Raw genomic sequence first — 230,686 nt, 5'->3', positions numbered from 1 at the left:
TATTGAAGCGGTGCGGGGCGAAGGCTACCAGCTGAGGGCGCAGTCATGAAGCTGTTTCTCCGGTCTCATGCAGTGCTGATTCTGCTTTTTCTCCTTCAAGGGCTGTTTGTCTTCTTTTATTACTGGTTTGCGGGTCTTCATTCTTTTTCTCACTTGTTTTACATATTGGGCGTGCAGCTTCTTATTTTGGCGGGCTATCTTGCCTATCGCTGGTACAAAGACCGCGGCGTGTATCATTGGCTCAGCTCGGGGCAGGAAGGGACGGATATCCCGTATCTCGGTTCTTCAGTGTTCTGTTCAGAGCTGTATGAAAAGCAGATGGAGCTGATCCGGCTGCAGCACCAGAAGCTCCATGAGACCGAAGCCAAGCTTGACGCGCGGGTGACGTATATGAATCAATGGGTGCACCAAGTAAAGACGCCGCTGTCGGTCATTAATTTAATCATTCAAGAAGAGGATGAGCCCGTTTTTGAACAAATCAAAAAAGAAGTCCGGCAGATTGAATTCGGGCTGGAGACGCTTCTTTATTCTTCAAGGCTCGACCTGTTTGAACGGGATTTTAAAATCGAAGCGGTTTCCCTGTCCGAGCTTCTCCAATCAGTCATTCAAAGCTATAAACGATTTTTTATTCAATATCGCGTTTATCCGAAAATGAACGTTTGCGATGATCATCAGATTTACACCGATGCCAAATGGCTCAAATTTGCGATCGGCCAAGTGGTCACAAATGCGGTCAAGTACTCAGCGGGCAAGAGTGACAGACTTGAGCTGAATGTCTTCCGCGATGAAGACAGGACGGTGCTTGAAGTCAAAGATTACGGTGTCGGGATTCCCTCGCAAGACATCAAGCGGGTGTTTGACCCTTATTACACCGGTGAAAACGGGCGGCGTTTCCAAGAATCTACGGGAATCGGCCTCCATCTCGTCAAAGAAATTACAGATAAGCTCAATCATACGGTGGACATCAGCTCGTCTCCCGGTGAAGGGACATCAGTTCGATTTTCATTTCTTACAAAAATGTAAGGCTGCGTTAAGAAAACAACATAGCCCGCTTTGTTTCCCCTTGATAACATGGATTTATGTCAAGGGGATTTTTATGTTGAACGTCCCGGCACTACATGAAAGCAGCCCAGATCAACAAGAATAAAACCATAAGGAGGATTTTCATGGCGAATATGCTTGAAGTCAAACATATAAATAAAACCTATAAAGGACAAGTGTCTTATCAAGCCTTAAAGCAAATTTCATTTTCAATAGAAGAAGGCGAGTTCACAGCGGTGATGGGGCCGTCCGGGTCCGGAAAAACAACGCTTTTGAATATCATTTCAACGATCGACCGTCCGGATTCAGGAGATATCCTGATTCACGGAGAAAACCCGCATCGCCTGAAGCGGACAAAGCTCGCTCATTTCCGCCGCAAGCAGCTCGGATTTGTGTTTCAGGATTTCAACCTTCTGGACACGCTGACAATCGGTGAAAATATCATGCTGCCGTTAACGCTTGAAAAAGAAGCACCGTCTGTAATGGAAGAAAAACTGCAAGGCATCGCGGCAAAGCTCGGAATCGAAAACCTGCTCAACAAACGGACGTTTGAAGTATCCGGAGGACAGCGCCAGCGTGCCGCCATTGCAAGAGCGGTCATTCATAAGCCGTCACTCATCCTGGCCGATGAACCGACGGGCAACCTTGATTCCAAAGCGTCAAAAGACGTCATGGAAACGATGCAGAGCCTGAATCAGGATGATCATGTCACGGCTTTGATGGTGACCCACGATCCGGTTTCGGCAAGCTACTGCCGCCGCGTCATCTTTATAAAAGACGGCGAATTGTTTAATGAGATTTACCGCGGGGAAAACCGCCAAGTCTTTTATGAACAAATTCTTGATGTGCTGTCTATGCTGGGGGGAAACGCAAATGACCTTTCTTCAGTTCGCTTATAAAAACGTCACGAGAAACAAAAGGGCCTATCTTGCATTCTTTTTAAGCAGCGCCTTTTCCGTTTTGATTTTCTTTACCTTTGCGATGTTCCTGTTTCATCCGGCATTAAAGGAAGGCTACCTGAATAACATCGCCAAAAAAGGCTTAACCGCCGCGGAATGGATGATCTTTGTTTTTTCTTTCTTATTTGTTCTGTATTCGGTTAATGCATTTTTGAAATCGAGAAATAAAGAATTCGGCATTCTGCTCATGCAGGGCATCACGCCGGGGCAGCTGAGAAAGCTCATTACGGCGGAAAATATGATCATCGGCGTCATGTCAATTGCAGCCGGCATTATCGGAGGGTTCATTTTTTCAAAGACGTTCTTTACGGTCGGCGCTTATATTTTAGAAATGGACGCGCTGCCTTTGTATATGCCTTGGAAAGCGCTCGGTATTACGGCCAGCGGATTTCTGCTCTTATTTTTCTTTTTATCGCAGTTTACGATCCTTTTTGTCAGATCAAATACGGTTATCAAATTAATAAAGGGCACTGGCAAGGTTAAACCGGAGCCTAAGCCGTCCGTGCTTCTGTCCTTATTCGGCATCGCCTGTCTGTGCGGCGGGTACGGCATGGTCCTTAAAGGCAATGTCCACGGGGCCGAACCGTTTATCATTTTACTGCTCACCGTCATCGGAACATATTTCTTTTTCAGCCAAAGCAGCATATGGATTCTGCGCGCGCTGAAGAAGTGGAAAACCTTTTATCTGCGCGGGAAAAACGTCATTTGGGTTTCTGACCTTGTCTATCGTTTAAAAGACAACGCCCGCCTGTTCTTTATTGTCAGCATTATTTCCGCGGTTGCGTTTACTGCGACAGGCGTGCTCGCAATGTACAAATCGACCGTCGGAGCGGAAGAGTCCGCTTATGAAATGGAGTATTTATCTTACAGCAACAATCCAAAAGAACAGACTCATTTGAAAGATATTGACCATGAATTGAAAACACACGGCTTTACGTATAAGAAAGACAAAATAGATGTTTCCTATGTTCGCTATCAGGAAGGAGAAACTGTTCCCCCTGTTTACATGATCAGTGAATCGGATGCGGCAAAATACTTCCATGTCAAAGTGAACGGCCTGAAAGAAGACGAGGCTGTCTATTTCCCGGGAACGTATGACCGCAATTTCAAAAACGAAGCGCCGGATCAGCTGAAGCTGCTGAACCAAAAAGGGGAGCTGTCTGATCAAAAACTGTCGGTAAAAGAAGTCAAAAAACCGCTGATCTCATTGAATGCTATCATCGCGGTGAATGATCAAACCTTTGATCAGCTGAAATCACTCGGTGATAAAGCGTCATTATACGGCTACAGCTATGATCATTGGAAAGACAGTCTTGAGATCAGCCAATCCTTGCAAAATGAGATTTACGGCAATTATATCGACGTGCATTCTGATTTTGCTTCAAAAGCGGGGACTTACTATGATACGGTGCAGCTGCCGAGCCTGAGTTTATTTATCGGCCTGTTTATCGCAATTGTATTCTTTGTCGCGGCAGCAAGTTTCTTATATTTCAGGCTGTTCACTGATTTAGATGAAGACCGGGAGCGCTACCGTTCACTGGCCAAAATCGGCCTGAGTGAGCGTGAAATGGCACAAAGCGTGACAATACAATTGGCGATTCTTTTCTTCTTTCCATTTGTCATTGCCGTCATGCATACACTGTTTGCCTTGAGAACATTGGCTGTGGAAGGCTATTCTGATGTCGCGGGGCCGCTCAGTCTCACCATCGGAGGGTTTTTCATTTTTCAGCTTCTATTCTTCCTCGCGGTGCGGTCAAGCTATTTGAAAAAAATGAACAAGTAAGGGGAGTGCAAAGATGAAAAAAGCAATGGCAATCCTGGCCGTCTTGGCGGCTGCTGCCGTAATATGCGGGCTTCTCTTTTTTCATAACGATGTTACAGACAGATTTAATCCGTTTATTCACCAGCAAGATGTCTATGTTCAGATTGATCGAGATGGCAGACATCTTAGTCCGGGCGGTACTGAATATACATTAGACGGATATAATGCATCCGGGAAAAAAGAAGAAGTGACCTTTTTCGCCGGCAAAGAGCTTCGGAAGAACGCGTATTTGAAGGTAAAGGCGAAAGGAAAGTATGTCGAGACTTGGGAAGAAGTCAAGTTTGAAGATATGCCGGACTCCGTACAGTCAAAATTAAAGTGAATCATAAAAAACGGCACAGCGTCATGACTGTGCCATTTTTTTATTTTTTAATTTTTATTTTCTTCGGCCCGTTTGATCAGCATGTCGGTGATGATATCCACCTGTTTGCTGACAGAAATCGGGTCGTACGGGTAGAACGTGTCAAAGTCATTGATAAACACGCGATTATGTTTAACAGCGTCAAGGTTTTTCCAAATAGAGGAATTCTCCAGCTTGTCGAGTGTTTTGCTTTCGCCTTTCGGGTTGTAATCCGTAATGAACATATAATCTGCGGCATACTCAGGAATAACCTCTTGAGAGAGCTGTTTCATCTCTCCTTTTTTGATGACATCTTGCTCAATTTTTTCAGGCGCTTTTAACCCAAGTGCATTGTATACAGCTTGGCCGCCGCGTCCGCCATTGTCATTGAACACCCAGAATTCGCCCTTGTCTGTGTTTTCATAAATGCCGAAGGTCGCATCTTTGTCGATGACGCCGGCAATTTTATTTTTAGCTGCTTCCGCTTTTTTGTTAAAGTCAGCCATAAATGATGTTGCTTTGTCTTTCGCTCCGGCGATATCTCCGAACATGCTGACTGTGTCTTCTACGTTTTTCGCTGTGTTATAAGGTATGACAACAGTCGGAGCGATTTTCTTTAATTTATCAACATTCTCTTCATTCATGACAACAATTAAGTCAGGCTGAAGCTCCATCACTTTTTCAACGCTGATTGGATCACCAACATCCTTCACATTTTTCAGCTTTGATTTTAAAAACGGATTATCAAATGACCATGAGCCTGAGCCGACCACATTGGCCCCGACAGACAGCAATTCACCGGCATAAAAATCAGTGACGATGCGTTTCGGATGTGCAGGAATGTTGACGTTCCCTTTTGGTGATTTGTATGTTCTCATTTCTGTTTTTTCGGAAGCAGAATCGCTTGAGCTCCCTTTAGAAGCCGTGCCGCTGCAAGCGCTGACAAACATGAGAAGCAGCACAAGCATGCCCACGAGCAATATGTTCTTTTTCATTAAGAACCCTCCCACTATGTATCTCAATAGATTAGTAATGATTATCATTATCAATTAATAATATAGCAAGAAACCTGTTCTCCGTCTATCACTATTTTTAAGGGAGAAAGTTTTTCCCGTTTATGGGTGACGCGGTATGCCTAATCGATTATTATAGGTAAATAGGAGGAGAAAAATATGGGAATTACAAAAAGAGGTTCCGCTTGGGAATGGCTGCATAGCTGGTGGATGCTGTTTATTTTCATGCCTTTTGCCATTACCAGTTTTTTTGCCTTTTTATTTATTGGCATCAAGGTTAGAAATAGAAAGTGGATCATGTACGGCATCATTTATTTTTTCATTTTTGCGTTTGGTTTTGTGTTGCCCGATCTGCCCGGTGTTTTTATTGTGGTCCCGTTATGGGCGGTGACCATTATTCATGGATTTAAAGTGCGCCCGCTGTATTTGATTCAGCTGGATGTCTACAAAGATCATGTGGAGGCGCGGGCTTTTGCCGAGGCAAGAAGTGAAGCCGAGAGCAGGTTTCATGCACCGAAACAGTCTATTCAGGATATACATATTCGCAAAGAACAGTAAGAAAAAAAGCTCAACACTCGCATTGTGTTGAGCTTTTTATATGTTACTGCTGGTAGGATTGCTGCTGAAATGGCGTGTTTTGGCCGAATGGAAGTGTAGACACATTCGTATTCATGACGCTGGATTGTCCAGTAAGTTCCTGTTGCATTTGGTTGCACATGTTGACAACCTGCTGGCACTTTTGAATCGCCATGTCATGCCCGTGCAGTGCTTGCTGAATGGTATGTGCAGCTTGTTGTTCGTGGTTTAGAATCTGCTGCAGCATTTGGATGTTTTGCTGTTCCTGATGAAGCATTTGGCGATATTGCTGGCTGCTTTGCTGTGTTTGCTGAATGAGCTGCTGAGCAGTCTGGCGGCATTGATTCAGCTGCTGCAAGCCGTGTTGTGTATTATGCATGAATGATCCCTCCATGTATCGATTGACGTGAGTCGGTATTATCATGCAACCTGATTGAAAAGAAATTCTGCAAATGAGGAACTACAATTATTTTCCTCAGCCCCTCTGTCTTTGAATGAAAACGGTAAAGATTGTATACTGGGTACAAACCCTTTTTATGTAAATGTTCCGTTTTAACATATAAGAATGGCGGAAAACGAAACCCTGAAATGGGAGAATCGTATTCCGCTTTTTTTTCTTTGTTTGCTCAGAAACCGCCTTCCCCTGCAGTAAATGGGATATTCAGCCTGTTTTCTACTGTACGGAGGCGCTGATTGAGCCGATTTAGGCGGCGTGTATGGCGTTCAACAGTCTGGCTTAGCTGATTGACCTGTTCGGCCAGCCGCGCAATTTCGCGGTTTTGACGGCGGTCTTCGTTTGTTAGACGGGTTAATTCTCTCGACTGCTGTTCATTTTGCCGTTCAAGTGCTGCGATTCTTCTTTCTAATGCCGGCTGTCTATCCATTTGGTATGGATCGTATACATCCTGCTGCGGATAAGAATTGTACTCATAGTGGCTATAGTAAGGTTCCTGCTGAGGCAGCTGAGGGCTGTAATATTGATAAGGGTTCATTATGATCAATCTCCTTGTGGGTGAATTCCTTATAACTTATGTAGTCATTGGCACAGCGGCACGGCATTCGCCCAAAAAGAGGAGGAAAGGATGTGATCCCCTTGAGAAACAAATATGGCATTTTGCTTTTAACTGCTGTATGCATTATGGTATCGGGCTGCCAACAGCAAAAAGAAGAGACACCGTTTTATTACGGAACGTGGGATGAGGGGCTTGCCCCCGGGCCAGCGGATGGCGTGAAATCAGCAACAGTCACATTTACCGAAGACGAGGTTGTGGAAACGGAAGTGATGGAAGGAAGAGGAGAGGTACAGCTGCCTTTTATGGCATACAAGGTGATTTCCCAAAGCATTGACGGGTCTATCGAGATTCAGTACCTCGGCCCCTATTATCCGCTCAAAAACACGCTGAAAAGAGGAGAAAACGGGACATTGATATGGGAGCAAAATGGCCAGACAAAAACGATGACAAGAATCGAATCAAAGACCGGCAGGGAGGAGAAAGATGAGAAATCAAAAAGCTGAAAGACTGGTGGCAGCGGGGCTTGTTTTACATATCATTCAGTGGATATTTATATTATGGGCTTTTCTCAAAGTCAAACATGTATTTAGTGACTATACGATCTATAACCCTAATGTCATCAGCGGCTCCATGCAATCCTTATCGTTTATACAAATGATGCGCGCTATGATGTACTCAGGGGCAATCGTGAATTATGTTTTGTTTTTTGCCCTTGTATTGCTGATTTATGGCATAGTGCTTCATGCCATCCTGATCGTTCTGGAAATGGCGGCTTACGTCATGATCAGACGGAATCCATCATCTTCATGGGGGTTCTTTTTCATCGCGGCGGGTGTGAAGCTTGCCATCTTGAATATAACCGGCATTCCTTTTTTAGTTGCCGGCTTTCTGCTCATGAAACAGAAAAAAGCAGAAAACGGCGTCAAGACAGAAAGAAAGCGGAAACCGCGCATACGTATCCGAAGACAAGGGCGGCGTCTAAACAGAATCCGGAGAAAACCATCTCTTCCGGTTGAATATCAAAAAGAAAAAACGATATGATGGGACTATAGCCTGAAAACGACATGAAGGAGATGCAGGATGTACAAACTAATTGCAATTGATATGGATGGAACACTTTTAAATGATCATCATGAAGTAACAGAGGAGGTCCGCGACGCCCTTCACGCGGCAAAAGCGGAAGGTGTCAAAATTGTGCTCTGCACCGGCCGGCCTATCGGGGGTGTGCAGAGATATTTAGATGAACTGAATTTAATTGAAGAAGGCGACTATGTCATTGCGTATAATGGAGCGCTTGTTCAAAATACGCATACAAACGAAGTGGTCTCGGAGCTGTCTCTCGGCTATGATGATTTGACTTCATTATATGACCTAAGCTTAGAGCTGAAGACGCCGATGCATTTCTTTGATTCATCTAATTTGTATACGCCTAACCGGGATATTAGCGAATTTACCGTATACGAATCCTATGTGACACAGGTGCCGCTTCATTTCCGCAAGATTGACGAGGTGCCAAAAGATATCCTCATCCCGAAAGTGATGTTTATTGATAAACCGGAGAACTTAAGCCGCGTCATTACATCGATTCCAAAAGACGTGAGAGAAAAATATACAATGGTGAGAAGCGCGCCTTTCTTTTATGAAATTCTGCACTCGGAAGCCAGCAAAGGAAATGCTGTACGCCAGCTGGCTCAGCTGCTTGGAATTGAACAGGCGGAAGTCATGTGCATAGGCGACAACGGGAACGACCTGACAATGATCGAATGGGCGGGCTGCGGGGTTGCCATGGCAAACGCCATCCCAGAAGTATTGGAAGCCGCAAACTTTCAAACGCGCTCCAATAATGAACATGGTGTTGCGCATGCGATTCACGAGCTTGTTTTGTCGAAATAATGAAATCCAGCCTTCTAAAGGCTGGATTTTTTCGTTTTATTGGATGTAATGTCAATTCTTTGACGAATCGATTTGACTTTCGTTATGCTGATAAAACAAGTTGTTCACAAAATGTACGATTTAATTGAAAGGGGACTGAATCAGATGTGCACAAGTCTTACATTGGAAACTGCTGACCGTAAACATGTATTAGCGAGAACAATGGATTTTGCATTTCAGCTGGGGACGGAGGTCATTCTCTATCCGCGCCGTTACAGCTGGAATAGTGAAGCTGACGGAAAGGCTCATAAGACACAGTACGCATTTATTGGTATGGGAAGAAAACTTGGTAATATTCTATTTGCAGACGGCGTTAATGAAAACGGTTTATCGTGTGCTGCACTTTATTTTCCGGGCTATGCAGAGTACGAAAAAACGATACGGGAAGACACCGTTCACATTGCCCCACATGAGTTTGTGACATGGGTGCTGTCAGTCTGTCAGTCTTTGGAAGACGTAAAAGAAAAGATTCGATCTTTAACGATTGTAGAGAAAAAATTAGATCTATTGGATACAGTTTTACCACTTCACTGGATATTGTCAGACCGGACGGGACGAAGCCTGACGATAGAACCGAGAGCAGACGGCCTCAAAGTCTATGACAATCAACCTGGTGTCATGACGAACAGCCCCGACTTTATATGGCATGTAACCAATCTGCAGCAATATACAGGAATCAGACCGAAGCAATTAGAGAGCAAAGAGATGGGCGGGTTAGCCCTTTCCGCTTTTGGCCAAGGCTTAGGAACTGTTGGCCTGCCGGGGGATTATACACCGCCTTCCCGGTTTGTCAGAGCTGTTTATTTGAAAGAACACCTAGAGCCGGCGGCCGATGAAACGAAAGGTGTAACAGCCGCTTTTCACATTTTGGCAAATATGACAATACCAAAGGGCGCAGTGATAACGGAAGAAGACGAAATTCATTATACGCAATATACTTCCGTGATCTGCAACGAAACTGGAAACTACTATTTCCACCACTATGACAATCGGCAAATCCAAAAAGTAAATTTATTTCATGAAGACCTTGACTGCTTAGAGCCTAAAGTGTTTTCCGCTAGAGCAGAAGAGAGTATTCATGAGCTTAATTAATTGACTCAATCAGCTGATTCCGGTTTGAATCCGGAGTCAGCTGTTTTTTTATTAGATAGTTACGATAGGCGGTTTGCAAAAGAGAAGAAAAGGCAAAGGAAATGTTAAAAATTGCATTTCTATGAAATGTTTGGATAGAAACTGAGTCGCTGCTTCATCAGACTCAGTTTCTTTGCCGTTATGGAGGTTGCACTAGTTGAATGAACCAATGTTATTCCATCATGTTCACGTAAGGGTCTCTTCAGCTTGTATAGAAAAAATTGATCTCAACTCATTGACAAACGTCCAAGACAAAGGTACATTTTGATTTATTCATATTAAACGACTAGGAATATAGGAGTTTATTTTTCGGATTATTCAGCCTAAAAACATGATAAAAGGAGTATCGTCATGACAAGCAAAAAGAAACAAATCAAATTAGGGGTATTTTTAGCAGGTACAGGCCATCATGTTGCGTCTTGGCGGCACCCGGACGCGCCGTCAGATGCGAGCATGAATTTGGATTATTTTAAAGAGCTTGCGAAAACAGCGGAGCGGGGCAAGCTGGATATGCTGTTTTTAGCAGATAGCTTATCAATTGACAGCAAATCACATCCAAATGTATTAACAAGGTTTGAGCCATTCACCCTGCTCTCTGCTTTGGCGCAGGTCACATCAAAAATTGGACTGACAGCAACAGCCTCCACTACATACAGCGAGCCATTCCATATTGCCAGACAGTTTGCGTCATTGGATCATCTCTCCAATGGCCGTGCCGGATGGAACGTCGTCACTTCATCTATTGAATCCACAGCGCTGAATTTCAGCGGTGAAAAGCACCTTGAACACCATTTGCGCTATCAGCGGGCAGAGGAATTTGTCGAGGTTGTAAAGGGGCTTTGGGATTCATGGGAAGAGGACGCCTTTATCCGTAATAAAGAAACGGGTGAATTCTTTGACAAAGAAAAAATGCATGAGCTGAACCACAAAGGAGACTATTTCTCGGTTCGCGGACCTCTGAACGTTTCAAGAACCCCGCAGGGCCAGCCGGTCATTATCCAGGCAGGATCATCAGGAGACGGAAAAGCGCTGGCTGCCAGAACAGCAGAAGTGATCTTCACAGCACAAAACCACCTGGAGTCAGCTCAAGAATTTTATCAATCCATTAAAGAACAGGCTGCGGAATTCGGACGTGATCCAGAAAAAATTGCAATCATGCCGGGTATTTTCCCAATCATTGCCGATACAGAAGAAGCGGCGCAAGCCAAATACAAGGAGCTTCAAGATCTGATTATCCCATCTGTCGGTCTGCAAATTCTCCAAAATTACTTAGGCGGAATTGATTTGTCGGCATATCCGCTTGATGGGCCGCTGCCGAAGCTTGACGCAGAAGCTTCAAATGCTGTGAAGAGCCGCTTTAAGCTTGTTCAGGAAATGGCTGAACGTGACAATATGACGATACGAGAGCTTTACAAATACGTTGCAGGCTCCAGAGGCCACCATATCTTCGTCGGCACGCCGAAGCAGCTCGCCGACAAGATGCAGGAATGGGTGGATAAGAAAGCGTGTGACGGGTTTAACATCATGCCTCCGCTTCTTCCAGAAGGAATTGAAGTGTTTGTTGATCAAGTGGTTCCGATTTTACAGGAGCGCGGCGTGTTCAGAAAAGAATATGAAGGCACAACATTACGAGAGCACTTCGGTTTGGAAAAGCCGGTAAACCGCTATGCAAAGTAAGGAGGAACGCTAGATGAAGCCACAATATCGCCTTGCAGTTGAACGTGATGCTGAACAGCTCCTCGCACTGACATTGCGGGCTTATGAACCGATTCGAAAGCTCGGCATTCGTTTTGCTGCCGCTCATGCGGATTTAGATTTGGTGCTGCAAAATATTCGGAAAAACGCTTGCTACGTCATGGAAGAAGACGGGCGGATCATCGCGACCATCACCTTGAGAATGCCTTGGGGAAAACAGCCGGGACCGTATGGCGTTCCGCATATCTGGTGGTTTGCTGTGGACCCCGACACCGGTAAAAAAGGAATCGGAACAAAACTGCTTCAATGGCTGGAGGAAACAATCCTTCGTGATACGTTAAAGGTTCCGTTTGTCTCACTCGGAACAGCGGATAAGCATCCGTGGCTGATTGAGATGTACGAACGAAAAGGGTATGTCCGCTCAGGTGAACAAGACCTTGGAAAAGGGCATATCACAGTCTATATGAAAAAACAATTGCGACATGATCTATAAAAATAGAAAAGGCGGGAAAATCAAATGAAAATGAAAAAATGGACTGTGCTGGTCGTTGCTGCATTATTAGCGGTGCTCTCAGCTTGCGGCAATGGAAACAGCAGCAGTAAAGAGGATGACAATGTGCTTCATGTCGGTGCGACAGGACAAAGTTACCCATTTGCTTATAAAGAAAACGGAAAGCTGACAGGTTTTGACGTGGAAGTGATGGAAGCAGTCGCTAAGAAAATTGACATGAAACTGGACTGGAAGCTGCTTGAATTCAGCGGGCTGATGGGAGAGCTTCAAACAGGCAAGCTTGACACCATTTCCAACCAGGTAGCTGTGACAGACGAACGTAAGGAAACGTATAACTTTACGAAACCATACGCTTATGCGGGAACACAGATTGTCGTCAAAAAAGACAATACTGACATCAAATCAGCAGACGATTTAAAAGGCAAGACAGTCGCAGCCGTTCTCGGTTCAAACCACGCGAAAAACCTTGAAAGCAAAGATCCTGATAAAAAAATCAATATCAAAACGTATGAAACACAAGAGGGTACGTTGAAGGATGTTGCGTACGGCCGTGTAGACGCTTATGTCAACAGCCGAACTGTATTGATCGCGCAAATCAAGAAGACCGGTTTGCCATTAAAGCTTGCAGGAGATCCGATTGTTTACGAACAGGTTGCATTCCCATTTGCCAAGGACGATGCGCACGACAAGCTCCGCAAAAAAGTCAATAAGGCGCTAGATGAATTGCGTAAAGACGGAACACTGAAAAAACTCTCTGAAAAATACTTTAATGAAGATATTACAGTAGAACAGAAGCATTAAGAAACGGCGGTGAATCACCAGAATGAACACGATTGATTGGGAATTCATGATATCAGCGTTCCCGACTTTAATTCAGGCCCTTCCGATCACGTTGTTTATGGCCATAGCGGCTATGATTTTTGCCATTATCGGAGGACTTATTCTCGCACTCATTACAAAGAACAAAATTCCAGTGCTTCATCAGCTGTCAAAGCTGTATATATCCTTTTTCCGAGGCGTGCCGACACTGGTGCAGCTGTTCTTAATCTATTACGGGCTGCCGCAGCTATTTCCAGAGATGAGCAAAATGACAGCTCTCACAGCTGCCATCATCGGGTTAAGCTTAAAAAATGCAGCATATTTGGCTGAAATCTTCCGGGCCGCCCTCAATTCTGTTGATGACGGGCAGCTGGAGGCGTGCCTGTCTGTCGGTATGACAAAACTTCAGGCATACAGACGGATTATTTTGCCGCAAGCGATCCGAAATGCGATTCCGGCAACGGGTAATACATTTATCGGGCTCTTGAAAGAAACGTCACTGGCCTTTACATTAGGGGTCATGGAGATGTTCGCCCAAGGGAAGATGTACGCTTCAGGAAACCTCAAATATTTTGAGACGTACTTGGCAGTTGCGATCGTCTATTGGGTTCTTACCATGATCTACAGCATGTTGCAGGACTTGTTTGAACGTGTCATGAGCAAGCCATACCGGACTTAGAGGTGAAATCGTTGATAACAGTAAAAAATATTCGCAAAGCGTTTAAGGATCTCGTCGTGCTCGACGGAATCGATCTAGAAGTGAAACGCGGAGAAGTGGTGGCAATCATCGGTCCGTCCGGTTCCGGAAAATCAACGCTTCTCCGGTGCTTAAATCTATTAGAGCGTCCGGATCAAGGCCTTATTGAAATCGGAGAAGCCAAACTGAATGCGGAAAAGTTTACACGCAAGGAAGCACATCGGCTTCGCCAGCAAACGGCCATGGTCTTTCAAAACTACAATCTGTTTAAAAATAAAACGGCTCTGCAAAACATTACAGAAGCTTTAATCGTGGCTCAACATAAACCACGCGACGAAGCGAAACGTATTGGAATGGAGATTCTGAAACAAGTCGGTCTGGAGCATAAGGCTGACAGCTATCCGATCACAATGTCCGGCGGCCAGCAGCAGCGAATCGGCATCGCCCGGGCGCTTGCGGTCAATCCGCATGCGATTTTGCTGGATGAACCAACGTCAGCGCTTGACCCTGAGCTCGTCACAGGGGTGCTTCAGGTTATCAAGTCCATTGCGGAAAAACAAACAACGATGATCATTGTTACACACGAAATGGCGTTTGCAAAAGAGGTTGCTGATCAAGTGATTTTTATGGCAGACGGCCATATTATCGAGCAGGGAACGCCAGAGGAATTGTTTGACCATCCGAAAAACGAACGGACGAAACGATTTATCAAGCAGGTGGGAGAGCCTGCAGAGCTTATATAAGAAGGAGAGAAGAACAATGGCCGACAAAGCGTTTCATACCCGTTTAATCAATATGCGGCGTGATCTTCATGAACATCCTGAACTGTCATTCCAAGAGATTGAAACGACGAAAAAAATCCGCCGCTGGCTTGAGGAGGAGCAAATCGAAATACTTGATGTTCCTCAATTGGAGACTGGTGTGATTGCAGAAATCAAAGGACGGGAAGACGGCCCCGTGATAGCAATACGAGCGGACATTGACGCGCTCCCGATCCAAGAACAGACGAATCTCCCATTTGCATCTAAGGTTGATGGCACAATGCATGCGTGCGGACACGATTTTCATACTGCTTCTATTATTGGCACAGCGATTTTGCTGAATCAAAGAAAGGCCGAGCTGAAAGGTACAGTCCGCTTTATCTTTCAGCCGGCCGAAGAAATTGCCGCAGGAGCAAGAAAGGTCATAGAAGCTGGCGTACTTGATGGCGTTTCCGCGATTTTCGGCATGCACAATAAGCCGGATCTGCCTGTCGGGACCATTGGTGTAAAGGAAGGTCCGCTCATGGCAAGTGTTGACCGGTTTGAAATCGTCATCAAAGGGAAAGGCGGACACGCCGGCATCCCGAATAACAGTATTGATCCAATCGCTGCAGCCGGACAAATCATCAGCGGGCTGCAATCTGTGGTCAGCCGCAATATCAGCTCACTGCAAAACGCAGTCGTCAGTATCACAAGAGTACAGGCGGGCACGTCGTGGAACGTGATTCCAGACCAAGCTGAAATGGAGGGGACGGTTCGAACCTTTCAAAAAGAAGCGCGGCAGGCTGTTCCGGAGCATATGAGACGAGTGGCTGAAGGAATTGCAGCGGGCTATGGGGCACAAGCAGAATTCAAGTGGTTTCCTTATTTGCCTTCCGTTCAGAATGACGGCACATTTTTGAATGCGGCATCCGAAGCTGCGGCACGGCTTGGCTATCAAACCGTTCACGCTGAGCAGTCTCCGGGCGGAGAAGACTTCGCTCTGTATCAAGAGAAGATTCCGGGATTTTTTGTCTGGATGGGAACGAACGGGACGGAGGAGTGGCATCATCCGGCCTTTACACTGGATGAAGATGCCCTTACGGTTGCCTCACAATACTTTGCGGAGCTGGCGGTTATTGTATTGGAGACCATCAAATGAGCAAACAAGGGCTGACAGCAGGTCTTGCAGCGGCTGTGAGAACATCACAACCTGAGCATTCAGTTGACGCGATTCGCGAAGCAAAAAAAGGATTACTTGATTTTACTGCCGCTTCATTCGCAGGAAGAGAAGATAAAGGAATTCAAAAGCTCCTCCGTCTGATAGAGGATGAAGGAGGCCGGCCCCTTGTTCCTATTATCGGACAGGGCAAAAAGGCCGCGCCATTACAATCCGCGATGCTCAATGGATTTATCGCCCATGCATTGGATTTTGATGATGTCCACTCCGATGTAAGAGGACACCCCAGTGCAGTCATCGTACCGGCCCTTATTGCATCTGCCGCTCGCGGACATGACGAGCGGCTTCTTGGCGCTTATATTGTTGGTGTTGAAGTGATGGCACGGCTGGGAGAATCAATTGGCAGCCGCCACTATGAAAAGGGCTGGCATAATACAGGAACGCTTGGTGCCATCGCTGCTGCCTGCGCCATAGGTTATGCTGAGGAGCTGACTCAGGAAGAGCTGGAAAAAGCAATTGGTTTTGCGGCTACGCAATCTGCTGGGATGAGGGTGCAATTTGGAACAGAAATGAAACCGCTGCACGCCGGTTTGGCGGCTCAGGCTGGCTTGCTGGCCGTTAAGCTGGCCCAATCAGAATTTGGCGGGTCCCGCACGGCATTTGATGGAGAAACTGGTTTCTTCAGTCTGTACGGTGACGTTGAGAAAGCACAACACACTTTGCTAAACGATTGGGGGGCACCGTGGAGAATTGTGCAGCCGGGTCTATGGTTTAAAATCTATCCATTTTGTTCCGCGGCACACCATGCTGCAGATGCGGTACGACAGCTTATCTCCGAAGAAACCATTTCTGCGGCCAATACCGAACGTATTGAAGTGATATTTCCGCCAGGCGGAGATGCTGCATTGACGGAAAGATCTCCAAAAACTGGAGAGGAAGGCCGTTTCAGCGTTGAATATGTGATTGCTCTTGCTTTGCATGGACACGGCCTGACCGTTGAACATTTCAGCAGCCAGCCGATCCCAAACGGGGTTCAAACGACAATGGGGCGAATTCAGCGCGTATATGACAATGCTATTCAGCCGGCTCCTCATGCCGTTCCAAAAGGCCGTTTCACGATTGTCCGGGCCTATTTATCAGACGGCCGGATTTGCGAAGCGCGTGTGGACTGCCCAAAAGGGGCGCCAGGAAATGAGCTGTCTGAAGAAGACATAAAAGAAAAATTGACATTAACGGTCCCGCAAGAAAAAGCGCGACGCATTATAACAGCCGTTGAAAAAGCCGATATAAAAGAATTTTTAGCTCATATTGAATAAGATCAACTCTATTCGGTGATTTCAGATGATATGATAAAACCAATCATACGTTTGAAAAAGGAGAAAACCATGACGGTGAATGACGCGGTTGTATTCATTTTGGCTGCCTTTTTACTATGGGGAGCGGCGGATTATTGTTTGGGAAACAGATGGGGGCTAGGCGAGCGGTTTGCGGACGGCTTTAAGGCTATGGGGCCGCTGGCGCTGTCCATGATCGGAATTGTATCGCTGGCGCCCGTGCTGGCAGCAATCTTGATTCCCATTGTTGCTCCGTTTTACACAGCGATTGGCGCGGACCCTTCTTCCTTTGCGAACACCATTTTGGCGATTGATATGGGAGGATATGCGCTGGCTGGAGAAATGGCGAAAGATCCGCAGGCCGGGCTGTTTTCATGGGTGTTTTTAGGAACAATGATGGGACCGGCAATCGTCTTCACGATTCCCGTCGCTCTTGGCATCATCGAAAAAGAGGATCATCCGTATTTTGCGAAAGGCATATTAATCGGGCTGTGCACAGTGCCGATCGGTTGCTTAATCGGCGGATTATGCGCAGGCTTTGACATCGGCATGATAGGTAAAAATCTTCTGATCCCGAGTCTGTTATCTGCTGTCATCGCTTTTGGGTTATGGCGATACACCGACAGAATGATTCAGTTGTTTCATCTCTTCGGGAAAGCGGTCAGTATGGTTGCGATTATCGGGCTTGCAGCTGTTTCTGTTGAAACGATGACCGGCATTGTGCTGATTCCGGGAATGGAGAATGTCGAGACAGGGATACAAACGACAGGGACCATCGCCATTGCTCTGGCAGGGGCGTTCCCGATGACGGCATTTATTACAAAAACCTTTAAAAAACCGCTTCAGGCTCTGGGGAAATGCCTTCATTTAGATGAGACAGCAACAGCAGGCTTAGTGACCTCTTTGGCGCATCATATCCCAATGCTGGCTTCATTAAAGGATATGACGCCGAGAGGAAAGGTCATCAATGTCGCGTTTGCGGTCAGCGGCGCCTTTGTACTCGGCAGCCATCTCGGTTTTGTAGCTGGAATGAAAAAAGAAATGGCGGCGGCCATGATCATTGGGAAATTAGCAGGCGGAGTCACAGCTGCCGCAGCGGCTGCTTGGATGACACCTGCACAATCAGCTAAACAGCAAAAACGAACCTCTGCCAGCCATAGCTGAGGCAGAAGCTGTTTCAACTTTGTCCAATCGGGAATGTTACAGTAAAGATTTCTGTGAAAGAGGGTTGGACACATGGCGGTGAAAGACCGGTACATGTCAAAAATAAAACAGGAAACCAAGCCCTGGATCAAACGATTCGGGAGGCTTGGTTATTTTGCATTCGGCGGCGTTTTTATTCTGCTTGGGGTTTTGGCTTTTATGACGGCTGCCGGGGCAGGCCGCGCGAAAGATTCGAGCGGAGCTCTCCAAACGCTATCACGCATGCCGTATGGGTCACTATTGCTTTTTTTAATAGGCATCGGCCTTATCGGCTATGTGATCTGGATGGTGTTAAGCGCGATCAAGGACACGGAGGGGCACGGAAACAGCAGGCGAGGCCTGTCACGGAGAATAGGAAACTTTTTCAGTGCCGCCGTTTACACATCCATCGCTTGGAATGCCTTGCGATTTGTGTTTGGCCAAGGGGACGGCGGCACTTCAGAACAGACGTGGTCCGCTTATGTATTGGCGCAGCCGTTCGGCCAATGGCTCACAGGGCTTACGGGTGCGGGTTTTATCGTATTTGCGATTGTTCAATTTATGAAAGGCGTTCGGGCTGCTTTTATGAAAGAATTTGATACGTCAAAAATGAACAAACAAATGATATGCATCACGAAAAACACCGGACGCGCAGGCAATATCGCCCGGGCCATTATTTTCTCTGCTATCGGCTATTTTCTGATCAAGACAGCCATGACCGCTGATCCCGACGACACAAGAGGCTTTGACGGCGCGCTCGCCGAACTCGCGCAGCAGCCGCATGGCAAATTGATTCTGTCTATATTGGCATTAGGCCTGATCCTATATGGAATGTACGCCATTATGAAAGGCATTTATCAGCATATGACCTGGGAGAAGTAAGCTCTGGGCAGGTCCGCGCCCAGAGCGTTTTTCAGTTTCTTAGAAATCAGGTGGATGAAAGCCGGCGCCAGCCTGTATAATAAAAGCAAATCAAAAGCAGTTTTATCAGGACTGATCCACAGGGAGGTGCAGAATGGATCGGGAAAAACAACAATTAAGCATAGAAGCGGCAAGGCTTTACTATCAGTCTGACTACAGTCAGCAGCAAATTGCTGAGCAGCTCAACATTTCAAGGCCAACCGTTTCCCGGCTGCTGCAATATGCAAAGGAAAAAGGGTATGTCCAGATTCGCGTCATGGACCCTTTTGAGGATTTGGATGCGCTCGGTTCCATACTTGAAGAGAAATACGGGCTCCTTGAGGCGCATGTTGTGTTTTCCCCGACACCCGATTATGCAGGAATTACACATGACCTAAGCCGCTATGGTGCAGAATATATGCATGAAACGGTAAAAGACGGCGACATTGTCGGCGTCAGCTGGGGAACCACCATGTATCAAATCGCGCAAAACATGCAGCCGAAGCAGGTAAAAGGCGTCGAGGTCGTCCAGCTGAAAGGCGGTATCAGCCATTCCCGGGTAAACACGTATTCGGCTGAAACGATTCAGCTGTTTGCGGAGGCTTTTCAAACGATGCCGCGCTATCTCCCGCTTCCCGTCGTGTTTGATAATGCGGATGTGAAGCGAATGGTGGAGAAAGACCGTCATATTGAGCGGATTATTGAGATGGGCAAGCAGGCGAATATCGCTCTCTTTACGGTCGGGACTGTCCGTGATGAAGCGCTGTTGTTTCGGCTCGGATATTTTAACGAAGAAGAGAAAGCCCTGCTGAAAAAACAGGCCGTCGGGGATATTTGTTCACGCTTTTTTGATGCGAAAGGGAATATTTGCAGCAGTGCCATCAATGACCGGACCATCGGTGTTGAGCTTGAAGACCTCAGGCTGAAGGAACGCTCCATTTTAGTTGCCGGCGGAAGCAGAAAAGTATCTTCCATTCACGGAGCATTAACCGGAAAATATGCCAACGTTTTAATCATTGACCAGCATACCGCGAGGGCGCTTGTTAATGATTTGTGACACGTTCAAACCTTTCGTTGAACAAAATTTCAATTACCAATTTACATATGTTCAAAAGTCGGTTATGCTAAAAAATATCTTAACAAAAAAGGAAGTGTGCGAAGGATGTCATTAGCCAACATAATTGATCATACAGCTTTGAAACCGCATACACAAAAAGCGGAAATTCTAAAACTAATTGAAGAAGCGAAAACATACAAATTTGCTTCAGTATGTGTCAATCCGACATGGGTGGAGCTTGCTGCAAAAGAGCTTAAGGGAACTGGAGTCGACGTTTGTACGGTCATCGGCTTCCCGCTCGGTGCCAATACAACTGAAACAAAAGCGTTCGAAACAAAAGACGCCATTTCAAAAGGCGCCACTGAAGTGGATATGGTCATTAATATTGCCGCTTTAAAAGACAAGGAAGACGATGTGGTGGAAGCTGATATCCGCGGTGTAGTGGAAGCTGCAGCCGGAAAAGCGCTTGTCAAAGTCATTATCGAAACGTGCCTTCTGACTGATGAAGAAAAAGAACGTGCATGCCGTTTAGCGGTGTCTGCGGGAGCCGATTTCGTAAAAACATCAACAGGCTTTTCTACAGGCGGCGCAACGAAGGAAGATATCGCCTTAATGCGCAAAACAGTAGGACCTGATATCGGCGTGAAAGCATCTGGCGGCGTCAGAACGAAAGAAGATGTAGACACAATGGTAGAGGCCGGAGCAAGCCGAATTGGCGCCAGCGCAGGTGTTTCTATCGTAAAAGGAGAAAATGCATCAGGCGGAGACAACTATTAAGAGCTGACGGAAGGCAGACTGCTTTCCGTTTTCTGAGGAAACAGTGATTGTAAGCGAATACAAATAAAGGAGAAACACATATGAAGTATTTGATTGGGATTATCGGTTTAATCGTGTTTTTAGGCCTCGCGTGGATCGCGAGCAGCGGCAAAAAAAGAATTAAGATCCGCCCAATTGTTGTTATGCTCATTTTGCAATTTATTCTTGGCTACATTCTCCTCAATACCGGAATAGGGAATTTCCTCGTGGGAGGATTTGCAAAAGGATTCGGTTATCTGCTTGAATACGCGGCAGAGGGAATTAACTTTGTGTTTGGCGGCTTGGTGAATGCGGACCAAACGACATTCTTTATGAATGTTCTCTTGCCAATCGTGTTTATTTCCGCTCTGATCGGGATTCTGCAAAAGTGGAAAGTCCTCCCGTTTATTATTAGATATATCGGCCTTGCCCTCAGCAAGGTAAACGGTATGGGAAGATTGGAATCGTATAACGCAGTGGCTTCTGCGATTTTAGGGCAGTCAGAAGTATTTATCTCCTTGAAGAAAGAACTCGGTCTTTTAAATCAGCAGCGCTTGTACACGCTTTGCGCATCTGCGATGTCAACTGTATCAATGTCGATTGTCGGCGCGTATATGACAATGCTGAAACCGGAATATGTTGTAACAGCGCTGGTCTTGAACTTATTTGGCGGTTTCATAATTGCTTCTATTATTAATCCGTACGAGGTTGCAAAAGAAGAGGATATGCTTCGTGTTGAGGAAGAGGAAAAACAATCCTTCTTCGAAGTGCTCGGAGAATACATTCTTGACGGTTTCAAAGTAGCGGTTGTCGTCGCTGCGATGCTGATTGGATTTGTCGCGATTATTGCCTTGATCAATGGCATTTTTAATGCAGTATTCGGTATTTCGTTCCAAGGCATTCTTGGATATGTGTTTGCTCCATTCGCTTTTCTTGTCGGTATCCCATGGAATGAAGCTGTTAATGCGGGAAGCATTATGGCAACAAAAATGGTATCGAATGAATTTGTCGCCATGACGTCGCTTACGCAAAACGGTTTCCATTTCAGCGGCCGTACAACAGCGATCGTATCGGTATTCCTTGTATCCTTTGCGAACTTCTCCTCAATCGGGATCATTGCCGGTGCCGTAAAAGGACTGAATGAAAAGCAAGGAAATGTTGTCGCTCGTTTCGGCTTGAAATTATTATACGGTGCTACGCTTGTCAGCTTTTTATCAGCAGCAATTGTGGGCTTGATTTACTGAACTTAATCGAAAAGGATCGGTGACCAAACATGAGAATGGTAGATATCATCATCAAAAAACAAAACGGAAAAGAACTCACCACTGAAGAAATTCAATTTTTCGTGAACGGCTATACAGACGGAAGCATTCCTGATTATCAGGCAAGCGCGCTTGCTATGGCGATTTTCTTCCAGGATATGAGTGACCGTGAACGCGCGGACTTGACGATGGCTATGGTGAACTCCGGTGAAACGATTGATCTTTCTGCCATTGAAGGAATTAAAGTGGATAAACACTCCACTGGCGGCGTCGGCGACACGACAACACTCGTTCTCGCTCCGCTTGTTGCGGCTCTTGATGTGCCGGTTGCTAAGATGTCCGGCCGCGGCCTCGGCCATACGGGCGGCACGATTGATAAGTTAGAGGCAATCGCCGGCTTCCACGTGGAGCTGACGAAGGATGAATTTATTAAACTTGTGAACCGCGACAAGGTTGCGGTCATCGGCCAAAGCGGCAATTTAACGCCGGCTGATAAAAAACTGTACGCGCTTCGTGATGTAACGGGAACGGTCAATTCCATTCCGCTCATTGCAAGCTCGATTATGAGCAAAAAAATCGCTGCCGGGGCGGACGCCATCGTGCTTGACGTAAAAACGGGAGCGGGCGCCTTCATGAAAACAGAAGAAGACGCAGCTGAACTTGCCAAAGCGATGGTACGCATCGGAAATAACGTCGGCCGTCAAACAATGGCTGTCATTTCAGACATGTCCCAGCCGCTCGGCTTTGCGATCGGAAATGCGCTTGAAGTCAAAGAAGCGATCGACACGCTCAAAGGCGAGGGGCCTGAGGATCTTCATGAACTTGTCTTAACGCTCGGCAGCCAGATGGTTGTGCTTGCGAAAAAAGCCGATACATTGGACGAAGCGAGAGCGAAGCTGGAAGAAGTCATGAAAAACGGCAAAGCACTTGAGAAATTCAAGGATTTCCTGAAAAACCAAGGCGGCGACAGCTCAATTGTTGACGATCCGTCTAAGCTTCCGCAAGCCGCATATCAAATTGATGTGCCTGCCAAAGAAGCGGGTGTCGTCTCTGAAATCGTTGCGGACGAAATCGGCGTCGCGGCGATGCTGTTAGGTGCCGGTCGCGCCACAAAAGAAGATGAGATCGATTTAGCCGTCGGCATCATGCTCCGCAAAAAGGTCGGGGACAAAGTAGAAAAAGGCGAACCGCTCGTGACGCTTTACGCCAACCGCGAAAACGTTGATGAAGTCATCGCAAAAGTCTATGACAACATCCGCATCGCCGCGGAAGCGAAGGCGCCGAAGCTGATTCATACGTTGATTACTGAATAAAAATAAAGCACATCCCATCCTGAGTGGGGTGTGCTTTTTTGATTACAGGATGTGATCAGCCTGATATTCCTCTTGGCTGATTTTTTTCGCTTTTGTAACATTTCTTTTGAAATGGTAGATCAGATAGCAAAGGATGATACAAGGAACTCCGCAGAAAAGTGCGATTCTTTGATTGGGATCAAAAGCAAGACCGATACAAGAAGCAGAACATAATAAGAGAGCGGCTATAGGCATAAGAGGATAAAGCGGCGTGCGAAATGTCAGATCTTTTACATCCCCCCCTTTTTTCAAAAATCTCTTTCGAAACAAGAGTTGGGACAAGGCAATGCTCATCCAGACCACGACTCCTGCAAATCCAGCAATTGCTACCATCACCACATAGACAGTTCCAGGGGCCACGATACTGGAAACGAGAGATAAACAAGATACAGCCATACTGATCATTAAGGCATTTAAAGGAATGCCTTTAGATGTCACTTTCTTAAAACGGGAGCTGATCATGTTTTCATTTGCTAAAGACCACATCATACGGGTCGAAGCATATAAGCCTGAGTTGGCGACAGACAGCAAGGCTGTTAATATCACGAAATTCATAATATCAGCAGCGTAAGGGATTCCGATCTCCGCAAATACGGCTACAAACGGGCTTTCAATCACGCCTGCGTCCTTCCAAGAAATCAACCCGGATAATATGAAGACAGCGCCAATGAAAAAAATCACGGTTCTCCATGCGACATTACGGATGGATCGCGGAATATCCTTTTGAGGATTTGCTGATTCTCCTGCTGTAACGCCGATTAACTCTGTACCAGAAAAGGCAAAACTCACAGATATCATCGCGATAAAAACGGCGAGAAAGCCATTCGGAAACAGCCCGCCATGGTCCGTGAAGTTTGACAACATAGGAGCATCCGCCGTTCCGTTTAAAGAGATCAGGCCAAACATGGCGGCTCCTCCTAAAATGATAAATAAAATAATGGTGACAATCTTTACGCTGGAAAACCAAAATTCAGTTTCCGCAAATAACTTAACTGAAAATGCGTTGCATATAAAAAGAAGGGCTGCAAAAATCGCACTCCACATCCATACACTGCTGTCAGGGAACCAGCGCTGCATGAGAATACCGGATGCGGTAAACTCAGAGCCTACCGTCACCACCCAATTGATCCAGTACATGATGCCGACCATAAAACCGGTAGATGGACCGATAAATGTTGTAGCATATTTTTGAAAAGAGCCGGTCACCGGCATGGCAACCGACAATTCGCCGAGACATTGCATGACGAGGTACATCATCAACCCGCCGATTACATAAGCGAGTATCGTACCGCCGGGTCCGGCTTGATGTAGCGTATAGCCGGTACTGAGGAAAAGTCCTGTGCCTATGACGCCTCCCAATGAGATCATAAATAGGTGCCTGCTTTTCATTGTGCGTTTTAGCTGTTGGCTGCTGTTCTCCTGAAGATTCACTGTCTCGCCCTCCTTTTAACTGCCATTCATTAGGCAGATGAGTTTCCTATACCCAAAATACAACCTGCCAGAAGATCACTTGAATGGGGAGAGTTTCATTCCTTTTAATGCGTGTAACAGAACATGAGCTGCAGCTCTGCTTGTCATATCTCGAAAATCGAGGGTAGGGTCGACTTCAACAATTTCAATCCCGGCAACATTGGGCTGTTGTGCGATGTACTTGACTGCTTCAAGCAATTCGTCTGTATAGAGGCCGCCCGGGCCAATCGCTGGACAGCCGGGTGCATGGGACTGGTCTAAGACATCCATGTCAACAGATATAAAAATGAAATCTGTTTTATCTTGAACAACAGGCAAAATCTCTTTTATCGTTGGGATTAGTCCTTTTTCCCGGATCATGTCCATCGTGTGAATGTTCACGTTATGTTTTTTTGCATATGCTTCATAGGCCTGGCTGTTGCTGAATTCTCTGATACCCAGCTGGATCAAATGTTGACCTTCAATGATCTCTTCATCCAAAAGGCGGCGGAAGGGGGTGCCGTTTGTCGGCCCCCCGTCCTCCGTATTGCGAACATCGTGATGGGCATCAAATTGAATCACCGCTGTCGTTCCTTTTGTTTGTGCTATCGCTTTTATTGTGGAGTAGCTGATAGAGTTATCTCCCCCAAGTATGAGCGGCACCCAATCCGGATGATCCGAAAGCAGAGCGTGCATGGTTTGGAAAATGTGATGATGTGACTTTACGATATCAGTGACATGAATATCGATATCCCCCAGGTCATATAGAAGCTCTGATACGACGTGCTCTCCAAGCTCAGCAGAATAGGCTGATGAATGTTTCAGAGCCTGGCGTATTGTTCCGGGTGCAAAGGAAGCGCCTGAATGACTGATGGAGGATTTTGATAGGGGGACACCTATCAACGCCGGTCCCTTAATGTCCTGGCCGTCCCATGTTGCGATCAGGTCGCTCATTTTTGTGACATCCCGGTCTTTAAACGAAGATCCGGCCTCTCTGAGAAAAGGGTACTTATCCAAGAATGGCTCCCTCCCTGTTGACAACAATTGTTCCATTTTTCATGACTTGATGTACATGATTGACCCCGTAGTGATACGGAATATACATATAGTTCGGGGCTTGCCAAATGACAAGATCAGCTGAGCGGCCAGCTTTGAGCTGACCGGCTTCTTCTCCTTTTCCTATGGCATATGCGGCATTGACTGTGACCGCGTGCCATATTTCTTCTGCAGTCATCTTCAGATGAAGCGCGGCAATCGACATGATCAGCTGGATATTTTCAGTCGGCGAGCTGCCAGGGTTAAAATCCGTTGCCAAGCTGACACATACCCCTTCATCAATCATAGCTCTTGCCCTGGCGTATGTGCTTTTGCCAAGATAAAATGTCGTGCCCGGCAAGAGGACGGCGATCGTTCCTGCCTCAGCCAATTTCTTTATGCCTTCGTCCGATGCCCCTACCAAATGGTCGGCTGAGACAGCCTTTAGTTCACCTGCTAATTCAGCTCCTCCAAGCGGATCGATTTCATCTGCGTGTATTTTTAATCCGAAGCCTGCCTCAGCTGCTTTTTGTAAATAACGGCGGGATTTGCTGACTGTAAAAACGCCTGTTTCTGTAAAAATATCAGCAAAGCTGGCGAGCTCCTGCTCTTTGATTTCCGGCAAAAGGGAAAGCATTTGATCCAGAAATTCATCTGGATCGTTTTGATATTCGGGAGGAATCGCATGGGCTCCCATAAATGTGGAAACAAGGTCAACAGGCTGGCTTTCATGCAGTTTTTTTGCGACACGCAATTGTTTGAGCTCTGTCTCTTTTTCCAAGCCGTAGCCGCTTTTCACTTCTGCTGTGGTTGTGCCGTAGGACAGCATTCTTTGCAGATGAAAATGGGCTTTTTGCAGCAGCTCTTCTTCTGAAGCCGCCCTGGTATCCTTGACTGTAGACAGAATCCCGCCGCCCTGCGCCAGAATATCCAAATATGAAATGCCCTGAAGCTTAAGGTTCATCTCCTTTTCACGAGATCCGCCAAATACAAGATGGGTGTGCGGATCAACGAGGCCGGGCGTTACAAGGCGTCCCGAACAGTCAATGATTTCGTCTGCCTCGTAACCGGCTTCAGCCCCTTTTTGTCCGGCGAACACAATTTTCTGTTCATGGATGCCGACAACAGCGTCTTCGATCACATGAAGATCCTGCATGCTTTTGCCTGCCCGCGGACCGCTGCTTTCCATCGTCAAAAGCTGACCGATGTTGATGAGAATCGTATCAATTTGCTTTGGCATGTCATCACTCCTTTATTTTTGCATCGGCACGATAATGTCCTGTTCCTTCGCTACTTCAACGGCACGTTCATAACCCGCATCCGCATGACGGATAATGCCCATTCCCGGGTCGCTCGTTAAGACCCGCGCGAGCCGCTCGTCAGCCAGCTCACTTCCATCGGCCACTGCAACCATGCCGGCATGCAGGGAATAGCCCATTCCGACGCCGCCGCCATGGTGGAAAGAAACCCAGCTTGCACCCGCCGCCGTGTTGACAAGCGCATTTAGCACAGCCCAGTCACCAACAGCGTCACTTCCGTCCTTCATCGCTTCTGTCTCCCGGTTTGGAGAGGCGACAGACCCGCAGTCCAAATGATCTCTCCCAATAACGACAGGCGCTTTTAGCTCCCCGCTTCTAACCAGCTCGTTAATGGCGAGGCCCATCTTTTTTCGTTCTCCATATCCAAGCCAGCAAATACGGGACGGCAAGCCTTGGAAGGTGACTTTTTCCTGTGCCATATCAATCCAGCGGTGAAGGGCTTTATTTGTCGGGAACAGCTCTTTTAATAACGCATCCGTACGGTAAATATCTGCCGGATCTCCGGAAAGCGCCGCCCAGCGGAACGGCCCTTTTCCTTCACAGAATAAAGGGCGGATGTAGGCAGGGACAAACCCCGGAAAATCGAAGGCATTCTCCAGCCCTTCATCCTTTGCGACTTGCCGGATATTGTTGCCGTAGTCAAATACAATAGAGCCCTTTTGCTGAAAGGCCAGCATGGCTTCGACATGTTTTTTCATGCTTTGCTTCGCAAGGCGCACGTAAAGCTCTGGATTGTCTTGACGCAAACGGTCAGCTTCATCAAGTGAATAGCCCTCGGGAACATAACCGATTAAAGGGTCATGGGCAGATGTCTGATCTGTCACAATATCAATTTTGACGCCTCGGTTCAAAAGTGTGTGATGCACCTCAGCTGCGTTTCCGAGAAGTGCAATGGACAAAGGTTTTCCTGCCAGCTTTGCCTCTTCAGCCCAAGCTAAGGCTTCCTCAATCGATGCTGTTTTTCGATCGCAGTATTTTGTTTCGATCCGCTTGTCGATGCGTTTCTCGTCAACCTCGACGGCAATAACGACGCCTTCATTCATCGTGACAGACAGCGGCTGGGCGCCTCCCATTCCGCCGAGACCCGCTGTCAGCGTCAATGTTCCTTTTAAGCTGCCTCCGAAGTGCTGTCGCGCGAGCTCAGCAAAGGTTTCATAGGTTCCTTGCAATATGCCTTGTGAGCCAATGTAAATCCAGCTGCCAGCCGTCATCTGTCCGTACATCATTAACCCTTTTTTCTCAAGTTCGTGGAAATGCTCCCAGTCTGCCCACTTCGGAACAAGAACAGAATTTGCTAGGAGCACGCGAGGGGCCTGCGGGTGTGTACGGAACATGCCAACGGGCTTTCCGGATTGCACGAGCAATGTTTCATCATTTTTTAATGTTTTCAAGGAATGCTCAATGGCGTGAAAAGCGTCCCAATCCCGTGCGGCTTTGCCAATCCCGCCATATACGATGAGGTCCTCCGGCTTCTCGGCGACTTCTGGATCAAGGTTGTTTCGAAGCATCCGAAGCACTGCCTCTTGCTCCCATCCTAAGCATTCAAGCTCTGTTCCTCTGTTGGCACGGATTGATTTTTTTACATCAGTCATATGTTCATCCCCCTTAGTTCTTTATTCTGATGATCAGGTATTAAAGATTCTTTCTTCAGCCAGTCAGTCAAGCGTTCAATGTCATAGGAAAAAACACGATCCTGCTGAATGGACGGCACGACTTTTCTCATTTCTTGAAAAAGCTGTTTCGTATAGGACGCTGCATGTTCTATGCCTCTGTATTCAACAGCCTGCAATGCGCAAATGGCTTCGATCGCAATGACTCTCCTTGTATTTGCGATCACCTGATAAGCATGCCGAGCGGCGATGGTTCCCATGCTGACATGGTCCTCTTGGTTGGCGGATGACGGAATGGAATCCACACTTGCAGGATGGGCCAGTGTTTTATTTTCAGAAACGAGTGAGGCCGCGGCGTACTGCATGATCATTGCACCGGATTGCAGACCGGGATGAGGGCTCAGGAACGGCGGCAGGTCATTCAGCTGCGGATTCACAAGTCGTTCGATCCTACGCTCTGCGATATTCGCAAGCTCTGATATTGCGATTTTCAGAAAATCCATGGCAAAGGCGATTGGCTGTCCGTGAAAGTTTCCGCCGGAAATCACTTTGTCACCGTCATTGAAAATGAGTGGATTGTCTGTAGCTGCGTTCATTTCAATCTCTAATTTTTCTTTGACATATCCTAGTGTCTGCCAAGTCGCACCGTGTACTTGCGGAATACAGCGCAATGAATAGGCATCCTGTACCCGCAGTTCTCCCTGGGAGGTTGTCAGGCCGCTGTCAGATAGATAAAAGCGAATTCGTTCTGCGACATCGATCTGCTCCTGATAGCCGCGGGCTAAGTGAATATCCTCGTCAAATGCATCGATAATTCCCTGCAACCCCTCAATCGTTAAGCTGGCAATTCGTTCTGTTTGATAGGCTAGTTTCTCAGCTTCGATGTAGGCGACCACCCCCATTGCAGTCATGGCCTGAGTCCCGTTAATCAAGGCAAGCCCTTCCTTGGATGTCAGCGTTACCGGTTGAATACCTGCTTTTTTCAAGCCTGTCATTGCCGGCATTCTTTCCCCCTCAAAAAAGACTTCTCCTTGTCCGATCAGCGCAAGCGCCAAGTGGGAAAGCGGCGCCAGATCTCCGCTTGCGCCAAGTGATCCTTGCTGAGGGATGACAGGATGGACGCGTTTATTTAAAAAAGCAAGCAACTGCTCGATCAGCTCAGCGCGTACACCGGAAAAGCCTTTTAACAGCGCATTGGCGCGCAAAAGCAGCATTGCCCTGGACACACACTCAGGAAAAGGGTCGCCGACTCCGCAGGCATGAGAAAGGATTAAATTCAGCTGCAGCGCCGCCGAGTCTTCTTTCTGAATCAGGACATCGCTGAATTTGCCAAATCCGGTGTTGATGCCGTAGATTGTCTTTTCGTCGCGTACAATCCGTTCCACTGCTGCTCTGCTTTTTTTCACGCGCTCCATACTTTCCTCAGAAGCCGCTGCCTCCTCAAAATCAAACAGCACACGAGCGACGTCGGCTGTTGTCAATGAAGAACCGTCTAAAGTCACCATAAGCCCAACTCCTTTTTCTTTACTTTGGTAAAGCGCCCATACAAAAAGGAGCTATGCTGTGAACTTCTGTTTTCACGCATAGCCCCCTATCGTCTAAGATCTATGGGCTGTTTCATATGTGATTAATTCCAACGCCGAATGTTTCATGCTCAAGACCTTTAATCGGCGCCCCGATTGTTCCGTAAAGCGAGACAGCGATCCAATCGCCTTCCGCTTCACTTTCATAAGGATTTCCCCTCAAAACGGCAAACCTCAATCCCACCGTCCGAAGCAGCGATCCCAGCAGCATTTCACCTCTGGTCACGCCATGCAAAGCCTCCATCGTCGCATGATAAAGCGCATGTGACTCCCGATAACCCTCAGATTGAATGACACCACTCTTTTTGGAAGCGGTTTCAATTGCGGCTACTACTTTATGCGCGTCCATTGATCCTACCTTGCCAAGACAGACCTTCCATCCGTCTCGCTCCAGCTCCTCAACCTGCGTACTTTCTTCCGCCTCATTCAGCAGCAGGAGAACAGACAGCCGGCCGATCCGACGCTCTTTATGCAGTGTCATATGAATCACTCAATTCCTAAAAATTCTGATAACTATTAACTGAGTATTATATTAATTGGTTCAGCAGCAGAAGTCAAAAGGTTTTTTACAGTCTTTAACAAGTTAGATTGGTATTGTAATAGTGTGACGCAGAAAGCAGGATGGGTTTTTTCAGCGATTGCACACGATATCCAGACAGGAGGCAAGCGGCCGCTGTCTTACTCTCAATATGCGTTTACTACGTCGTATTTTTCGCAAGGCATTTTTCTAAAGAGTCAGCCAACTGACTCCGGTGTTGACGGGCAATCAGGCATCATCTTAAAAAACGCCGAAAACGAAATGGCTGTATCACTGTCGACGCCTTTACAAAAACGGACAAAGCAGTTATTACATGTACGCGAATGAAAAACAGAGTGATGAAAGAAGGAGAAACAGCAAAAGAGTTGAACTATGAAGGAGAGGATATGCAAGCAGCAGTTCTGTGCCAAACAGACATCAGTCTGACAATGTAAGAGAACAGTGAGAAATCACCTATCTGTTGAATATGAAAACATTCGGCTGTTTTAATAGGCCGGTGTTTCTTCATAGAGAAATGTAAGCGCTTAAAAATTTAATAAAAAAGAGAGGCGAATTGTTTAGATGTTCAACCGATTGTTCCGTGTATGTTTTCTTGCAGCTCTTATCATGGCCTTCACCCTCCCAAACTCCGTCTATGCACAAAAACCTGTATTTAAAGAAGTCAGCGTCCATGACCCTTCCATCATTGAAACAAACGGCACCTTTTATGTTTTTGGATCTCATCTCGCTTCAGCAAAAACGAATGACCTCATGCAATGGCAGCAGCTGACCACCAGCGTAAGCAATGACAACCCACTGATTCCGAATGTCTATGAAGAATTAAAAGAAACCTTCGAATGGGCCCAATCCGACACTCTTTGGGCGGCTGACGTCACGCAGCTGGCGGACGGCAAATACTACATGTACTACAACGCCTGCCGCGGCGACTCGCCTAGGTCAGCCATGGGTGTTGCCGTCGCTGACAACATCGAAGGGCCATACAAAAACAAAGGCATCTTTTTGAAATCAGGAATGGAAGGCACAAGCAGCGATGGAACACCGTATGACGCAACCAAACATCCGAATGTCGTCGACCCGCATACCTTCTTTGATAAAGACGGAAAGCTGTGGATGGTGTACGGATCATACTCAGGCGGCATTTTCATTCTTGAAATGAATCCAAAAACGGGCTTCCCGCTTCCTGGGCAGGGATACGGAAAAAAACTGCTCGGCGGCAACCACAGCAGAATCGAAGGCCCGTATGTTCTCTATAATCCAGACACCCAATACTACTACTTATACCTATCATATGGCGGTCTCGATGCAACAGGCGGCTACAACATCCGTGTGGCCCGCTCCAAGAAACCAGACGGCCCTTACTATGATGCAGAAGGCAATCCAATGCTCGACGTCCGCGGTAAAGAAGGCACATTCTTCGACGACCGTTCCATCGAACCATACGGGGTCAAACTTATGGGCAGCTACACTTTTGAAACAGAAAATGAAAAAGGCACCGGGTACGTCTCACCAGGCCACAACTCCGCATACTATGACCAGAAAACCGGGCGTTCCTATTTAATCTTCCACACCCGCTTCCCGGGCAGGGGTGAAGAACACGAAGTCAGAGTCCACCAATTGTTCATGAACAAAGACGGCTGGCCGGTAGCAGCACCATATCGTTATGCGGGCGAAACATTGAAAGAAGTAAAACAAAAAGACATCACAGGAACATACAAACTTATCCAGCACGGAAAAGACATCTCAGCCGACATCAAACAAACCATCAACATCCAGCTCAACAAAAACCACACCATTTCCGGGGAAATGACCGGAACATGGCAGAAAACCGGAAAAAACACCGCCGATATCACGTTAGCAGGCAAGAAGTATAACGGGGTATTTTTACGCCAGTGGGATTCGGTGAGAGAGAAGAACGTCATGACGTTTAGTGTGTTGAATGGCAGCGGTGAGGCTGTATGGGGGAAAGGGAACACCTTCTAATTTTAACTTTTTGGGCTGTCGAATTGATTCGACAGCTATTTATATTTAGACATTATGCATTGTATATAAAGCAAAAATTAAACATTTAATAAACTAAACTGTTTCTGTTGATTTAGCATTTGAAATGAAAACGTCAAATAAGTGTATACTTTGGGCTTTAAATGGTTAAAATCCGAATATCGAATGCAGATAGGTCATATTAGTTATTAACAGAATAGAAAATAAACGTATAAATGTTATTTCTAAAAAGGAGGTATTGATGTGAAAAAGTATTCGGTTAATAGGTCAAAAGGTTATCCAATTTTGGGAGGAGGACTTCCTAAGATTGATACAACAACTGAATACTTTATTGTTGGTTATGCAAAGGCATTTGGGAATAGACCTATTATATCAAGGTGTGATGGTGCAAGTTTTGAAGGAGAAACAAAGTGGATTGTTGACCATCACAACCTTAAAGAAATAATAAAGGGTAGATTATAAGTCCATGTCTATACTGCTAATAAGCCGTGATATTCTTCCTGCTTTTTTGTTTTGTTCGAGGAAATCACTATACATTATTTGAGCATTTTGTATTAATTCCTCATACATTACTATTCTAGCATTAGCTGTTTTTAGGTTTGTTTTAGTATTTTCTCTATCTTCTTCATCTTCCCAGTCTGTAAGCTCTTGACCAAGCAGGCATATAATTTCGTACGGCTCATTCGAATCTATTTGACGAAGGATTTTCTTCATGGATTTACTGTATTTTTGTACTTGTGACAGAAGTGTCGTGGTATTTGTCTTTACACTTGCTCGTTTTAATTCAATAATAATATGTTTTCCAGATGTTTTTTTGTATTTAATATCGAAACGCCCTTTTGCCTCTTCTGCATTAAGAGCTGTCGAAGAGTCTTCAAAAATACTAGTAAATCTTTTCTCCATTAAAGGTGTTTCAGTTGCTCTGTCCCAAGAGGGGTCTAGTAGCCATAAATGATCAAAGATATATTCTTGAAGCACTTTTTCTAAGTCGTTTTGATCTACTTTCTTTAATAATAAATTAATAACTTTCAAACGCTCCGTTATAATTTGGTGGTAAAGGGTAGCTTCAATATCATCAAAATTAGCCATTAATTCGGTCAACTGACTTAAGTTTTCTGGTGTTACTTTGTCAAATTCATCTAAGTTTTCTTTTATCTTAAAACTCTCAAATGCTAATACACTATGTTTAAAAAGGTCTTTTTTTGATATTGGATCCAAAGATAATTGATTTATCTTTCCGAAAAGCGATTTTGCTTTTGTTTTGTGAGATCTGGAAAGTTCATTAAACCAATCTTTAATTGAAGGAATGCTCAATGCTTCCTCAGTTCCACGTTCTTTTCTATTCTCATTCCATGCTTTTGCTATATACTTTAATTCTGAATGTATAAATTCTTTAAGCTTAATATATCTATCGTCATCCTCAATAATACTTTGTCTACTGCTAGTAGCGATGTCCTCTTCATCATCAGTATCTAAAAAATCGGCATGAATTTCCCCGATCAAGTATTTTGTATATAAACCACCTTCTGAAAAGTTAATGAGTATATCTTCTTGAGCAAGCTTACCTCTAACCATTATTCCGATTTTATTTAGATTTTCTTTGTTCTCGTTTAAATCGCCAGCCTTTTCAACAGCTCCAATCCAGCCTTTAACATATAAATCAGTATTATTAATATTTCCGTTTCTTAACTTCGGTTCATCTTCAAGGTTCGGAGAAAGTTTGCTATATTTTGAGAGGTCTTTTTCGTCATAAACCCATAAATATTGAAGCTTGTGGAAATATTCTCTGTCTTCAACTGAAATTGGTTCACCATTGATCAAGACTTTAAAATAGTACTCTGATCCAATTACACTAAATCTTCTTGCTAACCTTTTTCTTAAAAATGGTACTGTGTTTGAAGTTCTTTTTTTTAGATCTTTTAATATAATTTTAGTTCCTTCGCTCTCTAAAAATTCATTACTCTCTTCAATTTCTTTTGGATAATACTCAACTTCTCCATTTTTTATTTTATCTTTTAACTCAATACTAGAAATAACTAAGCCACTCTTGATACCATCTTTACAGCTATAAACTTCAATAACATTAGCAATCGAAAATAAGGAGAGTTTGCCAATGCCCTTTCTTCCCATTACAGGTCTTTTATACTTTTCAGTTATTGGGGACCCCTGTTCTCTTTTTTGATATCCAACATTTAAGTACTTATCATTTATATCATCACTCGTCATACCACAACCATTATCTACTATTGTTATTTCGTTAGATTCTATAGTTATTTCTACCTGTGAGGAATCTGCATCCCATGCATTTGAAACTACTTCTGATAATACAGCAGGAATATTACTATATAAATTCAACCCTAAATGCTGAAGGACATTTAAATTCATAGTCATTTTATACTTTTGAGCAGTCATACTTAGACTCCTTTATACTGTTGATTATACTCATACCTATAACCTCCCCTAATCTTACAGGGACTGCATTACCAATATGAGTACCAGTTTTTTTTAGGCTTATTTCTTGCTCAGGATTATTGAATATATATTCCTTTGGAAATGTTTGAAGTAAGGCCCCTTCTCTTAAAGAAATAGCTCGGTTTTGAACTGGATGTCCAAACCGACCGTTACCATATCCATAAAATTGTGTAGTAATTGTAGGCGATGGTTTAGTCCATTCCATTCGACCGTAAACTGAGCCATAACTACTTCCAGATTTCTTTTTATGACAACTTGATATGAGTTCTTTATCCCAATCTCTCCAAGTACCTCCTGGTTTAGATTGTTGGATTCTTAGCAAGTTTTTCTCAGATAGCTTACTACTTCTATGCAGACTGTCGTTTTTATGTACTTCACCAGCCTCAATTTCAGGTAAATTTCCAATTACATCTTTTACTGTAACATAATTTTCCTTTGTGTGGGTAGGGGGTATTAATGATATTTTTCCTATTTTTGAGGCTAGCAAAATGAGGCGTTTGCGATTTTGTGGTACACCATAATCAGGACAAAAAACGACTTTCCAATGTACAAAGTAACCTTGATTCTCTAAGTTTTCAACAAAATCTTTAAAAACTGTCTCTTTTGTAATAGAAGGTACATTTTCCATAGAAACAATCTCTGGTTTTATCTGTTCAATTAGACTAGCAAATGAATAAAGTAAACCCCATCTACTATCAGTATTCTCTTTATTTTTTTTTCTAGTATATGTTGAAAAGGGTTGGCATGGGGCACAACCCATTAAAACTTTAATAGTGTCAGTATCTTCTCCGTAAAAACTTAATAGTTCTTTAGAAGTTATTTCCGACACGCTCTTATTTATGAAAGTACTATTATTATTAAATTCAAAAGAATACTTACAAGTTTCATCAATGTCAATGCCTGCTGCTACGTTAATTCCTGTTTTTTGAACACCGTGTGTCAAGCCCCCGACACCACAGAATAAATCTACTGCAATTAATTTCATAATTTTCACTTCTCCCAATATTCGTCTATCTAAGATCAACAACAATTAATATAAACTATAAAATTGATTTCAGTTTCCTTTTGAACTCTTCTCCAAATATATTTTCTATTACTGCTTTTATAAATAAAGATAGTAATGTTTCTTCATCAATGTCTAATGGGCGGTTTATTAGTCTTAATGCGTTATTTTTGGATTTTTTGTAATATGCGAACCTAATTTCTTCTTCTTCAGTTTCTTTTATAATAATTTTTTCTATGGCGCAAATATAAGGTCCAGACTTTACCGTGACTTGATTTAATAATTTGCAGTATTTAGTTTCTTTAATTGGTTCAATTGTTTTTTCGGTTTCCAGGTCAATGTTCGTTAGACCCATTTCTAATAATAGTTTTGATATTGCTAAATTGGTTAAGCCATTCATTGATACATTAGTCTTTTTGCTTAAAAATAAAAGGTTATCAGCTAGCTCCTGATTTAGGTATAAGCTTTGTCTTTCTTTTCTTTCATTCATGACTCTAAATCTCCAATTCGACTATTTTTAATGTTATTTTAACACTTAGCGTTATTTTACTCGTTATTATATCGTGAGGCAATATTCAAAGACTTGTATAAGTTTAAACTTCCGCTGCTCAAGAATTCAGCTGAACTCAAGTCCTCCTTACCCGGCCATCTCTCAGGCAGAAACCATTTGAATGTTGTGAAGTCCATCGAGCAATTAAATAAGGACATCAAAGAGCTCACTGAAGCATATGCGTCTGTTCTGGCCAAGCATATCGCACAAACGGAAAGCGCGGTAAACGCCATGAAGGAAACGGACGAAAACATATCATCTTCCATGAAATAAAGCGCGGGCGGACAAGGGATTGAAAACATTAGATGTCCACGCTCTTCACGAGGGCATTCAGCATACAATTGAGAAACTGGACAAGCAAAAGCAACAGCTGGAGAAGCTGGAAAAAAGCGTTGAGCATCTGGCAGGCATGAAGGATGCGCTGAAAGGAAAAGGCGGAGATGCCATCCGGACCTTTTACGAGGAGTGCCACAAGCCTTTTCTCCTTTTCTTTGGCATGTTTATCGACGAATACAAAAAAGTGCTGAAACAAACACAGCATGCGATTTCCTCTGTAGAATCTGACTCCCATGGCATGATTGCAGAGGCTTTTCTCTCACACGATGCAAGACACGGGGTCAAGCATGCACGAGAAGTGACAGAACAGCTCACAGACGCAGTGAATCGCCAGACATCAGCCATTGATCACATCGTCAGCCTGCCGACAGTCAATGATTCCTTTTTTCGGATGGAAACAGAACAGGCTGAGCGACTGATTTCGGACACCCTGAATAAGCTCTTTCGATTTGACGGCCAGCAAACCCAAGCACTAGAAACCGCAAAATCAGATTTTCAAACGATGAAAAAATATATAGACCAGCTTGAAACCATGTACACCGGTCCGAAAATTGAAATCACAGGCTACAAAAGCGGCTCCATCTTGAAATCGCAGGAGGAAGAAAACATCAACCAAACCTTCGGCGCCATTAACCCGCAAATGAAGCAGGCGGATGATTCTCCGATGGAGATGATGTTGAAGAAATTAGCCGAGAATGAAAAGTCTAAAGTGGATTCAGTTGTCAAAACGGGTGATTCTAAAAAGGTAAGTAAAAATATCATCGTTATCAATGGTAAAGTGTATAATACGAGTGAACATAGAGAACATATAAAAACTGATTTCAGTGAAAATTTTAGAGACAGCTGTAGAACTTACCGGCGTGTATGATCTTTTTAAGGCAGCCACGGGCAGAGATCCGGTATCAGGCGAAAAAGTCACAGGGAAAGACCGTGTTGTTGCCTCCATAAACTCAGTACCATTTGCCAAAATAGCTAAGTTAGAAAAGTTAATAGATATTAATAAACTTATTAATGATGGGAAAAAGGCTAAGAAGGCTTCGGAAGTTAAAAACGTTGCTAAGGATACGGGTAATGGTGTACCTTCTTATGGAAAGAAGTCAGTACCTAAAGGACCTTACAGAGAAGTACATGGATTCCCAGTAAAAGTAAAGCCAGGTGCTCAAGAGAAACATATTCCTAATACGCCAAATTACAAACAAGAAATAGCAAATGGTAAAAACAAGAGTATTTTCTATGGTGATAATAAAACAGCACAGGAATTGCTTGATAAGTTTGCAGGAAAAGGTCAACTACTACCAAACGGTAAAAAAGAAAGAGTAGACTTTGGTAAACCAATTGGAAAATACTATGATCGTGATACTGGTGAATACATTGAAACTACTAGAGGAATGATTCATTACGGAAAAGACGGAGCGCATATAGTGCCTTCAGAACCATTAAAGAAGTAATAAGAGGAGGATATACATGGAATATGATCCTTTAATAAAAGCGTTAAAAGAGTATAAAGATAGTGACTTGATAATAGAGTGGGATAGTGGATTAAAGATTATTGGTGAACCAGACACACTCTTTGAAACAGACAATGGGTTGGATGACGATGATGTGAATTTTATCGAATATTATGCAGTTACATTTCAAGTAAATGATATTTTAGCTCATCCTACTAGTGAAGAAAGTAGTTTATATAATTGGTTAATACAAAAGAAAGGTTCATTAGTTGAAATTTCACTTTATGATGATCCGCCAAGTGCAGTTTTTTTAACTGACGGAGAAAGTATATGGAAAAGGGATAGTCAAAAATAAAACATATACCTTGATGGGCTAAATTGCCTTTCAAGGTTTTTTATTTTTATATTAAGTCAGCTGATATATTTGATAGTATTTTCGGAAAAATAAAACAAAATATACAAAATGGCTTCCCTCTATAACAAAACAGTCCTCAATAAGTATTCCCTTTAGTCAAAACCCAAAAATGAAAGCGTTGACATCCCGCGAATCTAGTGCTAAAGTATACCTACAAACAAATAAAACGACCCGTCAGGATTGTTACTGTGAAAGCAGGCAAAACCTAAATGGTGCAGGTGCAGGAGGAGACTCTCGCAATCTGTGTCATTTAGGTTTTTTTTATTCTCTTTTAGGAGGTGATGCAGCATTTGATAGAAAAAAAGCTGGTGAAAGGCGGCCACCTTTCTTCCAGCAGTCCCCCCATAAAAAGGAGGTATACACATGGATTATGATAAATTATCGAAGGACATATTACAACTCGTAGGCGGTGAAGACAACGTTCAGCGCGTGATTCACTGCATGACGAGGCTGCGTTTTAATCTTCATGACAACGCTAAGGCGGATCGCAGTCAGCTGGAGCAGCTGCCGGGGGTGATGGGCACCAATATCAGCGGCGAGCAGTTTCAAATCATTATCGGAAACGATGTGCCGAAGGTGTATCAGGCGATTGTGCGGCACAGCAATCTCAGTGATGAAAAGAGCGCTGGTTCATCCTCTCAGAAAAAGAATGTGCTGAGTGCGGTCTTTGATGTGATTTCTGGGGTGTTTACTCCGATTCTGCCTGCGATTGCGGGAGCGGGGATGATCAAAGGGCTTGTTGCGCTGGCAGTTACGTTTGGCTGGATGGCGGAGAAGAGCCAGGTTCATGTCATTTTGACGGCTGTCGGTGACGGTGCGTTCTACTTCCTGCCGCTCCTGCTAGCGATGAGTGCGGCGAGAAAATTCGGAAGCAATCCGTACGTAGCGGCTGCCATTGCGGCGGCGATCCTGCATCCGGATTTGACAGCCCTGCTCGATGCGGGGAAACCGATTTCCTTTATTGGGCTTCCTGTAACCGCTGCCACTTATTCGTCAACGGTCATCCCGATTTTGCTGGCGATTTGGATTGCTTCATACGTGGAAAAATGGATTGACCGTTTTACACACGCATCTCTCAAATTGATTGTGGTTCCGACATTCACGCTATTGATTGTCGTGCCGCTGACATTGATTACAGTCGGTCCGCTTGGCGCTATTTTAGGAGAATACTTGTCTTCTGGGGTCAATTATTTGTTTGATCATGCAGGGCTTGTGGCGATGGTTTTGCTGGCTGGTACATTCTCTTTAATCATTATGACGGGCATGCACTATGCCTTTGTGCCGATCATGATCAACAACATCGCTCAAAACGGCCACGATTATTTACTGCCGGCTATGTTTTTGGCGAATATGGGGCAGGCGGGAGCATCATTTGCCGTCTTCCTTCGCTCCAGAAACAAAAAATTTAAATCACTCGCGCTTACCACAAGCATCACGGCGCTGATGGGGATCACAGAACCTGCGATGTACGGCGTGAATATGCGATTGAAAAAGCCGTTTGCGGCCGCTTTGATTGGCGGTGCAGCCGGTGGCGCGTTTTACGGCATGACGGGTGTTGCTTCCTATATCGTCGGGGGGAATGCAGGTCTCCCGAGCATCCCTGTCTTTATCGGCCCAACGTTTATTTACGCGATGATCGGCCTTGTGATTGCGTTTGCGGCGGGAACAGCAGCTGCGTATTTGCTTGGATTCGAGGATGTGCCTTCTGACGGCAGCCAGCAGCCGGCAGTGCATGAAGGCAGCAGAGAGATCATTCACAGCCCGATTAAGGGAGAAGTGAAAGCATTAAGTGAAGTTAAAGACGGAGTGTTTTCTGCCGGGATCATGGGAAAAGGATTCGCCATTGAGCCTGAAGAAGGAGAAGTTGTGTCGCCTGTTCGTGGAAGCGTTACCACCATTTTTAAAACAAAACACGCAATTGGCATTACGAGTGATCAGGGAGCTGAAATACTCATACACATTGGATTGGACACGGTAAAGCTGGAGGGACAATGGTTCACGGCTCACATCAAAGAAGGCGACAAGGTCGCACCGGGAGATCCGCTCGTGTCCTTTGATCTGGAGCAAATCAAAGCCGCGGGATATGACGTCATTACCCCGGTGATTGTGACCAACACAGACCAATATTCGTTTTCGCCGGTGAAAGAGATCGGTAAAGTGCAGCCAAAAGAAGCGCTGCTTGCTTTATCTTGAAAAAACTAATGGGGTGATCAATATGAGTTCAAATGAAAAACGATTTCCAGAAGGATTTTTATGGGGCGGCGCAGTTGCTGCCAACCAAGTGGAGGGTGCTTATAACGAGGGTGGTAAGGGGCTTTCGACAGCTGACGTATCGCCGAACGGGATCATGTCTCCATTTGATGAATCAATGACTTCCTTGAATCTGTATCACAACGGGATTGACTTTTATCATCGTTATAAAGAGGATATCGCCTTATTTGCAGAAATGGGATTTAAGGCGTTCCGCACATCGATTGCGTGGACGAGAATTTTTCCGAATGGCGATGAAGAGGAGCCCAATGAAGAAGGCCTCAGATTTTATGATGATCTGTTTGATGAGCTGTTAAAGCATCATATTGAGCCTGTCGTAACCATCTCTCATTATGAGATGCCGCTCGGTTTAGTGAAAAATTATGGCGGCTGGAAGAATCGCAAAGTCATAGAGTTTTATGAACGCTATGCCAAAACGGTTTTCAAACGCTATCAACACAAAGTGAAGTATTGGATGACGTTTAATGAAATTAACGTAGTGCTCCATGCGCCATTTACCGGAGGCGGTCTTGTTTTTGAAGAAGGAGAAAACAAATTAAACGCGATGTACCAGGCGGCACACCACCAATTTGTGGCCAGTGCTCTTGCTGTCAAAGCGGGTCACGACATCATTCCTGATTCGAAAATCGGCTGTATGATAGCGGCAACGACAACCTATCCGATGACTTCTAAGCCGGAGGATGTCTTCGCGGCAATGGAGAATGAGCGCAAAACACTTTTCTTCTCAGATGTTCAGGCAAGAGGCGCATACCCGGGATATATGAAACGCTATCTGGCAGAAAACAATATTGAAATTGAAATGGCTGAAGGCGATGAAGAGCTCTTGAAAGAACATACGGTGGATTATATTGGATTCAGCTACTACATGTCGATGGCGGCGAGCACAGATCCGGAAGAGCTTGCAAAATCAGGGGGCAACCTGCTGGGCGGAGTCAAAAACCCTTACCTCAAATCATCAGAATGGGGCTGGCAAATTGATCCGAAAGGCTTGCGCATCACGCTCAACACCTTATACGACCGTTATCAGAAGCCGCTGTTCATTGTTGAAAACGGCCTTGGCGCTGTAGACAAGGTTGAAGAGGACGGCACGATTCAGGACGATTACAGAATCAACTATCTGCGTGATCATTTAATTGAAGCGCGCGAAGCCATTGCGGACGGCGTTGAATTAATCGGATACACATCATGGGGGCCAATTGACCTTGTCAGCGCATCTACTGCGGAAATGAAAAAACGCTACGGTTTCATTTATGTGGACAGGGACAATGAAGGAAATGGAACATTTAACCGCATCAAGAAAAAAAGCTTCAACTGGTATCAGCAGGTCATCGCCACAAACGGAGAGAGTCTCTGACAATTTTTTGAAAACTCATGCACTTCAATTGACAATAACGAAATGCAGGCAGACAATAAAAGAGAAAGATGAACCACCCACAGTCCGAAAGGCGGGAAGAGCATGTTTAACAAAATGTTAGTAGCGATTGACGGATCAGACATGAGTGCAAAAGCCCTTGATGCCGCAGTGCATTTGGCAAAAGAGCAGCAAGCGGAACTAAGCATTCTTCATGTGGGGAGAGAAGCCGTCGTCACGACTTCTTCTCTGACGGGAATTGTCTATGTGCCTGAACACTTTATTGATGAAATCAGGAACGAGGTTAAAAAAGAGGGCCTGAAAATCCTTGAAAATGCAAAAGAAAAAGCAGCCGAAAAAGGCGTTCAAGCTGAAACCATTTACGCGAATGGCGAGCCGGCGCATGAGATACTAAATCACGCAAAAGAGAAAGGCGTCAGCCTGATTGTAGTTGGCAGCCGGGGGATCAGCGGCCTGAAAGAAATGATGCTTGGAAGCGTCAGCCATAAAGTGTCTCAATTATCAACATGCCCGGTTTTGATTGTTCGATAGATTTGTAAAAAAAGCGCCCTTGGGCGCTTTTTTTTATCTGTTAGAAAATGTAACTAATAATATATCTCGATGCGCGCCATCTCTATTGGCAGTGCCGACCGGTGTAACCGCATGAAAGACCTTTTGCCCGAGAGCAAGTGTCTCAAGCGGGTTTGTCAGCCGCAGCACTTTATCAATTTGCTTAACAGACGGAGCAATTAAGTTATCTCCTCCGATAGCATCTTCGCTCAGTTGAAATAGATGGACGAAAACAAGCGGTTCATCGTCACGATGCAGCCAAATGGGTGAGCTGTATGAAGGCGCGTCAGGTGTCACTTGATATCTGACTTGGTGAAGCCCGATGATCACTTCTTTCTCCCAATCTACAAAATCGGTTTGGCGGGCCATTTCTACATTTGAATGTATCATATGCCGCGTTACAGGATGCTGTAGAAACTCATCTGATATTTTTTTAAATTGTCTGACGATACCGCCATCATCATAATTATATTCTTTTGATTGGAAATATCCATTATCCGGATCTAATTCAAGAGTGTCGGAGTCAGGAGCCAAAATGTAGCGGGAATGCGCTCTGTAACGGCCGCCTCCTTTAGGATCAGCTTTCAAATCATCATATGTAAGCTGTAGTTCGCGGACTGCAGCGTCCGTTGTTTTCTGCTGATAGAAATCTGCTGGGATATACGAATAGCCGTTTTCCTTTAAAAAAGAAGCATATTTAGAAATATCGGATGTCAACTCTTTTTGTACGTTTGAAACTTGAACCATATGAATCTCTCCTTAAAAAGTAGATGATTTTTTTAGTAATTTCCTGTATGATAGAAAATGTGGAAAATAGAGGATGTAGTGCAATGCTAAATTATTTGTAATATATTGTCAAATAATAATATTCAGATTATTACAAATTACCAAAATGAAAAAAGGCAGAATGTAAAATGATGAAGAAAAAGAATATAATGATAACTGGGGCAAATAGCGGAATCGGCTTTGCGGCGGTAAAGCAATTTCTAACAGAAGGCTTTCGAGTCGTTGGAGTGGATATTCAAACGAATAAAATGTCAGAATTTATAGTAAACAGTGACTTTTACATGGAAAAAGCAGACTTGTCTGATGTCCGGCAGGCGGAATCTTTGATGCCAAAGCTTGAACAAAGCCAATTGATTCCGGACATCTTAATTAATACAGCAGGGATAAGGGAAATCACCCCTGTTCTTGAATTATCGGCAGAATCATTCAAAAAGGTCATAGACATTAACCTCACGGCCGCCTTTATTCTTTCTCGGGACGCGGCAAGGCTGTGGTCAAAGCTGGGGAAACAAGGCTGTATAATCAACATCGCCTCTGTGTCCGGGCTGATGGCAGAGCCTGCGCGGGCTGCCTATGTGTCTTCCAAGCATGCGGTCATCGGACTGACGAAGCAGCTCGCTATGGAATTCGGATCAAAGGGGATCAGGGTGAATAGCATTTCACCGGGCGTGATCCAAACAGAATTAACGGAAGAGTATTTTCAAGACGATGAAATGGTTCAGCTGATCAAGGATAACCATGCCCTTCATACGTGGGGGCAGCCGAGTGATATCGTTTCCTGTATGAAGTATTTGGCTTCTGATGAGGCGCACTTTATTACAGGTTCAAACTTTGTCATAGACGGCGGCTGGACGGCCGGCAAGAAACTATAAAAAAAAGGAAAAGCACCTTGCAGTTGGGGTGCTTTTCCCTATACATAATTGGAGGTAGAATACGCTTGATGCAGCAAGATCTCTCAATCACACCAAAACAAAAATCAACAGCCGTAATCAAAATGGTCATCTCTATGGTGATTTTCGGTTCTATCGGCTTTTTCTCAGAGCATACCAATCTGCCGTCATTTGAATTGGTCTTTGTCCGCTGCCTTTGCGCGACGCTGTTTTTAGGTCTTTGCTGGCTGACGTCCGGCCAGTATAAAACTGAAAAATGGAGCAAGAGAGACGTGCTGCAAACATTGGCGTGCGGTTTCTTTCTTGTATTCAACTGGGTGTTCTTATTTAAGTCTTTTGAAGAAACGTCCGTTACAATTGCCATCTCTGTTTATCATCTAGCGCCGGTGCTTGTTCTTCTTCTGGGGAGCTTCTTCTACAGAGAGAAATTAAATGTGATCTCCGTCAGCTCCATTATCATCTGCTTTCTGGGAACTGCGCTGATTTCCGGGATTAACGGCAGCACTTCATTGACACAGCTGATGGGATCAGGGATCATATGGGCAGTTCTCGCCGCACTGTTTTATGCGTTCACCACTTTATTGGGAAAAGGCATTCACAATCTCAGTCCTTACACGACCACCTTCTTGCAGACGGGTTTAGGGGTTATCATCCTGATTCCGTTTATTCACTTTGGCGCTTTTGCTGACCTATCTCAGGGAAACTGGATTATGGTGGTATCTACCGGCATCATCCATACGGGTATAGTATATTTGTTGTTTTTTGACAGTTTGCGATTTTTATCAACGAAATTTATTTCAATCATTGTATTTCTCGATCCGGCTGTGGCGATCGTGCTCGATACCGTCTTCACAGGTTTCCGCCCTGACCTCTATCAAACGCTTGGCATCGTGCTGATCTTTGCGGGCATGGCCTTGACGCTTGTCAGGAGGAAGGGGAAGGAGAATGTGGCAGCTGAAGGTACGGATATTGAACAAATCCAATAATGAAAAAATGTAAAAAGGCCTATGCGGCCTTTTTTTATTTTAGGTCAATAGACTCTCGCTAATCCTTAAAATAAGATAAATTTTCTAGAAAAATATTGTAATAATATTTCAGTCTAGTTAAGATTATTGAGTAAATATTACTTTTATTACAGAAGGAGAGAGAAAATGAAAAAAAGAAAGAGGCGAAACTGTAAAAGGTTCATAGCAGCATTTTTAGTGTTGGCTTTAATGATTTCATTACTGCCAGCAGATGTACTGGCAAAAACCACAGAAGAAGAGAATGGAAATCGTATTGTTGCCGATGATCCAGAAGAAACTTCTCGGAAAGAACAGACTGAGGAAGCCATACCTTTTGATCCAAAAAATATAAACAAAGAGGGAGAGATCACCTCAGAAAGAACAGAAAATACAAAGCTCTATTATGAAGGTGACGGTGTCTATAAACAGGAAGTATACCTTGACCCTATTCATATAAAGGAAACACCGGATGCTGACTGGGAAGACATTTCTCCTGAGTTAAAAGAGTCGACAAGCAAACAAGTCGAAACAGAGAACGCCATTTTGAATTCAGATTTTCAAAAGCAAATGAAGAACGGGCTTTATGCGACTTTTGAGCATAATGACCATAAGGTTACATATTCACTTGTAGAAGCGAAAGGCCCGAATAAAACTTCACTTACTCCGAAAGATACCTCAGCAGATTATAAGACTGACAGTAATGAGATTGTGTATCCGGATGTTTTTCCGAATATTGCTCTTCAGACTTTCACATTCAATGAAAACATAAAAGAAGATTTAGTCCTTCATCAGTATAATGGATACAACACATTTACATTTCAGTTAAAAACCGATTTGCAGGCTAAAGAACAAGAGGATGGATCCATTGATTTTTCTGATGAAAAAGGCAAAGTTGTTTTTTCTGTGCCTAAGCCTTTTATGACGGATTCAAAACTAGATGAGCTTTCCGGCGAGGTTGAACGGTCAGACAAAGTCAGCTATAAGCTGGAAAAGAATGAAGAAGGGTATTTGCTTCATCTTACGGCAGACGAGAACTGGCTGAAAGACCCGGAACGCGTATATCCAGTTTCTATTGACCCGTCAACTTCTTTATCTGTTTCATCGGACACGTTTGTCATGAGTGCCTACCCGACGACGAACTATTCGGCCTCCTCACAAAAATGGGATGCTAATTTAAAGGCCTATGTACTGAAAACGGGCTATTATGACAAAACAACAGGCACAAACTATGCGTTCATGAAATTTAACAACCTAAAGCCAATTCAAAATATGACTGTCACTAAAGCTACATTAAAAACATACGTAGCCCATTCCTATTATGGAACAAAGGCAACCGGTCTTTGGCTGGATACGGTAAACAGCAATTATGATAATGCAAAAGTGACATGGAACACCAAACCGGCATCTAAAAATATCGGAAAAGCCGACGTCCATAAAGGACAGTGGGCGAGTTATGATGTGACCGCTGCTGTAAAGTCATGGAACTCCGGCGGGGCCAACTATGGATTTAAGCTTCATACAAACGGAAACGGCAAGGAGTATTGGAAAAAACTAATTTCTTCAGCGAACTCCGCCAATAAACCGTATATTGAAGTGACGTATACCATCCCGAAGGCGAGCACACCTGCTGTTAAAGCATACAATAATGGGAACGGCACTGGTTTTTTCAATATCAGCTGGAAAAAAGCCGAGGGTGCAAAAGGCTATAAGGTATGGATCTATAATGGGAAAGAATATCAAGCGATCTCAGTCGGCAACACGACCTCCTGGAGCACAAAAGGGAAAAATATTTGGCCGACAAGTGCAGAAATTTCATCCGGTAAGTACAAGCTTCACCTTGATGGAAAAGGCGGAACTGAACTAGCGCTAGACCCATCTCCGGTCTATAAGAACTCCGGCGGAAGCTATGCCACAAGCAAAAACTATTGGATCGGCGTCAGTGCAATCTTTGATCAGGGAGAAGGAGCGATGTCCGCACCGGCAAAGCCTGTTATCCCTAATGTAGGAAAAGCACAAGCACCGTCAACCAAGGGCTATAATAATGGAAATACCACAGGATATTTCGATCTTTCTTGGAAAGCTGTATCTGGTGCAACCGGCTATAAGATTCAGGTGTTCAATGGGAAAGGCTTTGAGACACTTGATCTCGGAAATCAGACGTCTTGGACCACAAAAGGGAAAAAGATCTGGCCGACAAGTGCAGAAATCAAGGCGGGAAAATATGCTCTTCACCTAAAGGACGGGAGCGGAGCAGAGCTGCCGATCAATCCCGGCCCAACTTATAAAAACGCCGGGGGAGATGGAGCCAAAAGAAATTACTCGTTTAAAATTATCGCATACAACAAAGACGGCGAATCCATTGCATCACCGGCTGCTAACCCGGCACTTCCTGATATCGCTAAGCCAAAGAATTTAACTGGCTATTTGTATACAAATACAAAATCGAGTCAAACGGGCTATGTGAATTTGATATGGGAAAAGGTTCAAAATGCGAAAGGCTATAAAGTTAACATTTACAACGGTAAAGAATATCAATCCTTTGATGTGGGTGACGCGGATCATTGGACAACCCAAAATAAAAACATCTGGCCGACTTCTGAGGAAATCAAAGCTGGAAGCTATAAGCTTCATACAGATGGAAAAGGCGGGGAATTAGCCCTCGATCCATCACCTGTCTATAACAATGCAAATGGGAATTACAAAGGGAAGAAGAATTATTCTTTCACGCTTGTCGCTTATGATGCGAATGGTGAAACAATTCCAACGGCGCCCTTTAACCCAACGTTCCATGAAGGAGCAGAATTCCTTGGGACAGAAGAATACTGGTCTATCATTGATATCCCAAGCGGCCAGTTAAATGGTGCGACAGGCAATGTCATTGTGAATGAAGAAGATTTGTCAATTGACGGACGCGGTCCGGGACTTGGCTTATCGAGAACCTACAACAGTCTTGACAGCTCTGATCACTTATTTGGACAAGGCTGGTATGCTGATGCAGAAACATCTGTCATCTCAACGGATGGCGGGGCAATGTATATCGATGAAGACGCTACGACACATCGATTCACGAAAAAAGCCGATGGCACGTTTCAGCCGCCGACCGGTGTATATCTTGAATTAACAGAAACTGCTGATCAGTTCATATTAAAAACAAAAGATCAAACCAATGCTTATTTCAATAAAAAAGGCGGTAAGCTTCAAAAGGTAGTGGATGGCCACAACAATGCAACCGTCTACACTTACAACGACAAAAATCAACTGGCAGCCATTACAGATGCTTCAGGCCGCAAGCTCACATTCACATATGATGAAAATGGCCATGTGACGTCCATCACCGGACCTAAGAATAAGAAAGTCACCTACTCATATGAGAATGATTTGTTGAAGAAGGTTACGGATACAGACGGGACTGTCACAAGCTATGACTATGATGGCGAAGGGCGCCTTGTCAAACAGTATTCAGCCAACAGTACCGAAGCAAAGCCTGTCTTTACCGAATATCAGTATAGCGGACACCGTCTCGAAAAAGCGATCAACGCTAAAAAAGAAACATATGTCTACAGCTATGATGCTGATAAAAAGACACTTCTCATGACACAGCCAAATGGCCGGAAGGTACAGTATGGCTATAATGAAGCGGGAAATCCGATTCAGGTCATTGATGATGCTGAAGGGCTAAAAATTACAACGAATACAAAATATGAAGGCAACAATGTCGTAGAAGATGTCGATCCAAACGACGTGGGCACCGGAAAAGCAACGGAAAGCTATCAATATGACAAAGATGGCAACGTTACGTCGGTTAAAGACGCATATGGAACTGAGACATACGAATATAACAAAAACAACGATGTCACAAAAATGAAGGATACCGAGGGCAATGTCACGGATATTGCTTATGACGGACTGGATGCTGTATCCGAAACCGATCAGAGCGGAAAATCATCGTCAGCAGCTGTTTATGATAAATATGGAAACCAGATTCAATCGAGCAAAGATTTATCAGCTTCAACTAATATTTTGAAAGATGGAAGCTTTGAAGCGCAAAAATCCGGCTGGAATCTGACTGCCTCTAAAGACAGCGGCAAAATCTCAATTATCACCGATAAAAGCGGAGTTCTTTCCGGATCAAAGGCATTGGAAATCTTGAGTCAATCAACGTCTGCCGGAACCGATCACGGGTTTTCCTCAGCGACACAAACAGTTGAACTGGAGCCGAATACAACCTATACATTAAGCGGGAAAATCAAAACAGATCTAGCAAAAACAAGAGCCTACTTTAACATTGATTTGCGAGACAGAGATCAAAAACGAATTCAATGGATTCACAATGAATACAGTGCATTAGCCGGAAAAAATGACTGGACAAAACGGCAAATCACTTTTACGACTCCAGCAAATGCAGGAAAAGCCGTTGTGTATATGGAAGTCGATCATAATGATAAAGATGGCAAAGGAAAAGCATGGTTCGATGAAGTCCAGCTGGAAAAAGGCGAAGTATCGTCAAGCTATAACCCAGTTCAAAACAGCAGCTTCACATCAGCGACGGAAAACTGGAATGTAAGCGGAGCATCCGTTGATTCTGAAGAAGGCTTTAATGATGATGTATCATTAAAAGCTGCCCGGACCAGTGCGTCCCAAGCCGGATCAGTAACAAAACAAACCGTTGTCTTAGGGCAAAGCGCAAATGACAAACCGGTTTATCTCACACTGACAGGAATGTCGAAAGCAAGCAGCGTCAAATTTACAGATGAAAAAGACTATTCTCTGCAGGCGAATGTCACTTACGCTGACGGCAGCACAGGCGTCTACAATGCGAAATTCCCTTCTGGAACACAGGAATGGAACCGGGCAGCTGTCGTCATCCCTAAAACAAAGCCGATCAATAAAGTAGATATTAGTATTCTGTTCCAAAAGAGTGCGACAGGCACAGTCTGGTTTGATGATATCCGTTTGATTGAAGGAAGCCTTCTGACTAAAAGCACGTATGACAGTAATGGCAACTATGTGACCAAGGAAGAGGACGAACTAGGTTACGCCACTTCAACTGATTACGATGAAACTGGTAAGAAAACAGCTGAAACGGATGCAAAAGGTGAAAAAACAACCTATACGTATGATCAGGTAGGCCAACTGACAAACATGACGCTCTCCAACGGCACTTCTATCCTTCACAGCTATGATAAGGAAGGCAATGAGGTAAGCAAAACCATCCGGGCGGGAGCAGATCAAACCTATAAATACGAATATGATGTGATGGGCAAGCTTGTCAAAACAACTGACCCTCTGGGCAATGTGCTAGCAAGCGAATATGATGCCAACAGCAACCTGACCAAAACCATTTCACCAAATGGCAACGAAGTGTCTCTTTCTTATGATGGAACAGACCGGGTGAAATCAAAGTCGTATAACGGTACAGAAAAGTACAATTTCACGTATGACAAAAATGGAAATGAAACGTCGGTCGTTAATAAAGAGCAGAACACCACAAAGAAACGGACATTTGACAACAAAAACCGTTTAACCGAATTGACTGACCGCGGCGGCAGCCAAACTTGGACATACCCTAGTGACTCCGATAAGCTGAAAACCTTCTCGTGGACTCATGGGGACCAAAAAGGAACGAATCAATTTACGTATAACAAGCTGGACCAAATGATTGAGATGAAAGACAGTACATCTTCATATTCATTTGATTATGATGAAAATGGAAACGTCCAAACCTTTATTACGGGCAACGGCGGCGGAACAAGTTTTTCATATGACGAAAGAAACCTTGTAAGCTCGCTGCATATCGGTGACAAAAACGGCGGAAGCATTCTGACGGAAAGCTATGAATATGATGCCAACGGCAATCGCACAACGATAAACAGCTCAGCAAGCGGCAAGGTGAAATATGAGTATGGGAAGCTGAATCAGCTTGTCAAAGAAACCCATGAAGACGGTACTGTCATTGAATACACATATGATGGATTCGGGAACCGGAAAACCGTTACAACTGTAAAAGACGGCTCAAGCAAAACGGTGAACGCTTCCTTCAACATCATGAACCAGCTGACAAAAGTCAATGATGAAAGCATCTCTTACGATAAAAACGGCAACCGCACATCCGACGGCAAATTCACATATACGTGGGATGCAGAAGATAACCTGACCGCCGTTACCAAAAAAGGCGAAGACAAGCCATTCGCAACATATAAGTATGACGAAAAAGGAAACAGAATCCAAAAAACCGTCAACGGAAAAGTCACGAACTACTTCTACGACGGAGACAGCTTGAACGTCTTGTATGAAACAGACGCGGACAACAACGTCACAAAATCATACACGTACGGGGACAGCGGCCAGCTGTTATCCTACACAGAAAATGGCAAGAAATATTTCTATCACTACAACGCACACGGCGACGTCATCGCGATCTCAGACAGCACCGGAAAAACGGTTGCCAAATATCAGTACGACGCATGGGGAAATCCAACAAAAACCGAAGCAAGCGATAAAGTAAAAGACAACCGCTACCGCTACGCAGGCTACCAATACGACGAAGAAACCGGCCTGTACTACCTCATGGCCCGCTACTACGAGCCAAGAAACGGCGTGTTCCTCTCACTTGACCCAGACCCGGGCAGCGATGGCGACTCATTGGATCAGAATGGGTATGCTTATGGAAATAATAACCCTGTGATGAATGTTGACCCTGATGGGCATTGGGTTTGGCTTGTGGTAAATGCTGGATTTGCAGCCTATGATGGGTACAAGGCATATAAATCAGGTAAAGGGTGGAAAAGTGTTGCTTGGGCAGCTGCTTCTAACTTTGGCCCTGGAAAAGTGCTGAAAGGCGCCAAGAAGGTTTTAGGTGTTGCGAAGGGAGCTAAGAAGTATTTAAAACCAGGTAAATATGCCAAAAGGTCAATACCTGCAAGAAGTACAAGTAGCAGGTTGAATAAAAAGGAAAGAAGAGTATTAAACAAGATTGGGAATAAATATGGCTGTCACACTTGTGGTAGAAGGCATCCTGGAACTAAAAGTGGAAATTGGATTGCGGATCACCAACCAGTATCAAAATTAAGGAAGAAAGGCCAGCGTCAAAGGCTATATCCTCACTGTCAAACTTGTTCGCGGAAACAGGGAGGATATACGAGTTCTATTTTGAGAAAAAGACATCAACGGAGGTGAGGAAATTGGGAAAAAAAGAAGCGATTCTAGCATTACTTAACGATTCATTCAGAAAGGAAGAGTTCCCTCTTATTTGTAATTCGAATTTTGATTTTGCCAAAGGAAAACTTTCGGTATTTGTTGATGAAGATAACTGGCTTTTAACGATCCAGCTGTTTGGATTGTCGAAATTGGGTCCAGCCATTGATTTTTATACGTTTGGAAATCAGTTAATAAATAATGCAGCAAATTATTTAGTGGATGAACCGTTTTGTTTTGTAGATAAATTAGGAGATCAACTAGAGTTGGAAGATGTAGAACCAGGTTTTACAAGGAAACAAATCAATGTGTTCCTTAGAGGGAGAACATTTAAATTTTTCATTGAGCAAGAAATACTAGCAAAGATTACATCAGAGAATGAATGGATTACATGTTTAAGGCAAATGATTAAAAATCGTTTATTCCTCGACACACTCTGGTTGACAAAACAAGAACAACTACAATTGGCAGGTCTCTCCTGCGATTATGACCAACTGTATTCAACTGAATCTTGGATGCATCCTGAAACAGAAAAGGATTTTCCTAGCCTTTCTCCTTTCTTTCAAGCTATTGCTCAAGCAATTTGTCGTAAAGATGCTGCATATATCCAGAAACTTGAGAAAGGTAACACTGATTGGTCAACATGGACATATTCAGATTCTGTTCAGTATTATTAAAGATGATACGGATATACAGCCTATGGCTGTGTATCCATAATATTTTATCATATGATGATCATACACGATATAAAAAGGATATATTTTCCTGAAAAGGTCGAAATCATTATTTAGTTTGCAAGTATAAAGATAAAAACAGTAAAAAAGGAGAATAAACATTGATTAAAAAAACAGAAATTCTTAGTCTATTAGATGACGAATTCAGTGAGTTAAATCGACCTCTTTTTGAATGGCGCGAATCTAATTATATTGGAAGTAAATGTACCTTAGTACGATTAAATAAAGAACACTGGTTACTGGCAATCCAATGCTTCCAAATAGATAATGAAGGACCCTTTCTGTCTGTTCATGCTTATAGTAACTGTTTTTCAGAGAACTATAAATTGATCATAATTAATGACATCGTTTTAAAGACCAAAGAAGATGAGGAAGTAACATATAGTGAAAGTAACTTTAATCAATTAAGCGAAGCAGTGAAAATAAAAATTGCAGATTCCCTTTACTGCATAAATATTCACCAAAGAAATGAATTCCAAAAGAAGACCAAAGAAAAGGCATGGAAAACATATTTTAGAAATTTGTTTGAGGATGCCAATTTTAGAGACGCACTCTGGATTAAACCAAAAAAACTTAAGAGTGAACTAGGTTTAAAAGGTGATGATGAAGGTGTATACGAAACAGAGAACTGGGAATATCCTGATTATTTAACAGATCCAAGTGAATTAATTTCATTTCAATCTTTTGCTCAATACCTTGAAAGCGGAATAGGTCCAGTTAATGTAGGAGTTCCTAATAACCATTGGAAAGAATGGGAGGATTACGATATCGAATGAATTTGGGGAAACGTCAATAAATATTGTGATAAAGTCCGTGACTTCTTATGGGTTTCTCTCACCTTCAGCTTATATGGAGAGCAATCAGCATTCCACCAATGCGGTCAGAACTTAACTGTAAAAGACTATACGATTTATGGGTAAAAACCAAAGACAATATATTTAATGAAGTATATAAACGAGTAAGAAAACATATCTTGCCCTTTCTAACCTGGGAGCATAACCAATGAATAAAATCATCAACACGAAACACCCAAGGTTGTTTTTTCCATGCTGATCCACAGGGGCGTGTCTACATTGGAAAAGGGTTGAAAGGAGATATCACCATTTCAATCTATGATCCTTCCGGTGATGTTCGGGATTTTAAAGTGAAAGAGCCGATTGCATACAGCGATATTCTGCTCTTTCAACAAAGTGCAGATGGCTATGTCTTCGTTTATTACGAATCGTACGAGCCGAAGGTAAAGGTTTTTTCAGAAGAGGGAAGGGTGAAAAGTGCTTTTCCCTTGCCTTCAGGGGTTTCCTGCTGTCTTTTGGACGAGAAACAAAACCTTTGGGTGGGTTTAAGTGATGAAGGCATTTATGGTGACGCAAACCCCAGTGGACAAAGTGTGCTGTGTTGTACTTTAGACGGACAACTAAAGGAAACTCATATTGATCAACAGCTTTTAGAAATATATGCGCCCGTGGTAGATGACTGCTATGCACTTGCAGAAAAAGATGGACTGATATACATGCTGTATTACTCTTATACAGTCATTGCTGCCTTTGATGAGACGGACGTGAGACGAGTGTGGATTGTTTCTGATAAAGAATATTCTGGAGTATATGACCAGCTTGCAATTTCAGATGACGGGTTTTGGATATGCAAAGATGAACATTCACTGTCCCTCATTCCGGCTGATGTCAGTCTGCCGATACAAGAGGTGAAGTGCTGTGATCAAGACGGGCGGGAGCTCTCGATACAACAGGTGAAACTGACAAGTAATGCTATTTATGCTCTATCAGATTCAGGGATCTATAAGAGGGATATCAGAGGGGGGAAGACAAATGAATGAAACATCGTTTTGGCAGCTTATTGACCAAGCTGGCAATCAGGAAGAACCTAATGAGTGGCTGCGTGATGCATTATTGAAAAAAGAAATCAATGAGATCGTTGATTTTGAATTTATGCTTCAGACATTCATGCAAAAAAGCTATTTGTCCTCACTATGGGCGGCAGCATACATCTTAATGGACGGTTGTTCGGACGATACATTTGATTATTCCCGCGGATGGCTGATTGCCCAAGGTAAAGAGACATTTGAAAAAGTGCTGGATGATCACGAGTATTTGGCAGCACACATCACGGAGGAAACGCTTGACGAGGAAGGCTATCCGCAAAATGAAGACTTGCTGTCAATGGCAATCGAAGCGTTGACATATATAAAGACTGGCGACGATGAATGGGATGATGAAGTACACGACGAGCTTTTAGATGCGCTTGAGCAAAAGGGGCTTGCCGAATCGGACGGTATTGAATTGGATTGGGAAGAAGAAGATTTGCCTGATAGGTTTCCAAAACTGTGGGAGCGTTTTGGGGAAAATCCGCTGGGTGAGTTTTAAATAGTTGAAGATAAGGCTTGTATCAATAAGCGATACAAGCTTTTTCAGAACAAATCTAAACATGAACGACAACGAAAACAAGAGAATGGTTAATCAATTTAAAAGAACTTGAGAAATTGCCGGCGGAGGGAATGCGGCTCATGCAAAAAAGATTGATCGAAAAACTCGCCGAGAATAAAAGACGTTTATTGATGAGCGAAATCAAAGAAAAACTAGTCCCTTGTGCAGAAAGAGGCTTCACTTATCGTTTTGCTGATCTGGCGCAAAGCAGGCAATTGCTTAAGCTGGTTTTATCAAATTCAATACCAGCCAACACCCGTGAGGTTGATGCCCTCGAAAAAACGGAAACGAAACAGCTGATCTGGAAAATATCTCAGTCATATGTTGCTTATGATGACCGGGACGTTCTGCTGTTTCATCAATACAGCAGCGAAATTGGTGCGTTAGTTTGTTCTTTTGGAAAATGTCTCGAGCACCTTGACTGCTTATTGGAGTGTATTGAGTTCGATGAAGGGATTCTCAATCATAGTTTTATTTTGGTTGAGCCTGAGTGTCAATTCGGATTATGTGTATTGCACACGGAATATGGCTGTGTGCTTGTTTATTGGTAGATTAGAAACCTTTTGGAACATATCTTTTACGGAAAAAGCTTCAATATCTAAATATCAGTACGGTGCTTTGCATACTAATAACAAATCATTTAGTACTTGAATACGTGGTGATCAATTTGACCGAGCCAAAGCTAATAGAATGCATAAATAAAATCAAAAGTGTCTTAAATGGACAAACAACAAGAGAAGAAGTGTCGGATTGGGCGGGAACTTATGTTTATGCGGATGACCCCGAAGTAGAAGATAATAGAGTCTGGAGTATGTTAATCCTTCTAAAGCGGGATTGATTTGAAAGATTCTCCTGAAACTTATTTACATTCAACAGATGATTTGAATGATTGGAGCAAACAATATATGGAGTAATTTGTGTTTGGTGGTAAGGTGTTATTGATTAAAAAAGAGGTAGGAGATGACAATGTACAAAACAATTAGTGAATGGGTTGATTACATTGATGAGGGGTGCAGTGTCCTTTATTTAGATTTTAATGTGTTTAAAAAAGAGCTCTCACTTAATATAAAGGTTTTTGAAAGTGAAGCTGAATATACCCATAAAATATTATTTCAAAATGTGGCATCCGCTTATTATAGTGCAGATGTTGGCGACATGAGATTGGAAAAAATAGATCCGGAAGAATACAATTGGCAAGTATTTGAGATGAGTTATCATCCAGAAGGAATCGGGAATCTATCAAATTCTATAATTCCGGAGTATCAATCAAATGCTAACTTTCTTATTGACATGAACAGAATGCTGATTGCTATAGAAGCTGAAACCGTTCGCTTTGATGATCAATCGTTTTATGCATACCATTCAAATCATAAATAAATCATCGCATAAAAAAGGTTATCAGCCTAACAGGAGTCATACAAATTCTAAACAGCGATGGTATTACGATTTCAGACAGCAGTACTGGAAAGGAAATTTTATTAAATAACCCTCATATAAAACAAGGAGGCAGCATGGCCAAAATTAAAGACGATTGTCTTGAACTTGAACTAACACCGAGAAGGTATCAACAGATGGATGATGATCCATTTATTTTATCCATATTTGAGTTGTTGGAAAATAAGAAAGCGATCGTTCGCGATTTTTCCGCTGTTTTATTAGAGAGTGAATATAGATTGCTGATATCTGGAATTGAAACGTTGATAATGGGAAATCAAGATATGATAAATTTAGAAACCATTGATCCACTTTTAATTCTCAATATTAATAAAGAAAACGGATATTACAGCTTTAAGATTAAAATTATACTTGAAGATGATGTTAAGTTTAATTCTAATTTGTTTGAGATTACCTGTAATGAAAAAAAGCTAGAATCCTTTGCAGATGCTTTAAAAACAAACCTGGAAAATGTAAAAAAATCTTCAAAACTTCCCTAACCGTTACGCGGAATTTATCGAAATAATAATCTGATGTTATATCCAGAGGGGCATTAGATAGGGTCAAGGACTAGCTGATGTCCCTCTTACACTGCTTACAAGGAAGAGTGAAAAATGAATGAAAAAGAACTTGAGATGTCATTAAAGTTAGATCCTGATAAAAGATATCGTTATTTTATTAAGAAAGTTGTTGACTATGAAGAAGTCTGGTCATTAAGTAACGACGAGGGATGGGTTATATCTGAAGGCGAGAACGGTATACTGCACCTGCATTTTTGGGCGACAAAAGAACATGCAAATCATTGTGCTATTAAGAAATGGAAGGACACAAGTCCAGAATCAATTTCCTTGGATGATTTTGTGGAAAATTGGCTCCCTGGAATGCTTGAAGATGGAGTCGGTATATCAAAATTTTCTAACAATCGTAATTCAGTTTCAAAACCAATACCTCTGGTTCTTGAAGATATTGAAGAAGAATTACAAAACTATTCCTGAAAAAGTATTTTAATTTGTCTAAAGTATCCCATCTGCATGTTAAACCTTTTACTTAAAATGAAGTGAGGAGTATGACATGAACAGTATTGAGCAATGGATAGATTATATAAATCACGATGTTAATTGCTTTATATACGATATTAATTTTGAATACCTAGAGAATAGATTAACTCTTTATCTTAAGTTATATGAAGGAGGAGAAAAAGCCACTTTAAAAGAAGTTTCGTTTAAGGATATAAATGGATTTTACTGCAATTTTAATGTTCATAACAAGTTTGATAAAACTATAACGATTGATACTAATTGGTACCTTGAAGAAATAAGTTATTTCAAAGAAGGAATTGGAAAACTACAAAATGGTATATTAGGTAATCAAGTCTTTAATGCTAACTTTCTTATAGAAACTAACGGGACTTTACTTGCCATAGAATCAAAAAGTGTATACTTTGATTCTAAAGAATATCAAGTGCTTAATTCTCATGAAAAAACAAAAAAAAACCAAAGAAATTATATTATAGTGGCTGGGATCAAGAAATTTTTTTCAAGAAGGGAGGATTCAAGTGAATAATCCAATACAAAAGCATCTGATTGATTCGGAATTCACCATATTAAAAACAGATTTTCAGTTCTTTAAAAAAGAATTTATTCTTTATTTAGAAATGGATACGAAGGGAAAGAAGCAGCAGCATCGTATTTTATTCAAGAATGTATCATCATTATTTTTTTATGCCGGCAAGGAATCGTCTTTAAAAGATGTTGCTTATGGGGAAAAATGGATTTTGAATTCATTCTCTTACTATCCGAAGGGTATTGGAACATTATATCACCCTTTAATTGAAGATTATGAATCGAATGCAAACGTTTTGATTGGAATTAATCAAGCTGTCTATGCAGTTGAAACTGAAAGGGTTTTCTTTGATTCAACTGAAATATATGCCTCAACATAGAGGTGATCGTAATAATGAAGTAAATAAACGAGTAAGAGGACTTATCTCACCATTTCAAACCTAGGAGCATAACAAATGAAAAAATTAAAAATGAATAAAATTATCAACATGGACACCCAAGGTTGTTTTTTCCATGCTGATCCACTGGGGCGTGTCTACATTGGAAAAGGTGTGAAAGGTGATGTGACCATCTCAATCTATGATCCTTCCGGTGATATTCGGGTTTTTAAAGTGAAAGAGCATATTTCATACAGTAATATCCTGCTCTTCCAACAATGTGCAGATGGCTATATCTTCGTTTATTACGAATCGTATGAGCCGAAGGTAAAGGTTTTTTCAGAAGAGGGAAGGGTGAAAAGTGCTTTTCACTTGCCTTCAGGGGTTTCCTGCTGTCTTTTGGATGAGAAACAAAACCTTTGGGTCGGTTTAAATGATGAAGGCATTTATGATGATGAAAATCCTGACGGCCATAGTGTGTGGTGTTTTACTTTGGATGGTAAGCAGAAGGAAATACACATTGATAGAAAGCTCGAAGAAATGGATGCGCCGGCTGTAGATGATTGTTATGGACTTGCAGAAAAAAACGGCTTGATTTATATGCTGTATTACGGAGATGCAGTCATTGCCGCGTTTGACGACACGGTCGTGAGACGAGTGTGGATTCTGTCGGATAAAGAGCCGGACTCAGAAGCATTTGATCAGCTCGCGATATCCGAAGAAGGTTTTTTGGTTGGGACGTTCAATTGTTACAGTGAAGAGCTTGAGTCGTCTCTTTATTTGATTTCTGCCGATGTGAGTCAAGAGATGGAAGAGATAACATGCTGTGACTCGAACGGTGAAGCCCTAGACATTCAACAGTTGAAACTGACAAGCAACGCTGTTTACGCAGTGGCCTCTTCTGGTATTTATAAGCAGGATATCCAGTAAGGTGTAGAGATGAGATTATGGTAAATTGGCGCGCTTTAAGTCAGACAAAACAAGATCGCATCTGGTCAGAAGTGAACAAGCTCATTAAATGGAAGCCAGGAAGCAGATGTCATCCCATCATCCCGCCTGATCCATATCGAGTGTTTGATATCTCAAGCGCGATGAGCGGTAAAGCCAGTAATGGTGATGTGGTCAGAGTGCTGAATGATTTAGAAACTTCAATTTTAAAAGCATTTCAATCATGCACTAAAAAGAACGATGTCATGTACGCATTAGACTGGCAACATGACGGATATACCTTTAGTCCTCATCAGGCAATGCCTCAGGATGAATTTGGTGAATGGCCTGTTCCGGTATTTCCAAACGGAGATTATTATTTCTTCTTTCATCAGGACTTCTCTTGGGGACTTTTGGGAGACCCGTGGAAATGTACAATCACAGTGTTTGGTGAGGAGCTGTTGGAGGCGATTGATCATGATCCGCCTATCTTGTTTCAAGATAAATGAGATTGTTGCGAAGGGAGGGGATCAGCATGTTTGAAAAACTGAGAAAAAGACAGCAAGAGCTTGAAGAAAAGCCGTACCCTGATGAACTGTACGGCTTTGAAGCGGAAATCTATGAGTTTTTTATGCTAGTTGATGGCAGTTTGGATTATGTGCTGGCGAATAAAAGGATGACCGGGCATCAGCGGCGTTCGTTGGAGAAAAGCTTTTTTGAGCTGTATCCTGACATCCCGCCGGATATGATCAAAAACGATACTGATTTGTATCATCACATTCTCTTGTATGAGCAAGTCAGACAAGAGATTTGCGCTGCGCTATCCAACTGATAAGGGGAAGATTTTATGGAAATAACCTCTATAAGCAGTATTGGCAATTTGACATGATCGAGCTTAAGCCTGACCAAACCGTTATGTCATGCGAACTTGAAGATGCAGAGTCGTTTTATCGTTTTTGGCAAGGGCTTGCCTACGATCGAATCATGATACAGGTGATAACGACTGGTTCATTTATAGAAGACCTGCCCGAGTATTTTGAAGGTCATGCTTACAAGGTGACGAAGCTGGCCAAAAGGGAATTCCATTTCCAATCCATATTACAGGAAGCAGACCGGGACATTGCAGGTTTTCTCTTTCTGTTAGCTTCCATCAATGATGATGTTTTTCTGATCACTAATCCTCAACCGGATAAAAGCTATTTTTCAGAAGGGAAGATCCAGTGCCTAACGGACTCAGGCGAACGGATCATGTGGTTTGAATACGATGCTGCGGAGATCTATATGGTTGGCGGTAACTAAAAATAGGGGGAATTCATTTGAATATCACACAATACGAGAAATTGAAAAAGCATCTTTCTGCTGCGGATACAGGTCCATTTACATTAAACGAGTTTTCTTTCTATATGAAAGAAGATGATCGTTATATTCATATTCCTGTGTTTGAATTAAAACTATCTGCTCAAACCTGTGACATTCATTTGCGGTTTGAAAACATTAGTGCATCAAAGCTGGATGACCTTGAATCCATCGATGCGGTTGAGTTGGAGATTGAACCGACTGACGATCAATGGGAAAGACTCCGTTATTATGTGTATGATCAAGAAGATCAGATGAGTTTCTATTGCGGAGGTTGGGATGTGATCAAGTGTGACAAGAAGTCACACTGATTTTCCCCTTTTTGAGACTCCCCCCTCATTTTTATTCTTCATCGCTATTTTTTTCTCCCTTCAGTCATCATAAAGAAACAATCATCGAGTATGCATTAATGTATGCGTTTTCATAGAGGGGGATTCTTAATGAAAAAATGGATAACGGCGAGTTTTGTGATGATGTTGATGCTGGGTTTTGGCGGGATTGAGAATGTGAAGGCGGCGGAGCCGAAGGTGTATCAGTTTGACTTTGGAAACGGTTCGGTGGAGCCTGGTTATATTGGTGTCAGGGCATCTGATCGGTATGACCGATCAAAGGGCTACGGTTTTCAAACACCGGAGAATATGAAGGATGTGGCGGCATCCGGGACTGGTGTGAAGAGTGATGCGGTTCAGTTTTTAGCGTATGGGACGAAAAGCAATAACACGTTTCATGTAGATCTCCCGAATGGCCTTTATGAGGTGAAGTTGACGCTTGGAAATACGGCAAGGGCCAGTGTGGCGGCGGAGGGTGTCTTTCAGGTCATCAATATGACAGGGAATGGCGCGGAGGATACGTTTCAAATTCCCGTCACCGACGGGCAGCTGAATCTGCTGGTGACAGAGGGAAAAGCTGGCACCGCTTTTACGCTCAGCGCCTTGAAAATAAAGAAATTGTCTGATCAGCCGGTAACGAATCGAACCATTTATGTCGGCGGTGATTCGACCGTGTGCAATTATTATCCGCTCAACAGCAGCAAGCAAGCGGGCTGGGGGCAGATGCTGCCTCACTATATCGATAAACACACCTTTCAAGTGAGAAACATGGCGTCTGGCGGGCAGATCGCGAGAGGGTTCAGAAATGATGGACAGCTTGAGGCGATCTTGAAGTATATCAAGCCGGGTGATTATTTTATCTTGCAGCTTGGCATTAATGACACAAATCCGAAGCATAATGAATCTGAAGCGGAATTCAAAGAGATGATGCGTGATATGATTCGCCAGGTGAAAGCGAAAGGAGCGGACGTCATCCTATCGACGCCACAGGGCCGGGCGACCGATTTTACTTCTGAAGGCATCCATTCGTCTGTAAACCGATGGTACAGGGCTTCTATTTTGGCTTTGGCCGAAGAGGAAAAAACACACCTCATTGATTTAAATGTCCTCAGCTCGGCATACTTTACATCGATCGGTCCGGAAAAAACACTCGGGCTGTATATGGATGGAGACACGCTGCATCCGAACCGCGCGGGGGCCGACGCACTGGCGCGATTGGCTGTTCAGGAGCTAAAACGCCAGGGAATCGATGGCTTTTAACCGTCAATTTTTCGACAAAACACATACGCCTTCGTCAATTAGAGTATAATGAGAACATCTGCAAGAGACAGGAGTTTATACATGAGTCATTTTAAAAACTATCAAATCAGTCATGACATTTTACGAGCACTGGAAGGACTAGGATATACAGAACCGACCAAGGTGCAGCAGAGCGTGATCCCCGCTGCCCTTGAACGAAAGGATCTTGTCGTCAAATCACAGACGGGAAGCGGGAAAACGGCTTCGTTCGGGATTCCTCTCTGTGAGCTGGCGGATTGGGATGAAAACAGGCCGCAGGCGCTTATTTTAACTCCAACCCGTGAGCTTGCGGTGCAAGTAAAAGAGGATATCACGAACATCGGACGATTTAAACGGATCAAAGCAACAGCCGTATTTGGAAAATCCTCCTTTGATAAACAAAAAGCTGAGCTTAAGCAAAAAAGCCACATTGTTGTCGGCACGCCGGGCCGTGTTCTGGATCATATCGAAAAAGGAACACTGCCGTTGGATCGTCTCTCTTATTTGGTCATTGATGAAGCGGATGAGATGCTGAATATGGGCTTTATCGAGCAGGTGGAGGCGATTATCAAGCATCTGCCGACTGAGCGCACGACGATGCTGTTTTCGGCGACGCTGCCGCAGGATATCGAGAAGCTGAGCCGTCAATATATGCAAAACCCCGAGCATATCGAAGTCAAAGCGGCCGGCCTAACCACAAGAAATATTGAACATGCGGTGATTCAAGTAAGAGAAGAGAATAAATTTTCATTGCTGAAAGATGTGCTGATGACGGAGAATCCCGACAGCTGCATCATTTTCTGCCGAACGAAGGAGCACGTCAATCAGCTGACCGATGAATTGGATGACTTAGGATATCCATGCGATAAAATTCACGGCGGAATGATTCAGGAAGACCGCTTCGACGTCATGAATGAATTTAAACGTGGCGAGTACCGTTACTTAGTGGCGACGGATGTCGCCGCGCGCGGGATTGATATTGAAAATATCTCCCTTGTCATCAACTATGATCTGCCGCTTGAAAAGGAAAGCTATGTCCACCGCACGGGCCGAACGGGACGCGCAGGGAACAAAGGAAAGGCCATTTCGTTTGTCACGGCCTTCGAAAAACGGTTTTTAGCCGACATTGAAGAATATATCGGATTTGAAATCCAAAAAATAGAAGCCCCTTCTCAAGAGGAAGTGGCAAGGAAGAAACCAGAATTTCTAGCTAAAATGAATGACCGTCCGGAAAGCAAAAAGGACAAAAGCGAAGAGCTGAATAAAGACATTATGAAGCTGTATTTTAACGGCGGAAAGAAAAAGAAAATCAGAGCCGTTGATTTTGTAGGAACGATTGCCAAAATTGACGGTGTGTCAGCTGACGACATTGGCATCATCACGATTATGGATAACGCCTCATACGTTGAGATTTTAAATGGTAAAGGCCCTCATGTTCTCAAAGTGATGAAGAACACAACCGTCAAAGGGAAACAGCTGAAGGTGAATAAAGCGAATAAATGATGAATGACCTGCTCCCAGTTATAGGGGCAGGTCATTTTGCTGCTGGCTGACATCGGCGCTGGTTTCCTCCGGAACAAAGGCAAGAATCACAATGCCAATTACAAACAAAATGATCAGACTGAACACCGCAGTCGAGGATTTCCCGGTCAGCTGGGCGGTCACGGCAATGAGCAGCGGCCCCATAATTGAGGCGAATTTTCCGAAAATGTTGTAAAAACCGAAGAATTCATTAGCGTGGCGCTTTGGCACAAGCTTGGCGAAATAGGAACGGCTGAGGGCTTGAATACCGCCCTGCGAGGTGGCGACAAGCATAGCCAGTATCCAGAAATCAAGCGTTGTCTCCATAAAATAGGCATACACGCAAACGATCATATAAATGACGATCCCGATGTACAGCATGGTCTTCCCCGTGAAGCGTTCTGCCAGTTTTCCGTATACAATCGAAAACGGCGCGGCGACCACCTGGGTGACAAATAGGATGATCAGGAGGCTTGAGGAACCGATCCCTAAATCTGATCCATAGGATGTCGACATCGTAATAATCGTGCCGACTCCGTCGATATAAAAGAAATAAGCGAGCAAAAAGAGGAAAAGTGCCCGGTATTGCCCGACCCGTTTCATCGTCTGGCCGAGCCGCTTAAAGCTGTTGAAGACAATATGAGGTTCTTTTTTGATGTAATAGCGTTGATGGACATGTTTAATCATTGGGATGGTGAACAGCCCCCACCAGGCAGCCGTTATGAAAAAGGACAGCTGGCTTGCGGCCGATACAGACACTGGAATCGTCTCTGCTTGCGCGAGCAGGATGACAGCAATACTGATGATAAATGGAATCGTGCTTCCGATGTATCCTAAGCCAAAACCCCGTGCCGAGACGAGATTCATCCGCTTCTCAGTCGTGACGTCAACGAGAAAGGCATCATAAAACACATTGGCGCCGGAAAAACCGATAGCCGATATCGTATAAAACAGCAACAATAGCAGCCAATGTTCATTAGGGATAAAGGCGAGCATCGCGGTGCTGGCGACACCGATTGACACAAAGAAACCGAAGAACTTTTTCTTGCACCCTTCATAGTCGGCGATTGTGCCTAAAATAGGGCCGAGCATCGCAAGAATAAACGTTGAAATCGCAATGGTATAGCCCAGATAGGCAGTCGATTGAGCGGCGCTGACACCGCTTTCCGCAGCTGCTGATTTATAAAATAACGGAAATACCGCGGTGGTCACGACAATTGAGTAAGCAGAATTTGCCCAGTCATATAATACCCAGCTGTTTTCTTGTTTCGTAAAACGTTTCATCATCAGAGCCCCCTCTCCGGTAACGATACTTCTATTGTACGAAAAATGGGCCTGAAAAGAATGGAATGCACGTCAATTTTTACAAAATATTTATGCTTTTGCGCTTCAAATCATACTTTTGATTTATTGCTGGGGTTAGGTGAATCTGGTACCATTTAACTATATTTTATGGTATTTTCCAGAAGGGATTCAGCAGAGAGGAGACAGAGCATGAGGCGAATAGGCTTGTGTATAAGCCTGCTGGTCACAGTTCTTGTGATGAGCGCATGCGAAAGTGAAGGTGAGGCTCAGATGTTCGCAGACTGTGATCAAAAGACAGTAAAACAAACCGCAGCCAAACCGATGAGCAGCAAGAAAAAACAGGATTTCCAAGCCCTCGCAAGCGACAGGCAGCTGGCCATTGTGTTCAGTTCCATGATACAAGTGAGCGAAGCATTTGATTATGGAATCGGCAATCCAGAATACTTCGTGCGAAGCAGCATGACTGAAGAAGAAGCAGACATTGCGAAGGAGAATCTCGAATCGATTAAGCTTGAGAACAAATCGCTCAAAAAACAAAACAGCGAGGCGGTCGCCTTGCTTCAAAAAACGCGTAATCAAGACATGAGCCGGATCGAAATTCAGCAGCTGACAGAAAATAGAGCCGCTTTTTTTGAGACCGCAGACAGTATGATCAAACTCATCAGCCAAGTTACACCGAAAAACGCGAAGAAGACAAGACAGCAGCTGGATCAGCTGAAAAAACAATATACACAATACAGCGCCGAAAGCGTCAAAATCATGAACAGCATTGTCAAAAAGCAGAAAGCTGACAAGGCATCATTTGAACGCCATCTGGAGGCGCTGCTTCAAAAACAGCCCGGACAGCAGGTACGGAGTGAATTGTACTGACCAGCTTCCGTCTTTCCCTGATGATATTGACCTAGTACAAAAAGAATGTACAATCAAGATATAGTCTGTTCTTAGTTGATTGGAGGGACATGTCATGAAAATTGCGAAGGTGATCAACAATAATGTGATCAGTGTGGTCAATGAACAGGGGAAAGAATTGGTCGTCATGGGCAGGGGACTCGCGTTTCAAAAAAAGTCCGGCGATGATGTCGATGAAGCCCGCATTGAGAAAGTGTTCACGCTCGATAACAAGGATGTATCAGAAAAATTCAAAACCCTTTTGTATGATATACCGATTGAGTGTATGGAAGTATCCGAAGAGATTATCAGCTACGCAAAATTACAGCTCGGCAAAAAGCTCAACGACAGCATCTATGTGTCGCTGACCGACCATATTAACTTTGCCATCCAGCGCAACCAGAAAGGGCTTGATATCAAAAACGCCTTGCTGTGGGAAACAAAACGACTGTACAAAGACGAATTTGCGATCGGCAAAGAAGCGTTGGTCATGGTGAAAAACAAGACTGGTATGTCTCTGCCAGAGGATGAAGCAGGCTTTATTGCTCTGCATATTGTAAATGCCGAGCTGAATGAAGAGATGCCCAATATCATCAACATTACAAAAGTCATGCAAGAGATTTTGAGTATTGTAAAATACCATTTTAAGATTGAATTCAACGAAGAATCACTTCACTATTATCGGTTCGTCACCCACTTAAAATTTTTCGCGCAGCGTCTATTTAACGGCGCTCACATGGAAAGCCAGGACGATTTTTTGCTGGATACAGTGAAAGAAAAGTATCATCGCGCGTATGAATGCACGAAGAAAATCCAAACCTACATTGAGCGGGAGTATGAGCACAAGCTCACAAGTGACGAGCTGCTGTATTTAACCATTCACATAGAAAGGGTAGTTAAACAAGCATAATGAGAGCGCTGACATTTTTGTTTCCTTGTGTTCACTTTATCTTACATTCACAGATGAAAATGGTAGGATTGTTACTGATAAAGCAGGCAAAACCTAAATTACAATGAGTGCGGATCATCTCTGTCTGTGCTGATGGTAATTTAGGTTTTTATTTTTTTCAGAGGGAGGGTGATGATAGTTACAGGATTCAAGTAAGTAAGGTTCGGTATTATCATTATTTTGACCGATGTTCCCTTTTAAAAGAATCATGTAAGATCAACATAGAAAACGCTTTCGATGAAAGGGGAATGCCAATATGCCTTATCTGAAACGAGTGTTGCTGCTTCTAGTCACTGGATTGTTTATGAGTTTGTTTGCAGTCACTTCTACTGCCTCGGCTCAAACAGGTGGATCGTTTTTTGACCCTTTTAACGGCTATAACTCCGGTTTTTGGCAAAAAGCAGATGGTTATTCGAATGGAAATATGTTCAACTGCACGTGGCGGGCTAATAACGTATCAATGACGTCATTGGGTGAAATGCGTTTAGCGCTAACAAGCCCATCTTATAACAAGTTTGACTGCGGGGAAAACCGTTCTGTTCAAACATATGGCTATGGACTTTATGAAGTCAGAATGAAACCAGCTAAAAACACAGGGATCGTTTCATCGTTCTTCACTTACACAGGTCCAACAGATGGAACCCCTTGGGATGAAATTGATATCGAATTTTTAGGAAAAGACACAACAAAGGTTCAATTTAACTATTATACAAATGGTGCAGGAAACCATGAGAAGATTGTGGATCTCGGGTTTGATGCAGCCAATGCCTATCATACGTATGCATTCGATTGGCAGCCAAACTCTATTAAATGGTATGTCGATGGGCAATTAAAACATACTGCGATAAGCCAAATTCCGACAACACCTGGAAAGATCATGATGAACCTGTGGAATGGCACGGGTGTCGATGAATGGCTTGGCTCCTACAATGGTGTAAATCCGCTATACGCTCATTATGACTGGGTGCGCTATACAAAAAAATAATGCCAAATGTGAAAGAGCCTGCTGCAATATAGCAGGCTCTTATGATTGTAATGAGGAGTTGTTGGCATGAATCTTCTATTCACTCATAATATCCTATTTGATCTTCTCCCCTCTGTACTCAATGCTACGATCAAGCTCATACATTTAGAAAGAAATAATCCCAATCAAAAGCGCCGCAATGGTCATCACAATCGTTGTTCCCACGGCCCATTTAATAGTGAATTTTTGATGGTCGCCAAAGCTGACGCCTGCCATTCCTACCAATAGATAGGTGGAAGGCACAAGCGGGCTGAGCAGATGCACAGGCTGCCCCAGCAAGGAGGCCCTTCCGATTTCAGCGGCGTCTATTCCGTAAGCGGAAGCGGCTTCGGCGATGATGGGAAGGACACCGAAGTAAAAGGCGTCATTCGACATGAAAAAGGTGAAGGGCATGCTGACGATCGCAGTGATCAACGGCAGGTGCGGGCCCATGGCATCAGGGATGAGTGAAACGAGAGAATGCGCCATGGCATCCACCATTTTTGTGCCGGAGAGAATGCCTGTGAATATGCCCGCAGCAAACACCATTGAGACAACGTTTAACGCATTACCCGCATGCGCCGAGATTCGTTTCTGCTGCTCTTTGACATTTGGATAGTTAACCATCAAGGCAACGGCGAACGCAGTCATAAAAAGAACAGGAAGCGGCAGCAGGCTGGTGATCAGTGCGGCCATCAGAGCGACAGTCAGCAGCAGGTTAAACCATTGAAGAGCGGGACGCTTGAGCGGTGCGGCCTCCGGATCGGAAGACGGTGCGTGATCAATCGAAATGACGCCGAGCCGCTTCCGCTCTTTCTTTCCGAGGATATAAGCAACGGCGATCACCCAGAGAATGCCGGCGATCATAGCGGGAATCAGGGGCGTGAAGACCTCTGACGTGTCCAATTTTAAGGAGGCCAAAACCCTCGCAGTCGGCCCGCCCCACGGGATAATATTCATAACCCCCGAACCGAGCATCGCTATTCCCGCTAACACCAAACGGTTCATGCCGAGCCGTTTGTAGAGAGGCAGCATCGCTGCAATGGTAATCATATAGGTTGTTGTCCCATCTCCGTCCAGCGAAATGGTCATGGTCAGAACCGCTGTGCCTACGGCGATTTTTAACGGATCTCCTTTGACAAACGATAAGATTTTGGCAATGAGAGGATCAAACAGACCTGAGTCAATCATAATGCCGAAATACAGGATGGCGAATAACAGCATGATACCGGTAGGGGCGAGGTCTGTAACGCCCTGAATCATCATCTCGCCGAGATCTTTGCCAAATCCGCTGATCAGGGCGAACACAATAGGAACGACAATCAAAGCAATAAGAGCGGAAAGCCGGTTAGACATAATAAGGTACATAAAGACAATCATCATCACAAAACCGAGTATGGCAAGCATGATATGACCTCCCCTATTCAACAGCTATATTAGTAAGCGCTTCCATGTTTTCTTTCTGTAAAGAAGGCTTATTTCAAATGTGTATGACCGCATATTTATATGTAGACCAAAAATCCTAATGAGCGGATTAGCAGTTTATATGAAGAACGCCACGGGTAAATGTGCTGTAGAATGTTTCGTTTTAAAAAGGGGGAACAGACATGAGTGATGACCAAAACAAACGTGTAAATGAACACTCAAAGGACGAGCAGCTTGAGCAGTACAGGACCGATAACAGCGGGAAGAAAATGACGACAAACCAAGGCTTGCGGGTGTCAGAGGATGAGCATTCGTTAAAAGCCGGGGTTCGCGGTCCGACGCTGATGGAGGATTTTCACTTTCGGGAGAAAATGACGCACTTTGACCATGAGAGGATTCCGGAGCGCGTTGTGCATGCGCGCGGGTATGGCGTGCATGGCTTTTTTCAGGTTTACGAACCAATGACAGAATATACACGGGCCAAATTTCTTCAGGACCCTTCGGTGAAGACACCGGTATTTGTCCGTTTCTCTACGGTTGCGGGTTCTAAAGGCTCCGCAGACACGGTGCGGGATGCCAGAGGCTTTGCGACAAAATTTTATACTGAAGAAGGAAACTATGACCTTGTGGGAAATAACATTCCGGTGTTTTTCATTCAAGACGCAATCAAATTTCCGGATTTGGTTCATGCGTTTAAGCCTGAACCTCACAATGAAATGCCTCAGGCAGCGACTGCTCACGATACGTTTTGGGATTTTGTCGCCAATAACCCTGAGTCGGCTCACATGGTGATGTGGACGATGTCAGACAGAGGCATCCCGCGCAGCTACAGAATGATGGAAGGCTTCGGCGTTCACACGTTCCGTTTTGTCAATGAACAAGGAAAGGCACGTTTCGTGAAATTTCACTGGAAGCCGGTGCTCGGCGTGCATTCTCTCGTATGGGATGAAGCGCAGAAAATTGCCGGGAAAGATCCGGATTTCCATCGCCGTGACCTGTGGGAAACAATTGAAAACGGCGGCAAGGTTGAATACGAGCTCGGCGTGCAGATGATTGATGAGGAAGATGAATTCAAGTTTGATTTTGATATTCTTGATCCGACTAAGCTGTGGCCTGAAGAGCTTGTGCCGGTGAAGATCATTGGGAAAATGACGCTGAACCGCAACCAGGATAATGTGTTTGCGGAAACAGAACAAGTCGCATTCCACCCGGGAAATGTCGTGCCGGGCATCGATTTTACAAATGACCCGCTATTGCAGGGACGGCTTTTCTCTTATACGGATACACAGCTGATTCGTCTTGGCGGTCCGAACTTCCATGAGCTTCCGATTAACCGGCCGGTATGTCCATTCCATAACAATCAATACGACGGCTATCACCGGATGACGATCAATAAGGGACCTGTCGCTTATCATAAAAACTCTCTGCAAAACAATGATCCGTCGCCAGCGACAGCTGAAGAAGGCGGCTACGTCCACTATCAGGAAAAAGTCGAGGGCAAAAAAATCCGCCAGCGAAGCGACAGCTTCAACGATTATTACTCACAGGCGAAGCTTTTCTGGAACAGCATGTCTCCTGTGGAGAAAAAGCATATCATTTCTGCTTTCTGCTTCGAGGTCGGGAAGGTCAAAAGCAAAGACGTACAGCGGCAGGTCGTTGATGTCTTCAGCAATGTCGATGCAGATTTAGCAGAAGAAATCGCCAAAGGAGTAGGCGTGGCGGCGCCCGCGAAGCGTAAAGCATCTAAAGAAATTCTTACTTCGCCTGCGTTAAGCCAAGCCCGTACAGTGAAAACCGCGTCAACAAGAAAAGTCGCTGTACTCGCCGGAAACGGATTTCATGAAAAAGAGCTGCAAACAGTGCTGGAAGCCTTAAAGCAAGAAGGAATCACAGTAGATATCATCAGTCAAAATCTGGGGTATATGACAAGCGGCAGCGGACAGCAGCTTGAGGCCAGCGGCACGTTCCTGACGGTTGATTCTGTTCTGTATGATGCCGTCTATGCCGCAGGAGGGCCGGAGTTAAAAGACAACAAACAAGCGATGGAGTTTATCAGAGAAGCTTACAATCACTACAAGGCGATCGGTGCGGCAAATGAAGGAATTGACCTTCTTCAATCCTCTGTCGGAACAACAGAGGGACCAGGCATCGTAACGGCTGAAGAAGAACCTGACTACACCGCTTTCAGCAAGGCATTTATCGATGCGGTTGCTGCTCATCGCCATTGGGATAGACGAATTTGACCTGCTCCTGTATCTTTAAGGAAGATACTTTTCATAAGGAGCATGGCAAATGAACGAAAAACAGCTCGCTGAAGCTTACGAACGCGATGAAAATATGATGATTTTGGTGTTTGCCCAGTGGTGCGTGAACCATGATCTTGATCCGATGGAGCTGTACGCCAAAGCGTATCCGCAGCAAAAGCTGAATGAAAGCTTGAAAAAAACCATGGACGATCTGGTCGTGCCAAAACACGAAGCAGAGCACATTCCGGACCAGACTGTCATTGCGGTATTAGAGATGTTCGGAAATACAGATTTGGCACAGGCCGTTCATGAAGCGATTTCTGGGCGCAAACAGTAAAAAAAGAGACATCCTGTGTCTCTTTTTTTATTGGAAAAATCATGCTGTTAGACCTAGAAACTTCTTTCGATTTAATCAGTCTATAAAAGTGTGTATTGCTTAAATAAGGGAATGATAAACAACGACATCAAAGGAGGAGATTGTATGAAATGGAATAAAATGATGAAAGCCGCGGGGATTGCAGTTTTGCTTTTTTCCGTATTTGCATATGCGGCCCCATCTTTAAAAGCAGTTCAAGCGAAAACACCGACTGTCAGCACCCATACGTACAAAAAGATCAAGGAGTTAACGTATCCACAAGTGCATCACATCGGGAATGCCGCGTTTGAAAAGAAAATCAATCAAGAGCTGAAAGCCTTCATTGAACAATCGTATCAGGAATACCTGAAAAACAAAAAAGCAGGCGAACAGCAGGGCTTTAAAACGGAATATCAAACATCCTTCAGCGTCAAATACAATGCGGCAGGCAAGCTCAGCATTCAAACACTCAATTATATCTATTCAGGGGGCGCCCACGGTTTAACGTCTGTCCAGTCCTTCAACTATGACTTGAAAGCACAAAAGCGGGTGACGCTGGATCAGATTTTGAACACCAATACAAAAGTCAGCAAAACGAGAGATTACCTATATAGCTATATCAAAAAACACGATGAGCTGTTTTTCCCTGATGTTAAGAAAGAGGATATAACCCTAAACAAAGACACAATGTTTTACTTTACGGCAAACGGGATCGCCATCGTCTTTGGCCAGTATGACTTGGGGCCTTATGCAGCGGGAATCCGGGATGTGCAGGTGCCAGCCTCTATTTATCAATAATGAAAAGAGCCATATCCGAAAAGGGATATGGCTCAATGTTTCTACCACACAAACAGGCCGACAATCGCAGCACTTAATAAAGATACCGCAATTCCGCTGACGAGCAGTTTCCACACGTTTCTCCCGATGACCGTTGACTTTTCTCCGTCAAGGATCGAATTGTACGTGCCGTAAATCATGCCGACCGTACTGAAGTTTGCAAAGGACGTCAGGAATGTCGTCGCCACCGCAACGGTGTGAGGCGGAAGGGATTTGAGATTGTTTTTCAAGTCAAGCATCGCAACAAACTCGTTCGTTGCTAATTTCATGCCCATCAGCTGAGCAACATACATCGCATCGTGCACTGGCAATCCAAGCAGGAATGCGAACGGACTGAACAGGTAAGCAAAAATCGTCTGGATGGTCAGGCCGTGTACGAAAACGCCAAGAATGCCATTAACTGCTGACGTTAATGCGACATATCCGATCACCATTGCCAAAATAACGATCACCATGTTCATGCCGACAAGCATACTGTTAGAAATCGTAGAGAAAAAGTCTTTCTTCTCTTCTTTAGGCGGTGTATAGATGATATCTTCATCCTCCGGCACGTGAACAGGATTCAGCAGGTTTGCGATTATCAGCGCGTTTAAGCAGTTCAAAGGAATCGCTGTAAACACGTATGTCGCAGGCACCATTGACAGATAAGATCCGATAATGGAGCCGCTGATGCTGCTCATGCTCATTAAGCCGAATGTGAGCAGGCGGTTGTTGCTTAAAACCGTTAGCTGCTGGCGAATAACCGCAAGTGCTTCGGTATTTCCAAGAAACATCATTTGAATAGAGAAAAAGCTTTCTAATTTCGGCAAGCGGGAAGCCTTTGAAATCACCCATCCGATTTTATCAATCAGCCAAGGCAAAATGCCGAAATACGTTAAAATATCAAAGAATGTGACGATAAAGATAATTGGAAGAAGCGCACTAAAGAAAAAGTCTACTGTTTCATTCGCCATCACTGACGGAAAGGCAAACGCGATACCGTCACTGGCGCAAGCAATCAGCCAAGTGAAGAAATCACCGATTTTACCGATGGCCCAGCTTCCGACTTTTGTTCCCAGCATAAACCAAGTAATCAGCAATTCCAGAACAATTAACGTCATGATCGGGCGCCACTTGATTTTCTTTTTCTGCGGAGAACATAGGAATACAACTGCCATAATCACAATGAGACCGACAAGGTTTAGTAAAAAGTACATGATAGCAACTCCTATGAGGGTTATTATGGAAACAAAAAAAGCTCTTATCCTTCACAAATTCTGGAAGTGCAGAAAGTGTGAAAAATAAGAGCAAACAGAAAAGAACTTGTCCTTTTCAACTCGTTCAAATTTATTCAAACTTTCTTGTAGTCTAGTTTTTTACGGTTACTAGGTAGAAACAATCAGACCATATTACTGATCATATACAAGAATGTCTTTTTCTAAGATGATAGCAGTATTTTATCCTTTCACTTTTTGAAAATCAACCTTTTTAACTATTTTCACAATAATAAAATTTATATTCTGAAATGAGAAAATAAAGGAAAAATATGCTGGATTGCTATGCTGATATGATGTTGGCGGGATACCAGCATGTCAGTACTGATTTTTCCTCACCATAAGATTCCAGCTCCTGGAGATTTGTTGTATGATGGAAATGGGGAAACCCATACAGCAGAAAGGGAGTTTTTTTCATGATTATCCAATTCATTCGTTATAGATAATGACAGGTGTAGACAAACTGCCAGACCTGGCCAATTTTTGAGATAGGCCTAGGTTTATTTGTCTATGCCTTTTTCATTTATCTAAAAATGAATGAATGGGGTGTTTTTTATCATGAAGCGAACAGTTGATTTCAGCATGTTTCGATGCCCGCTCTGCGGTTCTTCCATGGATGCGGCATCAGGAAAAAGCTTGATTTGTACAGAACGGCGGCATACATTTGATTTATCTCGGCACGGCTACGTGAACTTCCTGACAAAGCCGGTCAAAACCAGTTACGGTGCCGAGCTTTTTGAAGCGAGAAGCAGGCTGATTGGAGAATATGGTTTTTTTGAGCCGCTCCATGATGCGATTGCAGAACTCATCAGCCATCCCAAATCCGGTCAAGAGGCATTTACCATCCTGGACAGCGGTTGCGGTGAGGGTTCCCATTTGAACGCGCTTTGCGGGTTTGATTATTTAGGGAAAGAAGCGATAGGAACCGGCATCGATCTTTCGAAGGATGGGATCTTAAAAGCTTCTAAGGCATTCAAAGATCAGATGTGGGCGGTTGCCGATGTGGCGCGTGCTCCTTTTCATGATCGCCAATTTGATGTTGTGCTGTCTATTTTTTCCCCGTCCAATTATGCAGAGTTTCATAGACTGCTGAAGAATGATGGCATGCTCGTAAAAGTAGTGCCGCGAAGCGACTATTTAATAGAATTAAGGCAATTTTTATATACTGATTCACCAAGGCGCACGTATTCCAATGCGGCAGCTGTTGAGCGTTTTACAGCAAATGCAGCACACAGCCGTCCTGTCAGGCTGCGCTATGTTAAAACGCTTGACCAGCAGGCGATCCACTGGCTTCTCAAGATGACGCCGCTTGCCTGGTCGGCGCTGAAAGATCGAGTCAGCCTGCTGAAAGAGATGAAATCAGCCGATATTACGGTTGATGTTGATATCCTAATAGGAATGAAATGAATAGCAGAGGGAAGCTCCGAAAAAAGGAGCTTTCCTTTTTTAATCGGAATAGTTGGCCCACGCTTCTCGTACATATGGAAAGGGGACGGAAACAGCCGATGCGGACAGGTTTATGTAAACGCTTTCTAGTTCGCGGAAACGGGGGATGTGTGTGTGGAACTGATCATCATTCTATTGGCGTTAGGTTTGCTGATGTTTACGGCGTATCGGGGATTTTCTGTCATATTGTTTGCGCCGATTTGCGCGTTATTCGCGGTGCTGCTGACAGATCCAAGCCATGTGCTTCCTTTTTTTTCATCAATTTTTATGGAGAAGATGGCGGGTTTTATTAAATTGTATTTCCCAGTGTTTTTGCTCGGTGCCATTTTTGGAAAGGTCGTTGAAATGGCCGGGCTTGCGGCATCAATCGCGAAAACAATTGTCCGGCTTGTCGGGGCAAAAAGAGCGATACTTGCCATTGTGCTGATGGGCGCTGTCTTGACGTACAGCGGCGTCAGCCTGTTTGTTGTCGTATTTGCCGTATATCCTTTTGCGAAAAACATGTTCCAAGAAGCAAACATACCAAAACGCCTCATCCCGGGAACGATTGCTTTAGGGGCTTTTACGTTTACGATGGACGCACTTCCGGGAACGCCGCAAATCCAAAATGTCATCCCGACGTCGTTTTTCAAAACAGACATTTATGCCGCCCCTTGGCTGGGCTTGATGGGCGCAGTGATTGTGCTGGCAGCTGGGATGCTCTATTTGGAATCAAGGCGGAAGAAAGCGCAGGCATCTGGCGAAGGCTATGGCGGTTTTGATTCGCAGAATGCTCCTGCTCCTGAATCGATTGAGTCCGCGGCTGAACCGGACAAAAGCCCGATTCGGCACGCGCTTGCCTTTGTCCCGCTTATTCTCGTCGGTGCAGTGAATAAATATTTCACCATTTACCTGCCAAAGTGGTATCCGAATGGATTTGATTTTTCTTCCATAGGATTAAAGGAGTTCGGCAGGCTTGATATTTCTTCAGCGGCTGCTATTTGGTCGGTGGAGATTGCTTTAGTGATTGGCATCATCACAACGATTTTATTTGATTGGAGAAGTGTGTTTGCCCAAATGAAGGAAGGGCTGAATGAAGGAATTGGCGGCGCCTTGCTGGCATCTATGAATACGGGTGCCGAGTACGGGTTCGGCGGCATTATCGCCGCGCTGCCGGGGTTTCATAAGCTGAGCAGCGGAATTTCACATACTTTTACCGATCCGCTTGTAAATGGCGCCGTTACGACAACTGCGCTGGCGGGAATCACCGGCTCGGCTTCAGGAGGAATGGGCATTGCGTTAAGCGCGATGTCAGAACAATACTTACAGGCGATTCAGGCTTACAATATTCCGCCAGAGGTGATGCATCGGGTCATTTCAATGGCATCAGGCGGGATGGATACACTGCCGCATAATGGCGCCGTTATCACGCTTCTGGCCGTGACGGGTTTGACCCACCGGCAATCCTATCGCGATATTTTTGCGATCACGCTCATTAAAACTGCTGCCGTATTTGCTGTAATCGCGATTTACAGCCTGACTGGTCTAGTGTAGAAGAAAACGAAAGGGGCATCAATATGGGAAAAGTGCTGTCATCAAGCAAGGAAGCTGCGAAACTGATTCATGATGGGGATACGCTGATCGCGGGAGGGTTTGGGCTGTGCGGCATCCCTGAACAGCTCATTTTGTCTATAAGAGATCAGGGAGTAAAGGATTTAACCGTTGTCAGCAATAACTGTGGAGTCGATGACTGGGGGCTTGGTTTGCTTCTGGCTAACAAGCAAATCAAGAAAATGATCGCTTCCTATGTCGGTGAAAATAAAATTTTTGAGCGGCAGTTTTTAAGCGGAGAGCTTGAGGTCGAGCTTGTTCCCCAAGGAACGCTCGCTGAGAGAATTCGTGCAGGCGGTGCAGGCATACCGGGATTTTATACGGCGACAGGCGTCGGCACCTCCATAGCCGAGGGAAAAGAACATAAAACATTCGGCGGCCGGACTTATGTGCTGGAGCGAGGCATTACCGGCGATGTGGCGATCGTCAAAGCGTGGAAAGCGGACACCATGGGCAATTTGGTTTTTAGGAAAACGGCGAGAAATTTCAATCCCATTGCCGCCATGGCAGGCAAGATCACGATTGCCGAGGCGGAAGAAATCGTGGAAGCAGGAGAGCTCGATCCAGATCACATCCATACGCCGGGAATTTACGTACAGCATGTCGTGCTTGGCGCGAGCCAAGAAAAACGGATTGAAAAACGAACAGTTCAGCAAGCATCGGGAAAGGGTGAGGCCAAGTGAAGGAAGCGAGAAAACGAATGGTCAAACGGGCTGTACAAGAAATCAAGGACGGCATGAACGTGAATCTCGGGATTGGCATGCCGACGCTTGTCGCAAATGAGATACCCGATGGCGTTCACGTCATGCTTCAGTCGGAAAACGGCTTGCTCGGAATTGGCCCCTATCCTCTGGAAGGAACGGAAGACGCGGATTTGATCAATGCGGGAAAGGAAACGATCACTGAAGTGACCGGCGCCTCTTATTTTGACAGCGCTGAGTCATTCGCGATGATAAGAGGCGGGCATATCGATTTGGCTATTCTCGGCGGAATGGAGGTTTCGGAGCAGGGGGATTTGGCCAATTGGATGATTCCGGGCAAAATGGTAAAAGGGATGGGCGGCGCCATGGATCTCGTCAACGGGGCGAAACGAATCGTTGTCATCATGGAGCACGTCAATAAGCATGGTGAATCAAAGGTGAAAAAAACATGCTCCCTTCCGCTGACAGGCCGGAAAGTCGTACACAGGCTGATTACGGATTTGGCTGTATTTGATTTTGTGAACGGCCGCATGACACTGACGGAGCTTCAGGAGGGTGTCACAATTGAAGAGGTTTATGAAAAAACAGAAGCTGATTTCGCTGTAAGCCAGTCTGTACTCAATTCTTAATGGGAAGGTGTTTGACATGAGAAAACAAGTCGCTTTGGTGACAGGGGCTGCCGGCGGAATCGGATTCGAAATGGCAAGAGAATTCGCCCGTGAAGGCGCTAGCGTCATCGTTTCAGACCTCCGTCCGGAAGCATGTGAACAAGCAGCCTCCAAGCTTGAAGAAGAAGGCTTGGACGCGACGGCCATTCCGTATGATGTGACAAAGGAAGCGCAAGTTGCTGATACGGTGAATGTCATCCGAAAACGATACGGCCGCTTGGATATTTTGGTGAACAATGCCGGTATTCAGCACGTCGCTCCGATTGAAGAGTTTCCGACAGAGACCTTTGAACAGCTTATCAAGGTCATGCTGACGGCGCCCTTTATTGCAATGAAGCATGTTTTTCCGATCATGAAAAAACAGCAGTTTGGCAGAATCATTAATATCGCGTCTGTTAATGGATTAGTCGGCTTTGCAGGGAAATCCGCTTATAATAGCGCCAAGCACGGCGTCATTGGACTCACAAAAGTAGGGGCGCTGGAAGGCGCGCCCCACGGCATAACAGTCAATGCGCTCTGTCCGGGTTATGTCGATACCCAGCTTGTACGCAATCAGCTTAGCGATCTATCGAAAACTAGAAATGTCCCTTACGACTCTGTACTTGAACAAGTCATTTTTCCGCTTGTGCCGCAAAAGCGACTGCTTTCCGTCAAGGAAATTGCGGATTATGCCGTGTTTTTGGCAAGCGAGAAGGCGAAGGGCGTCACTGGGCAGGCTGTCGTCCTTGATGGGGGCTACACCGCACAATGACATAAAAAACACACTTGCTCCGCTAGGGAATCAAGTGTGTTTTTTCTTTTCTTATTTCCAAACATCATTAGCGATCTCAACCACATGGCGGAGCTTCGCCCATTGCTGTTCTTCAGTCAGCTTGTTGCCTTCCTCTGTTGAAGCAAATCCGCATTGAGGGCTGAGGCAAAGCTGGTCTAAGCTTACATAACGGGACGCTTCTTCGATACGGCGTTTCACGTCGTCCGGATTTTCAAGCTCACCGAATTTAGATGTCACTAAGCCAAGAACAAGCTGAAGATCAGACCGTTTTACGTAACGGAGCGGCTCAAATCCGCCTGAGCGTGAATCATCATACTCTAAGAAAAGTCCGTCAAGATTCAAGCCGTCAAAAATGGTTTCGGCTGCTGCGTCATATCCGCCTTCCGCTGTCCAAGTGGACTGGAAGTTGCCGCGGCAAATATGCATGGTTACCGTCAAGTCATCCGGGCGGTCTGCAATCGCGTCGTTAATCGATTTCGCAAACAGCTGGCGAAGCTCGTCAGGCGTTGTTCCGAACGCTTCGATTTGTTTTAAGCCTTTTTCAGATAAGAAAACGGCCCACGCTGTATCATCAAGCTGGAGGTAGCGGCAGCCTCTGTCATAAAACGCTTGAATCGCTTTTTTATATGCTTTGGATACATCATGCTGGAAAAGGTGATAATCTTTTTTATACGCATCCTTTTCCAGTTTTCCGCGGAAAAACAGCATATTCGGGCTTGGAATCGTCATCTTTGGCGTCGCGTCACCGGCAATGCTATGGAGAAATGAATAATCTTCAAGCATTGGGTGAGTTGAAAAGTCGATATCGCCTGTGACTTTAATGCCGCGTGCTTTTGTTTGTACGTTATGGAATTGAATGCCTTGCTCAGGAGTAAACGGCTCAACGCCATCCAGGTTCTCCAGGAAATCAAAGTGCCACCATGCTCTGCGGAATTCACCGTCTGTCACGACGTTCAGGCCGGTTTCCTTCTGTTTTTCCACAATGCGGATGATTTCATCGTTTTCAATTTGGCGAAGCTGCTCAGCGGTCATATCGCCGGCCGCTTTTTGCAGCCGCGCTTTTTTGACGGGCTCAGATCTTAGCAGGCTTCCGACTTGATCCGCGCGAAACGGCGGTTTTTTTCTTTGAAGTGATTTTTGTTCTGCGGGTGTTGTTTGTTGTGACATGTTGTCCATTCCTTCTTTCCATTCAAATGTAAAAAAGCTCTTCCTTTGGATAAGGAAGAGCTTGCGTGACAATCTCAACCTTATCTTCAAGAGCAATCATTGCTCTAAAGGATTTAGCACCATTCTGTTAAACAGCGGTTGCCGGGTATCGCAGGGCCAGTCCCTCCACCTCTCTTGATAAGGAAAACCTTTTTATGAAATTTTCTGATAGTATCTATTATTCACACATTTTCTATTTCTGTCAATGATAGATTATCTCCACACATCGTTGGCAATGTCGATGACATGGCGAAGCTTTGCCCATTGCTGCTCCTCTGTCAGAAGGTTGCCTTCTTCTGTAGAGGCGAAACCGCACTGCGGGCTCAGGCATAGCTGGTCCAAGCTGACAAAACGCGCGGCTTCATTGATACGGCGTTTCACATCCTCAGGATTTTCAAGCTCGCCGTATTTCGATGTGATCAAGCCGAGCACAATTTGCAGATCCTTGCGCTTCACAAAACGGAGCGGATCAAAGTTTCCGGAGCGGTCATCATCGTATTCCAAGAAAAGGCCGTCAAGGTTTAAGCCGTCCAAAATCGTTTCCGCTACAGCGTCGTACCCTCCTGATGCCGCCCAGGTTGAGCGGAAGTTGCCGCGGCAAATGTGCATTGTGATCGTTAAATCGTCAGGCCGGTCTGCGACGGCATCGTTAATTGTTTTGGCAAATATGGCTGGCAATGTTTCTGGATCGCCGCCGAGCGCCCGGACAACCTCTCTGCCTTTTTCCTCAAAGAAGAGAGACCATGACGTATCATCGAGCTGGAGATAACGGCAGCCAGCATCATAGAAGGCTTTGATTGCTTTTTTGTACGCTTGGGCCAGATCATGAAAGTATTCCTCTTGATCGTCATAAATCTCTTTATCCGCCTTTTCGCCAAAAAACAGCATATTTGGGCTGGGAATGGTCAATTTTGGCGTCGCGTTACCAGCAATCTCATGTAAAAATTGATAATCAGCAAGCGCTGGGTGGCTCGTAAAATCGAGTTTTCCCGTCACTTTGATGCTGCGCGCTTTCGTTTTTGTGTTATGGAACTGAATTCCCTCAGCCGGGATGAACGGTTCCACACCGTCAAGCCCTTCCAGGAAGTCATAATGCCACCAGGAACGTCGGAATTCCCCGTCTGTTACCACATCGAGACCGATTTCTTTTTGTTTTTCCACGATGCGGGTGATCTCTTGATTTTCGATATCACGAAGCTGTTCTGCTGTCATCTCACCAGCCGCTTTTTTTTGCCGGGCTTGCTTTACCGGAACGGAACGAAGCAAACTGCCGACATGATCGGCGCGGAAAGGTGCTTTGCGTTGTTTTTCTGTTTTTTGTCCTGCAACATTCGTTTGTTGAGCCATGTTATTCGCCTCTTTTCTGAAATATTGAGCATGTAAAAAGCTCTTCCTTTGTGAAGGAAGAGCTTGAACGATCAAATCTCCGCCTCATCTGCAAGAACGCAATGTTCTTAAGGATTTAGCACCATTCTGTTTGAAACAGCGGTTGCCGGGTATCATAGGGCCAGTCCCTCCACCTCTCTTGATAAGGTACAACTTCATATTCAGATTTCAATTATCTTAATATTATTACTTTTGGATCAATTGTCAATGTTTTTTAGAGAATACTTTCATCTTCATCGTTATATAAAACCATATCAAGCACGATAGCGATGGCAGTGCAAATCAGAACATCTTCCTCGTTTGCAATCTGCAAGTGATAGGAATCACCCCAACTGAGCCACTTTTTGCTCACTGACATCCGGACATTTTCCCCGTCCGTCAGCTGGAATTCATCCCTCCATAAATCACCATCGATTTCCCAGTTAAGCCCGGAAATCACAAATTTTGGTTTGAAAAAAGTTACTTTCTTCGTTACCTCACAAATTGTTTTCCCACCAATTGAAATCTCATAGCGCGGCAATAAAGACATTAGTTTTTGTTCTATGGAAACGAGCGTTTTCCCAGATGAGTCTGTCATTTGTAATGAGTCTCCTAACGAGAAAAAACGCCCCTCCACCTTGAATGTTTCTTGTTCATCCCGGTCATAAATGTGAAATGCATCTTTAAATGAGAACATTTTTTGTTTCATAAATAACTCGATCATTGCTGAAGTCTCCTTTGGGTTTGCCTTGTATGAAATTACGGATAGGTGGCGAAAAGGTTTCAGGCTCTAAATCAAAACAATCTTAAAAGGCTGCGTGATTCAGCAGCCTTTTCGTTTGAAATATAGAATTAGGAAAGATGCATCCGGCGTTTTTGGCGGATGGCGTCAAGGTCGATTAGGTTGTTGTGATGAGGTGCGGCTGCTGGCAGAGGGCTTGTCTTTTGCGGTTTGCGGCGATTGTCCTTGCTGAAAGAAAAAAGAAGATAGCCACATAATGCGATGATAATAAATAGGATCATATTACATACCTCCCAAAAAAAGTTTTGGTACTCTCTATTGTACGGATAAAATGCCAAAAAGTATTCAAAAAATTCTAAATCAATAAATAACAAGAAACTGTCCCTCTAAAACAGTATAACCTGATGACCTGAAAATAGTCTTGAATCACGCTGTTTGCTCTTGTTGATGATTGGTTCTATAGTTACTATCGACGATAAAATAAATTCCTTTATACAACTTTTAACCTAAGTTTACGTAATTCGAATTACCTGTTTTTGGGTGCTGTTTTCTTGCTTGTTTGGTTTATACCCTATTTTGCGGAATTGAACACAAAAAACCCAAATTACGGAGCATTTGGGCGGTACGGGTGAATACGGATTGTATTTAGGGGATTTGAATGTTTTATTTGAAGAAGCGTTTGAACATTTTTCTGATTTTTTGAAATGGGCTGGATTTCTTTTGCATGTTAAGCGGCCTGGAAATGATCCATTTTTTCAAGAGACTCTTTGCAGCGATTGCATGTTTTGTCATTGTTTTTCCTCCTCATTTGTTGATACTTGTTTTACGGAGGACGCGTTTAAAATGTTTCATTTTCACACAAAAAAACCAGTCCTTTTTTGGACTGGTTTTTTGGCACTATGCTTGCGCTTCAAACTGCTTTGCAATCTCAACGATGACATTTACGGCTTTGACCATGTTGTCAACTGAGATGTATTCAAATTTGCCGTGGAAGTTTTCCCCGCCTGTAAAGATGTTTGGCGTCGGAAGCCCCATGTAGGACAGCTGTGATCCGTCGGTGCCGCCGCGGATGGGGGAAATCTTCGGTTCGATGCCGAGGTTTTCCATCGCTTGCTTGGCAATGTTGACGATTTCGATGACAGGTTCAATTTTCTCTCTCATGTTGTAGTATTGGTCGTTCATATCCAGCAGAATCCGGTCTTGCCCGTATTCGTTTTGAAGTTCTTCAACGGCACGCTTCATTGTTTCTTTTCTGTTTTGGAAATTCTCTTTGTCAAAGTCTCTAATAATGTAGTGGAGCTTTGTTTCCTCTACGTCTCCTTGAATCGACAGCAGGTGGTAGAATCCTTCATAACCTTCCGTATGTTCAGGCGCTTCGTCTGCCGGCAGCAGGCTGTTCAGCTTCATCGCGATTTTCGCAGAGTTGATCATTTTTCCTTTAGCTGTTCCGGGATGTACGTTGTTGCCTTTAATCGTAATTTTTGCGGCAGCGGCATTGAAGCTTTCATATTCAAGCTCGCCGAGCGGCCCGCCGTCAACCGTGTAGGCAAAGGAAGCATTGAACCGTTTCACATCAAATTTGTGCGGCCCTCTTCCGATTTCTTCATCAGGCGTAAAGGCGACTCTGATTGTGCCGTGCTTGATTTCAGGGTGTTTGATGAGGTAATCCATGGCTGTCATGATTTCAGCGATACCGGCCTTATTGTCTGCGCCGAGAAGGGTAGTGCCGTCTGTGGTGATGAGTGTATGGCCCTTATAGCCAGACAGCTCAGGGAATTGATCAGGTGACAGGGTGACCTGCAGCTGTTCGTTAAGAACGATGTCTTTTCCATCATAGCTTTCGATGATTTGCGGATTCACGTTTTTGCCGGTAAAGTCTGTAGCGGTGTCGACGTGAGCGAGAAAACCGATTGTCGGCACGTCTTTTTCAGTATTGGAGGGAAGAGTTGCCATGACATAGCCGTTTTCATCAATGGCTGCATCCTGCATGCCGATGGACTTCAATTCATCAACGAGCATGTTTCCTAATGTCAATTGGCCGGGTGTGGAAGGACAAGTGTCAACGGATTCATCGGACTGTGTGTCGACTTTTACATATGTAGTAAACCGTTCAATGATTTCTTCTTTCATTTCCAATCATCTCCTTTGTCTTATTTTAGCATGGCGGGATGAGAGATTTCTATTGCACAATACCGTTTCGAATGGCAAAAACGACTGCCTGTGTCCGGTCTTGGGCATTGCATTTTTGCAGGATGCGGTGCACGTGGGTTTTCACAGTGCTTTCACTGACGAAAAGCTTTTCAGCAATATCCTCATTTCTCAGTCCGTAGGCCATTTGCTGAAGAACCTCAAGCTCTCTTTTGGTGAACGGCTCTGCCAGTTCTTCTGGATGGGGCTGTTGCTTCGCCCGAAACGTCTCACTGATAATTTTAGCAGCTGTGACTGTACGGAAAATCGCCTCGCCTCTGGCCGCAGCGCGAATCGCATCTATCAACTCTTCAGGAAGTGTATCCTTCAGCAGATAGCCGACTGCTCCCGCACGGATGCCTTCAAATACGTATTCTTCCGTGTCAAAGGTGGTTAAAATGACTATCTTTGTATTTGGAAGTGCGGACATAATGTCTTTCGCCGCTTCGATGCCTGAGCAATGCGGCATCTGGACATCCATGAGAATGACATCGGGTTTTGTTTGTTTTGCGAGTGCTATAATATCGTGACCGTCGCCGGCCTCGCCAGAAACCGCCATATCCGTCTGTGCGTTGATGACGTAGCGGAAGCCTTCACGCACAAGCGGCTGATCATCGGCAAGCGCGACGCGTATTTTATCTTTGTTCATCTTTTTGCTCCTTATTCGTTGTCGTGAGCGGCAATGACAGCTCAATTTTCAGGCCGCTCGGCTGTACGGCACTGAAAGTAAGGGAACCGCCTGCTTTTTCTGCGCGCTCTTTCATTCCTGTCAGGCCAAATCCATAAGTAAGGATGCCGGTGAATTGTCCGTCGTCGGTGATTGTGACATAGAGATGGGACTTGTCGTTAGAAATGACGGCCGCCGCATGAGAAGCGTCAGCGTGACGAATGATATTGGTCAGCGCTTCCTGCAAGATGCGGTAGATCGTTTCGCTCACGTTTGGAGGCCAAGACTCTTCTGACAGTCCGGCAGTATCTAAAGAAACGTGCAAGCCGCTCCGTTCCTCCACTTGATGAATGAGCCCCCGCAAAGCGGTAAGCCCCACCATCGATTCACTACGGCCCATTTGGTGAACGACAGACCGTACCTCTTGAAGACATTCCCTGGCGACACTCAGTACATTTTGAATGACTTTTTCTGAATCTTCCTTGCTGCTTTTGAGTATATAGGGAAGAGATTGAAGCTGAACAATCACAGAAGTCAGCTCGTGACCGATGCTGTCATGAATGTCGCGGGCGATTCTTGTACGTTCCTCAAGGACCGCGTACCTTAATGAAAGAACAGAAGCCTCCTGCAGCTCTGCATGCGCTTTCTGGAGTTCTTTATGAGCATGCTCCAGTTGCACATGCATTTTTGCCAATTCAGCATGATTCCGTTCAGCCTCCTTTCTCGCTTCTCGTCTGAAACGCATGGAGGAGAAGAAGACGTAGAGTCCGATCATGATCGAGATGTTGCTGATGATATCGTCCCAGCTGCTGTCAAAAACAGAATACAAAAAGAAAGCATTGCCCCCAATTAGGCACACTGTAAGGATCAAAGACAGCCGTGCAGGAAGCTTTATGGCTGCATAAACCATTAAAAATACGAGTAAAAAAAAGGCGGCTCCCTGCTCTTGGCCGGAAACAGCCCAAAGAAAAACGGTCAGGATCCAAAGCCCGACGAATATGCTCAAACTAACAGCGGTGGATGCCACATAGGGAATGATCCAAATGAATGCTAAGTATACCGCAAATACAAATGCTAACAAAATGGGATCAGCCTTAGTTGGATGAGATAAAAATTGTATGCAATTCAAAATGAGAATAAGGCTCGGCACAAGCTTCTTGTAGTAGTGCCGAGCCGGAGTTTGTCCGTTCATGCTGGTCCTTCTTTCAGTTATTGAATGGATACTTTGCCAGCGGTCAGCCGTCTGTAAGCTTTATAAAGCATGATGTTACGGGCTGTGATGGTGCCGAGGGGAATGAAGAACATAGAATGAATAATGGCAATAAACATCTCGTTGCTCTCAGGCAGCCATGTTCTCGCGGCCATACGCAAAGAAAGTATCACTAGAATGAGAATAACACTTCCAAGGGAGCCGCGTGAAGTGACCTTTCCGGTTTCCGGGTGAATCCGTACATTTACCATCTTCCCAATGCCAAACCCGCAGGCCAGCCCGATCAGTAATAAAATGCCGCTGATCGCCACATGTAATACGGAATGAAAATACGCCGGCTGAAACGATGCTGATACGCCCCATAAGAGCAGCAGCGGAATGATCAGCAACTTCCCGGGCTTCACCGTTCTTTCTCGATACATCGATAAAATAATAAGAATCAATACAATAAAAATATAAGGGCTCATCGCCATGTCATCAAATCCTTTCTGCATTAAGCATAGCGAAAAAGGGAAAGGAAAACGTCAACCGGCAGATTGATTTTTCAGCTGCTATACTTGTTCGCGCTGCATAAAGTTATGTAACATGGCGTAAAAATGCTGATAACATATGAAAAAACTATTAATAAACGATTAAACTTCTTAAAAATGGATGTGGAGCCGTCCTAAACACTATATAATAATAGCAGGTCATTTTTTAGGAGGGTTTACATCATGGCAATACTTGTTACTGGTGGTGCCGGGTACATTGGCAGCCACACATGTGTTGAATTATTGAACAGCGGCTACGAGATTGTTGTTCTTGATAATCTGTCCAACAGTTCGGCTGAGGCGCTGAACCGTGTAAAGGAGATTACGGGAAAAGATTTAACGTTCTACGAAGCGGATTTATTGGACCGGGAAGCAGTAGATGCGGTTTTTGCTGAAAATGAAATCGAAGCTGTGATTCATTTTGCTGGGTTAAAAGCAGTCGGTGAATCTGTTGCGATTCCGCTCAAATATTATCATAACAATCTGACAGGAACGTTTATTTTATGCGAGGCCATGGAGAAATACGGCGTCAAGAAAATCGTGTTCAGTTCATCCGCGACAGTATACGGCGTTCCGGAAACATCGCCGATTACGGAAGACTTTCCATTAGGCGCGACAAATCCTTATGGGCAGACGAAGCTCATGCTTGAACAAATATTGCGTGATTTGCATACAGCCGACAATGAGTGGAGCGTTGCGCTGCTTCGTTACTTTAACCCGTTCGGCGCGCATCCAAGCGGACGGATCGGTGAAGACCCGAACGGAATCCCAAATAACCTTATGCCGTATGTGGCACAGGTAGCAGTCGGGAAGCTCGAGCAATTAAGCGTATTCGGAAATGACTATCCGACAAAAGACGGGACAGGCGTACGCGATTATATTCACGTCGTTGATCTCGCAGAAGGCCACGTCAAGGCGCTGGAAAAAGTATTGAACTCTACAGGAGCCGATGCATACAACCTTGGAACAGGCACAGGTTACAGCGTGCTTGAAATGGTCAAAGCCTTTGAAAAAGTGTCAGGGAAAGAGGTTCCGTACCGTTTTGCGGACCGCCGCCCGGGAGACATCGCCACATGCTTTGCAGATCCTGCGAAAGCCAAGCGGGATCTGGGCTGGGAAGCGAAACGCGGCCTTGAGGAAATGTGCGCTGATTCCTGGAGATGGCAGTCTTCTAATGTGAATGGGTATAAGAGTGCGGAATAAGAATGGAGGCCTTCTCAATAGAGAAGGCCTTTTTAAAGAACAAGAACGCCTCTTAAGGTACCCTTGTAAGTTTTTTCAGTTCCGCAAATACCCCTTGAACCAATTCGAACCGTCCCTTATAATGCTAATATTGGAAAGTGAAAAGGATATGATAAAAACAGTGGTTTTCTAGGGTTCCGCAATGCAAATTGGACTGTGACCGAGAGAAAACACATAGCAGCTTGGCTGTTATGACACGGTGGGATAAAAGCCCAGGAGTTTCTGCTCTTTTTCGAGAGCGTTCTCCTGGGTTTTTTTATTTGCTAGAACAGAACAATGAGAAGGAGTGTTTTCGTGATGAAAAAGAGAATGCTGGATGTACTTATGCTTGTGATTGGCGCTTTTTTCTTCGCGCTTGCGGTTAATTTATTTGCGATTCCCAATGATCTTGGGGAAGGCGGAGTCACTGGGATTACGCTGATATTGTATTATCTGTTTCAATGGTCTCCTGGTGTCACGAACTTTATCTTAAATGCGTTTTTGCTTTTAATCGGCTACAAGTTTCTGGATGGAAAAACAACGGTTTATACGATCATTGCGGTTGCGGCAAATTCGCTTTTTCTTCATCTGACACATGGGTGGAGCATTCCGTCTGATGAATTGATCATTAATACGATTTTCGCAGGTGTATTTGCGGGAGTCGGGATCGGCATGATTATCCGGGTCGGCGGGACGACAGCCGGTTCCGCGATTCTGGCCAGAATTGCTAATAAATATTTAGACTGGAATATCAGCTATGCACTCTTGTTTTTTGATTTAATCGTAGTATTCAGCTCTTATTTTATTATTGGTGCAGAAAAAATGATGTTTACGATCGTGATGCTGTATATCGGTACCAAAGTGATGGACTTCATCATTGAAGGTTTGAATACGAAAAAAGCCATTACGGTCATTTCAGAAAATAAGAGTGAGATTGCAGAGCAGGTAAATACCTTGATGGATCGGGGCGTGACGATTTTATCAGGGAAGGGAAATTATACGGGCCAGTCAAAAGAGATTTTGTATATCGTCATTAACAAACAGGAGCTGTCTATGCTGAAAAAAATCATTAGAAGCTGCGACAAAAAAGCGTTTGTGATCGTACATGACGTACGCGATGTGTTTGGCGAAGGGTTTGTGGATATATCTAAATAAAGAAAAATCCCTCTGTACTTGAAACAGAGGGATTTTTTCATTTAGAACGGATATTTGCGGTATTGCTTCTGTATCGAAATCCATTTCGTCACGGTAAATTCCTCGACGACCCACGGATTGCCGAAACGGCCGACACCGCTTGCTTTGTTTCCGCCAAAGGCAATATTCGGCGAATCATTGACGGACTGGTCGTTGACATGGGTCATGCCGCTGTCAATTTGCAGGGCGAACTTTTCGCCTTTTTCTAAATCAGAAGTGAAAACCGCAGAGCTGAGACCGTATTCAGTATCATTTGCCATGTCAATCGCTTCCTGGTCGCTGCCAGCTTTAATAATGGTTGCGATTGGGGCAAACAGCTCCGTTTGGGCAATTTTGCTGTTGTTGTCCGCACCGACAAAGACGTACGGCGTCAGTACGTTTCCGACGCGTTTTCCTTCAACCGCAAGCTCAATGCCGTCTGCCTTTGCCTGCTCAATGATCTCCAGCGCTTTCTCGATTTGGCGCTCGTTAATCAGCGGGCCGACAACGGTTTTCGGATCGGTTTGATCGCCGTACGGAAGCTGTTTGACACGGGCGGTAAACTTTTCTACAAACTCATCGTATACATCTTGATGAACGATGATCCTGTTGATAATCATACAGATTTGTCCCTGGTGAATAAATTTTCCGAAAATCGCGGCATCCACAGCACGATCGACATCCGCATCTGAAAGAACGGCAAATGGATTGTTGCCGCCGAGCTCAAGTGCCATTCGTTTGAAGGAACGCCCGGCGATTTCACCGATGTGGCGCCCGACTGCTGTTGATCCTGTAAAGCTGATTAATCTCGGGATTGGATTGGTGAGCATGCCGTCCCCGATTTCCCTTACATCCGTCAGCATGACGTTAAGGACACCGTCAGGAAGACCGGCGTGTTCAAACGCTTTCGCAATGATGGTCCCGCCGGAAAGAGCGGTTTGGATATCAGGCTTGTGAACAACGCTGTTACCCAGCGCAATTGCGGGCGCAATGGATCTCATAGATAAATTCATCGGAAAATTAAATGGAGAAATCGATGATATGACACCTAGCGGAAGGCGGTAAATCTTATTGGTTTTCCCTTCAATGTCGGATGGCACCTCTTTGACGCCGCCTAATTCACCAGTATACGTCATGGCTTCATCTAAAATCGCAATCGTTTGTTCCAGCTCGATTGTTGATTTAATGATCGTTCCGCCAGTTTCGCGGGCGATCATCATAATGATGTCATCACGGTTTTCCTGTAAATAGCCGCGCGCTTTTTGCAGCACGGCTTTTCGGTCTTCCGTCGTGCTCTTGGCCCACTCTTTTTGGGCTTTCTGTGCAATGTCAAACGCATCCTCAAGCTGTTTGCCCGTTGCCAAAGATGCTGTTGTGATCACAGACTGGTCATACGGATTCAAAATGTCCTCCGTACGTCCGCTTTCTCCCCCAGTCCATTTTCCGTTGATAAAACTTTTGTTTAACGTTTCGAAACTCATAAGATGACCCTCCTTTGTTCCTGCATGTCTTCTTCTATTTCCGCTGAAGCCAATATGTAAACGAATGAGGTTTCCCTTTCAGTTTCTCGTCTATCTATACCGGATATACTCTTTTTTAGTGGAGAACATGTGTGTTTCGCCTTATACTGAATATACAGATCCTTACATAAGAGAGGAGACTCTATGAAATCGCTGCTGGCTATTTATCCCGGTTCGATTGTGTCTGAGGAGCTTTGCATAAGGGAAGGCTGTCTATGTTTTTTTGATGAGAGCAATCAGAGATATATCTCCATTCCGAAAACAGAGATTAGTGAAAAAGAAGTATTGGTGCTGCAGGCATTTTTGACGCCTGCGGATGAGGGCAATCAAATGTCTATGAAATCACCTGAGGAAAACAAGTGGTTTTCGTTCCTTTTTTCCAGAGGGGAATTGCCGGCGTACATAAAGAAACGGACGAGATTTGTTCACTTTCATTTGTTCGGCAAAATAGAAAGGACGTCCTTTACGGAAGCGGTTCGCCATTTTTGGCCGGTGTCTTTTGTGATTGTGTGGATCCATGAGGACAGAGGCGTGATTGTCGAGCAGGAAAGTGAAGCGGCGGCGGAGAAGGGCGAACTGGAATCGCTCGCAAAGGTTCTTGAAAGTGATTTCTACTTCAGTGTCCGTTTTTACGCCGGAAGATTTTACGAGCCGGATGAGTGTCTGCGAAAACATTATGCTCGTGAACAGGCGTATTTCCTGTTTGCTGAAAAACGGCTGCCTCAGGTGCAGAGTGTGACCTTTGAGATGATCTTTCCTTTTCTATTATTAGAAACAGAAAAAGAAAAACTGGAAACGCTGCTCTCTGAAGAAGCTGAGCTTTTATTTGGAAGTGAAGCTGAGCTAAGGAAGACCATTAAGCTGTTTATTGAAAACAACTCAAACGTCACATTAACAGCGAAAAAGCTGCATCTGCATCGCAACAGCCTGCAATATCGGATTGATAAATTTATTGAGCGGTCAGGGATAGATATCAAATCGTACAAAGGCGCACTTCTTGCCTATTTTATCTGCCTGCAAAATGAAAGTTCAGATTAAATTGGAAATATGCACGAAAAATGGCTGGGTGATTTTATGAACGCTGCCCATTTTAGCGAGAGGGAATTGCTGTTACACTTAATATAAGAAAGCGTTTACAATGGCAAAGGGGGATGTTAGATGGCTGAATTGCGGATGGAGCATATTTATAAATTTTATGATCAAAAGGAACCGGCGGTTGATGACTTTAACCTTCATATTGCCGATAAGGAATTTATCGTATTCGTCGGCCCGTCCGGCTGCGGGAAATCAACGACGCTGCGAATGGTCGCAGGACTTGAAGAAATTTCGAAAGGCGATTTTTATATTGAAGGAAAACGGGTCAATGATGTAGCGCCAAAGGACAGGGATATCGCGATGGTATTTCAGAACTACGCGCTCTATCCGCATATGACGGTCTACGATAATATCGCGTTCGGGCTCAAGCTTCGGAAAATGCCGAAGCCTGAAATCAAAAAAAGAGTAGAAGAAGCCGCTAAAATTCTCGGGCTGGAGGAATATTTGCACCGTAAACCGAAAGCGCTGTCAGGCGGACAGAGACAGCGGGTTGCGCTGGGCCGGGCAATCGTGCGGGATGCAAAGGTGTTCCTGATGGATGAGCCTTTGTCAAACCTGGACGCGAAACTGAGGGTGCAAATGCGGGCGGAAATCATTAAGCTCCACCAGAGACTGCAGACTACTACGATTTATGTGACGCATGACCAGACAGAAGCGCTGACGATGGCGACACGGATCGTAGTCATGAAAGATGGGAAAATTCAGCAAATCGGGACGCCGAAGGATGTATACGAGTTCCCTGAAAACGTCTTTGTCGGCGGGTTTATCGGATCACCGGCGATGAACTTTTTCAAAGGGAAGCTCACGGATGGCTTAATCAAAATCGGTTCTGCGGCATTAACCGTCCCGGAAGGAAAAATGAAAGTGCTGCGTGAAAAAGGCTATATCGGCAAAGAGGTCATCTTTGGCATCCGTCCTGAGGATATACATGATGAATTGATTGTCGTCGAATCATATAAGAACTCTTCGATTAAGGCGAAAATCAATGTTGCAGAGCTGCTCGGTTCTGAAATCATGATTTATTCGCAGATCGACAACCAAGACTTTATTGCGCGGATCGACGCCCGCCTCGATATTCAATCGGGCGATGAGCTGACGGTCGCATTTGATATGAACAAAGGCCATTTCTTTGACAGTGAGACAGAAGTGAGAATCCGATAAGATCAAAAAACCGGACATGGAGACATGTCCGGTTTTTTTGCTATTGAAAATCTCAGAATCAAACCGATGAAAAAGGAGGAAGAAATAGACAGAAAGCAGGAGAACGATGAAACGATTGTTTTTAAGCGTCTTTCTTTTGGGCAGCTGTTTGGCGCTTGCGGCTTGCGCTGATCAAGAGGCGAATGCAGAGCAGCCGATGCCAAAAGCGGAACAAAAGAAACCGGAAGAAAAGGCAGTACAAGTTCAGAAAAAAGAAGACGATACATCCGCATGGATCAAAACAGAGAAACCGGCAAAGCTGCCGATTTTGATGTACCACAGCATTTCTTCAGGAAACAGCCTCCGTGTGCCAAAGAAAGAATTCGAGGCGCATATGAAGTGGCTTCATGATAACGGCTATCAGACATTAACGTCGAAAGAGGCGTATCTCATGCTGACGCAGGATAAAAAACCGAGTGAGAAGTGCGTGCTGATCACATTTGATGACGGGTACACCGACAATTATCAAGATGCGTATCCGGTGCTGAAAAAGTACGGGATGAAGGCAACGATTTTTATGATCGGCAAATCGATCGGACATAAGCACCATCTGACAGAGGAACAAATGAAGGAAATGGCACAGCACGGCATATCGATTGAAAGCCATACGATTGACCACCTTGAACTGAACGGATTAACGCCTCAACAGCAGCAAAGTGAGATGGCTGATTCGAAAAAGCTGTTTGACAACATGTTTCATCAGCAAACCACCATCATCAGCTATCCGGTAGGGCGCTACAATGAGGAGACGCTGAAGGCCGCTGAAAAAACAGGCTATCAAATGGGCGTGACGACAGAACCGGGCGCGGCTTCGAGAGACCAGGGAATGTATGCCCTCCATCGCGTGCGCGTGTCCCCAGGCATGTCAGGCTCGGCTTTTGGTACGTACATCGAATCAATGAAATAAAAAAAGGCGGCGTTTAATCGCCGCCCCCTCCGCTGCCACAGCCGGAATCGCTGAAACCTCCGTCACTGCCGCATCCATCATGGTGCGAGCTATGATCTGAATAACCGAAATACCCGCTGTCCGCCTGCTGGCGGATTTTATTATCCGATGGCTGCGGCTGAATGACTAAAAGAAAAACAATAATAGCTATTATCAATAAGATCACTATCACTTCTGGTCACTCCCTTTTTTCACCATATCTGTTATACGGATGAAACGCTGACCGGTTTCATTTCAAAGTGATCGATTCTTTCAGGCGGTCTCTGAGCCAGCGCTTTAGCACCCCATGTCCTTTGTTTGACAATAAAGTGCCGACACGCCAATACATAGGGGGATGAGGAGCGAACTGAAAATCAATCAATCTGAAAAACCAGCTTTTATCACGGGTGAGAGAGTCAATTTGAAGCTCGTCTTCACCTATTTTAGAGCTGTAGGCACTTTGTTTCTGTATGTCCTCATCCTGCCGAACCGCCAAGATTTTCAAGGCTTCAGCCATTTGTTTGTAACCGCCCTCCAGCAATGATGCGCCAAGATTGTCAGCACGCACCTCCATCCATTGTGAACAAAAGGATTGATAGAGCTGGAATAGGATAATGATTGCCATAATGAAAGCCCAAAGCACAATTTTGTGGGCCTCGGGATGGGTGATATGCTGCTCAAACAAGAGGAAAATCCCAACGACAGCTCCAAGAAATAGAAAACGCAAAAGCTGTGATGACAGAACGTCACGTTTTTTGATATGAATTGCCTCATGGGCCAGAATGCCTTCAATGACACGCTGTGGAAGTGTTAGTGTGGCGCTTGTCAGGATGACCATTGACCTCCCGACATTCATGCCTACTGCCATTCCGTTGTAATCATCACTCTCCGTTTCGTATATGCGGACATGGGAAATGCCGGCCGATCGGAAAATCTTATCGGCCGCTGCCTGTACATGCGGATGATGACAAGGCTTGGCGTCCATCGCCGCCCGCAACACACGGTCTGACATATACATGTTGAATACCCAATACAGGATTACGGCAACAGCCATGACCCATGGAGAGGCGTGTAATGCGTATAACGCGAGCACCAATAAGGCGTAAGCGGATACCCCTTTTACGCTGGCGGCAAAATAAAGCTTACCGAGCAGCCGCTTCACATTTTTTCGATGATAAAACGGCAAAACAGAAATCACATTGTCCACATTGTTTTTTGCATCTGTGTATTCCTGAAGAATTGTTTTCCATTTTTGCGGTTCCTTCACCGTCAGAAACAGTGTTTCGCCGGGGAGAGACAGTTTAATGACTTGCTGAAAGCTTGTTGTCAAATCTAAACGTGATGAATACATTGTCAGAAGCGGATGGAGCTTTAAGAGATCAGCTGTTGATTCAAGCTGAATGTCCTTCAAATCGGAAAGCGGGTATGTACGGGTTTCATAGCGAGAGCTGATATGCAATTTTTCTAAGGCAGCTGAATAAAAAACCTTTACGCTGAAAACATTCAGTATACGCTTCACCAGTGCCCCACCGCCGGAGATCATGCCGAGAAGGATCACATATTTGAGAGGGCTTGTGTCAGGTCCATAGATGAAAAAAATAACAGCCCCTGCAAACACAATGGCGGTCAGCGTAATGTCTGACAGGAGACGTGTTTTGTTTCTGGCCAGCTCGATTTCCTGCCAGTCTCCCGAAGGTTTTTCCGCACGCTCTGAAACAATGAGATCCATTGCGGTCCAATAGCAGAAGAACATTGTCGCGATTGAGACTATGCCGTCCATGAATGAGAGATGAGAGAAGATGTAAACTGCAGCGCCGACCCAAAGAACAATATCAATCCAGAAGTCTACGGCCGGAATGAATTTTGCTGCCAGGGCTGATATCAAATAAAATCCCAGCCCGAGAAGCATAAAGAGAAATAGATGAGTTCCCATAGGCATGCCATATTCCTTTCTATCTAGTATTTCCAACTATTACTATAGCATGAGGCGGGAACTTGCAAAAACATGGACATGCAAAAAAGCAAGCTCTTTCGTTTGACGAAGAACTTGCTTGCGGGGATCAATAAAACTGGTGCAGCAGCAATAAGGTTAAGGATACTGTAATCGCGCCCCCGATGCGGGTAGACACTTGGGCGAAAGGCATTAGCTCAAGCCTTTCCGCCGCGCTTAAAATGGCAACGTCACCCGTACCGCCTTGTCCAGAATGGCACGCATTGATAATGGCGGTTTCAATCGGATACATGTTCAGCCATTTTCCAGTGAAGAAGCCAACGGCCATCATGGTCACAACGACAGACAGAATCGTAATAATATTACTGAGGTTAAAAGCGGCGACAAGCTTGTCCCACGGCGTCATGGATACCCCAATCGCAAAGAGAAGCGGGTAGGTCACAGCTGTTGAAAAAAAGCGGGACACTCCAAACGCGCCATTTTCAATTGAGGCAGGCACCAATCTGAACAGCTTGATTAGAACAGCCAGTAACAGCATGGCAACGGGTGCCGGAAAACCGAAAAAATCGTGAGCGAGCATGCCGACTAAGTATAAAGAAACAGCAAGGATACCGCCTGACGCAAATAAAGAAAGGTTGAACATTTGTTGTCCGCTTTGTGATTCCTCCAGCGCAGGGGACTCTTCTTCGGAGCGGTCCACTTTGCCGTTGCCTGTCCATTCCGGTTTTTTCTTTCCGATTCGGTTCAGCAATCCCGCTAGAATAATCGCGCACAAGCTGCCCAGCATAATCGATGGCAGAACAAGTGCAAACGCTTCCCCTTGAGAAATGGGCATGATGTCAGAATATCCGATGGACAGCGGTATAGCGCCTTCTCCTACTCCTCCAGCCATGATCGGAATGACAATGTACAGCAGGGTATGCTGAAATCCGAGTCCGAGCAATGTCCCGACAGCCAGTCCGACAATAGCGGCTGTGACAGAACCGACAATAAGCGGAATAAAGATTTTCATAAATGCTTTTACGAGTGTTTCTCTTTTCATGCCGAGGATGCTTCCGACGACAATACCGGCGATAAACAAATATAGAAAGTTTGAGTTTTCTGTAAATTCTGTGGTGGATTTGACGATATCATTAGGCAGAAGGTGATAGTACACGACAGCGGACGGAATAAAAGTAGCTAGGATGGCCGGGCCGCCGATAGAACGAACAATCGGTATCGATTTGCCGATTTGGGCAAAGGTAAACCCGAAAAACGCCATGACGGCAATGGATGTCAAAATGTCACTTTTTACATCGTGATGCATAACAAAAACAGTGATTAATATAAACAGCAAGGCATACACAGGAAGCGGTATGATGCCTACTTTTATATTCATGGCTTTCGCAAACCAATTCTCTTTTCGAACCCCTTCGTGAATTGTATCCGTTTGCAATTGCATGTGTGTTTGAAGCTCTCCCATTGAAAAACCTCCCCTATTCTTGATGCAGTGAAATTGTTCACTATGTTAAGTATACTAAAAAATTGAAATTATTAATATATTAAAAATTTACTATTCAACTTTTCTCCACTTGCCGGTTCAAATGAAAAGAGGCATCCTGCCTAAAATCTGTTTATGACGGAGTGCGGAGAAACGAGTGCTGGTGCAGGGCAAGCATTTTGTTCGCAAGGAACGATGTGTTGATGTACGATAATAAAGGGTCATTTATCCTAGCAGCCGACATAAATAAGCAACAAAATAGACAAAAATCCGTCACATAGTGCGGGACTTTTTAGGTATTTTAGGCTTTATTTTTGAAATGAATCGTTGTAAAGTACTTAATATGAACCAGTCAGAGGTTGTGTCATTTGGTCAGTCTGGCAATCTTGCCTCATATTGGACGACTTTTTGACACATTTGTGAAATATTGAGCAATATTTTTTTCATCTATTTTGTGAATTACTGATCAAAGTCTCGGTTCTACTTGTGAAGTAGTGAGCAAATTACAGTTTTAACCGGAAATGGAGGAGAAAGCATGAGTGAATTGGTATTAGCCCGCATACAATTTGCATCAACAACGTTGTTTCACTTCTTGTTTGTGCCGATGTCTATCGGGCTTGTGTTTATGGTTGCGTTGATGGAGACTCTTTATCTTGTAAAGAAAAATGAGCTGTATCTCAAAATGGCAAAGTTTTGGGGACACTTATTCTTAATAAATTTCGCAGTCGGTGTTGTAACGGGGATTTTGCAAGAATTCCAGTTTGGACTGAACTGGTCTGATTACTCCCGTTTTGTCGGAGATGTATTTGGCGCTCCCCTTGCGATTGAAGCATTATTGGCGTTTTTCATGGAATCTATTTTTATCGGATTATGGATTTTTGGCTGGGACCGCCTGCCGAAGAAAATTCACGCTCTCTGCATATGGCTCGTATCATTCGGAACGATCATGTCATCTTTCTGGATTTTAACAGCAAACTCCTTTATGCAGGAGCCGGTCGGCTTTACGATCAAAAACGGCCGCGCGGAAATGAATGATTTTGGCGCGTTGATTACAAACCCTCAGCTTTGGGTTGAATTCCCGCACGTTATTTTCGGTGCGCTTGCCACTGGAGCTTTCTTTATTGCCGGAGTGAGTGCTTTTAAACTGCTGAAGAAAAAAGAAGTGCCGTTCTTTAAGCAATCTTTTAAACTCGCAATGATCGTCGGCCTTTGTGCCGGTCTTGGCGTCGGCCTTAGCGGACACATGCAGGCTGAGCACTTGATGGAATCACAGCCGATGAAAATGGCTGCAAGTGAAGGCCTATGGGAAGACAGCGGTGACCCTGCTGCTTGGACCGCTTTTGCGACGATCGATACAAAAAATGAAAAAAGCTCAAATGAAATCAAAGTTCCTTATGCCTTGAGCTACTTGGCTTATCAGAAATTCAGCGGAAGTGTCAAAGGGATGAAAACCCTTCAGGCTGAGTACGAAAAAATATACGGTAAAGGCGACTACATTCCGCCAGTGAAAACGACATTTTGGAGCTTCCGCATCATGGTAGGAGCAGGTGTTGTCATGATTCTTGCTGCGTTAGGCGGCCTTTGGTTAAACCGCCGCAAAAAGCTTGAAAACAGCAAATGGTATTTGCGCATCATGATCGCGTTGATTTCCTTCCCGTTTCTTGCGAACTCCGCGGGCTGGATTATGACAGAAATCGGACGTCAGCCTTGGACGGTTATGGGGTTAATGACAACCGCTCAATCTGTGTCGCCTAACGTAACAGCGGGTTCCTTGTTATTCTCAATCATCGCATTCGGTGTGATGTACATGATTCTGGGCGCACTGCTTGTCTTCTTGTTTATCCGTGAGATTAAAAAAGGCGCGGAGCATGATAATCATCATGATGTGCCTGTATCAACAGATCCATTTAGTCAGGAGGTATACCATGGCATCTCTTCATGATCTTTGGTTTATACTCGTTGCCGTATTGTTTGTAGGTTTCTTCTTTTTGGAAGGCTTTGATTTCGGGGTCGGCATGGCGACCCGTTTTCTTGGCCATAATGAATTAGAACGCAGAGTGCTGATCAACACGATCGGGCCGTTCTGGGACGCGAATGAAGTGTGGCTTTTGACTGGCGCAGGCGCCATTTTCGCGGCATTCCCAAACTGGTATGCAACGATGCTGAGCGGTTATTACATTCCGTTTGTCATAGTGCTGCTTGCGTTAATGGGCCGCGGGGTCGCGTTTGAGTTCCGCGGCAAGGTGGATCATTTAAAATGGGTAAAGGTTTGGGACTGGGTCGTTTTCTTCGGCAGTCTGATTCCTCCGTTTGTGCTTGGTGTGCTGTTCACGACATTATTCCGCGGGATGCCGATTGATGCCGACATGAACATTCACGCACATGTATCTGATTATATCAATGTATATTCTATACTTGGCGGTGTGACGGTAACACTTCTTTGCTTCCAGCATGGATTAATGTTTATCACGCTGCGTACGATTGGTGATTTGCAAAACCGCGCCCGGAAAATGGCGCAAAAGATAATGGGTGTTGTTTTTGTAGCGGTTCTTGCCTTCGCGGCCCTTTCTGCGTATCAGACAGACATGTTTACACGCCGCGGCGAGATTACCATTCCGCTCGCTGTTTTGATTGTCATCTGCTTTATGCTCGCGGCTGTATTTATTCGTAAGAAAAAAGACGGCTGGACATTTGGGATGACAGGCGCTGGTCTGGCGCTGACCGTGGGAATGATCTTTATTTCCCTATTCCCTCGTGTAATGGTCAGCTCGCTTCATAGCGCATACGATTTAACAGTAGCTAACGCTTCTTCTGGAGATTATTCGCTTAAAGTCATGTCAATTGCAGCATTAACGCTATTGCCGTTCGTCATCGGCAGCCAGATCTGGAGCTATTATGTCTTCCGGAAGCGCGTCAGCCATAAGGAGCCTATGACTTATTAATGGGAAAAGACCTGTTTCGATATAAAGGAATGAAGCGGATTCTCACCTTGATTACTTGTTTAACGCTGATTCAGACAGCCGCCATTATTATGCAGGCAGAGTGGCTGAGTGAGGCCGTAACCGGACTGTTCAACGGGAAGGGCATTACCTCCCTTTTTCCGGTGATCGGCTTTTTCCTCATCGCTTTTATCGCCCGGCACGGGGTGACGGTGGCGCGACAGAAAATCGTCTATCAATACGCCGCCCGGACAGGAGCAGATTTGAGAAAAAGTTTTCTTGATCAGCTGTTCCGATTAGGCCCCCGCTTTGCAAAGAAAGAGGGGACGGGGCAAATGGTGACGCTGGCGATGGAAGGCATCAGCCAGTTCCGCCGCTACCTGGAGCTGTTTCTGCCGAAAATGGTCAGCATGGCGATTGTGCCTGCGGCAGTTGTCATTTATGTGTTTTTTCAGGATCGGACATCAGCCATCATTTTAGTCGCTGCTATGCCGATTCTGATCATCTTTATGATTCTCCTCGGCCTTGTCGCGCAGAGAAAAGCGGATCGTCAGTGGAAATCCTATCAGAGACTTTCCAATCATTTTGTTGATTCTCTTCGCGGGCTGGAGACATTGCGTTTCCTAGGTTTGAGCAAGTCACACAGCAAAAATATTTTCTATGTGAGTGAGCGGTATCGCAAGGCAACGATGAGCACACTCCGGGTGGCGTTTTTGTCATCATTCGCCCTCGATTTTTTCACGATGCTGTCGGTGGCGACAGTCGCAGTATTTCTGGGCCTGCGCCTCATTGACGGCGATATTTTGCTTGGCCCTGCTTTAACGGCGCTTATTCTGGCGCCTGAGTATTTTTTGCCGGTGCGGGAAGTGGGGAATGATTACCATGCAACGCTGAACGGCCAGGAAGCAGGAAAAACCATTCAAGAGATTTTGTCGCAGCCAGGTTTTAAAGAAGAGACGCCGCTTCAGCTCGAAGCTTGGTCCGATCAGGATGAGCTGAAGCTGTCAGGCGTGTCAGTCGGCCGTTCGGTGTCTGATATTCATCTCTCATTCAAAGGCAAGAAAAAAATCGGCATTATCGGTGCAAGCGGCGCCGGAAAATCAACATTAATTGATATTCTCGGCGGATTTTTAGAGCCGGATGGCGGGATGATTGAGGTTAATGGTACAAGCCGGTCCCATTTGCAGGACGGCAGCTGGCAGAAGAACCTTCTTTACATTCCCCAGCATCCGTACATTTTTGATGATACGCTTGGCAACAACATTCGCTTCTACCATCCAAGCGCTTCGGCAGAGGATACAACACGTGCTGCTGCCTCAGCGGGACTGACGGAGCTGGTGAACAACCTTCCTGACGGATTAGAGGGACGGATCGGGGAAGGCGGCCGGGCGCTCAGCGGCGGCCAGGCACAGCGTGTCGCGCTGGCCCGCGCCTTTTTGGGAAACCGTCCGATCCTGCTGCTGGATGAGCCGACCGCCCATCTTGATATCGAAACAGAATATGAAATAAAAGAAACGATGCTGGATTTATTTGAGGATAAGCTCGTCTTTCTCGCGACTCACCGCCTTCACTGGATGCTCGATATGGACGAAATTATCGTGCTTGACGGGGGCAGGGTTGCGGAAATCGGGACCCACAATGAACTGCTGGAGAAAAACGGTGTGTATACCAAACTCGTGAAGGCACAACTGGGGGAAAGAGCATGAAGAAAGAAGAATGGATTTTGCCGTATATCAAGCAAAATGCCCGCCTGTTCGTTCTGGTTATCTTTTTGGGTGCGGTGACGATTTTTTCTGCTGCTTTTCTCATGTTCACCTCAGGTTTTTTGATTTCTAAAGCGGCGACAAGGCCGGAAAACATTCTGCTCATTTATGTGCCGATTGTCGCTGTGCGCACCTTTGGGATTGCGCGCTCTGTGTCGCGATATGTGGAACGGCTCGTCGGCCATCACATCATTTTGAAAATCGTATCTGACATGCGCGTCCGCCTTTACAATATGCTTGAGCCGGGTGCTTTGATGCTGCGTTCCCGTTTTCGCACGGGGGATATGCTCGGCATTTTGTCTGAGGATATTGAGCATTTGCAGGATGCTTTCTTAAAAACGATTTTTCCTGCGATCTCAGCCTTGCTTCTGTATGCTGTCTCAGTGATAGCGCTCGGCTTCTTCTCTTGGCCGTTTGCCATATTGCTTGCGCTTTATTTGTTTGTTCTTGTTGTATTGTTTCCGGTTGTGTCTTTGCTCGTGACGAGAGCGAAGAATGCGAAGCTGAAAAGCGGACGGAATGTGCTGTACAGCCGTCTGACAGATGCCGTGATGGGTGTCAGCGACTGGATGTTCAGCGGACGCCGGCATGCTTTTATTGATGCTTATGAAAAAGAGGAACATGATTGGTTTGAGCTTGAACGGAAAAAACAACGTTTTACAAGATGGCGGGACTTTGCTGCGCAATGCCTTGTCGCTGGCCTTATTTTGCTGATGCTGTTTTGGACAGCGGGACAGCAAGCGGACGGCGAGCTCGCTAAAACGATGATTGCCGCTTTTGTGCTAGTGGTGTTTCCGTTGACGGAAGCCTTTTTGCCGCTTTCGGATGCCTTAGGCGAAGTGCCGGGCTATCAGGATTCTATCAGACGCATGAACAAGGTGGCTCCTCAGCCGGAGGCGTCACAAACAGAATCAGGGGCTCAAATGCTCGATCTTCAAGATGTCACCTTGGCCTTTCGTGATGTGACGTTTTCTTATGACAACAGCAGCCAAGTGCTTGACAACTTTTCCTTTACGCTGCGCCAAGGAGAAAAAATGGCGCTGCTCGGCCGAAGCGGCTCTGGGAAATCAACATCGCTTGCATTAATCGAGGGCGCCTTGAAACCGGACTCCGGTTCTGTAACGTTAAACGGAGTGGAGACAGCGCTGTTAAAGGATCAGATTGCGGATGCGGTGGCCGTGTTAAATCAAAAACCGCACCTGTTTGATACAAGTATTTTGAACAACATCAGGCTCGGAAACGGAGAAGCAAGCGACGAGGATGTGCGCCGCGCCGCAAAGCAGGTCAAGCTGCATGACTACATTGAGTCATTGCCTGACGGATATCATACCTCTGTACAAGAAACCGGCATCCGTTTTTCCGGTGGAGAGCGCCAGCGGATCGCACTTGCGAGGATTTTGCTGCAGGATACACCGATCATCATCCTCGATGAGCCAACAGTCGGCCTCGATCCTATTACCGAACGTGAATTGATGGAAACGGTGTTTGAGGTGCTGAAAGGAAAAACGATTTTATGGATTACACACCATCTCGCGGGAGTGGAAGCAGCCGATAAAATCGTATTTCTCGAAAACGGCAAAACAGAAATGGAAGGAACCCATGAGGAGCTGCTGGCGGCAAACGAACGATATCGCCGCCTGTATCACCTTGATGTTCCTGTAAAATAAAAGACAGCCCTAAAAGGCTGTCTTTTTTGTTTGAAAAAGAAAAGGGACAGGAAAAATAGGAAAAGAAAGCAGAGGAGGGATAGAGATGAATGTTCCATTTTGGACGGAAGAGCATGTAAGGGCCACGCTTCCTGAAAGAGATGCGGAGAGCCATAAAGGCACGTACGGTACGGCTTTGCTGCTGGCTGGAAGTGACGACATGCCGGGAGCAGCGCTGCTTGCAGGGCTTGGGGCCATGCGGAGCGGTCTCGGCAAGCTTGTCATCGGTACATCAGAAAGCGTAATCCCGCTAATTGTTCCTGTTTTGCCCGAGGCGACCTATTGGCGTGACGGCTGGAAAAAGGCGGCGGATGCTCAGCTTGAAGAGACGTACCGAGCCATTGCCATCGGATCGGGCCTTCCGCAAACGGAAAGCGTACAGCAGGCAGTCGATCATGTGCTTACGGCTGATTGTCCTGTTATTTTGGATGCCGGAGCGCTGGCGAAGCGCACATATCCGAAACGGGAGGCCCCCGTCATCCTCACGCCGCACCCGGGCGAGTTTTCCCGAATGACAGGGGTGCCCGTGAACGAATTGCAGAAAAAAAGAGCGGAATATGCAAAGGAATGGGCGGCTCAGCTACAGACTGTCATTGTGTTAAAAGGAAACCAAACCGTCATCGCGTTTCCTGATGGAGACTGCTGGCTCAATCCAACCGGAAACGGGGCGCTCGCCAAGGGCGGAACCGGTGACACGCTGACGGGCATGATATTGGGGATGCTCTGCTGCCATGAAGATCCAAAGCACGCCATATTAAACGCGGTCTATTTGCATGGTGCGTGCGCCGAGCTCTGGACGGACGAGCACTCCGCTCATACGTTGCTCGCTCATGAGCTATCTGACATCCTGCCCCGCGTGTGGAAACGATTTGAATGATAAAAAAGCTGTCTTCAGAGAGAAGACAGCTTTTCTTGATACCCCGCCCGTTTTTTCAGACGCGGTTTCATTAATACATAGTAAAGCACAGAAGGCACGGCCAAGCCGATAATCCATGCGATGTCCCCGCCGCCAAACATTTTGGCAAGCGGTCCGATGTAAAAGCTTGTGTTGATAAACGGAATTTCCAGCAAGATAGACAGAACGAACGCAATTGTGGTGATCCAATTGACCTTTCCATAAGGCCCGTTTACGTCGAACATGGCTTTGACTTGATACTTTCCGTGGCGGACGAAGTAGTAATCGACTAAATTGATTGCCGTCCACGGAATTAAGAAATAACTGATGAAAAAGATAAAATTCAAAAACAGTTCCATAAAATTGCTCTGTCCCAGTAGGCTTAAGACTGTGCCGACAAGCGTGACACCCAGGATCATGATGATTCTGACTTTGGGCGTGACTTTTAATTTCAGAAACGGCTCCAGCGTTGTTGTCGTGGACATGAAGGCCCCATACAGGTTAAAAACATTGATTGCCATTTGCCCAAATAACACAATGATCAGCATAATAAACGAGAAGGGACCGAACAATTGGACAATCTGGCTGCCTGAGTTTGCCGTAAAGTCAGGAAGTGAGGTTGTCAGCAATGCGCCGAGCAGCATCATCCAGATGGAGCTGACAGATGTACCTGCATAGCTGTACCAAAATGTTTTTGAAGCCGGTGTTTTAACTGGCAGATATCTTGAATAATCGGCAACATACGGCGCGTAGGCAAGCTGCCACGTCGCAACTGCGCTGACTGCCACCAAGAAAATTGGCAGATCAATCGCTCCGGGAATCCAACTGCCTGCTGGAATCGGCAATTGAAAAATGAGAATCGTTGCAGCAAAAAATACAGCAAAAGAGGTCCAAGAAAGGATTTTTTGCATTTTGTGAATCAAATCATGGCCGAAAATGGTGAGTAAAAAACATACGGCGCTTAAGCCTATAATGCTCCATGATCCCGGGATGGGAACAAAGCTGCTTAAGGTTCCGGCCGCCAGAATCGTACTGCTTGCGAAGAAACCAAGGTAGATAAACATGACTAAGAAGAGGGGAAGAATCGCTCCGATTACGCCGAATTGGGCACGGCTTTGAATCATTTGCGGGATGCCTAGCTGAGGGCCTTGCGCGGAATGAGACGCCATAAATATGGCACCGATTAAGGTTCCGCAAATAATAGCGGCAACACTCCAAAACAGATTAAGTCCCATTGCAACGGGAATCGTGCCGGTCACTAACGTGGTGATATGCATATTAGCCCCGAACCATACGGGAAATAAATCTTTCGCTTTACCATGTCTTTCTTCATTCGGAATATATTCAATCGTTCGCCTTTCTACTTTCAATGCATCGTCCTCCATATTGGATGTTTTTTTGAAATCGACATAAAGTCATAGCTTAACAGACTATAAGAGGGTTTACAAATAAGGATATGCAGCCAAACGGCCGGGAAGCCTGATCTGTCAATGGCTGAAAAGAATTGTAAAAAAGATGAACGCTTTTGAATCCGGTGTCGTCTCATAAGGCAGAAAAACAAAAAAGGGGGGATCACGGTCATTGGATACACATGAAGAACAGCGGCTGATCCAGCAGGCGAAAGAGGGAAACGACGAGGCGTTTACAGCCCTTTTCCACTATCACTATTCTTTCTTATATAAATACTTGTTAAAGCTTTCCCTTCACCCCGATCTCAGCGAGGAACTTGTTCAGGAAACCTTTCTGAAAGGGTACATCCATTTAAGAAGCTTTCAGGGCCGTTCAAAATTCTCCACATGGCTGATCTCCATTGCATCGCGGCTCTATCTCGATCACCAGAAAAAGAGAAAGAGAGAATGGAAACGGAATCAGACAGTTACGGAGGAAACAATCCGCAAGATCAAGTGGGACGTGTCGGCGAAAGGGGCAGAGTGGAGCGAAACGCTCGATCTGTTTTCAAAGCTGGACCCTAAACTGCGCACACCGGTTTTATTAAGGCATTACTACGGCTATACCTACGCTGAAATCGGGGTGATGCTTCAAATCAAAGAAGGCACTGTAAAGTCCAGAGTTCATAAAGGGCTCCAGCAAATCAGAAAGGAGTGGGATGATGAATAAAGAAAAGCTTTCTGATCATTTAAAGTCAGAATGGAAAAAAATTGATCAAACAGCCAATCCCTCTATACCGAATCAAAAAGAACTGCTTCACCAGCTGTCACAAATGAAAGCTGAATACAGAAAAAAACTTCTTCAAGAGATCATTTTATTTGTATTCTGCGCGCTGATGGTTGTGAGTGCTGCAATCTTAGCTTTCACTCAAGCTCCTGCTGTGTTTATTGTGCTTCAGGTTTGTGTGCTTGCGGTGCTGCCGATTTTGATTGCGGCTGAGAAAAAAAGGCATCTCGGCGAATGCGAGGTGAAACGCGGATGACACAAACAGAAATTATCATAACGGTTGCGGCTTGTCTCATCGTATTGGCGCAGGGAATCTTTTTATTTATTGATGCGAAAAAACGTAATCACATGGCATGGGTTTGGGGGATTGTCGGATTGATTCAAGCACCGATGCCTCTGATTTGTTATTACTTTTTTGTCATTAGGCCGGATCGGAAGAAAAGGGGGATCAAGCAATGAATATTTCTTGGGAAATGATTTTGCCGCTGATTGTATTACAGCTGGCTTTGGCGGTGTTTGCCCTTATCAGCTGTATAAAAGAAGAGCGGACGAACGGGCCAAAGTGGATGTGGGCTGCAATCATCGTATGTATCAATATTATCGGGCCGATTTTATTTTTCACCGTCGGCAGAAAGCAAAGGTAAGCCGATATGCTGTCTATTGAATCATTATGCAAATCGTACAGGCACCATGAAGCTGTAAAGAATGTCAGTTTTCACGTGAATGAAAATGAGTGTGTCGCACTATTAGGACCTAATGGAGCCGGCAAAACCACGACTCTGCAAATGCTGGCCGGACTGCTTTCGCCAACCTCTGGAACCATAAAGCTGTTAGGAGAGAAAAAGCTGGATCGGCGTTTGATTGGGTACCTCCCGCAGTATCCTGCTTTTTATTCGTGGATGACCGCAAATGAATTTTTGACATTTGCGGGGAGACTGTCCGGCCTTTCGAAGAGAAAATGCCAAGAGAAAATCGGCGAGATGCTGGAATTTGTCGGTTTGCACGAAGCGGCGCACAAAAGGATCGGGGGCTATTCAGGAGGCATGAAACAAAGACTCGGTCTGGCACAGGCACTGCTCCATAAACCGAAGTTTTTGATATTGGATGAACCGGTGTCTGCGCTTGATCCGACAGGACGGTTCGAGGTGCTGGACATGATGCGGGAGCTGAAAAAGCATATGGCCGTTCTGTTTTCTACACATGTTTTGCACGATGCAGAACAGGTGTGTGATCAAGTGGTGATTATGAAAAACGGTGAGATTTCATGGAAAGGCGAGTTACAGGAGCTGAAACAACAGCAGCAAACGAACGTTTTTACCCTTTCAGTGAAAGAGAAGCTGGAAGGTTGGCTTGAAGAGAAGCCTTACGTCTCAGCTATTGTCTATAAGAATCCGTCCCAAGCGGTTTTCGAGCTGCCTGATATACACGCTGGCCGGTCATTATTAAGTGACTGTATCCGAAAGGGATTGACCGTCACCCGCTTTGAACAGAAAACGGAGTCTCTAGAAGACGTCTATCTAAAGGTGGTGCACGCATGAAGGTGATGATGGCGCTATTGCAGAAGGAGTGGCTGGAAGGATGGAAAAGCGGCAAGCTGATTTGGCTGCCGATTGCGATGATGATCGTCGGGCTGACACAGCCGCTGACCATTTATTATATGCCGGAAATCATCGCACATGGAGGGAACCTTCCTGACGGCATGAAAATCAGTTTTACGATGCCCTCCGGGTCTGAAGTGATGGTCAGCACGCTTTCTCAATTCAACACGCTTGGCATGGCTCTGGTCATCTTTAGCGTGATGGGCAGTGTAGCCAATGAAAGAAATCAAGGGGTAACAGCGCTGATTATGTCGCGGCCTGTGACGGCAGCCCATTATATCGTGAGTAAATGGCTCATCCAAAGCGTGATCGGCATTATGTCGTTTGCAGCTGGATACGGGCTTGCTTACTATTACGTCCGGCTGCTGTTTGAGGACGCATCATTCAGCCGCTTTGCCGCAAGCCTTGGCCTTTACGCGCTTTGGGTGATATTTATTGTGACCGCCGGCCTTGCCGGAAGTACGATATTCCGGTCTGTCGGAGCAGCTGCGGCTTGCGGGATCGGGCTCACAGCAGCCGTTTCCTTTGCTGTTTCATTATTTCCAGATGGTGCGAAGTGGCTTCCGGCTGAGATTTGCAAGCAGGCGGAGCATATCCTTCTTCATGGAGAGCGGGCAGATTTTTTCGGATGGTCACTCACTTTCTCCATTCTGTGCATCATGCTTCTGGCCGTGTTTTCTGTGTGGCGCTTCCGGCGGTATGAAAGCTATTAATTGATCATGTTACGTTTTTGCGCGAGCATCACAAAAAAGGCGGCAAATGCCAGAGACCCGGCTCCATAAAAAACTCCCGCAAGCCCGACAAGCTGTGCGATTTTTCCGGCAAGAAGGGGCCCGAGGAAGATGCCTAGCGCATAAAATGATTGATAAAACCCCATCACTGACATTTTTAAACGGGCAGAACTGATTTCGACGACATGGCTTAGCAGCAGAGGAAAAACGAAGCCGAGCGCCAGTCCGATACAGGCGTGTGTGATGCAAACCGTGAACAATGCAGCTGAAAAAGGAACGTATAGCAAACAGACCCCGGTGACAGCGAAACTAATGAGCATCACGAAGTAAGCGATACGGCTTGTAAAGCGCAGAAACACAAAGCTTAATGTGGCGGCTGCGTGTGGGAGGAAAAAGGCGCTCATCACCCAAAGAAGCTCCGCGTCGCCCATTCCGAGCTGATTCATGTAAAGCGGCGTAAAACCAAACACTGTGATAAATAATACGGCATGGGCCGTCATAGACAGGATGGTGAAAAGCTTCAGCTTTGGCAGCCGCAATGTATCTTTGATGTACTGATTGACACGAATGGTGCCACGGTTTGCGGGAGGAGCAGACGGATCCTGAATAAAGCAGCAGATCACCAGACCTGCGGCAGAAGCTGCCAGCGCCATCCAAAAAGGAACCTGCCTCCCTAAATGGGCTGCGGCGAGCCCGCAGAACACAATGCTGGCAAACTGAGGCATGACGGTAAAAAACTGCATGATGCCCATTGCTTTTGATGCATTGCCATTGTTGAAATAATGTGCGTATAAAATGGTCGCCATCACCCACGTAGAAGCAGTGATTCCCGCGAAAAGCCGGGCGGCCAGCACGAAGAAGAAAGAATCAAACATCAGAAAAAGCAGGCTGCTGAGGACGGAAAAGCCGAACCCGGCAATTAACAATTGCTTGCGCAAGGAAAACAGGATGTCTGACAAAAGGCCGAGCGGGAATCGCAGAAGGATTTGCGTGACCCCGTAGCTGCCGAGAATGATGCCGATTGCGCCATATGAAAAGTGCAGATCCTCCAAATACAGACTGAATACAGGAACGTAAATATAGCCTGAAAACCAGAAACAAAATACCATGCATAAAAAAACGGCGTGATCTAAAGCGCCGATTGTTTTTTTCTGAGGAATCAAGTCCTGCTGTAATTCCATCGTATCTCTCCACCCCTTTCCTTCCAAGTACAACACAATTATTGAAAGCGTTTCAATAGAAAAATAAAAAAACAGGGCTTCTAAAAAAGCCCTGTTCGCTGTTGTTAATACGGATCAGACGGATGACTCTCCTGTTCAGCCTGCTTTGCAGCCTGTTCCGTTTCAGTTGTGCCGATCGGCCCGTTGCTGTTGTTTTCGGAGACCTTTTTTAGCCCTTCTGCTACGCGTTTTCCGTAGTCAGGATCAGCTTTTGTGAAATTCTCAATCATTTGATCCTGAATTTCTTTTCGGCACGTAGAAAGCGTATTTACCAAATTCGTAATCAATTCGTTCCGCTCAAATTCAGTAAATCTCCGGTACGTTTCTCCAGCCTGTCCGAAGTTGTTTGTTCTGTCAATCGCTTCACGCTTTACATCACCTTCGACATGCGGCGTATGGTCTTTTCCGTCTTGCTTCGCTTCCTTCAGCCCGCCCATAATGGATGGCTCGTAGTTGACGTGCGGGTTTTGTCCTTCTGCTCTATCGACCCGATATTGCATTTGCCCGCCTTCCTGGTTGGTGGCGACATGCTTTTTCGGCGAGTTGATCGGAAGCTGCAGGTAATTTGCGCCTACACGGTAGCGCTGCGTATCAGAGTAGGCAAACGTACGCCCCTGGAGCAATTTGTCGTCTGAAAAATCAAGCCCGTCGACAAGCACTCCCGTTCCAAATGAAGCTTGCTCCACTTCCGCATGGTAGTTTTCCGGATTTTTGTTCAGAACCAATTTGCCGATCGGTTTCCATGGGAAATCGTCTTTATACCACAGTTTTGTTGGATCAAGAGGATCAAAGTCCAGTTCAGGATGCTCATCATCGCTCATGATTTGAGCATATACTTCCCACTCTGGATAATCGCCATTTTCAATCGCGTCATATAGATCCTGTGTGGCATGGTTAAAGTTTTTCCCTTGAATCTCTTCTGCTTCCTTCTGTGTCAGGTTGCGGATGCCCTGCTTCGGTTCAAAATGGTATTTCACGAGAACGGCCTTGCCCTCCTCATTCACCCATTTATAGGCATGTACGCCTGAACCCTGCATTTGCCGGTAGTTGGCCGGAATGCCCCAAGGCGAAAACAAGAAGGTGATCATGTGTGTCGCTTCAGGAGATTGAGAAATGAAATCGAAGATACGTTCACCATCCTGGATGTTTGTCACTGGATCAGGCTGAAATGCGTGTACAAGATCCGGAAATTTCAGCGGGTCGCGGATAAAAAAGATTTTCAGGTTGTTTCCGACCAAATCCCAGTTTCCGTCTTCTGTATATAGCTTTACAGCAAAACCGCGCGGGTCTCTCAATGTTTCAGGCGAGTGTTTTCCATGATTCACAGTTGAAAAACGGACAAATGCCGGTGTTTTCTTGCCTTTTTCCTGAAAGAGCTTGGCCCTTGTGTATGTTGAAATCGGTTCGTCTCCGAAGCTTCCGTACGCTTCAAAATATCCATGTGCACCTGCTCCCCTGGCATGAACAACCCGCTCTGGGATGCGTTCCCGGTCGAAGTGGCTGATCTTTTCGAGAAAATCATAGTTCTCAAGTGTTGTAGGCCCTCTGTTCCCGACGGTTCTCACATTCTGGTTGTCAGTAACAGGATGCCCCTGCCTATTCGTTAAGGTATCCTCTGACTCGTTTTTCCCGGATGTCTTATGAGAAAACGCTTCCTCGCTCCCTTGGGCATTTGATTGGTGCTGCTTGTTTTGATGATCATCTTTCAATGGTTGGCCCTCCTTTTTTGAACGGTAACAATATTCCCTGAATGGAAAGATTTTAAAACAGCCGTTTTTTTTGATCTGCTTCGGGAATGGTACAATGTACAAAAATCGGTAAAAGGAGAGGTCGATTCGTGACGAGAGAAAAAAATCCGCTGCCCATCACGTTTTATCAAAAAACCGCTCTTGAGCTTGCCCCATCGCTTCTGGGCTGCCTTCTTGTAAAAGAAACAGACGAAGGCACAGCGTCAGGCTATATTGTGGAAACAGAGGCCTATATGGGGGCTGGAGACAGAGCGGCCCACAGCTTTAACAACCGCCGGACGAAGCGGACTGAGATCATGTTTGCAGAAGCTGGGCGGGTATATACATACGTGATGCACACCCATACATTGCTGAATGTCGTTGCGGCGGAAGAGGATGTCCCGCAAGCAGTATTAATCAGGGCGATTGAGCCGCATGAAGGCCAGCTGTTAATGGAGGAGAGAAGGCCGGGCAGGAGTCCGAGGGAATGGACAAACGGACCAGGAAAGCTGACGAAAGCGCTTGGCGTCACGATGAATGACTACGGACGCTGGATCACGGAACAGCCGCTTTACATCGAAAGCGGGTACACACCGGAAGCAATTTCAACCGGCCCGCGCATCGGCATTGACAACAGCGGGGAGGCACGCGATTATCCATGGCGTTTCTGGGTGACGGGAAACAGGTACGTGTCGCGTTAGCATGTTTAAGGAAGAGGCAATCAGGGGAATGGTTGAGAAAAAAGAAGGGAGAATCGGAGCTTTGAAAAAGATGATCAAAACCGTTATCAAATGGGCGCCGGTCATTTACCCGATTGTTCGAAAAATCATGAAGGACCGCAAGGCGTCTAAACAAAAGAATATGTCCGCATCTAGAACAGCCGGCTGATCCCGGCTGTTTTTTTATAGGTCAGTTTTCCCTCTAGTCCTCCGGATGTTCATTGACTTGCCATTCTCTCCATTATAGAATTTATATACATTTCGCATCCCTTCATCATCCTTTCTGCCTATTCACTGAATCCCTGCATCTACTAGTTAGGAGGTTTTTCTCATGCTTCATGGGCGACTACGTGATATTCTGCGCTTGCTGATGGCGGCTGAAGCCCCGGTGACAAGTTCGTTTTTTGCCGCGCAATTAAACGTAACGACGCGGACAGTCCGCAATGATATAAAGGAACTTCAAGGTGTGCTAAGCGGCCACGGTGCCTTTGTACAATCTGTAAGAGGCTCCGGCTACAAGCTCCGCATTGATGACGAGCAAGTATTCAGAACACTGCTGCAAGATGAATTTCAGCAAAAAAAGGGCCTGCCGGTATTGCCGGAGGAGAGAATGGCCTATCTTATGAAACGTCTGCTGCTGGCGGACCATTATCTCAAGCTCGATGAACTTGCTGAAGAACTATTTATCTCAAAATCTACACTCCAAACGGATTTAAAGGAAGTAAAGAAACGTCTGCTGCCTTACCGCATCGTCATGGAAACACGTCCGAATTACGGCTTCAAGCTGCGCGGGGACGAGGTGCAGATGAGGTACTGCATGGCGGAGTACATTGTTGATGAAAGAGAAACGGAGATAGATGTTTTAAATGAAAAGGCTGATATTTTGCCAAAAGAAGAAATTGAGATCATCCGTTCCGCCATCTTGAAAAAAATGAAAAACGACCGCATCCCTCTGTCCAACATGGGACTGAATAACCTCATTATCCATATCGCTATCGCCTGTAAACGGATCAGAACGGAAAACTATGTTTCTCTTTTCCCGAAAGATATGGATCATATCCTGCATCAAAAGGAGTACCAGGCTGCAGAAGCCATCGTAAAAGAGCTGGAATCAAAGCTTGCCGTTACGTTTCCGAAAGACGAGACGGCCTACATCACCATGCATCTCCTTGGCACAAAACGAATGACACAATCACAATGCGGAGAGGACACATTTTCAATAGAAGAGGAAACCGATCAGCTGACACTTGCCATGATCAAAGCTGTTGATCGTGAACTGAAGCTTGGCATCCTGCATGACAAAGAGCTGAAAATCGGCTTGGCACTGCATATGAAGCCGGCGATCAGCCGCAACCGATACGGCATGAATCTTCGAAATCCGATGCTGGCAGCGATCAAGGAACATTATCCACTCGCTTTTGAAGCCGGGATCATTGCCGGAATCGTGATAAAGGAACAAACGGGTATTGAGATTCATGAAAACGAAATTGGATATTTGGCTCTCCACTTTGGCGCCGCGATTGAACGAAAAAAAACAGAAAGCCCGCCGAAACGCTGTATCATTGTATGCGCATCGGGAGCCGGAAGCGCCCAGCTTCTGCGCGAAAAACTGCGTTCCCATTTCGGCAAGCGGCTCGATATTCTTGGAACGGCTGAGTATTATAGTCTTGATCAAATGTCCTACGAATCAATTGATTTTGTCATCAGCACCATTCCGATTAAAAAAGAGCTCCCTGTACCAGTACTGAAGGTTAACACCATCTTAGGCGGAACTGACTTTACAAAAATAGAATCTATTCTGAGTGATGAAAAGGAAAAAGCCAATCGCTACCTAAAAAAAGAACTCGTTTTTTTTCAGGAGGATCTGCGCTCAAAAGAAGAAGTGATTCAATTTTTAGGGCAGAAAGTGGTCGAATGCGGCTTTGCCGATGAAGAAATCATAGATTCCATTTTTGAAAGAGAAGACATGTCGCCAACGTGTTTTGGCAATCTTGTTGCCATCCCGCACCCGCTTGTTCCGCAGACGAAAACAACGTTTTGGGCCGTTTGTACGCTCAAAAAACCAATCGATTGGGAGAGTCAGCGAGTTCAGTTTGTCTGTCTGCTTTGTGTCGAAAAGGAGAACAAAGCGGATTTGCAAAGCATGTATAAACTGCTTGGCAGCATTTTGGATGACCCGGCGGCGGTGAACCAGCTGATCAAATGCCGTTCATATCAAGAGCTTTCGGATGTGTTTGACCAAAAAATGCTGAGCTGACAGCCTGTATATACCTTTTTTCCGTTGCCTGCGGAAAAACCCTGAGTGTTTATGAAAGCGATTTCATAATATGATGATAGCAACAGCAGGACATTACAAAATTGATCAAACTCTAGGGGGTCTTTTACATGAATATATTACTCGTTTGTGCAGCAGGCATGTCTACTAGCTTACTGGTGAGCAAGATGGAAAAAAGTGCGCAGGAACAGGGAAAAGACTATACCATTTGGGCAGTTTCAGGCGATTCTGTACAAAATCATATCGATAAAGCGGATGTATTGCTTCTCGGTCCGCAAGTCCGTTACATGCTTCCACAGCTCAAAAAATTAGGAGAGTCAAAGGGGGTTCCGGTAGACGTCATTAATACCGTCCATTATGGCACGTGCAACGGGGCGGAAGTGCTGAAATCAGCTGAACAGCTTGGACATGTGTCATAGAGAGGGGCGGGCTATGTGAATAAAGTCAATCAGATCTTAGAAGAAAAGGTCATGCCTATAGCGGGAAGAATTGCGGGACAGCGTCATTTGCAGGCGCTGCGTGATGGTATCATCCTCACGATGCCCCTGATTATCATCGGTTCCTTTTTCCTCATCATTGGCAACCTCCCGATCCCGGGATACGCTGAGTTTATGGCAAAAACGTTTGGCAGCTCCTGGTCTGAAAAACTGGCCTACCCAGTCGACGCGACCTTTGAAATTATGGGTCTTGTCGCCGCGTTCGGCATCGCCTACCGGCTCGCCGAGAAATACGGTGTTGATGCCTTGTCGGCCGGAGCCATTTCCCTTGCGGCATTTTTATTAGCAACACCTTATCAAGTGCCGTTTATGCCGGATGGCGCGACGAAAGAAATCATGGTTGGCGGCGGGATTCCGCTTTCGCTCATGGGAAGCAAAGGCCTATTTGTCGCCATGATTATCGCAATGGTGTCCACAGAGATTTACCGCCTTATTATCCAGCGCAATTTAGTCTTCAAAATGCCGGACGGTGTCCCGCCGGCGGTAAGCAAGTCATTTGTCGCGTTAATCCCCGGCTTTGCCGTCATCTTCCTGATTTGGGCAGCCCGGCTGATTGTTGAAGCGACACCGTTTGAAAGCCTTCATAATATTGTAAGCGTTTTATTGGGGACTCCGCTTTCCATTCTGGGAGGAAGCCTTGGAGGAAGCCTTGTCGCCGAAGCCGTCAAAATGCTTTTATGGGCCTGCGGCCTTCACGGTGCAAACATTGTCGGCGGCGTCATGGCACCGATTTGGTACGGCGCAATGGATGCCAACCGGATCGCATTCCAAGCCGGTGAGGAGCTTCCTAAGATTTTCACCCAGCAATTTTTCGATATCTGGGTCAATATCGGCGGAAGCGGCGCCACATTGGCACTGGTTGTCACGATGTTCCTGCGCGCCCGAAGCAAACAAATGAAGCAGCTCGGCAAGCTTGCGGTCGGCCCGGCCATCTTCAATATTAACGAACCGATTATATTCGGAATGCCGATCGTCATGAACCCAATGCTCTTACTTCCGTTTATCATCACGCCGCTTGTCACAGTGACACTTACGTACATCGGAATGAGCACCGGCCTTGTCGCCAAACCGGCGGGTATCGCAGTGCCGTGGACCATGCCGCCGATCTTTTCAGGCTATTTGGCGACTGGAGGAAAAGTCTCAGGCGCGGTCATGCAAGCCATTAATATTGCCGTGTCCTTTGTTGTCTACTATCCATTCTTCAGAATGTGGGATAAGCAGAAGCTGAAAGAAGAAAACGATCTGGAGCTGGTCCAAACGCCTGCAGCATCAGATGACAAAGAAGCGGCTCTGTAGAGAAAGGAAGTGAATCGCGTGAATGAGGAAATGGAACAAATCATTTTTCAAATCATCCTTCACGGAGGAAACGGTAGGAGCTCCGCAATGGAGGCCATTGCCGCTGCGAAAAGCGGTGACGCAGAAGAAGCGCGGAAAAAGCTTCAAGACGCTGCTGAAGAATTGTCAAAAGCCCATCATTATCAGACAGAGCTGATCCAAAATGAAGCGGGCGGAGAAAAGACGGAAATGACGCTTCTGATGGTTCATGCACAGGATCATTTAATGAATGCAATGACAGTGAAGGATATGGCTGCAGAGATCATTGAGTTATATGAAAAAATCACCGAGCAAAGGGGAGCAAGCATATGACAAAAGGATTGAAGATTGTAACGATTGGCGGAGGTTCAAGCTATACGCCCGAGCTAGTGGAAGGGTTCATTAAACGGTATGATGAGCTGCCTGTGCGCGAATTATGGCTTGTCGATATCCCTGAGGGCGAAGAAAAGCTGAATATTGTCGGCACACTCGCCAAACGGATGGTTGAAAAAGCTGGCGTCCCGATTGACATTCATCTTACGCTCGACCGGAGAAAAGCGCTGAAAGACGCAGACTTTGTCACGACTCAATTCCGCGTCGGACTTTTGCAGGCAAGAGCAAAGGATGAGCGCATTCCGCTAAAATACGGAGTGATTGGCCAGGAAACAAACGGCCCGGGAGGCCTGTTTAAAGGATTGCGCACAATTCCGGTCATCCTTGAGATCGCAAAGGACATAGAAGAGCTTTGCCCGAACGCTTGGCTTGTTAACTTCACAAACCCTGCCGGCATGGTAACAGAAGCCTTGCTTCGCTACTCCAACCTGAAGAAAGTCGTCGGTCTCTGTAATGTTCCAATCGGCATCAAAATGGGCGTAGCCAAAGCGCTTGATGTAGATGTGGACCGCGTAGAAGTCCAATTCGCCGGACTGAACCATATGGTATTCGGGCTGGATGTTTTCTTGGACGGCGTAAGTGTGAAGGAGCAAGTCATCGAGGCGATGGGCGACCCGAAAAACGCGATGACGATGAAAAATATCTCAGGCGCCGAATGGGAACCGGATTTCTTAAAAGCGCTCAATGTCATCCCTTGCGGCTATCACCGTTACTATTTCAAAACAAAAGAGATGCTGGAGCACGAACTGGAAGCATCACAAACGGAGGGCACCCGCGCAGAAGTCGTACAGAAGGTCGAAAAAGAGCTGTTCGAGCTTTATAAAGATCCGAACCTTGCGATCAAACCGCCGCAGCTGGAAAAACGGGGCGGAGCTTACTACAGTGATGCAGCATGTAACTTAATCAGCTCCATTTATAATGATAAACATGACATTCAGCCGGTGAACACAATCAATAATGGTGCAATAGCGAGCATTCCAGACGATTCCGCAGTTGAAGTGAACTGTGTGATGACGAAAACTGGCCCTAAGCCAATTGCTGTCGGCGACTTGCCGGTGTCTGTCCGTGGCCTCGTCCAGCAAATCAAATCCTTTGAACGTGTCGCGGCAGAAGCGGCAGTTACAGGTGACTACCAAACTGCACTCCTTGCCATGACGATTAACCCGCTTGTCCCGTCCGATACTGTGGCCAAACAGATTTTAGACGAAATGCTGGAGGCGCACAAAGCGTATCTGCCGCAGTTTTTCAACAAAATTGAAGCGTAAAAAAAGCCGGCCTGTAATGGGCCGGCTTTTTTCTTACTTGCTTTCAGTCAGCGCTGCGACTTCGGTCGTCCATCCGAATTCGTCTGCGACAGCGCCTTTTTGAATGCCTGTAATCGTGTCATATAGTTTTTTTGCGATTTCTCCTGTTTCACCGTTGTTGATCGAAAGTGTTTCATCCTGCCAGATCAGCTCGCCGACTGGGGAAATAACAGCTGCTGTACCTGTTCCGAAGGCTTCTTCCAGGATGCCGTCTTTATGGGCTTGGATGACCTCATCGATCGCAATTTTTCGTTCTGAAACTTGAAGGCCCCAATGCTTAAGCAAGGCGATGACTGAATTGCGCGTAATGCCTTCCAGGATGCTTCCGTTCAGCATCGGCGTTACGATTTCACCGTTGATTTTGAAGAAGATGTTCATGCTTCCGACTTCTTCGATGTATTTCTTCTCAATGCCGTCCAGCCAAAGCACTTGGGAAAATCCTTTCTCTTCGGCGACCTGCTGCGCTTTTAAGCTTGAAGCATAGTTTCCTGCGGTTTTGGCATTTCCTGTTCCGCCTTTTACCGCACGGACAAATTCACTTTCAACAGCGATTTTGACCGGCTTAATGCCTTCTTTGTAATAAGAGCCGACCGGAGAAAGAATGATCAAGAGCTTATACGTATGAGATGCCGCAACACCAAGGAAAGGCTCGGTTGCGATGATGAACGGACGGATGTAAAGGGACGTGCCCTCCGCATTTGGAATCCAGTCTTTATCAATTGCGACAAGCTGCTTTAAGCCTTCAAGAACCTGTTCTTCATCAATTTGCGGGATGCAGAGGCGGTCGTTTGATTGATTCAGGCGTTCCATATTTTTTTCCGGTCTGAAAAGCAGAACATGGTCATCCTCTGACACGTAAGCCTTTAACCCTTCAAACACGGTTTGGCCGTAGTGATAGACCATTGCGGCCGGATCCATTGATAAGGGTTGATAAGGAATGATTCTTGGATCGTACCAACCTTTATCTGCGGCATAGTCCATTACAAACATGTGGTCTGTAAACACTCTTCCGAACGAAAGCTGATTTGGGTCTGGTTTCGGTTTTTTTGTTGATGTCAATTCAACGCGAATCGTTTGTTTAGTCATGGTCAATCTCCCTGCTGTTAAATTGTTTATATTATCAAACTTATTTGAAAATAATTATATTCTATTGTATACCTTCAACAAATAATCGCAATAGGTTTGCTCAAATTTGTAAGAAATTCATATGAAAAAAGCAGGAGAAATTAATTCTCCTGCGTGTTCATTTGCTCGAATAACCTGTCATAATCGGCGCGAGTGGCATCACGAAGACCTTCAACACGTTCATTTGTAATCTCCTGTTTGCCTTCCTTCAAGCCGTCCAAGAAATATTGAACATATTCTTCAGATGAAATGCCCCGGTACGTCAGGCCTTGTTTATCGCGTGATTTTTGGTTTAAGCCCGTGTCCACCATAGGAGGTGCCATTTCAATCACTTCCACGCTCGTGTCGCGGAGCTGGTGTCTGAGCGTAAGCGAGAACGAGTGAAGTGCCGCTTTTGTTGCGCAGTACACCGGATAAACAGCTAACGGGTTAAACGCAAGCCCGGATGTGACCTGAACGATTGCCGCTTCAGGCTGCTTCATCAAATGAGGTGTGAAAAGGGCGGATAAATGGACAGGCGCTTGGAAATTAAGTTCAATTTCATCACCATCCACAAAAAGATCCTCTGTCCCTTTTTTAAAGTCAATTTCCTTTTGAATGCCGGCGTTGTTGACGAGAACATTCAAGTTCGGATATTCCTTTAAAGCCCATTCATACAATGCTTCCCGCTGCGAACGGTCTGCAACATCACATTGCTTTGTATGGATGTTTGGGAGCTGCTGCTTCGCTTCTGCAAGACGTGCTTCGCTGCGTCCGCAAATGATAACTTCATTGCCGAGCTCCAGCAGGCGCTTGGCCAGTTCAAGCCCGATGCCAGCAGAACCCCCTGTGATTAAAACCGTATTGCCTGTCATCTTCATTGGATGTAACACCTCTTAATTAAGTTGGCTGTGATTCCTTTACTATTTCAAATCTTAGCAGGAAATATGCAGCCGCGTCCTATGAGATGCTCAGGATGAAGTGACTTTTCCGGTTTTATAAAATTCGTCAATTGCTTTATCGACATAGACCCAGCCTTTCCAGCCGATGTGAATGGTGTCTTTCATGAAATACGGGTCATATTCATGCCCTGAGAAATCAGCAACCTGGAAGCCCTTCGCTCTGATTTGTTTATTTACCTTTTTGTAATAGTCAGTGCGTCCTTTTTTCGGGAAGCCCGTGTAATCGTACCATTTCCCGTTAACAGGAATGGTGACAAACATAGGCTCTGCGCCCGCATCCTTCAGGATATCGAGCATCATTTCAAAGTCGCCATATTCCGGTGACACCGCATACGATCTTCCTTTGTTTTTCCCTTTCAGCTTAGGCACTTTCGGCTTCAGCTTTTTATAGACAGGGTTGTCGATGTGAAAATCGTTAGAACCGGAGTGGCGTTTGCCCGATTGATCCGCTAGTTTATTCAATTCAGACCATGACTTATCCTTTACTGACTGCGAGATATAGCGCTTTGGCCCGGATGATTCTGTCGTTGAATAATACAGATCTTTCTTTTCCAGCATGCTGTAATACACTTTCGCCGCCGGCTTCAGCGCGTTCACTTTCCACGTCTGGCCGTTTACCATTGCTTTGTACAGCTCAGAAAGAATGGCATCGTTTTGCACAGCCTTAAAGCGCAGCATGCGTTTCATCATTTTCTTTTTAATTTCAGGATCGATCTGATCGTTAAATGCCAAATCAAGCCCTTGCAGCGCAGAATAGTTCGGCGCGAAATGCTGTTCATCAGACCCGCGCTTAATAAACCATTGCGGAGACACGATGAATACGATTTTTTTGCCCTTCAGCTGATCCATATGGGCAGCGAAGTTTAAAGAATGAATCAATGACTGGGATCCGCCTTTGCCGACAAGGTATGGCGTGAATCCCTCATTGTTTACTTGAAAATAATTAGATGGGTGGAACTCGTCCAGCCGGGAAAGCTCAGAAGACCCGTAAATCGGAAGATATGTCGGATCTTTGAGCATCTGATCTTGTAAATATAGCCCTTGAAACATACTCGGATTCAAGGCTGTTGCTGACTCTTTCACACGCTTATCGGTGATGAAGCCTGTCAGCCATGAAGATGGAATTGCGATGGCGCCTGCGAATAGAATAAACGCCAAAATAATTGGACCGAAAAAACGCTTTTTCATTATTTCAACTCAGACAGCTGATTTACAATGTTGTTAGGTGTATTCCAAACGTCCCGGTCAAATTCAGTGATCGGCACTAAAATATCAAAACGGTTTTCAATCGCAAGCAGCAATTCTACTGTTCCAAAAGAATCAAGCAAACCTTCTTCAAAAATTTCAATATCAGGATTTTCCTTTACGATGTCATCCTGGCAAACCTCTGCTAAAACGTCTAATACCTCTTGTTTAAAATCCATAGCTTTCTAATCTCCTTTAATGGTGGTGATGAAATGGTTTTCCTGAGAAAATATAAAACCCGAAGCAAACGAAATGGAATGTGATCACAATCGCGAGAATGGTTGTCCAGCGGTTGGACGGCAGCCATTTATATTTCTTATTCCACTTCTCGAAAAAGTTGTAACACGTCATCAGAACGGCATGATAGAGGCCGTAAATGATATATTGCGGCGCGAGCCCGTGCCAAACCCCCATCAGCATAAACAGCAGGAAATACCCGATGTTTGAGACGGCCATACGGTTTTTGATCCACTTTTTCTTAGTCATCCAAAATACGAATCTCATAAACACATAATCTCTGAACCAAAATGACAGAGACATATGCCAGCGATTCCAAAAATCTTTAATATTTTTACTGATAAATGGTTTATTAAAGTTTTCTGGTGATTTAATGCCCATAATGTAGCTGACCCCGACGGCAAACATCGTGTAGCCGGCGAAATCAAAGAATAAATACATGCTGTAGCCGTACATGTACAGCAGGTTCCCAAGAATCTTATTGTGCGTGATTGCGGGAAGATTCATGATGAAGTACGTATTGATCGCGTAGCCGATAATAAATTTATACAGGAAACCGATGAAGATTTTATGGATTCCCGTATACAACAGGTCGGCGTATTCTTCTTTCGTCCAAGCCTTCTGTTCATCCTTGACGAACCGGCGGTATCTGTCGATCGGGCCGGAGGAAATCGTCGGGAAAAACAGGATGAAATACAGCAGGCGGTGCAATGGCAGCTGTTCTTTCAGCAGTCCGTCTCTTGCTTCCATAATCAGCTGAACGCCTTTAAAGGTTAAATATGAAATCCCTAAAAAGCTGATCAGGTTATGCGGCGGATGATGCGGCTGCGGGTGCGAAAGAAACGGCCATATTTTTGACAGAAATAAAGGCAGAATCGACGCGATAACAGCCCCGCAAAAGACAAAGCCGCTGTTCGCTTTCTGCCGGTATGCCAGATAGCCGCTGATCAGGAGCACCTGCCATATTGTAAACAGGCACAGCGCGATGACCCCGTGTAAGTCGTGCGAAAAAATTAAAGCCAATATAATGATAGATATGAACATGTTGTATGCTTGAAATCTTTTTCCGTTTAAGCCGAGAATGATCGTCGGCAGAAGAAGAATGCCAAGCAGTATGAAGAATAAAAACGAGCTGTAAGGCGTCATACAAGAACCTCTTCGCCAATGCGTTTTCGGTCAATTTTGCCGTTAGCCGTCATTTGAATGTGATCCTGATAGATAAATTTTCTCGGGATCATATATGCCGGAAGAGAAGCGGCAAGCTCTTTTTTAATAGCGCTTGTCAGCTGGAATTCCTTCTCGAAATCATGCTCCTCAGGCACAATAGCAGCGATCAGGTACTCAACTGTTCCGTTTGGCTGATAAGGAATCACGACAGCAGAGCGAACGTACTGTGACTGTCTGACATGGAACTCGATTTCCTCCAGCTCCATTCGATAGCCGTGAAGTTTAATCTGAAAATCCAAACGTCCTTGGCAGAAAATCTGACCGTCTTGAATAAAGCCGGCATCGCCAGTTCGGTATGCCCACTGGCCTTCATGAGAGAAAAACGCTTTTTCCGTCAGCTCTGGCTCACCAAGGTAGCCTCGGCTTACACTCGGCCCTGCAATGACGATTTCTCCTTTTTCTCCATCAGGAAGCGGCTGTCCCTGTTCATCCATAATGAAAATGTTCATATCTGGTTTGGCGAAGCCCACTGGAAGCGATTCGCTGCGGCTGATGACGTCAGCCGTAATTTCAACCGATGTGACAGCCACTGTCGCTTCAGTCGGGCCGTACGTATTAAAAATCTTCGCTTTCGGAAAACGCTCAAGCAGCGCTTTTGCCACAGAAACCGGAAGAACCTCTCCGCAAAACATAAATGTGTCCGCATGAGGCAGCAGATCCTGTGAAAAACCCGGATCCATCAGGCACATTTGCACAAAGGAAGGTGTTGATGTCCACACATTCAGTCCGGACTTCTTCAGCTCTTCAAATAAGACTTTCGGCTTGTTCACAGCATCCTTTGTCACGCAATGTAAAGTCCCGCCTGATTGAAGGCACGGATATAGGTCCATGACAGACAAATCAAATGAGAACGGCGCTTGGTTTAAAAATATTTTTCCTCCGCTGACTGGAAAGTCTGCACAAATCCAGTCTGTGAAGCTTTGAAGGTTCGCAGCGGAAATCTGCACGCCTTTCGGATTTCCTGTGCTTCCGGAAGTGTAAATGATATAAAACGTTTCGTGTTCTTTGACCCATTGATCTTGGCTGACAGAGCCGCCTTCGTTTTCCAGCAGTTCTTCCGCAGAAACTGTCTGAATCTGCTGGCCGACTGCATCAATTGAGAGTCCTGCTGCATGGATCAGCAATTCTGCTCCAGAGCTTTCGATAATTTTCGCAATCCGTTCGGACGGAATAGACAGGTCAACCGGAATATAAGGATGTCCCGCTTTGACACTTCCCAAGAAGGAAACAAGCATGTGCGGCTCCATGTGGCCGTACACAAGGATAGGAGATTTCTTTTCCCCAGAAATGCGTTTTTGGATCGCGGCAGCCGCGCGGTCAGACTGCTCCCATAATTCCTGATACGTGAGCGACTGGCCTTGAGAGCGGAAGGCATCGGTTTGCGGATAAGTTTCCGCATGTGTTTGAATAGCATGTAAAAGTTTCATAGTTATTCTCTCTCCAATTAGAAATCGTTATAAATATATGAACCGGTATTCGCGGTGTGAAAACCATACATAAAAAACAAAACAAGCAGTATCATCAAATAAAAGCCTGTATGACATGTCCACTTGACAGCGGGTTTTTCATACAGCTGTTTCATTAATTGCAGCATATCAAAAATTCCCTTCCCGTTTTTTCGACAATCACATGATTATTTGACGATCAGATGCTCAAAAAGTTTCATTTTTTCCCTAATCTCCCTCAAATTAATATATCGGCGTATGTTTTTGAAAATGAATCTTTATACCTGCAAGGGCAAGAATGGAATGTTTCGAGCTGATTCATAATAAAGGAAAAGATACCTGGAGTCAAAAGATCTTTTTAACTTTTAAAAAGTGTAATGTACTTAAAAAAATTTTTCTGTACCTGTTCGTTCAAGTGAAAGCAGAAACCTAATGAAATCAGGGCGAGAAGCGTATAATAAGAAAGAAAACGCCTTCTTGCGGTATCTTGTGAAATAAGGGAGAAGTCATTATGATAGATAAGGAAGCAAAAGGAGTTTTTTATTAAGCTGCCGGCTGAAAAAAAGTAAGCCTTTTAATAGAAAGGAAGAGGAAGATGAACCAAACAAATAAGGGTGAGGGTCAGACAGCGCCGCAAAAAGAAAGCATGGGGCAGATCCTTTGGCAGTTAACCCGTCCTCATACGTTAACCGCATCGTTTGTGCCTGTGCTGCTCGGAACCGTTTTGGCGATGTTTTATGTGAAGGTTGATCTGCTGCTGTTTTTGGCTATGCTGTTTTCTTGCCTATGGATCCAGATCGCGACGAACTTATTTAATGAATATTATGATTTTAAACGCGGATTAGATACAGCAGAATCAGTCGGAATCGGAGGGGCCATTGTACGCCACGGAATGAAGCCTAAAACGATTTTGCAATTAGCTCTTGCCTCATACGGGATTGCCATTTTGCTCGGTGTCTATATTTGTGCCAGCAGCAGCTGGTGGCTTGCGCTGATCGGCCTTGTCGGCATGGCGATCGGCTACCTGTATACAGGCGGGCCGCTGCCGATTGCGTACACGCCGTTCGGTGAATTATTCTCAGGCATTTGCATGGGTTCGGTGTTTGTGCTGATTTCGTTTTTCATTCAGACAGATATGATCAACACGCAAAGCATTTTGATTTCCATCCCGATTGCGATTCTTGTCGGCGCGATTAACCTGTCGAACAACATTCGTGATATTGAAGAGGACAAAAAAGGCGGCCGCAAAACATTGGCGATTTTGATGGGGCATAAGGGAGCTGTTACTCTGTTAGCTGCGTCGTTTGCCGTCGCTTATATCTGGGTTGTCGGCTTGGTTATTACCGGTGCCGCAAGCCCATGGCTGTTTGTCGTCTTTTTGAGCGTGCCTAAGCCGGTTCAGGCAGTGAAGGGTTTCGTCCAGAACGAAATGCCGATGAATATGATTGTCGCAATGAAATCAACAGCCCAAACAAATACATTTTTCGGATTCCTGCTCTCGATCGGATTATTGATCAGCTATTTCCGATAATAAAAAAGACCGCTCGTTTCGTGCGGTCTTTTTTTGTTACAATCGACCGCATTTTGTAAAAAAATTCATAGAACCTTGCAGCAGACAGGGACGTCTAGTACATGGACAGCGGATAAAGTTCCGTTAAAGGAGATGACGAAAATGGATTTATCTGTAACACATATGGACGATTTAAAAACAGTAATGGAAGATTGGAAAAATGAATTATTAGTTTATAAATTTGCGCTAGATGCGCTCGATACAAAGTTCTCAATTATCAGCCAGGAATATAACCTCATTCACGGACACAACCCGATTGAACATACAAAATCCCGTGTCAAAAGCTTTGAAAGCATCGTGAATAAGTTAATGAGAAAGGGTTGTGAGATTACGACGAAGGAAATGAAGGAGCATATTCACGACATTGCCGGCGTGCGCATCATCTGTTCCTTTATTTCTGACATTTATAATGTCGTGAATGTGTTGAAGCAGCATGAAGATTTGAGAATCGTAAAGGTAAAGGATTATATCCAGACACCCAAACCGAATGGCTATCGAAGCCTGCATTTAATCATTGAGATGCCTGTGAATTTAACGAACCGTGTGGAATACGTCAAAGCAGAAATTCAAATCCGTACAATCGCGATGGATTTCTGGGCGAGCCTTGAACATAAAATTTATTATAAATTGAACAATGACGTTCCTAAGCAATTAACAGATGAGCTGAAAGAAGCCGCGGAGATTGCCCATTACCTAGATGAGAAAATGCTGGGGATTAAGAAAGAAGTGGATTAGAAAAGACGGCACCCAAGTGCCGTCTTTTTTTATTTGATATCTTCAAAAATGTCAGTTGCTTTGGCCTTCATTTGTTTCTTAATGGTTTTCGGTTTCTTCTCTTTTTTCACAGCCTCATAGACTGCGGCTGTCACAAGATCGCCTGCTTGCTGGAGGCGTTCTTTGCTGATATGTTCGATCGAGTCTTCAGGGGTATGATACCACGGCTCAACTTCTTCTGTTTCCGGGTCTCCCCAAATAAAGTTGGCGGAATCAATGCCGGCTTCGTGGAATGGCACATGATCAGATGATCCTCCCTGTGTCAGAGACAGGCTGTCAAACCCAATTTTTTCAGCAGCCGTATGGCTGGATTCCCAAACATAGTTAGATTGGCCATCCAATGTGTTGACATACAGCTCAGACGCTTTTTCCCAGCTTGTGCCTACCATATCTAAGTTGAAGTTCACTTCGCTTCGTTTCAGCTCTTTTTCCGATAGATGATCTACATAGTGAGAGGAGCCGAGCAGGCCGAGCTCTTCGGCGCCGAAAGCGATAAAGCGGATTTCTTTATCAGATGGAACGCTTTTTAAGACACGCGCCATCTCCAGCATAACAGAGGTTCCTGAGCCGTTGTCATTTGCCCCGGGTGAAAAAGGAACACTGTCGTAATGGGCCGTCACGTACACAATGTCTGGATGTTTGATGTTCTTTGGTTTTTTGATTCCGATGATATTCTGGGAGGTTTGGTTTGTGAATGCTTTTAGTTTTAAGGTGGCTTCTTTTTGCTGGGTAAGTGCTTCGCCGTCTTCTTTCTTAATGCCGACGACCGGAATGCCGACTTTATTTCCCGACAGGTTTGGCGTCATAGGCACGAGGCTTTCTTTGTTGTTATAAATGATGACAGCTTTTGCTCCGGCGGCTTCGGCATTTTTGGCTTTCTCGTAATAAGTCAGGTCTCCTCTGGAAATCAAGGCGATTTTGCCCTTGACGTCAGCGGTAAAGTCCTTTTGATAGCCCAATCCCGCATTGTAAAGCGGGGCCGTCAGCCCTTGTTCCTCAGTCGGAGCTGAGCCGGACGCCGCTTGGAGAATAATATTGCGTCCTGCTGAAGACAGTGTTCCCTCAAGCCGATCAGGAATGTTGAATCGTTGAACCTTCACATCAAGCTTTAATTTTCTCATTGATGAGGCAATCAATAGGGCACTCTTTTTTTCAGCTACAGTTCCGGCTATTCTGGGGCCGATTGCTTCACTTAGCTGAGAAATGGTAGAGTACGCATGCTTTGCTTTGAATGGAAGCTCGCGCTCGCTATTTGATATTTGTACAGCGTGCGCGGCCGGGGTGACACTCTGTGCCGGCAAGAGCAGTGTGCCGGCAGTTAAAACAGCCATCGTCATGACAGTCAAAAGCTTTTTCATCAAAAATAAACCTCCCCTAAATGTATGGTTGGGGAATATTTCGGGATGCTAAAGGAGTTTCCTGCAAGATGGAGAGCGTTTTTGAAAAGACAGTGCTTTATACCTGCAAAAAAACGCTTATGAATGAAGGGTCATAAGCGTTTCGGAATATCAGACTATTGGAGCTTTAAAAACTTGCGTTTGCCGACTTGGATGATCATATTCTCTCTTATCTCTGCTTTGGTGTGAACATCTGTTATTTTCTCTCCGTCGATGCGTACACCTCCGTTTTGAATCATGCGGCGCGCCTCGCTCTTCGAAGAGAGGAGCTTTAGCTTGACGAGCAGATCAATCATCGCTATCGTTTTTTCGCCTTTCCAGTTTACGGCCGGTATATCTTCCGGCAGGCTGTTTTCCTGAAAGACTGTTTTAAACGAGTGTTCGGCAGCTTCTGCTGCTTTCTCTCCGTGATACATTCGGACGATTGTTTTGGCTAAAAGCATTTTGGCATCACGCGGATGAACGGCGCCGGTTTCTAAGTCTTTTACGAGCTGTTTTTTCTCTTCAAGCTCTAAGTCTGTCGCCAAGTGGATGTATTTTTTCATCAGGCTGTCGGGCAGTGACATCGTTTTTCCGTACATGTCGTTTGGATGTTCGTTAATGCCAATGTAGTTGTGTTTCGACTTCGACATTTTCTCGACGCCATCCAAGCCTTCCAAGAGCGGCATCAGGATGACGACTTGTTTTTCTTTGTTGTATCGTTCTTGAAAATGCCGCCCCATGAGGACATTGAAATGCTGATCCGTTCCGCCTAATTCAATATCACTTTCGAGAACGACAGAATCATATCCCTGCATCAATGGGTAAAAGAATTCATGCAGTGAGATTGGTTTTTGCATGGCGATGCGTTCTTCAAAGTCGTCGCGCTCCATCAGGCGGGCTACCGTTATTTTCCCTGCTAATTCAATGACATCTTCCAGATTCAATGTTTTCAGCCATTTTGAGTTATAGTGAAGCTCGACTTTTTCTGGATCAAGCACTTTTCCGAATTGCTCAAAGTAGGTTTTGGCATTGTGCTGAACTTCTTCATCAGTCAGTTGCTTTCTGGCTGCCGATTTTCCGGTCGGATCACCAATTTTTCCTGTGAAATCCCCAATTAACAGCTGGACAATGTGGCCGTTTTCTTGAAATTGGCGAAGCTTATTTAACACAACCGTATGGCCCAAATGTACATCCGGTGCAGACGGATCTAATCCGAGCTTAATTTTAAGCGGCGTGCCCGTGGAAATTGATTTCACGAGCTTTGCCTTTAATTCCTCCGGCGGTATGACTTCGTGGGCGCCTGTCATGTATAGCTGAAGCTGTCTTTCTACCTCTTTTTGCTGTGACGCTGTGAGCTGCTCAAATGTTCTCATCATTTTTCCTCCTTTTTTACAAACACAAAAAAGAGCCCATCCCGATAAGGGACGTGGCTCAATGCACGCGGTACCACCCTGGTTGAAGACATCGTCTTCCGCTCATTCGAATAACGGTTTCCCGTTCTTTGCTACCTTTAAGGTTCACAAAGAAAGCTCGGGGAGGTAATTCACGTTTGCTGTGTGCCGGCTCGCACCTTCCGCCGGCTCTCTGAAACAGGGAGACAAACCGCTACTGGATTCCCGTCAAAGCTTATGTTGTATGAAGATTGTCAGCTACCTTTCTAAGCAGCCCTGTCAATATTTTCTGTTCGTCCTTCGTCATTCCCGCAATGAGCTCTGTTTCCCCTTTGTGAAACTCCGGGTAGAGTTCTTCGATCGCTTGTTTGCCGGAATCGGTGATAGAGACAAATACGAGTCGCCGATCTCTTGTGTCGATGCTTTTACGGCAAAAACTCTTTTTTTCGAGCGTTTTGATCACGTTGCTTGCTGTAGCTGTAGATATCCCTGACAGCTCAGCGATTTTTCTCGTTTCGAGCGCTCCCCATACCCATAGATCATAAAGAATGGAGAAAGCGGTCCAAGAAAGGTTATAGGAAGAAAGAACCTCAGTCTCCATTTTGACACGGAGCCTTTGTGCAGACCGATACAGATTCGTAGCGATCGAAATGGCTTCCAGGTTAAGTGACTCGACGGGCATTTGTTTGAGCTTAGAAAGTGTATCGTGTTCTTCCTTCCGAAGCTGCTGATGTTGATGTGAACGTTCCATTTTTTAGGCCTGCCTTAAATTATCAGAATCATTAGCTATGAAACGAATTGTAGCAGAGTCTGGTGTGAACTTCAAGCCCATATATCGGTTGAATAAAAAAAGCCCAAACAACGCCAAAATAAACAAAAAACCGCAAACGGGGGTGCAGTTTTGCAAAAATATGTTCAATCCGTCTATAAACATGATCCGTTTCATCTATTTTCGACAGAGCATGTAGTGACGTTAGCGATTATCGCCCTTTTGGCCATTCTGTTGTTTTTGTTCCAAGAGAGGGTCAAGCAGCCGAGGGCCAGCCGGTTTTTGCGTTCTCTGTTTGTGTTTCTTTTGCTTGGTTCGCAAATCGGCTATCAAATATGGATGGTCGCCACGGGCAGGTGGTCGGTGCGCACTTCATTGCCTCTCCAGCTTAGTGACCTGTCGGTGTATTTGTCAGCTATTATGTTAGTGACAAAAAGCAGAAAGCTGTTTGTATTTTTGTTTTTTGTCGGCGTCGGCAGTTCGATTCAGGCTCTTGCCACTCCTGACCTCGGTATGTTTTCATTTCCGCATATACGATATATCCTCTTTTTTATTTCTCACGGATCTGTGTTTTTATCCTGTCTGCTGATGGCTGTGATTGGCACCTACAGAATGGGCCAGCGCTCATTATGGGTGACAGTCCTGCTTGTTAATGTGTACGGCGTCTGTATTTTCCTGATTGATCGCTGGCTTGGCGCAAATTATATGTATTTGACGAAAAAACCGGGCGGATCCTCTCTCTTAGATGTTCTCGGACCATGGCCGTGGTATATCGTCTCGGCTGAAGCCATCACAATCGCAAGCTTTTTCATTCTTTATTGGCTTTATCGCATCTTCAAAAAATGACACCTTTTTTGTTGTATCACACATTCTGTTTAAAAAAATGTCGGAGAACGTGTTTATTTTTTTGAAAAAGGGTATGTAACTTGTACAACAAAAAGGGAGATGAATACCATTGAGGAAAGATGAAATCATGCATATCGTATCATGCGCAGATGATAATTATGCTCGTCATTTAGGTGGGATGTTCGTTTCTTTATTGACTAACATGGATCAGGAGAGAGAGGTAAAATTATACGTCATTGATGGCGGAATTAAGCCTGATAACAAAAAAAGACTGGAAGAAACCACTTTGAAATTCGGAGTGCCGATTGAGTTTTTAGAAGTGGATACCAAAATGTATGAACATGCGGTAGAGAGCAGCCATATTACAAAAGCCGCGTATTACCGCATTTCGATTCCCGACTTAATTAAGGATGAAAGCATCAAACGAATGATTTACATCGATTGTGATGCGCTTGTCCTAGAGGATATTTCTAAGCTATGGGACTTAGACATTGCGCCATACACCGTAGCCGCTGTTGAGGATGCGGGGCAGCATGAACGCCTGAAAGAAATGAACGTCACTGATACAGGGAAGTATTTTAACTCAGGTATCATGATTATTGATTTTGAGTCTTGGAGAAAGCAAAACATCACAGAAAAAGTCATCAACTTTATCAATGAACACCCAGACGAAGACTTTCTTGTGCTGCATGACCAAGATGCACTGAATGCGATTTTATATGATCAGTGGTATGAACTTCATCCGCGCTGGAACGCTCAAACCTATATCATGTTAAAGCTGAAAACCCCATCTACTCTGTTAGGGCGGAAGCAATATAATGAAACAAGAGAAAACCCGGCAATCGTGCACTTCTGCGGCGGAGAAAAGCCTTGGAACTCCAATACAAAACATCCGTATCGCGATGAGTATTTCCATTACATGTCCTATACGAAGTGGAATACGATCAGCAACCCGGCGATCAACCAATAATACAGATATAAAAAAACGCTTTTGAGATGATCAAAAGCGTTTTTTGTTTGTCTCAGCGTGCGACTGACCGTTGGTAGAACCGCTGAATATGCATGGCGATGTAGCACAATTCTTTTTCAGGAAACTCAAAGCCGTATTCCTTCTTCACAAAGGTGCCGATGCTTAGGGCACACAGGAAGGCATCCTTAAACTTCTCTTTAATGATGTCGATCATTTCTGCGTCCAGCTCGTAAATGGATTCGCCTGCTTTGATATGCTGAATGGCAAAGCGGAGATGGGTCACGAGCCGTTCATAAGAGATGGTATCTTCAACGATATTAATAGACAGTTGAATTTCGATAATCTCGATAATATCACGGATCATTGTTGTAATATCAAGCGTTTGTGTCATATCGCCGGCATTGTTTCTTGCTGTGTGGATATGCATGGCGATATTGCCGATTTCATCATCAGGAATGTGAATCCCCAGTTTATCTTTAATCAGTGCTCTGGCCCATAAGCCGATCTGGAACTCCTTTGGATAAAGGACTTTGATTTCATTCAGCAGCGGATTTTTGATAACCATCCCATTGCTCAGGCGTTCAATTGCAAAAGAAAGATGGTCTGAAAAAGCGACATGAATGCGCTCGTTGATTTTGATGTTCAGCTCTTTTTCGGCATGAGAGATAATTTGCTCAGAAATCTGAATGTGGTCTTCAGGCAATGTTTCTAAAATCTCTTCGAACTGCTTATAGTCAGGTGTATCTTTTCTGATAAAGGTTTTTTCTATTTTTGACGGATCGACAATATCATTCTTCTTTTTGTTAAACGCAATTCCTGCACCCAAGAGAATCTTCTCTTCATTTTGATCCTTTACGACGATAGCATTATGATTTAAGATTCTTTTAATTTTCATAGCTTTTTTGTCCTTTCATCCCCCGTTTTATGAATGAAATCGAATAAATCCAGTTATTCTGTCTCTTCTTTAAACCCGAGAAACAATGTAGCTATAAAAGCAGAGACGGCTGCGATCAAGAAACCGATCATATAATGAACAAAATTAGCGGCGCCAAACGGCAGCACGATTGAAATCATCGGAATGCCTGTCAGCCCGTAGGAATTTGCCACAACTTGTACCGCAACCACGTATGCTCCGCCAATAGCACCGCCGATGGCTGCTCCGATAAAGGGACGGATCAATTTGAGATTTACCCCGAATACAATCGGCTCAACAATGCCTAAAAACGCGGTCAGAGAAGCGGGGAGCGCAATTTTTTTCAGGCTTGATTGTTTCGTTTTGAGGAATACCGCAAGCCCCGCTCCGCCTTGGGCCACATTCGCCATCGACCATATCGGCACTAAAAAGTTGACACCGACATGCGGATTAGCAAGCAGCGTTGCCTCAATTGCATAAAAGCTATGATGCAATCCAGATAGGACGATGGTGGAGTAGATGCCGCCGAAAAGGGCTCCGGCGGCAATGCCGGCGTGATCATAAATATAGACGATCGATTGTGTCATGATCTGGCCGATGATGGACGCGGCGGGATTCATCACAATCAGCGCGAGGCACCCTGTCACCATGACCGTAATAAAGGGAATAATCACGACATCAAGTGACTTCGGCACAATCGATTTTAATAGCTTCTCAATTTTGCTCATGACAAAAACGGAGAGAAGAATCGGTATCATGGAACCCTGATACCCCATCATCGGGATATGAAGCCCCCATATGTCTAAAGAAGACGGGGTTTTGCTGCCGAGCATAGACGGGTCCAGCAGATCAGGATGCGTCAAAAGCCCCGCGATCACTGCCCCTAGGTATGGGTTGCTGCCAAATTGCCGTGCGGCACTGAAGCCGACTAAAATCGGCAGTAAAATAAAGGCTGTGCTGGACACGAGGTCGAGCATTTTAATCCATGGGCTGCCGGCAGCGAACCAGTGAAACACCTTAATCATGCCGATCAGCCCCATGAGCAGGCCGCTTGCTGTTATTGCCGGAATAATCGGCACAAAAATATCGGACAGTGTTTTCGCAAAAGCTGCGGCAGGGTTCAGCTTCCGGCTGGCTTTTTTCTGGTGGACAGGTTCTTCAGAAGGCGCGGTCTCCCATACATGAACGACTTCTTTATATATTTTGTTGACGACGCCTGCTCCGAAGATAATCTGGAAAAGCCCATAACGGAAAAAGGTGCCCTGCACACCTTGCAGGTTCTCAATGGCATGTATATCAATTTTCGTCTCGTCCTTTACATCAAAACGAAGACGGGTCGTACAATGGCTGATGCTGATAATATTGTTTTTTCCTCCTGCGAGCAGCAGTAATTCTTTTGCAATCTCTTTATGCAAGCAATCAAAACCTCCTTTGCTGAAGAAAAGTCGGCTTGTTCATCGTATCAAATGAAAAGTTGACAATCAAAATGAAAAAAGTGAGAAATATCGGCTGAAAATGACAAAAATGCCCGCGTCGACGCGACGACGGAGCATGAGAATAGGGGGTTGTCCAAGGCGCCGTTATGAGCCCAACACGAAAAGAAGAGTTAAAATGCCCTGCTTTTTAGGCATTAATACTCCCTTTGCATCATTGGGTCTTGCCTGCCTGCCCAGTCACAATCCCGCCATATGTGGTGATAACTGTAATAACGTTCATTTTATGCTGTTCATGGCTGTATAGCAATAGTATGAAAAGCCTGTACAATGGATGGGAAAAAGGTTGTGTGTGGTGTTCTTAGAATGTAAAAAACCTTTAAGACTTGGAATGCAAATCTTAAAGGTTTTTGGTTACTTTTTCGGTTTGACGGCGTTCAGCCGTTTTTGCAGCTTTGTTTTTTCATTGGATGCTTTTAATTGATTCACTGCAGACTGAGCGGATGTCTTTGATTTCTTTGTTTTGTCTTTTTCCGCTTTCTTCACTTTTGCCTTGGCAGTTTCGACTTTTTTTGCTTCAGCCGCCGCCACCTTTTTCTTCACTTTGTCTAACCGTTTTTGCAATGCCGTTTTGTCCTTGCCTGCTTGAAGCTGATTGACGGCTGATTGTGCTTTTGCCGCATTTGCATCAGTTGATTTCTTTTCAGCCGCAGATACGGATTGCTGTGCCGTCTTCAAATTGGTGCTCTTCACTTTGTTAAGGCGTTTCTGCAGGGACGTTTTTTCTGAACTTGCAGGCAGCTTGCCAATTGCTGATTGTGCGCTGTCCACATCTGTTTTCTTTTTGCTTTTTTCCGCTTTCGCAACTTTGTCTTTCGCTTGCTTTGACGCGATGTAGCGTTTTACTTGGTCTAAGCGTTTTTGAAGGTTCTTTTTGTCTGTTCCGTTCGGCAGCTTGTTGATGGCAGTTTGTGCTGTATCAACGGTTTGCTGTGTTTTATATTTTTCTGCCTTTGCGACTTTGTCTTTCGCATCTTTTACATTTCTGTATGACTGTACTTTATCCAGTCTTTTTTGCAGGGCAGTTTTGGCGTCGGAGCCCGGCAGCTGGCTAACGAGTTCTCGCGCTTTGTTGATATCGGTTTGTGCTTTTGTTTGTTCCGCTTTTTTCACAGCTTGCTCTGCTGCCGCGTACGCTGAATCTGTTGCCTGTGCTTTATACTGGATTAAGCCGTAGCCAAATTGCTGATCGCGGCCTGCGGTACCAAGATCAACGATGTTTTTCCGCATTTCCTCGCGAAGCTGGACGTTTGTCTCGGAAGGATCACGCTGTTTTAACAAAGCAAACATGGCAGCGGCGTGCGGTGTCGCTTGGGATGTTCCGCTTCCCATTGCATAATACTGGTTTAAGTAAGTGCTTGTGATGTTTGTCCCCGGCGCTGAAAATTCAACTTCATCTCCAGTTGTTGAAAAGGAGGCAAGCTGATTCTTTTCGTTTGTTGCTGAAACCGCAACGACACTGCTGTATGCCGCCGGATAATTCACTGGCTTGCCGTTTCCGTCGTTACCGCTTGCGGCAACAAGCAGAACGCCTTGTTCATATGCTTTGTCCACGGCGTCATGAAGGATTTTGCTGTCTGACGTCGTGCCAAGGCTCATATTGACGATGTCCATCCCGTTTGCGATCGACCAGTCAATTCCTTGGAGAAGGCTTTGAAGATCCCCCGAGCCGTTCTGATCAAGCGCTTTAACCGCGTATATTTGTGCTTCCGGTGCGATGCCGTCAATTCCGTAGCCGTTATGCTTGGCTCCGATAATCCCTGCGACATGTGTTCCGTGGCCGTTATCATCTTTGTAAGAAGAGGTATAACTGACAGCTGAATACCCGCCGGCAATCGACAGGTCATCGTGGGGGGAGATTCCGCTGTCAATGACGGCAATTTTGATATTCTTTCCTGTCAGTCCTGCCTTCCAAGCCTGTTTCACCTGAATGGGCTCAAGGTTCCATTGCTCAAAGTTGTCAGAGGTGTCAGTGCCGTCTGACAGCACTTTGAAATCCATGCTGTCTGCTGCGGTAAATGATACGTTGTTTTCTACATACAAAATATCAGGATCCTGCTTTAATTCTTTTACTGTCTCCTGGTCTGCTGTGACCGCTACCGCGGGAAGATGCTTATACTGCTGTTCAACATCAGCATCACTATCCAGGATGGTTTCCTTACCGGCCTTGTTTTTATAAACCACAATAACCTCTTTCTCGCTGCTGTTTTGCGCATGAGCGAGAGGGCCTATGGCGAGAAAGCTGAAAAACAGAGTGACTGATACAACAAGTTTGCAAGACATGTTTTTCATGATTCATCTCCTTTTTCTATGATGTTTGATATATATATCGGAGAAAAAAGAGAGATTAATAGTTAGAAGGAAAAAATTTTTCATAGACAGGCTTGTTTGGCAAAATGCAGATTTTTTCCGCAGGAAGAGGAAATTTTCCAAATGAATTTGTAAGCGTTTTCAAAATAAGATAAAGAAAACATTGCGGAGGTTGTTCACAAAGCAATGTGAAAAGGGGGCTTTTAAGATGAGCGCATTCACTCGGGTAATGGAAGAAAAAATAATGCCTGTCGCCGGGAAAATTGCCGGACAGCGGCACCTCAGCGCTTTGCGTGACGGAATTATCCTGACCATGCCGCTGATTATTATCGGGTCTGTCTTCTTGATTTTAACGAGCCTGCCGATTCCGGGGTATGCTGATTTCATGGCGAGTGTGTTTGGGAAAGAGTGGGCTGATAAGCTCGGATATCCTGTTAACGCTTCGTTTGATATTATGGCGATGATTGCCGCTTTTGGGATCGCCTATCGGCTGGCAGAAAGCTATGGTGTCGATGCCCTTTCTGCCGGAGCGATTTCAATTGCCGCATTTCTGCTGGCAACGCCGTTTGAGGTGCCGTTTACACCGGGTGGCTCAACGGAACCCATCATGGTAGAGGGCGGAATCCCGATCACGCTGCTTGGCAGCAAGGGATTATTTGTCGCCATGCTGATCGCCTTGTTTTCAACCGAAATCTATCGATATATTATTCAAAAAAATATCGTCTTCAAAATGCCAGACGGTGTGCCGCCTGCGGTAAGCAAATCGTTTGTCGCGCTGATTCCCGGCTTTATCATTGTGTTTCTCGTGTGGCTGGCGCGCCTTCTGATTGAAATGACACCTTTTCAGAGTCTGCACAATGTCGTAGGAGACCTGCTTGGCACACCGCTTTCCATCCTTGGCGGCAGTCTCGGCGGAAGCCTGATCGCTGAATTTGTGCAGATGCTGCTTTGGTCGTGCGGGATTCACGGGGCTTCCATCATTGGCGGAATCATGGCGCCGATTTGGTACGGCGCGATGGATGCCAACCGTCTCGCCTTCCAAGCAGGCGAGGCGCTGCCGAGTATTTTTACGACTCAGTTTTTTCAAATTTGGATCAATGTCGGAGGAAGCGGGGCGACGCTGGCGCTTGTCCTGACGGCTTGTGCGCTCCCGGAGCAAACAAATGAAGCAGCTTGGACGATTAGGAATCGGCCCTGCGCTATTTAATATCAACGAGCCGATCATTTTCGGCATGCCGATTGTCATGAATCCGCTCCTTATTGTCCCATTTATCATCGCGCCGCTCCTTACGATTACCGCAACTTATATCGGCATGAGCACCGGGCTGGTGGCGAGGCCGGCCGGAATCGCCGTGCCATGGACGATGCCGCCGCTCATATCAGGTTACCTGGCGACAGGCGGAAAGGTGTCGGGCGCCGTTATGCAGCTGGTAAATCTGCTGATCACCTGTGCCATCTACTATCCGTTTTTCAGAATATGGGATCATCAAAAATGGCGGGAAGAGAGTGCGGTTGAATCTGGGGATAAAAATGTGTAGTGATGTAAGTGTTTAAATAATAAAAAAGCAGCGTTATGCTGCTTTTTTATTACCGCTGAAAGAACTCAATCCACTCACCATCAGGACCTTCGATATAAAAGTAACGGTACCCGTTTGGTAGAGTTGTAATCTCCTCGTCGATAAATTTCGCGTTCATTCTTTCCGCTTTTGTATATTCAGCCGCGATGTCATCCGTCAGCAGGGCAATGTGGTGCACTTTTCCTTCGGAGGGAAGCTCACTGCTGTAGCCTTGAATCAGTTCGATTTCTGTTTCCGGGCCGTCTTCAAAGCCGAGAAAAGCAAGCTCGATTACACCGTTCGTATGTGTGATGCGATCCTTCAATTTCATGCCTAGTACCTCTTCATAAAATGTGATGGACGCGTTAATATCTCTTACCATGATGCCTGTATGGTCAATTCGTTTTGGCATGCTGCTCCTCCTCGTAACTCTTTTTGTCTATCGTAGAAAAACCTTTCCTTTCTGTCAATGCAGACATCTTGGCGTTTTGTGGTACCATAAGAGAAAGCAAACGGAAAGAGGACGACATATATGAAGCTACTCACCCTAAAAAAAGCACACGCTGCCAAAATCAAAAAGGGCTATCCCCTTATTGAAAAAGAAGCTCTCGCAGGGAGTGCAAGGCACATGAAAGAAGGAGACCTCGTTGACATCGTATCTGAGAGCGGCGAGTTTCTCGCGCGGGGCTATTATGGCCTGCAAAACAAAGGGGTCGGCTGGACGCTTACCCGCAATAAACATGAACAGGTTGACCAGGCATTTTTTCTCACCAAATTAACAAAAGCGGCCCAAGCGCGCGCCAAACTATTTGAGGCTCAAGATACAACAGCTTTCCGCCTCTTCAACGGTGAGGGCGACGGTGTCGGCGGCGTCACCATCGACTATTATGACGGCTACCTGCTGATTCAATGGTACAGCAAGGGAATTTACACCTTTAAAGACATGCTGATTTCCGCATTGGATGAGCTGGATCTTGATTATAAAGCGATTTACGAGAAGAAACGCTTCGACACGGCTGGACAATACGTTGAAGATGATGACTTCGTGAAAGGGAGAAGGGGCGAGTTCCCGATCATCATCCAGGAGAATGGCATTCAATACGCGGTGGATCTGAATGAAGGCGCCATGACGGGCATCTTTTTGGATCAGAGACATGTGCGCAAGGCGATCAGAGACCGCTATGCAAAAGGGAAAACCGTTTTAAATACATTTTCTTATACGGGTGCATTCTCCGTGGCAGCGGCGCTTGGCGGAGCGGAGAAAACAACAAGCGTCGACGTGGCAAACCGAAGTCTGGCCAAAACGATCGAGCAATTCAGCGTGAACAAGCTGGATTACGAAGCGCACGACATTAAAGTGATGGACGTGTTTAACTATTTTTCATATGCTGCAAAAAAGGATTTGCGCTTTGATCTGATTATTCTCGATCCGCCTTCCTTTGCGCGCACAAAAAAACGCACCTTCAGCGCGGCCAAGGATTATAAAAACCTGCTGAAGGAAACGATCGCCATCACTGCTGACAAGGGTGTCATTGTTGCCTCTACAAACAGCAGCGCCTTTGGCATGAAGAAATTCAAAGGCTTTATCGATGCCGCATTTAAAGAAACAAACGAACGCTACACCATCATTGAGGAATTTACGCTGCCGGAGGATTTCAAAACGATTTCGGCATTTCCGGAAGGCAACTACCTGAAAGTGGTCCTTCTGCAGAAAAAATAATGAAAAAGCTGCCCTGTTCAGGGGCAGCTTTTTTTTATGTAGAAATGATCTGCTGGACGCGGCCGATGCGGCCATCTTCAAGACGGACTTTAATGCCATGCGGATGAAAGTTTGATTTCGTCAAAATATCCTTCACTGTCCCTCTCGTCAGTTTTCCTGTTTTTTGATCTGCTTTCAATACAATATCAACCTGCAACCCTTTCGAAATGCTGTTTCGCTCTTGCCCGTTCATAACGCACATCCTTTCTTTTGTTCATTATAGTCATTATGGTTTAAAAGTAACAGCCGGCTGATGAAGTGTATGTTTGTTTTTTTCAGCCTTCATTAAATATAATGTCAGGCCAAAGCCTGCTATGCTCAGAATGCCAAAAAGCAAGTAGACTGCGAAAATCGACACGTAGTCAAAAATGTACCCGCCTGCAAATGTGCAGAACCAGTTGCCGAACCCGTTGCCAATGGCGGCGTACATGGTCAGCGCCGTCGCTTCAACGTGTCTTGGGGTAATCTTTTTCACATATTGAAGCGCCGCCGGGATAAATAAACCGATGGCCACTCCCTGAAGAAAGACCGTCGCATAAATGATCCATAGTGAAGGCGCCGTGAAATAGAGCGCCCACCTGAATAATGAGACTCCGCCTGACAGCATAATGACGTTGAGCAGCCCCATTTTATCTATAAATGTTTGGGCGAATCTCATAAATGGAATTTCTGAAATCACGCCGATGAAAAATAAAATGCCGATAGCGGAAAGTGACGCGCCGCTTTTGTCCAGAAAAAGACTGAAATACGTATTGTTCGCTAAGTTTGGAGCAAATGTCGTAAAGGTGATGATCATAAAGATGAGGAAGGTTTTGTTGCTGATAAGCTCCCGGAATCCTTTGCGGATATTGACCTTTGTTTTTGTTTTCTGCTGGCCGGGCATTTGAGAAGCCAATATGGCGGCAATGCACAGAAAGGCACAGCCAAAGATAAAGATCACGTGAATGGGGTACAGCTGGTTCGTCACCTGTCCCATGGCAAACACCGCGACACCGAAGCCGAGAGAACCAAACAGGCGGATTCCGCCATAATTGCCGTTTGTTTCTTGTGTGTACCTTAGTGAAATGCTGTCCGAAAGTGGAATAATCGTGCTTTGAAAGGCTGCAAAACAGGCCGCAATCAAAATAAACAGAGGGAAACTGTCAAATGCAATATAGGCTAATCCAATGATGCCTGTGATTGATGTGCAAACCGCCAGCAGGCCTTTCGTTTTTTGCGTATAGTCGCTGAGCATGCCCCAAAACGGCTGAAAGAAAATCATCACAATCGGGCCCAGCGACATGATCAAGCCGACCTGTGATCCGCTTAAATGCTGTTCCTTCGTTAAATACATACTGAGTAAGGGAATCATGCTGCCCGTACCGAGAAAAGCAAACAAATAAAATCCTTTTAACGCGGCATAATGCCGTCTCACCTGCAAGTTGTGCATGAGGGTGCCTCCTTTGGTATCCACAAATACATTATATTGGAATTCGTCAGCTTTTCAATAAGGGGAAGCACATAAAAAAAACTGCCCTCGAGAGGACAGTTTTTTACATAAATGAAAGCAAAAACGGCGCCGCGCAAAGCGTCATAATCGCAGCTAAGATCATCGATACGCTTGAAATCGTGCCGGACACAGAGCTAAGCTCAAATGCCTTTGACGTTCCCGCTCCGTGCGCGCTTGTGCCAAGCAGCACGCCCCGCGCAATTTCGTTATCAATGCGGAAATAACGGATGACCATCGGGCCGATCACTGTGCCGAGCAAAGCGGTTAAAATCACAAACACGGCTGTGACGGCAGGCATTCCGCCGATCATTTCAGATACGTTCATCGCGATCGGCGTTGTCACTGATCTCGGGACGAGGCTGTCAATTAAGCCGGTGCCGAGGTGAAGCCATTTCGCAATAAGAGCGGTAGAAATAATCGCGATGCATGAACCGACGGCCACATTCAAAATAATTTCCACTGCGTATTTCTTTAAAACAGGGAAATATTTATATAGCGGGATCGCGAATGCCACGGTGGCCGGCTGTAGCATATCGGTCAGCAATCCGCCGCCGAGATTATAGGACTCGTACGGGACATTCACCAGCAGCAGCAGACCGACTAACACAGCGGGCGTCACCAATAGCGGCGACGTATAAACACGCGGAAAGCGTTGATATACCTTTTTTGCTCCTAAATACACCAAAACCGTTAAAAACAAACTTACAATTCCGATGAACACGTATGCTTTTTCTCCTTTCTCTTTGCAATGAGTTGTGTAAGCGTTCCTGTAGACACCATCACGACAAACGTGCTGATGATGACAACAAGCAGAATGCTGACACCAAATTTCGACATAATGTCTCCGTATTCAATCACTCCGACGGCAGACGGGATAAAAAATAAAAGCAGCTCCCCGAGAAGCCACGCTGCACCAAGCTCTATCCATTCAAGCTTGATAATGTTAAAGTGCAATAATGTGAAAAGAATCACAATCCCTATTATACTGCCGGGAATATTTATATGAAGAAGGGCTGTCACCCAATTAATCAGCCGAGCAAATATAAATAACAGAGCGATTTGAATAACGGTTAGCAACAGTTTTTTCATATTGATGCCTCCCTTATATACTTATTGTACATAAGGTCTCGCTATAGGTAAAATATATATTAAGAATAAGAAGTATTCCTTTTGTCTATAGAAAGGGTGAAGCACATGGATATCCGCCATTTAACATATTTCTTGGAAGTCGCCCGTTTAAAAAGTTTTACGAAGGCTTCCCAATCCCTTTATGTTTCTCAGCCGACGATATCAAAAATGATCAAAAATTTAGAAGAAGAGCTCGGAATTGAACTGTTTTACCGAAACGGCAGGCAGGTAGAACTGACTGATGCCGGCCATAGCATGTATGTGCAGGCGCAGGAAATCATTAAATCATTTCAAAACCTGACGTCAGAATTAAATGATATTATGGAAGTCAAGAAAGGGCACGTACGGATTGGACTGCCGCCGATGATCGGATCGGGGTTTTTCCCGAGAGTGCTCGGCGATTTCCGTGAAAACTATCCGAATGTCACCTTTCAGCTAGTCGAAGACGGTTCTATAAAAGTCCAAGAAGGTGTCGGGGACGGCTCTCTTGATATAGGCGTTGTGGTCCTTCCCGCAAACGAAGATATCTTTCATTCGTTTACAATCGTAAAAGAAACCTTAATGCTTGTCGTTCACCCGTCCCACCGGCTGGCTGATGAGAAAGAATGTCAGCTGCGTGAGTTGAAGGACGAGCCTTTTATTTTCTTCAGGGAGGATTTTGTCCTGCACAACCGAATTATGACGGAATGTATCAAGGCTGGGTTCCGGCCCCATATCATTTATGAAACATCACAATGGGATTTTATTAGTGAGATGGTATCAGCCAACCTTGGGATCGGGCTTTTGCCGGAACGGATCTGCCGCGGCCTTGACCCGGAAAAAGTGAAAGTCATTCCGCTTGTCGATCCGGTCATCCCTTGGCACCTCGCCATTATTTGGAGAAAGGACAGGTACTTGTCGTTTGCCGCCAGAGCTTGGCTCGAACATACGAAATCGTATTTATGGGACCCGAAAAAAGATAGTAAAGGATGATGCAAATATGGATGCACAATCAGCAGCAAAATGTCTTACGGCTGTCCGCCGGCATAGCCCACTGGTGCATAGCATAACCAACAATGTCGTAACGAATTTCACAGCAAACGGCCTGCTCGCGCTCGGCGCATCGCCCGTTATGGCGTACGCAAAAGAAGAGGTCGCCGATATGGCGAAAATTGCGGGTGCACTCGTTTTAAATATCGGAACACTGAGCAAGGAGTCAGTCGAAGCGATGATCATCGCGGGAAAATCAGCTAATGAACATGGCGTTCCCGTCATTCTTGATCCTGTCGGTGCCGGAGCAACACCGTTCCGCACTGAATCGGCACGTGACATCATTCGTGAGGTGCGCCTTGCTGCAATCAGAGGAAATGCGGCGGAAATTGCCCATACCGTCGGCGTGACCGATTGGCTGATCAAAGGTGTTGATGCGGGTGAAGGCGGAGGCGACATCATCCGGCTGGCTCAGCAGGCGGCACAAAAGCTAAACACGGTCATTGCGATAACTGGTGAAGTTGATGTCATAGCCGACACGTCACATGTATACACCCTTCATAACGGCCACAAGCTGCTGACAAAAGTGACAGGCGCCGGTTGCCTGCTGACTTCAGTCGTCGGTGCGTTTTGCGCTGTGGAAGAAAATCCATTGTTTGCTGCTATTGCGGCCATTACTTCGTATGGGGTCGCCGCTCAGCTTGCCGCACAGCAGACGGCTGACAAAGGCCCTGGAAGCTTTCAGATTGAATTGCTGAACAAGCTTTCAACTGTTACTGAACAAGACGTCCAAGAATGGGCGGCTATAGAAAGGGTGACTGTCTCATGACTCGTATTTCTCGGGAAATGATGAAAGAGTTATTATCTGTATACTTCATTATGGGGTCAAACAATACGAAAGCCGATCCTGTTACAGTTGTACAAAAAGCGTTAAAAGGCGGTGCCACCCTGTACCAGTTCCGTGAAAAAGGCGGGGATGCGCTGACAGGAGAGGCTCGGATTGAATTTGCTGAAAAAGCGCAGGCAGCTTGCCGTGAAGCTGGTATTCCGTTCATTGTCAATGATGATGTGGAATTGGCTCTGAAGCTGAAAGCTGACGGTATCCACATCGGCCAGGAAGACGCAAATGCGAAAGAGGTAAGAGCTGCCATAGGTGATATGATTCTCGGCGTTTCTGCCCATACGATGTCTGAGGTGAAGCAAGCTGAAGAAGACGGAGCCGATTATGTCGGGCTTGGGCCGATCTATCCGACTGAAACGAAAAAAGATACGAGAGCGGTACAAGGGGTATCTCTTATTGAAGCAGTGCGCCGCCAAGGCATCAGCATTCCAATTGTCGGCATCGGTGGCATCACAATAGATAATGCCGCACCTGTTATCCAAGCGGGGGCCGATGGCGTCAGTATGATCAGCGCCATCAGTCAGGCGGAAGATCCTGAGAGTGCTGCACGCAAGTTTCGTGAGGAAATTCAAACATATAAAACAGAAAGATAATCGTTCATCTTCCTTCAAAAGGCTGTTCTGTAAAAGGACAGCTTTTTTGCTGTCCATCAAGGTTTTCAGACCTTCAAATTTTAATTGACAAAGGACAAGAACTGGCTATGATTATGTTATACAATGATAATCATTTTCAATTATAGGAGGAACATGATGGCTCGGGGGCTGGCACTTATTCTATTCAGCTTGTTGATGGTTTTCGGTTCTGCGGCACATGCGGAAGATGATCCGATCGCCGCATTAATTCAATTAAACAAGCAAATGATCAAATCCGTAAAAGACGGGGATATGGATTCGGCACAACAAACGTTTGAAACCTTCAAAGCGAAGTGGAAAAAAGAAGAACCTTCTATTAAGAAAGAAAACCTTTCTTCTCACAGTGAAATGGACGCGAATATCGCGATGATTTCTCTTTCTTTTATCAATCAAGACGCAGGCAAGCTCAAAACACAGCTTGAAGAGCTTGCGTCTCATTTAGAAACCTATCAGCAGGCTGTCGTGCTGAAAAAGACATCCTCAGGTCAATCAAGGGCGTCCTTAACAGCCTATATACAAAGCTTGAAAGACACAAAACAGTTCATAGAAAAAAAGCAATTGGATGAAGCGTCATCCGCAATCGACAATTTAGTTACATCCTGGCTCGCTGTTGAGGGGGACGTCGTTTCCCAATCGAAAGAAGCCTATACGACATCGGAGGAAAATCTGGCGCTGATGAAGGCGGAGATCGGCAGCCATCCTGAAAAGGTATCAAAGCAAATTGACGAAATGATTCAATTGCTCGAGCCGATCGCTTCAAGCAGCTACAGCTGGTGGGATGCGGCGCTGATCCCGATTCGTGAAGGGATGGAGGCCCTCCTTGTCATCGGAGCACTATTAACCATGACAAAAAAAGCGCGGGTCACGCGCTCCTCGGCATGGCTGTTTCCTTAGCAGCCGGCATCGGTGTCACGGTTCTGTTCTCCTCCAGTGTATTCGGAGAAAACAATTTCTTGCTTGGCGGCGTCACCGGCGTACTGTCCGCTGTCATGCTTTTGTATGTCGGGGTGTGGTTGCACAGAAACGCCTCAATGGATAAATGGAGAGAAAAAATCAATATCCAGAAGTCACAGGCACTAAAAAAACGAAGCCTGCTTTCCTTTGCGCTCATTGCATTTCTGGCAGTTGTAAGAGAAGGTCTCGAAACGGTCATCTTTTTCATCGGGCTTGTCGGGAAGCTCCCGCTCACTGAACTGATCGGCGGAACTGCCGCAGGGCTTATCGTTCTCGTCATCGTCGGTGTTCTGATGATCAAGCTCGGAATGCGCATTCCATTGAAGCCGTTTTTTCTTCTATCAATGGCGGTTGTCCTGTATATGTGCGTGAAGTTTCTCGGAACCGGCGTTCACAGCCTTCAGCTGGCGGGCATTCTTCCGTCTGATGCAGAAAGCTGGCTGCCGTCTGTATCGGTGCTAGGAATTTATCCGTCTGTGTACAGCACGATTCCGCAAATGTTGATTTTCCTCTTTTTACTGATTGCGCTTGTTTCAGAAGCGGCAAAACATTTTACAAACGGAAAGGAACTGACAAAATGAATTTCACAAAAATCGCTGTATCAGCCGGATGCATCCTTGCGCTGTGCGCAGGCTGCGGAGCCAACGACACATCTTCAACTAAAGAAAAAGCTTCATCTGAAAAAAGCGGGATCACTAAAGAAATCACCGCATCCGTAAATAAAATGGAAACCATCATTTCTAAGCTGAATGACTCAGCGGAAAAAGTAGACCAAAAAGAGATTGAAAAGAAGGGGAAAGAGTTAAACAGCTACTGGCTTTCCTTTGAAAACGATATTCGCAGCGACTATCCATTCGAATATACAGAAATCGAAAAGCATCTTCAGCCAATCTACACAGAAGCGCAAAAAGACAAACCGGATACAGCAAAAATCAAGACAGAATCCGAGTCACTGAAAGCGTCCTTAGAAGACCTGACAGAAGCGAAGAAGAGCGGCAAAAAGGCTAGCGATCAGCTGGCAAAAGCAGCGGATGAGTATAAAGGCTATGTCAAAGAGCAGAGTGACCAGCTTGTCAAAGCGACTGAAGCATTTACGGGTGCTGTGAAATCTGGCGATATCGAAAAGTCCAAAACGTTATATGCGAAAGCGCGTGTTTATTACGAGCGAATCGAACCGATCGCTGAAAGCCTCGGAGATCTTGATCCGAAAATTGATGCTCGAGAAAACGATGTTGAAGAAGGAGACAAATGGACAGGCTTCCATAAGCTTGAGAAGGCCATTTGGAAGGATCAAGATATTTCCGGGGAAAAGGCAACAGCTGACCAGCTTCTCAAGGATGTAAAAGAGCTTGACGGTTCAATTCAATCACTGAAATTAACACCTGAACAAATTGTAGCAGGCGCGATGGAGCTTCTGAACGAAGCCGGAATTTCGAAAATCACGGGAGAAGAAGAACGCTACTCACGAATTGATTTAGTTGACCTTATGGCAAATGTGGAAGGCTCCGAAGCCGTTTATCAAACAGTGAAAAGCGCGCTTGTAAAAGATCACTCCGACTTGACGGAAAAACTGGATACGGAGTTCAGCGAATTTGAAGTTTTAATGGCAAAATACAAAACAAATGATCAGTCCTATACGTCTTATGATAAATTAAGTGAAAAGCAAATCAGAGAGCTGAGCACAAAGCTGACGACTCTTTCTGAAACCATGTCGAAGATTGCGAATGTGCTATAAAAGGAGTTTTGTAACATCATGAGCGATGAACAAAAAAAGCCAGAACAAATTCATAGACGGGACATTTTAAAATGGGGAGCGATGGCGGGGGCAGCCGTTGCGATCGGTGCCAGCGGTCTCGGCGGTCTCGCTCCGCTTGTTCAGACTGCGGCTAAGCCATCGAAAAAGGATGAAAAAGAGGAGGAGCAGATTGTTCCGTTTTACGGAAAGCATCAGGCCGGAATCACAACTGCTCATCAAACGTATGTCTATTTTGCTGCGCTGGATGTGACAGCAAAAGAGAAAAGCGACATCATTACATTATTTAGAAACTGGACAAGTCTCACACAGATGCTGACGTCTGGCAAGAAAATGTCGGCTGAGCAGAAAAATCAATATCTGCCGCCGCAGGATACAGGTGAGTCTGCTGATTTACCCCCTTCCAACTTAACGGTCACATTCGGATTCGGGCCTGGCTTTTTTGAAAAAGACGGAAAGGACCGCTTCGGGCTGAAAAGCAAAAAACCGAAGCACTTGGCCGCTCTTCCAGCGATGCCGAATGACAACCTGGATGAAAAGCAGGGAGGCGGAGACATCTGCATTCAAGTATGTGCAGACGACGAGCAAGTGGCGTTTCACGCGCTGCGTAACCTGCTAAATCAAGCGGTCGGCACTTGTGAGGTCCGCTTTGTGAACAAAGGCTTTTTAAGCGGAGGAAAAAATGGCGAAACACCGCGCAATCTTTTCGGGTTTAAAGATGGAACAGGCAACCAGAGCACGGAGGATGACAGCTTGATGAACTCGATCGTGTGGGTTCAGTCCGGTGAGCCTGACTGGATGACGGGCGGCACCTATATGGCTTTCCGGAAAATCAAAATGTTCCTTGAGATATGGGACCGCTCTTCCCTCAAGGACCAAGAGGATACCTTCGGCCGCAGAAAAAGCTCAGGGGCGCCTTTTGGGCAGAAAAAGGAAACAGATCCCGTGAAGCTGAATCAAATTCCGTCTAATTCACACGTCAGTCTAGCGAAATCTACGGGAAAACAAATTTTGCGAAGAGCTTTCTCTTACACAGAAGGACTTGATCCGAAAACCGGCTATATGGATGCAGGTCTCCTGTTTATCAGTTTTCAAAAAAATCCCGACAATCAGTTTATCCCGATGCTGAAGGCTCTTTCAGCAAAGGATGCGTTAAACGAATATACACAAACAATCGGTTCTGCTTTATATGCATGCCCAGGCGGCTGCAAAAAAGGAGAATATATTGCCCAGCGTTTGCTGGAATCATAAAAGAAGCCTAAATCGGCTTCTTTATTTAAAAAACAGTTGTAACTTTAATTGTTACAGTTTAAAATCAATTTATACGAAAGGAGATTATCATGACAGTACACATTAAAGTTTATTCAGATTACGTCTGCCCATTTTGTTTCGTTGGAAAAGCCGCTTTTGAAGAAGCGATAAAAGGAAAGGATGTTGATGTCGAGTGGATGCCGTTTGAACTGCGCCCAAGCCCATCTCCTCAGCTTGATCCGGTCAATGATCCTTCCAAACAGTACATGTGGCAGACATCAATTCAGCCAATGGCGGAGAAATTAGGAGTTGAGATCAATTTTCCAAACGTCTCGCCCCATCCGTATACAGACCTCGCGTTTGAAGGCTTCCATTTTGCGAAGAAATACAATAAAGGACATGAATACAACACCCGTGTCTTTCAGGCGTTTTTCCAGGAGGGCCAAAATATCGGCGACATTGACATCTTGACGAAGCTCGCCGAGGAAGTGGGATTAGACGGTGCAGCATTCAAATCAGCACTGGAAACAAGAACATATCAGGACGTGCAGCGCCAAGCCTTGAAGCACGCTTATGAAGAGGCTGACATCACAGCCGTTCCAACCTTTATTATTGGCGACACTGTAATTCCAGGTGCTGCCGGCAAGGATGTATTTGAAAAAGCGATTTCTGAAGAACAGAAGAAAAGACAAGGAAAAAGCTCTCTATAAAGAGAGCTTTTTTTATTCCTGTTCCATATGGACACCAGTATGCGCCTTCACCTGAATTTCTGCAAACGTATCTTCATCAATTGTTTTATCAGATGACAGCACCGTTCCGAGCCACGCGCCGAGAAAGCCGAGCGGGATGGAAATAATTCCTGGATTAGACAGCGGAATGAGCGGATCACCGGTAAAAATAGCACCTCCGGCCGGGTCCCACACACTAGGGCTCATCGATACCAGCACAAGCGCGCTGATCAGGCCTGTCAGGCTGCCCCATAAAGCGCCTGAGGCATTGAATCGTTTCCAGAAGACTGTAAACACAATCAGCGGAAGGTTTGCGCTGGCGGCTACCGCAAACGCGAGTGCAACAAGGAACGCCACATTTAAGGATTGTGCAAAAATCGCAAGGAGAATCGAGAGCACTGACACGGCGACAGAAGCCCATCTGGCCGCTTTCATCTGTTCTTTTTCAGTTGCTTCTCCCTTTCTGATGATCTGGCTGTAAATATCATGGGCAAATGCTGAGGCGGCAGACAGCACCAACCCTGTCACGACAGCCAAAATGGTGGCAAAGGCGATGGCTGATACAAATGCGAACAGAAAGTCTCCTCCGAGCGCTTTTGCTAAAAGCGGAGCCGCCATATTTCCCGCTTGATCAGCCGCTGTAATCGCGTCAAAACCGACGAATGCCGCGGCACCAAAGCCGAGAAACACCGTCATAATGTAAAACACACCGATAATCCATGTCGCTGACACAACGGATGTACGGGCCGTCTTGGCATCCTTAACGGTATAAAACCGGATCAATATATGCGGAAGCCCGGCGGTTCCCAGCACGAGTGCCAAGTTTAACGACAAGGTCTCAAGCGGCACCTTGTATTTATTTCCGGGATTCAAAAAATCAGCGCCAAGCGGAGTAGCCGTTTTCATCTGTTCAAACATGGTATTAAGGCTAAAGCCGAATTTCGAAAACACGATAATCGAAATCACGAGTGTACCGGCCATCAGCAAAACGGCTTTAATAATTTGAACCCAGCTTGTTGCGATCATGCCGCCAAACACGACATAAATGGTCATCAGCACTCCGACGATGAGGACAGCCGCGGTATAATCCAGCCCTAGAAGCAGTTTGATCAGCGCTCCCGCCCCCACGAGCTGGGCGATCATATAAAAAGTAGAGATGGCAATGGTATTGAGAGCCGCGACACCGCGGATTTTCTTTTCTTTAAAGCGAGCGGCAATCATGTCTGCCATCGTGTACTTTCCAAGATTCCGAAGCGGCTCCGCCACGATGTACAAGACAACGAGATAAGCCACCAGAAAACCGATGCTGTAAAAGAAGCCATCAAATCCATATAACGCAATCATTCCGGCAATCCCGAGAAACGAGGCGGCAGACATGTAGTCACCGGCAATTGCCAGTCCATTCTGAACGCCGGTGAGCCCGCCACCCGCCGTATAAAACTCACTCGTCGTTTTCGTCCGCTTCGCGGCAAAATACGTGATAATAAGCGTCAGGCCAACAATTGCCAAAAACAATAAAAAAGCAGTCATATTCATGTCTGTTCACCCTTCAGATCCTCTTTTAAAGCGCTTACATACTTATCGAAATGGGCGGCTCTCCGGGAATACACAGTACTCAGTATCCAGGTCATAGCGAATTGGGCGATGGCGAACAGCCAAGCCCATGAAACAGCTCCAATGGCCGGTGCATTCAAAAAGGTGAAATAAGATGTCAAAACAGGGAGTGAAAAATAAAAAACAAAAAAGAAAATCGCAGAAGGAACAATAAAAGCGCGTTTCTGCTTTAAAAAAGCTTGAAAAGACGGCGTTGCAGCAATCTGTTTATAATCAGCTTTGTACATGGCTTTCCTCCTTTTATTCGCAAACGTAAGCAAAAAGGTACACCAATAGGTATGTACTGAAAGTCCGATTTATGCGTTGAACAATATCTGGAGGATGAAAAAAGAAGGAAGTCGTGAAGAGGTGAACACAGTGGTCTAAAGACAGGCGAAGGTTTTCAAGCTCGGCCGTGTATAAACGAGTTTGCTTTCAAAACCTCACCGAATGCAGCTTGTTCTCAGCAAAGCTGCTGTTTACCAGAGCACGGTTATCATGTTCGCATCACCGGCTGTCTGTCGTAGTTAGCTGACACACCGTTTGTCCTCAAGCTCAGCGCAGCGATTTGCTTTTGAATAGAGGATATGGTGAAAACTCAGATCAGGTGATAGAAAAGCCAGAGGTAAATAGATCCGCCTGTTCGGACTAGTCTTGCCGGACGGTTTTTTTGTGGTTTTTCTTTCTCGATGCTGTCTCAGATTCTAAAAACTGCCTCACATCATGAATGCCTAATCCAATGGATCTAGCTTCTTGAATTAACATATGCCAACCTTTGTCCAAATCTTTTTTAACATGAGTTTTCATAGTAACCTCCAATTGTATAAAATGTTTTCCTGCAACATGCGGGCAATAAAAGACAAGCCAGCGCGATGATGAGGCGAGTACAACAAATTTCACACATAGTTGCTCGGTGTTCACAAACTGAAGGAAAAACCACCTACCTATTCCCTAAAAAAATGACTAATATAACCAATGGACCTTATTTATAATAATAAACAATTAAATACTGACTGGATAGTATGTAAATGAAAATAAATCATTTAGCCTATTAAAAATGACCCCTGGGAAACCGAATAGCATAACCGTTCAAAGAAATAAATACCGCTAAAGATTGATCCGGTGTAAGATAAGGGTAATCATTACCGCCAGGAGAAAAATATGAAAAAAAACAAATTTCAAATTAAAAGAGAAGCAACATTTGAAAGTTTTATAGACGCTGGCGTGAATTTGTTGATTGACCGAGCGTATGATCCGGTTTCTGTAGAAGATATCAGCAGAGCCGCCGGGTACAGCAAAGGAGCATTTTATGTTCATTTTGTCAGCAAGGACGATTTTCTGCTGTACCTTCTCGAAAAACGTCAGATGAAAAAAAAGATCATTATAGGGTATCTTGATCAAATGGAGCGGGAGTCAGTGAAATCGCTGACATTGGACGAGGCTGCAAAACACGCTGCAGAACTGCTTTATTCCTATTACATAAATAAGCCGTCGTGGGACATCACCTCGTTTGCCATGAACATGCCGACATATAAAGTCTTAAAGAAATGCAAGGCCTATGTCCGGCTGTACGAATTGTGGGTGGAAGAAAATGTGTTATATATTAAGTGGCTGAAGGAGAGAAAGCTGATTGACGCCTGTATTGATCCTGAATATACGGCTAAAATAATATGTGCAGTCCTCGACGGAATCATCAAACAATCATATGTATTGGGCCAGCCAGCCACCTTCCGCAGCTTTTTAGACGCACTCTCGGTATTTTTTACTTTAGACAGAGAGCACGAGACGCCAAGAATTTTGAAAAGTTTTTCAGAAAGCGAGGAACATCAGTGAAGTATAGAGAAATAATTATGTATATCATTATGGGGGTTTTCACAACCATTGTGAATATCGCCAGCTTTTATATATTGGTAGAGATCATGAATGTGGATTACAAAGCCGCCACTGTTGCCGCTTGGATTTTGTCCGTGCTGTTTGCTTACATAACAAATAAATTATATGTGTTTCAGCAAAAAACACATGATCTGCAGAGCCTGCTGAAAGAGCTCACTGCTTTTTTCAGCGTTCGGGTCCTGTCTCTCGGCATAGATTTAGGCATGATGATCATTCTTGTCGGCCAGTTTAATACAAATGAAACCTTGGCCAAAATACTCGACAACGCGGTCATTGTTGTCGTCAACTATGTTGCGAGCAAATGGCTCGTCTTTAAAAAAACAAAAGAAGAAGGGGTATGAGAGGACTGCAGCATATGATCTGCCGTTTTCTATGAAGAAATAAGGGGAATAAAAAATAAAAACCAGAAAGGTGATTGCACATGCGGGAAGAGCTAAAGGGGATATTTGCAAGTGTATTCGGAGAAAAAGAGGGGTTACGGTTTTTTTTCGCACCTGGAAGAGTGAATCTGATTGGAGAACATACAGACTATAACGGCGGGCATGTCTTTCCGTGCGCGCTGACAATGGGTACATATGCTGCTGTTGCAGAAAGAAACGACGGGCTTGTCCGGATGTATTCAGATAACTTTAGAAACGCAGGCATCAAGGAATGCAGCCTTGACGACATTCGCTATCAAAAAGAAGACGACTGGGCGAACTACCCAAAAGGCGTGATTTATGAATTTCAACAGAGGGGATATGCAGTTCCCCATGGCTTTGACATTGTATTTTCAGGGAATATTCCAAACGGGGCGGGGCTGTCGTCTTCCGCTTCTATTGAATTGCTGATGGGGGTCGTGCTCCAAAGCTATTTTCATCCTGAAGTAGATGCGCTTGAGCTTGTGAAAATGGCGCAGCATGCGGAAAACCATTTTATCGGCGTCAATTGCGGAATTATGGACCAATTTGCAATTGGAATGGGGAAAAAACATCATGCGATGCTGCTGAACTGCGACACGCTTGACTATGAATATAGCAAACTCAATGTCTCAGGCCTCGCGCTGGTCATCGCGAACACGAACAAAAAAAGGACATTGGCTGACTCAAGCTATAATACGAGACGCCAAGAATGCAATGATGCATTGCTTGATTTGAAAAAAGGCCTCGATATTGCCGCACTGGGCGACATCAAGCCTTCTGATTTCGATGCGCATTCCAGCCTGATCCAAAATGAAACGAACAGACGCCGGGCAAAGCACGCTGTATACGAAAATCATCGTGCTATTAGAACGGCCCATATGTTCAAAGAGAACAATATAGATGAAATCGGGCAGTTAATGAAGGAATCCCACCTTTCATTGAAGGATGACTATGAAGTAACATGCCCTGAACTTGATGAGCTTGTGTTTGCGGCATGGGATCACGAAGGTGTAATTGGATCAAGAATGACGGGAGCAGGCTTTGGCGGATGCACCATCAGCATTGTAAAAGATGAGTTCGTTGATGATTTTATTCAGAAGGTTGGAGACAGATATCAAGCAAAAACAGGGCTCCGAGCGGATTTTTATGTCGCGGATATCGGAGAGGGAGCGAGAGAACTAAAGGGGGAGTGACATATGAGTATTATTGAACATCTGGAACAGTTGCTAGAGTATGGCCTGGAACGAAAATTGATTTCGATCTGGGATCGGGAATATACGAGAAACCGTCTTTATGAAGCGCTGGGCATCACACATCCCGAGCCGGTCTCCAGCACCAGCATCAAGCAGTCACAAAGCCTGCCGGACTTGCTCGCTCCCATCTATAAATGGGCTGCCGAAACCGGCCGAATGGAAGCGGATACAGATACGTACCGTGACCTGCTCAGCGCAAAGCTGATGGGCTGTTTTGTATCTGCTCCGTCAGAGGTCATTCGCAAATTTGAAGAGACAAAAGCATTATACGGCCCAAAACAGGCGACAAAGGAATTCTATCAATATTCAGAGGATGTCTATTATATACGGACTGACAGAATCGCCAAAAATGTTCATTGGACGGTGCCGACCGAATATGGCGAACTGGAAATGACCATTAACCTATCAAAGCCTGAAAAGGACCCGAAAGCGATTGCGGCTGCAAAAGAGCAGGAACAGACAAATTATCCGATGTGTTTGCTGTGTAAAGAAAATGTCGGGTTCGAGGGAAGCGTGAATCATCCAGCCCGGCAAAATCACAGAATCATCCCGGTCATCCTTGAGGACGAACAATGGTTCCTGCAATTCTCGCCATATGTCTATTATCCGGAGCACTGCATTGTCTTAAAAGGTGAACATGAACCGATGGAGATCAGCAAAAAAACATTTGAAAGGCTGCTGTCATTTCTCGGGCAGTATCCGCATTATTTTATCGGTTCAAACGCGGATCTGCCGATTGTCGGCGGCAGCATCCTAAGCCATGATCATTTCCAAGGCGGCGCGCATGATTTTCCAATGGCACGTGCAGAAGCGGAAGACGTTTATGAATTAAAAGATTATCCCGGCGTGTCGCTGGGCTTAGTGAAGTGGCCGATGTCTGTGCTCAGGCTCCAAGGAGACGAACCGGGTCATGTCGCCGAAGCTGCTGACCATATCTTCCGCACGTGGCAGATGTATTCCGATGAAAAAGCCGCCATTGCCGCCTATACAGGCGATACGCCCCATAATACGGTCACACCGATTGCGCGGCGCAGGGGAGGCTTGTACGAACTCGATATCGTACTGAGGAACAACCGGACGGATGAGGAGCATCCATTAGGGATATTTCATCCCCATAAGGAAGTTCACCATATTAAAAAAGAAAATATCGGCCTGATTGAGGTCATGGGATTGGCGATATTGCCGGGCCGCTTACAGGAGGAAATGAAAGAAACGGCAGCGGCGCTATGCTCTGCTGATCCGAAAACAGCTTTAGAACAAAATCCGCTCACGGCAAAACATAGTGAGTGGGCTATTCGGATGATGGGAAAAAGAACCATAACAAAAGAGAATGCAGATCTAGTCATAAAAGAAGAGCTGGGACATGTATTCGCTCGCATTCTTGAACACGCCGGTGTGTTTAAACAGACAACAGAAGGAAAACAGGCCTTCAGAAGGTTTATCGACCAGTTGGGCGTCAAACCAGTCAAAAGCCTCAACCGCTAGGGTTGAGGCTTTTTCGATTTTTATGGCAAAACAAACACCCAAAGCGCTGACGCTTCGGGTGCTGCTTTTATCCTCTTTTTCTGGTTAACAGGCTTACTAGAAAGACAACAATGGCTGCACCGATTACCGCTGGAATAATGGCAAATCCGGCTAGGTGCGGCCCCCATGTTCCAAGCAGCCCGTGTCCGATCCAGGCGCCAATAAGACCTGCGATCATAGACCCGATAATTCCTCCGGGCATATCTCCTTTTACAAACAGGCTTCCAAGCCATCCGATAATAATAGCGACGATAAGTGAAATAAGAAAACTCATCATGCAACACATCCTATTTTTTATTTATTTGCTTATATCATTCCTCTTTTTTGTATAAGATAAACAACTGGATGCTCTCATTAAAAAATACGGACAATTCAGAGCATATTGGCTCTTCATTGCGCCTTTTCTTTCAATATTTGATGCGTTAAAATGGTAACCGTGTGAAAAGATGCTAGACAAGGAAAAAATAATTCCTATCTAGAAAGTTTAACAAAATGAAATTTTTGATTGACCTAAGTTTTTTATTGTGGTAAACCTTTATTTGTCAGAATTAGTTCTTCATCATCTTTTCTTTACTTATATGCGGAAATAACTAGAAACTTTTCATCTTAAGCGATAGATGTGAATAAAGTTGGAGCAATTTTTGTCGATTTTATGACATTTAAGCGAAAATGGGATGAAGTTTATAAAAAAATAAAGCTAATAAGTGAAGTTTTTGATAGCATAACAAAGTAGAGAAAAGATTTTGAGGAAGTATGCACTTCAGATTTATTACATCAATAGGAAGGATGGTGATCTTCTTGTTCAGAGCATTAAAACCGTTGCTTGTATTAGCGCTGTTAACTGTGGTTTTCGTCCTTGGGGGATGCAGCAATGCTTCAGTACTAGATCCGAAAGGACCTGTAGCTGAACAGCAAAGTGATTTAATCCTGTTATCTATCGGATTTATGCTGTTTATCGTCGGGGTCGTCTTTGTTCTATTTACCATTATTTTAGTAAAATACCGCGACCGTAAAGGCAAAGATAATGGATCTTATAACCCAGAAATTCACGGTAACACGTTTTTAGAAGTAGTCTGGACAGTGATCCCAATTTTAATCGTCATTGCACTTTCTGTGCCAACCGTACAGACGATATATTCGTTAGAAAAAGCTCCTGAAGCAACAAAAGACAAAGAGCCTCTTGTTGTTTATGCTACTTCGGTAGACTGGAAATGGGTATTCAGCTACCCTGAACAGGATATTGAAACGGTCAACTACTTAAACATTCCTGTCGACCGCCCGATCTTGTTCAAAATCTCATCTGCAGATTCAATGGCTTCGCTATGGATTCCTCAGCTTGGAGGGCAAAAATATGCGATGGCAGGAATGCTGATGGATCAATACTTACAGGCTGACAAAGTGGGTACTTACGAAGGCCGCAACGCGAACTTCACAGGTGAACATTTTGCAGACCAAGAGTTTGATGTGAATGCAGTTACAGAAAAAGACTTTAACAGCTGGGTGAAAAAGACTCAGAACGAGGCTCCTAAGCTGACAAAAGAGAAGTATGATGAATTGATGCTTCCTGAAAATGTGGACGAATTAACGTTCTCTTCTACTCACTTGAAATACGTTGATCACGGACAAGACGCTGAGTACGCGATGGAGGCGCGCAAACGCCTTGGCTATCAAGCCGTTTCACCGCACTCTAAAACAGATCCGTTTGAAAACGTAAAGAAAAACGAATTTAAGAAGTCTGATGATACAGAAGAATGATATTGATCAGGAAAGGAGGAAGCCTGCATGAAATTCAAATGGGACGAATTTTTCGTAACGGGTGACCCATTAATTCTGGGCGCACAAGTTTCCATTGCGCTTTCAACCATTGCCATTATTTTTGTACTGACTTACTTCAAAAAGTGGAAATGGCTGTGGTCTGAATGGATAACTACTGTTGACCATAAAAAACTCGGAATCATGTACATTATATCTGCTGTAATAATGTTATTCCGCGGCGGTGTCGACGGTCTGATGATGCGTGCCCAGCTAGCGCTTCCGAATAACAGTTTTTTAGACTCAAACCACTATAATGAAATTTTTACAACTCACGGTACAATCATGATCATCTTCATGGCGATGCCGTTCTTAATCGGTCTTATCAACGTTGTTGTGCCTCTTCAAATCGGTGCCCGCGACGTTGCGTTCCCTTACTTGAACAACCTGAGCTTCTGGACGTTCTTTGTAGGGGCGATGCTTTTCAATATTTCTTTCGTTATCGGAGGTTCTCCGAACGCAGGCTGGACGAGTTATATGCCGCTTGCAAGTAACGACATGAGCCCTGGGCCGGGTGAGAACTACTACCTCCTCGGACTTCAGATTGCCGGTATCGGTACCCTGATGACAGGGATCAACTTTATGGTAACAATCTTAAAAATGAGAACAAAAGGCATGACTTTAATGCGTATGCCAATGTTCACATGGACAACACTGATCACAATGGTTATTATCGTGTTTGCGTTCCCTGTACTTACAGTAGCATTAGCACTTTTATCATTTGATCGTTTGTTCGGCGCTCACTTTTTCACATTGGAAGCAGGCGGTATGCCGATGCTTTGGGCTAACTTGTTCTGGATTTGGGGACATCCTGAAGTATATATCGTTATTCTTCCGGCGTTTGGTATTTTCTCAGAAATCATCTCAAGCTTTGCAAGAAAACAATTGTTTGGTTACAAAGCGATGGTTGGTTCTATTATCGCCATCTCTGTATTGAGTTTCTTAGTTTGGACTCACCACTTCTTCACAATGGGGAACAGTGCGTCCGTTAACTCATTCTTCTCAATTACGACAATGGCAATCTCAATCCCAACCGGGGTTAAAATCTTTAACTGGCTCTTTACAATGTATAAAGGCCGAATCAGCTTTACAACACCTATGCTGTGGGCGCTTGCGTTCATTCCTAACTTCGTTATCGGCGGGGTTACAGGGGTTATGCTTGCGATGGCAGCAGCGGATTATCAATACCATAATACGTACTTCCTTGTATCTCACTTCCACTATGTGCTGATCGCGGGTACTGTATTTGCTTGTTTCGCCGGATTTATTTTCTGGTATCCAAAAATGTTCGGCCACAAGCTGAACGAAAGAATCGGAAAATGGTTCTTCTGGATCTTTATGATCGGGTTCAATATTTGTTTCTTCCCGCAATATTTCTTGGGGCTTCAAGGCATGCCTCGCCGTATTTACACATACGGACCGAATGACGGCTGGACAACATTGAACTTTATCTCAACAGTCGGAGCTTTCATGATGGGTGTAGGATTCTTAATCCTTTGCTATAACATCTACTACAGCTTCCGTTACTCTACTCGTGAAATCAGCGGAGATTCATGGGGTGTGGGACGTACGCTTGATTGGGCGACTTCTTCTGCGATTCCGCCGCATTACAACTTTGCGGTGCTTCCTGAAGTCAAATCTCAAGATGCATTCCTGCATATGAAAGAAGAAAAAACTGAATTATACCCTGAAAGTAAATTCAAGAAAATCCATATGCCAAGCAACTCAGGCAGACCGTTCTTTATGTCTGTTGCCTTCGGTCTTGCAGGCTTTGGACTTGTCTTTGAATGGTACTGGATGGGCGTAGTCGGATTGATCGGAGTCCTGCTCTGCATGGTTCTGCGTTCATTCGAATACGACAACGGCTACTACATTAGTGTTGATGAAATAAAAGAGACGGAAAGAAAGATTTCCGAATAAGGAGGCGTGAGTTATGGAACATGCAGAACACGGCAATTCTAACGCGCCTATGGAATATCAATCTGAAACCGGCAGACTTAATATTCTCGGGTTTTGGATCTTTTTAGGGGCAGAAATTGTGTTGTTCTCAACACTATTTGCAACCTTCTTCGTTCTTAAAAACAGAACAGCTGGAGGTGTCTTGCCAGACGAACTATTTGAAGTCAATCTGGTAATGATTATGACGTTCTTGCTGCTGATCAGCAGCTTTACCTGCGGGATCGCTGTTCATGAAATGCGCCGCGGAAGTTTAAAAGGCGTAGTCATTTGGACAATTATCACTCTTCTTCTCGGTGCCGGCTTCGTCGGATGCGAGATCAACGAGTTTGTTCACTATGTACATGAAGGAGCGGCTCTCAGTACAAGTGCGTTCTGGTCTGGATTCTTTGTTTTACTTGGAACTCACGGAACTCACGTAACAATCGGGATTTTCTGGATCACAGGAATTCTGATTCAGTTGAAGAAACGCGGCTTAACTCCGCAAACTTCATCTAAAATCTTTATCTCAAGCTTGTACTGGCACTTCTTAGATGTTGTATGGATTTTCATCTTTACAGGTGTCTATCTCATGGGATTGGGGGGTCTGTAAAATGGCAAACAAATCTGCTGAACACAGTCACTTTCCATGGAAACACATTGTAGGTTTTATCCTGTCTATCGTTTTGACCCTGCTGGCTCTATGGGTTGCAGTGTATACTGACCTGAGCTCATCAGCAAAACTTTGGATAATCTTCGGCTTCGCCTTCATTCAGGCGGCGCTGCAGCTTCTCATGTTCATGCATATGACAGAGAGCGAAAACGGCACGATCCAAGTCGGAAACACGCTGTTCGGATTCTTTGGCGCGATCGTTATCGTACTTGGATCCATCTGGATTTTCGCGGCTCACTATCACCATGGTGACCATATGGACGGAAATCCTCCTGGAGGCGCTGAACACTCAGAGCATTCAGGCCATAACGAATAATACAAAAACCCTCTTCATTGGAAGAGGGTTTTTTGCTGTCTTCAGCTGCTTCGCTTTCTGCGAAGATACGGAAGGCCGTAAATGATAAATGCGGCGATATGAGCGACAATGACGTTAACGGCAAACAAGATAATCATGAGAGTGTGTCCAAGTGGAGAAAGGCTTTCTGTTGCGTAAAAGAAGAAGAATACCCACATTAAAATGATTGGCGGAATAGCTGAGAGTGCGACTTTTTTGTTATCAAGCCAAATAAAGAGAGGTGTTGCGCTGGCAACCAGTAAGTAAGCAAAAAACATGTCCATCATACCCGTCTCCTTTCATTTTGTGATAACGTTTACAAAAATGAAATAGAGGAACTGAGTTGTGTCTGTTTTGTGATTGTTTTTTGAACATTCTGTTACAATTATTATACCATGTTTTCCAGAAATTGATACGTGTTTTTGCAGAAATGGACTGGATCTATCGTCTTATTTTTTTCGTTTAATGTGCTAGGAGAATGTATGGGCATGGGGCTCTGAATTTTTAGCTGTTTCTTATGAGGTATCACATTATTTGGGAACATAACACATTATCGCATTCGTTTTTTAACAAATTCTTTTGGTATGGCGTTTTTTTCATTTGAAAAGTTTTGTGTCAATCGAAACATTTCGGTTTATGATACGTCATATTTCGTGTAGCTGAAAAAGTGCCGCAAATGCTGAAAAAACATAAAAGGAAGCGAGCTTCACGTGTCATCTTGAACGTGGTTCATGTATAATAAACATTAGTGATTTTCCGATGAAAATGTAAGGCGGGATAGAATGAGTCGATATAAGAAACAGCAAAGCCCCTTTTACCAGGGGGATTTGATTTTTATATTTGGTGTGTTTTTTATTATAAGCGTAGTATCAATTTATGCTGCCGGTCAGTTTGGGCAGTATGGGAACACGGATTGGATTCAGCAAATTGTGTTTTATTTTTTGGGGGCTGTTGCCATTACAGTTCTTTTGTACTTTGATTTAGAACAGCTTGAAAAGTTAAGTTTATATATTTTTATCATTGGTATTTTATCTTTGATTATTCTTAAAATCAGTCCCGAGTCTATTGCACCTGTTATTAAAGGGGCAAAAAGTTGGTTTAGGATCGGTAGAATAACAATACAGCCGTCAGAGTTTATGAAGGTTGGTTTGATTATGATGCTTGCTTCAGTTATTGGAAAAGCTAATCCTAAAGGAGTTCGGACGCTTAGGGATGATATCCACTTGTTATTAAAGATTGCGGGTGTCGCAGTTATTCCTGTAGGTCTTATCCTGATGCAGGATGCTGGGACTGCGGGAATATGTATGTTTATCGTTCTTGTAATGGTTTTTATGTCAGGTATAAATTGGAAATTGATTGCGATCATAGCTGGTTCAGGTATCTTACTCATTTCATTAATTTTATTAGTAATGATAAACTTTCCTGACGTTGCTAAATCAGTTGGAATACAGGATTATCAAATTAAGCGGGTCACTTCTTGGGTGTCTGCTTCAAATGAGACACAGGAAGATTCAAATGACAGCTGGCAAGTTGACCAGGCCATCATGGCAATAGGATCTGGTGGTATTTTAGGTAATGGTATTTCTAATTTGAAGGTTTATGTTCCAGAGAGTACGACTGACTTTATCTTTTCTATAATAGGTGAGTCATTTGGCTTTATAGGCTGTGCAATTGTTGTCATCATGTTCTTCTTTTTAATCTACAGGCTTGTCGTTCTGATAGACAAAATACATCCGTTTAACCGTTTCGCTTCTTTCTTTTGCGTTGGCTATACGGCGTTAATTGTGATCCACACATTCCAGAATATCGGAATGAACATCGGCATTATGCCTGTTACCGGGATTCCGCTGCTGTTTGTCAGCTATGGGGGAAGCTCGACACTTTCCACGTTAATCGGATTTGGGATTGTATATAATGCAAGTGTGCAGCTGACGAAATACAGAAGTTATCTTTTTAATTCTTAATATGCAGACAGCCTTTACAGAGGCTGTCTTTTTTTGGGCAGAGCATTTCGCTTTTGAGATCACTTTTTTTCGGATATGATAAAAAGTGATAAGGAGGTTTTTGTGATGAATAACACAATCGAAACCATTTTGAATCATCGGTCAATCCGGTCTTTTACTGATCAGCTTTTGACAGCTGAAGAAATTGATACATTAGTGAAAAGTGCGCAGGCTGCGTCTACATCCAGCTATGTGCAGGCATATTCGATTATCGGGGTTTCTGATCCTGAGAAAAAACGTGAGCTGTCCGTGCTTGCTGGGAATCAGCCTTACGTTGAGAAGAACGGACACTTTTTTGTATTTTGTGCGGATTTGTACCGCCATCAACAACTGGCTGAGGAAAAAGGTGAACATATTTCTGAGCTGCTCGAGAATACAGAAATGTTTATGGTTAGCTTAATTGATGCGGCGCTGGCAGCGCAAAATATGAGCATTGCCGCTGAATCCATGGGGCTTGGCATTTGCTATATCGGCGGCATTCGGAATGAACTGGACAAGGTGACAGAGGTGCTGCAAACGCCTGACCATGTGCTCCCGCTTTTCGGACTGGCAGTAGGCCATCCTGCGAACCTTTCCGGCAAAAAACCGAGATTGCCAAAGCAGGCCGTTTATCATGAGAATACGTATAATGTGAACACAGACGATTTCCGTCATACTATGAATACGTATGACAAAACCATTTCTGATTACTATAGAGAAAGAACAAACGGGCAGCGGGAAGAAACGTGGTCCGATCAAATACTGAACTTTATGAAGCAAAAGCCGCGTACGTATTTAAATGACTACGTGAAAGAAAAGGGCTTTAATAAAAACTAAAGCAAACCTCTCCGTCTGGAGGGGTTTTTATGTTTCACGTGTAACATATTCCGACAAATAGGGACAGGCTTTCACAAATAAATGGCGAATGATAGGGGACACTGATAAGCAGTGTGAGCGGCTTTGGAGAAAAAATAGAAGATCAGTGATACGATGAGGATGAGGTGGTAGGGATGGTTTCATTAAGTATATTAGATCAATCTCCAGTATCAGAGGGCAGCAATGCTGAAACGGCCTTACAGCAAACCGTTGCGCTTGCTCAAGCTGCTGAGGACCTTGGATATAAGAGATTTTGGGTTTCTGAGCATCACTTTTCAAAACGGCTGGCAGGGTCCAGTCCTGAGGTGCTAATCAGTCATATAGCGGCGAAAACAAAGCGAATCCGTGTTGGATCAGGAGGAGTCATGCTGCCGCATTATAGTGCTTATAAAGTAGCTGAAAACTTTCGTGTTCTGGAGGGGCTGACACCAGGAAGAATTGACCTGGGGCTTGGCAGAGCACCGGGGGGAATGCCGATTGCATCATGGGCGCTGAATGACGGCGGTAAGCGCAATGCTGATCAGTATCCGCAGCAAATCAAGGAGCTGACCATGTATTTGCATGATTTGGCGGATGATAAACACCGTTTTCCGAATCTGACGGCTGCGCCGCATATTTCAACGGCTCCGGATGTGTGGCTGCTCGGCTCATCTGGAGAAAGCGCGCTGCTCGCAGCTGAATCTGGCGCTGGCTATATGTTTGCCCATTTTATCAATGGAGAGGGCGGAGAGGGTACTGTCAGACAGTATAAGAGGCGATTCAAACCATCTGTGTTAGGAGATACGCCTCGAGCGGCAGTTGCTGTTTTTGTTCTTTGTGCTGACACGGAGGAGAAGGCAGAGGAGCTTAGGGCTGTGCTTGATTTTACACTTTTGGCGGGAGAGCAGGGTATTCCTTTAGAGGGAGTTCCTTCGTATGAAGCTGTTCGGAAAAATACGTATTCTCCTTATGAACAGAGACGAATTGCTGATAATCGAAATCGAATGATTGTCGGTACGAAAGAACAGGTTAAGGAGCGGCTGCTAGCTTTGAGTAAAGCGTATGAAACAGAGGAAATCATGGTGGTGACCATCACACATCATTTTGAAGATAAGCTCCGATCGTATCGATTATTGCAGGAGGCGTTTGCTGACTGATCTTTAAAAAGCCCTGCCGATTCGGCAGGGCTTTTTCTTATTCAACAGTGAAAGGTTCTTCGGTCAAAACCTGGCTTGACTTGCCTTTGTTCGCGGCATATGCGAGCAAGTAATACTCTCCGGCCGGAAGTTTGGTTCCGCCATTAATCGTGCCGTCCCAGTCAAAGTACTGGTAACCTTTATCTTGGTTTTTATAAATGCCGGCTTGGCCTGCGAAATCAAGGTTGCTGTCATAGACGAGGAACGCCAGCTCTTCCGCTCCCGCAGGAAGGTAGGTTTCAATTTGATAGGTACCTTGTACAGACCCTTCGCTGACAGAGACAGATGTGACTCTCGGATAATCGGGCTCTTTCACAATCAGCAATGTAGGTACCTTAGCGACCGTTTTTCCGCCTTCTCTGACGATAACCGTTCCTTCATAGGTGCCAGCTTTTGTTTTCTTCGTATTGACCTTTACTTTTGCAGTGGCTTTTCCGGTTTGATGTGCCGGAATCACAACACGGCTTGTGCCGGATGTGGAGATGCCGCTGTCATTAAATGAGTATTCCAGTGTGTATGATTTTCTAATGGAAGATTGATTTTCAATCGTAAACGTTTCTTTTTTCGTTTCGTTTCCGTTTTCCTTCAAGAACGTGCCGTATGAATAGCTTCCAGGTGAGACGAGCGAATCGGCTTTGATTGCGTTCATGATTCTTGCGCTGCCTGCGCCTTGAGCGTTATGTGGATATACTTCCCCATCGCTATCCTTTAAAGTGACAGCGGTATTCATGATGGCGGCTTTAATCTGTTCAACGCTCCACTTTGGTTTGGCTTGTTTAATAACGGCAACCGCTCCGGCAATATGAGGCGATGCCATGCTTGTTCCTTGTTTTGATCCGTAGCCGTATGGATGGCCAGGATCGTGTGTTGGGATCGTGCTCACGATATTGACCCCTGGCGCGGAAATATCAGGCTTAATCATCCACGTATCCATAACAGGGCCGCGTGATGAGAAATCAGCGACTTGTTCACCGAGCGCTTTTGAGACCGTCAACTTGAATGTTGTTTTTGTCTCACCAGCTTTCAGGGCGCTGACGAGTTTTTCGCCGTCTTCTAATGAAAGCTTAATCGTTGGGACAGACATGCCTGGCACATTGGCTTCAATTTCTCCAGAGAGGTTGTTATACACAACCATGCCGACTGCACCGGCTTTTTTAGCGTTATCCGCTTTATCCACAAATGCAATGCTGCCTCGTTTGACAACGGCGACTTTGCCTGTCAGGTCTTTCCCTTCAAAATCCTTTTCTTCGCCGATTCCCGCTTCGACAAGCTCAACTTCTTTGTTATTGAGCGCTTTGACGTCGTCCTCTTTGTTGTAGCCCATCACTTTTGCTGAAGAGTAGGAGCCGAAAGTGACGGCGTATTCATTGAGCGGCAGCTGAGTCGCACCGACAGAAATCGCTTCTCTTGATGTGCCCGGCGATCCGACTGTCCAGCCGTTCGGTCCGCTGTTGCCGTTTGAGGTAACAGCGACAACGCCTTCTGACATGGCCCAGTCAAGCGCTGTGCTTGTCGCCCAGTCCGGGTTGTTTAAAGAGTTTCCGAGAGACAGGTTCATCACATCTGCCCCGTCCTGCACTGCACGTTCCACGCCCGCGATGACGTTTTCCGTTGTGCCGCTTCCGCCAGGCCCTAACACACGATAAGCAAGAAGTGTGGCATCAGGCGCTACGCCTTTAATCGTTCCGTTTGCAGCCACAGTTCCGGCTACGTGTGTGCCATGGTCAGTTGCCTCGCCCCTCGGATCGCCGGTTGGTGTTTCTTTTGGATCGTAATCATTGTCCACAAAATCGTATCCTTTATATTGTCCAAAGTTTTTCTTCAGATCTGGGTGATTGTATTCAACCCCAGTGTCAATAATCGCCACCTTGATGCCTTTTCCTGTGTAGCCTAAATCCCATGCATCGTTTGCTCCGATATAAGGCGCACTGTCATCCATTTGCGGAGATACGGCGTCTTCGGAGATTGTGACGTCTTTATCCTTCATATTGTCTGTTTTATATGTGACGTTCGGGTACACTGCCTTAACGTCTTTTACCGCTAGAAGTTTTGGAATCTCATTAGCTGGAAGCTTCATAGAGAAGCCTGAGAATACCTGCTCATATTCCCGGTTTACTTTTCCGTTTTTCACTGCTTTGATTGCTTTGTTTTTTGCTTTGGTGCGAGCGGTTTTCAGCTTGCTTTTCGATTGGCTTTCTCCCGCTTCCTTCGCTTCTGCCAAGGATTTTTCTTTTAATTCCACTATAACGGTTGTTTTTTTGCTTGTCGTCATATCGATATCACCGAATACCTCGGCTTTTTCCAGATCAGCCGACGTTTTTGAAGAAGCCGGAGCTGCCTGAACGCTCGTAATGCCTGTGGATAACGCAAAAAATAAGACGAAACTTACAAGCAGAAAGCGAATGATCCCCTTTTTCAATGTGTTTCCCCCTTTGTATTTAGAAAAAATGTGAAAGATCTAGTATATATTTCTTGAAAATTCAAAAAAATCCTTGTGTCATTTGGACCATTTATTGGATTTTGTTTGTGTATAACGAAGGAGTTATACACAGAACCCTGTGTATAAGTGAATAAACCTGTGTATATATATAGTTAGGAATATACGTTCGTATACAAAATATAGATAGAGTTTGTGGACATGTGGATATCTCTTGTGATTAAGTTGTTCTTATCTTTGGGATAACTTGTGTATAAAGTTTTCAAAGCGGTTCTCCAATTTTCATTTCAATTCTTTCAGCTTTCAACAAAACTTCTAAAAACTAGTTGGTTTTTTCACTCATATTGTGACAAAGAATTCTCTTTCCACGGTCTATCATAGAGTCATGAGTTTTGCTAGAGCCGCTAGTTTGCGAGAAAAGAAATCGGCCGTCTTTTCTTGCGGGCTGCGGCTGAGAAAACGGGCTGCTAAAAAGGCTGCCTGCCAAAAAGAAGCGGAGGGATGTTTTTCTATGAAACGTTTGCTTGTATCTTTACGGGTGTGGATGGTCTTTTTGATGAACTGGGTGACGCCGGACAGAAAAACTGCGGCTGCCGCGGTTTACTCGGCTCAGCGTACATACCAAAGAAAGGCGGCGGTGCAAGCCGCGGGACTTGTTTCGTTTTATGAATGGCGGATGGCTGTGAATGAGGAAGAAAAACAGAAAGCGAAAGCCGCCGCGCTTTATAAAAGAAGGTGTTTGCAAGCCTTCAAGGAATCGCCAAAGCAGGAGAGAGCGGGCCCGCATCTTTACATGGCGGTCAAAAGGAGGTAAAATCCCAGTCAAAAGCAAATTGGCGGGAGAGATAACCTCTTGAAAATCTATAAAGTATTAAACAACAATGCGGCTTTAATAAAAGAGGATGATCAGGAAAAAATCGTGATGGGACCTGGAATCGCTTTTCAAAAAAAGAAAAATGATCTCATCCCTATGAATAAAGTGGAAAAAATCTTTGTCGTGCGCGACGAGAATGAAAAATTCAAACAAATCCTGCAAACACTGCCGGAGGAGCATATAGAGATAGCTGAGGATATCATCAGCTATGCGGAAGGGGAGCTCGCGGCGCCGCTGAGCGACCACATTCATATCGCGCTTTCTGACCATTTATCCTTTGCGATCGAAAGGGTTCAAAATGGGCTGCTTGTGCAGAATAAATTGCTGCATGAGATAAAAGCGCTCTATAAAAAAGAATACGAGATCGGCCTGTGGGCGATCGGACATGTAAAAGAGACATTAGGCATGTCTCTGCCTGAAGATGAAGCGGGTTATATTGCCCTTCACATCCATACGGCGAAGATGGATGCGGAGAGCATGTATTCGGCGCTGAAGCATACGACCATGATCAAAGAAATGATAGAGAAAATAGAACAATACTTTAATCGAAAGGTGGATGAAAACAGCATTTCCTATCAACGCCTTGTCACGCATTTGCGATACGCGGTCAGCCGGTTGGAATCAAATGAAGCGCTCCATCGTATGGACGAGGAGATGCTTTATTTCATCCAAAAAAAGTATTCATTTGCCTATCAATGTGCGCTGGAGCTGGCGGAGTTTTTGAAAAATGAATATCAATTACATTTGCCGGAAACCGAGGCCGGCTATATCACGCTGCATGTCCAGCGTCTTCAAGATCTCTCGGAATAAACGCTTTGACTTGCAGGGAGTGATCTCTGGAAGTTTTTTTATTGATCAGGATTCAATGTGTAGTACATCCAGCCCATCATGACTATTCCCGCGGTCAGATTGCCGAGCGTAACGGGAATTAAGTTTCTGACTGCTCCCATCAGTGTCACTGTATCAGGGTGCTCAATCAAAAGCGAGATGGCGAATGTGCACATATTGGCAATGCTGTGTTCAAAGCCGGAAATAAAGAAGCAGAAAACGAATAGCATCATGGTAAAAAGCTTTGCTCCTTCCCCTTTGAGAGACATTGGAATGAAAAAGGCGAGGCACACAAGCCAATTGCACAGCATTCCTCTGAAAAACAATTCGGAAGCCGGCGGCTCCATTTTGTGCTCTGCCAAATGAATCAAAAAGGAATGAACAGAAGGCTCCTCAAAAAGTCCCGTCGCGCTGATCAGGATGGCAAACAGAATGGCGCCGATTAAATTGCCGGCATAGCTTGACATCCACAAGTACAGGGTGTTGCGCCAGCTGAGTTTTTTTCGGAGCGCGGTATAGGTGAAATAAAAGGTGTTGCCGGTAAATAAATCTCCGCCTCCGTAAGCAATCATCAGAATAGCGGCCCCGAAAGTGACAGCGGCTGCCGGAAAGGCAAACGGAGAATCAGCCATAAAGAAATAGCTGCCTGTTTTGCTTGCGGCTGTAATGCCAAAACCAATAAACATACTGGCCAAAATGGACCGAAGCACATAACGGATTTTGCTTGAAGCGAATATGTTTTGTTTTTTCAAAGCATACTGTTCAACCTTTTGCAATGCTTGAGTTTCCATTGTCTTTTCCTGCTTTCTTTCATGATTGAGCATAGTATAGCACGATATTGTGAAGTATTTCACAATTAATTTTTACGAATTTTTGTCTACATGTTTTATCAAACTATTTAACTAAAAAAATAGTTGACGAAAACGCTGTCATGATTTATGATGAAAGCGTATTCTTAATCTGAATAAGCGGGATTGTGACTGGTAAAGCAGGCAAGACCTAAAATTTGCGTAAATGAAAAAGGATCGCTGTGTCCTTTATTCGTTGGCGAATTTTAGGTCTTTTTTGTTTAAATAAAAGGGGGAGAAATAGATGGATTACAAAGAGACTGCAAAACGCCTCATTGAGCTTCTCGGAGGGAAAGAAAATATCATCAGCGCGGCTCATTGTGCAACAAGACTGCGTTTAGTGATGAAAGATGAATCAAAGATAGATCAAGCACAAGTAGAAGAGCTTGATGGCGTCAAAGGGGCTTTCAGCAGCTCTGGCCAGTACCAGATCATTTTCGGAACAGGCCTTGTGAATAAAGTATTCGATGCCTTTGCTAAAGAAGCTGATATCGAGCGTGAAGAACACGTAAATCATCAGGATGCGGCAAAAGAAAAGCTGAATCCCGCTGCGAGATTTGCGAAAACGCTTTCTAATATTTTTGTTCCAATCATCCCGGCTATTGTAGCCAGCGGCCTATTAATGGGATTGCTGGGTATGATCAATGCGTTTCATTGGATGAGCAAGGATTCTGCGCTTTTGCAGCTGCTTGATATGTTTTCAAGTGCAGCATTCATTTTCTTGCCGATTCTAATCGGGGTCAGCGCTTCAAAAGAGTTTGGCAGCAATCCATACTTGGGAGCGGTCATCGGGGGAATCATGATTCATCCGTCTCTTTTAAATCCATGGGGTTTGGCTGAAGCGACACCTGATTATATGCATCTTTTCGGATTTGATATCGCGCTTCTAGGCTATCAGGGAACTGTCATCCCTGTTCTGCTGGCGGTTTATGTAATGAGCAAGGTAGAGAAATGGACAAGAAAAGTGGTTCCGCATGCGGTAGACTTGCTTGTTACACCTTTTGTTACTGTAATTGTCACCGGGTTTGTTGCTTTTATCGCGATTGGCCCTCTGGGCAGAGCGCTTGGCTCCGGCATTACGGTTGCTTTAACTTATGTATATGACCATGCCGGTTTTGTGGCAGGTTTGATTTTCGGGGGCACGTATTCACTCATCGTGCTGACAGGTGTTCATCACAGCTTCCATGCGATTGAGGCTGGGCTTATTGCAGATATAGGCAAAAACTACTTGCTGCCGATCTGGTCAATGGCGAATGTCGCACAGGGCGGGGCAGGTCTTGCCGTCTTCTTTATGGCGAAAAAGGCAAAGACAAAAGAAATCGCGCTTCCAGCAGCATTTTCCGCTTTTCTCGGCATTACTGAGCCCGTCATATTCGGAGTCAATCTTCGCTACCGAAAACCGTTTATCGCCGCGATGATTGGAGGCGCATTGGGTGGGGCATATGTCGTCTTTACACATGTAGCTGCAAACGCTTACGGGTTAACGGGAATTCCGATGATCGCCATTGCTGCGCCGTTTGGCATGGGCAACTTGATCAACTATCTGATTGGCATGGCGATTGCGGCAGTGTCAGCGTTCATTGCAGCATTTGTCATGAAGATTAATGAGGATGAGGAGAGGAAAAAATGACAGCACATGACCAGGAGCTTCGTCGCCGGGCTTATGAAGAAGTGGAGAAAAAAGAGCCCATCGCTAACAGCGATCCGCACCGCCAGCATTTTCACATCATGCCGCCGGTTGGGCTGCTGAATGACCCGAATGGCGTGATTTATTGGAAGGGCAGCTATCATGTATTCTTTCAGTGGCAGCCGTTTCAGACGGGGCACGGCGCAAAATTTTGGGGGCATTATACGACACAGGATGTTGTGAATTGGAAGCGGGAAGAGATTGCGCTGGCTCCGAGTGATTGGTTTGATAAAAACGGCTGCTACTCGGGCAGCGCTGTCACGAAAGACGATCGGCTCTATCTGTTTTACACAGGAAATGTCAGGGATCAGGATGGAAATCGGGAAACGTATCAATGCCTTGCTGTTTCTGACGACGGGCTGTCCTTTGAGAAAAAGGGTGTTGTCGCCCGCCTTCCGGAAGGATATACGGCGCATTTTCGCGATCCGAAGGTATGGGAGCATGAAGGCACATGGTATATGGTGATTGGTGCGCAAACAGAGAATTTGAAAGGGCAGGCTGTATTGTTTGCTTCTGATAACCTGAGTGAGTGGAGATTTCTTGGCCCGATAACCGGCGCGGGCTTCAACGGGCTGGACGATTTTGGATACATGTGGGAATGCCCTGATTTGTTTTCCCTTCAAGGATCGGACGTGCTGATTGTTTCGCCTCAAGGGCTTGAGGCTGACGGTTTCCTTTATCAGAACGTATACCAGTCAGGTTATTTTGTCGGGTGTCTCGATTATAACAAGCCTGAACTGAAGCATGGTGATTTTAGGGAACTTGATCAAGGTTTTGATTTTTACGCGCCGCAAACACTTGAAGATAATCAGGGCAGACGAATTTTGTTTGCATGGATGGCTGTGCCTGACCAGGATGATGGATCTCATCCGACGATTGACTATCACTGGATTCACTGCATGACGCTGCCGAGACAGCTGACAATATCAGGCGAGAAGCTGATTCAGCAGCCGCTGCCTGAGCTAAAAGCCATGCGCAGAAATGAGAAAAAAATACACATCAATATGCATGGATCATCTGGTACGCTTCCAGTGGAAAACCCTGAAAGAGCTGAGATTCTGCTGGAAGACATTCATACGGAGTCTGGCTTTTCAATCAGTATCCGCGGAACGGCTACGTTTTCCTTCCATAAAGACGAGGGGATTGTTACGCTGGAACGAAAGAGCTTTGACGGAAAAAGAACAGAAGCGAGACATTGCCACATCAAGGATTTGCATACCGTACACATGTTTCTCGACGCGTCATCTGTGGAAATCTTTATCAATAACGGAGAAGAGGTCTTTAGTGCGAGATATTTTCCTTTCCCGGGAAATCATGAAGTAACAGCCAGTTCGACCGGGAAATCTGAAATGAATGTCGGAATTTGGACACTTATGTAGAAAATCCTTCTATTTTCTTATGTGAAATCTGAGCCATCTGTGCTATTCTTCAACGATAACCTACTATTTTTTTCTGTAAAAGGAGTTGTTTTCTTGAATATACATGAACAGAAGATAACACCGGAATGTTTGGAAAAGGCTGCTAACCAAGTTGAAGATAAGCGAGAAGAATATAAGGATGTGCTGCTTCAGCTGAAAAAAATGCTTGGCGGAACAACGCCGCACAGTGAAACGGCGGAAATTCTCACGCGGGCATATGAACAAATGAAGGAATATGCACTTTTTGTTCAGTCGATAGAAACATTTTTGAGGAAATCTGCAAACAATTTAAAAATCAAATAAACAGGCTGCCGATGGGATCGGCAGTTTTTTCTGTGAAAAGTCTTCGGTGATTTAAAAAGGGCTGCCTCTCTGTAAGGCAGCCCCTTTTGTTTATGATTGTTGATTCAGGCGCAGTGCAGAATGCTTCGTAGGACCAACATACTGGTTTAGCGGGAAGGATTCTTTAATAGCCGCTGTGATGAATTCTTTCGCTGCGTAAATGGCTTCTTTGACTTCCGCACCTTTGGCGAGCTCCGCTGTCACGGCTGCTGAGAATGTACAGCCTGCGCCATGTGTATAAGGCGTATCGATCATTTCGCTTTCAAGGACTTCTGCTGTTTCTCCGTCATAGAGAACATCAACGGCTTTCTCATGTTTGAGTTTGCCTCCGCCTGTAATGACGACATATTGAGCGCCGAGTGCGTGAATTTTTTTCGCGGCTTCGATCATATCGTCAACTGTTTTTAGTTCATCCATGCCGCTGAGCTGGCTGGCTTCAAACAAGTTGGGCGTAATGACAGTGGCTAGCGGAGCCAATTGCTCACGCAGGGCTTGGGCGTGCTCCGGATAAAGGACTTCATTAGCACCTTTGCAAACCATAACCGGGTCAATTACCACATTTTTTAATTGTTTTTCTTTGATCGTTTTTGCCGCAAGCTCGATAATGTCAACGGTTGGCAGCATTCCTGTTTTCATGGCGTCCACGCCGATGCCGTCCGTAATTGTTGCAAGCTGGGCGCGGATTGTATCAGTATCGATCGGGAATACCTGATGGTCCCAGCTGTTGTTTGGGTCCATCGCAACGATCACCGTTAAGGCGGTCATCCCGTATACGTTTTTTTCTTGAAATGTTTTTAAATCAGCTTGAATCCCAGCACCGCCGCTGGAATCTGAGCCGGCAATGGTGAGTGCTTTATGCATAGACATGTCTTGAACCTCCATCATGTTTTGTCTTTCATTATAGTTAGATTTTCTCTGTATCACAATATAGAAGGCTTAGCAATTCATCTAGTATTTTCATTAGCACCTTATCCTGTTTCAGTAGGATATTCCCACTGATCTCCCGTCCAATATATGTTTTAATAGTACATGACTATGAAAATGAGAAGGAGAGCATCATGAAGATTTCTATCGTAATTGTGACCTATAATCGGATTCCGGCTTTGTGTGAGCTTCTGGAGTCGATTTCCCGCCAGACCTTGAAGCCGTATGAAATTATTATTGTGAATGATGCCGGGGAATCGGTCGTGCCAGTCAAAGCACTGTATCCGGAGCTGCCGATTGCTGTCATCAATTTAGAAAAGAACTCGGGGCATGTGGCTGCGAGAAATGCCGGTGTAAAAGAGGCGTCTGGCGATTGCATTATGCTGTGTGATGACGATGATTTCTTTACGCCAGGGCATATCGAGAAAATGGCAAAGGAAATAGAAACGGCAGACTTCGTTCATTCTGATGCGGAAATAGTTTCGTTTGAAGAGAAAAACGGAACAAGGTATCCAGTGTCACGGAAATTGTTTGCTTATACCGCTGACTATGAGGATATGAGAGTGTTTTCTACATACGTGCCGTCGGGCAGCATGTACAGACGTTTTCTGCATGATGAAATCGGGTATTTCGATGCTGATGTGCACAATTACTGGGATTGGGATTTTTATCTGCGCGCAGCCAAGGATTACCGGGTGAAGCGTGTCCCTTGCGCCAGTGTGATTTATGCCTTCAGTGACGTGGGAGACAATCAGTCTGCGGACCTTGGCGCCAAGCGGAAGCAATATTTGGATCGTTTAAGTGAAAAGCACGGACTCGGGGAGCTGCCGACGAAAAACTTTGCCGTCCTGCTTGAAGAGCCTGAGATGAAGAGGCGGGAAGCAAAAAGTGAAATGGTTTGGGATGGCGAGCCTGTCTATTCCAGACTTCATCGTTCGTAAGGAGGCCTGAATCTTGAAACAGCTTTTACAAGACAGCTGGTGGAATCAGCTAAAGGAAGAGTTTGAGAAACCGTATTATCAAGAGCTCAGAGAGATGCTGAAGAGGGAATACGCGGAGCAAACGATTTATCCGGACAGCCGGGATATTTTCAACGCGCTGCATTATACATCATATGATGATGTCAAGGTCGTCATTTTGGGTCAAGATCCGTATCACGGGCCGGGACAGGCTCAAGGTTTAAGCTTCTCTGTCAAGCCCGGTGTAAAGCAGCCGCCTTCGTTAAAAAATATCTTTCTTGAGCTGCAGCAGGACATCGGGTGCAGCATCCCAAATCACGGATCGCTAGTGAGCTGGGCAAAGCAAGGCGTTCTTTTGCTGAATACTGTGCTGACAGTAAGGCGCGGACAGGCGAATTCCCATAAGGGGAAAGGCTGGGAGCGACTGACAGACCGGATTATCGACGTGCTGAATGAAAGGGAGCGGCCGGTTATTTTTATTTTGTGGGGACGGCATGCCCAAATGAAAAAAGAACGGATCGACACGTCCAAGCATTTTATCATTGAATCGACGCATCCCAGCCCGTTTTCTGCGAGAAACGGATTTTTCGGGAGCAGACCGTTTTCCCGGGCGAATGCCTATTTGGAGAAAATGGGAGAGGCGCCGATTGATTGGTGTATTAAGGATTTGTAAAAAGCGCAGGTGATCTGCGCTTTTTTATTTGAGTATTTTTCGAATCATTCGCAGCCCGTTTTTGGAGGAAGGATAACGAAATGCGAAGTCGAAGCGGTTCGTTTGTTTGACGACGCTTTTTTTGTGCGTGAATGTGTTAAAACTGTCAAACCCGTGATAGCTGCCGATGCCGCTTTCCCCGACGCCGCCGAATGGCAAATACGGCGTCGCAACATGCATTAACGTATCATTGACACAGCCCCCGCCAAACGACAGGTTTCCTAAAACAGCGCGCTCAATTTCTTTGTTTGTGGTGAAGAGATACAGGGCGAGCGGCTTAGGGCGCGATTGGACTTTTTCAATGACTTCCCCGATATTCCGGTATGTAAAGAGCGGAAGAATCGGCCCGAAAATCTCCTCCTGCATCACTGGAGAGTCATCCCTCACTTGTTCGAGAATGGTCGGCGCAATTTTGTGATGATTGGGATCAGATTGTCCGCCTGTGAGCGGGATGCCATCATTCAGAAAGCTGAGCAGCCGCTGATAGTGGCGCTCACTGACGATTTTGCCGTACTGTGGATTCCGTTCCGGCTGAGGGCCGTAAAATTCTCTGATCGCACGCTTCATTTCTTCTGCCAGCTTCGTTTTGATGTCCTCGTGGACAAATAAATAATCCGGTGCGATGCAGGTTTGTCCCGCATTTGTAAATTTCCCGAAGACGATGCGTTTGGCGGCAAGCTGAATGTCAGCATCTTTATGGACGATGCAGGGACTTTTGCCGCCGAGCTCCAAGGTTACGGGAATTAATTGTTTGGCGGCGGCCTCCATGACGACTTTTCCCACGGCTACACTGCCGGTAAAGAAAATGTAGTCAAAGGGCTGCTGTAATAATGCTGTGCTGACGTCGGGCCCGCCTTCTGCCATAGCGACATAATCGGTCGGAAAAACGCTGCTGATGAGTTTGGAAAGAATAGCAGAAACAGCCGGCGTATATTCCGATGGCTTGAGAACGACCGTGTTCCCCGCCGCAATGGCTCCAATCAACGGAGAAAGTGCCAGCTGCAAGGGATAGTTCCAAGGCGCAATCACCAAAACGGTTCCATACGGCTCAGGAATGATGATGCTTTTGGAGCCTAGATGAGTCAGCGGCGTTTTGACTCGTTTCGGCTTGGACCATTTTCTCAGCCGTTTCATGACAAAGCTGATTTCCTCCAAGACGATTCCGATTTCTGTTGAGTATGCTTCTTGCTCGGATTTATGGAGATCCTGGTAGAGAGCGGCTATGAGATCGGCTTCATGAGTTCTGACGGCTTGTTTCAGCTTCCGCAAAATGTTCAGTCTCGATTCAAGCGGTCTCGTATGTCCCGCCGCAAAATAGGCTTTATGCTTGCTGATGATAGAGGGGATGTTGTTCATTCCGTTTCTCCTTTTTGTAAGGTATGGTGATTTATTATGTGAAAAATCTCTTCTGCTTGTCAATCGCGCAAGGTTTGTCAGAAAAAATAACAAACTCATATCTGCGTTTACAGCAGGAATTTGATAAAATGCAGGAAGACAACATTTATTTTTTTGGAGGGTGCTTCATGAACATTCATATATCTGCATTAATTCAAAAGATGGAAGAGGAGCTGAAAAAAGCAAAAACAGCTGAACGGGATGAGGAGCTGAAGCGTTATGTAGCGGTTGTCCGTTCTCTGTGTGATGTCGTGCTTGATCAGCCGGAGAACGCGAGCGCGCCCCGCATACAGCCGAGCGTTACGCCAAGTCCTGCCGCGCCGCCATCGACAGACCAGCTGATGATGGAAAAAATGATGGGGAGCGCGGGATTAAACAAATATCGAAAGCAAGAAAAAGAGAAGCAGGAAGAGGATGGAAACGGAGAGTCTTTATTTGATTTTTAAAGAGAGAGGTTGAGCTTACGTGAAATTGGTTCTTGGCGCGCTGCAATGGACAGCGTTTATCATTGCTGCGGCGATAGTTGTTCCGGTGGCGGTTGCCCAGTCGTTTCATCTGGATCACTCAGATTCTGCAAGATTGATTCAAAGCACTTTTTTTGTACTGGGAATTGCCGCCGTCATTCAGTGTTTGAAAGGCCACAGACTGCCGATTAATGAAAGCCCAGCCGGCTTGTGGTGGGGAGTGTATACGATCTACGCAGGGCTGACGGGAACTGTGTTTGCGACATATGGAGACACACTGCGGGGTTTGCAGGGAGCTCTTCTTGTAAGCGCTGTATGTTTCTTTTTGTTAAGTGTTTTCAAGGTCATTGACAGACTTGCAAAATTGTTTACTCCGGTTGTAACGGGCGTCTATTTATTGCTTCTTGTCATGCAGCTGAGTCAGCCCATTATAAAAGGAATTCTCGGAATCGGTTATCGACAGGACGGGGTGGACGGTCTTGTATTTGGCCTGGCGCTTGTTGTGATCGCCGCCGCCTTTATAATGACAAATTCGAACATCATGTTTTTTAAGCAATATTCTATTTTATTAGCCTTGTTCGGCGGGTGGGTGCTGTTTGCGGCTGCCGGAGCGGCAAAGCCGATTGAAATGCCGGACCGGCTGTTTCAGCTGCCTTCCCTGTTTCCTTTTGGGACACCGTTATTTAACAGCGGCCTGATCATCACTTCTATTTTTATTACCATCTTGCTGATCGTGAATATGCTGGCGAGCATGAAGGTCGTGGACATCGCCGTGAAAAAATTCAGCAAACAGCCTGATGGAAAGCATCATGAACGCCATGCCGGTTTTGCCGCTTCATTCAGCCATCTGCTTAGCGGTTTGACGGGAGCTATTGCGCCTGTTCCGATTTCGGGAGCCGCGGGTTTTATTGAAACGACCAAAATGCCTTCTAAAAAACCGTTTATGCTCGGCAGTATTCTGGTTATCGTGATCAGCGTAATCCCGTTTTTTATGAATACGTTTGCGAGCCTGCCGTCACCCGTTGGATTTGCGGTGAATTTTGTTGTGTTCTCCGCAATGGGCGGTCTGGCCTTTGCCGAATTTGATTCATATGAGAAAGAAGAATCAAAAAGGGTGAGATCTATCATCGGCATCTCGCTGCTGACAGGGGTCGGTATTATGTTTGTTCCCGAAACTGCGTTAAAGGGATTGCATCCGGTATTTATTTCTCTATTAAGCAACGGGCTCGTATTAGGGACGCTTGCTGCAATAGCTGCTGACCAGTTCCAGCTTTGGCGCAGGAGAAAATCCGACAATCTCGTGTCAACGGAGAACAAACATTGAATTTTGGTGCAGGTGCGATAAGATAAATGATATGAGTTTAACGAAAAGGCGGGAGAGATAGATGAAAGTTTTTATCATATTAGGGGCCATTAACGCCCTGCTTGCTGTGGGACTCGGAGCATTCGGCGCTCACGGATTAGAAGGGAAAATACCTGATAAATATCTTCAGGTTTGGCACACAGGCGTGCAGTATCATATGTATCACGCCCTTGGGCTTTTCGTTGTCGCGTTTCTGGCTGATAAATTATCCGGCATAGGCAGTGTCACGACAGCCGGCTGGCTGATGTTTGCGGGAATTGTGCTGTTTTCGGGAAGCTTATATATTCTAAGTGTGACGCAAATCTCCATTCTTGGAGCGATCACCCCGCTCGGCGGTGTGGCGTTTATTATTTCTTGGATTATGATCGTGGTCGCAGCCGTCAAATATCTATAAACAAAAAAGCCAATCCTCATCATATGAGTGATTGGCTTTTTTCTTATCTTGGCGAATAGGACGCCATGGAATATGGATACGTATAAGCAATTTCTTCATCAAATGTAATGTAATCGAGGTAGATTGTCAGGAGCAGGTAGCGTGTTCCTGATTTCGGGTCGCTGATAATAATGTGATCCCGGCCCGCAGCTTCGATGACGCCGCGAAAAATCTTCGAGCCCCATTCCTTGCTGTTTTCAAATGTCATATAAATGGTGGCCGTTTTTCCCCGATTCAGGCGCAAAATATTCTCGATGTAAGATTCCTCAACAGGCAGCATGCCGGGAACGCTTTGGCCCGGTCCTGACGGTGTAGGCCCCGATGGAATTTGAAAACCGCCGCCCTGCTGCTGGCCCGGGAATCCAAATCCCTGCTGTCCTTGTTGTCCTTGCTGTCCCTGCTGCATTGGCATCATTGGCTGCATCCCCATTGGCTGCATTTGTGAGCCTTGGCCTTGCTGCGGGTACGGGTTGGCGCCAAACTGAGGCTGATACCCCTGCATATTATCAAATGCCTGCATTTGCTGATATTGATTTTTTTTCGGTTTCATATCGTTCCTCCTTTTTATGAAAACCATTCAAAACATGTTCTGGATGTATAGGTGAACGCTCCGCGATGACTCACCTCCGATGGAAAACGATCTTAGTCGCTGGTGCGATTTTTATCTCTTTCACCTTATGAGGCTGATGCTTGGATTATGCTGAAAAAGAACAGCGGACCGATCAGATTTCGCTCTGGGCAGCCGCTGTTTTTCAGAGACATACACAAACTTTTCGCATATTGGTTTGTATCCCTAGCGCAACTTGAGCATAAGCAACATAAGATAACGATAGTTTCAGGTGTGAAGTTCCAAGAAGGAGGTGTAGGATTTGCCTAAAGTATCAGTCATTATGACGAGCTATAACAAAAGCGATTATGTGGCAAAGTCCATTTCTAGCATACTCTCACAAACGTTTTCAGATTTTGAATTGTTTATTATGGATGACAACTCCAATGAAGAGACGCTGAATGTAATCCGTCCTTTTTTGAATGATAACCGAGTGCGTTTTTATCAAAGCGATGTATCTGGAGTGAAGGAAAGAACAGAAAAAACGAGATACGCGGCACTGATCAATCAGGCGATTGAGATGGCGGAGGGTGAATATATCACCTATGCGACGGATGACAACATCTATATGCCGGACCGCCTCCTGAAAATGGTGCGGGAGCTCGATACCCATTCTGAAAAGGCTGTGATTTACTCAGCCTCCAAAACCTATCATTTAAACGAGAATCGCGACATTGTAAAAGAAACTGTCAGGCCTGCCGCTCAAGTGACATGGAACGCGCCGTGCGCAATTGATCATTGCTCGGTGATGCACAGGTATTCGGTGCTTGAGAAGGTAAAGGAGAAGTTTGGCTCCTATTGGGATGAAAGCCCGGCGTTTTACCGTATAGGAGATGCCCGGTTCTTTTGGAGAGTCAATCATTTTTATCCGTTTTACCCACTGGATGAGGAGCTGGACCTGAATTATATTACCGACCAATCGATTCACTTTCAGCTGTTTGAATCAGAAAAAAATGAATTTGTCAGGAACCTTCCTCCGCAGCGAAATTGCCGAGAACTGCGTGAATCATTAAAAAAGCTTGGAATGGGGTGAGAGCTTGTCGGCCTATTTAAGCAATTATTGGGTGCTGTACCGGAAGTACGTGGAGCTTTTTGACAAACTTCGCTACAAAGGGATTCCGCTTGGGCTTATCAGTAATTTTTATCAATACATCAGCCCTGAACTGAGGGTGATGATGGAAGAAGAACCGGAATTATTCGGATCGGTGGATCAGCATATCGATGAGGGACAGATTCAGCCGTTTTTTGAAGAAAGAATCCAAAACATCGTTAAAACAAATGACGAACCTGTTAAAGGGAAAGTCATTTTGCACTTTGATTACCTGCGTTTTTCAAACGAAAATTACTATCAATTTGATCCTGAAAAAACGGCTGTTTTGGCCAGATGGAGTTTGCCGCATTATTGTGATCTGCCTGTAATTAGCAAGCGGGAGATTGCGGATTCATGCCAAAAAGGCGATTCGAAGCAGTATCTCGAAACAGCCTGTTCGCTTCTCGCCCCTTATGATGATCACCCGGCATTTGGTGATCAAGCGTTTCGCGACCGGCTTTTCAAAGATATTCCTTTATTTATAGAGGCCATTGATACAGTTGATGCGCTGTTTGAGCAGGAAAAGATTTCAGCTGTTATTGTCGGAACGGCAGAAGACATTTACAGCAGGGTGCTCGCTCTCATGTGTCAAAGAAAAGGGGCCGTCAGCATTTGTCTTCAGCATGGCGCATTGATGGGAGATGAAGCCTTCATTCCTGTTTTTACAAGCTATCAAGCTGTTTTTGGTGCGTATGAAGCAGAGTGGTTCATACGAAAAGGCTGTAAACCCGAGCAGATTCTCGTAACGGGACATCCCCGCTTCGATCAGATTTTTAACAGAACGCCTATGGATATGTCCATATTCTATCGAAAACTTGCTTTTCAGCCGACTAAAAAAATTGTGCTCATTGCCACTCAGCCCTTTTCAGAAGACTTTTATTCCGGTGTGCTGCAGGGGCTTTCTGATCAGAAGCAGCTGCAAATCATTATCAAACCCCACCCGTGGGAAATCGGAAAAAACAAGCTTGATCTGTATCACGAGGCGGCGAAAAAACATCAAGCATGCAGAGTCATCAAAAAGGAGCTGGAGCTTTATGATTTGCTGCCGTATGTTGATGCCGCAGTGACGCAAACCTCGACAGTCGGTCTTGAAGCCATGCTGTTTCAAAAGCCTGTGCTGATCGGAAAATCGTCCGGAAATCGCTCGTATCCGTATTATGAGTCTCTTGGCGATTTTATGTTTGACCAGCCGGATGAACTGGCGCACACCTTGGTTGAAGTTCTTCGAAGGCCCGACGTTCATCAAAAAGCAGAAGAGGCGCGCCTGGCATTCATAGCTGCTAATTATCCGGTGGCAGAATCAACAAATGCTTTATTTGCGGAACTGAAAGCCAAAACAGGGGTTGATTACAGGCGGGAAGATACTGAATAAAATGATAGGAGCGCAAAGAAATGGTGCAAAAGAGAAATCATTTTCTCCCTTACTCATTGCCGTTAATCGGTAAGGAAGAAATTCAGGAGGTTACAGAAACGCTTGAATCGGGATGGCTCTCTAAAGGCCCGAAGGTTCAGCAGTTTGAAAAAGAGTTTGCCGCGTTTGTCGGGGCGAAGCACGCCGTGGCGGTGAATTCATGTACCGCAGCTTTATTTTTGGCTTTGAAAGCAAAAGGGATCGGGCCCGGGGACGAGGTCATTACCTCTCCGCTTACGTTCAGCTCGACCGCCAATACGATTATTCATACGGGAGCGACGCCTGTGTTTGCGGATATTGACGAAAACACGCTCAATATTGACCCGGTAAAGCTTGAGGCGGCCGTCACACCGCGAACGAAAGCAGTTGTGCCCGTCCACTTTGGCGGGCAGTCCTGCGATATGGATGCAATATTGGCTATTGCCCAAAATCATGGTTTATTCGTGCTGGAGGATGCGGCACATGCGGTATATACGACTTATAAGCAAAGAATGATCGGTTCTATCGGGGATGCAACGGCATTCAGCTTTTACGCCACCAAAAACCTCGCGACAGGGGAAGGCGGCATGCTGACGACTGATGATGAGGAGCTTGCCGATAAGATCCGGGTGCTAAGCCTTCACGGCATGAGTAAAGCCGCATGGAACCGTTATTCTTCAAATGGCAGCTGGTACTATGAAGTCGAATCGCCCGGCTATAAGATGAATATGTTTGATTTGCAGGCGGCCCTCGGACTTCATCAGCTGAAACGGCTGGATGATATGCAGAAACGGAGAGAAGAGATTGCCGGCCGCTATCAAACCGCTTTTCAGCAGCTTCCTGGGCTGATCACGCCGTTTGTCCATGATGACGGCAGGCACGCCTGGCATCTATATGTTCTGCAAGTTGATGACAAAAAGGCCGGGGTTACGCGCAGCGAAATGATTACGGCTTTAAAGGATGAATACAATATCGGCACTAGCGTTCATTTTATTCCAGTACACATTCATCCATATTATCAAAAGCAATTTGGATATAAGGAAGCGGACTTTCCGAATGCCATGAATTACTATAAACGAACCCTTTCTCTCCCGCTCTACCCATCAATGTCTGACGACGATGTAGATGATGTCATTGAAGCTGTGCGGGATATCGTAAAAGGGGCTGATTAAATGTATACGGTAAAAGAAAATGTCTCCAAAGAGTTGATTGAGGAATTTCTCCAAAGCCGACAGCTTACTCTGGATGTTCCGTATCAATTTTCCCTCGGCCTTTTTGAAAACAGCAGGCTCCAAGGCGTATTGCTTTACGAAGATTCTTTGTGGGAAAGCAAGGTGCTTCAGAAGAAAGTCATGAACGTCAAACTTCTTGCGGCAAATAGTACCGGGCAGCTAAAGAGGCTGTTTGAAGCTTTTTATGCTGTACGCCAAATGGATGAAACGGATTTTATCTTTGTCCGCGTTCCGGCTGAAGATATCGGAGCCGCGCATGTGATACAGCAGCAGCCATCCTCTTACTTTGTCGGGAGTTTGCTGAAGCTGGCGATGCCTCCGTCTTTTTATGACAAAACACCGCCATTTTTTGAACTGGGCCCGCCTGAGCCCGGAGACACAGAAGCGATATGTGAGCTGGCCCGAGACTCGTTTACAAAAAGCAGATATTTTCAGGATCCTCATCTCAGCCGCGATGCAGCAAACAAAATATTTCAGGAGTGGACACGAAACAATCTGAATGGAAGGGCGGCGGTCAATATTGTCGCTAAACACAATGGCGAGGTCATCGGCTATCTTCAGGGCTTATCAAGAGATGATGAATGCATTCTCGATTTGATGGCTGTAAAGCCGGGATTTGAAGGAAAACGTATTGCATTTCATTTATTGGCGAATCTCATAGAACAACCGGAGACCCAGAAGCATAGAACGGTAACAGCGGGGACGCAGCTTCACAATGTAAGGGCGATCCGCCTTTATGAACGAATGGGCTTTACCGCTGAACAATCGTATTACTATTATCATATTTGGCCGGGCAAGGAGGCGAAATAATGGCAGCGTTTCAGATCGCGAATAAAACTGTAGGCAAAGACGCTCCTGTTTTTATTATTGCTGAGGCGGGGATTAATCATGACGGGAAGCTTGATCAGGCTTTTGCGCTGATAGACGCCGCGGCGGAAGCGGGAGCGGATGCCGTGAAATTTCAAATGTTCCAAGCTGATAGGATGTACCAGAAAGATCCTGGTTTGTACAAGACGGCAGCGGGCAAGGACGTCTCTATTTTTTCTTTGGTTCAATCTATGGAAATGCCCGCTGAGTGGATTTCACCGCTATTGGATTACTGCCGCGAAAAGCAGGTGATCTTTTTAAGTACTGTATGTGACGAGGGGTCAGCTGATCTGCTTCAGTCTACCTCGCCGAGCGCTTTTAAAATCGCATCCTATGAAATTAACCATCTCCCGCTGCTCAAATATGTCGCCCGGCTGAACAGGCCGATGATTTTCTCGACAGCCGGAGCTGAAATCTCTGATGTTCACGAAGCTTGGCGCACCATCAGGGCAGAGGGAAACAATCAAATTGCCATAATGCATTGTGTGGCGAAATACCCTGCACCGCCGGAGTACAGCAACCTCAGCGTCATTCCGATGCTTGCCGCCGCTTTTCCTGAGGCGGTAATCGGCTTCTCCGATCATAGCGAGCATCCGACAGAAGCGCCGTGTGCCGCGGTTCGGCTCGGAGCAAAACTGATAGAAAAGCATTTTACGATCGATAAAAATTTGCCGGGTGCCGATCACTCGTTTGCATTAAATCCGGATGAATTGAAAGAAATGGTCGATGGCATCAGGAAAACGGAAGCTGAGCTGAAACAGGGGATCACAAAGCCGGTCTCTGAAAAACTGCTTGGCAGTTCATACAAAACAACAACCTCCATCGAAGGAGAAATCAGAAATTTTGCATACAGAGGCATTTTTACAACAGCTCCGATTCAAAAAGGTGAAGCCTTTAGTGAAGACAATATCGCAGTGCTTCGGCCCGGACAAAAGCCGCAGGGGCTGCACCCGAGATTTTTTGAACTGCTGACCAGCGGTGTTCGGGCTGTAAGAGACATTCCAGCCGACACAGGCATTGTCTGGGATGACATTTTACTGAAGGACAGCCCGTTTCATGAATGATATTCTCTTTATCATTCAAGCAAGAATGGGTTCAACAAGGCTTCCGGGAAAAGTGCTTCGGCCGCTCGGATCGAATCGTTTACTTGATATTCTCGTTCACCGTGTCCGGCAAAGCGCGTTTTACCAAAAGGATCGGGATAATCTTGTCATCGCCACGTCTGACAAAGAAACTGACGATATATTAGAGGCGCACTGTATCAAACAAGGCTTTCGTGTTTTCCGCGGGAGCGAAGAACGTGTCCTCGATAGGTTTGTGAAGGTCATAGAAGCTGTTAAACCGTCAGTCATTATCCGGTTAACGGGTGATAATCCGTTTGTCGATCCGGAGCTGCTCGATGTAATGATTAAGGCGCATTTTGATCAAGGATCAGATTATACGTATATCCTGAATGCCCCATTAGGGATTTGCGGCGAAGTGGTCAACGCCAACCTGTTAATTGACATCAGCCGTATTCAGAATATGGAGGATCAATATCAGGAGCATGTCACGTTATATATAAGGAATCATCCAGCTCTTTATCGTGTTCAGTTTTTAGAGGCGCCGGAACGATTTCGCGCCCCTCAATATCGGCTGACCATTGATACAAAGGAAGACTATGAATCGATAAAGGCTCTCTATCAAAAAGCAGGCGAGCGCCCCGATGTATCCGCCTCAGAGCTTATCACCCTTCTGAACCGGAACCCCGATGCGGCAATCGAACGAGAGGCTGACTAGCCATGCATGTTGGGATCTTCGCAGACGGCGGCTATGAAAAGGGAATGGGCCATGTTGTCCGGATGAAGAGACTTGCGGAGGGGCTCAAACAGCGATGCTTGATTACGTTTTATACGAATCAGGAGTCTGAAGCGTTTCTTCATGAAGAGCATTGGCGTGTCATCGTAAAGCCGGAGCTGCAGCAGCACGAATTTATTCTCCGGGAAATAAAAAGCAAGAAGCTTGATTTGCTTTTGTTTGATATTCTAGGCGCGCCTGCAGAGCTGTTAAAGAAAATAAAGACGGAGACAGATGCGAAAATTGTTCTTTTTGAAGAGAAAAACGGTAAATCAATTCAATATAGTGACGCAGTCATTAACGGAATTTACGGTGACATCAGAAGCAGGGTGTACGTTCAGGGAAACACACGCATCTATGAAGGTCCGGACTATCTTATTCTTCACCCCGCCTTTCAGGCCGCAAGAGAGGATTACACACTTAAGAAAGACTGTCGCAATATCCTTGTTGCATTAGGAGGAAGTGATCCGAAGCAGCTTATTTTTAAAGTGCTGGCTGCCGCTGATCAAGTCCCCGACATAAAAGACAAAAACATAATGTTTGTGATGGGGAGCGCTTCACCGCATCAAGAGGCAGTCCGAAAGCGGATCGAAAAGAAGCCGCAGTACAAGATGATCGAACAGACAAATGATATGGCAGGTTTGATGAAACAAGCGGACGCAGCCATTGTCGCCGGCGGCATCTCTCTATATGAAGCCATTTGCATCGGCGTGCCGTGCCTTGTTCTTTCTCAGGTTGAGCATCAAACGGCTACAGCCAAAACAATTGCTGACCAAGGCGCCGCTCTTGATCTTGGCTTAGGTGAGCTTGTACCGGATGAAACACTCATCTATCAGATGTCGCGCATTATGAGCAGCTATCCTCTTCGCCTTTCTTTGCACAAGGGAGGAAGGCCGCTCGTGGATGGCAAAGGCATTATGCGGGTAACAGCTATTCTTCAAGATTTATATGAACAAGAGATATAAAAATGCATGTAAGGAAGTGTTAATGTGAAAGGTGTTATTTTAGCCGGAGGAAACGGCTCACGCCTTATGCCCTTAACGAAAGCCGTCAACAAGCATTTGCTTCCTGTAGGCCCGTATCCGATGATATACTGGTCGATTATGAAGCTGGAGGAAGCCGGAATAAAAGACATTTTACTCATCAGCCAAAAGGAGCATATGCCGCAATTTTACAAACTGCTTGGGAACGGGGAAGAGCTTGGCGTTACTATCACTTATCAAGTACAGCCGGCAGCATCGGGCATTTCGGATGGGCTGTCTTATGCAAAGCGCTTTACGAAAAAAGAGTCTTTCATTTTATTATTAGGTGATAATATATTTGAAGATTCATTAAAGCCTTATACAGAACGCTTTGAACAGCAGGGGAAAGGAGCAAAAGTGCTTCTGAAAGAAGTTGATGACCCGGAACGTTTCGGGATTGCTGAGATTGATGAGAAAAACAAGCGGATTCGTTCCATCATCGAAAAGCCCGAACAGCCACCGACCAACCTTTGTGTTACCGGCATTTATATGTATGATGCAGAGGTGTTTTCATATATTGAACAAATATCACCATCAAAGCGCGGCGAGCTGGAAATCACCGATGTGAATAATCTATACATCGAAAACAGCCAGCTTACGTATGATGTGTTATCAGGCTGGTGGGTAGATGCCGGAACTCACGAATCGCTTTATCTCGCTTCCCAGCTTGTACACCAGGCTCTACGGAAAGGACAGGACGAAAAGTGATGGCAAAATCATATTTAATTACAGGCGGGGCCGGCTTCATCGGGCTCACGTTTACAAAGCTCATGCTGAGGGAAACGGATGCGCGCATTACCGTTTTAGATAAACTGACGTACGCCAGCCACCCGGAGGAAATGGAAAAATTACAGCAAAACAGCCGTTTTCGCTTTGTAAAAGGGGACATCAGCGTTCAGGAGGATATCGACCGGGCGTTTGACGAGACCTACGACGGCGTCATTCACTTCGCAGCAGAATCGCATGTGGACAGAAGCATTTCCCAAGCGGAGCCGTTTATCACCACAAATGTCATGGGGACATACCGATTGGCGGAAGCGGTCTTGAAAGGAAAAGCCAAGAAGCTGATTCATATTTCAACAGATGAGGTGTACGGGGATTTAAAAGCGGATGATCCCGCGTTTACAGAAACGACGCCGCTTTCTCCTAATAACCCATACTCAGCCAGCAAAGCAAGCTCAGATTTGCTCGTGTTGTCTTATGTGAAAACCCACAAGCTTCCGGCCATCATTACACGATGCAGCAACAATTACGGACCTTATCAGCACAGCGAAAAAATGATTCCGACGATTATCCGTCATGCGAAGCAGGGCCTGCCTGTTCCGCTGTATGGCGATGGACTCCAGATCCGAGACTGGCTGTTTGCGGAGGATCATTGCCGCGCGATCAAGCTGATTTTAGAAAAAGGGACCGACGGCGAGGTGTATAACATCGGCGGCGGAAATGAACGCACGAATAAAGAGCTGGCGAGTGTCATTTTGAAACATCTGGGCTGTGAGGAATTGTTCGCCCACGTGGAAGACCGAAAAGGGCATGACCGGCGCTATGCGATCAATGCATCAAAGCTGAAAAATGAACTGGGCTGGCGGCAGGAAGTGACGTTTGAAGAAGGCATTGCGCGTACGATTCAGTGGTATACAGACAATGACCGATGAGAAGGTGATCTGATTGACAAAGGTATTGGTAACTGGGGCGGGAGGACAGCTTGGCTTGGAACTATGCCGCCAGCTGAAGCAAGCCGGATATGAGGTCATTGCGTTAACAAAGAAGATGATGAACATTGCTGACCAGCGCTCAGTACGGCATTCGTTTGGCCATTATCAGCCGGATATCGTGGTCAATAGCGCCGCGTTTACGTCGGTTGATCAATGCGAGAAAGAGCTTGATAAAGCGTACTTGATTAACGGAATCGGCGCTTATTATACAGCGCTTGAGTCAACCCGCATCGGAGCTCAATATGTTCATATCAGCACGGACTATGTATTCAATGGGAAAGGAACCCAGCCATATAGGGAAGACGATCCCCTCGATCCGAAAACCATTTATGGCAAAAGCAAAAGGCTCGGAGAAGAACTGATACGATTAACGACAAAAGACAGCACGATCATCAGAACATCGTGGGTGTACGGACATGGCGGCAGTAATTTCGTTGAAACCATGCTGAAGCTTGCTGAAACGAAACAAGAGCTTCGGGTTGTCAGCGATCAAATTGGTTCGCCGACTTATACGAAGGATTTAGCAGAAGCGGTCATCAAGCTGTTCAGCCATCCGCCGGGCATCTATCATGTCAGCAATTCAGGCATATGCAGCTGGTATGAGTTTGCGACGGCAATTATGGAAGAAAGCGAAAGCGGGCTGGAAACAGCCATTTTGCCTGTAACGACAGAGGAATACGGGAACAAAACGCCCCGCCCGGCATACTCTGTGCTGAGCCATCGGGCTATTGAAGAAGCCGGCATCCGCCCCCGCCACTGGCGGGAAGCGTTACGAGAGTATTTGCAGGAAAGGAGCAGTGCGTGTGATTGATGGAGTCAAGGTGAAAAAATTGATGAAGCATAGCGATGACAGAGGCTTTTTTGCTGAGCTGGTCCGGGACGATGAGAATCTCCTTGAGCATTTTGGGCAGGCCTCTTGGTCGAAAAGCTATCCGGGTGTGATTAAGGCATTTCATTATCATGAGAAGCAGGATGATCTCTGGTTCTTCCCAACCGGCCACGCTCAGGTTGTCCTATACGATCTTCGAGAGGATTCAAAGACAAAAGGAGAAACGGACGTCTATTATATGGGCGAAGACAATCCGATGCTGTTATTAATCCCAAAAGGGGTGGCTCACGGATATAGAGTGCTGGGAGAGACGCCGCTGACAATTATCTATTTTACCACCATGTCGTATAACCCAGATCAGCCTGATGAGAAAAGAATTCCGTGGAATGATGAGACGATCGGTTTTAACTGGAACACTGAATTCAGATAAAAATAGGAACGTGATCAATCGAAGAGCAGAGGCATCTTCGACTTTTTTTGCCCTTTTTTAAAATAGGATAAAAGATATAAAATGTCAGGCGGATGTTACTAGAAAAAGAGAGGGAAATCGTCCATTTGAACCTTGTATAAACAGGAAGAAATTCTCATTGAATTCCAAGTGTTAATATTCCTTAAAAAACATTTACTTCCATGGAAAATGATGATAGATTAATTTTTAAGAAAAAGAACTGGTAATTCGCGAATTATGAAAAAGCGCTTTTTCTGCAGAGGACGCTCTGGCCAAATTTCAACAATCATTTAGGGGGAAATGTCATGCTAAAAAGAACTTCATTCGTATCTTCATTATTCATCAGTTCAGCTGTTTTACTATCAATCTTACTTCCTTCGGGCCAAGCTCATGCACAGTCTGCATTAATCGAGGCAAAAACAATTAACAGCACGAAAGAGTGGACCACTTCTGATATTGAAGTGACATATAAACCAAATGCGGTGCTTTCTCTTGGAGCGGTAGAATTTCAATTTCCTGACGGGTTTCATGCTACGACAAGAGATTCAGTGAATGGAAGAACACTGAAAGAAACACAGATTTTAAACGATGGAAAAACAGTCAGACTCCCGCTTACGCTTGATTTGTTAGGCGCATCCGAATTTGACCTTGTCATGGTGCGTAAAACTCTTCCTCGCGCAGGCACTTACACGATTAAAGGCGATGTAGTAAACGGTTTGGGAATCGGCAGTTTTTATGCTGAAACGCAGCTGGTGATTGATCCCCGTTAATCGATAGATTTGTAGTCAGAGACTGAGATGTTTTCAGTCTCTTTTTTTGTGGATTCAAAAGCTGGTACGGATCTTGCATGATGATAAGGGTGAATCCAATGAAGAAAGGAATTGGCGGGCTGATTTTTTAAAGCGCTTACATTACAGCCGGCCAAAAAAACAATGAGGTGAAAAAGATGTCAGCAAAGCAAGTCTCGAAAGATGAAGAAAAAGAAGCTCTTAACTTATTTCTGTCTACCCAAACAATCATTAAGGAAGCCCTTCGGAAGCTGGGTTATCCGGGAGATATGTATGAACTCATGAAAGAGCCGCAGAGAATGCTCACTGTCCGCATTCCGGTCAAAATGGACAATGGGAGCGTCAAAGTGTTCACAGGCTACCGGTCACAGCACAATGATGCTGTCGGTCCGACAAAGGGGGGCGTTCGCTTCCATCCAGAAGTTAATGAAGAGGAAGTAAAGGCATTATCCATTTGGATGACGCTCAAATGCGGGATTGCCAATCTTCCTTACGGCGGCGGGAAGGGCGGTATTATTTGTGATCCGCGGACAATGTCATTTGGAGAACTGGAAAGGCTGAGCAGGGGGTATGTCCGTGCCATCAGCCAGATCGTCGGTCCGACAAAGGATATTCCAGCTCCCGATGTGTACACCAATTCGCAGATTATGGCGTGGATGATGGATGAGTACAGCCGGCTGCGGGAATTCGATTCTCCGGGCTTTATTACAGGTAAACCGCTTGTTTTGGGAGGATCGCAAGGACGGGAAACAGCGACGGCACAGGGCGTCACGATTTGTATTGAAGAGGCGGTGAAGAAAAAAGGGATCAAGCTGCAAAACGCGCGCATCATCATACAGGGCTTTGGAAACGCGGGTAGCTTCCTGGCCAAATTCATGCACGATGCGGGCGCGAAGGTGATCGGGATTTCTGATGCCAATGGCGGGCTCTACAACCCAGACGGCCTTGATATCCCTTATTTGCTCGATAAACGGGACAGCTTCGGTATGGTCACCAATTTATTTACTGACGTCATCACAAATGAGGAGCTGCTTGAAAAGGATTGCGATATTTTAGTGCCTGCCGCGATCTCCAATCAAATCACAGCCAAAAACGCACATAACATTCAGGCGTCAATCGTCGTTGAAGCGGCGAACGGACCGACAACCATTGATGCCACTAAGATCCTGAATGAAAGAGGCGTGCTGCTTGTGCCAGATATCCTGGCGAGTGCCGGCGGCGTCACGGTTTCTTATTTTGAATGGGTGCAAAACAACCAAGGATATTATTGGTCAGAAGAAGAGGTTGCAGAAAAACTGAGAAACGTCATGGTCAGCTCGTTCGAAACAATTTATCAGACAGCGGCAACACATAAAGTGGATATGCGTTTGGCGGCTTACATGACGGGCATCAGAAAATCGGCAGAAGCATCGCGATTCCGCGGATGGGTATAATTTGAGAAGCCTCCGCAAAATAATTTTGCATTTGTTTTTTGCGTAAAGAGCAAAAATCGCAAAATAAATTTGCGTTCAAGATCGGAAAAAGAGAAAGGTGATCACCTGTTAGACAAATTTCTGTTCGATTCAACAAGTTTTTTCAGCAAAAGACAAGAAAATGGCATGATTCTTGCATTTTTATTCATATGCGAAGATATATTTCATAACACGAGGGGGACTACATATGACAGTCACATACGCGCACGAACCATTTACCGATTTTACGGAAGCAAAGAATAAAACTGCATTTGGGGAGTCATTGGCCTTTGTAAACACTCAGCTCGGCAAGCATTATCCGCTTGTCATAAATGGAGAAAAAATTGAAACGGACCGCAAAATCATTTCTATTAACCCGGCAAATAAAGAAGAGATCATTGGGTACGCGTCTACAGCGGATCAAGAGCTTGCTGAAAAAGCGATGCAAGCCGCATTGCAGGCATTTGATTCCTGGAAAAAACAAAGACCGGAGCACCGCGCGAATATTCTCTTTAAGGCAGCGGCTATTTTGCGCAGAAGAAAGCATGAATTTTCAAGCTATCTTGTGAAGGAAGCGGGAAAACCGTGGAAGGAAGCAGATGCGGACACGGCTGAAGCGATAGACTTTTTAGAGTTCTACGCGCGCCAAATGTTAAAGCTCAAGGAAGGGGCTCCGGTGAAGAGCCGTGCTGGCGAGTTCAATCAATATCATTACGAAGCGCTTGGCGTGGGCATCGTCATTTCTCCATTTAATTTCCCGCTTGCGATTATGGCGGGAACAGCGGCGGCAGCGATTGTGACAGGAAATACGATTCTCTTAAAACCGGCTGACGCAGCCCCGGTAGTGGCAGCAAAATTTGTCGAGGTCATGGAGGAAGCGGGTCTGCCAAACGGCGTTCTGAATTACATTCCGGGAGATGGAGCGGAGATCGGTGATTTCTTAGTTGAGCATCCGAAAACACGGTTTGTCTCATTTACAGGTTCCCGTGCAGTCGGCTGCCGGATTTATGAGCGAGCCGCCAAAGTGCAGCCGGGCCAAAAATGGCTCAAACGGGTAATTGCAGAAATGGGCGGAAAAGACACAGTGCTTGTCGACAAGGACGCTGATCTTGACCTTGCTGCATCCTCTATCGTGTACTCAGCATTTGGATATTCAGGACAAAAGTGTTCTGCGGGCTCCCGCGCGGTCATTCATCAGGATGTTTATGATGAAGTGGTGGAAAAAGCTGTGGCGCTGACCAAAACGCTGACTATCGGCAATCCAGAAGATCCTGATACGTATATGGGTCCCGTGATTCATGAAGCATCCTACAACAAAGTGATGAAATACATTGAAATCGGCAAATCTGAAGGCAAGCTATTGGCCGGCGGAGAAGGCAATGATTCAAAAGGCTACTTTATTCAGCCGACGATCTTTGCAGATGTTGATGAAAACGCCCGCTTGATGCAGGAAGAAATTTTCGGCCCGGTTGTTGCGATTTGCAAAGCGCGTGATTTCGATCATATGCTGGAGATTGCCAATAACACGGAATACGGATTAACAGGTGCGCTTCTGACGAAAAACCGTGCGCACATTGAACGGGCACGCGAGGATTTCCATGTCGGAAACCTATATTTTAACAGAGGATGTACCGGAGCAATTGTCGGCTATCAGCCGTTCGGCGGTTTTAATATGTCAGGAACAGACTCAAAAGCAGGCGGTCCCGATTACTTAATTCTTCATATGCAAGCCAAAACAACGTCCGAAGCTTTTTGATTTGAGAGAAATAAAATCGTGCGATTCTTTAGCGGATCGCACGATTTCAACTTTTTGATCAGGAGGACAATTTATGCAGTATACAAAAATCAGTCACATGAATCCGGCTGAAAGAGTGGAGGCGCTGACAGCATCTCTGGTCAGCCTCAGCAGCGTGAACGGCACCGTTGGAGAAGGGACAAAAGCAGATTTCATCAAAGAAGTGATCACGAGCTATCCTTATTTTCAGGAAAACCCCAGTCATGTGTGGGAACAGGCCATTCCCAATGACCCATACAATCGCAAAAATATTTTTGCGTTTATTAAAGGACATGGAGAAAGCCGTAATACAGTCATTTACCATGCCCATCTGGATACAGTTGGAATCGAAGATTTCGGCCCTTTAAAGGATATCGCTTTTGATTGTGAGAAATTGGCCGAGTATTTCAGCCGCTATGAGTTCGATCAGGATGTTCAGCGGGATGCCAAATCAGGCGAGTGGATGTTCGGAAGAGGATCTGTCGATATGCAAAGCGGCATCGCCGTGCATTTAGCCAATCTCCTGCATTTTTCGGAGAACCTTGAGACGTTGCCGGGAAATGTATTGTTTATGGCCAATCCCGATGAGGAGAGCCAGCATTCGGGCATTCTTGCCAGCATTTCAGAGCTGAACCGGCTAAAAAAAGAAAAACAGCTTCACTATTTGGCTGCTATTAATACGGATTTTATTACCCCGCTTTACGATGGTGATCAGACAAGATATATCTATACCGGAGCCGCGGGAAAACTGCTGCCTTGCTTTTACATTTACGGGCGTGAAGTCCATGTTGGCGATACACTGGCAGGGATTGACCCAAATTTCATTTCATCTGAAATCACAAGCCGTCTCCACAATAACATCCATCTGGCAGAAAAGGTTGAAGGGGAGTTGGTTCTGCCCCCATCCTGTTTGTATCAGCGTGATAACAAGGAATCCTATAATGTGCAAACGGCTGTCAGCACCAGCTTGTACTTCAATTGTTTTATTTATGAAAGAACAGCAAAAGAAATGATGGATTTGCTTATTGAAGTCACTGAGGAAGCATGCCAAGAGACAGAACAAAAATTATCAGATTATTATGAAGAATATGCAAAAAGAGCCAACCTGCCAAAGAAACATTTATCATGGGGCATTCAAGTGTATAGCCTGGAGCAATACTTAGAAAAGCTGAGAAACCGGGGGATAGATCCCGAGCAGTGTATCGAGCAGACATTCAAAGCCAACGAGCACCTTGAACTTCGCATGAGATGCTTTCAGGCAATCGAAGAGCTTCAAAAGCTTGACCCCGATCAAGGCGCAAAAGTCATTCTATTTTACGCACCTCCTTACCTGCCGCATAACTATTTGAAAGAAGATAGCGCAAGAGATCAGCTTTTGCAGCATGTGATTAAAGAAGCGGCTGACAAAACCGCTGAATCGACAGGCGAAACATTTGTCTTCAAAAAGTTTTTCCCCTACTTGGCAGACGGCAGTTTTTTATCACTGCACGAAACCGATGGCGAAATTGATTCTTTTATCAGGAACTTCCCTGGGTGGAATATGATTGGGACCATTCCGTTCAAAGACATACGCAAGCTGAATATTCCATCCATTAATATGGGTGTGTATGGAAAAGACGGCCATAAATGGACAGAACGAGTCTATAAACCGTACACATTTCATGTATTGCCTCTCCTCATACAGCAAACCACCGTTCACCTTTTGCAGAGCTACCGGATGACCATCACGGCAAAAGAACCAAAGGGGGAAGGATGATGCAGAATCATAAAAATGAATTGCAGCGCAGCATGAAAAGCAGGCATTTGTTTATGATTGCTTTGGGAGGGGTGATTGGCACTGGGCTGTTTCTAGGCTCTGGCTTTACCATTAGCCAGGCGGGACCGCTCGGCGCCATTGCCGCTTATATCATCGGCGGATTTTTAATGTATCTCGTCATGCTTTGTTTAGGAGAATTGGCTGTTGCCATGCCGGTGGCCGGATCGTTTCAGGCCTACGCCACTAAATTTCTGGGACCGTCGACAGGCTTTATGATTGGCTGGCTGTATTGGTTCAGCTGGGCGAATACAGTGGGGTTAGAGCTGACGTCAGCAGGCATTTTGATGCAAAGGTGGCTGCCCTCCGTTCCGATCTGGATATGGTGCCTCGTGTTCGGCATCGTCATCTTTTTGATTAATGCGCTCTCTGTCAGAAGCTTTGCGGAAATGGAATTTTGGTTTTCAAGCATCAAAGTGGCAGCGATCATATTATTTATTGTGATTGGCGGAGCCGCTGTGTTTGGCTTGATTGACTTTAAAGGCGGACAGGAGACACCCTTTTTGTCTAACTTTATGACTGATAGAGGGCTTTTCCCTAATGGGGTGCTGGCCGTTATGTTTACGCTGGTCATGGTGAACTTCTCGTTCCAGGGTACGGAGCTTGTCGGCATTGCGGCAGGGGAAAGTGAAAGCCCGGAAAAAACACTGCCAAAGTCCATTCGAAATGTCATTTGGCGCACGCTGTTTTTCTTTGTGCTCGCTATGTTCGTCTTGGTTGCGATCCTTCCGTACAAAACGGCGGGGGTGATTGAAAGCCCATTTGTAGCGGTACTCGATCAAATCGGCATCCCATTTTCGGCAGATATCATGAACTTTGTCATCTTAACAGCCATTTTATCTGTTGCTAATTCGGGATTGTATGCGGCGTCGCGTATGATGTGGTCACTTTCATCAAATCAAATGGGTCCATCCTTTCTCACCAGACTGACAAAACAAGGCGTGCCGATGAATGCTCTGCTGATTACGCTAGGCATTTCAGGCTGTTCGCTGCTGACAAGTGTCATGGCCGCAGAAACAGTGTATTTATGGTGTATCTCAATCTCGGGCATGGTCACAGTTGTCGCATGGATGTCCATTTGTGCGTCGCAATTTTTCTTTCGCAGACGTTTCCTGGCAGAAGGCGGAAATGTGAATGATCTGGAGTTCAGAACGCCGCTTTATCCGCTAGTCCCGATTCTCGGATTTTGTTTATATGGCTGCGTGTTGATCAGCCTTATTTTCATTCCGGATCAAAGAATCGGCTTATACTGCGGTGTGCCGATCATTATTTTCTGTTATGCATACTATCATCTAAGCATCAAAAAGCGTATAAATCATGAACCGATTGAAAAAAAGCAGACAGAGGCGCAATAGAAAAAGCTCTCCGGGAGGCCGGAGAGCTTTTTTTACGCATTACATCCTCATGTATTTTTAGAATGAAATATAGAAATATATAATGGGATTTAAATGAAAATAATAAAACTTATAAATATTTCGTTCGAATTGTAAATAGTGAAAAAACAATGCTAAACTATAATACAACTTTATGATAAGAAGATTATGGAAGAGGTGTTTGAGAAAGAATGAACAGCAATCAAAACAATGACATCAAAACAAAACATCATTTTCCGTTATTGTTGGCACTGGCTTTAACGATGGGGGTATTTGCAGCCGGATCTGAAGAGCTTGTGATCTCACCGCTGCTGCCGGATTTAGCAAAAGCCTTCAGCTCAGATGTCAGCGTCCTTGCGTTATCTATCAGTATTTACGGCGTTATGATTTTTATCGGTGCGCCGCTTTTGGTTCCATTAGGCGATAAATACTCCAGAGAACTGAGCTTATTGGCCGGGCTTATGATTTTTATCATAGGAACGGTGATATGCGCTTTAGCTCAAAATATTTTTTTCTTCTTTTTAGGCCGGGCGCTTTCGGGATTGGCTGCGGGAGCGTTTGTTCCGACCGCTTACGCAGTTGTCGGTGATCGTGTTCCTTATACATACCGGGGCAAGGTGATGGGGCTGATCGTTTCAAGCTGGTCGCTGGCGCTGATTTTCGGAGTGCCGCTCGGATCATTTATCGGCGGCGTCCTGCATTGGAGATGGACGTTTTGGATTTTCGCCCTGATGGGTGTTTTAGTTGTCCTGCTGATTCTCCTTGAAATGCGCCGCCATGCCCAACATAAAAACAGCGGCAAGGAAGAAATAGAAGAGCCGGCAGGAACATTCCGGGATGCGCTGAAAGTCCCTCGTGTACCTGTTTATATCACGATAACCTTCTGTAATATGATTGGTTTTTACGGTATGTATTCCTTTCTAGGCACCTATCTTCAGGACGTTTTTACCGGAGGAAACACGGCTGCGGGCTTATTTATCATGATTTACGGAATCGGGTTTTCCATGAGTGTGATTACAGGAAAGATAGCCGACCGCATCGGAAAAATGCGCTCCCTTTTGATTGCGCTGGGGGTCATCAGTGTTCTGCTGGCGTGTTTACCATATGCGCCGGAGTCAATGTTTCTGTTAATCGCCAGCCTATTTATTTGGGGATTAATGCAAAGTTTGACGGTGACGCTGCTCAGCACCATTTTGAGTGACTGTTCAGAGCGTCATCGCGGAAAAGTCATGGTGTTTTACAGCCTCGCCTCGAATCTGGCCGTGACATTAGGTTCTGCTTTAATGGGACCCGTATATGTAGCATACGGCTATGCAGCTGTCGGATTGATTTGTGCCGCCATCACAGTCCTCGGATTTGTGCTCAGTGTATTCGCATATAAAAAGTACGGCAAACTTGAGCAGAAGGCCGATCAGTCCTTATCTCAATAAACAAAGTTTCTAAATTCCTATAATTAAAAACCCTTTATAAAGGGTTTTTTTGTTTGTATGGGAATAATTATCAATATTTTCAAAAAACATTGACAGTTCAATTGCCGCTGGATAAAATTTACTTAAAATTTTAAAAGATTGGTTGGTGCTCATGATTATATTGGATAATAGCATTCAGACAAAAAAAAGAACTGATTCACTATCCAAACTCATTACAGTCAACACGCTCGGCCCTGAGGGGACAAGCAGTGAGTACGCAGCAAAGCATTTCATTTCCAATTTTACTCTTCTACAAGGGCTGAACAGTAAATTGTCCTTGCATGATACTTTTGAATCGTGCATCGAAAGGACGCTCCAAAGCCCGCTGGAATATACCATCGTCCCACATGCTTACGATGGCATTAAGCATTTCTACATGAGGCCGGATTTGCAGCTATTGCAGATCTTCAGGTGCGATACACCGATGTACGGCCTGGCTGTTCGTCCTGATTTTGAATTCAGAGACGATATGCTTGATACATCTGTTATTGTTTCACATCCTTCACCTATTAATTTAATAAAATATTTTACCCGCAAAGATGTTCGTTTCAAACTAGTCAATTCAACCAGTCAAGCCGCAAGAAAAGTAAAAGAAGGTTTGTATGACATTGCCTTAACCAATGAGCTTGCACGGCAAAAGTACGGGCTAACCTTTGTAAAAACATTCAAAAGCATTCCAATGAGCTGGTCATTATTTGGAAAAGGAGACGTTGATGATGAAAACTAAAGAAGATATGCAGGAGCTTTATTTCCCGACACCGAAATTAATTGAATGGGAAAACGGAGTGAGGCAGTATTCAACCGTACGAGGGGATACTGAAGTATTAATGTCTTACGTCCCGCCGCATACCAATGTTGAACCCCATCAGCATAAGGAGGTCCAAATCGGCATGGTCGTTTCTGGCGAGCTGATGATGACTGTCGGAGATGTGACAAGAAAAATGACAGCCTTGGAATCTGCCTATATCGCGCCGCCGCATGTGCCTCACGGGGCAAGAAACGACACAGACCAAGAAGTGATTGCTATTGATATCAAGCGGCTGAAAGCTGATGAAACATATACAAGTCCTGAGGACTACTTTTTGGATATTTTCAAAACAAGAGACCTGCTGCCGGGCATGGAAGTCACGTTCTTTGTTGAGGATTGGGTAGAAATTATGCTTGCCAAAATCCCTGGAAATGGCGGAGAAATGCCTTTCCATAAACATCGGAATGAACAAATAGGCATCTGCATCGGCGGCGGCTATGACATGACGGTCGAAGGCTGCACAGTCGAGATGAAATTCGGCACAGCCTATTTCTGTGAGCCTCGCGAAGATCATGGTGCCATCAACCGTTCGGAAAAAGAATCAAAATCGATTAATATCTTCTTCCCGCCGCGCTATAACAGGGCAAAAGCAAAAAAAATGAAGGCGGATGAATGATCATGAAACTCACCGATAAAACCGTCCTCATAACAGGAGGCGCATCAGGCATTGGTTATGCTGCGGTTCAGGCTTTTTTGGGCCAGCAGGCCAATGTGGTTGTGGCGGATATTGATGAAGCGCAGGGAGAAGCAATGGTACGAAAAGAAAATAATGACAGGCTGCACTTTGTGCAAACGGACATCACAGACGAAGCTGCCTGCCAGCACGCAGTTGAATCGGCGGTTCATACATTTGGCGGGCTCGATGTCTTGATTAATAATGCAGGCATCGAAATCGTGGCGCCTATTCACGAGATGGAGCTCAGCGATTGGAACAAGGTGCTGCAAGTCAATTTGACCGGCATGTTTTTAATGAGCAAACATGCACTCAAGCATATGCTGGCCGCCGGCAAGGGCAACATCATTAATACGTGCTCTGTCGGCGGACTCGTGGCATGGCCTGATATTCCTGCTTATAACGCCAGCAAAGGCGGGGTTTTGCAGCTGACTAAATCAATGGCCGTTGATTATGCGAAGCATCAAATTCGCGTGAACTGCGTATGCCCAGGGATCATCGACACACCACTGAATGAAAAATCATTCCTTGAAAATAATGAAGGCACACTTGAAGAGATCAAAAAAGAAAAGGCGAAGGTAAATCCGCTGCTGAGGCTTGGGAAACCTGAAGAAATCGCAAACGTGATGCTGTTTTTAGCCTCGGATTTATCAAGCTATATGACCGGAAGCGCCATCACCGCAGACGGAGGATACACCGCACAATAGAGAAGGAGTGTTTTACATATGGAGAGAAAAACAGTATTGGTCATCGCTGATCTTGGAGGCTGCCCGCCGCACATGTTTTATAAAAGCGCTGCTGAAAAATATAACCTGGTCAGCTTTATTCCAAGACCTTTTGCAATTACAGCCTCCCATGCAGCATTGATTGAAAAATACTCGGTCGCGGTCATAAAAGATAAAGACTATTTTAAGAGTTTAGCTGATTTTGAGCATCCTGATTCCATTTATTGGGCGCATGAGGATCATGACAAGCCTGAGGAAGAGGTCGTCGAGCAAATCGTCAAGGTTGCCGAAATGTTTGGGGCGGATGCCATCACAACAAACAATGAATTATTCATTGCTCCGATGGCGAAAGCCTGTGAACGTTTGGGCCTGAGAGGTGCCGGCGTGCAGGCAGCCGAAAATGCCAGAGATAAAAATAAAATGAGGGACGCTTTTAATAAGGCCGGAGTCAAATCGATCAAAAACAAACGAGTCACAACTCTTGAAGATTTCCGTGCTGCTCTTGAAGAGATCGGCACACCTCTTATCTTAAAGCCTACATACTTAGCGAGTTCTATCGGTGTAACGCTGATTACGGACACTGAGACGGCAGAAGATGAATTTAACAGAGTCAATGACTATCTGAAATCAATTAACGTGCCAAAGGCGGTTACGTTTGAAGCGCCGTTTATCGCTGAAGAATTTTTACAGGGTGAGTACGGAGACTGGTATCAAACAGAAGGGTACTCCGACTATATCAGTATAGAAGGCATCATGGCTGACGGTGAGTATTTCCCGATCGCCATTCATGATAAAACGCCGCAAATCGGGTTTACAGAGACATCCCACATTACGCCGTCCATTCTGGATGAAGAGGCAAAAAAGAAAATTGTCGAAGCTGCCAAAAAGGCAAATGAAGGGCTTGGCCTGCAAAATTGCGCAACACATACAGAGATCAAGCTAATGAAAAACAGAGAACCGGGTTTAATAGAATCAGCAGCCAGATTTGCCGGCTGGAATATGATTCCTAACATTAAAAAGGTTTTCGGCCTTGATATGGCGCAATTATTATTAGATGTCCTCTGTTTCGGAAAAGACGCCGATCTGCCTGACGGATTATTGGATCAAGAGCCTTACTATGTCGCCGACTGCCATTTGTACCCGCAGCATTTCAAACAAAATGGCCAGATTCCAGAAACTGCTGAGGATTTGGTCATTGAAGCGATCGATCTGCCTGACGGGCTTTTAAAAGGGGATACTGAAATCGTTTCTTTTTCGGCCGCAGCACCAGGCACTTCAGTTGATTTGACATTGTTTGAAGCTTTCAATTCCATTGCTGCATTTGAACTGAAAGGCAGTAATTCACAGGATGTGGCTGAATCAATCAGACAAATTCAGCAGCATGCAAAGCTGACGGCAAAGTATGTGCTGCCAGTATGAAACAGCTGAAACCCAACTCTAAATACTTGCTTTACGGGCAGGCGCTATCGTTCATGGGAGACTATTGTGTTCTCCCTGCCCTGCTCATTTTGTCTACATATTATCACGATTATTGGGTGACGTCCGGGGTCATCGTGGTCAGAAGCATTCCGATGGTGTTTCAGCCGTTTTTGGGGGTTCTGGTCGACCGGTTAGACAGAATTAAGATCATGCTGTGGACGGATATCATCAGAGGCATCATCTTTTTGGGGCTCACATTTCTTCCAAAAGGCGAGTATCCGCTGATTTTTCTGGCCCTGCTGTTTATTTCTTATGGAAGCGGCGTGTTTTTTAATCCCGCCCGTCTCGCTGTCATGTCGTCCTTGGAATCAGATATTAAAAGCATCAACACGTTATTTGCAAAAGCGACAACCATCTCCATTATCGTCGGGGCCGCTGCCGGAGGGCTCTTTCTGTTAGGCGGATCTGTAGAGCTGGCTGTTGCCTTTAACGGTGTGACATACCTGGTTTCGGCATTTTTCATCAGCCGTATCAAACTGCAATTTGTGCCGATTCAATCTGAAAACATTAAAGAGGCCTTTCAGTCTTTTAAGGAAGGACTCAAGGAAATCAAAACCAATGCATTCGTATTAAACGCCATGTTTACGATGATTACAATGGCTTTGCTGTGGGGAGTTGTGTACAGCTATTTTCCGATTGTCAGCCGCTTTCTGGGTGACGGGGAAATCGGCAACTTTATTCTCACGTTCTGCATCGGCTTCGGCGGCTTTATCGGAGCGGCGCTTGTCAGCAAATGGGGCTTTAACAACAATAGAGGCCTGACGTACTTTACCGTTTTATCCATTGTCTCGCTGGCGCTGTTTTTATTCACACCGATATTCGCTGTTTCTGTCATCGCGGCGATCCTCTTTTTCATCGCGATGGAATACGGGGAAGTGCTTGCAAAAGTGAAGGTTCAGGAAAATGCGGCAAACCAGATTCAAGGGCGCATTTTTTCAGTGGCCGAAGCGTCTATCGGATTATGCATTTCTATTGGTTCAATGTTCATTAACATCCTAAGCGCTCCGGTCATTATGGGGCTGATTGTCGTGATCGTATGCGGTTTGTTTCTGCATACGAAGCTCGTCAACAAATCGTTTTTGGAACGGGATAACAAAGCGGAGCAAAAAGGAGTCTTTTAGATGGAAATAACACCGTCCGATGTCATCAAGACACTTCCAAGGCAGGAGTTTTCTCTCGTTTTTCAAAAGGTAAAGGAAATGGAAAAAACGGGAGCCCATATCATTAATCTCGGACAGGGGAACCCTGACCTTCCCACTCCGCCGCATATTGTCGAGGCTTTGCGGGAGGCGTCTCTGAATCCTTCGTTTCATGGATACGGCCCATTCAGAGGTTATCCTTTTTTGAAGGAAGCAATCGCTGCTTTCTATAAAAGAGAATACGGCGTGACAATCAATCCTGAAACGGAGGTCGCGCTTTTCGGAGGCGGGAAAGCCGGTTTGTATGTGCTGACACAATGCCTGCTCAATCCGGGAGACATCGCTTTAGTCCCGAATCCAGGCTACCCTGAATATTTATCAGGGATTACGATGGCGCGAGCTGAGCTTTACGAAATGCCGCTGTATGAAGAAAATGGCTATCTGCCGGATTTTGAAAAGATTGATCCAGCCGTGCTGGAAAAAGCGAAGCTTATGTTTTTAAACTATCCGAACAACCCCACTGGAGCTGTGGCTGATGCGGCTTTTTATGCAAAAGCTGCTGCTTTTGCGAAAGAGCATAACATCCATTTGATTCATGATTTTGCATACGGAGCGTTTGAATTCGATCAAAAACCGGCCAGTTTTCTTGAGGCAGAGGATGCCAAAATTGTCGGAGCAGAGCTTTATTCATTTTCAAAAACATTTAACATGGCCGGCTGGAGAATGGCGTTTGCGGTTGGGAACGAAAGGATCATTCAGGCCGTCAATGAATTTCAGGATCATGTATTTGTCGGCATGTTCGGCGGGCTGCAGCAGGCAGCGAGTGCGGCGCTTTCTGGAGATCCGGAGCATACGGAATCGTTGAAACGAATTTATAAGGAACGAATTGACTTTTTTACGGCGCTTTGTGAAAAGGAACTGGGCTGGAAGATGGAAAAGCCAAAAGGAACCTTTTACGTATGGGCTGAAATTCCGAATACGTTTGAGACATCTCACCAATTTTCCGATTACTTGCTGGAGCATGCCCATGTCGTAGTCACACCGGGCGAAATTTTTGGAAGCAACGGAAAAAGGCATGTCAGAATCTCAATGGTGTCGAAGCAGGAGGATCTGCGGGAATTTGTCACGCGGATTCAAAAGCTGAACCTGCCGTTCGGGTCATTACAAGAAACATCCCGCTAAAAAGCGGGATGTTTTTATATGCTTTTCATGCTGCCGCCATCAGCGGAAATTTGCTGTCCCGTGATGTAGGAGGCTTCCTCAGAGGCAAGAAACGCGGCGAGCGCTGCGGTTTCTTCGGCTGATCCGACCCGTTTCATCGGAATCCCGGAAGCAATCTGTTCCTCTGCTTTCTGTTTGGATATGCTGTTCTTTTTCATCACATTTTCCACAAATTGATGATAACGGTCTGTAGCGATAAAACCAGGATTCAGACAGTTGACAGTAATGTTGTGAGGAGCAAGCTGGATGGAAATATTTTTACTGGCGTTAATTAAAGCGGCATTCATCATACTGTTTGTGAACATGTTGGCGCCGGGTTCTTTCCATAGATTTCCAACAATGTTGATGATTCTGCCAAACTCGTTTTGTTTCATCAGTGAGGAAGCACGCTTGATAGCGTCAATATAGGCAACGGTCTTTTGAGTGAACGTGGCCGTCATATCGTCTATATTGCAGTTATCAAATGTATCAGGCGCGCCGCCCGGGATATTATTAATCAGAACATCAAGCCGTCCGCATTGAGATTCGATTTCCTGAAAAATGCCCGCTCTCGTATGCCGGTCAGACATATCCCCCGCAAGGACAATGACGCTCGCCTCAGGATGCTTGGCCAAAATGTCTTCTTTGACAGATTCAATATTATCCAAATTTCGCGAATTAATGACGAGGGAAAAATGCTGGTCTGCTAATTTCAGAGCGATTGCTTTCCCGATCCCTTGACTGGCTCCCATAACAAATGCGGTTCGTTTTGACAAATAACTGCACCCCTTTGAAAAAATTGGATTATTATCTACATCGTAAGAAAAAACGAAGAAAATAGCAAATTTTATTTAAATTCTGATAAAGGAGGATTGAAAAACTCCCGCCGGATGGGCGGGAGGGGATATTATACATATAGGAATTGAGGAAGTGTATCAAGCGAAAGGTGATTGCCGACAAAGAATGAACCAAATTCGCCATAGCGAGCGCTGACTTCGTCAAAACGCATTTCATACACTAACTTCTTGAATTGAAGGACATCATCGCTGAATAATGTAACGCCCCACTCGTAATCGTCAAAGCCGACAGAGCCGGTGATGATCTGTTTGACTTTGCCCGCATAGCTGCGGCCGATTAAACCGTGGCTTCTCATCAAGTTTCTGCGTTCTTCCATTGAAAGCATATACCAGTTGTCGTTGCCGGATCTTCTTTTATCCATTGGATAGAAGCATACATATTTTGATTCCGGCAGTTCAGGGTAAAGGCGAGCGCGCACATGCGGATTTTCATAAGGATCGCCGTCACCGCTTGCCAAGTAGTTGCTCAGCTCTACCACTGATACGTAGGAGTATGCCGGAATGGTGAACTCAGCAAGTCTTGATTTGTTGAATTCAAGCTCAATTTGATTTAATTCTTCCATTGTAGGACGAAGGATCATCAGCATAAAATCAGCTTTTTGGCCGACGATGCTGTAAAGAGTTTGCGATCCTTTTCCTTCTTTTTGGGCTACGCCCCATTTTTCAAGCAACCCAGTGAATTCATGTATGATAGATTGGCGCTCATCACTGGACAGAAGCTTCCAGGAAGCCCAATCCATTGTGCGGAAATCATGAAGCGCATACCAGCCGTCAAGCGTTTTTGCAGCTTCATTCGTCATTTGCTGTTCACTCATTTATCTTCACTCCCATTATCTTTTCATGATTGCCTTCACTATACCATAGTTTATCCGATTCTACTGTGGAGAAACCTTGAACATCCCTTCCGTATAACTCCATCAAAATAGAAGAACCTATAAGGGAAGATTGAGTCACTTAAATTAGTTAGAAAAATAAGATTTTTTTATGAAAGCGCTATAATGGAAGTTGGCTGTTTGAATTTGATTGGAAGAAGAGTATGCTAGTAAAAGAAAGCGTTTTTGTAACTTTTTGAGGAGGTTTTATTGTGGCAGATTTATTTTCAACAGTGCAAGAAAAAGTAGCTGGAAAAGACGTTAAAATTGTATTTCCTGAAGGCTTAGACGAGCGTATTTTAGAAGCGGTCAGCAAGCTTGCAGGAAACAAAGTGCTGAATCCGATTGTGATCGGCAATGAAAATGAGATCCAAGCAAAAGCAAAAGAATTGAACCTTACGCTGGACGGCGTTAAGATTTATGATCCTCATACATATGAAGGCATGGAAGACCTTGTACAAGCATTCGTAGAACGCCGCAAAGGCAAAGCGACAGAAGAACAGGCTCGCAAAGCGTTATTAGACGAGAACTACTTCGGTACAATGCTGGTGTATAAAGGCCTTGCAGACGGACTCGTAAGCGGAGCTGCTCACTCGACAGCTGACACTGTCCGCCCGGCTCTTCAAATCATCAAAACAAAAGAAGGCGTGAAAAAGACTTCAGGCGTGTTCATCATGGCTCGCGGAGAAGAGCAATACGTATTCGCAGATTGCGCGATCAACATTGCGCCTGACAGCCAAGACCTTGCCGAGATTGCGATCGAAAGTGCCAATACGGCAAAAATGTTCGACATTGAGCCTCGCGTGGCAATGCTCAGCTTCTCTACAAAAGGCTCAGCAAAATCTGATGAAACAGAAAAAGTAGCGGATGCAGTGAAAATCGCGAAAGAAAAAGCGCCTGAACTGACACTTGACGGCGAATTCCAATTTGATGCTGCATTTGTTCCATCTGTAGCTGAGAAAAAAGCGCCGGATTCCGAGATCAAAGGGGACGCTAACGTATTCGTATTCCCAAGCCTTGAAGCAGGAAACATCGGCTATAAAATCGCTCAGCGTTTGGGCAACTTTGAAGCGGTAGGACCAATCCTGCAAGGTTTAAATATGCCTGTAAACGACCTTTCAAGAGGATGTAACGCTGAAGATGTTTACAATCTCGCATTAATTACAGCGGCGCAAGCACTGTAATAAAAATGAAGACGATGGCAGCTCTCGACCGAGGGCTGCCTTTTTTGCGCTTCCGTATAGCCTTCTTTACCAAGATGGATGATATGAGTACAATAAAGAAAACTAATCATAACCATATATTTCATTAATGACAGGGGTGGGGTTTTTGTATTACGACGTGCTGAAAACGTTTATAGCGGTGGTAGAAGAAAAAAACTTCACAAAAGCGGCGGAAAAGCTGATGATCTCCCAGCCCAGCGTCAGTCTGCATATCAAAAATCTTGAGAAAGAATTTCAAACGGCTCTTCTGAACAGGTCGCCAAAACACTTTACGACAACGCCGACAGGAGACATTTTATATCAAAGAGCAAAGCAAATGGTGTTTCTCTACGAACAAGCCAAGGCTGAAATCTATGCGCATCATCACTATGTGAAGGGCGAATTGAAAATAGCTGCAAGCTTTACAATCGGTGAGTATATTCTTCCGCCGCTATTGGCCCAGCTGCAAAAGCTGTATCCAGAGCTGAACCTCGATGTCATGATTGGCAATACAGAGGAGGTCAGCGAGCGTGTGCGTATGCTTCAGGCTGATATCGGGCTGATTGAAGGACATACAAACGAGAATGAGCTGGAAATTGAACCGTTCATGGAGGATGAAATGTGCATTGCCGCTCCAAATCAGCATCCGCTCGCCGGGCGGAAAGAGATTTCGATCAGCGATTTGCAGAACGAAGCGTGGGTGACAAGAGAGAAAGGCTCTGGGACGAGAGAATATCTCGATCATGTACTCAGTTCAAATGGACTTCGGCCGAAATCAATGTTCACCATCAGCAGCAATCAAGGTGTAAAGGAAGCGGTGATCAACGGCATGGGACTTTCGGTTCTATCCAGAAGCGTGCTGCATAAGGATTTGATCCACCGCGAAATTTCAATTCTGCATATTAAAGATTTCTCGTTAAAGCGCAAGCTGTCTTACATTCATTCTCCTCTCATGGAGAATACAAAAAATAAAGAAATTTTTCTTGCGATGCTGAAAAGCAATTATCAATCACAGCTGCTGAAATGATATAATAGTTTTCGTTCAATAAGCCTAACATGAAAGGGTTTTACATAGATGGCAAACCAACCGATTGATTTACTGATGCAGCCGAAATGGAGAGTCATTGACCAATCCAGTCTCGGCCCTTTATTTGATGCGAAGCAATCCTTCGCAATGGATGATACGCTGTGCATGTCCGTCGGAAAAGGCGTGTCGCCGGCGACAGCGCGTTCATGGGTGCACCACGATACAATTGTCCTTGGAATACAGGATACACGCCTCCCGTTTTTGCAGGATGGTATCTCCTTGCTGGAGAGCGAAGGATACCGTGTGATCGTACGCAATTCCGGCGGTCTTGCCGTCGTATTGGATGACGGTGTTTTAAATATCTCTCTCATATTCGAGGACGAAAAGAAAGGCATCGATATAGACAAAGGATATGAAGCGATGGTCGAGCTGATGAGACGAATGCTGAGACCGTACAACGCAAAGATCGAAGCCTATGAAATTGAAGGATCTTATTGTCCCGGCAGCTATGACCTCAGTATAAATGGCAAAAAGTTCGCCGGCATCTCTCAGAGACGCGTTCGCGGCGGAGTCGCTGTTCAAATTTATCTCTGTGCGGATAAAAGCGGCAGTGAAAGGGCCGACTTGATCAGACGATTCTATCAAGCGGCGCTGAAAGACAAACAAAACGATAAAAAAGGCGTCTATCCGGAAATACGTCCGGAAACGATGGCGTCCTTAAGTGAGCTTCTGCAAAAAGACATCTCCGTACAAGACTTAATGTTCGCTTTATTGACGGAATTAAAAGCGTTAAGCACCCATCTTTATTCAGCTGGACTGTCCATTGATGAGGAAATGGAATTTGAGAAAAACCTCGTCCGGATGGCTGAGCGGAATGCAAAGGTATTTGGGTGAACGTTCTTCGCATGCCGGCTGTATATGCCGGCATGCATTTTTTATCACAAGCGGCATTTTACCCCAATAATCTTATTTTCAGATAAATCCTTCTTACATACAGATAACCACGACAAAAAGAAAAACGATAAAATGACATCAGCATCCATATTAAAGGAGAGAGGCAGATGAAAGGGAATATTTACAGCCTTTTTGTATTGATTGCGGCTTTTTTCTGGGGGACCACGGGAACCGTTCAGGCATTGGCTCCAGAAAGCGCCACACCGCTGGCATTTGGAGCGTTCAGGTTATTAATAGGAGGAAGCGCCATGCTGCTTGCGGTTTGGGTCAGCCGGGAGCTTCACGTGAAAAATTGGTCATGGCCGCTCGTATTTTTAGCCGCTGTTTGTATGGCGTGTTACCAGCCGCTGTTTTTCACAGCGGTTAAAGAAACGGGAATTGCAGTGGGAACTGTGATTGCCATCGGCAGTGCGCCTATCATTGCCGGGACCCTCGAATGGGCTGTATTGAAGAAACGCCCGCGAAACTCCTGGTGGATTGCGACTGTGCTGGCTTTAGCGGGTTGCTGGCTTCTGTTTTCCGACAGTTCCAATGTTCGGATTGATGTGGCTGGTGTTCTTATGGCGCTTGGAGCGGGTGCTTCTTTTGCAGGCTATACGCTCATCAGTAAAGCGATGATGAAAACCCAGCCTCCGCGAGCGACCTCCGCCGTTGTATTTATGATCAGCGCCATCTTGCTGACGCCGCTATTATGGCAGTCAGATATCTCGTGGATATGGACCCCTAGAGGACTGGGAACAAGCCTTTACATCGGGTTAATTGCAACATGTGCCGCATACTTTTTGTTTGCGAAAGGGCTTACCGGGGTTCCGGCCTCGGCGGCGGTCACGCTGTCTTTAGCTGAACCGCTGACGGCTTCATTGCTTGGTGTGTTTTTCATAGGGGAAATGCTTTCGCCTTCCTCGTGGCTGGGCATTGCGCTTATGATGCTGGGGCTTTTGGTCATTTCTGCTGCGCCTCGGAAACAAAAAACGGCCGAGGCAGCTCACATGTCTTAATAGATTCACATAAGCTTGGCCTCATTTTACAAGAATAGCTGATCCGGCTGCAAAATGAGGAAATTCTCTTTTCTCAATAGAAAAGGGGATTTTGCACATGGCGAAAATCCCAAAACAGCTGCCCGTTTTGGGATTTTTCTATGTCATTCCGCTAATTTTTCTAAATTGCCGTTCCGGTCCATTTTGAAGGACGGAGAGGCATGTTCATCTTCTTCAAATAAAACTAGCTTTCTGGCTCTGTTCATAATTTTCACCAAGGTTTCATAATCTTCTTGGATCGTTTTTTGGTCTTTTTCAAGCTTTTGAACTTCTGCCTCTAGCTGCTCTGTTTTGTTTTGCAATTCCTGATTTTCTTTCTTTAAACGCTCATTTTCCATTTTTAATGCTGATGATTGCTCGTTATTGCCTTCGTAATTCTGCAGGAAGCGGATCACATCATTCATCGTCATCTCAGGCGCAGCTGCAGGCGTTTGAGGAGACAATAAGTGTGATAGACTAGCTAACTCTTCCTTAAAGCTTTCATCAACAAAAGGCATGTGTTCGCCAGACATTAAAGGTTGCTCATTTTCGACAGATGGTGTTTCCGTTTTAACCGGCTCTTCTGCAGCGGTTTCTTGAATGATTTCAGGATCAACGGCAGGAGGCTGATATAATAATCTTTTTTTCGCGGGCTGCCCGTTTCCGAGCGCTCTCATCCGCTGTTTTCGTTGTTTCTTCGCAAGCTGAAGCGCTTTTTCATATTGATGGCGGACCACTGCGTTCCATCTGAATCCGCAGGCTGCGGATGTCCGGTTTAATTTATCGCCGACTTCTTCAAAGGCGTTCAGCTGAGTGCTGCCCTCCCTCACATGCCGAAGCACTGTTTCGGCTAAAAGCAGATCGTTTTCCTCTGACCAAGCGTCTTGTCGCTGTTTTGTCATTTATCTCAACTCCCATTTTTCTTTTCATGGTATTAGAATGTCCAGGTTGGAAAATATTTATACAAATTGGCTGAAAGAATAGGAGATACGAAGGATGGAGCGGCTTGCAGGAACAGTCGAATCCTTGTAAAATGAAGAGTGATGTGATTTTTTTTGAAACGTGATTTTAGGTTATTCACATAGATGAACATAGAAATGAAGGGAAGCGTACGTCATGGCTAATGAATTTCGAGTGTGTGATGATTGCCAAGCCACTAATATCAAAACATTGCTGCCGCGTTTGAAAGAAGTGGACCCGGACGCAAAGGTTGAGGTAGGATGCCAATCTTATTGCGGGCCCGGACGGAAAAAATCATTTGCTTTTGTGAACAATCGCCCGCTGTCAGCTCCGACAGAGGATGAGCTGATTGACAAAGTAAAAAAGAAAATAAAAAAGTAAAAACATATTTTTTCTTAGCCTCGGCCCTCAGGTCAGGCTTTTTTGCTTCACAAGATGTGTTTTTCATGAAGATGGAACAAATCGCCGGGCAAATTCAAGGATGTTTTCAAAGAATAGAGTCGATATAATAGAAACACGGCTAAAAAAAAGAGGGAATGACGATGGCGTATCCAAATGGAAAATTATCAGAAGAAAAAGTGTTTAAAGATCCGGTGCACCGCTATGTTCATGTTCGGGACAAGCTGATATGGGATTTAATCGGAACCCGTGAATTTCAGCGTCTCCGCAGAATTAAGCAGCTCGGCACGACCTATTTGACGTTCCATGGGGCTGAGCACAGCCGGTTCAACCATTCTCTCGGTGTCTATGAAATTGTCAGGAGAATGGTTGATGACGTCTTTAAAGGCCGCCCTGAATGGGATGACAGTGAGCGCGAACTCTGTTTGGCCGCGGCGCTGCTTCATGATCTCGGGCACGGGCCGTTCTCGCATTCATTTGAAAAGGTCTTTCACCTTGACCACGAAGATTTTACAAGAGGTATCATTTTGGGAGACACGGAGGTTAACCAGGTACTCAGAAAGGTGAGCCCGGATTTCCCCCAGGATGTTGCTGAAGTCATTGCCAAAACATATAAAAACAAGCAAGTGGTCAGCCTCATTTCGAGTCAAATTGACGCAGACCGGATGGATTACCTGCAGCGTGACGCCTATTATACGGGCGTCAGCTACGGCCATTTTGATATGGAGCGGATTCTTCGTGTGATGCGGCCGCGCGAGGATCAGATCGTCATTAAAGAAAGCGGAATGCATGCTGTCGAAGACTATATCATGAGCCGTTACCAAATGTACTGGCAGGTCTATTTCCATCCTGTGACCAGAAGTGCAGAGGTCATTTTAACGAAGATTCTTCACAGGGCGAAGCAGCTGCACGATGAAGGCTATGTCTTTACTCACGCTCCGGTTCATTTCTATTCTATTTTTGAAGGGAAATTGACACTGGAGGATTATGTAAAGCTGGATGAATCTATTATTTTGTATTACTTCCAGGCCTGGGAGGATGAAGAAGACGCGATTTTATCCGACTTGTGCCGCAGATTCATTAACCGCCAGCTGTTCCAATACGTTGAATTCAATCCGAATGAAGAAATGTCGGCTTATTTTGAGCTGACGTCATTGTTCAAAGAGGCGGGGATCGATCCGAGCTATTATTTGGTCGTTGATTCTTCTTCAGATCTGCCATACGATTTTTACCGGCCGGGAGAGGAAGAGGAGCGTCTGCCGATCCATCTCTTGACGCAAAACGGCCAAATTAAAGAGCTGTCCAGGCAGTCGGCTATTGTGGAATCCATCTCCGGTAAACGGCGGACGGACCACAAGCTGTACTATCCAAAGGACTTGATTTGTGACGGCTCTAAACATCCGGAAGCGAAAATGAAAATCCGGCAGCTGCTGGGACTGACATAGAAATTGGAAAGAAGGAAAAAGGAGATGTCGGGAATTTGTTGAAAGAACATGCAAAACTGATGAAGGTGTTCTCGGATTCTGGAGAAATCATCGGGCGAAAGAAGCTGCAGAAAATGATTTATATCGCCAAGAAAATGCAGTTTCCTTTTTATGAGAAATATGATTTTCACTTTTACGGACCATATTCAGAGGAACTGACGCTCCAGATTGAAGAGCTGTGCAACCTTGGATTTCTGCATGAGGTGAAGGAAAAAAAGGGCGGCTACTTTCAATACCGGTATTCGCTGACTGAGACAGGCTCCGCATTTTTAGACCATGCTGATCTGGACATGCCGGATATGAAAGGCTATATCGACAGTGTAAACAGCCGTTCATCACGGTTTTTAGAGCTGGTTTCCACGATCCTTTACTTTGACGGGCTTGAGGATGAGGAAAAGAAAGAAAAAGTCTTTACCATCAAAAGCAAGCAAAAATATACAAATGAAGAATATGACGAAGCGCTTCAATACATAGAGGAACTGAAGCAGATTTGTTAACCATACCAAGCAAAAGAAATGAATCGTTTCTTTTGCTTTTTTTATTGACAAAAGCTGCTAAGAGATTCATTATGGATAATAGTTATCCATAATGAATCAGGAGTGAATAGGATGAAAATGAAATCAGGAATGGAGCAGGCGGTTTCTGTGCTGCTGTTACTGTCACGGCTGCCTGTACAGGCTTCTTTGACGTCAGAGGCTATAAGCCAGCGATTGCGCGTGTCTCCGTCTTACTTGAAGAAGCTGATGAGAACATTAGTTCAAGCCGGTTTGGCAGAATCCTTGCCAGGGACGAAGGGCGGTTTTACCCTGACGAAGCCTTTGGCTGACATTACGCTTTATGATGTTTATCAAGCGGTCGAAGGCAGAGGTTCGATGTATCAGGGGAAAGGCCTGCTGCAATCTGTATTCGAGGGTGAAAGTCAATGTGTGCTGGAGACAGTCATGGCGGAAATCGAGGATAAATGGGCTAATCTCATGAAAGAAGAGTCCTTGCAGCATGTCATGGACAGGGTCGGGGAATTGTATGATCTTGAAAAAATAGATGATTGGGTAATCAAGCAAGTGAAAGGGCAATTGTAATGAAAAATAGCGGGTCTATACAAGAATCAACATCATCAACAGGCATATCCGTGCTGATCGTGCTCGCACTTGGTTTCCTCATGGCAACTCTTGATGTGACCGTTGTGAATGTGGCGATGGCTGATATGAAAAACACTCTTTCAATGTCACTTTCAGGTGTAACGTGGGTTGTGGACGGGTACATTCTTACTTTTGCGTCGCTTCTGCTGGCGGGCGGAGCCTTGGCTGACCGTTTCGGCTCGAAGACGATCTATATCTTGGGTCTAGCCGTTTTTGTTCTGGCCTCCTGTTTATGCGCTGCATCTATAAATGGACAGATGCTGATTGCCGGACGCCTTATACAGGGAATTGGCGCAGCTTTGTTTATGCCAAGCTCACTCAGCCTTTTGGCTGCCTCTTACCCTGATGAGCGGGCGCGGGCGAGAATGTTTGGACTGTGGGCCGCGCTTGTTTCCGCCGCTTCAGGCCTTGGGCCCTTTATCGGGGGCGTGCTGGTAGAGTTGGCAGGCTGGCAGAGTATTTTTCTGATCAATGTGCCGTTGGGGGCTGCTGCGCTCATTTCAGCTTACCGAATCCTCAGCCGCGTTCCGGGAAAAAGCAGCCGCGTGAACATCACCGGGCATCTGCTTGGCATGATGGCTCTCGGGTTTCTTTCCTATGCTTTGATACAGGGGCCTTCAGCGGGCTGGCGCTCGCCAGTGATTCTTGTAGCATTTACTGCAGCGATTTTGGCATTTGTGCTGCTTTTGCTGCGGGAAATTTCTGCAAAAGCACCCATCCTGCCGGCGTCCTTATACAAAAACGGCCGCTTCTCAGCTGCCCAATTTATCGGGTTTTTGCTGAATTTCGCCCTTTTTGGCGGCATGTTTATGCTCAGCCTTTTTTTGCAGGAAGCAGGAGGGGCAAGTTCCTTTATGGCTGGAGTGGAGCTGCTGCCGATGATGGCCGTCTTCGTGATCGGCAATCTGCTGTTTGCCCGTCTGGCGAATCGGTTTGAAGCCGGGCAGCTTATGTTTGTATCAATGGCGGTCAGCTGTATCATTGCATTGCTGTTGTTTGTGCTGATTTCTCCGGATTTTCCTTATTGGCAGCTGGCGGTGTTGATGTCTGTTATGAACCTCTGTACCGGTATTACAGTTCCTGCCATGACAACTGTGATCATGCAGGCTGCCGGGCAAAGACATGCGAATATCGCCGGTGCGGCGTTAAATGCAAACCGGCAAATCGGAGCCTTGGTCGGCGTAGCGATAACCGGGGTGATCATTCATCTGTCCGCCACTTGGTATGCTGGTGCCGGGTTTACGTTTTTGATGATGGGAGCGGCATACAGCCTCGCTGCATTGCTTGTATGGCTGTTTCTGGCTGCCCATAACGGGACTGCCGCGTCAGAAAAAATGTAAATCACTGATTGCACTTTGTGGGAATATATAGTAAGATATAAAAAATTATTGAAACAACAGGCACTGATAAGGACACGAGATGCTTTTTACGGTTTCCAGAGAGGGAAGGACAGCTGAGATCTTCCTAACGCAGGGAAAGCAGCTTACCGCCTTTGAGCCGTATCGGGGAAAACAAGTATCTGATACCGTCATGCTGCGTTACAGCATCTTTAAGCCGATCACCATGTGTAATTGATCGGGAATTTGGGTGGAACCACGGATGATCAACACATTCGTCCCTTTTAGAGGGATGGGTGTGTTTTTTTATATGAACTACATAAATGCGTTGAAAAGGACACGAATGATAGTTACGGTTTTCAGAGAGGGAAGGAAAGGTGAGAGCTTCCCAGCTTAGGAATATCATTTACCGCCTTGGAGCAGCATTGGGGAACTGAAGTAACCAATGCCGTCTATGCTGCGTTACAGCACCGAGCCGACAACATAGTATTTGTCGGGAACTTGGGTGGAACCACGGGTTAATCACACACTCGTCCCTATCTGTGGGACGGGTGTGTTTTTTTATGAATTGAATACATGCGATGAAAAGGACATGAATGATAGTTACGGTTTTCAGAGAGGGAAGGAAAGGTGAGAGCTTCCCAGCTTAGGAATATCATTTACCGCCTTGGAGCAGCATTGGGGAACTGAAGTAACCAATGCCGTCTATGCTGCGTTACAGCACCGAGCCGACAATATCGTATTTGTCGGGAACTTGGGTGGAACCACGGGTTAATCACACACTCGTCCCTATCTGCGGGACGGGTGTGTTTTTTTATATACAACAATGAATAAGGAGTGTTTTAAAATGAGTAAACATGTACACATTCAGCTTCCGGACGGACAGATCAAGGAATATCCGAAAGGCATCACAATCAAAGAAGCGGCTGGTTCTATCAGTTCCAGTCTGCAAAAGAAGGCGGCTGCAGGTCAGGTCAATGGCAAGCTTGTTGATCTCAGTTTCAAGCTGGAGGAGGATGCTGAGCTTTCGATTGTTACACTCGATTCACAAGAAGGCTTGCAGGTGCTTCGCCACACATCAGCGCATGTGCTGGCCCAAGCAGTAAAACGGCTGTACGGCGAAGTGTCATTGGGGGTAGGGCCTGTGATTGAAGACGGCTTCTACTATGACATGAAGCTGGGGAAAAGCTTGGCATCAGGAGACTTAGAGGCCATCGAAAAAGAAATGAAAAACATAATAAATGAGAACCTTGAAATCAAACGTATAGAGGTTTCTTACGAAGAGGCTGAAGAGCTGTTTGCACAAAAAGGCGAGCGGCTTAAGCTTGAGATTTTAAAGAATATTCCGCGCGGGGAGGATATCACACTGTACCAGCAAGGGGAATTCGTTGACCTGTGCCGCGGGCCGCATCTTCCTTCTACAGGGATGATCAAGGCGTTCAAACTGACAAGAGTATCAGGCGCTTATTGGCGCGGAGACAGCAAAAATGAAGTCCTGCAGCGGGTGTACGGGGTTGCGTTTCAAAAGAAAAAAGATTTGGATGCGCACCTGCATATGCTGGAAGAAGCGGCAAAACGAGACCATCGCAAGCTCGGCAAACAGTTAGGGCTGTTTATGTTTTCTGAAGAAGCGCCGGGGATGCCGTTTTATTTGCCGAAAGGGCAGATTGTCCGCAATGAGCTGGAGCGCTTCTCGCGTGAGCTGCAAACAAATGCCGGCTACGATGAGGTGCGTACGCCGTTTATGATGAATCAGCGGTTATGGGAGCAGTCAGGCCATTGGGACCATTATCGCGACAATATGTACTTTTCAGAAGTGGATGATACAAGATTCGCAATGAAGCCGATGAATTGCCCCGGCCACATGCTCATCTTTAAAAACAGCCTGTATTCTTATCGGGATCTGCCGATTCGCATGGCGGAATTCGGACAGGTGCACCGCCATGAATACAGCGGCGCTTTAAACGGAATGCTTCGCGTTCGGACGTTCTGTCAGGATGACGCCCATATTTTCGTTCGGGAGGATCAGATTGAGAGTGAGATCAAAGAAGCGATTCGGCTGATTGATGAGGTATATCGGACATTTGGTTTCGAGTATTCAGTTGAGCTTTCGACTCGCCCGGAGGATTCATTAGGCGATGACAGCCTTTGGGAAGCGTCGGAACGTGCCTTAGCACGCGTCCTTGAGGAGCTTGGCCTCTCTTATGAGATCAATGAAGGCGATGGGGCGTTTTACGGGCCGAAAATTGATTTCCACATAAAAGATGCCCTGAAACGGAGCCACCAATGCGCGACAATTCAGCTTGATTTTCAAATGCCGGAAAAATTTGATTTAACATATATCAACGAACACAATGAAAAGGTTCGTCCCGTTGTCATCCACAGAGCGGTTTTCGGCTCAATCGACCGTTTCTTCGGCATTTTGATCGAGCATTACGGCGGGGCTTTTCCAGTCTGGCTCGCACCGCTCCAGGTTCAAATTATACCGGTTTCGCACGTTCACTTAGACTATTGCAGAAAAGTGCAGGCGGAGCTGAAGCAGGCGGGGATAAGAGCCGGCATTGATGAGCGCAATGAGAAGCTGGGCTATAAAATCAGAGAATCGCAGGTGCAAAAAATTCCGTACGTGCTGGTGCTTGGAGATCATGAGGAGCAGGAGAATGCGGTAAACGTCCGCCGATTCGGACATCAGCAGAATGAACACGTTCCTTTCCAAACTTTTAAAGATAAACTTGTCAAACAGGTGGAAAATCGAGGCATGTAGGATAAAAGCTGTGAATTCACATTTTGCTTTTTTGACTTTCCCTATTCGGAATCAGTAAAATAATAAGTAAATCATATCGTTCGTATGTTATGAATGCATCTCGAAATGGGGAAATTGACATGGACCATGACAAACTGGAAGCAAATTTGCTGGATCACGCACTTACAAAATATTTGAAAAGCACGAAGCAATTAGATGAAGCCACCGTTCCGAAACACGTGAATAATGTAAGAGGATTTATTCTGCGGATCATATACAGACATGGGAGCTGCACCATAAAGGATATTTTGAAGGAGGTCACACTGTCTCCCTCTGCCACGACCACAGCTCTGAATCATTTAGAGCAGGAAGGGTTTATTGAGAGATCCAGAAATAATAATGACCGCCGCACTGTATGGATTACGCTTTCTGAATCGGGCCGGGGAGCGGCTGAACAAATGATCGAAAACCGCCAGCAGCTGATTGACGGCATGTTTGAACGTTTAACAGCCGAAGAGAAAGAGACGTTCTTGGCGATTATTGCGAAGCTGGCTCAATAGGGATAATAAAAGCCGGTGCGCGAAGCGCCGGCTTTATAGAGATTATTCCATATCGCTCAGGCGTTTGCCTGCGACGGCATAATGGTCTTTTCTCATTTCTTCTATAAAGACAACAATTTTTTCTTCAGAAGCACCGGTTGTTTCCTTTACGGCTTCTGTTACTTTCTCGACAAGATTGCGTTTTTGCTCGTCTGTACGGCCTTCGAGCATTTTGACAGTTACGTATGGCATGGGTGCTGAATCCTCCTTTATCTCGTTTCCTCTCTTTAGAAAAAGAGGCTTCTTATAGTATACTGAATAAAGTAAATTCTTGCATTTTGAGAAAGAGGGATATCTCACTTGGACCGTTTTTTATATTATCCGTTATCTTTAATGCCATATCTCGTCATCACGCTAATTGTGTCGTTTACGATGCACGAGCTTGCCCACGCTTATGTCGCATACAAATTCGGTGACGATACGGCGAAAAAACAAGGAAGACTGACGCTGAATCCCATTAAACACCTTGATCCGTTCGGAACCATTTTGATTTTGGTGGCCGGCTTCGGGTGGGCGCGCCCCATTCCCGTGAATCGACGCCTCTTTAAGAAGCCTCGGCTTGCCGGTGTGCTCGTATCTATAGCCGGGCCCGTCAGTAACCTGATTCTTGCGTTTATTGGTTTCTTTTTGTTAGTGTTGATGCATGCGTACGGAATGGAAATGCTTGCGGCGTTCAGCACGGGGCTGGATCAGTTTTTTTCTATTTGGATACAGCTGAATCTTGTCTTGTTTTTATTTAATCTGCTGCCGCTTCCTCCGCTCGATGGCTATCGAATTATAGAAGATCTCGTTCCGCCGGGCGTGCGTGCCAAAATGACGCAGGCGGAGAGCTACGGCTTTATCGTATTTTTGGTGCTGTTTGTGACACCGCTAGGATCTTACGTGCTGTGGCCGATGCTCAATGCAGGAAGAGATTCGATTTTAAAGCTGTTTTCAGCGATATTTCAACCGCTTTTGTAGGAGGTAGAACTTCATGGAAGAAAAAAAGAAAAAATCAATCGGGTTTAATATTATCAAAAGTGATCCGACAGACGGACACGGCGGTTTTGGCGTAGGGGCACTCAGCCTTGATAACATTTCTCCAGTATTCGTCGATGTAGAGGAAAAAGAAGCGTTCGTAGACATCGGTGCCATGCATGCCCGCAGCACCGTTGAAAAAGGAATTAAATTTCTCCCGAATAAAGAAGAAGTTCCGAACGGAAAACCATACTGGCTTGTGTGGGTGACGATTGACAGAAGAGAAGAGGGGCCTTATTACGCTGGTGTGACAGCCTGTGAAATGACGGTCGACAGAAGCATCAGAAGAGGCTACAAGTCACTGCCTGAGCATGTGAATCTGATGGATAAATCCATGAAACGGAAAATCATCGTTGATAAAATGGACGACAGCTCGAAGCGTGTACTAGGCGAATTTCTGAAAAAGCATGATCAGGGCCTATGGGACCGTTCCTCAGATGAGTTAAAAACGAGCCTGCTTCCAGAAAATAATTAATTTATGAATTTTCTGTGAACTTTTAAAGTATTTGAGATATTTTTCGTAAACATTGAGTAAACTGGTGATACAGAAATAGGACATGGAAAATCCCGAGCCGAAACAAGACTCGGGGTTTTTCATTTTTAGGGGGATATGAGTCGGCGACTGGGAGATGAAAGCCAGCGCCGAAGAAATGAGAAATTCACCACTTTATCCCAAAACTGATTGTTCAGCTCGATTGTCTAACATTCTTCCATCGATTATGAAGGAACCATACGAATAACCCGGCCTCCGAGGAGCCGGGTTATTTTCAATGATGTCGCCCCAGCCATTTGTCCCACCACTTTTTCTCGGAAGCGGGCTTTTCTTTGGATGGAAGCCGGTCTTTTGTTTGTTTTGCGGGTTCTGCCCCGTAGCACACGTTTGCGGGTTCTGTCCCTTTCACAAAATATGTGTAATGCTTAGCGGCGCAGCCGGGACCTGATGAGTAGCCTGTTTCCGGATCAATGTACACACCGGTTACGCCTTTTGGCGGCTTGAACGCGGTTTCCGGTTCGCCTTTGAGCGCGTCCTCCATGAAGTCCGCCCAAATGGTTTTAGCATAGCTTTTTTCTTCGACCGAGTCGATGGTGCTGTTTTTGTCATAGCCGGTCCAAACACCGGCGGCCAGCTTCGGATTGAAGCCGATCATCCAGCTGTCTGCGCTGGTGGTTCCTGATTTTCCGGCATACGTTCTTGTCAGGCGGTTGGCTATCGTTCGCCCCGTAACCGACGTATATCCATTTAAATCGATATCAAACATGCCTGTCATCATACTCGCTGTGACAAAAGCGGCTTTTTCATCAAGCACCTGTTTATGCTGATTCGGGTTTTCGTACAGCACGTGGCCGGCTGCGTCCGTTACTCTTGAAATAAAAGTCGGTTCGATTTTCTTTCCGCCATTTGCGAGCATGGCATAGGCGTTGACCATCTCAATCGGACGTACGGGTTCGGTGCCGAGTGCCAGGGACGGCAGTGCTTGAAGATGGGCGGTAATGCCGAATTCCTTTGCCGTCTTTACAAGTTTGTTCGTGCCGAGAAAAAGATGCGTTTTCACAGCGTAAATATTGTCGGAAAGCGCCAGCGCCTGCAGAAGCGTAATCGGCTTGTTGGCATAGTATCCGTTATAGTTGCTTGGAGAATAGGTTTCTCCCTTTGCATCAATTTGAAACTCGGTTTCTTCGCTTTTCATCAAAGTGACTGGCGTAAATCCGCTCTGAATCGCTTTATAGTACAGCAACGGCTTGATCGTCGAAGCAGGCTGGCGCTTCGCCTGTGTCGTCCGGTCAAACGGGCTTTTTTGATAATCCCTGCCGCCGACAAGGGCGAGAACGTTTCCGGTGCGGGGATCAATGGCTGAAAACCCGACTTGAATGTCAGAGCCCGCGTTAACCGTTTCGGTAATGGTCTCCTCGGCGATGCGCTGCATCCGTTTATCTACCGTTGTATAGACGTTTAACCCGCTCGTTTCAATTTGCTCCCGTGTCATGCCGAGCTTTTTTTCCAGCTCTCTCATCGCATTGTCGTAGAAATAAGGAGCCTTTCTCTTGGAAACTTGTTTATTCAAAGGCTGATAGGAAAGAGGTTCCTTGATCAATTCATCCGCTTTCTTTTGGCTGATCATCTGCTGCTTTTCCATCATCCGCACAATCGTTTTCTGGCGTTCCTTGGCCTTCGTCTCATTGACATACGGTGAATAGCCGGAAGGGCCTTTCGGGATTCCTGCCAAAAGCGCCGCCTCCGCATCCGTCAGGTTTTTGGCATGCTTGCCGAAATACAGGCGGGAAGCTGCTTCAATGCCGTAGGCGCCGTGGCCGTAGTAAATCGTATTTAAATAGCCTTCTAATATCTCGTCCTTAGAATAGTTTTGTTCCAGACGGATCGTGTAGAACGCCTCATTCCATTTCCGTTTCCACGTTTTGTCGTGTTCAAGGTATAAATTTCTGGCATATTGCTGGGTGATGGTGCTTGCACCCTGAACCTTGGCAAATGCTTTCAGGTCAGCAAGCGCCGCGCCGGCCATGCGTTTATAATCAAAGCCGTGATGATCGTAGAAATTCTGGTCTTCAATTGCCACTGTCGCTTTTACGATCGTCGGATTCATGTCCTTTAAGGGGACCCAATAGCGCTTTTCGCCGTAGTTCGTTTCCCCGAGCTTTGAGCCGTCACTCGCATACAAAATCGTGGATTGCGGCACTTGCACCGAGGGAGCGCCCTGGTATTTGGCTATCAAAATGACAGTCATAAACACGGCAGCTGCCGCCAAGGCCGCAAAAGCCCCTAAAAAGATAAAGGCGCGAACGGTTTTCAGCGTCAGTCTCAGCCGTTTATTTGTCATTGCATCCACAACGGGTTCCCCCTTTTTTTATGTTTCTACTATTATGAGAAAAAATGATCGTTTTTAAACATCGCAGAACAGGACGCATCTTTACTTTTTCCCCGCCATCCTCTATACTTTTTCCTTAGGTGAAAATGAGATTTCAACCGAGAATAAAAGCTGATTAGACGCTTACAATAAATGAATACAGCCTCGAAAGGGAGATGACAATTGAGTGAACTTTGGTATACAGAGAAGCAGACGAAAAACTTTGGCATTACGATGAAGGTTAACAAAACGTTACATACAGAACAAACGGAGTTTCAGCATTTAGAAATGGTGGAAACAGAAGAGTTCGGCAACATGCTGTTTTTGGACGGCATGGTGATGACATCTGAAAAAGACGAATTCGTTTATCACGAAATGGTGGCGCATGTGCCATTATTTACGCACCCAAATCCGGAGCACGTTCTTGTAGTCGGCGGCGGTGACGGCGGCGTTATCAGAGAAATCCTGAAGCACCCAAGCGTGAAAAAAGCGACACTTGTAGATATTGACGGCAAGGTTATCGAATACTCTAAAAAGTTCCTTCCTTCTATCGCAGGCAAACTGGATGATCCGCGCGTTGACGTGCAAGTAGATGACGGATTTATGCACATTGCAAAATCTGAAAATCAATACGACGTCATCATGGTAGATTCAACTGAACCAGTCGGACCGGCTGTAAACCTGTTTACAAAAGGATTCTACGCAGGAATCGCAAAAGCGCTGAAAGAAGACGGTATTTTTGTTGCGCAGACGGACAACCCATGGTTTACACCGGAATTAATCACAAATGTACAGCGCGACGTGAAGGAAATCTTCCCGATTACGAAGCTGTATACGGCGAACATTCCGACATATCCAAGCGGTTTGTGGACATTTACAATTGGCTCGAAAAAATATGATCCGCTTGCAGTGGAAGACAGCCGTTTCTTCGATATTGAGACGAAATATTACACAAAAGATATTCATAAAGCGGCGTTTGTTCTGCCGAAATTTGTGAGTGACCTGATTAAATAATGAAGGTATGGCGCAGGAGCGAATCTTGCGCTTTTTTACAGGAAAGCGAGGGTATTATAGATGAGATTTGATGAAGCTTATTCAGGAAAAGTATTTATCGCGAGCCGTCCCGAGTGGGAAGAGGCGGACGCCATTCTTTACGGCATGCCGATGGACTGGACAGTCAGCTATCGCCCGGGCTCACGCTTTGGTCCAAGCAGAATCCGTGAGGTGTCAATCGGCCTTGAGGAATACAGCCCATATTTAGACCGCGATCTGGCTGACTTGAACTTCTTTGACGCCGGCGACATTCCGCTGCCGTTCGGAAATCCGCAGCGAAGCCTGGATATGATTGAGGAGTACGTGGACAGCATTTTAGAAAAAGGGAAGTTCCCAATGGGTATGGGCGGGGAGCACCTCGTGTCATGGCCTGTCATTAAAGCGATGTACAAGAAATACCCAGACCTTGCGATCATCCATTTTGACGCACATACAGATCTTCGTGTTGATTATGAGGGAGAACCGCTTTCTCACTCCACGCCGATCCGTAAGGCGGCAGAATTGATCGGACCGCACAATGTGTATTCATTCGGAATCCGTTCCGGCATGAAAGAAGAGTTTGAATGGGCGAAGGAAAACGGCATGCACATCTCAAAATTTGAAGTGCTTGAACCGCTGAAAGAGGTGCTTCCGAGGCTGGCGGGCCGTCCGGTTTATGTCACAATTGACATTGACGTATTAGACCCTGCACACGCACCGGGTACAGGAACGGTTGACGCCGGCGGCATCACGTCTAAAGAACTGCTTGCATCCGTCCATGAAATTGCGCGTTCAGAGGTAAACGTAAAGGGCGCTGATTTAGTGGAAGTCGCACCGGTGTATGACCACTCAGAGCAAACGGCAAACACAGCCAGCAAAATCATCCGTGAAATGCTGCTTGGTTTTGTGAAATAAGTAAACATCCAGACGATGTCTGGATGTTTTTTTATTCCCAGTCTTTACAAACATCAATCCATGCTTTTGAGAAAGAAAATTCGGATAATTCTCCTCGATAGCTGAGTTTCTGCTGCCGCATGCGGGGAAAACAGTCTCAAACCGTTTCAGCGATACATCAAGATAAACCTCAGGATCATGAGCCGATCCAAATGGGCAAACTCCTCCAATTTCATGGCCTGTCTGCTCCAGTACCTCATTAGGAGAGAGCATTCTTGCTTTAAAGCCAAATGTTTGCCTGAACGTTTTGTTGTCGATCTTGGCATCGCCGGCTGCCACAATCAGAATCGCCTGATCTCCTTCCCCTCTGAAGGACAGGGTCTTGGCGATTCTAGCCGGGCTCACGCCGGTCGTCTCAGCTGCCTGTTCAACTGTCGCGCTCGACGTTTCGAACTCCGTCACATCATTTTCTCGATTCCACTGTGTAAAGTAGGTTCTCACACTTTACAGAGACATGCTGCATTTCCACTCTCTTCAAGATTATTGAAAAAAATCATAGCATGGATTGGGAGACTGGGTAAAGAGGGGACAAAAAAACCGCCGATGGACGGCGGTTTAGATCATGGCGCGTTGTGCAACATCAAAATGTTCTGTTGATGAATTTGATACTTCGACTGTGATAAATACAGCACTCACAGCTAAACAAGCGAGTAATAATTTATACTTCCATTTCATATAAATTCACCCCCCCTTGAATGTGCTGTCTTGCTTCTTCAACCTTTAAAAAGTAATGAGATGCTTTTTTGTAATTTTCCTGTTGATGATAATATTTAGCAACATCAAGTGCGAAGTCCTCAATATCTGCATACATCATTTTACTTTCAAGAAAAACAAAACATTTTTCTATCCGTTCCTCATCCGGTCCAGACAAGTATAAAGATTCCAAAAATTCAAACTCCGTTAGATACACGGTATCTCCCGCAGCTGCAGAATACTCTTTTCCTTTTTTATGATATTCACAGGCGTTATCAATCTTACCTAATTTAAAATAAATTTGTGTAATTAGGAAAAAAGCTTGTGGCAATGAAGGAAGCATTTTAGATCCTTCAAATACTTGAATAGATTTTTTTACATACTCTATCGCTGATTCAAAACTGTTTTGGTTTTGCTTGCAGAGTGCTATGTTATAAAGTGTTCTTCCCATTAATTGGGGCTGCTGCTCTGTTTTTGCAAGTGTAAAGGCTTTTTGAAAATGGGCAATTGCTTTTTCGTATTGTTTTAAATCCAAAAAGTTGGCTCCGAATAAGGACTGGCATTGAATCATTCTGATATCATATGTAGTCTGTTCACTGTATATTTCGAATGCTTGACGTGCATAGTCCATGGAGACATAAGTTTGTTTCATATAATAATAGACTTCTGACATTTTGAAAAAGAATTCAGCTTTATCGATTTTATCTTTGACAAAAACCAGCTTGCTCTCAGCTTTTTTAAAGAATTGAATGGCTAATACATATTCACGGCGATCCAGTTCATACATGCCTCTGAAGAAATTAAAATAGTACTCAAGCAGACCAGTTAAACGAGCCTGTTTTTTATCAATCTCAAGCAGCAGATCAGACAGTCTCGGCTGTTCCTCAATCCTCATTTTTTCTAACGGTTCAAGGTACTCAAGCATTAGGTTGTGCCGAAACTCCATCAGTGAATAGTACAAATGAAGGTCTTGATCTTCTTCCATTTGATCCAGCTCTTGCTTGATTTCTCGTCGCAAATATTCTGCATCGGGTATGCTGAATCGGCGTATGTACATATACCATTCGTTAATCTTTTCTCCGATGGAAGAAGAAGATATGACACCTGTCACGTTTGCAAATCCCTCCCTTCATAATTCTATATATGTCATATTTTATCATCAACATTCTTGTGAGAAGCGCAAAAAAACCGCAATTTTTTCTTTCGTTACACCGCATGTTTGGAGATATATTTTCAAAAAGAAGCTTTTACCCTCAGTAATTTGTACAAGCAAACACGTTACTCTTCCATATTCTGTTATATCTGCGTGAGCAGTGTATGTCTGAAAAGGAAGTGAAGGAATGAGAAAAAATAAGCTTTCCTTTAAAGAAAAAGCAGGAGCAGAACAAGAAGAGTGCTTATGTTTTTGTGAGGGAGAAGCAAGCCGAGAAGCCATGTTTCAAGCGCCGATTGAATTACCTGAAGGATTTGTCGTTGATCCGGCTGAAGCTGTTGCAAACGTGACGTGGAATGCAGACAGCCTTTCTTGTGTCAGTGACCGTTGCTTAATTCAAACGGGGCCAGAGCCTGATGAGGTCGGTGTTCAATTTGCAGTGCGCCTGCAGGGAACCGTTACGCTACTCGT

220 protein-coding genes, 11 pseudogenes, 4 riboswitches and 4 other annotated features (2 of these 239 only partly in view) are annotated in these 230,686 nt (G+C 45.2%); of the genes and pseudogenes, 163 read left to right on the top strand and 68 right to left on the bottom strand.

Going from position 1 to position 230,686, the window contains the following annotated elements; genetic code table 11:
• The 5 genes from yxdJ to MKY50_RS20455 form a co-directional block, all read left to right on the top strand.
• Nucleotides 1-49, top strand: partial view of a two-component system response regulator YxdJ gene (gene yxdJ, locus MKY50_RS20475; protein WP_003243527.1) — the 3' portion only. 641 nt of this gene lie to the left of the window's left edge; 49 of the gene's 690 nt are visible here — the last part of the coding sequence; the start codon falls outside the window, past its left edge; it ends in the stop codon at nucleotides 47-49.
• On the top strand, nucleotides 46-1,023 hold the full coding sequence (gene yxdK, locus MKY50_RS20470; RefSeq protein ID WP_015385109.1) for a two-component system sensor histidine kinase YxdK: 978 nt from the start codon (nucleotides 46-48) through the stop codon (nucleotides 1,021-1,023). The genes yxdJ and yxdK overlap by 4 nt, the downstream gene beginning before the upstream one ends.
• A 143-nt stretch (nucleotides 1,024-1,166) precedes the next feature.
• Nucleotides 1,167-1,940, top strand: coding sequence for an ABC transporter ATP-binding protein YxdL (yxdL, locus tag MKY50_RS20465; protein WP_131228279.1), 774 nt, complete (start codon nucleotides 1,167-1,169; stop codon nucleotides 1,938-1,940).
• Entirely contained in the window at nucleotides 1,915-3,783 is a 1,869-nt protein-coding gene (yxdM, locus tag MKY50_RS20460; protein ID WP_032722764.1) for an ABC transporter permease YxdM, read from the top strand. Before yxdL ends, yxdM begins: the two co-directional genes overlap by 26 nt.
• 13 nt (nucleotides 3,784-3,796) lie before the next feature.
• Entirely contained in the window at nucleotides 3,797-4,144 is a 348-nt protein-coding gene (locus tag MKY50_RS20455) for a YxeA family protein (protein ID WP_003227084.1), read from the top strand.
• Between the two features lie 47 nt (nucleotides 4,145-4,191).
• On the opposite strand, the gene MKY50_RS20450 is transcribed toward MKY50_RS20455, so the two are convergent.
• Complete coding sequence (locus tag MKY50_RS20450; RefSeq protein WP_341117209.1) at nucleotides 4,192-5,157, bottom strand: iron-hydroxamate ABC transporter substrate-binding protein; 966 nt, start codon at nucleotides 5,155-5,157, stop codon at nucleotides 4,192-4,194.
• A 177-nt stretch (nucleotides 5,158-5,334) separates the two neighbouring features.
• On the opposite strand from MKY50_RS20450, the gene MKY50_RS20445 reads away from it, so the two are divergent.
• Nucleotides 5,335-5,733 (top strand): hypothetical protein, encoded by a 399-nt coding sequence (locus MKY50_RS20445; protein ID WP_003227087.1) that lies wholly within the window; start codon nucleotides 5,335-5,337, stop codon nucleotides 5,731-5,733.
• Nucleotides 5,734-5,776: 43 nt separating this feature from the next.
• Here MKY50_RS20445 and MKY50_RS20440 read toward each other — a convergent pair whose 3' ends face one another.
• Nucleotides 5,777-6,130 carry a hypothetical protein gene (locus MKY50_RS20440; protein ID WP_003236356.1) on the bottom strand — a complete coding sequence of 118 codons (354 nt, stop codon included), beginning with the start codon at nucleotides 6,128-6,130 and terminating at the stop codon, nucleotides 5,777-5,779.
• Between the two features lie 247 nt (nucleotides 6,131-6,377).
• Nucleotides 6,378-6,743 (bottom strand): inner spore coat protein CotNE, encoded by a 366-nt coding sequence (gene cotNE / locus MKY50_RS20435; protein ID WP_123374112.1) that lies wholly within the window; start codon nucleotides 6,741-6,743, stop codon nucleotides 6,378-6,380.
• A 146-nt stretch (nucleotides 6,744-6,889) separates the two neighbouring features.
• Here cotNE and MKY50_RS20430 point away from each other — a divergent pair, with 146 nt between their 5' ends.
• The 17 genes from MKY50_RS20430 to MKY50_RS20350 all read left to right on the top strand — a co-directional run bounded on the left by MKY50_RS20430 (nucleotide 6,890) and on the right by MKY50_RS20350 (nucleotide 23,312).
• Nucleotides 6,890-7,267, top strand: coding sequence for a DUF3255 family protein (locus MKY50_RS20430; protein ID WP_341117359.1), 378 nt, complete (start codon nucleotides 6,890-6,892; stop codon nucleotides 7,265-7,267).
• Nucleotides 7,248-7,805, top strand: coding sequence for a hypothetical protein (locus MKY50_RS20425; protein ID WP_341117206.1), 558 nt, complete (start codon nucleotides 7,248-7,250; stop codon nucleotides 7,803-7,805). Before MKY50_RS20430 ends, MKY50_RS20425 begins: the two co-directional genes overlap by 20 nt.
• Before the next feature lie 39 nt (nucleotides 7,806-7,844).
• The gene (gene yidA / locus MKY50_RS20420; RefSeq protein WP_080529986.1) at nucleotides 7,845-8,657 is read left to right on the top strand and encodes a sugar-phosphatase; all 813 of its coding nucleotides are present in this window, start codon (nucleotides 7,845-7,847) and stop codon (nucleotides 8,655-8,657) included.
• Nucleotides 8,658-8,801: 144 nt separating this feature from the next.
• A complete protein-coding gene (gene yxeI / locus MKY50_RS20415; RefSeq protein WP_341117357.1) occupies nucleotides 8,802-9,788 on the top strand; it encodes a penicillin V amidase in 987 nt (328 codons plus the stop codon).
• A gap of 390 nt (nucleotides 9,789-10,178) precedes the next feature.
• A complete protein-coding gene (locus MKY50_RS20410) occupies nucleotides 10,179-11,504 on the top strand; it encodes an LLM class flavin-dependent oxidoreductase (RefSeq protein ID WP_341117205.1) in 1,326 nt (441 codons plus the stop codon).
• Nucleotides 11,505-11,517: 13 nt separating this feature from the next.
• Entirely contained in the window at nucleotides 11,518-12,015 is a 498-nt protein-coding gene (gene snaB, locus MKY50_RS20405; protein ID WP_014478464.1) for a sulfur-containing aminoacid acetyltransferase SnaB, read from the top strand.
• Nucleotides 12,016-12,039: 24 nt separating this feature from the next.
• On the top strand, nucleotides 12,040-12,834 hold the full coding sequence (locus MKY50_RS20400) for an amino acid ABC transporter substrate-binding protein (RefSeq protein ID WP_014665996.1): 795 nt from the start codon (nucleotides 12,040-12,042) through the stop codon (nucleotides 12,832-12,834).
• A gap of 22 nt (nucleotides 12,835-12,856) precedes the next feature.
• Nucleotides 12,857-13,531 carry an amino acid ABC transporter permease gene (locus MKY50_RS20395; protein WP_341117203.1) on the top strand — a complete coding sequence of 225 codons (675 nt, stop codon included), beginning with the start codon at nucleotides 12,857-12,859 and terminating at the stop codon, nucleotides 13,529-13,531.
• 11 nt (nucleotides 13,532-13,542) lie between these two features.
• On the top strand, nucleotides 13,543-14,292 hold the full coding sequence (locus MKY50_RS20390; protein WP_003243284.1) for an amino acid ABC transporter ATP-binding protein: 750 nt from the start codon (nucleotides 13,543-13,545) through the stop codon (nucleotides 14,290-14,292).
• A 16-nt stretch (nucleotides 14,293-14,308) separates the two neighbouring features.
• On the top strand, nucleotides 14,309-15,451 hold the full coding sequence (gene sndB / locus MKY50_RS20385; RefSeq protein WP_341117202.1) for an N-acetyl-sulfur-metabolite deacetylase SndB: 1,143 nt from the start codon (nucleotides 14,309-14,311) through the stop codon (nucleotides 15,449-15,451).
• Entirely contained in the window at nucleotides 15,448-16,785 is a 1,338-nt protein-coding gene (locus MKY50_RS20380; RefSeq protein WP_341117201.1) for an MmgE/PrpD family protein, read from the top strand. Before sndB ends, MKY50_RS20380 begins: the two co-directional genes overlap by 4 nt.
• Nucleotides 16,786-16,854: 69 nt before the next feature.
• Nucleotides 16,855-17,967 carry an ethanolamine utilization protein EutH gene (eutH, locus tag MKY50_RS20375; protein WP_213419886.1) on the top strand — a complete coding sequence of 371 codons (1,113 nt, stop codon included), beginning with the start codon at nucleotides 16,855-16,857 and terminating at the stop codon, nucleotides 17,965-17,967.
• A 72-nt stretch (nucleotides 17,968-18,039) separates the two neighbouring features.
• Nucleotides 18,040-18,867 (top strand): DUF1206 domain-containing protein, encoded by an 828-nt coding sequence (locus tag MKY50_RS20370; RefSeq protein ID WP_015385093.1) that lies wholly within the window; start codon nucleotides 18,040-18,042, stop codon nucleotides 18,865-18,867.
• Between the two features lie 133 nt (nucleotides 18,868-19,000).
• On the top strand, nucleotides 19,001-19,942 hold the full coding sequence (gene deoR / locus MKY50_RS20365; protein ID WP_014478458.1) for a DNA-binding transcriptional repressor DeoR: 942 nt from the start codon (nucleotides 19,001-19,003) through the stop codon (nucleotides 19,940-19,942).
• Nucleotides 19,943-20,047: 105 nt separating this feature from the next.
• Nucleotides 20,048-20,719, top strand: coding sequence for a deoxyribose-phosphate aldolase (gene deoC / locus MKY50_RS20360; protein WP_015385091.1), 672 nt, complete (start codon nucleotides 20,048-20,050; stop codon nucleotides 20,717-20,719).
• An 80-nt stretch (nucleotides 20,720-20,799) separates the two neighbouring features.
• Nucleotides 20,800-21,981, top strand: a complete 1,182-nt coding sequence (gene nupC / locus MKY50_RS20355) for a nucleoside permease NupC (RefSeq protein WP_003244143.1) — start codon at nucleotides 20,800-20,802, stop codon at nucleotides 21,979-21,981.
• Nucleotides 21,982-22,010: 29 nt separating this feature from the next.
• Nucleotides 22,011-23,312 (top strand): pyrimidine-nucleoside phosphorylase, encoded by a 1,302-nt coding sequence (locus MKY50_RS20350; protein ID WP_038428059.1) that lies wholly within the window; start codon nucleotides 22,011-22,013, stop codon nucleotides 23,310-23,312.
• A 42-nt stretch (nucleotides 23,313-23,354) separates the two neighbouring features.
• On the opposite strand, the gene MKY50_RS20345 is transcribed toward MKY50_RS20350, so the two are convergent.
• From MKY50_RS20345 to hutP, 6 genes are all read right to left on the bottom strand, one after another.
• The gene (locus tag MKY50_RS20345) at nucleotides 23,355-24,782 is read right to left on the bottom strand and encodes an amino acid permease (protein WP_015385089.1); all 1,428 of its coding nucleotides are present in this window, start codon (nucleotides 24,780-24,782) and stop codon (nucleotides 23,355-23,357) included.
• Nucleotides 24,783-24,857: 75 nt separating this feature from the next.
• Complete coding sequence (gene hutG / locus MKY50_RS20340; protein ID WP_003243908.1) at nucleotides 24,858-25,817, bottom strand: formimidoylglutamase; 960 nt, start codon at nucleotides 25,815-25,817, stop codon at nucleotides 24,858-24,860.
• Nucleotides 25,810-27,075, bottom strand: a complete 1,266-nt coding sequence (gene hutI, locus MKY50_RS20335) for an imidazolonepropionase (protein WP_341117198.1) — start codon at nucleotides 27,073-27,075, stop codon at nucleotides 25,810-25,812. Before hutI ends, hutG begins: the two co-directional genes overlap by 8 nt.
• 12 nt (nucleotides 27,076-27,087) lie before the next feature.
• On the bottom strand, nucleotides 27,088-28,746 hold the full coding sequence (hutU, locus tag MKY50_RS20330; protein ID WP_032722751.1) for a urocanate hydratase: 1,659 nt from the start codon (nucleotides 28,744-28,746) through the stop codon (nucleotides 27,088-27,090).
• Nucleotides 28,743-30,269: a histidine ammonia-lyase gene (hutH, locus tag MKY50_RS20325; protein ID WP_003243255.1), complete on the bottom strand. Its 1,527-nt coding sequence runs from the start codon at nucleotides 30,267-30,269 to the stop codon at nucleotides 28,743-28,745. Before hutH ends, hutU begins: the two co-directional genes overlap by 4 nt.
• A 112-nt stretch (nucleotides 30,270-30,381) precedes the next feature.
• Nucleotides 30,382-30,828, bottom strand: a complete 447-nt coding sequence (gene hutP / locus MKY50_RS20320) for a hut operon transcriptional regulator HutP (protein ID WP_003243875.1) — start codon at nucleotides 30,826-30,828, stop codon at nucleotides 30,382-30,384.
• 318 nt (nucleotides 30,829-31,146) lie between these two features.
• Between hutP and MKY50_RS21765 the strand changes: the two are divergent.
• From MKY50_RS21765 to MKY50_RS20305, 3 genes and pseudogenes are all read left to right on the top strand, one after another.
• Nucleotides 31,147-31,319, top strand: a pseudogene (locus tag MKY50_RS21765) (hypothetical protein).
• A gap of 127 nt (nucleotides 31,320-31,446) precedes the next feature.
• Nucleotides 31,447-32,865 (top strand): arabinan endo-1,5-alpha-L-arabinosidase AbnB, encoded by a 1,419-nt coding sequence (gene abnB, locus MKY50_RS20310; RefSeq protein WP_341117195.1) that lies wholly within the window; start codon nucleotides 31,447-31,449, stop codon nucleotides 32,863-32,865.
• A 261-nt stretch (nucleotides 32,866-33,126) separates the two neighbouring features.
• Complete coding sequence (locus MKY50_RS20305; protein WP_341117194.1) at nucleotides 33,127-33,345, top strand: hypothetical protein; 219 nt, start codon at nucleotides 33,127-33,129, stop codon at nucleotides 33,343-33,345.
• Here the strand turns inward: MKY50_RS20305 and MKY50_RS20300 are convergent.
• From MKY50_RS20300 to MKY50_RS20290, 3 genes are read right to left on the bottom strand one after another with little or no spacing between them, the layout of a single operon-like run.
• Nucleotides 33,340-35,295, bottom strand: coding sequence for a BbrUII/HgiDII family restriction enzyme (locus MKY50_RS20300; RefSeq protein ID WP_341117192.1), 1,956 nt, complete (start codon nucleotides 35,293-35,295; stop codon nucleotides 33,340-33,342). The genes MKY50_RS20305 and MKY50_RS20300 overlap by 6 nt on opposite strands.
• Entirely contained in the window at nucleotides 35,276-36,340 is a 1,065-nt protein-coding gene (locus tag MKY50_RS20295; protein ID WP_341117191.1) for a DNA cytosine methyltransferase, read from the bottom strand. The genes MKY50_RS20300 and MKY50_RS20295 overlap by 20 nt, the downstream gene beginning before the upstream one ends.
• A gap of 55 nt (nucleotides 36,341-36,395) precedes the next feature.
• Nucleotides 36,396-36,848, bottom strand: coding sequence for a hypothetical protein (locus tag MKY50_RS20290; RefSeq protein ID WP_341117190.1), 453 nt, complete (start codon nucleotides 36,846-36,848; stop codon nucleotides 36,396-36,398).
• Nucleotides 36,849-36,929: 81 nt separating this feature from the next.
• Here MKY50_RS20290 and MKY50_RS20285 point away from each other — a divergent pair, with 81 nt between their 5' ends.
• The 6 genes and pseudogenes from MKY50_RS20285 to MKY50_RS20260 all read left to right on the top strand — a co-directional run bounded on the left by MKY50_RS20285 (nucleotide 36,930) and on the right by MKY50_RS20260 (nucleotide 43,281).
• Nucleotides 36,930-37,181 (top strand): YwqI/YxiC family protein, encoded by a 252-nt coding sequence (locus tag MKY50_RS20285; protein WP_341117355.1) that lies wholly within the window; start codon nucleotides 36,930-36,932, stop codon nucleotides 37,179-37,181.
• A gap of 19 nt (nucleotides 37,182-37,200) precedes the next feature.
• A pseudogene (locus MKY50_RS20280) lies at nucleotides 37,201-38,692 on the top strand (T7SS effector LXG polymorphic toxin).
• 16 nt (nucleotides 38,693-38,708) lie between these two features.
• Nucleotides 38,709-39,047: a hypothetical protein gene (locus MKY50_RS20275; RefSeq protein ID WP_015250873.1), complete on the top strand. Its 339-nt coding sequence runs from the start codon at nucleotides 38,709-38,711 to the stop codon at nucleotides 39,045-39,047.
• A gap of 423 nt (nucleotides 39,048-39,470) precedes the next feature.
• Entirely contained in the window at nucleotides 39,471-41,300 is a 1,830-nt protein-coding gene (gene bglP / locus MKY50_RS20270; RefSeq protein ID WP_341117187.1) for a PTS beta-glucoside transporter subunit IIABC, read from the top strand.
• Between the two features lie 22 nt (nucleotides 41,301-41,322).
• Entirely contained in the window at nucleotides 41,323-42,732 is a 1,410-nt protein-coding gene (gene bglH / locus MKY50_RS20265) for an aryl-phospho-beta-d-glucosidase (RefSeq protein ID WP_003243232.1), read from the top strand.
• A 102-nt stretch (nucleotides 42,733-42,834) separates the two neighbouring features.
• Nucleotides 42,835-43,281: a universal stress protein gene (locus MKY50_RS20260; protein WP_003227162.1), complete on the top strand. Its 447-nt coding sequence runs from the start codon at nucleotides 42,835-42,837 to the stop codon at nucleotides 43,279-43,281.
• Nucleotides 43,282-43,314: 33 nt separating this feature from the next.
• Here MKY50_RS20260 and MKY50_RS20255 read toward each other — a convergent pair whose 3' ends face one another.
• On the bottom strand, nucleotides 43,315-44,046 hold the full coding sequence (locus MKY50_RS20255; RefSeq protein WP_341117185.1) for a 2OG-Fe dioxygenase family protein: 732 nt from the start codon (nucleotides 44,044-44,046) through the stop codon (nucleotides 43,315-43,317).
• Nucleotides 44,047-44,213: 167 nt separating this feature from the next.
• On the opposite strand from MKY50_RS20255, the gene MKY50_RS20250 reads away from it, so the two are divergent.
• The 22 genes and pseudogenes from MKY50_RS20250 (at nucleotide 44,214) to dbpA (ending at nucleotide 65,114) form a co-directional block, all read left to right on the top strand.
• Complete coding sequence (locus MKY50_RS20250; RefSeq protein ID WP_341117183.1) at nucleotides 44,214-44,957, top strand: SDR family NAD(P)-dependent oxidoreductase; 744 nt, start codon at nucleotides 44,214-44,216, stop codon at nucleotides 44,955-44,957.
• 68 nt (nucleotides 44,958-45,025) lie between these two features.
• Nucleotides 45,026-45,961 carry a DMT family transporter gene (locus MKY50_RS20245; RefSeq protein WP_341117354.1) on the top strand — a complete coding sequence of 312 codons (936 nt, stop codon included), beginning with the start codon at nucleotides 45,026-45,028 and terminating at the stop codon, nucleotides 45,959-45,961.
• A 165-nt stretch (nucleotides 45,962-46,126) separates the two neighbouring features.
• The gene (gene wapA, locus MKY50_RS20240; RefSeq protein WP_341117180.1) at nucleotides 46,127-53,155 is read left to right on the top strand and encodes a tRNA nuclease WapA; all 7,029 of its coding nucleotides are present in this window, start codon (nucleotides 46,127-46,129) and stop codon (nucleotides 53,153-53,155) included.
• A gap of 5 nt (nucleotides 53,156-53,160) precedes the next feature.
• Nucleotides 53,161-53,850, top strand: coding sequence for a DUF7003 family protein (locus tag MKY50_RS20235; RefSeq protein ID WP_341117178.1), 690 nt, complete (start codon nucleotides 53,161-53,163; stop codon nucleotides 53,848-53,850).
• A gap of 158 nt (nucleotides 53,851-54,008) precedes the next feature.
• Nucleotides 54,009-54,683 (top strand): DUF7003 family protein, encoded by a 675-nt coding sequence (locus MKY50_RS20230; RefSeq protein ID WP_033881892.1) that lies wholly within the window; start codon nucleotides 54,009-54,011, stop codon nucleotides 54,681-54,683.
• 226 nt (nucleotides 54,684-54,909) lie between these two features.
• A pseudogene (locus MKY50_RS20225) lies at nucleotides 54,910-55,222 on the top strand (DNA-binding protein); the annotation flags it as partial.
• 511 nt (nucleotides 55,223-55,733) lie between these two features.
• Complete coding sequence (locus tag MKY50_RS20220; RefSeq protein WP_341117176.1) at nucleotides 55,734-56,288, top strand: DUF4240 domain-containing protein; 555 nt, start codon at nucleotides 55,734-55,736, stop codon at nucleotides 56,286-56,288.
• Between the two features lie 140 nt (nucleotides 56,289-56,428).
• Nucleotides 56,429-56,899, top strand: coding sequence for a YxiF family protein (locus tag MKY50_RS20215; RefSeq protein WP_341117175.1), 471 nt, complete (start codon nucleotides 56,429-56,431; stop codon nucleotides 56,897-56,899).
• A gap of 53 nt (nucleotides 56,900-56,952) precedes the next feature.
• A pseudogene (locus MKY50_RS20210) lies at nucleotides 56,953-57,262 on the top strand (hypothetical protein).
• 46 nt (nucleotides 57,263-57,308) lie between these two features.
• Complete coding sequence (locus MKY50_RS20205) at nucleotides 57,309-57,725, top strand: YxiG family protein (protein WP_128993575.1); 417 nt, start codon at nucleotides 57,309-57,311, stop codon at nucleotides 57,723-57,725.
• 134 nt (nucleotides 57,726-57,859) lie between these two features.
• Nucleotides 57,860-58,282: a WapI family immunity protein gene (locus MKY50_RS20200; protein ID WP_076457392.1), complete on the top strand. Its 423-nt coding sequence runs from the start codon at nucleotides 57,860-57,862 to the stop codon at nucleotides 58,280-58,282.
• A 114-nt stretch (nucleotides 58,283-58,396) separates the two neighbouring features.
• Nucleotides 58,397-58,777 (top strand): DUF2750 domain-containing protein, encoded by a 381-nt coding sequence (locus MKY50_RS20195; RefSeq protein WP_341117173.1) that lies wholly within the window; start codon nucleotides 58,397-58,399, stop codon nucleotides 58,775-58,777.
• A gap of 76 nt (nucleotides 58,778-58,853) precedes the next feature.
• Nucleotides 58,854-59,345 carry a YxiG family protein gene (locus MKY50_RS20190; protein ID WP_326236935.1) on the top strand — a complete coding sequence of 164 codons (492 nt, stop codon included), beginning with the start codon at nucleotides 58,854-58,856 and terminating at the stop codon, nucleotides 59,343-59,345.
• A complete protein-coding gene (locus tag MKY50_RS20185) occupies nucleotides 59,338-59,724 on the top strand; it encodes a YxiG family protein (protein WP_014481357.1) in 387 nt (128 codons plus the stop codon). Before MKY50_RS20190 ends, MKY50_RS20185 begins: the two co-directional genes overlap by 8 nt.
• Before the next feature lie 75 nt (nucleotides 59,725-59,799).
• Nucleotides 59,800-60,126: pseudogene (locus MKY50_RS20180) on the top strand (DNA-binding protein); the annotation flags it as partial.
• Between the two features lie 72 nt (nucleotides 60,127-60,198).
• Nucleotides 60,199-60,651 (top strand): hypothetical protein, encoded by a 453-nt coding sequence (locus MKY50_RS20175; protein ID WP_076457669.1) that lies wholly within the window; start codon nucleotides 60,199-60,201, stop codon nucleotides 60,649-60,651.
• 17 nt (nucleotides 60,652-60,668) lie between these two features.
• The gene (locus MKY50_RS20170) at nucleotides 60,669-61,157 is read left to right on the top strand and encodes a DUF2716 domain-containing protein (RefSeq protein ID WP_021480992.1); all 489 of its coding nucleotides are present in this window, start codon (nucleotides 60,669-60,671) and stop codon (nucleotides 61,155-61,157) included.
• Nucleotides 61,158-61,183: 26 nt separating this feature from the next.
• On the top strand, nucleotides 61,184-61,480 hold the full coding sequence (locus MKY50_RS20165; RefSeq protein WP_341117172.1) for a YxiJ family protein: 297 nt from the start codon (nucleotides 61,184-61,186) through the stop codon (nucleotides 61,478-61,480).
• Nucleotides 61,481-61,495: 15 nt separating this feature from the next.
• Nucleotides 61,496-61,947: pseudogene (locus tag MKY50_RS20160) on the top strand (hypothetical protein).
• 17 nt (nucleotides 61,948-61,964) lie between these two features.
• Nucleotides 61,965-62,093 (top strand): annotated as a pseudogene (locus MKY50_RS20155) (hypothetical protein); the annotation flags it as partial.
• Between the two features lie 351 nt (nucleotides 62,094-62,444).
• Nucleotides 62,445-63,593: a rhamnogalacturonan acetylesterase gene (locus tag MKY50_RS20150; protein ID WP_251187470.1), complete on the top strand. Its 1,149-nt coding sequence runs from the start codon at nucleotides 62,445-62,447 to the stop codon at nucleotides 63,591-63,593.
• A gap of 81 nt (nucleotides 63,594-63,674) precedes the next feature.
• The gene (gene dbpA, locus MKY50_RS20145) at nucleotides 63,675-65,114 is read left to right on the top strand and encodes an ATP-dependent RNA helicase DbpA (protein ID WP_251187469.1); all 1,440 of its coding nucleotides are present in this window, start codon (nucleotides 63,675-63,677) and stop codon (nucleotides 65,112-65,114) included.
• 18 nt (nucleotides 65,115-65,132) lie between these two features.
• On the opposite strand, the gene MKY50_RS20140 is transcribed toward dbpA, so the two are convergent.
• Complete coding sequence (locus tag MKY50_RS20140; RefSeq protein WP_341117171.1) at nucleotides 65,133-66,419, bottom strand: MFS transporter; 1,287 nt, start codon at nucleotides 66,417-66,419, stop codon at nucleotides 65,133-65,135.
• A 207-nt stretch (nucleotides 66,420-66,626) separates the two neighbouring features.
• Between MKY50_RS20140 and MKY50_RS20135 the strand changes: the two genes are divergently transcribed.
• The 3 genes from MKY50_RS20135 (at nucleotide 66,627) to bglS (ending at nucleotide 69,259) form a co-directional block, all read left to right on the top strand.
• On the top strand, nucleotides 66,627-67,307 hold the full coding sequence (locus tag MKY50_RS20135; RefSeq protein ID WP_251187467.1) for a hypothetical protein: 681 nt from the start codon (nucleotides 66,627-66,629) through the stop codon (nucleotides 67,305-67,307).
• Nucleotides 67,308-67,401: 94 nt separating this feature from the next.
• Nucleotides 67,402-68,235, top strand: coding sequence for a transcriptional antiterminator LicT (gene licT / locus MKY50_RS20130; protein ID WP_251187466.1), 834 nt, complete (start codon nucleotides 67,402-67,404; stop codon nucleotides 68,233-68,235).
• A gap of 295 nt (nucleotides 68,236-68,530) precedes the next feature.
• On the top strand, nucleotides 68,531-69,259 hold the full coding sequence (bglS, locus tag MKY50_RS20125) for a beta-glucanase (RefSeq protein ID WP_251187465.1): 729 nt from the start codon (nucleotides 68,531-68,533) through the stop codon (nucleotides 69,257-69,259).
• A gap of 144 nt (nucleotides 69,260-69,403) precedes the next feature.
• Here the strand turns inward: bglS and citH are convergent, their stop codons facing one another.
• Nucleotides 69,404-70,684, bottom strand: a complete 1,281-nt coding sequence (citH, locus tag MKY50_RS20120) for a citrate transporter CitH (RefSeq protein ID WP_003227205.1) — start codon at nucleotides 70,682-70,684, stop codon at nucleotides 69,404-69,406.
• 200 nt (nucleotides 70,685-70,884) lie between these two features.
• Between citH and MKY50_RS20115 the strand changes: the two genes are divergently transcribed.
• The 3 genes from MKY50_RS20115 to MKY50_RS20105 all read left to right on the top strand — a co-directional run bounded on the left by MKY50_RS20115 (nucleotide 70,885) and on the right by MKY50_RS20105 (nucleotide 74,101).
• A complete protein-coding gene (locus MKY50_RS20115; protein WP_341117169.1) occupies nucleotides 70,885-72,945 on the top strand; it encodes a catalase in 2,061 nt (686 codons plus the stop codon).
• 49 nt (nucleotides 72,946-72,994) lie between these two features.
• On the top strand, nucleotides 72,995-73,285 hold the full coding sequence (locus tag MKY50_RS20110; protein ID WP_014478421.1) for a hypothetical protein: 291 nt from the start codon (nucleotides 72,995-72,997) through the stop codon (nucleotides 73,283-73,285).
• Nucleotides 73,286-73,429: 144 nt separating this feature from the next.
• Nucleotides 73,430-74,101 (top strand): DUF3298 and DUF4163 domain-containing protein, encoded by a 672-nt coding sequence (locus MKY50_RS20105; protein WP_327842603.1) that lies wholly within the window; start codon nucleotides 73,430-73,432, stop codon nucleotides 74,099-74,101.
• A 41-nt stretch (nucleotides 74,102-74,142) separates the two neighbouring features.
• Here the strand turns inward: MKY50_RS20105 and MKY50_RS20100 are convergent, their stop codons facing one another.
• A complete protein-coding gene (locus MKY50_RS20100) occupies nucleotides 74,143-75,336 on the bottom strand; it encodes a NupC/NupG family nucleoside CNT transporter (RefSeq protein WP_014478419.1) in 1,194 nt (397 codons plus the stop codon).
• Nucleotides 75,337-75,463: 127 nt separating this feature from the next.
• Nucleotides 75,464-75,565: riboswitch (purine riboswitch) on the bottom strand.
• A 386-nt stretch (nucleotides 75,566-75,951) separates the two neighbouring features.
• Here MKY50_RS20100 and MKY50_RS20095 point away from each other — a divergent pair.
• The 5 genes from MKY50_RS20095 (at nucleotide 75,952) to MKY50_RS20075 (ending at nucleotide 80,549) form a co-directional block, all read left to right on the top strand.
• Nucleotides 75,952-76,800 (top strand): methyltransferase domain-containing protein, encoded by an 849-nt coding sequence (locus MKY50_RS20095; RefSeq protein ID WP_327842602.1) that lies wholly within the window; start codon nucleotides 75,952-75,954, stop codon nucleotides 76,798-76,800.
• 153 nt (nucleotides 76,801-76,953) lie between these two features.
• The gene (locus MKY50_RS20090; RefSeq protein WP_029318622.1) at nucleotides 76,954-78,372 is read left to right on the top strand and encodes a GntP family permease; all 1,419 of its coding nucleotides are present in this window, start codon (nucleotides 76,954-76,956) and stop codon (nucleotides 78,370-78,372) included.
• Between the two features lie 23 nt (nucleotides 78,373-78,395).
• The gene (locus MKY50_RS20085; RefSeq protein WP_014481335.1) at nucleotides 78,396-79,112 is read left to right on the top strand and encodes a succinyl-CoA--3-ketoacid CoA transferase subunit A; all 717 of its coding nucleotides are present in this window, start codon (nucleotides 78,396-78,398) and stop codon (nucleotides 79,110-79,112) included.
• Nucleotides 79,109-79,759, top strand: a complete 651-nt coding sequence (locus MKY50_RS20080) for a CoA transferase subunit B (RefSeq protein ID WP_327842601.1) — start codon at nucleotides 79,109-79,111, stop codon at nucleotides 79,757-79,759. The genes MKY50_RS20085 and MKY50_RS20080 overlap by 4 nt, the downstream gene beginning before the upstream one ends.
• Nucleotides 79,760-79,775: 16 nt before the next feature.
• The gene (locus MKY50_RS20075) at nucleotides 79,776-80,549 is read left to right on the top strand and encodes a 3-hydroxybutyrate dehydrogenase (RefSeq protein ID WP_327842600.1); all 774 of its coding nucleotides are present in this window, start codon (nucleotides 79,776-79,778) and stop codon (nucleotides 80,547-80,549) included.
• 51 nt (nucleotides 80,550-80,600) lie between these two features.
• On the opposite strand, the gene MKY50_RS20070 is transcribed toward MKY50_RS20075, so the two are convergent.
• The 9 genes from MKY50_RS20070 to MKY50_RS20030 all read right to left on the bottom strand — a co-directional run bounded on the left by MKY50_RS20070 (nucleotide 80,601) and on the right by MKY50_RS20030 (nucleotide 88,420).
• Complete coding sequence (locus tag MKY50_RS20070) at nucleotides 80,601-81,737, bottom strand: 5-methyltetrahydropteroyltriglutamate--homocysteine S-methyltransferase (protein ID WP_046664015.1); 1,137 nt, start codon at nucleotides 81,735-81,737, stop codon at nucleotides 80,601-80,603.
• A 77-nt stretch (nucleotides 81,738-81,814) separates the two neighbouring features.
• Nucleotides 81,815-81,921, bottom strand: a riboswitch (SAM riboswitch).
• 68 nt (nucleotides 81,922-81,989) lie between these two features.
• Nucleotides 81,990-83,123 (bottom strand): 5-methyltetrahydropteroyltriglutamate--homocysteine S-methyltransferase, encoded by a 1,134-nt coding sequence (locus MKY50_RS20065; RefSeq protein ID WP_341117167.1) that lies wholly within the window; start codon nucleotides 83,121-83,123, stop codon nucleotides 81,990-81,992.
• Between the two features lie 81 nt (nucleotides 83,124-83,204).
• A riboswitch (SAM riboswitch) is annotated at nucleotides 83,205-83,311 on the bottom strand.
• 65 nt (nucleotides 83,312-83,376) lie between these two features.
• Nucleotides 83,377-83,865: an LURP-one-related/scramblase family protein gene (locus MKY50_RS20060; RefSeq protein WP_341117165.1), complete on the bottom strand. Its 489-nt coding sequence runs from the start codon at nucleotides 83,863-83,865 to the stop codon at nucleotides 83,377-83,379.
• 128 nt (nucleotides 83,866-83,993) lie between these two features.
• Nucleotides 83,994-84,257: a hypothetical protein gene (locus tag MKY50_RS20055; RefSeq protein WP_010886640.1), complete on the bottom strand. Its 264-nt coding sequence runs from the start codon at nucleotides 84,255-84,257 to the stop codon at nucleotides 83,994-83,996.
• A gap of 289 nt (nucleotides 84,258-84,546) precedes the next feature.
• Nucleotides 84,547-84,675, bottom strand: a complete 129-nt coding sequence (locus MKY50_RS20050; protein ID WP_003227241.1) for a hypothetical protein — start codon at nucleotides 84,673-84,675, stop codon at nucleotides 84,547-84,549.
• Between the two features lie 105 nt (nucleotides 84,676-84,780).
• Entirely contained in the window at nucleotides 84,781-86,013 is a 1,233-nt protein-coding gene (gene pepT, locus MKY50_RS20045; RefSeq protein WP_076457405.1) for a peptidase T, read from the bottom strand.
• Nucleotides 86,014-86,062: 49 nt separating this feature from the next.
• Nucleotides 86,063-86,719: a two-component system response regulator YxJL gene (gene yxjL, locus MKY50_RS20040; RefSeq protein ID WP_341117164.1), complete on the bottom strand. Its 657-nt coding sequence runs from the start codon at nucleotides 86,717-86,719 to the stop codon at nucleotides 86,063-86,065.
• Nucleotides 86,706-87,929: a sensor histidine kinase gene (locus MKY50_RS20035; protein ID WP_341117163.1), complete on the bottom strand. Its 1,224-nt coding sequence runs from the start codon at nucleotides 87,927-87,929 to the stop codon at nucleotides 86,706-86,708. The genes yxjL and MKY50_RS20035 overlap by 14 nt, the downstream gene beginning before the upstream one ends.
• 17 nt (nucleotides 87,930-87,946) lie before the next feature.
• Nucleotides 87,947-88,420: a DUF1453 domain-containing protein gene (locus MKY50_RS20030; protein WP_229762604.1), complete on the bottom strand. Its 474-nt coding sequence runs from the start codon at nucleotides 88,418-88,420 to the stop codon at nucleotides 87,947-87,949.
• A 240-nt stretch (nucleotides 88,421-88,660) separates the two neighbouring features.
• Between MKY50_RS20030 and galE the strand changes: the two genes are divergently transcribed.
• Together galE and MKY50_RS20020 are read left to right on the top strand one after the other, a co-directional pair.
• Entirely contained in the window at nucleotides 88,661-89,680 is a 1,020-nt protein-coding gene (gene galE / locus MKY50_RS20025) for a UDP-glucose 4-epimerase GalE (RefSeq protein ID WP_014481325.1), read from the top strand.
• Between the two features lie 157 nt (nucleotides 89,681-89,837).
• A riboswitch (guanidine-I (ykkC/yxkD leader) is annotated at nucleotides 89,838-89,940 on the top strand.
• Between the two features lie 76 nt (nucleotides 89,941-90,016).
• Entirely contained in the window at nucleotides 90,017-90,853 is an 837-nt protein-coding gene (locus MKY50_RS20020) for a YitT family protein (protein ID WP_003242615.1), read from the top strand.
• Nucleotides 90,854-90,894: 41 nt separating this feature from the next.
• Here the strand turns inward: MKY50_RS20020 and MKY50_RS20015 are convergent, their stop codons facing one another.
• The gene (locus MKY50_RS20015) at nucleotides 90,895-92,352 is read right to left on the bottom strand and encodes an aldehyde dehydrogenase family protein (RefSeq protein ID WP_216995621.1); all 1,458 of its coding nucleotides are present in this window, start codon (nucleotides 92,350-92,352) and stop codon (nucleotides 90,895-90,897) included.
• Between the two features lie 183 nt (nucleotides 92,353-92,535).
• On the opposite strand from MKY50_RS20015, the gene MKY50_RS20010 reads away from it, so the two are divergent.
• The 3 genes from MKY50_RS20010 to MKY50_RS20000 all read left to right on the top strand — a co-directional run bounded on the left by MKY50_RS20010 (nucleotide 92,536) and on the right by MKY50_RS20000 (nucleotide 95,593).
• Nucleotides 92,536-93,429, top strand: coding sequence for a PucR family transcriptional regulator (locus MKY50_RS20010; protein ID WP_029318632.1), 894 nt, complete (start codon nucleotides 92,536-92,538; stop codon nucleotides 93,427-93,429).
• Nucleotides 93,430-93,549: 120 nt separating this feature from the next.
• Nucleotides 93,550-94,647 carry a maltodextrin ABC transporter ATP-binding protein MsmX gene (gene msmX, locus MKY50_RS20005; RefSeq protein WP_003242648.1) on the top strand — a complete coding sequence of 366 codons (1,098 nt, stop codon included), beginning with the start codon at nucleotides 93,550-93,552 and terminating at the stop codon, nucleotides 94,645-94,647.
• A gap of 106 nt (nucleotides 94,648-94,753) precedes the next feature.
• Nucleotides 94,754-95,593, top strand: coding sequence for a polysaccharide deacetylase family protein (locus MKY50_RS20000; protein ID WP_341117161.1), 840 nt, complete (start codon nucleotides 94,754-94,756; stop codon nucleotides 95,591-95,593).
• A 13-nt stretch (nucleotides 95,594-95,606) separates the two neighbouring features.
• Here the strand turns inward: MKY50_RS20000 and MKY50_RS19995 are convergent, their stop codons facing one another.
• The 3 genes from MKY50_RS19995 to cimH all read right to left on the bottom strand — a co-directional run bounded on the left by MKY50_RS19995 (nucleotide 95,607) and on the right by cimH (nucleotide 99,024).
• Nucleotides 95,607-95,804 (bottom strand): hypothetical protein, encoded by a 198-nt coding sequence (locus MKY50_RS19995; RefSeq protein ID WP_213379701.1) that lies wholly within the window; start codon nucleotides 95,802-95,804, stop codon nucleotides 95,607-95,609.
• A gap of 57 nt (nucleotides 95,805-95,861) precedes the next feature.
• On the bottom strand, nucleotides 95,862-97,550 hold the full coding sequence (locus MKY50_RS19990) for a M56 family metallopeptidase (RefSeq protein ID WP_341117350.1): 1,689 nt from the start codon (nucleotides 97,548-97,550) through the stop codon (nucleotides 95,862-95,864).
• 121 nt (nucleotides 97,551-97,671) lie between these two features.
• The gene (gene cimH, locus MKY50_RS19985) at nucleotides 97,672-99,024 is read right to left on the bottom strand and encodes a citrate/malate transporter CimH (RefSeq protein WP_003227271.1); all 1,353 of its coding nucleotides are present in this window, start codon (nucleotides 99,022-99,024) and stop codon (nucleotides 97,672-97,674) included.
• A 553-nt stretch (nucleotides 99,025-99,577) separates the two neighbouring features.
• Between cimH and cydA the strand changes: the two genes are divergently transcribed.
• The 5 genes from cydA to MKY50_RS19960 all read left to right on the top strand — a co-directional run bounded on the left by cydA (nucleotide 99,578) and on the right by MKY50_RS19960 (nucleotide 106,327).
• Complete coding sequence (gene cydA, locus MKY50_RS19980) at nucleotides 99,578-100,984, top strand: cytochrome ubiquinol oxidase subunit I (protein ID WP_003243795.1); 1,407 nt, start codon at nucleotides 99,578-99,580, stop codon at nucleotides 100,982-100,984.
• Nucleotides 100,968-101,984, top strand: coding sequence for a cytochrome d ubiquinol oxidase subunit II (gene cydB, locus MKY50_RS19975; RefSeq protein ID WP_003244559.1), 1,017 nt, complete (start codon nucleotides 100,968-100,970; stop codon nucleotides 101,982-101,984). The genes cydA and cydB overlap by 17 nt, the downstream gene beginning before the upstream one ends.
• Nucleotides 101,984-103,687: a thiol reductant ABC exporter subunit CydD gene (gene cydD / locus MKY50_RS19970; RefSeq protein WP_341117159.1), complete on the top strand. Its 1,704-nt coding sequence runs from the start codon at nucleotides 101,984-101,986 to the stop codon at nucleotides 103,685-103,687. Before cydB ends, cydD begins: the two co-directional genes overlap by 1 nt.
• A complete protein-coding gene (gene cydC / locus MKY50_RS19965; RefSeq protein WP_021480966.1) occupies nucleotides 103,684-105,411 on the top strand; it encodes a thiol reductant ABC exporter subunit CydC in 1,728 nt (575 codons plus the stop codon). Before cydD ends, cydC begins: the two co-directional genes overlap by 4 nt.
• A gap of 85 nt (nucleotides 105,412-105,496) precedes the next feature.
• Nucleotides 105,497-106,327 carry an NAD(P)H-hydrate dehydratase gene (locus tag MKY50_RS19960; protein WP_029318638.1) on the top strand — a complete coding sequence of 277 codons (831 nt, stop codon included), beginning with the start codon at nucleotides 105,497-105,499 and terminating at the stop codon, nucleotides 106,325-106,327.
• 14 nt (nucleotides 106,328-106,341) lie between these two features.
• Here the strand turns inward: MKY50_RS19960 and MKY50_RS19955 are convergent, their stop codons facing one another.
• The gene (locus tag MKY50_RS19955) at nucleotides 106,342-107,715 is read right to left on the bottom strand and encodes a cytosine permease (RefSeq protein ID WP_003244111.1); all 1,374 of its coding nucleotides are present in this window, start codon (nucleotides 107,713-107,715) and stop codon (nucleotides 106,342-106,344) included.
• A 211-nt stretch (nucleotides 107,716-107,926) separates the two neighbouring features.
• Between MKY50_RS19955 and sigY the strand changes: the two genes are divergently transcribed.
• Genes sigY through MKY50_RS19925 form a run of 6 tightly spaced genes read left to right on the top strand, consistent with a single transcriptional unit; the run spans nucleotide 107,927 to nucleotide 110,831 of the window.
• Nucleotides 107,927-108,463 (top strand): RNA polymerase sigma factor SigY, encoded by a 537-nt coding sequence (gene sigY, locus MKY50_RS19950; protein ID WP_015250905.1) that lies wholly within the window; start codon nucleotides 107,927-107,929, stop codon nucleotides 108,461-108,463.
• The gene (locus MKY50_RS19945; RefSeq protein WP_003227289.1) at nucleotides 108,456-108,776 is read left to right on the top strand and encodes a YxlC family protein; all 321 of its coding nucleotides are present in this window, start codon (nucleotides 108,456-108,458) and stop codon (nucleotides 108,774-108,776) included. The genes sigY and MKY50_RS19945 overlap by 8 nt, the downstream gene beginning before the upstream one ends.
• The gene (gene yxlD / locus MKY50_RS19940; RefSeq protein WP_003242917.1) at nucleotides 108,773-108,979 is read left to right on the top strand and encodes a sigma Y negative regulator YxlD; all 207 of its coding nucleotides are present in this window, start codon (nucleotides 108,773-108,775) and stop codon (nucleotides 108,977-108,979) included. Before MKY50_RS19945 ends, yxlD begins: the two co-directional genes overlap by 4 nt.
• On the top strand, nucleotides 108,976-109,164 hold the full coding sequence (yxlE, locus tag MKY50_RS19935; RefSeq protein ID WP_003227293.1) for a sigma Y negative regulator YxlE: 189 nt from the start codon (nucleotides 108,976-108,978) through the stop codon (nucleotides 109,162-109,164). Before yxlD ends, yxlE begins: the two co-directional genes overlap by 4 nt.
• Before the next feature lie 6 nt (nucleotides 109,165-109,170).
• Nucleotides 109,171-110,058 carry an ABC transporter ATP-binding protein gene (locus MKY50_RS19930; protein WP_003244494.1) on the top strand — a complete coding sequence of 296 codons (888 nt, stop codon included), beginning with the start codon at nucleotides 109,171-109,173 and terminating at the stop codon, nucleotides 110,056-110,058.
• Nucleotides 110,055-110,831, top strand: a complete 777-nt coding sequence (locus MKY50_RS19925; RefSeq protein WP_003243335.1) for an ABC transporter permease — start codon at nucleotides 110,055-110,057, stop codon at nucleotides 110,829-110,831. The genes MKY50_RS19930 and MKY50_RS19925 overlap by 4 nt, the downstream gene beginning before the upstream one ends.
• Here the strand turns inward: MKY50_RS19925 and MKY50_RS19920 are convergent.
• Entirely contained in the window at nucleotides 110,828-112,030 is a 1,203-nt protein-coding gene (locus MKY50_RS19920) for an MFS transporter (RefSeq protein ID WP_015250907.1), read from the bottom strand. The genes MKY50_RS19925 and MKY50_RS19920 overlap by 4 nt on opposite strands.
• Before the next feature lie 104 nt (nucleotides 112,031-112,134).
• Complete coding sequence (gene katX / locus MKY50_RS19915) at nucleotides 112,135-113,778, bottom strand: catalase KatX (RefSeq protein WP_003243042.1); 1,644 nt, start codon at nucleotides 113,776-113,778, stop codon at nucleotides 112,135-112,137.
• A 128-nt stretch (nucleotides 113,779-113,906) separates the two neighbouring features.
• On the opposite strand from katX, the gene MKY50_RS19910 reads away from it, so the two are divergent.
• The 7 genes from MKY50_RS19910 to licH all read left to right on the top strand — a co-directional run bounded on the left by MKY50_RS19910 (nucleotide 113,907) and on the right by licH (nucleotide 120,259).
• Nucleotides 113,907-114,497, top strand: a complete 591-nt coding sequence (locus MKY50_RS19910) for a DNA-3-methyladenine glycosylase (protein WP_003227303.1) — start codon at nucleotides 113,907-113,909, stop codon at nucleotides 114,495-114,497.
• Between the two features lie 28 nt (nucleotides 114,498-114,525).
• Nucleotides 114,526-114,684, top strand: coding sequence for a hypothetical protein (locus MKY50_RS19905; RefSeq protein WP_009968374.1), 159 nt, complete (start codon nucleotides 114,526-114,528; stop codon nucleotides 114,682-114,684).
• Between the two features lie 162 nt (nucleotides 114,685-114,846).
• Complete coding sequence (gene licR, locus MKY50_RS19900) at nucleotides 114,847-116,772, top strand: transcriptional regulator LicR (protein WP_069703607.1); 1,926 nt, start codon at nucleotides 114,847-114,849, stop codon at nucleotides 116,770-116,772.
• Between the two features lie 128 nt (nucleotides 116,773-116,900).
• Nucleotides 116,901-117,209, top strand: coding sequence for a PTS lichenan transporter subunit IIB (licB, locus tag MKY50_RS19895; protein WP_003218755.1), 309 nt, complete (start codon nucleotides 116,901-116,903; stop codon nucleotides 117,207-117,209).
• Between the two features lie 15 nt (nucleotides 117,210-117,224).
• The gene (licC, locus tag MKY50_RS19890; RefSeq protein WP_015250911.1) at nucleotides 117,225-118,583 is read left to right on the top strand and encodes a PTS lichenan transporter subunit IIC; all 1,359 of its coding nucleotides are present in this window, start codon (nucleotides 117,225-117,227) and stop codon (nucleotides 118,581-118,583) included.
• Nucleotides 118,584-118,601: 18 nt separating this feature from the next.
• The gene (gene licA, locus MKY50_RS19885) at nucleotides 118,602-118,934 is read left to right on the top strand and encodes a PTS lichenan transporter subunit IIA (protein WP_003227313.1); all 333 of its coding nucleotides are present in this window, start codon (nucleotides 118,602-118,604) and stop codon (nucleotides 118,932-118,934) included.
• Nucleotides 118,931-120,259 (top strand): 6-phospho-beta-glucosidase LicH, encoded by a 1,329-nt coding sequence (licH, locus tag MKY50_RS19880; RefSeq protein WP_003244285.1) that lies wholly within the window; start codon nucleotides 118,931-118,933, stop codon nucleotides 120,257-120,259. Before licA ends, licH begins: the two co-directional genes overlap by 4 nt.
• 33 nt (nucleotides 120,260-120,292) lie before the next feature.
• Here licH and MKY50_RS19875 read toward each other — a convergent pair whose 3' ends face one another.
• The 7 genes from MKY50_RS19875 to MKY50_RS19845 form a co-directional block, all read right to left on the bottom strand.
• Entirely contained in the window at nucleotides 120,293-121,384 is a 1,092-nt protein-coding gene (locus tag MKY50_RS19875) for a branched-chain amino acid aminotransferase (RefSeq protein WP_003244231.1), read from the bottom strand.
• Between the two features lie 140 nt (nucleotides 121,385-121,524).
• Nucleotides 121,525-122,283, bottom strand: coding sequence for an SDR family oxidoreductase (locus tag MKY50_RS19870; protein WP_227058110.1), 759 nt, complete (start codon nucleotides 122,281-122,283; stop codon nucleotides 121,525-121,527).
• A gap of 90 nt (nucleotides 122,284-122,373) precedes the next feature.
• Nucleotides 122,374-123,552, bottom strand: a complete 1,179-nt coding sequence (gene dltD, locus MKY50_RS19865; protein ID WP_003227323.1) for a D-alanyl-lipoteichoic acid biosynthesis protein DltD — start codon at nucleotides 123,550-123,552, stop codon at nucleotides 122,374-122,376.
• Nucleotides 123,552-123,788 (bottom strand): D-alanine--poly(phosphoribitol) ligase subunit DltC, encoded by a 237-nt coding sequence (gene dltC, locus MKY50_RS19860; RefSeq protein ID WP_003227325.1) that lies wholly within the window; start codon nucleotides 123,786-123,788, stop codon nucleotides 123,552-123,554. The genes dltD and dltC overlap by 1 nt, the downstream gene beginning before the upstream one ends.
• A gap of 16 nt (nucleotides 123,789-123,804) precedes the next feature.
• Nucleotides 123,805-124,992, bottom strand: coding sequence for a D-alanyl-lipoteichoic acid biosynthesis protein DltB (gene dltB / locus MKY50_RS19855; RefSeq protein WP_003227327.1), 1,188 nt, complete (start codon nucleotides 124,990-124,992; stop codon nucleotides 123,805-123,807).
• The gene (gene dltA, locus MKY50_RS19850) at nucleotides 124,989-126,500 is read right to left on the bottom strand and encodes a D-alanine--poly(phosphoribitol) ligase subunit DltA (RefSeq protein ID WP_341117158.1); all 1,512 of its coding nucleotides are present in this window, start codon (nucleotides 126,498-126,500) and stop codon (nucleotides 124,989-124,991) included. Before dltA ends, dltB begins: the two co-directional genes overlap by 4 nt.
• Before the next feature lie 17 nt (nucleotides 126,501-126,517).
• The gene (locus MKY50_RS19845; RefSeq protein ID WP_003227330.1) at nucleotides 126,518-126,667 is read right to left on the bottom strand and encodes a teichoic acid D-Ala incorporation-associated protein DltX; all 150 of its coding nucleotides are present in this window, start codon (nucleotides 126,665-126,667) and stop codon (nucleotides 126,518-126,520) included.
• Nucleotides 126,668-126,816: 149 nt separating this feature from the next.
• On the opposite strand from MKY50_RS19845, the gene MKY50_RS19840 reads away from it, so the two are divergent.
• From MKY50_RS19840 to ywaC, 3 genes are all read left to right on the top strand, one after another.
• The gene (locus MKY50_RS19840) at nucleotides 126,817-126,951 is read left to right on the top strand and encodes a hypothetical protein (protein ID WP_003227332.1); all 135 of its coding nucleotides are present in this window, start codon (nucleotides 126,817-126,819) and stop codon (nucleotides 126,949-126,951) included.
• 162 nt (nucleotides 126,952-127,113) lie between these two features.
• Nucleotides 127,114-128,049 (top strand): 1,4-dihydroxy-2-naphthoate polyprenyltransferase, encoded by a 936-nt coding sequence (locus MKY50_RS19835; RefSeq protein ID WP_015714937.1) that lies wholly within the window; start codon nucleotides 127,114-127,116, stop codon nucleotides 128,047-128,049.
• 141 nt (nucleotides 128,050-128,190) lie between these two features.
• Nucleotides 128,191-128,823, top strand: a complete 633-nt coding sequence (gene ywaC, locus MKY50_RS19830) for a GTP pyrophosphokinase YwaC (RefSeq protein WP_003244564.1) — start codon at nucleotides 128,191-128,193, stop codon at nucleotides 128,821-128,823.
• 29 nt (nucleotides 128,824-128,852) lie between these two features.
• Here ywaC and ywaD read toward each other — a convergent pair whose 3' ends face one another.
• The 3 genes from ywaD to ywaE all read right to left on the bottom strand — a co-directional run bounded on the left by ywaD (nucleotide 128,853) and on the right by ywaE (nucleotide 132,383).
• Nucleotides 128,853-130,220, bottom strand: a complete 1,368-nt coding sequence (ywaD, locus tag MKY50_RS19825) for an aminopeptidase YwaD (RefSeq protein WP_227058114.1) — start codon at nucleotides 130,218-130,220, stop codon at nucleotides 128,853-128,855.
• Between the two features lie 155 nt (nucleotides 130,221-130,375).
• Nucleotides 130,376-131,617 (bottom strand): tyrosine--tRNA ligase, encoded by a 1,242-nt coding sequence (tyrS, locus tag MKY50_RS19820; protein ID WP_335449938.1) that lies wholly within the window; start codon nucleotides 131,615-131,617, stop codon nucleotides 130,376-130,378.
• A 41-nt stretch (nucleotides 131,618-131,658) separates the two neighbouring features.
• Nucleotides 131,659-131,873: a binding site (T-box leader), on the bottom strand.
• The gene (gene ywaE, locus MKY50_RS19815) at nucleotides 131,868-132,383 is read right to left on the bottom strand and encodes a tyrZ transcriptional regulator YwaE (protein WP_003227345.1); all 516 of its coding nucleotides are present in this window, start codon (nucleotides 132,381-132,383) and stop codon (nucleotides 131,868-131,870) included. Its footprint overlaps the feature before it by 6 nt.
• Before the next feature lie 150 nt (nucleotides 132,384-132,533).
• On the opposite strand from ywaE, the gene MKY50_RS19810 reads away from it, so the two are divergent.
• Both MKY50_RS19810 and MKY50_RS19805 read left to right on the top strand, forming a co-directional pair.
• The gene (locus MKY50_RS19810) at nucleotides 132,534-133,247 is read left to right on the top strand and encodes a YwaF family protein (RefSeq protein WP_033882895.1); all 714 of its coding nucleotides are present in this window, start codon (nucleotides 132,534-132,536) and stop codon (nucleotides 133,245-133,247) included.
• A 109-nt stretch (nucleotides 133,248-133,356) separates the two neighbouring features.
• Complete coding sequence (locus tag MKY50_RS19805) at nucleotides 133,357-134,217, top strand: glycosyltransferase family 8 protein (protein WP_015250924.1); 861 nt, start codon at nucleotides 133,357-133,359, stop codon at nucleotides 134,215-134,217.
• Between the two features lie 52 nt (nucleotides 134,218-134,269).
• On the opposite strand, the gene sacY is transcribed toward MKY50_RS19805, so the two are convergent.
• From sacY to epr, 3 genes are all read right to left on the bottom strand, one after another.
• On the bottom strand, nucleotides 134,270-135,112 hold the full coding sequence (sacY, locus tag MKY50_RS19800) for a transcription antiterminator SacY (protein WP_003244589.1): 843 nt from the start codon (nucleotides 135,110-135,112) through the stop codon (nucleotides 134,270-134,272).
• Between the two features lie 53 nt (nucleotides 135,113-135,165).
• Complete coding sequence (gene sacX / locus MKY50_RS19795; protein ID WP_003243800.1) at nucleotides 135,166-136,545, bottom strand: SacY negative regulator SacX; 1,380 nt, start codon at nucleotides 136,543-136,545, stop codon at nucleotides 135,166-135,168.
• Nucleotides 136,546-136,977: 432 nt separating this feature from the next.
• Nucleotides 136,978-138,915 carry a minor protease Epr gene (gene epr / locus MKY50_RS19790; RefSeq protein ID WP_251187429.1) on the bottom strand — a complete coding sequence of 646 codons (1,938 nt, stop codon included), beginning with the start codon at nucleotides 138,913-138,915 and terminating at the stop codon, nucleotides 136,978-136,980.
• Nucleotides 138,916-139,141: 226 nt separating this feature from the next.
• On the opposite strand from epr, the pseudogene celB reads away from it, so the two are divergent.
• A pseudogene (celB, locus tag MKY50_RS19785) lies at nucleotides 139,142-140,471 on the top strand (PTS cellobiose transporter subunit IIC).
• 49 nt (nucleotides 140,472-140,520) lie between these two features.
• Here celB and glxA read toward each other — a convergent pair.
• Entirely contained in the window at nucleotides 140,521-140,901 is a 381-nt protein-coding gene (gene glxA, locus MKY50_RS19780) for a glyoxalase GlxA (protein WP_014665869.1), read from the bottom strand.
• A 120-nt stretch (nucleotides 140,902-141,021) separates the two neighbouring features.
• On the opposite strand from glxA, the gene MKY50_RS19775 reads away from it, so the two are divergent.
• A complete protein-coding gene (locus MKY50_RS19775; RefSeq protein ID WP_341117152.1) occupies nucleotides 141,022-142,209 on the top strand; it encodes a class I SAM-dependent rRNA methyltransferase in 1,188 nt (395 codons plus the stop codon).
• A gap of 34 nt (nucleotides 142,210-142,243) precedes the next feature.
• Here MKY50_RS19775 and MKY50_RS19770 read toward each other — a convergent pair whose 3' ends face one another.
• The 4 genes from MKY50_RS19770 to MKY50_RS19755 all read right to left on the bottom strand — a co-directional run bounded on the left by MKY50_RS19770 (nucleotide 142,244) and on the right by MKY50_RS19755 (nucleotide 144,826).
• Nucleotides 142,244-142,441: a YwbE family protein gene (locus MKY50_RS19770; protein WP_003227367.1), complete on the bottom strand. Its 198-nt coding sequence runs from the start codon at nucleotides 142,439-142,441 to the stop codon at nucleotides 142,244-142,246.
• A 33-nt stretch (nucleotides 142,442-142,474) separates the two neighbouring features.
• Nucleotides 142,475-143,677: an MFS transporter gene (locus MKY50_RS19765; protein ID WP_015250930.1), complete on the bottom strand. Its 1,203-nt coding sequence runs from the start codon at nucleotides 143,675-143,677 to the stop codon at nucleotides 142,475-142,477.
• A 103-nt stretch (nucleotides 143,678-143,780) separates the two neighbouring features.
• Nucleotides 143,781-144,458, bottom strand: a complete 678-nt coding sequence (locus MKY50_RS19760; protein WP_003227371.1) for a CidB/LrgB family autolysis modulator — start codon at nucleotides 144,456-144,458, stop codon at nucleotides 143,781-143,783.
• Nucleotides 144,440-144,826 carry a CidA/LrgA family holin-like protein gene (locus MKY50_RS19755; protein WP_003227375.1) on the bottom strand — a complete coding sequence of 129 codons (387 nt, stop codon included), beginning with the start codon at nucleotides 144,824-144,826 and terminating at the stop codon, nucleotides 144,440-144,442. Before MKY50_RS19755 ends, MKY50_RS19760 begins: the two co-directional genes overlap by 19 nt.
• A 105-nt stretch (nucleotides 144,827-144,931) precedes the next feature.
• Between MKY50_RS19755 and cidR the strand changes: the two genes are divergently transcribed.
• The 7 genes and pseudogenes from cidR (at nucleotide 144,932) to MKY50_RS19720 (ending at nucleotide 152,035) form a co-directional block, all read left to right on the top strand.
• On the top strand, nucleotides 144,932-145,837 hold the full coding sequence (gene cidR, locus MKY50_RS19750) for a cidABC operon transcriptional activator CidR (protein ID WP_003227377.1): 906 nt from the start codon (nucleotides 144,932-144,934) through the stop codon (nucleotides 145,835-145,837).
• A 7-nt stretch (nucleotides 145,838-145,844) separates the two neighbouring features.
• Nucleotides 145,845-146,663, top strand: a complete 819-nt coding sequence (gene thiM / locus MKY50_RS19745; RefSeq protein ID WP_029726196.1) for a hydroxyethylthiazole kinase — start codon at nucleotides 145,845-145,847, stop codon at nucleotides 146,661-146,663.
• The gene (thiE, locus tag MKY50_RS19740; RefSeq protein WP_015250933.1) at nucleotides 146,660-147,328 is read left to right on the top strand and encodes a thiamine phosphate synthase; all 669 of its coding nucleotides are present in this window, start codon (nucleotides 146,660-146,662) and stop codon (nucleotides 147,326-147,328) included. The genes thiM and thiE overlap by 4 nt, the downstream gene beginning before the upstream one ends.
• A 156-nt stretch (nucleotides 147,329-147,484) precedes the next feature.
• Nucleotides 147,485-148,902 (top strand): annotated as a pseudogene (gene efeU / locus MKY50_RS19735) (ferrous ion permease EfeU).
• On the top strand, nucleotides 148,899-150,056 hold the full coding sequence (gene efeM / locus MKY50_RS19730; RefSeq protein WP_341117151.1) for an iron uptake system lipoprotein EfeM: 1,158 nt from the start codon (nucleotides 148,899-148,901) through the stop codon (nucleotides 150,054-150,056). Before efeU ends, efeM begins: the two are co-directional and overlap by 4 nt.
• Before the next feature lie 18 nt (nucleotides 150,057-150,074).
• Entirely contained in the window at nucleotides 150,075-151,325 is a 1,251-nt protein-coding gene (efeB, locus tag MKY50_RS19725; RefSeq protein ID WP_341117150.1) for an iron uptake transporter deferrochelatase/peroxidase subunit, read from the top strand.
• 89 nt (nucleotides 151,326-151,414) lie between these two features.
• Nucleotides 151,415-152,035: a DsbA family oxidoreductase gene (locus tag MKY50_RS19720; protein WP_038429828.1), complete on the top strand. Its 621-nt coding sequence runs from the start codon at nucleotides 151,415-151,417 to the stop codon at nucleotides 152,033-152,035.
• Nucleotides 152,036-152,047: 12 nt separating this feature from the next.
• Here MKY50_RS19720 and MKY50_RS19715 read toward each other — a convergent pair whose 3' ends face one another.
• From MKY50_RS19715 to slrA, 3 genes are all read right to left on the bottom strand, one after another.
• Complete coding sequence (locus tag MKY50_RS19715; RefSeq protein WP_003227390.1) at nucleotides 152,048-153,589, bottom strand: solute symporter family protein; 1,542 nt, start codon at nucleotides 153,587-153,589, stop codon at nucleotides 152,048-152,050.
• Complete coding sequence (locus MKY50_RS19710; RefSeq protein WP_003227392.1) at nucleotides 153,586-153,894, bottom strand: DUF485 domain-containing protein; 309 nt, start codon at nucleotides 153,892-153,894, stop codon at nucleotides 153,586-153,588. The genes MKY50_RS19715 and MKY50_RS19710 overlap by 4 nt, the downstream gene beginning before the upstream one ends.
• Before the next feature lie 400 nt (nucleotides 153,895-154,294).
• Nucleotides 154,295-154,453 (bottom strand): transcriptional regulator SlrA, encoded by a 159-nt coding sequence (gene slrA / locus MKY50_RS19705; protein WP_003243648.1) that lies wholly within the window; start codon nucleotides 154,451-154,453, stop codon nucleotides 154,295-154,297.
• A 354-nt stretch (nucleotides 154,454-154,807) separates the two neighbouring features.
• On the opposite strand from slrA, the gene slrC reads away from it, so the two are divergent.
• From slrC to galT, 4 genes are all read left to right on the top strand, one after another.
• Complete coding sequence (slrC, locus tag MKY50_RS19700; protein WP_014478350.1) at nucleotides 154,808-155,479, top strand: transcriptional regulator SlrC; 672 nt, start codon at nucleotides 154,808-154,810, stop codon at nucleotides 155,477-155,479.
• Nucleotides 155,480-155,496: 17 nt separating this feature from the next.
• Nucleotides 155,497-155,880: a GtrA family protein gene (locus MKY50_RS19695; RefSeq protein ID WP_003227398.1), complete on the top strand. Its 384-nt coding sequence runs from the start codon at nucleotides 155,497-155,499 to the stop codon at nucleotides 155,878-155,880.
• Nucleotides 155,881-155,960: 80 nt separating this feature from the next.
• Entirely contained in the window at nucleotides 155,961-157,133 is a 1,173-nt protein-coding gene (locus tag MKY50_RS19690) for a galactokinase (protein ID WP_049140921.1), read from the top strand.
• 3 nt (nucleotides 157,134-157,136) lie between these two features.
• Entirely contained in the window at nucleotides 157,137-158,678 is a 1,542-nt protein-coding gene (gene galT / locus MKY50_RS19685) for a UDP-glucose--hexose-1-phosphate uridylyltransferase (RefSeq protein ID WP_341117146.1), read from the top strand.
• 67 nt (nucleotides 158,679-158,745) lie between these two features.
• On the opposite strand, the gene MKY50_RS19680 is transcribed toward galT, so the two are convergent.
• On the bottom strand, nucleotides 158,746-158,991 hold the full coding sequence (locus MKY50_RS19680; RefSeq protein WP_009968363.1) for a GlsB/YeaQ/YmgE family stress response membrane protein: 246 nt from the start codon (nucleotides 158,989-158,991) through the stop codon (nucleotides 158,746-158,748).
• 515 nt (nucleotides 158,992-159,506) lie between these two features.
• Between MKY50_RS19680 and qoxA the strand changes: the two genes are divergently transcribed.
• Genes qoxA through qoxD form a run of 4 tightly spaced genes read left to right on the top strand, consistent with a single transcriptional unit; the run spans nucleotide 159,507 to nucleotide 163,453 of the window.
• Nucleotides 159,507-160,472 (top strand): cytochrome aa3 quinol oxidase subunit II, encoded by a 966-nt coding sequence (gene qoxA, locus MKY50_RS19675; RefSeq protein WP_010886637.1) that lies wholly within the window; start codon nucleotides 159,507-159,509, stop codon nucleotides 160,470-160,472.
• A gap of 27 nt (nucleotides 160,473-160,499) precedes the next feature.
• The gene (qoxB, locus tag MKY50_RS19670; protein ID WP_003227407.1) at nucleotides 160,500-162,449 is read left to right on the top strand and encodes a cytochrome aa3 quinol oxidase subunit I; all 1,950 of its coding nucleotides are present in this window, start codon (nucleotides 160,500-160,502) and stop codon (nucleotides 162,447-162,449) included.
• Between the two features lie 13 nt (nucleotides 162,450-162,462).
• Nucleotides 162,463-163,077 carry a cytochrome aa3 quinol oxidase subunit III gene (qoxC, locus tag MKY50_RS19665; protein ID WP_003227409.1) on the top strand — a complete coding sequence of 205 codons (615 nt, stop codon included), beginning with the start codon at nucleotides 162,463-162,465 and terminating at the stop codon, nucleotides 163,075-163,077.
• Between the two features lies 1 nt (nucleotide 163,078).
• A complete protein-coding gene (qoxD, locus tag MKY50_RS19660; RefSeq protein ID WP_003227410.1) occupies nucleotides 163,079-163,453 on the top strand; it encodes a cytochrome aa3 quinol oxidase subunit IV in 375 nt (124 codons plus the stop codon).
• A gap of 41 nt (nucleotides 163,454-163,494) precedes the next feature.
• Here qoxD and ywcE read toward each other — a convergent pair whose 3' ends face one another.
• Nucleotides 163,495-163,758 (bottom strand): spore morphogenesis/germination protein YwcE, encoded by a 264-nt coding sequence (gene ywcE / locus MKY50_RS19655; RefSeq protein WP_003227411.1) that lies wholly within the window; start codon nucleotides 163,756-163,758, stop codon nucleotides 163,495-163,497.
• Between the two features lie 495 nt (nucleotides 163,759-164,253).
• Here ywcE and rodA point away from each other — a divergent pair, with 495 nt between their 5' ends.
• From rodA to MKY50_RS19640, 3 genes are all read left to right on the top strand, one after another.
• Complete coding sequence (rodA, locus tag MKY50_RS19650) at nucleotides 164,254-165,435, top strand: cell shape-determining peptidoglycan glycosyltransferase RodA (protein WP_015250943.1); 1,182 nt, start codon at nucleotides 164,254-164,256, stop codon at nucleotides 165,433-165,435.
• 105 nt (nucleotides 165,436-165,540) lie between these two features.
• Entirely contained in the window at nucleotides 165,541-166,290 is a 750-nt protein-coding gene (gene nfsA / locus MKY50_RS19645) for an oxygen-insensitive NADPH nitroreductase (RefSeq protein WP_014478349.1), read from the top strand.
• Between the two features lie 173 nt (nucleotides 166,291-166,463).
• A complete protein-coding gene (locus tag MKY50_RS19640; protein WP_341117145.1) occupies nucleotides 166,464-167,465 on the top strand; it encodes an LLM class flavin-dependent oxidoreductase in 1,002 nt (333 codons plus the stop codon).
• A 37-nt stretch (nucleotides 167,466-167,502) separates the two neighbouring features.
• Here MKY50_RS19640 and vpr read toward each other — a convergent pair whose 3' ends face one another.
• Entirely contained in the window at nucleotides 167,503-169,923 is a 2,421-nt protein-coding gene (gene vpr, locus MKY50_RS19635) for a serine protease Vpr (RefSeq protein ID WP_341117144.1), read from the bottom strand.
• 529 nt (nucleotides 169,924-170,452) lie between these two features.
• Between vpr and MKY50_RS19630 the strand changes: the two genes are divergently transcribed.
• Both MKY50_RS19630 and sacT read left to right on the top strand, forming a co-directional pair.
• On the top strand, nucleotides 170,453-170,755 hold the full coding sequence (locus MKY50_RS19630) for a hypothetical protein (protein WP_003222155.1): 303 nt from the start codon (nucleotides 170,453-170,455) through the stop codon (nucleotides 170,753-170,755).
• 39 nt (nucleotides 170,756-170,794) lie between these two features.
• Nucleotides 170,795-171,625 carry a sac operon transcriptional antiterminator SacT gene (gene sacT / locus MKY50_RS19625; RefSeq protein ID WP_341117141.1) on the top strand — a complete coding sequence of 277 codons (831 nt, stop codon included), beginning with the start codon at nucleotides 170,795-170,797 and terminating at the stop codon, nucleotides 171,623-171,625.
• A gap of 38 nt (nucleotides 171,626-171,663) precedes the next feature.
• Here the strand turns inward: sacT and MKY50_RS19620 are convergent, their stop codons facing one another.
• Nucleotides 171,664-172,434, bottom strand: coding sequence for a formate/nitrite transporter family protein (locus MKY50_RS19620; RefSeq protein ID WP_015250948.1), 771 nt, complete (start codon nucleotides 172,432-172,434; stop codon nucleotides 171,664-171,666).
• 301 nt (nucleotides 172,435-172,735) lie between these two features.
• On the opposite strand from MKY50_RS19620, the gene scrA reads away from it, so the two are divergent.
• The 3 genes from scrA to MKY50_RS19605 all read left to right on the top strand — a co-directional run bounded on the left by scrA (nucleotide 172,736) and on the right by MKY50_RS19605 (nucleotide 175,899).
• Nucleotides 172,736-174,121, top strand: coding sequence for a PTS system sucrose transporter subunit IIBC (gene scrA / locus MKY50_RS19615; RefSeq protein WP_341117139.1), 1,386 nt, complete (start codon nucleotides 172,736-172,738; stop codon nucleotides 174,119-174,121).
• The gene (gene sacA, locus MKY50_RS19610; protein ID WP_341117138.1) at nucleotides 174,118-175,557 is read left to right on the top strand and encodes a sucrose-6-phosphate hydrolase; all 1,440 of its coding nucleotides are present in this window, start codon (nucleotides 174,118-174,120) and stop codon (nucleotides 175,555-175,557) included. Before scrA ends, sacA begins: the two co-directional genes overlap by 4 nt.
• A gap of 93 nt (nucleotides 175,558-175,650) precedes the next feature.
• Nucleotides 175,651-175,899, top strand: a complete 249-nt coding sequence (locus tag MKY50_RS19605; RefSeq protein WP_003243437.1) for a hypothetical protein — start codon at nucleotides 175,651-175,653, stop codon at nucleotides 175,897-175,899.
• A 90-nt stretch (nucleotides 175,900-175,989) separates the two neighbouring features.
• On the opposite strand, the gene MKY50_RS19600 is transcribed toward MKY50_RS19605, so the two are convergent.
• Nucleotides 175,990-176,805, bottom strand: coding sequence for a bifunctional hydroxymethylpyrimidine kinase/phosphomethylpyrimidine kinase (locus MKY50_RS19600; RefSeq protein ID WP_014665830.1), 816 nt, complete (start codon nucleotides 176,803-176,805; stop codon nucleotides 175,990-175,992).
• 191 nt (nucleotides 176,806-176,996) lie between these two features.
• Between MKY50_RS19600 and MKY50_RS19595 the strand changes: the two genes are divergently transcribed.
• Nucleotides 176,997-177,803 (top strand): glycosyltransferase family 2 protein, encoded by an 807-nt coding sequence (locus tag MKY50_RS19595; protein ID WP_029318667.1) that lies wholly within the window; start codon nucleotides 176,997-176,999, stop codon nucleotides 177,801-177,803.
• A 13-nt stretch (nucleotides 177,804-177,816) separates the two neighbouring features.
• The gene (locus MKY50_RS19590) at nucleotides 177,817-178,494 is read left to right on the top strand and encodes a uracil-DNA glycosylase (protein WP_014478341.1); all 678 of its coding nucleotides are present in this window, start codon (nucleotides 177,817-177,819) and stop codon (nucleotides 178,492-178,494) included.
• 24 nt (nucleotides 178,495-178,518) lie between these two features.
• Here the strand turns inward: MKY50_RS19590 and MKY50_RS19585 are convergent, their stop codons facing one another.
• On the bottom strand, nucleotides 178,519-179,889 hold the full coding sequence (locus MKY50_RS19585) for an aldehyde dehydrogenase (RefSeq protein ID WP_167408527.1): 1,371 nt from the start codon (nucleotides 179,887-179,889) through the stop codon (nucleotides 178,519-178,521).
• A 167-nt stretch (nucleotides 179,890-180,056) separates the two neighbouring features.
• Here MKY50_RS19585 and MKY50_RS19580 point away from each other — a divergent pair, with 167 nt between their 5' ends.
• From MKY50_RS19580 to MKY50_RS19570, 3 genes are all read left to right on the top strand, one after another.
• Nucleotides 180,057-180,374, top strand: coding sequence for a YwdI family protein (locus MKY50_RS19580; RefSeq protein ID WP_003243806.1), 318 nt, complete (start codon nucleotides 180,057-180,059; stop codon nucleotides 180,372-180,374).
• A gap of 19 nt (nucleotides 180,375-180,393) precedes the next feature.
• Nucleotides 180,394-181,716 (top strand): purine/pyrimidine permease, encoded by a 1,323-nt coding sequence (locus MKY50_RS19575; protein ID WP_015384975.1) that lies wholly within the window; start codon nucleotides 180,394-180,396, stop codon nucleotides 181,714-181,716.
• Between the two features lie 61 nt (nucleotides 181,717-181,777).
• The gene (locus MKY50_RS19570) at nucleotides 181,778-182,149 is read left to right on the top strand and encodes a DUF423 domain-containing protein (protein WP_003227446.1); all 372 of its coding nucleotides are present in this window, start codon (nucleotides 181,778-181,780) and stop codon (nucleotides 182,147-182,149) included.
• A 43-nt stretch (nucleotides 182,150-182,192) separates the two neighbouring features.
• On the opposite strand, the gene gerQ is transcribed toward MKY50_RS19570, so the two are convergent.
• The gene (gerQ, locus tag MKY50_RS19565) at nucleotides 182,193-182,738 is read right to left on the bottom strand and encodes a spore coat protein GerQ (protein ID WP_014481253.1); all 546 of its coding nucleotides are present in this window, start codon (nucleotides 182,736-182,738) and stop codon (nucleotides 182,193-182,195) included.
• Between the two features lie 319 nt (nucleotides 182,739-183,057).
• Here gerQ and spsA point away from each other — a divergent pair, with 319 nt between their 5' ends.
• The 23 genes from spsA (at nucleotide 183,058) to bacF (ending at nucleotide 207,898) form a co-directional block, all read left to right on the top strand.
• Nucleotides 183,058-183,828: a spore coat dTDP-glycosyltransferase SpsA gene (gene spsA / locus MKY50_RS19560; RefSeq protein ID WP_101169660.1), complete on the top strand. Its 771-nt coding sequence runs from the start codon at nucleotides 183,058-183,060 to the stop codon at nucleotides 183,826-183,828.
• 4 nt (nucleotides 183,829-183,832) lie between these two features.
• A complete protein-coding gene (locus tag MKY50_RS19555; RefSeq protein WP_339188080.1) occupies nucleotides 183,833-185,257 on the top strand; it encodes a CDP-glycerol glycerophosphotransferase family protein in 1,425 nt (474 codons plus the stop codon).
• Nucleotides 185,258-185,277: 20 nt separating this feature from the next.
• Nucleotides 185,278-186,447, top strand: a complete 1,170-nt coding sequence (locus MKY50_RS19550) for a DegT/DnrJ/EryC1/StrS family aminotransferase (protein ID WP_339188077.1) — start codon at nucleotides 185,278-185,280, stop codon at nucleotides 186,445-186,447.
• Nucleotides 186,448-187,317 (top strand): GNAT family N-acetyltransferase, encoded by an 870-nt coding sequence (locus tag MKY50_RS19545; RefSeq protein WP_033883409.1) that lies wholly within the window; start codon nucleotides 186,448-186,450, stop codon nucleotides 187,315-187,317. It begins immediately after the preceding gene.
• Nucleotides 187,317-188,438: an N-acetylneuraminate synthase family protein gene (locus MKY50_RS19540; RefSeq protein ID WP_076457443.1), complete on the top strand. Its 1,122-nt coding sequence runs from the start codon at nucleotides 187,317-187,319 to the stop codon at nucleotides 188,436-188,438. Before MKY50_RS19545 ends, MKY50_RS19540 begins: the two co-directional genes overlap by 1 nt.
• Nucleotides 188,431-189,153 (top strand): glycosyltransferase family protein, encoded by a 723-nt coding sequence (locus MKY50_RS19535; protein ID WP_087614781.1) that lies wholly within the window; start codon nucleotides 188,431-188,433, stop codon nucleotides 189,151-189,153. Before MKY50_RS19540 ends, MKY50_RS19535 begins: the two co-directional genes overlap by 8 nt.
• A 2-nt stretch (nucleotides 189,154-189,155) precedes the next feature.
• Nucleotides 189,156-190,175: a PseG/SpsG family protein gene (locus MKY50_RS19530; RefSeq protein ID WP_339188074.1), complete on the top strand. Its 1,020-nt coding sequence runs from the start codon at nucleotides 189,156-189,158 to the stop codon at nucleotides 190,173-190,175.
• 24 nt (nucleotides 190,176-190,199) lie between these two features.
• Nucleotides 190,200-190,940, top strand: a complete 741-nt coding sequence (locus MKY50_RS19525; RefSeq protein ID WP_014478328.1) for a sugar phosphate nucleotidyltransferase — start codon at nucleotides 190,200-190,202, stop codon at nucleotides 190,938-190,940.
• Nucleotides 190,940-191,887, top strand: a complete 948-nt coding sequence (gene rfbB / locus MKY50_RS19520) for a dTDP-glucose 4,6-dehydratase (protein ID WP_024572044.1) — start codon at nucleotides 190,940-190,942, stop codon at nucleotides 191,885-191,887. The genes MKY50_RS19525 and rfbB overlap by 1 nt, the downstream gene beginning before the upstream one ends.
• A gap of 13 nt (nucleotides 191,888-191,900) precedes the next feature.
• Nucleotides 191,901-192,758 carry a dTDP-4-dehydrorhamnose reductase gene (gene rfbD / locus MKY50_RS19515; protein ID WP_273796352.1) on the top strand — a complete coding sequence of 286 codons (858 nt, stop codon included), beginning with the start codon at nucleotides 191,901-191,903 and terminating at the stop codon, nucleotides 192,756-192,758.
• On the top strand, nucleotides 192,751-193,206 hold the full coding sequence (locus tag MKY50_RS19510; RefSeq protein WP_014481242.1) for a dTDP-4-dehydrorhamnose 3,5-epimerase family protein: 456 nt from the start codon (nucleotides 192,751-192,753) through the stop codon (nucleotides 193,204-193,206). Before rfbD ends, MKY50_RS19510 begins: the two co-directional genes overlap by 8 nt.
• Before the next feature lie 323 nt (nucleotides 193,207-193,529).
• Nucleotides 193,530-193,994, top strand: a complete 465-nt coding sequence (bslB, locus tag MKY50_RS19505) for a biofilm surface layer hydrophobin BslB (protein WP_032730318.1) — start codon at nucleotides 193,530-193,532, stop codon at nucleotides 193,992-193,994.
• A 176-nt stretch (nucleotides 193,995-194,170) separates the two neighbouring features.
• Nucleotides 194,171-195,445, top strand: coding sequence for a glutamate dehydrogenase (rocG, locus tag MKY50_RS19500; protein ID WP_015250966.1), 1,275 nt, complete (start codon nucleotides 194,171-194,173; stop codon nucleotides 195,443-195,445).
• Nucleotides 195,446-195,671: 226 nt separating this feature from the next.
• Nucleotides 195,672-197,219, top strand: a complete 1,548-nt coding sequence (gene pruA, locus MKY50_RS19495) for an L-glutamate gamma-semialdehyde dehydrogenase (RefSeq protein ID WP_341117136.1) — start codon at nucleotides 195,672-195,674, stop codon at nucleotides 197,217-197,219.
• A 73-nt stretch (nucleotides 197,220-197,292) separates the two neighbouring features.
• A complete protein-coding gene (locus MKY50_RS19490; RefSeq protein WP_326068691.1) occupies nucleotides 197,293-198,993 on the top strand; it encodes a M20 family metallopeptidase in 1,701 nt (566 codons plus the stop codon).
• Nucleotides 198,993-200,405, top strand: coding sequence for an amino acid permease (locus MKY50_RS19485; RefSeq protein WP_024571626.1), 1,413 nt, complete (start codon nucleotides 198,993-198,995; stop codon nucleotides 200,403-200,405). The genes MKY50_RS19490 and MKY50_RS19485 overlap by 1 nt, the downstream gene beginning before the upstream one ends.
• A 209-nt stretch (nucleotides 200,406-200,614) precedes the next feature.
• A complete protein-coding gene (locus MKY50_RS19480) occupies nucleotides 200,615-201,853 on the top strand; it encodes an MFS transporter (protein WP_341117132.1) in 1,239 nt (412 codons plus the stop codon).
• A gap of 151 nt (nucleotides 201,854-202,004) precedes the next feature.
• Entirely contained in the window at nucleotides 202,005-202,619 is a 615-nt protein-coding gene (bacA, locus tag MKY50_RS19475; RefSeq protein ID WP_009968341.1) for a prephenate decarboxylase, read from the top strand.
• On the top strand, nucleotides 202,609-203,316 hold the full coding sequence (bacB, locus tag MKY50_RS19470) for a 3-((4R)-4-hydroxycyclohexa-1,5-dien-1-yl)-2-oxopropanoate isomerase (protein WP_003244300.1): 708 nt from the start codon (nucleotides 202,609-202,611) through the stop codon (nucleotides 203,314-203,316). The genes bacA and bacB overlap by 11 nt, the downstream gene beginning before the upstream one ends.
• 2 nt (nucleotides 203,317-203,318) lie before the next feature.
• On the top strand, nucleotides 203,319-204,080 hold the full coding sequence (gene bacC, locus MKY50_RS19465) for a dihydroanticapsin 7-dehydrogenase (protein WP_162868954.1): 762 nt from the start codon (nucleotides 203,319-203,321) through the stop codon (nucleotides 204,078-204,080).
• A gap of 18 nt (nucleotides 204,081-204,098) precedes the next feature.
• Nucleotides 204,099-205,517 carry an alanine--anticapsin ligase gene (gene bacD, locus MKY50_RS19460; protein ID WP_024571622.1) on the top strand — a complete coding sequence of 473 codons (1,419 nt, stop codon included), beginning with the start codon at nucleotides 204,099-204,101 and terminating at the stop codon, nucleotides 205,515-205,517.
• A complete protein-coding gene (bacE, locus tag MKY50_RS19455; RefSeq protein ID WP_341117130.1) occupies nucleotides 205,514-206,698 on the top strand; it encodes a bacilysin exporter BacE in 1,185 nt (394 codons plus the stop codon). The genes bacD and bacE overlap by 4 nt, the downstream gene beginning before the upstream one ends.
• A complete protein-coding gene (gene bacF, locus MKY50_RS19450; RefSeq protein ID WP_085185500.1) occupies nucleotides 206,699-207,898 on the top strand; it encodes a transaminase BacF in 1,200 nt (399 codons plus the stop codon).
• 14 nt (nucleotides 207,899-207,912) lie between these two features.
• Here the strand turns inward: bacF and bacG are convergent, their stop codons facing one another.
• Complete coding sequence (gene bacG / locus MKY50_RS19445) at nucleotides 207,913-208,692, bottom strand: NADPH-dependent reductase BacG (protein ID WP_029726228.1); 780 nt, start codon at nucleotides 208,690-208,692, stop codon at nucleotides 207,913-207,915.
• Between the two features lie 131 nt (nucleotides 208,693-208,823).
• A complete protein-coding gene (hemQ, locus tag MKY50_RS19440) occupies nucleotides 208,824-209,588 on the bottom strand; it encodes a hydrogen peroxide-dependent heme synthase (RefSeq protein WP_003242896.1) in 765 nt (254 codons plus the stop codon).
• Nucleotides 209,589-209,857: 269 nt separating this feature from the next.
• Here hemQ and pta point away from each other — a divergent pair, with 269 nt between their 5' ends.
• From pta to MKY50_RS19420, 4 genes are all read left to right on the top strand, one after another.
• Complete coding sequence (pta, locus tag MKY50_RS19435; protein ID WP_003235941.1) at nucleotides 209,858-210,829, top strand: phosphate acetyltransferase; 972 nt, start codon at nucleotides 209,858-209,860, stop codon at nucleotides 210,827-210,829.
• A gap of 145 nt (nucleotides 210,830-210,974) precedes the next feature.
• Nucleotides 210,975-211,874: a cysJI operon transcriptional regulator CysL gene (gene cysL / locus MKY50_RS19430; RefSeq protein ID WP_038429805.1), complete on the top strand. Its 900-nt coding sequence runs from the start codon at nucleotides 210,975-210,977 to the stop codon at nucleotides 211,872-211,874.
• Between the two features lie 48 nt (nucleotides 211,875-211,922).
• A complete protein-coding gene (ywfL, locus tag MKY50_RS19425) occupies nucleotides 211,923-212,768 on the top strand; it encodes an octanoyl-[GcvH]:protein N-octanoyltransferase (RefSeq protein ID WP_003227511.1) in 846 nt (281 codons plus the stop codon).
• A 167-nt stretch (nucleotides 212,769-212,935) separates the two neighbouring features.
• A complete protein-coding gene (locus MKY50_RS19420; protein WP_015250976.1) occupies nucleotides 212,936-213,826 on the top strand; it encodes a carboxylate/amino acid/amine transporter in 891 nt (296 codons plus the stop codon).
• Nucleotides 213,827-213,969: 143 nt separating this feature from the next.
• On the opposite strand, the gene rsfA is transcribed toward MKY50_RS19420, so the two are convergent.
• On the bottom strand, nucleotides 213,970-214,746 hold the full coding sequence (gene rsfA / locus MKY50_RS19415; protein ID WP_003227516.1) for a prespore-specific transcription regulator RsfA: 777 nt from the start codon (nucleotides 214,744-214,746) through the stop codon (nucleotides 213,970-213,972).
• A gap of 214 nt (nucleotides 214,747-214,960) precedes the next feature.
• On the opposite strand from rsfA, the gene MKY50_RS19410 reads away from it, so the two are divergent.
• From MKY50_RS19410 to MKY50_RS19380, 7 genes are all read left to right on the top strand, one after another.
• A complete protein-coding gene (locus MKY50_RS19410) occupies nucleotides 214,961-215,185 on the top strand; it encodes a DUF1450 domain-containing protein (RefSeq protein WP_003222050.1) in 225 nt (74 codons plus the stop codon).
• Between the two features lie 161 nt (nucleotides 215,186-215,346).
• Nucleotides 215,347-216,648, top strand: a complete 1,302-nt coding sequence (locus tag MKY50_RS19405) for an HD domain-containing protein (protein WP_014665786.1) — start codon at nucleotides 215,347-215,349, stop codon at nucleotides 216,646-216,648.
• 35 nt (nucleotides 216,649-216,683) lie between these two features.
• Complete coding sequence (locus MKY50_RS19400) at nucleotides 216,684-217,184, top strand: YwgA family protein (protein WP_003227524.1); 501 nt, start codon at nucleotides 216,684-216,686, stop codon at nucleotides 217,182-217,184.
• A 111-nt stretch (nucleotides 217,185-217,295) separates the two neighbouring features.
• On the top strand, nucleotides 217,296-217,766 hold the full coding sequence (locus tag MKY50_RS19395; protein ID WP_003227526.1) for an Rrf2 family transcriptional regulator: 471 nt from the start codon (nucleotides 217,296-217,298) through the stop codon (nucleotides 217,764-217,766).
• Nucleotides 217,766-219,166, top strand: coding sequence for an MFS transporter (locus MKY50_RS19390; RefSeq protein ID WP_003227528.1), 1,401 nt, complete (start codon nucleotides 217,766-217,768; stop codon nucleotides 219,164-219,166). Before MKY50_RS19395 ends, MKY50_RS19390 begins: the two co-directional genes overlap by 1 nt.
• A gap of 54 nt (nucleotides 219,167-219,220) precedes the next feature.
• Nucleotides 219,221-219,449: a binding site (T-box leader), on the top strand.
• A gap of 33 nt (nucleotides 219,450-219,482) precedes the next feature.
• Nucleotides 219,483-219,704, top strand: a binding site (T-box leader).
• Nucleotides 219,705-219,735: 31 nt separating this feature from the next.
• Nucleotides 219,736-219,957 (top strand) — a binding site (T-box leader).
• Nucleotides 219,958-220,010: 53 nt separating this feature from the next.
• Nucleotides 220,011-221,927 (top strand): threonine--tRNA ligase, encoded by a 1,917-nt coding sequence (gene thrS, locus MKY50_RS19385; protein WP_341117128.1) that lies wholly within the window; start codon nucleotides 220,011-220,013, stop codon nucleotides 221,925-221,927.
• 119 nt (nucleotides 221,928-222,046) lie between these two features.
• Entirely contained in the window at nucleotides 222,047-222,466 is a 420-nt protein-coding gene (locus tag MKY50_RS19380) for a MarR family transcriptional regulator (RefSeq protein WP_003227535.1), read from the top strand.
• Nucleotides 222,467-222,508: 42 nt separating this feature from the next.
• Here the strand turns inward: MKY50_RS19380 and MKY50_RS19375 are convergent, their stop codons facing one another.
• Entirely contained in the window at nucleotides 222,509-222,697 is a 189-nt protein-coding gene (locus MKY50_RS19375) for a 2-hydroxymuconate tautomerase (RefSeq protein ID WP_003222038.1), read from the bottom strand.
• Nucleotides 222,698-222,805: 108 nt separating this feature from the next.
• Here MKY50_RS19375 and MKY50_RS19370 point away from each other — a divergent pair, with 108 nt between their 5' ends.
• Nucleotides 222,806-223,465: a site-2 protease family protein gene (locus MKY50_RS19370; RefSeq protein ID WP_003227536.1), complete on the top strand. Its 660-nt coding sequence runs from the start codon at nucleotides 222,806-222,808 to the stop codon at nucleotides 223,463-223,465.
• Between the two features lie 13 nt (nucleotides 223,466-223,478).
• Nucleotides 223,479-223,997, top strand: a complete 519-nt coding sequence (locus tag MKY50_RS19365; RefSeq protein ID WP_003227538.1) for a YwhD family protein — start codon at nucleotides 223,479-223,481, stop codon at nucleotides 223,995-223,997.
• A gap of 292 nt (nucleotides 223,998-224,289) precedes the next feature.
• Here the strand turns inward: MKY50_RS19365 and MKY50_RS19360 are convergent, their stop codons facing one another.
• Nucleotides 224,290-226,365, bottom strand: a complete 2,076-nt coding sequence (locus tag MKY50_RS19360) for a transglycosylase domain-containing protein (RefSeq protein ID WP_003227540.1) — start codon at nucleotides 226,363-226,365, stop codon at nucleotides 224,290-224,292.
• Nucleotides 226,366-226,566: 201 nt separating this feature from the next.
• Here MKY50_RS19360 and speE point away from each other — a divergent pair, with 201 nt between their 5' ends.
• Both speE and speB read left to right on the top strand, forming a co-directional pair.
• Complete coding sequence (gene speE / locus MKY50_RS19355; RefSeq protein ID WP_003227543.1) at nucleotides 226,567-227,397, top strand: spermidine synthase; 831 nt, start codon at nucleotides 226,567-226,569, stop codon at nucleotides 227,395-227,397.
• A 60-nt stretch (nucleotides 227,398-227,457) separates the two neighbouring features.
• The gene (speB, locus tag MKY50_RS19350; protein ID WP_032722706.1) at nucleotides 227,458-228,330 is read left to right on the top strand and encodes an agmatinase; all 873 of its coding nucleotides are present in this window, start codon (nucleotides 227,458-227,460) and stop codon (nucleotides 228,328-228,330) included.
• Between the two features lie 31 nt (nucleotides 228,331-228,361).
• Here speB and MKY50_RS19345 read toward each other — a convergent pair.
• From MKY50_RS19345 to MKY50_RS19335, 3 genes and pseudogenes are all read right to left on the bottom strand, one after another.
• A pseudogene (locus tag MKY50_RS19345) lies at nucleotides 228,362-228,810 on the bottom strand (YbaK/EbsC family protein).
• Between the two features lie 114 nt (nucleotides 228,811-228,924).
• Nucleotides 228,925-229,044, bottom strand: coding sequence for a PhrC/PhrF family phosphatase-inhibitory pheromone (locus MKY50_RS19340; RefSeq protein WP_014665774.1), 120 nt, complete (start codon nucleotides 229,042-229,044; stop codon nucleotides 228,925-228,927).
• Nucleotides 229,028-230,173 carry a response regulator aspartate phosphatase gene (locus MKY50_RS19335; protein WP_017696253.1) on the bottom strand — a complete coding sequence of 382 codons (1,146 nt, stop codon included), beginning with the start codon at nucleotides 230,171-230,173 and terminating at the stop codon, nucleotides 229,028-229,030. The genes MKY50_RS19340 and MKY50_RS19335 overlap by 17 nt, the downstream gene beginning before the upstream one ends.
• A gap of 2 nt (nucleotides 230,174-230,175) precedes the next feature.
• Between MKY50_RS19335 and MKY50_RS19330 the strand changes: the two are divergent.
• Together MKY50_RS19330 and MKY50_RS19325 are read left to right on the top strand one after the other, a co-directional pair.
• Nucleotides 230,176-230,406: pseudogene (locus MKY50_RS19330) on the top strand (hypothetical protein).
• On the top strand, nucleotides 230,403-230,686 hold the start of the coding sequence (locus MKY50_RS19325) for a YncE family protein (RefSeq protein WP_015250986.1). It continues 1,072 nt past the right edge of the window; 284 of the gene's 1,356 nt are visible here — the first part of the coding sequence; the start codon lies at nucleotides 230,403-230,405; the stop codon falls past the right edge of the window. Before MKY50_RS19330 ends, MKY50_RS19325 begins: the two are co-directional and overlap by 4 nt.

The sequence above is a fragment of the Bacillus sp. FSL R7-0685 genome, from assembly GCF_038002425.1.
GTDB lineage: Bacteria > Bacillota > Bacilli > Bacillales > Bacillaceae > Bacillus > Bacillus subtilis.
Note: the sequence above shows the minus strand (reverse complement) of the source record. Positions and strands in the feature narration are given on the sequence as shown.

What these genes read in the sequence shown, in the direction of transcription:
- yxdK (WP_015385109.1), top strand. Translation starts at nt 46, where the DNA reads ATGAAGCTGTTTCTCCGGTCTCATGCAGTGCTGATTCTGCTTTTTCTC.
- yxdL (WP_131228279.1), top strand. Translation starts at nt 1,167, where the DNA reads ATGGCGAATATGCTTGAAGTCAAACATATAAATAAAACCTATAAAGGA.
- yxdM (WP_032722764.1), top strand. Translation starts at nt 1,915, where the DNA reads ATGACCTTTCTTCAGTTCGCTTATAAAAACGTCACGAGAAACAAAAGG.
- MKY50_RS20455 (WP_003227084.1), top strand. Translation starts at nt 3,797, where the DNA reads ATGAAAAAAGCAATGGCAATCCTGGCCGTCTTGGCGGCTGCTGCCGTA.
- MKY50_RS20450 (WP_341117209.1), bottom strand. Translation starts at nt 5,157, where the DNA reads ATGAAAAAGAACATATTGCTCGTGGGCATGCTTGTGCTGCTTCTCATG.
- MKY50_RS20445 (WP_003227087.1), top strand. Translation starts at nt 5,335, where the DNA reads ATGGGAATTACAAAAAGAGGTTCCGCTTGGGAATGGCTGCATAGCTGG.
- MKY50_RS20440 (WP_003236356.1), bottom strand. Translation starts at nt 6,130, where the DNA reads ATGCATAATACACAACACGGCTTGCAGCAGCTGAATCAATGCCGCCAG.
- cotNE (WP_123374112.1), bottom strand. Translation starts at nt 6,743, where the DNA reads ATGAACCCTTATCAATATTACAGCCCTCAGCTGCCTCAGCAGGAACCT.
- MKY50_RS20430 (WP_341117359.1), top strand. Translation starts at nt 6,890, where the DNA reads ATGGTATCGGGCTGCCAACAGCAAAAAGAAGAGACACCGTTTTATTAC.
- MKY50_RS20425 (WP_341117206.1), top strand. Translation starts at nt 7,248, where the DNA reads ATGAGAAATCAAAAAGCTGAAAGACTGGTGGCAGCGGGGCTTGTTTTA.
- yidA (WP_080529986.1), top strand. Translation starts at nt 7,845, where the DNA reads ATGTACAAACTAATTGCAATTGATATGGATGGAACACTTTTAAATGAT.
- yxeI (WP_341117357.1), top strand. Translation starts at nt 8,802, where the DNA reads ATGTGCACAAGTCTTACATTGGAAACTGCTGACCGTAAACATGTATTA.
- MKY50_RS20410 (WP_341117205.1), top strand. Translation starts at nt 10,179, where the DNA reads ATGACAAGCAAAAAGAAACAAATCAAATTAGGGGTATTTTTAGCAGGT.
- snaB (WP_014478464.1), top strand. Translation starts at nt 11,518, where the DNA reads ATGAAGCCACAATATCGCCTTGCAGTTGAACGTGATGCTGAACAGCTC.
- MKY50_RS20400 (WP_014665996.1), top strand. Translation starts at nt 12,040, where the DNA reads ATGAAAATGAAAAAATGGACTGTGCTGGTCGTTGCTGCATTATTAGCG.
- MKY50_RS20395 (WP_341117203.1), top strand. Translation starts at nt 12,857, where the DNA reads ATGAACACGATTGATTGGGAATTCATGATATCAGCGTTCCCGACTTTA.
- sndB (WP_341117202.1), top strand. Translation starts at nt 14,309, where the DNA reads ATGGCCGACAAAGCGTTTCATACCCGTTTAATCAATATGCGGCGTGAT.
- MKY50_RS20380 (WP_341117201.1), top strand. Translation starts at nt 15,448, where the DNA reads ATGAGCAAACAAGGGCTGACAGCAGGTCTTGCAGCGGCTGTGAGAACA.
- eutH (WP_213419886.1), top strand. Translation starts at nt 16,855, where the DNA reads ATGACGGTGAATGACGCGGTTGTATTCATTTTGGCTGCCTTTTTACTA.
- MKY50_RS20370 (WP_015385093.1), top strand. Translation starts at nt 18,040, where the DNA reads ATGGCGGTGAAAGACCGGTACATGTCAAAAATAAAACAGGAAACCAAG.
- deoR (WP_014478458.1), top strand. Translation starts at nt 19,001, where the DNA reads ATGGATCGGGAAAAACAACAATTAAGCATAGAAGCGGCAAGGCTTTAC.
- deoC (WP_015385091.1), top strand. Translation starts at nt 20,048, where the DNA reads ATGTCATTAGCCAACATAATTGATCATACAGCTTTGAAACCGCATACA.
- nupC (WP_003244143.1), top strand. Translation starts at nt 20,800, where the DNA reads ATGAAGTATTTGATTGGGATTATCGGTTTAATCGTGTTTTTAGGCCTC.
- MKY50_RS20350 (WP_038428059.1), top strand. Translation starts at nt 22,011, where the DNA reads ATGAGAATGGTAGATATCATCATCAAAAAACAAAACGGAAAAGAACTC.
- hutI (WP_341117198.1), bottom strand. Translation starts at nt 27,075, where the DNA reads ATGCCAAAGCAAATTGATACGATTCTCATCAACATCGGTCAGCTTTTG.
- hutU (WP_032722751.1), bottom strand. Translation starts at nt 28,746, where the DNA reads ATGACTGATGTAAAAAAATCAATCCGTGCCAACAGAGGAACAGAGCTT.
- hutH (WP_003243255.1), bottom strand. Translation starts at nt 30,269, where the DNA reads ATGGTGACTTTAGACGGTTCTTCATTGACAACAGCCGACGTCGCTCGT.
- hutP (WP_003243875.1), bottom strand. Translation starts at nt 30,828, where the DNA reads ATGACACTGCATAAAGAGCGTCGGATCGGCCGGCTGTCTGTTCTCCTG.
- abnB (WP_341117195.1), top strand. Translation starts at nt 31,447, where the DNA reads ATGTTCAACCGATTGTTCCGTGTATGTTTTCTTGCAGCTCTTATCATG.
- MKY50_RS20300 (WP_341117192.1), bottom strand. Translation starts at nt 35,295, where the DNA reads ATGACTGCTCAAAAGTATAAAATGACTATGAATTTAAATGTCCTTCAG.
- MKY50_RS20295 (WP_341117191.1), bottom strand. Translation starts at nt 36,340, where the DNA reads ATGAAATTAATTGCAGTAGATTTATTCTGTGGTGTCGGGGGCTTGACA.
- MKY50_RS20290 (WP_341117190.1), bottom strand. Translation starts at nt 36,848, where the DNA reads ATGAATGAAAGAAAAGAAAGACAAAGCTTATACCTAAATCAGGAGCTA.
- MKY50_RS20275 (WP_015250873.1), top strand. Translation starts at nt 38,709, where the DNA reads ATGGAATATGATCCTTTAATAAAAGCGTTAAAAGAGTATAAAGATAGT.
- bglP (WP_341117187.1), top strand. Translation starts at nt 39,471, where the DNA reads ATGGATTATGATAAATTATCGAAGGACATATTACAACTCGTAGGCGGT.
- bglH (WP_003243232.1), top strand. Translation starts at nt 41,323, where the DNA reads ATGAGTTCAAATGAAAAACGATTTCCAGAAGGATTTTTATGGGGCGGC.
- MKY50_RS20260 (WP_003227162.1), top strand. Translation starts at nt 42,835, where the DNA reads ATGTTTAACAAAATGTTAGTAGCGATTGACGGATCAGACATGAGTGCA.
- MKY50_RS20255 (WP_341117185.1), bottom strand. Translation starts at nt 44,046, where the DNA reads ATGGTTCAAGTTTCAAACGTACAAAAAGAGTTGACATCCGATATTTCT.
- MKY50_RS20250 (WP_341117183.1), top strand. Translation starts at nt 44,214, where the DNA reads ATGATGAAGAAAAAGAATATAATGATAACTGGGGCAAATAGCGGAATC.
- MKY50_RS20245 (WP_341117354.1), top strand. Translation starts at nt 45,026, where the DNA reads ATGCAGCAAGATCTCTCAATCACACCAAAACAAAAATCAACAGCCGTA.
- wapA (WP_341117180.1), top strand. Translation starts at nt 46,127, where the DNA reads ATGAAAAAAAGAAAGAGGCGAAACTGTAAAAGGTTCATAGCAGCATTT.
- MKY50_RS20220 (WP_341117176.1), top strand. Translation starts at nt 55,734, where the DNA reads ATGAATGAAACATCGTTTTGGCAGCTTATTGACCAAGCTGGCAATCAG.
- MKY50_RS20215 (WP_341117175.1), top strand. Translation starts at nt 56,429, where the DNA reads ATGCAAAAAAGATTGATCGAAAAACTCGCCGAGAATAAAAGACGTTTA.
- MKY50_RS20205 (WP_128993575.1), top strand. Translation starts at nt 57,309, where the DNA reads ATGACAATGTACAAAACAATTAGTGAATGGGTTGATTACATTGATGAG.
- MKY50_RS20200 (WP_076457392.1), top strand. Translation starts at nt 57,860, where the DNA reads ATGGCCAAAATTAAAGACGATTGTCTTGAACTTGAACTAACACCGAGA.
- MKY50_RS20195 (WP_341117173.1), top strand. Translation starts at nt 58,397, where the DNA reads ATGAATGAAAAAGAACTTGAGATGTCATTAAAGTTAGATCCTGATAAA.
- MKY50_RS20190 (WP_326236935.1), top strand. Translation starts at nt 58,854, where the DNA reads ATGAACAGTATTGAGCAATGGATAGATTATATAAATCACGATGTTAAT.
- MKY50_RS20170 (WP_021480992.1), top strand. Translation starts at nt 60,669, where the DNA reads ATGGTAAATTGGCGCGCTTTAAGTCAGACAAAACAAGATCGCATCTGG.
- MKY50_RS20165 (WP_341117172.1), top strand. Translation starts at nt 61,184, where the DNA reads ATGTTTGAAAAACTGAGAAAAAGACAGCAAGAGCTTGAAGAAAAGCCG.
- MKY50_RS20150 (WP_251187470.1), top strand. Translation starts at nt 62,445, where the DNA reads ATGAAAAAATGGATAACGGCGAGTTTTGTGATGATGTTGATGCTGGGT.
- dbpA (WP_251187469.1), top strand. Translation starts at nt 63,675, where the DNA reads ATGAGTCATTTTAAAAACTATCAAATCAGTCATGACATTTTACGAGCA.
- MKY50_RS20140 (WP_341117171.1), bottom strand. Translation starts at nt 66,419, where the DNA reads ATGATGAAACGTTTTACGAAACAAGAAAACAGCTGGGTATTATATGAC.
- MKY50_RS20135 (WP_251187467.1), top strand. Translation starts at nt 66,627, where the DNA reads ATGAGGCGAATAGGCTTGTGTATAAGCCTGCTGGTCACAGTTCTTGTG.
- licT (WP_251187466.1), top strand. Translation starts at nt 67,402, where the DNA reads ATGAAAATTGCGAAGGTGATCAACAATAATGTGATCAGTGTGGTCAAT.
- bglS (WP_251187465.1), top strand. Translation starts at nt 68,531, where the DNA reads ATGCCTTATCTGAAACGAGTGTTGCTGCTTCTAGTCACTGGATTGTTT.
- citH (WP_003227205.1), bottom strand. Translation starts at nt 70,684, where the DNA reads ATGCTTGCCATACTCGGTTTTGTGATGATGATTGTCTTTATGTACCTT.
- MKY50_RS20115 (WP_341117169.1), top strand. Translation starts at nt 70,885, where the DNA reads ATGAGTGATGACCAAAACAAACGTGTAAATGAACACTCAAAGGACGAG.
- MKY50_RS20110 (WP_014478421.1), top strand. Translation starts at nt 72,995, where the DNA reads ATGAACGAAAAACAGCTCGCTGAAGCTTACGAACGCGATGAAAATATG.
- MKY50_RS20105 (WP_327842603.1), top strand. Translation starts at nt 73,430, where the DNA reads ATGAAATGGAATAAAATGATGAAAGCCGCGGGGATTGCAGTTTTGCTT.
- MKY50_RS20100 (WP_014478419.1), bottom strand. Translation starts at nt 75,336, where the DNA reads ATGTACTTTTTACTAAACCTTGTCGGTCTCATTGTGATTATGGCAGTT.
- MKY50_RS20095 (WP_327842602.1), top strand. Translation starts at nt 75,952, where the DNA reads ATGAAGCGAACAGTTGATTTCAGCATGTTTCGATGCCCGCTCTGCGGT.
- MKY50_RS20085 (WP_014481335.1), top strand. Translation starts at nt 78,396, where the DNA reads ATGGGAAAAGTGCTGTCATCAAGCAAGGAAGCTGCGAAACTGATTCAT.
- MKY50_RS20075 (WP_327842600.1), top strand. Translation starts at nt 79,776, where the DNA reads ATGAGAAAACAAGTCGCTTTGGTGACAGGGGCTGCCGGCGGAATCGGA.
- MKY50_RS20070 (WP_046664015.1), bottom strand. Translation starts at nt 81,737, where the DNA reads ATGTCACAACAAACAACACCCGCAGAACAAAAATCACTTCAAAGAAAA.
- MKY50_RS20065 (WP_341117167.1), bottom strand. Translation starts at nt 83,123, where the DNA reads ATGGCTCAACAAACGAATGTTGCAGGACAAAAAACAGAAAAACAACGC.
- MKY50_RS20060 (WP_341117165.1), bottom strand. Translation starts at nt 83,865, where the DNA reads ATGATCGAGTTATTTATGAAACAAAAAATGTTCTCATTTAAAGATGCA.
- MKY50_RS20050 (WP_003227241.1), bottom strand. Translation starts at nt 84,675, where the DNA reads ATGACAAAACATGCAATCGCTGCAAAGAGTCTCTTGAAAAAATGGATC.
- pepT (WP_076457405.1), bottom strand. Translation starts at nt 86,013, where the DNA reads ATGAAAGAAGAAATCATTGAACGGTTTACTACATATGTAAAAGTCGAC.
- yxjL (WP_341117164.1), bottom strand. Translation starts at nt 86,719, where the DNA reads ATGAACAAAGATAAAATACGCGTCGCGCTTGCCGATGATCAGCCGCTT.
- MKY50_RS20035 (WP_341117163.1), bottom strand. Translation starts at nt 87,929, where the DNA reads ATGAACGGACAAACTCCGGCTCGGCACTACTACAAGAAGCTTGTGCCG.
- MKY50_RS20030 (WP_229762604.1), bottom strand. Translation starts at nt 88,420, where the DNA reads ATGGCGATGAGCCCTTATATTTTTATTGTATTGATTCTTATTATTTTA.
- galE (WP_014481325.1), top strand. Translation starts at nt 88,661, where the DNA reads ATGGCAATACTTGTTACTGGTGGTGCCGGGTACATTGGCAGCCACACA.
- MKY50_RS20020 (WP_003242615.1), top strand. Translation starts at nt 90,017, where the DNA reads ATGAAAAAGAGAATGCTGGATGTACTTATGCTTGTGATTGGCGCTTTT.
- MKY50_RS20015 (WP_216995621.1), bottom strand. Translation starts at nt 92,352, where the DNA reads ATGAGTTTCGAAACGTTAAACAAAAGTTTTATCAACGGAAAATGGACT.
- MKY50_RS20010 (WP_029318632.1), top strand. Translation starts at nt 92,536, where the DNA reads ATGAAATCGCTGCTGGCTATTTATCCCGGTTCGATTGTGTCTGAGGAG.
- msmX (WP_003242648.1), top strand. Translation starts at nt 93,550, where the DNA reads ATGGCTGAATTGCGGATGGAGCATATTTATAAATTTTATGATCAAAAG.
- MKY50_RS20000 (WP_341117161.1), top strand. Translation starts at nt 94,754, where the DNA reads ATGAAACGATTGTTTTTAAGCGTCTTTCTTTTGGGCAGCTGTTTGGCG.
- MKY50_RS19990 (WP_341117350.1), bottom strand. Translation starts at nt 97,550, where the DNA reads ATGCCTATGGGAACTCATCTATTTCTCTTTATGCTTCTCGGGCTGGGA.
- cimH (WP_003227271.1), bottom strand. Translation starts at nt 99,024, where the DNA reads ATGGGAGAGCTTCAAACACACATGCAATTGCAAACGGATACAATTCAC.
- cydA (WP_003243795.1), top strand. Translation starts at nt 99,578, where the DNA reads ATGAGTGAATTGGTATTAGCCCGCATACAATTTGCATCAACAACGTTG.
- cydB (WP_003244559.1), top strand. Translation starts at nt 100,968, where the DNA reads ATGGCATCTCTTCATGATCTTTGGTTTATACTCGTTGCCGTATTGTTT.
- cydD (WP_341117159.1), top strand. Translation starts at nt 101,984, where the DNA reads ATGGGAAAAGACCTGTTTCGATATAAAGGAATGAAGCGGATTCTCACC.
- cydC (WP_021480966.1), top strand. Translation starts at nt 103,684, where the DNA reads ATGAAGAAAGAAGAATGGATTTTGCCGTATATCAAGCAAAATGCCCGC.
- MKY50_RS19960 (WP_029318638.1), top strand. Translation starts at nt 105,497, where the DNA reads ATGAATGTTCCATTTTGGACGGAAGAGCATGTAAGGGCCACGCTTCCT.
- MKY50_RS19945 (WP_003227289.1), top strand. Translation starts at nt 108,456, where the DNA reads ATGAATAAAGAAAAGCTTTCTGATCATTTAAAGTCAGAATGGAAAAAA.
- yxlD (WP_003242917.1), top strand. Translation starts at nt 108,773, where the DNA reads ATGACACAAACAGAAATTATCATAACGGTTGCGGCTTGTCTCATCGTA.
- yxlE (WP_003227293.1), top strand. Translation starts at nt 108,976, where the DNA reads ATGAATATTTCTTGGGAAATGATTTTGCCGCTGATTGTATTACAGCTG.
- MKY50_RS19930 (WP_003244494.1), top strand. Translation starts at nt 109,171, where the DNA reads ATGCTGTCTATTGAATCATTATGCAAATCGTACAGGCACCATGAAGCT.
- MKY50_RS19925 (WP_003243335.1), top strand. Translation starts at nt 110,055, where the DNA reads ATGAAGGTGATGATGGCGCTATTGCAGAAGGAGTGGCTGGAAGGATGG.
- MKY50_RS19920 (WP_015250907.1), bottom strand. Translation starts at nt 112,030, where the DNA reads ATGGAATTACAGCAGGACTTGATTCCTCAGAAAAAAACAATCGGCGCT.
- MKY50_RS19905 (WP_009968374.1), top strand. Translation starts at nt 114,526, where the DNA reads ATGGTTGAGAAAAAAGAAGGGAGAATCGGAGCTTTGAAAAAGATGATC.
- licR (WP_069703607.1), top strand. Translation starts at nt 114,847, where the DNA reads ATGCTTCATGGGCGACTACGTGATATTCTGCGCTTGCTGATGGCGGCT.
- licB (WP_003218755.1), top strand. Translation starts at nt 116,901, where the DNA reads ATGAATATATTACTCGTTTGTGCAGCAGGCATGTCTACTAGCTTACTG.
- licH (WP_003244285.1), top strand. Translation starts at nt 118,931, where the DNA reads ATGACAAAAGGATTGAAGATTGTAACGATTGGCGGAGGTTCAAGCTAT.
- MKY50_RS19875 (WP_003244231.1), bottom strand. Translation starts at nt 121,384, where the DNA reads ATGACTAAACAAACGATTCGCGTTGAATTGACATCAACAAAAAAACCG.
- MKY50_RS19870 (WP_227058110.1), bottom strand. Translation starts at nt 122,283, where the DNA reads ATGAAGATGACAGGCAATACGGTTTTAATCACAGGGGGTTCTGCTGGC.
- dltD (WP_003227323.1), bottom strand. Translation starts at nt 123,552, where the DNA reads ATGAAAAAGCGTTTTTTCGGTCCAATTATTTTGGCGTTTATTCTATTC.
- dltC (WP_003227325.1), bottom strand. Translation starts at nt 123,788, where the DNA reads ATGGATTTTAAACAAGAGGTATTAGACGTTTTAGCAGAGGTTTGCCAG.
- dltB (WP_003227327.1), bottom strand. Translation starts at nt 124,992, where the DNA reads ATGACGCCTTACAGCTCGTTTTTATTCTTCATACTGCTTGGCATTCTT.
- dltA (WP_341117158.1), bottom strand. Translation starts at nt 126,500, where the DNA reads ATGAAACTTTTACATGCTATTCAAACACATGCGGAAACTTATCCGCAA.
- MKY50_RS19845 (WP_003227330.1), bottom strand. Translation starts at nt 126,667, where the DNA reads ATGCTGCAATTAATGAAACAGCTGTATGAAAAACCCGCTGTCAAGTGG.
- MKY50_RS19840 (WP_003227332.1), top strand. Translation starts at nt 126,817, where the DNA reads ATGGAATGTTTCGAGCTGATTCATAATAAAGGAAAAGATACCTGGAGT.
- MKY50_RS19835 (WP_015714937.1), top strand. Translation starts at nt 127,114, where the DNA reads ATGAACCAAACAAATAAGGGTGAGGGTCAGACAGCGCCGCAAAAAGAA.
- ywaC (WP_003244564.1), top strand. Translation starts at nt 128,191, where the DNA reads ATGGATTTATCTGTAACACATATGGACGATTTAAAAACAGTAATGGAA.
- ywaD (WP_227058114.1), bottom strand. Translation starts at nt 130,220, where the DNA reads ATGAAAAAGCTTTTGACTGTCATGACGATGGCTGTTTTAACTGCCGGC.
- tyrS (WP_335449938.1), bottom strand. Translation starts at nt 131,617, where the DNA reads ATGATGAGAACATTTGAGCAGCTCACAGCGTCACAGCAAAAAGAGGTA.
- ywaE (WP_003227345.1), bottom strand. Translation starts at nt 132,383, where the DNA reads ATGGAACGTTCACATCAACATCAGCAGCTTCGGAAGGAAGAACACGAT.
- sacY (WP_003244589.1), bottom strand. Translation starts at nt 135,112, where the DNA reads ATGAAAATTAAAAGAATCTTAAATCATAATGCTATCGTCGTAAAGGAT.
- epr (WP_251187429.1), bottom strand. Translation starts at nt 138,915, where the DNA reads ATGAAAAACATGTCTTGCAAACTTGTTGTATCAGTCACTCTGTTTTTC.
- glxA (WP_014665869.1), bottom strand. Translation starts at nt 140,901, where the DNA reads ATGCCAAAACGAATTGACCATACAGGCATCATGGTAAGAGATATTAAC.
- MKY50_RS19775 (WP_341117152.1), top strand. Translation starts at nt 141,022, where the DNA reads ATGAAGCTACTCACCCTAAAAAAAGCACACGCTGCCAAAATCAAAAAG.
- MKY50_RS19770 (WP_003227367.1), bottom strand. Translation starts at nt 142,441, where the DNA reads ATGAACGGGCAAGAGCGAAACAGCATTTCGAAAGGGTTGCAGGTTGAT.
- MKY50_RS19765 (WP_015250930.1), bottom strand. Translation starts at nt 143,677, where the DNA reads ATGCACAACTTGCAGGTGAGACGGCATTATGCCGCGTTAAAAGGATTT.
- MKY50_RS19755 (WP_003227375.1), bottom strand. Translation starts at nt 144,826, where the DNA reads ATGAAAAAACTGTTGCTAACCGTTATTCAAATCGCTCTGTTATTTATA.
- cidR (WP_003227377.1), top strand. Translation starts at nt 144,932, where the DNA reads ATGGATATCCGCCATTTAACATATTTCTTGGAAGTCGCCCGTTTAAAA.
- thiM (WP_029726196.1), top strand. Translation starts at nt 145,845, where the DNA reads ATGGATGCACAATCAGCAGCAAAATGTCTTACGGCTGTCCGCCGGCAT.
- thiE (WP_015250933.1), top strand. Translation starts at nt 146,660, where the DNA reads ATGACTCGTATTTCTCGGGAAATGATGAAAGAGTTATTATCTGTATAC.
- efeM (WP_341117151.1), top strand. Translation starts at nt 148,899, where the DNA reads ATGAATTTCACAAAAATCGCTGTATCAGCCGGATGCATCCTTGCGCTG.
- efeB (WP_341117150.1), top strand. Translation starts at nt 150,075, where the DNA reads ATGAGCGATGAACAAAAAAAGCCAGAACAAATTCATAGACGGGACATT.
- MKY50_RS19720 (WP_038429828.1), top strand. Translation starts at nt 151,415, where the DNA reads ATGACAGTACACATTAAAGTTTATTCAGATTACGTCTGCCCATTTTGT.
- MKY50_RS19715 (WP_003227390.1), bottom strand. Translation starts at nt 153,589, where the DNA reads ATGAATATGACTGCTTTTTTATTGTTTTTGGCAATTGTTGGCCTGACG.
- MKY50_RS19710 (WP_003227392.1), bottom strand. Translation starts at nt 153,894, where the DNA reads ATGTACAAAGCTGATTATAAACAGATTGCTGCAACGCCGTCTTTTCAA.
- slrA (WP_003243648.1), bottom strand. Translation starts at nt 154,453, where the DNA reads ATGAAAACTCATGTTAAAAAAGATTTGGACAAAGGTTGGCATATGTTA.
- slrC (WP_014478350.1), top strand. Translation starts at nt 154,808, where the DNA reads ATGAAAAAAAACAAATTTCAAATTAAAAGAGAAGCAACATTTGAAAGT.
- MKY50_RS19695 (WP_003227398.1), top strand. Translation starts at nt 155,497, where the DNA reads ATGTATATCATTATGGGGGTTTTCACAACCATTGTGAATATCGCCAGC.
- MKY50_RS19690 (WP_049140921.1), top strand. Translation starts at nt 155,961, where the DNA reads ATGCGGGAAGAGCTAAAGGGGATATTTGCAAGTGTATTCGGAGAAAAA.
- galT (WP_341117146.1), top strand. Translation starts at nt 157,137, where the DNA reads ATGAGTATTATTGAACATCTGGAACAGTTGCTAGAGTATGGCCTGGAA.
- MKY50_RS19680 (WP_009968363.1), bottom strand. Translation starts at nt 158,991, where the DNA reads ATGAGTTTTCTTATTTCACTTATCGTCGCTATTATTATCGGATGGCTT.
- qoxB (WP_003227407.1), top strand. Translation starts at nt 160,500, where the DNA reads ATGAAATTCAAATGGGACGAATTTTTCGTAACGGGTGACCCATTAATT.
- qoxC (WP_003227409.1), top strand. Translation starts at nt 162,463, where the DNA reads ATGGAACATGCAGAACACGGCAATTCTAACGCGCCTATGGAATATCAA.
- qoxD (WP_003227410.1), top strand. Translation starts at nt 163,079, where the DNA reads ATGGCAAACAAATCTGCTGAACACAGTCACTTTCCATGGAAACACATT.
- ywcE (WP_003227411.1), bottom strand. Translation starts at nt 163,758, where the DNA reads ATGATGGACATGTTTTTTGCTTACTTACTGGTTGCCAGCGCAACACCT.
- rodA (WP_015250943.1), top strand. Translation starts at nt 164,254, where the DNA reads ATGAGTCGATATAAGAAACAGCAAAGCCCCTTTTACCAGGGGGATTTG.
- nfsA (WP_014478349.1), top strand. Translation starts at nt 165,541, where the DNA reads ATGAATAACACAATCGAAACCATTTTGAATCATCGGTCAATCCGGTCT.
- MKY50_RS19640 (WP_341117145.1), top strand. Translation starts at nt 166,464, where the DNA reads ATGGTTTCATTAAGTATATTAGATCAATCTCCAGTATCAGAGGGCAGC.
- MKY50_RS19630 (WP_003222155.1), top strand. Translation starts at nt 170,453, where the DNA reads ATGAAACGTTTGCTTGTATCTTTACGGGTGTGGATGGTCTTTTTGATG.
- MKY50_RS19620 (WP_015250948.1), bottom strand. Translation starts at nt 172,434, where the DNA reads ATGGAAACTCAAGCATTGCAAAAGGTTGAACAGTATGCTTTGAAAAAA.
- scrA (WP_341117139.1), top strand. Translation starts at nt 172,736, where the DNA reads ATGGATTACAAAGAGACTGCAAAACGCCTCATTGAGCTTCTCGGAGGG.
- sacA (WP_341117138.1), top strand. Translation starts at nt 174,118, where the DNA reads ATGACAGCACATGACCAGGAGCTTCGTCGCCGGGCTTATGAAGAAGTG.
- MKY50_RS19600 (WP_014665830.1), bottom strand. Translation starts at nt 176,805, where the DNA reads ATGTCTATGCATAAAGCACTCACCATTGCCGGCTCAGATTCCAGCGGC.
- MKY50_RS19595 (WP_029318667.1), top strand. Translation starts at nt 176,997, where the DNA reads ATGAAGATTTCTATCGTAATTGTGACCTATAATCGGATTCCGGCTTTG.
- MKY50_RS19585 (WP_167408527.1), bottom strand. Translation starts at nt 179,889, where the DNA reads ATGAACAACATCCCCTCTATCATCAGCAAGCATAAAGCCTATTTTGCG.
- MKY50_RS19580 (WP_003243806.1), top strand. Translation starts at nt 180,057, where the DNA reads ATGAACATTCATATATCTGCATTAATTCAAAAGATGGAAGAGGAGCTG.
- MKY50_RS19570 (WP_003227446.1), top strand. Translation starts at nt 181,778, where the DNA reads ATGAAAGTTTTTATCATATTAGGGGCCATTAACGCCCTGCTTGCTGTG.
- gerQ (WP_014481253.1), bottom strand. Translation starts at nt 182,738, where the DNA reads ATGAAACCGAAAAAAAATCAATATCAGCAAATGCAGGCATTTGATAAT.
- MKY50_RS19550 (WP_339188077.1), top strand. Translation starts at nt 185,278, where the DNA reads ATGGTGCAAAAGAGAAATCATTTTCTCCCTTACTCATTGCCGTTAATC.
- MKY50_RS19545 (WP_033883409.1), top strand. Translation starts at nt 186,448, where the DNA reads ATGTATACGGTAAAAGAAAATGTCTCCAAAGAGTTGATTGAGGAATTT.
- MKY50_RS19540 (WP_076457443.1), top strand. Translation starts at nt 187,317, where the DNA reads ATGGCAGCGTTTCAGATCGCGAATAAAACTGTAGGCAAAGACGCTCCT.
- MKY50_RS19535 (WP_087614781.1), top strand. Translation starts at nt 188,431, where the DNA reads ATGAATGATATTCTCTTTATCATTCAAGCAAGAATGGGTTCAACAAGG.
- MKY50_RS19530 (WP_339188074.1), top strand. Translation starts at nt 189,156, where the DNA reads ATGCATGTTGGGATCTTCGCAGACGGCGGCTATGAAAAGGGAATGGGC.
- rfbB (WP_024572044.1), top strand. Translation starts at nt 190,940, where the DNA reads ATGGCAAAATCATATTTAATTACAGGCGGGGCCGGCTTCATCGGGCTC.
- bslB (WP_032730318.1), top strand. Translation starts at nt 193,530, where the DNA reads ATGCTAAAAAGAACTTCATTCGTATCTTCATTATTCATCAGTTCAGCT.
- rocG (WP_015250966.1), top strand. Translation starts at nt 194,171, where the DNA reads ATGTCAGCAAAGCAAGTCTCGAAAGATGAAGAAAAAGAAGCTCTTAAC.
- pruA (WP_341117136.1), top strand. Translation starts at nt 195,672, where the DNA reads ATGACAGTCACATACGCGCACGAACCATTTACCGATTTTACGGAAGCA.
- MKY50_RS19490 (WP_326068691.1), top strand. Translation starts at nt 197,293, where the DNA reads ATGCAGTATACAAAAATCAGTCACATGAATCCGGCTGAAAGAGTGGAG.
- MKY50_RS19485 (WP_024571626.1), top strand. Translation starts at nt 198,993, where the DNA reads ATGCAGAATCATAAAAATGAATTGCAGCGCAGCATGAAAAGCAGGCAT.
- MKY50_RS19480 (WP_341117132.1), top strand. Translation starts at nt 200,615, where the DNA reads ATGAACAGCAATCAAAACAATGACATCAAAACAAAACATCATTTTCCG.
- bacA (WP_009968341.1), top strand. Translation starts at nt 202,005, where the DNA reads ATGATTATATTGGATAATAGCATTCAGACAAAAAAAAGAACTGATTCA.
- bacB (WP_003244300.1), top strand. Translation starts at nt 202,609, where the DNA reads ATGAAAACTAAAGAAGATATGCAGGAGCTTTATTTCCCGACACCGAAA.
- bacC (WP_162868954.1), top strand. Translation starts at nt 203,319, where the DNA reads ATGAAACTCACCGATAAAACCGTCCTCATAACAGGAGGCGCATCAGGC.
- bacD (WP_024571622.1), top strand. Translation starts at nt 204,099, where the DNA reads ATGGAGAGAAAAACAGTATTGGTCATCGCTGATCTTGGAGGCTGCCCG.
- bacE (WP_341117130.1), top strand. Translation starts at nt 205,514, where the DNA reads ATGAAACAGCTGAAACCCAACTCTAAATACTTGCTTTACGGGCAGGCG.
- bacF (WP_085185500.1), top strand. Translation starts at nt 206,699, where the DNA reads ATGGAAATAACACCGTCCGATGTCATCAAGACACTTCCAAGGCAGGAG.
- hemQ (WP_003242896.1), bottom strand. Translation starts at nt 209,588, where the DNA reads ATGAGTGAACAGCAAATGACGAATGAAGCTGCAAAAACGCTTGACGGC.
- ywfL (WP_003227511.1), top strand. Translation starts at nt 211,923, where the DNA reads ATGGCAAACCAACCGATTGATTTACTGATGCAGCCGAAATGGAGAGTC.
- MKY50_RS19420 (WP_015250976.1), top strand. Translation starts at nt 212,936, where the DNA reads ATGAAAGGGAATATTTACAGCCTTTTTGTATTGATTGCGGCTTTTTTC.
- rsfA (WP_003227516.1), bottom strand. Translation starts at nt 214,746, where the DNA reads ATGACAAAACAGCGACAAGACGCTTGGTCAGAGGAAAACGATCTGCTT.
- MKY50_RS19410 (WP_003222050.1), top strand. Translation starts at nt 214,961, where the DNA reads ATGGCTAATGAATTTCGAGTGTGTGATGATTGCCAAGCCACTAATATC.
- MKY50_RS19405 (WP_014665786.1), top strand. Translation starts at nt 215,347, where the DNA reads ATGGCGTATCCAAATGGAAAATTATCAGAAGAAAAAGTGTTTAAAGAT.
- MKY50_RS19395 (WP_003227526.1), top strand. Translation starts at nt 217,296, where the DNA reads ATGAAAATGAAATCAGGAATGGAGCAGGCGGTTTCTGTGCTGCTGTTA.
- MKY50_RS19390 (WP_003227528.1), top strand. Translation starts at nt 217,766, where the DNA reads ATGAAAAATAGCGGGTCTATACAAGAATCAACATCATCAACAGGCATA.
- thrS (WP_341117128.1), top strand. Translation starts at nt 220,011, where the DNA reads ATGAGTAAACATGTACACATTCAGCTTCCGGACGGACAGATCAAGGAA.
- MKY50_RS19380 (WP_003227535.1), top strand. Translation starts at nt 222,047, where the DNA reads ATGGACCATGACAAACTGGAAGCAAATTTGCTGGATCACGCACTTACA.
- MKY50_RS19375 (WP_003222038.1), bottom strand. Translation starts at nt 222,697, where the DNA reads ATGCCATACGTAACTGTCAAAATGCTCGAAGGCCGTACAGACGAGCAA.
- MKY50_RS19365 (WP_003227538.1), top strand. Translation starts at nt 223,479, where the DNA reads ATGGAAGAAAAAAAGAAAAAATCAATCGGGTTTAATATTATCAAAAGT.
- speB (WP_032722706.1), top strand. Translation starts at nt 227,458, where the DNA reads ATGAGATTTGATGAAGCTTATTCAGGAAAAGTATTTATCGCGAGCCGT.
- MKY50_RS19340 (WP_014665774.1), bottom strand. Translation starts at nt 229,044, where the DNA reads ATGAAATGGAAGTATAAATTATTACTCGCTTGTTTAGCTGTGAGTGCT.